The organism is Acinetobacter sp. yr461 (assembly GCF_900110445.1).
Lineage (GTDB): Bacteria > Pseudomonadota > Gammaproteobacteria > Pseudomonadales > Moraxellaceae > Acinetobacter > Acinetobacter calcoaceticus.
Genome location: NZ_FODU01000002.1, coordinates 173,014 through 388,996, shown reverse-complemented (window position 1 = coordinate 388,996; position 215,983 = coordinate 173,014). Strand labels below are relative to the sequence as shown.

General features: G+C 38.2%; 198 protein-coding genes, 2 tRNA genes and 4 pseudogenes (1 of these 204 cut by a window edge). 112 read left to right on the top strand and 92 right to left on the bottom strand.

Translation table 11 applies throughout. The features are described from left to right. Positions 1-23: 23 nt before the first annotated feature. The 4 genes from BMW38_RS06290 to gyrA all read left to right on the top strand — a co-directional run bounded on the left by BMW38_RS06290 (position 24) and on the right by gyrA (position 6,055). Complete coding sequence (locus BMW38_RS06290; RefSeq protein ID WP_092706609.1) at positions 24-956, top strand: electron transfer flavoprotein subunit alpha/FixB family protein; 933 nt, start codon at positions 24-26, stop codon at positions 954-956. Positions 957-1,032: 76 nt separating this feature from the next. Then, positions 1,033-1,872 (top strand): helix-turn-helix domain-containing protein, encoded by an 840-nt coding sequence (locus tag BMW38_RS06285; RefSeq protein WP_170834040.1) that lies wholly within the window; start codon positions 1,033-1,035, stop codon positions 1,870-1,872. A 93-nt stretch (positions 1,873-1,965) separates the two neighbouring features. Continuing rightward, positions 1,966-2,925, top strand: a complete 960-nt coding sequence (locus tag BMW38_RS06280; RefSeq protein WP_092706607.1) for an MBL fold metallo-hydrolase — start codon at positions 1,966-1,968, stop codon at positions 2,923-2,925. A gap of 415 nt (positions 2,926-3,340) precedes the next feature. After that, a complete protein-coding gene (gyrA, locus tag BMW38_RS06275; RefSeq protein ID WP_092706605.1) occupies positions 3,341-6,055 on the top strand; it encodes a DNA gyrase subunit A in 2,715 nt (904 codons plus the stop codon). A 52-nt stretch (positions 6,056-6,107) separates the two neighbouring features. Here gyrA and BMW38_RS06270 read toward each other — a convergent pair whose 3' ends face one another. The 8 genes from BMW38_RS06270 to BMW38_RS06235 form a co-directional block, all read right to left on the bottom strand. Further along, positions 6,108-7,754, bottom strand: coding sequence for an ArnT family glycosyltransferase (locus BMW38_RS06270; RefSeq protein ID WP_092706603.1), 1,647 nt, complete (start codon positions 7,752-7,754; stop codon positions 6,108-6,110). Positions 7,755-7,763: 9 nt separating this feature from the next. After that, a complete protein-coding gene (locus tag BMW38_RS06265; protein ID WP_092706601.1) occupies positions 7,764-8,144 on the bottom strand; it encodes a GtrA family protein in 381 nt (126 codons plus the stop codon). Next, complete coding sequence (locus BMW38_RS06260; RefSeq protein WP_092706599.1) at positions 8,144-9,124, bottom strand: glycosyltransferase family 2 protein; 981 nt, start codon at positions 9,122-9,124, stop codon at positions 8,144-8,146. The genes BMW38_RS06265 and BMW38_RS06260 overlap by 1 nt, the downstream gene beginning before the upstream one ends. After that, complete coding sequence (locus BMW38_RS06255; protein WP_092706597.1) at positions 9,121-9,915, bottom strand: ChbG/HpnK family deacetylase; 795 nt, start codon at positions 9,913-9,915, stop codon at positions 9,121-9,123. Before BMW38_RS06255 ends, BMW38_RS06260 begins: the two co-directional genes overlap by 4 nt. 259 nt (positions 9,916-10,174) lie before the next feature. Next, on the bottom strand, positions 10,175-11,266 hold the full coding sequence (locus tag BMW38_RS06250; RefSeq protein WP_092706595.1) for an A1S_2622 family ABC transporter permease subunit: 1,092 nt from the start codon (positions 11,264-11,266) through the stop codon (positions 10,175-10,177). Further along, positions 11,263-12,393 (bottom strand): ABC transporter permease, encoded by a 1,131-nt coding sequence (locus BMW38_RS06245; protein ID WP_213031110.1) that lies wholly within the window; start codon positions 12,391-12,393, stop codon positions 11,263-11,265. Before BMW38_RS06245 ends, BMW38_RS06250 begins: the two co-directional genes overlap by 4 nt. A 3-nt stretch (positions 12,394-12,396) precedes the next feature. Beyond that, positions 12,397-13,518, bottom strand: a complete 1,122-nt coding sequence (locus tag BMW38_RS06240) for an HlyD family secretion protein (RefSeq protein ID WP_092706591.1) — start codon at positions 13,516-13,518, stop codon at positions 12,397-12,399. Positions 13,519-13,530: 12 nt separating this feature from the next. Continuing rightward, positions 13,531-15,018, bottom strand: coding sequence for a TolC family protein (locus BMW38_RS06235; protein WP_092706589.1), 1,488 nt, complete (start codon positions 15,016-15,018; stop codon positions 13,531-13,533). A gap of 385 nt (positions 15,019-15,403) precedes the next feature. Between BMW38_RS06235 and serC the strand changes: the two genes are divergently transcribed. Beyond that, entirely contained in the window at positions 15,404-16,483 is a 1,080-nt protein-coding gene (gene serC / locus BMW38_RS06230; protein ID WP_017387847.1) for a 3-phosphoserine/phosphohydroxythreonine transaminase, read from the top strand. A 57-nt stretch (positions 16,484-16,540) separates the two neighbouring features. Here the strand turns inward: serC and BMW38_RS19425 are convergent, their stop codons facing one another. After that, positions 16,541-16,687 carry a hypothetical protein gene (locus BMW38_RS19425; RefSeq protein WP_005038822.1) on the bottom strand — a complete coding sequence of 49 codons (147 nt, stop codon included), beginning with the start codon at positions 16,685-16,687 and terminating at the stop codon, positions 16,541-16,543. 33 nt (positions 16,688-16,720) lie between these two features. After that, the gene (locus BMW38_RS06225) at positions 16,721-17,662 is read right to left on the bottom strand and encodes a hypothetical protein (RefSeq protein ID WP_092706642.1); all 942 of its coding nucleotides are present in this window, start codon (positions 17,660-17,662) and stop codon (positions 16,721-16,723) included. A 247-nt stretch (positions 17,663-17,909) separates the two neighbouring features. On the opposite strand from BMW38_RS06225, the gene BMW38_RS06220 reads away from it, so the two are divergent. Both BMW38_RS06220 and BMW38_RS06215 read left to right on the top strand, forming a co-directional pair. Beyond that, positions 17,910-18,398, top strand: a complete 489-nt coding sequence (locus BMW38_RS06220) for a YaiI/YqxD family protein (RefSeq protein ID WP_092706587.1) — start codon at positions 17,910-17,912, stop codon at positions 18,396-18,398. A gap of 7 nt (positions 18,399-18,405) precedes the next feature. Further along, on the top strand, positions 18,406-19,314 hold the full coding sequence (locus tag BMW38_RS06215; protein WP_092706585.1) for a DMT family transporter: 909 nt from the start codon (positions 18,406-18,408) through the stop codon (positions 19,312-19,314). Positions 19,315-19,343: 29 nt separating this feature from the next. On the opposite strand, the pseudogene BMW38_RS19580 reads toward BMW38_RS06215, so the two are convergent. Beyond that, positions 19,344-19,445 (bottom strand): annotated as a pseudogene (locus BMW38_RS19580) (PilZ domain-containing protein); the annotation flags it as partial. A gap of 128 nt (positions 19,446-19,573) precedes the next feature. Between BMW38_RS19580 and BMW38_RS06205 the strand changes: the two are divergent. The 3 genes from BMW38_RS06205 (at position 19,574) to BMW38_RS06195 (ending at position 24,004) form a co-directional block, all read left to right on the top strand. After that, positions 19,574-20,809: a lipoprotein-releasing ABC transporter permease subunit gene (locus tag BMW38_RS06205; RefSeq protein ID WP_056481535.1), complete on the top strand. Its 1,236-nt coding sequence runs from the start codon at positions 19,574-19,576 to the stop codon at positions 20,807-20,809. Further along, complete coding sequence (gene lolD / locus BMW38_RS06200; protein WP_092706583.1) at positions 20,802-21,488, top strand: lipoprotein-releasing ABC transporter ATP-binding protein LolD; 687 nt, start codon at positions 20,802-20,804, stop codon at positions 21,486-21,488. The genes BMW38_RS06205 and lolD overlap by 8 nt, the downstream gene beginning before the upstream one ends. Before the next feature lie 83 nt (positions 21,489-21,571). After that, positions 21,572-24,004 (top strand): DNA internalization-related competence protein ComEC/Rec2, encoded by a 2,433-nt coding sequence (locus BMW38_RS06195; RefSeq protein WP_092706581.1) that lies wholly within the window; start codon positions 21,572-21,574, stop codon positions 24,002-24,004. Here the strand turns inward: BMW38_RS06195 and BMW38_RS06190 are convergent. Beyond that, positions 23,957-24,940: a lysophospholipid acyltransferase family protein gene (locus BMW38_RS06190; RefSeq protein ID WP_092706579.1), complete on the bottom strand. Its 984-nt coding sequence runs from the start codon at positions 24,938-24,940 to the stop codon at positions 23,957-23,959. The genes BMW38_RS06195 and BMW38_RS06190 overlap by 48 nt on opposite strands. 132 nt (positions 24,941-25,072) lie before the next feature. Between BMW38_RS06190 and sppA the strand changes: the two genes are divergently transcribed. Continuing rightward, entirely contained in the window at positions 25,073-26,089 is a 1,017-nt protein-coding gene (gene sppA / locus BMW38_RS06185; protein WP_017387852.1) for a signal peptide peptidase SppA, read from the top strand. Between the two features lie 21 nt (positions 26,090-26,110). Beyond that, on the top strand, positions 26,111-26,920 hold the full coding sequence (locus tag BMW38_RS06180) for an alpha/beta fold hydrolase (RefSeq protein WP_080027613.1): 810 nt from the start codon (positions 26,111-26,113) through the stop codon (positions 26,918-26,920). A 69-nt stretch (positions 26,921-26,989) separates the two neighbouring features. Here BMW38_RS06180 and purN read toward each other — a convergent pair whose 3' ends face one another. Continuing rightward, on the bottom strand, positions 26,990-27,619 hold the full coding sequence (gene purN, locus BMW38_RS06175; protein WP_092706577.1) for a phosphoribosylglycinamide formyltransferase: 630 nt from the start codon (positions 27,617-27,619) through the stop codon (positions 26,990-26,992). Continuing rightward, complete coding sequence (purM, locus tag BMW38_RS06170) at positions 27,616-28,686, bottom strand: phosphoribosylformylglycinamidine cyclo-ligase (protein WP_092706575.1); 1,071 nt, start codon at positions 28,684-28,686, stop codon at positions 27,616-27,618. The genes purN and purM overlap by 4 nt, the downstream gene beginning before the upstream one ends. A 135-nt stretch (positions 28,687-28,821) precedes the next feature. On the opposite strand from purM, the gene cxpE reads away from it, so the two are divergent. From cxpE to BMW38_RS06150, 4 genes are all read left to right on the top strand, one after another. After that, positions 28,822-30,015 (top strand): chloramphenicol efflux transporter CxpE, encoded by a 1,194-nt coding sequence (gene cxpE / locus BMW38_RS06165; RefSeq protein WP_045429480.1) that lies wholly within the window; start codon positions 28,822-28,824, stop codon positions 30,013-30,015. A gap of 20 nt (positions 30,016-30,035) precedes the next feature. Beyond that, positions 30,036-30,734: a DnaA regulatory inactivator Hda gene (gene hda / locus BMW38_RS06160; RefSeq protein WP_003650214.1), complete on the top strand. Its 699-nt coding sequence runs from the start codon at positions 30,036-30,038 to the stop codon at positions 30,732-30,734. 336 nt (positions 30,735-31,070) lie between these two features. Beyond that, positions 31,071-32,921 (top strand): rhombotarget A, encoded by a 1,851-nt coding sequence (gene rbtA, locus BMW38_RS06155; protein WP_092706573.1) that lies wholly within the window; start codon positions 31,071-31,073, stop codon positions 32,919-32,921. A gap of 15 nt (positions 32,922-32,936) precedes the next feature. Then, positions 32,937-35,351: a CSLREA domain-containing protein gene (locus tag BMW38_RS06150; RefSeq protein ID WP_092706571.1), complete on the top strand. Its 2,415-nt coding sequence runs from the start codon at positions 32,937-32,939 to the stop codon at positions 35,349-35,351. A gap of 100 nt (positions 35,352-35,451) precedes the next feature. On the opposite strand, the gene BMW38_RS06145 is transcribed toward BMW38_RS06150, so the two are convergent. The 5 genes from BMW38_RS06145 to BMW38_RS06120 form a co-directional block, all read right to left on the bottom strand. Beyond that, positions 35,452-35,841, bottom strand: a complete 390-nt coding sequence (locus tag BMW38_RS06145; RefSeq protein ID WP_004790640.1) for a DUF3106 domain-containing protein — start codon at positions 35,839-35,841, stop codon at positions 35,452-35,454. Beyond that, positions 35,831-36,151, bottom strand: a complete 321-nt coding sequence (locus BMW38_RS06140) for a hypothetical protein (RefSeq protein ID WP_004643705.1) — start codon at positions 36,149-36,151, stop codon at positions 35,831-35,833. Before BMW38_RS06140 ends, BMW38_RS06145 begins: the two co-directional genes overlap by 11 nt. After that, positions 36,141-36,755, bottom strand: a complete 615-nt coding sequence (locus BMW38_RS06135) for an RNA polymerase sigma factor (RefSeq protein WP_092706569.1) — start codon at positions 36,753-36,755, stop codon at positions 36,141-36,143. Before BMW38_RS06135 ends, BMW38_RS06140 begins: the two co-directional genes overlap by 11 nt. Positions 36,756-36,914: 159 nt before the next feature. Further along, positions 36,915-37,691, bottom strand: a complete 777-nt coding sequence (locus tag BMW38_RS06125; RefSeq protein ID WP_092706567.1) for a TrmH family RNA methyltransferase — start codon at positions 37,689-37,691, stop codon at positions 36,915-36,917. Between the two features lie 59 nt (positions 37,692-37,750). Beyond that, positions 37,751-38,722: a class 1 fructose-bisphosphatase gene (locus BMW38_RS06120; protein WP_092706565.1), complete on the bottom strand. Its 972-nt coding sequence runs from the start codon at positions 38,720-38,722 to the stop codon at positions 37,751-37,753. 184 nt (positions 38,723-38,906) lie between these two features. On the opposite strand from BMW38_RS06120, the gene BMW38_RS06115 reads away from it, so the two are divergent. Further along, positions 38,907-39,092: an NF038105 family protein gene (locus BMW38_RS06115; RefSeq protein ID WP_003650227.1), complete on the top strand. Its 186-nt coding sequence runs from the start codon at positions 38,907-38,909 to the stop codon at positions 39,090-39,092. A 58-nt stretch (positions 39,093-39,150) separates the two neighbouring features. Here the strand turns inward: BMW38_RS06115 and pal are convergent, their stop codons facing one another. The 10 genes from pal to BMW38_RS06065 all read right to left on the bottom strand — a co-directional run bounded on the left by pal (position 39,151) and on the right by BMW38_RS06065 (position 48,957). After that, complete coding sequence (gene pal, locus BMW38_RS06110; protein WP_009393712.1) at positions 39,151-39,711, bottom strand: peptidoglycan-associated lipoprotein Pal; 561 nt, start codon at positions 39,709-39,711, stop codon at positions 39,151-39,153. Between the two features lie 27 nt (positions 39,712-39,738). Further along, complete coding sequence (gene tolB, locus BMW38_RS06105; RefSeq protein ID WP_092706563.1) at positions 39,739-41,019, bottom strand: Tol-Pal system beta propeller repeat protein TolB; 1,281 nt, start codon at positions 41,017-41,019, stop codon at positions 39,739-39,741. Between the two features lie 93 nt (positions 41,020-41,112). Then, the gene (gene tolA / locus BMW38_RS06100) at positions 41,113-42,576 is read right to left on the bottom strand and encodes a cell envelope integrity protein TolA (RefSeq protein WP_092706561.1); all 1,464 of its coding nucleotides are present in this window, start codon (positions 42,574-42,576) and stop codon (positions 41,113-41,115) included. 3 nt (positions 42,577-42,579) lie between these two features. Further along, positions 42,580-43,032, bottom strand: a complete 453-nt coding sequence (gene tolR / locus BMW38_RS06095; protein ID WP_003650231.1) for a protein TolR — start codon at positions 43,030-43,032, stop codon at positions 42,580-42,582. Beyond that, positions 43,032-43,730, bottom strand: a complete 699-nt coding sequence (gene tolQ / locus BMW38_RS06090; protein ID WP_003650232.1) for a protein TolQ — start codon at positions 43,728-43,730, stop codon at positions 43,032-43,034. Before tolQ ends, tolR begins: the two co-directional genes overlap by 1 nt. A gap of 23 nt (positions 43,731-43,753) precedes the next feature. Continuing rightward, a complete protein-coding gene (gene ybgC, locus BMW38_RS06085; protein ID WP_004643695.1) occupies positions 43,754-44,161 on the bottom strand; it encodes a tol-pal system-associated acyl-CoA thioesterase in 408 nt (135 codons plus the stop codon). 210 nt (positions 44,162-44,371) lie between these two features. Further along, positions 44,372-45,706 (bottom strand): M20 family metallopeptidase, encoded by a 1,335-nt coding sequence (locus BMW38_RS06080; protein WP_092706559.1) that lies wholly within the window; start codon positions 45,704-45,706, stop codon positions 44,372-44,374. 205 nt (positions 45,707-45,911) lie between these two features. Next, positions 45,912-46,916, bottom strand: coding sequence for a Holliday junction branch migration DNA helicase RuvB (gene ruvB, locus BMW38_RS06075; protein WP_004643694.1), 1,005 nt, complete (start codon positions 46,914-46,916; stop codon positions 45,912-45,914). 7 nt (positions 46,917-46,923) lie between these two features. Continuing rightward, on the bottom strand, positions 46,924-47,523 hold the full coding sequence (ruvA, locus tag BMW38_RS06070) for a Holliday junction branch migration protein RuvA (protein ID WP_092706557.1): 600 nt from the start codon (positions 47,521-47,523) through the stop codon (positions 46,924-46,926). A 93-nt stretch (positions 47,524-47,616) separates the two neighbouring features. Continuing rightward, entirely contained in the window at positions 47,617-48,957 is a 1,341-nt protein-coding gene (locus BMW38_RS06065) for a deoxyguanosinetriphosphate triphosphohydrolase (protein WP_003650236.1), read from the bottom strand. Positions 48,958-49,266: 309 nt separating this feature from the next. On the opposite strand from BMW38_RS06065, the gene purL reads away from it, so the two are divergent. The 4 genes from purL to BMW38_RS06050 all read left to right on the top strand — a co-directional run bounded on the left by purL (position 49,267) and on the right by BMW38_RS06050 (position 55,102). Next, positions 49,267-53,100, top strand: a complete 3,834-nt coding sequence (purL, locus tag BMW38_RS06060; RefSeq protein WP_092706555.1) for a phosphoribosylformylglycinamidine synthase — start codon at positions 49,267-49,269, stop codon at positions 53,098-53,100. Between the two features lie 76 nt (positions 53,101-53,176). Next, positions 53,177-54,382, top strand: a complete 1,206-nt coding sequence (locus BMW38_RS06055) for a multidrug effflux MFS transporter (RefSeq protein WP_213031109.1) — start codon at positions 53,177-53,179, stop codon at positions 54,380-54,382. 204 nt (positions 54,383-54,586) lie between these two features. Then, a complete protein-coding gene (locus tag BMW38_RS19710; RefSeq protein ID WP_265092361.1) occupies positions 54,587-54,712 on the top strand; it encodes a KGW motif small protein in 126 nt (41 codons plus the stop codon). A gap of 69 nt (positions 54,713-54,781) precedes the next feature. Further along, positions 54,782-55,102, top strand: coding sequence for an NGG1p interacting factor NIF3 (locus BMW38_RS06050; RefSeq protein ID WP_092706553.1), 321 nt, complete (start codon positions 54,782-54,784; stop codon positions 55,100-55,102). On the opposite strand, the gene BMW38_RS06045 is transcribed toward BMW38_RS06050, so the two are convergent. Then, positions 55,095-55,895 (bottom strand): enoyl-CoA hydratase-related protein, encoded by an 801-nt coding sequence (locus tag BMW38_RS06045; protein WP_003650247.1) that lies wholly within the window; start codon positions 55,893-55,895, stop codon positions 55,095-55,097. The two genes, BMW38_RS06050 and BMW38_RS06045, sit on opposite strands and share 8 nt — an antisense overlap. Positions 55,896-56,004: 109 nt before the next feature. Here BMW38_RS06045 and BMW38_RS06040 point away from each other — a divergent pair, with 109 nt between their 5' ends. Beyond that, entirely contained in the window at positions 56,005-56,577 is a 573-nt protein-coding gene (locus tag BMW38_RS06040) for a nicotinate-nicotinamide nucleotide adenylyltransferase (RefSeq protein ID WP_092706638.1), read from the top strand. Here BMW38_RS06040 and BMW38_RS06035 read toward each other — a convergent pair. The 8 genes from BMW38_RS06035 to dapD all read right to left on the bottom strand — a co-directional run bounded on the left by BMW38_RS06035 (position 56,574) and on the right by dapD (position 61,652). Continuing rightward, the gene (locus tag BMW38_RS06035) at positions 56,574-56,936 is read right to left on the bottom strand and encodes a glyoxalase superfamily protein (protein ID WP_004643686.1); all 363 of its coding nucleotides are present in this window, start codon (positions 56,934-56,936) and stop codon (positions 56,574-56,576) included. The two genes, BMW38_RS06040 and BMW38_RS06035, sit on opposite strands and share 4 nt — an antisense overlap. Positions 56,937-56,948: 12 nt before the next feature. After that, on the bottom strand, positions 56,949-57,518 hold the full coding sequence (locus BMW38_RS06030) for a CAP domain-containing protein (RefSeq protein WP_092706550.1): 570 nt from the start codon (positions 57,516-57,518) through the stop codon (positions 56,949-56,951). Positions 57,519-57,636: 118 nt separating this feature from the next. Next, positions 57,637-58,098, bottom strand: a complete 462-nt coding sequence (locus BMW38_RS06025; protein WP_017387864.1) for a peroxiredoxin — start codon at positions 58,096-58,098, stop codon at positions 57,637-57,639. An 18-nt stretch (positions 58,099-58,116) separates the two neighbouring features. Then, positions 58,117-58,803, bottom strand: a complete 687-nt coding sequence (locus tag BMW38_RS06020; RefSeq protein WP_092706548.1) for a Dph6-related ATP pyrophosphatase — start codon at positions 58,801-58,803, stop codon at positions 58,117-58,119. A gap of 96 nt (positions 58,804-58,899) precedes the next feature. After that, positions 58,900-59,316, bottom strand: a complete 417-nt coding sequence (locus tag BMW38_RS06015; protein ID WP_003650267.1) for a hypothetical protein — start codon at positions 59,314-59,316, stop codon at positions 58,900-58,902. Positions 59,317-59,332: 16 nt separating this feature from the next. Beyond that, complete coding sequence (queC, locus tag BMW38_RS06010; protein ID WP_004643680.1) at positions 59,333-60,001, bottom strand: 7-cyano-7-deazaguanine synthase QueC; 669 nt, start codon at positions 59,999-60,001, stop codon at positions 59,333-59,335. Positions 60,002-60,041: 40 nt separating this feature from the next. Then, complete coding sequence (gene queE / locus BMW38_RS06005) at positions 60,042-60,752, bottom strand: 7-carboxy-7-deazaguanine synthase QueE (RefSeq protein ID WP_017387867.1); 711 nt, start codon at positions 60,750-60,752, stop codon at positions 60,042-60,044. A 78-nt stretch (positions 60,753-60,830) separates the two neighbouring features. After that, complete coding sequence (dapD, locus tag BMW38_RS06000; RefSeq protein WP_004643678.1) at positions 60,831-61,652, bottom strand: 2,3,4,5-tetrahydropyridine-2,6-dicarboxylate N-succinyltransferase; 822 nt, start codon at positions 61,650-61,652, stop codon at positions 60,831-60,833. Positions 61,653-61,938: 286 nt separating this feature from the next. Between dapD and carO the strand changes: the two genes are divergently transcribed. Continuing rightward, on the top strand, positions 61,939-62,667 hold the full coding sequence (gene carO / locus BMW38_RS05995; protein WP_092706546.1) for an ornithine uptake porin CarO type 4: 729 nt from the start codon (positions 61,939-61,941) through the stop codon (positions 62,665-62,667). 89 nt (positions 62,668-62,756) lie between these two features. Here the strand turns inward: carO and BMW38_RS05990 are convergent, their stop codons facing one another. The 6 genes from BMW38_RS05990 to BMW38_RS05965 all read right to left on the bottom strand — a co-directional run bounded on the left by BMW38_RS05990 (position 62,757) and on the right by BMW38_RS05965 (position 68,266). Beyond that, positions 62,757-63,680, bottom strand: a complete 924-nt coding sequence (locus BMW38_RS05990; protein ID WP_003650277.1) for a CysB family HTH-type transcriptional regulator — start codon at positions 63,678-63,680, stop codon at positions 62,757-62,759. 71 nt (positions 63,681-63,751) lie between these two features. After that, the gene (locus tag BMW38_RS05985) at positions 63,752-64,813 is read right to left on the bottom strand and encodes a sulfate/molybdate ABC transporter ATP-binding protein (RefSeq protein WP_003650279.1); all 1,062 of its coding nucleotides are present in this window, start codon (positions 64,811-64,813) and stop codon (positions 63,752-63,754) included. A gap of 11 nt (positions 64,814-64,824) precedes the next feature. Further along, positions 64,825-65,709: a sulfate ABC transporter permease subunit CysW gene (gene cysW / locus BMW38_RS05980; protein ID WP_092706544.1), complete on the bottom strand. Its 885-nt coding sequence runs from the start codon at positions 65,707-65,709 to the stop codon at positions 64,825-64,827. Beyond that, a complete protein-coding gene (gene cysT, locus BMW38_RS05975) occupies positions 65,706-66,539 on the bottom strand; it encodes a sulfate ABC transporter permease subunit CysT (RefSeq protein ID WP_003650283.1) in 834 nt (277 codons plus the stop codon). Before cysT ends, cysW begins: the two co-directional genes overlap by 4 nt. Positions 66,540-66,619: 80 nt before the next feature. Next, positions 66,620-67,228, bottom strand: coding sequence for an RBBP9/YdeN family alpha/beta hydrolase (locus tag BMW38_RS05970; protein WP_092706542.1), 609 nt, complete (start codon positions 67,226-67,228; stop codon positions 66,620-66,622). 30 nt (positions 67,229-67,258) lie between these two features. After that, positions 67,259-68,266, bottom strand: coding sequence for a sulfate ABC transporter substrate-binding protein (locus tag BMW38_RS05965; RefSeq protein WP_004643674.1), 1,008 nt, complete (start codon positions 68,264-68,266; stop codon positions 67,259-67,261). Positions 68,267-68,529: 263 nt separating this feature from the next. On the opposite strand from BMW38_RS05965, the gene pabC reads away from it, so the two are divergent. The 4 genes from pabC (at position 68,530) to BMW38_RS05945 (ending at position 71,577) form a co-directional block, all read left to right on the top strand. Beyond that, a complete protein-coding gene (gene pabC / locus BMW38_RS05960) occupies positions 68,530-69,342 on the top strand; it encodes an aminodeoxychorismate lyase (RefSeq protein WP_092706540.1) in 813 nt (270 codons plus the stop codon). A 1-nt stretch (position 69,343) separates the two neighbouring features. Continuing rightward, positions 69,344-70,414, top strand: coding sequence for an endolytic transglycosylase MltG (gene mltG / locus BMW38_RS05955; protein WP_092706538.1), 1,071 nt, complete (start codon positions 69,344-69,346; stop codon positions 70,412-70,414). Between the two features lie 9 nt (positions 70,415-70,423). Continuing rightward, positions 70,424-71,023: a dTMP kinase gene (gene tmk, locus BMW38_RS05950; RefSeq protein ID WP_092706536.1), complete on the top strand. Its 600-nt coding sequence runs from the start codon at positions 70,424-70,426 to the stop codon at positions 71,021-71,023. A gap of 137 nt (positions 71,024-71,160) precedes the next feature. Continuing rightward, positions 71,161-71,577: a PaaI family thioesterase gene (locus BMW38_RS05945; protein ID WP_003650294.1), complete on the top strand. Its 417-nt coding sequence runs from the start codon at positions 71,161-71,163 to the stop codon at positions 71,575-71,577. A gap of 57 nt (positions 71,578-71,634) precedes the next feature. On the opposite strand, the gene nadB is transcribed toward BMW38_RS05945, so the two are convergent. Beyond that, entirely contained in the window at positions 71,635-73,278 is a 1,644-nt protein-coding gene (gene nadB, locus BMW38_RS05940; RefSeq protein ID WP_092706534.1) for an L-aspartate oxidase, read from the bottom strand. Positions 73,279-73,508: 230 nt separating this feature from the next. Between nadB and BMW38_RS05935 the strand changes: the two genes are divergently transcribed. The 13 genes from BMW38_RS05935 (at position 73,509) to BMW38_RS05875 (ending at position 84,424) form a co-directional block, all read left to right on the top strand. Next, positions 73,509-74,885: a Do family serine endopeptidase gene (locus BMW38_RS05935; RefSeq protein WP_213031108.1), complete on the top strand. Its 1,377-nt coding sequence runs from the start codon at positions 73,509-73,511 to the stop codon at positions 74,883-74,885. Positions 74,886-75,008: 123 nt separating this feature from the next. Continuing rightward, on the top strand, positions 75,009-75,461 hold the full coding sequence (locus BMW38_RS05930) for an acyl-CoA thioesterase (protein WP_092706532.1): 453 nt from the start codon (positions 75,009-75,011) through the stop codon (positions 75,459-75,461). 20 nt (positions 75,462-75,481) lie between these two features. Next, positions 75,482-76,030 (top strand): GNAT family N-acetyltransferase, encoded by a 549-nt coding sequence (locus BMW38_RS05925; RefSeq protein WP_092706530.1) that lies wholly within the window; start codon positions 75,482-75,484, stop codon positions 76,028-76,030. 183 nt (positions 76,031-76,213) lie between these two features. Further along, positions 76,214-78,031 carry a translation elongation factor 4 gene (gene lepA / locus BMW38_RS05920; RefSeq protein ID WP_003650302.1) on the top strand — a complete coding sequence of 606 codons (1,818 nt, stop codon included), beginning with the start codon at positions 76,214-76,216 and terminating at the stop codon, positions 78,029-78,031. A 76-nt stretch (positions 78,032-78,107) separates the two neighbouring features. Continuing rightward, the gene (lepB, locus tag BMW38_RS05915; RefSeq protein ID WP_005038901.1) at positions 78,108-78,935 is read left to right on the top strand and encodes a signal peptidase I; all 828 of its coding nucleotides are present in this window, start codon (positions 78,108-78,110) and stop codon (positions 78,933-78,935) included. Between the two features lie 24 nt (positions 78,936-78,959). After that, positions 78,960-79,334, top strand: a complete 375-nt coding sequence (locus BMW38_RS05910; RefSeq protein ID WP_045429626.1) for a DUF4845 domain-containing protein — start codon at positions 78,960-78,962, stop codon at positions 79,332-79,334. After that, on the top strand, positions 79,306-79,998 hold the full coding sequence (rnc, locus tag BMW38_RS05905; RefSeq protein WP_004643662.1) for a ribonuclease III: 693 nt from the start codon (positions 79,306-79,308) through the stop codon (positions 79,996-79,998). The genes BMW38_RS05910 and rnc overlap by 29 nt, the downstream gene beginning before the upstream one ends. 11 nt (positions 79,999-80,009) lie before the next feature. Then, positions 80,010-81,032: a GTPase Era gene (gene era / locus BMW38_RS05900; RefSeq protein ID WP_092706634.1), complete on the top strand. Its 1,023-nt coding sequence runs from the start codon at positions 80,010-80,012 to the stop codon at positions 81,030-81,032. A 17-nt stretch (positions 81,033-81,049) separates the two neighbouring features. After that, a complete protein-coding gene (locus tag BMW38_RS05895; protein ID WP_139193531.1) occupies positions 81,050-81,253 on the top strand; it encodes an NF038104 family lipoprotein in 204 nt (67 codons plus the stop codon). Between the two features lie 9 nt (positions 81,254-81,262). Further along, positions 81,263-81,976, top strand: a complete 714-nt coding sequence (locus BMW38_RS05890; protein ID WP_092706528.1) for a DNA repair protein RecO — start codon at positions 81,263-81,265, stop codon at positions 81,974-81,976. A 13-nt stretch (positions 81,977-81,989) separates the two neighbouring features. Continuing rightward, entirely contained in the window at positions 81,990-82,715 is a 726-nt protein-coding gene (pdxJ, locus tag BMW38_RS05885) for a pyridoxine 5'-phosphate synthase (protein ID WP_092706526.1), read from the top strand. Positions 82,716-82,721: 6 nt separating this feature from the next. Further along, positions 82,722-83,366, top strand: coding sequence for a tRNA-(ms[2]io[6]A)-hydroxylase (locus BMW38_RS05880; RefSeq protein ID WP_092706524.1), 645 nt, complete (start codon positions 82,722-82,724; stop codon positions 83,364-83,366). Between the two features lie 299 nt (positions 83,367-83,665). Further along, entirely contained in the window at positions 83,666-84,424 is a 759-nt protein-coding gene (locus BMW38_RS05875) for an SDR family oxidoreductase (protein ID WP_092706522.1), read from the top strand. A 187-nt stretch (positions 84,425-84,611) separates the two neighbouring features. On the opposite strand, the gene BMW38_RS05870 is transcribed toward BMW38_RS05875, so the two are convergent. Next, positions 84,612-84,687, bottom strand: a tRNA-Asn gene (locus BMW38_RS05870). A 52-nt stretch (positions 84,688-84,739) separates the two neighbouring features. On the opposite strand from BMW38_RS05870, the pseudogene BMW38_RS19300 reads away from it, so the two are divergent. Together BMW38_RS19300 and BMW38_RS05865 are read left to right on the top strand one after the other, a co-directional pair. Next, positions 84,740-84,859: pseudogene (locus BMW38_RS19300) on the top strand (hypothetical protein); the annotation flags it as partial. 62 nt (positions 84,860-84,921) lie between these two features. Further along, positions 84,922-85,353, top strand: coding sequence for a hypothetical protein (locus BMW38_RS05865; RefSeq protein WP_213031107.1), 432 nt, complete (start codon positions 84,922-84,924; stop codon positions 85,351-85,353). A gap of 15 nt (positions 85,354-85,368) precedes the next feature. Here the strand turns inward: BMW38_RS05865 and BMW38_RS05860 are convergent, their stop codons facing one another. After that, entirely contained in the window at positions 85,369-85,806 is a 438-nt protein-coding gene (locus BMW38_RS05860; protein WP_005045861.1) for a PaaI family thioesterase, read from the bottom strand. A 186-nt stretch (positions 85,807-85,992) separates the two neighbouring features. Here BMW38_RS05860 and BMW38_RS05855 point away from each other — a divergent pair, with 186 nt between their 5' ends. After that, a complete protein-coding gene (locus tag BMW38_RS05855; RefSeq protein WP_092706518.1) occupies positions 85,993-86,409 on the top strand; it encodes a GFA family protein in 417 nt (138 codons plus the stop codon). Between the two features lie 89 nt (positions 86,410-86,498). Here the strand turns inward: BMW38_RS05855 and BMW38_RS05850 are convergent, their stop codons facing one another. Continuing rightward, positions 86,499-87,734, bottom strand: a complete 1,236-nt coding sequence (locus BMW38_RS05850; protein ID WP_092706516.1) for a pyridoxal phosphate-dependent aminotransferase — start codon at positions 87,732-87,734, stop codon at positions 86,499-86,501. Between the two features lie 207 nt (positions 87,735-87,941). Between BMW38_RS05850 and BMW38_RS05840 the strand changes: the two genes are divergently transcribed. Beyond that, entirely contained in the window at positions 87,942-88,121 is a 180-nt protein-coding gene (locus BMW38_RS05840; RefSeq protein WP_005038911.1) for a hypothetical protein, read from the top strand. Between the two features lie 32 nt (positions 88,122-88,153). Here the strand turns inward: BMW38_RS05840 and BMW38_RS05835 are convergent. Continuing rightward, positions 88,154-89,590: pseudogene (locus BMW38_RS05835) on the bottom strand (sensor domain-containing diguanylate cyclase); the annotation flags it as partial. 175 nt (positions 89,591-89,765) lie between these two features. Further along, complete coding sequence (locus tag BMW38_RS05830; protein WP_005045867.1) at positions 89,766-90,557, bottom strand: A1S_2505 family phage non-structural protein; 792 nt, start codon at positions 90,555-90,557, stop codon at positions 89,766-89,768. A 180-nt stretch (positions 90,558-90,737) separates the two neighbouring features. Here BMW38_RS05830 and uvrB point away from each other — a divergent pair, with 180 nt between their 5' ends. The 8 genes from uvrB (at position 90,738) to proB (ending at position 100,285) form a co-directional block, all read left to right on the top strand. Beyond that, on the top strand, positions 90,738-92,759 hold the full coding sequence (uvrB, locus tag BMW38_RS05825) for an excinuclease ABC subunit UvrB (RefSeq protein ID WP_092706512.1): 2,022 nt from the start codon (positions 90,738-90,740) through the stop codon (positions 92,757-92,759). Between the two features lie 93 nt (positions 92,760-92,852). Further along, the gene (locus BMW38_RS05820) at positions 92,853-93,440 is read left to right on the top strand and encodes a lipocalin family protein (RefSeq protein ID WP_004643647.1); all 588 of its coding nucleotides are present in this window, start codon (positions 92,853-92,855) and stop codon (positions 93,438-93,440) included. Positions 93,441-93,550: 110 nt separating this feature from the next. Beyond that, on the top strand, positions 93,551-94,498 hold the full coding sequence (gene rarD, locus BMW38_RS05815) for an EamA family transporter RarD (RefSeq protein ID WP_092706510.1): 948 nt from the start codon (positions 93,551-93,553) through the stop codon (positions 94,496-94,498). A gap of 216 nt (positions 94,499-94,714) precedes the next feature. Continuing rightward, the gene (locus BMW38_RS05810; RefSeq protein WP_003650341.1) at positions 94,715-96,172 is read left to right on the top strand and encodes a glyceraldehyde-3-phosphate dehydrogenase; all 1,458 of its coding nucleotides are present in this window, start codon (positions 94,715-94,717) and stop codon (positions 96,170-96,172) included. A 149-nt stretch (positions 96,173-96,321) separates the two neighbouring features. After that, on the top strand, positions 96,322-97,047 hold the full coding sequence (locus BMW38_RS05805; protein WP_213031106.1) for an MFS transporter: 726 nt from the start codon (positions 96,322-96,324) through the stop codon (positions 97,045-97,047). 11 nt (positions 97,048-97,058) lie between these two features. After that, complete coding sequence (locus tag BMW38_RS05800; RefSeq protein ID WP_209734166.1) at positions 97,059-97,733, top strand: hypothetical protein; 675 nt, start codon at positions 97,059-97,061, stop codon at positions 97,731-97,733. 182 nt (positions 97,734-97,915) lie between these two features. After that, a complete protein-coding gene (cgtA, locus tag BMW38_RS05795) occupies positions 97,916-99,136 on the top strand; it encodes an Obg family GTPase CgtA (protein WP_045125832.1) in 1,221 nt (406 codons plus the stop codon). A 15-nt stretch (positions 99,137-99,151) separates the two neighbouring features. Further along, a complete protein-coding gene (proB, locus tag BMW38_RS05790) occupies positions 99,152-100,285 on the top strand; it encodes a glutamate 5-kinase (protein ID WP_003650349.1) in 1,134 nt (377 codons plus the stop codon). 27 nt (positions 100,286-100,312) lie between these two features. Here the strand turns inward: proB and BMW38_RS05785 are convergent, their stop codons facing one another. Next, on the bottom strand, positions 100,313-100,969 hold the full coding sequence (locus tag BMW38_RS05785) for an HAD-IB family hydrolase (RefSeq protein WP_092706508.1): 657 nt from the start codon (positions 100,967-100,969) through the stop codon (positions 100,313-100,315). Beyond that, positions 100,936-102,144, bottom strand: coding sequence for a DUF1615 domain-containing protein (locus BMW38_RS05780; protein ID WP_213031105.1), 1,209 nt, complete (start codon positions 102,142-102,144; stop codon positions 100,936-100,938). The genes BMW38_RS05785 and BMW38_RS05780 overlap by 34 nt, the downstream gene beginning before the upstream one ends. An 83-nt stretch (positions 102,145-102,227) precedes the next feature. On the opposite strand from BMW38_RS05780, the gene dusB reads away from it, so the two are divergent. After that, positions 102,228-103,253, top strand: a complete 1,026-nt coding sequence (gene dusB / locus BMW38_RS05775; protein WP_017387890.1) for a tRNA dihydrouridine synthase DusB — start codon at positions 102,228-102,230, stop codon at positions 103,251-103,253. Positions 103,254-103,289: 36 nt separating this feature from the next. Here the strand turns inward: dusB and BMW38_RS05770 are convergent, their stop codons facing one another. Continuing rightward, positions 103,290-104,336 (bottom strand): NAD(P)H-dependent flavin oxidoreductase, encoded by a 1,047-nt coding sequence (locus BMW38_RS05770; RefSeq protein ID WP_092706506.1) that lies wholly within the window; start codon positions 104,334-104,336, stop codon positions 103,290-103,292. Between the two features lie 117 nt (positions 104,337-104,453). Next, positions 104,454-105,155 carry a VIT1/CCC1 transporter family protein gene (locus BMW38_RS05765; RefSeq protein ID WP_092706504.1) on the bottom strand — a complete coding sequence of 234 codons (702 nt, stop codon included), beginning with the start codon at positions 105,153-105,155 and terminating at the stop codon, positions 104,454-104,456. Between the two features lie 267 nt (positions 105,156-105,422). Between BMW38_RS05765 and BMW38_RS05760 the strand changes: the two genes are divergently transcribed. Further along, positions 105,423-106,640 carry a tetratricopeptide repeat protein gene (locus tag BMW38_RS05760; RefSeq protein WP_213031104.1) on the top strand — a complete coding sequence of 406 codons (1,218 nt, stop codon included), beginning with the start codon at positions 105,423-105,425 and terminating at the stop codon, positions 106,638-106,640. Position 106,641: 1 nt separating this feature from the next. Further along, positions 106,642-107,784 carry a non-hydrolyzing UDP-N-acetylglucosamine 2-epimerase gene (gene wecB / locus BMW38_RS05755; RefSeq protein WP_092706502.1) on the top strand — a complete coding sequence of 381 codons (1,143 nt, stop codon included), beginning with the start codon at positions 106,642-106,644 and terminating at the stop codon, positions 107,782-107,784. Here the strand turns inward: wecB and BMW38_RS05750 are convergent. From BMW38_RS05750 to BMW38_RS05710, 9 genes are all read right to left on the bottom strand, one after another. Continuing rightward, positions 107,769-108,689, bottom strand: a complete 921-nt coding sequence (locus tag BMW38_RS05750; RefSeq protein ID WP_092706500.1) for a hypothetical protein — start codon at positions 108,687-108,689, stop codon at positions 107,769-107,771. The two genes, wecB and BMW38_RS05750, sit on opposite strands and share 16 nt — an antisense overlap. Further along, positions 108,667-110,511 (bottom strand): hypothetical protein, encoded by a 1,845-nt coding sequence (locus BMW38_RS05745; protein ID WP_092706498.1) that lies wholly within the window; start codon positions 110,509-110,511, stop codon positions 108,667-108,669. The genes BMW38_RS05750 and BMW38_RS05745 overlap by 23 nt, the downstream gene beginning before the upstream one ends. Then, positions 110,508-111,761, bottom strand: a complete 1,254-nt coding sequence (locus BMW38_RS05740; RefSeq protein ID WP_092706496.1) for a glycosyltransferase family 2 protein — start codon at positions 111,759-111,761, stop codon at positions 110,508-110,510. Before BMW38_RS05740 ends, BMW38_RS05745 begins: the two co-directional genes overlap by 4 nt. Beyond that, on the bottom strand, positions 111,748-112,644 hold the full coding sequence (locus BMW38_RS05735; RefSeq protein WP_092706494.1) for a hypothetical protein: 897 nt from the start codon (positions 112,642-112,644) through the stop codon (positions 111,748-111,750). Before BMW38_RS05735 ends, BMW38_RS05740 begins: the two co-directional genes overlap by 14 nt. Beyond that, a complete protein-coding gene (locus BMW38_RS05730; protein ID WP_092706492.1) occupies positions 112,644-113,387 on the bottom strand; it encodes a hypothetical protein in 744 nt (247 codons plus the stop codon). Before BMW38_RS05730 ends, BMW38_RS05735 begins: the two co-directional genes overlap by 1 nt. A 193-nt stretch (positions 113,388-113,580) precedes the next feature. Beyond that, entirely contained in the window at positions 113,581-115,023 is a 1,443-nt protein-coding gene (locus BMW38_RS05725; protein ID WP_092706490.1) for a cryptochrome/photolyase family protein, read from the bottom strand. Positions 115,024-115,139: 116 nt separating this feature from the next. Then, positions 115,140-115,622: an FKBP-type peptidyl-prolyl cis-trans isomerase gene (locus BMW38_RS05720; protein WP_003650377.1), complete on the bottom strand. Its 483-nt coding sequence runs from the start codon at positions 115,620-115,622 to the stop codon at positions 115,140-115,142. Between the two features lie 136 nt (positions 115,623-115,758). Next, entirely contained in the window at positions 115,759-117,045 is a 1,287-nt protein-coding gene (locus BMW38_RS05715; protein WP_092706488.1) for an NAD(P)/FAD-dependent oxidoreductase, read from the bottom strand. 98 nt (positions 117,046-117,143) lie between these two features. Further along, positions 117,144-118,463 (bottom strand): D-alanyl-D-alanine carboxypeptidase PBP6B, encoded by a 1,320-nt coding sequence (locus BMW38_RS05710; protein ID WP_092706486.1) that lies wholly within the window; start codon positions 118,461-118,463, stop codon positions 117,144-117,146. Between the two features lie 170 nt (positions 118,464-118,633). On the opposite strand from BMW38_RS05710, the gene BMW38_RS05705 reads away from it, so the two are divergent. After that, on the top strand, positions 118,634-120,337 hold the full coding sequence (locus tag BMW38_RS05705) for a M61 family metallopeptidase (protein WP_092706484.1): 1,704 nt from the start codon (positions 118,634-118,636) through the stop codon (positions 120,335-120,337). Positions 120,338-120,735: 398 nt separating this feature from the next. Beyond that, positions 120,736-122,973: an NADP-dependent isocitrate dehydrogenase gene (locus tag BMW38_RS05700; RefSeq protein ID WP_092706482.1), complete on the top strand. Its 2,238-nt coding sequence runs from the start codon at positions 120,736-120,738 to the stop codon at positions 122,971-122,973. 119 nt (positions 122,974-123,092) lie between these two features. Here BMW38_RS05700 and BMW38_RS05695 read toward each other — a convergent pair whose 3' ends face one another. Next, positions 123,093-123,881 carry an rRNA large subunit pseudouridine synthase E gene (locus tag BMW38_RS05695; protein WP_003650388.1) on the bottom strand — a complete coding sequence of 263 codons (789 nt, stop codon included), beginning with the start codon at positions 123,879-123,881 and terminating at the stop codon, positions 123,093-123,095. Positions 123,882-124,077: 196 nt separating this feature from the next. Here BMW38_RS05695 and icd point away from each other — a divergent pair, with 196 nt between their 5' ends. Continuing rightward, the gene (gene icd / locus BMW38_RS05690) at positions 124,078-125,334 is read left to right on the top strand and encodes an NADP-dependent isocitrate dehydrogenase (protein ID WP_003650391.1); all 1,257 of its coding nucleotides are present in this window, start codon (positions 124,078-124,080) and stop codon (positions 125,332-125,334) included. A gap of 37 nt (positions 125,335-125,371) precedes the next feature. Here the strand turns inward: icd and BMW38_RS05685 are convergent, their stop codons facing one another. Both BMW38_RS05685 and BMW38_RS05680 read right to left on the bottom strand, forming a co-directional pair. Further along, positions 125,372-125,497: a hypothetical protein gene (locus BMW38_RS05685; protein WP_005038964.1), complete on the bottom strand. Its 126-nt coding sequence runs from the start codon at positions 125,495-125,497 to the stop codon at positions 125,372-125,374. Continuing rightward, the gene (locus BMW38_RS05680) at positions 125,494-126,720 is read right to left on the bottom strand and encodes a YbfB/YjiJ family MFS transporter (RefSeq protein WP_213031103.1); all 1,227 of its coding nucleotides are present in this window, start codon (positions 126,718-126,720) and stop codon (positions 125,494-125,496) included. The genes BMW38_RS05685 and BMW38_RS05680 overlap by 4 nt, the downstream gene beginning before the upstream one ends. Positions 126,721-126,768: 48 nt before the next feature. Between BMW38_RS05680 and BMW38_RS05675 the strand changes: the two genes are divergently transcribed. The 4 genes from BMW38_RS05675 to BMW38_RS05660 all read left to right on the top strand — a co-directional run bounded on the left by BMW38_RS05675 (position 126,769) and on the right by BMW38_RS05660 (position 133,098). Continuing rightward, positions 126,769-127,650: a LysR family transcriptional regulator gene (locus tag BMW38_RS05675; RefSeq protein WP_092706478.1), complete on the top strand. Its 882-nt coding sequence runs from the start codon at positions 126,769-126,771 to the stop codon at positions 127,648-127,650. A gap of 208 nt (positions 127,651-127,858) precedes the next feature. Next, entirely contained in the window at positions 127,859-129,250 is a 1,392-nt protein-coding gene (locus tag BMW38_RS05670; RefSeq protein ID WP_004643616.1) for an L-cystine transporter, read from the top strand. 147 nt (positions 129,251-129,397) lie between these two features. Next, positions 129,398-130,213 (top strand): PhzF family phenazine biosynthesis protein, encoded by an 816-nt coding sequence (locus BMW38_RS05665; RefSeq protein ID WP_092706475.1) that lies wholly within the window; start codon positions 129,398-129,400, stop codon positions 130,211-130,213. 122 nt (positions 130,214-130,335) lie between these two features. Further along, a complete protein-coding gene (locus BMW38_RS05660; RefSeq protein ID WP_092706473.1) occupies positions 130,336-133,098 on the top strand; it encodes a M16 family metallopeptidase in 2,763 nt (920 codons plus the stop codon). A gap of 62 nt (positions 133,099-133,160) precedes the next feature. Here the strand turns inward: BMW38_RS05660 and BMW38_RS05655 are convergent, their stop codons facing one another. Beyond that, complete coding sequence (locus tag BMW38_RS05655; RefSeq protein WP_003650402.1) at positions 133,161-133,544, bottom strand: DUF3144 domain-containing protein; 384 nt, start codon at positions 133,542-133,544, stop codon at positions 133,161-133,163. 103 nt (positions 133,545-133,647) lie between these two features. Between BMW38_RS05655 and BMW38_RS05650 the strand changes: the two genes are divergently transcribed. Next, positions 133,648-134,280: a hypothetical protein gene (locus tag BMW38_RS05650; RefSeq protein WP_092706471.1), complete on the top strand. Its 633-nt coding sequence runs from the start codon at positions 133,648-133,650 to the stop codon at positions 134,278-134,280. Between the two features lie 35 nt (positions 134,281-134,315). Here the strand turns inward: BMW38_RS05650 and BMW38_RS05645 are convergent, their stop codons facing one another. Then, a complete protein-coding gene (locus tag BMW38_RS05645) occupies positions 134,316-135,779 on the bottom strand; it encodes a CYTH and CHAD domain-containing protein (RefSeq protein WP_092706469.1) in 1,464 nt (487 codons plus the stop codon). Between the two features lie 165 nt (positions 135,780-135,944). On the opposite strand from BMW38_RS05645, the gene BMW38_RS05640 reads away from it, so the two are divergent. From BMW38_RS05640 to rapA, 6 genes are all read left to right on the top strand, one after another. Continuing rightward, a complete protein-coding gene (locus BMW38_RS05640) occupies positions 135,945-136,328 on the top strand; it encodes a DUF962 domain-containing protein (protein WP_092706467.1) in 384 nt (127 codons plus the stop codon). Positions 136,329-136,444: 116 nt separating this feature from the next. Continuing rightward, positions 136,445-137,056 (top strand): thiamine phosphate synthase, encoded by a 612-nt coding sequence (gene thiE, locus BMW38_RS05635; RefSeq protein WP_092706465.1) that lies wholly within the window; start codon positions 136,445-136,447, stop codon positions 137,054-137,056. A gap of 42 nt (positions 137,057-137,098) precedes the next feature. Further along, the gene (gene hemL, locus BMW38_RS05630) at positions 137,099-138,397 is read left to right on the top strand and encodes a glutamate-1-semialdehyde 2,1-aminomutase (RefSeq protein ID WP_092706463.1); all 1,299 of its coding nucleotides are present in this window, start codon (positions 137,099-137,101) and stop codon (positions 138,395-138,397) included. 62 nt (positions 138,398-138,459) lie between these two features. Further along, entirely contained in the window at positions 138,460-139,164 is a 705-nt protein-coding gene (locus tag BMW38_RS05625) for an isochorismatase (RefSeq protein ID WP_092706461.1), read from the top strand. 132 nt (positions 139,165-139,296) lie between these two features. Next, positions 139,297-139,935 (top strand): RluA family pseudouridine synthase, encoded by a 639-nt coding sequence (locus tag BMW38_RS05620; protein ID WP_003650418.1) that lies wholly within the window; start codon positions 139,297-139,299, stop codon positions 139,933-139,935. A gap of 145 nt (positions 139,936-140,080) precedes the next feature. Further along, positions 140,081-142,918 carry an RNA polymerase-associated protein RapA gene (rapA, locus tag BMW38_RS05615; RefSeq protein ID WP_004643602.1) on the top strand — a complete coding sequence of 946 codons (2,838 nt, stop codon included), beginning with the start codon at positions 140,081-140,083 and terminating at the stop codon, positions 142,916-142,918. A 57-nt stretch (positions 142,919-142,975) separates the two neighbouring features. On the opposite strand, the gene BMW38_RS05610 is transcribed toward rapA, so the two are convergent. Then, positions 142,976-143,992 (bottom strand): AI-2E family transporter, encoded by a 1,017-nt coding sequence (locus BMW38_RS05610; protein WP_045125815.1) that lies wholly within the window; start codon positions 143,990-143,992, stop codon positions 142,976-142,978. Between the two features lie 166 nt (positions 143,993-144,158). Then, positions 144,159-144,854: an HTH-type transcriptional repressor FabR gene (fabR, locus tag BMW38_RS05605; RefSeq protein ID WP_005038992.1), complete on the bottom strand. Its 696-nt coding sequence runs from the start codon at positions 144,852-144,854 to the stop codon at positions 144,159-144,161. A gap of 141 nt (positions 144,855-144,995) precedes the next feature. Between fabR and BMW38_RS05600 the strand changes: the two genes are divergently transcribed. Both BMW38_RS05600 and BMW38_RS05595 read left to right on the top strand, forming a co-directional pair. Further along, positions 144,996-146,063, top strand: a complete 1,068-nt coding sequence (locus tag BMW38_RS05600; RefSeq protein ID WP_092706459.1) for a ferredoxin reductase — start codon at positions 144,996-144,998, stop codon at positions 146,061-146,063. A 12-nt stretch (positions 146,064-146,075) separates the two neighbouring features. Next, positions 146,076-147,170, top strand: a complete 1,095-nt coding sequence (locus BMW38_RS05595; protein WP_004643597.1) for a fatty acid desaturase family protein — start codon at positions 146,076-146,078, stop codon at positions 147,168-147,170. 35 nt (positions 147,171-147,205) lie between these two features. Here BMW38_RS05595 and BMW38_RS05590 read toward each other — a convergent pair whose 3' ends face one another. Then, on the bottom strand, positions 147,206-147,670 hold the full coding sequence (locus BMW38_RS05590) for a hotdog fold domain-containing protein (RefSeq protein WP_092706457.1): 465 nt from the start codon (positions 147,668-147,670) through the stop codon (positions 147,206-147,208). A 118-nt stretch (positions 147,671-147,788) separates the two neighbouring features. Here BMW38_RS05590 and BMW38_RS05585 point away from each other — a divergent pair, with 118 nt between their 5' ends. Further along, positions 147,789-148,412 (top strand): TetR/AcrR family transcriptional regulator, encoded by a 624-nt coding sequence (locus BMW38_RS05585; RefSeq protein ID WP_092706455.1) that lies wholly within the window; start codon positions 147,789-147,791, stop codon positions 148,410-148,412. 62 nt (positions 148,413-148,474) lie between these two features. Here BMW38_RS05585 and BMW38_RS05580 read toward each other — a convergent pair whose 3' ends face one another. Beyond that, positions 148,475-149,176, bottom strand: coding sequence for an SIMPL domain-containing protein (locus BMW38_RS05580; protein ID WP_092706453.1), 702 nt, complete (start codon positions 149,174-149,176; stop codon positions 148,475-148,477). A gap of 466 nt (positions 149,177-149,642) precedes the next feature. On the opposite strand from BMW38_RS05580, the gene BMW38_RS05575 reads away from it, so the two are divergent. The 3 genes from BMW38_RS05575 (at position 149,643) to BMW38_RS05565 (ending at position 154,269) form a co-directional block, all read left to right on the top strand. Next, a complete protein-coding gene (locus BMW38_RS05575) occupies positions 149,643-151,016 on the top strand; it encodes a diaminobutyrate--2-oxoglutarate transaminase (protein WP_017391890.1) in 1,374 nt (457 codons plus the stop codon). A 2-nt stretch (positions 151,017-151,018) separates the two neighbouring features. Then, a complete protein-coding gene (locus BMW38_RS05570; RefSeq protein ID WP_004643591.1) occupies positions 151,019-152,551 on the top strand; it encodes a pyridoxal phosphate-dependent decarboxylase family protein in 1,533 nt (510 codons plus the stop codon). A gap of 287 nt (positions 152,552-152,838) precedes the next feature. Then, positions 152,839-154,269 (top strand): aldehyde dehydrogenase family protein, encoded by a 1,431-nt coding sequence (locus tag BMW38_RS05565; RefSeq protein WP_092706451.1) that lies wholly within the window; start codon positions 152,839-152,841, stop codon positions 154,267-154,269. A 70-nt stretch (positions 154,270-154,339) separates the two neighbouring features. Here the strand turns inward: BMW38_RS05565 and BMW38_RS05560 are convergent, their stop codons facing one another. Beyond that, a complete protein-coding gene (locus BMW38_RS05560) occupies positions 154,340-154,825 on the bottom strand; it encodes an Lrp/AsnC family transcriptional regulator (protein ID WP_017387914.1) in 486 nt (161 codons plus the stop codon). Positions 154,826-154,959: 134 nt separating this feature from the next. Between BMW38_RS05560 and BMW38_RS05555 the strand changes: the two genes are divergently transcribed. From BMW38_RS05555 to blp2, 9 genes are all read left to right on the top strand, one after another. Beyond that, positions 154,960-156,681 carry an alpha-keto acid decarboxylase family protein gene (locus BMW38_RS05555; RefSeq protein ID WP_005045955.1) on the top strand — a complete coding sequence of 574 codons (1,722 nt, stop codon included), beginning with the start codon at positions 154,960-154,962 and terminating at the stop codon, positions 156,679-156,681. A gap of 141 nt (positions 156,682-156,822) precedes the next feature. Beyond that, positions 156,823-158,202, top strand: a complete 1,380-nt coding sequence (locus BMW38_RS05550) for an amino acid permease (RefSeq protein ID WP_004643586.1) — start codon at positions 156,823-156,825, stop codon at positions 158,200-158,202. 475 nt (positions 158,203-158,677) lie between these two features. Beyond that, positions 158,678-159,709: a substrate-binding domain-containing protein gene (locus tag BMW38_RS05545; RefSeq protein ID WP_009393506.1), complete on the top strand. Its 1,032-nt coding sequence runs from the start codon at positions 158,678-158,680 to the stop codon at positions 159,707-159,709. A 100-nt stretch (positions 159,710-159,809) separates the two neighbouring features. Then, positions 159,810-161,189, top strand: coding sequence for a phosphate ABC transporter permease subunit PstC (gene pstC / locus BMW38_RS05540; protein ID WP_003650448.1), 1,380 nt, complete (start codon positions 159,810-159,812; stop codon positions 161,187-161,189). Continuing rightward, positions 161,186-162,583 (top strand): phosphate ABC transporter permease PstA, encoded by a 1,398-nt coding sequence (pstA, locus tag BMW38_RS05535; RefSeq protein ID WP_213031102.1) that lies wholly within the window; start codon positions 161,186-161,188, stop codon positions 162,581-162,583. Before pstC ends, pstA begins: the two co-directional genes overlap by 4 nt. 13 nt (positions 162,584-162,596) lie before the next feature. Then, positions 162,597-163,499 (top strand): phosphate ABC transporter ATP-binding protein PstB, encoded by a 903-nt coding sequence (gene pstB / locus BMW38_RS05530; protein WP_003650451.1) that lies wholly within the window; start codon positions 162,597-162,599, stop codon positions 163,497-163,499. A gap of 147 nt (positions 163,500-163,646) precedes the next feature. Beyond that, positions 163,647-164,609, top strand: a complete 963-nt coding sequence (sohB, locus tag BMW38_RS05525; RefSeq protein WP_092706446.1) for a protease SohB — start codon at positions 163,647-163,649, stop codon at positions 164,607-164,609. A gap of 139 nt (positions 164,610-164,748) precedes the next feature. Then, a complete protein-coding gene (locus BMW38_RS05520; protein ID WP_092706444.1) occupies positions 164,749-165,366 on the top strand; it encodes a cytochrome b/b6 domain-containing protein in 618 nt (205 codons plus the stop codon). Between the two features lie 246 nt (positions 165,367-165,612). Beyond that, positions 165,613-167,811 carry an Ig-like repeat protein Blp2 gene (gene blp2, locus BMW38_RS05515; RefSeq protein ID WP_139193530.1) on the top strand — a complete coding sequence of 733 codons (2,199 nt, stop codon included), beginning with the start codon at positions 165,613-165,615 and terminating at the stop codon, positions 167,809-167,811. 40 nt (positions 167,812-167,851) lie between these two features. Here the strand turns inward: blp2 and BMW38_RS05510 are convergent, their stop codons facing one another. From BMW38_RS05510 to BMW38_RS05470, 9 genes are all read right to left on the bottom strand, one after another. Beyond that, positions 167,852-168,490, bottom strand: coding sequence for a DUF2238 domain-containing protein (locus BMW38_RS05510; RefSeq protein WP_092706442.1), 639 nt, complete (start codon positions 168,488-168,490; stop codon positions 167,852-167,854). 81 nt (positions 168,491-168,571) lie between these two features. After that, on the bottom strand, positions 168,572-169,960 hold the full coding sequence (purB, locus tag BMW38_RS05505; protein WP_003650458.1) for an adenylosuccinate lyase: 1,389 nt from the start codon (positions 169,958-169,960) through the stop codon (positions 168,572-168,574). 56 nt (positions 169,961-170,016) lie between these two features. Beyond that, complete coding sequence (gene hflD, locus BMW38_RS05500; RefSeq protein WP_004643577.1) at positions 170,017-170,748, bottom strand: high frequency lysogenization protein HflD; 732 nt, start codon at positions 170,746-170,748, stop codon at positions 170,017-170,019. A gap of 13 nt (positions 170,749-170,761) precedes the next feature. Further along, on the bottom strand, positions 170,762-171,895 hold the full coding sequence (gene mnmA / locus BMW38_RS05495; protein WP_003650460.1) for a tRNA 2-thiouridine(34) synthase MnmA: 1,134 nt from the start codon (positions 171,893-171,895) through the stop codon (positions 170,762-170,764). Positions 171,896-171,899: 4 nt separating this feature from the next. After that, the gene (locus BMW38_RS05490; protein ID WP_092706440.1) at positions 171,900-172,388 is read right to left on the bottom strand and encodes an NUDIX hydrolase; all 489 of its coding nucleotides are present in this window, start codon (positions 172,386-172,388) and stop codon (positions 171,900-171,902) included. 145 nt (positions 172,389-172,533) lie between these two features. Continuing rightward, a complete protein-coding gene (locus BMW38_RS05485; protein ID WP_092706438.1) occupies positions 172,534-173,085 on the bottom strand; it encodes a gamma carbonic anhydrase family protein in 552 nt (183 codons plus the stop codon). A 90-nt stretch (positions 173,086-173,175) separates the two neighbouring features. Further along, positions 173,176-174,324, bottom strand: a complete 1,149-nt coding sequence (gene dacC / locus BMW38_RS05480) for a D-alanyl-D-alanine carboxypeptidase PBP5/6 (protein WP_003650463.1) — start codon at positions 174,322-174,324, stop codon at positions 173,176-173,178. 126 nt (positions 174,325-174,450) lie between these two features. Then, positions 174,451-174,873 (bottom strand): MCR_0457 family protein, encoded by a 423-nt coding sequence (locus BMW38_RS05475; RefSeq protein ID WP_004643570.1) that lies wholly within the window; start codon positions 174,871-174,873, stop codon positions 174,451-174,453. A 153-nt stretch (positions 174,874-175,026) separates the two neighbouring features. Further along, complete coding sequence (locus BMW38_RS05470) at positions 175,027-175,398, bottom strand: MCR_0457 family protein (protein WP_092706436.1); 372 nt, start codon at positions 175,396-175,398, stop codon at positions 175,027-175,029. A 101-nt stretch (positions 175,399-175,499) separates the two neighbouring features. Here BMW38_RS05470 and surE point away from each other — a divergent pair, with 101 nt between their 5' ends. The 3 genes from surE to BMW38_RS05455 all read left to right on the top strand — a co-directional run bounded on the left by surE (position 175,500) and on the right by BMW38_RS05455 (position 178,240). Continuing rightward, complete coding sequence (gene surE / locus BMW38_RS05465) at positions 175,500-176,270, top strand: 5'/3'-nucleotidase SurE (protein ID WP_004643567.1); 771 nt, start codon at positions 175,500-175,502, stop codon at positions 176,268-176,270. Between the two features lie 111 nt (positions 176,271-176,381). Then, positions 176,382-177,209 carry a peptidoglycan DD-metalloendopeptidase family protein gene (locus tag BMW38_RS05460; protein ID WP_003650467.1) on the top strand — a complete coding sequence of 276 codons (828 nt, stop codon included), beginning with the start codon at positions 176,382-176,384 and terminating at the stop codon, positions 177,207-177,209. A 101-nt stretch (positions 177,210-177,310) separates the two neighbouring features. Beyond that, a complete protein-coding gene (locus BMW38_RS05455) occupies positions 177,311-178,240 on the top strand; it encodes a LysR family transcriptional regulator (RefSeq protein WP_003650468.1) in 930 nt (309 codons plus the stop codon). Positions 178,241-178,291: 51 nt separating this feature from the next. On the opposite strand, the gene BMW38_RS05450 is transcribed toward BMW38_RS05455, so the two are convergent. Continuing rightward, positions 178,292-180,910 (bottom strand): Lon protease family protein, encoded by a 2,619-nt coding sequence (locus BMW38_RS05450; RefSeq protein ID WP_092706434.1) that lies wholly within the window; start codon positions 180,908-180,910, stop codon positions 178,292-178,294. 165 nt (positions 180,911-181,075) lie between these two features. Here BMW38_RS05450 and BMW38_RS05445 point away from each other — a divergent pair, with 165 nt between their 5' ends. The 4 genes from BMW38_RS05445 (at position 181,076) to rpmE (ending at position 185,190) form a co-directional block, all read left to right on the top strand. Then, the gene (locus tag BMW38_RS05445; RefSeq protein ID WP_092706432.1) at positions 181,076-183,262 is read left to right on the top strand and encodes an AmpG family muropeptide MFS transporter; all 2,187 of its coding nucleotides are present in this window, start codon (positions 181,076-181,078) and stop codon (positions 183,260-183,262) included. 2 nt (positions 183,263-183,264) lie between these two features. After that, a complete protein-coding gene (gene gloA, locus BMW38_RS05440; protein ID WP_003650472.1) occupies positions 183,265-183,666 on the top strand; it encodes a lactoylglutathione lyase in 402 nt (133 codons plus the stop codon). A 134-nt stretch (positions 183,667-183,800) separates the two neighbouring features. Continuing rightward, on the top strand, positions 183,801-184,772 hold the full coding sequence (locus BMW38_RS05435) for a bile acid:sodium symporter family protein (RefSeq protein ID WP_170834038.1): 972 nt from the start codon (positions 183,801-183,803) through the stop codon (positions 184,770-184,772). 193 nt (positions 184,773-184,965) lie between these two features. Further along, positions 184,966-185,190: a 50S ribosomal protein L31 gene (gene rpmE, locus BMW38_RS05430; protein WP_003650476.1), complete on the top strand. Its 225-nt coding sequence runs from the start codon at positions 184,966-184,968 to the stop codon at positions 185,188-185,190. Positions 185,191-185,253: 63 nt separating this feature from the next. Here the strand turns inward: rpmE and BMW38_RS05425 are convergent, their stop codons facing one another. From BMW38_RS05425 to epmB, 3 genes are read right to left on the bottom strand one after another with little or no spacing between them, the layout of a single operon-like run. Next, complete coding sequence (locus BMW38_RS05425; RefSeq protein WP_092706619.1) at positions 185,254-187,365, bottom strand: EAL domain-containing protein; 2,112 nt, start codon at positions 187,363-187,365, stop codon at positions 185,254-185,256. Beyond that, positions 187,362-189,107: a GTPase gene (locus tag BMW38_RS05420; RefSeq protein ID WP_092706429.1), complete on the bottom strand. Its 1,746-nt coding sequence runs from the start codon at positions 189,105-189,107 to the stop codon at positions 187,362-187,364. The genes BMW38_RS05425 and BMW38_RS05420 overlap by 4 nt, the downstream gene beginning before the upstream one ends. A 15-nt stretch (positions 189,108-189,122) precedes the next feature. Further along, the gene (gene epmB / locus BMW38_RS05415; protein WP_092706427.1) at positions 189,123-190,139 is read right to left on the bottom strand and encodes an EF-P beta-lysylation protein EpmB; all 1,017 of its coding nucleotides are present in this window, start codon (positions 190,137-190,139) and stop codon (positions 189,123-189,125) included. A gap of 73 nt (positions 190,140-190,212) precedes the next feature. Between epmB and efp the strand changes: the two genes are divergently transcribed. The 13 genes from efp to BMW38_RS05350 all read left to right on the top strand — a co-directional run bounded on the left by efp (position 190,213) and on the right by BMW38_RS05350 (position 200,548). Further along, a complete protein-coding gene (efp, locus tag BMW38_RS05410; RefSeq protein WP_004643557.1) occupies positions 190,213-190,782 on the top strand; it encodes an elongation factor P in 570 nt (189 codons plus the stop codon). A 164-nt stretch (positions 190,783-190,946) separates the two neighbouring features. Then, positions 190,947-193,043, top strand: a complete 2,097-nt coding sequence (locus BMW38_RS05405) for a carbon starvation CstA family protein (protein ID WP_213031101.1) — start codon at positions 190,947-190,949, stop codon at positions 193,041-193,043. Then, positions 193,043-193,348, top strand: a complete 306-nt coding sequence (locus tag BMW38_RS05400) for a YbdD/YjiX family protein (RefSeq protein ID WP_092706425.1) — start codon at positions 193,043-193,045, stop codon at positions 193,346-193,348. The genes BMW38_RS05405 and BMW38_RS05400 overlap by 1 nt, the downstream gene beginning before the upstream one ends. Positions 193,349-193,516: 168 nt before the next feature. Then, positions 193,517-193,593 (top strand) — tRNA-Val (locus BMW38_RS05395). 192 nt (positions 193,594-193,785) lie between these two features. After that, complete coding sequence (locus BMW38_RS05390) at positions 193,786-194,991, top strand: tyrosine-type recombinase/integrase (RefSeq protein ID WP_045125804.1); 1,206 nt, start codon at positions 193,786-193,788, stop codon at positions 194,989-194,991. Positions 194,992-195,136: 145 nt separating this feature from the next. Further along, the gene (locus BMW38_RS05385) at positions 195,137-195,763 is read left to right on the top strand and encodes a hypothetical protein (protein WP_092706615.1); all 627 of its coding nucleotides are present in this window, start codon (positions 195,137-195,139) and stop codon (positions 195,761-195,763) included. Between the two features lie 131 nt (positions 195,764-195,894). After that, positions 195,895-196,110: a hypothetical protein gene (locus tag BMW38_RS05380; protein WP_016140384.1), complete on the top strand. Its 216-nt coding sequence runs from the start codon at positions 195,895-195,897 to the stop codon at positions 196,108-196,110. Positions 196,111-196,113: 3 nt separating this feature from the next. After that, a complete protein-coding gene (locus BMW38_RS05375; protein WP_092706423.1) occupies positions 196,114-196,827 on the top strand; it encodes a phage antirepressor KilAC domain-containing protein in 714 nt (237 codons plus the stop codon). A 1-nt stretch (position 196,828) separates the two neighbouring features. Further along, positions 196,829-197,080 carry a hypothetical protein gene (locus BMW38_RS05370; RefSeq protein ID WP_092706421.1) on the top strand — a complete coding sequence of 84 codons (252 nt, stop codon included), beginning with the start codon at positions 196,829-196,831 and terminating at the stop codon, positions 197,078-197,080. After that, on the top strand, positions 197,067-197,393 hold the full coding sequence (locus BMW38_RS05365) for a hypothetical protein (protein ID WP_092706419.1): 327 nt from the start codon (positions 197,067-197,069) through the stop codon (positions 197,391-197,393). Before BMW38_RS05370 ends, BMW38_RS05365 begins: the two co-directional genes overlap by 14 nt. Before the next feature lie 2 nt (positions 197,394-197,395). Then, on the top strand, positions 197,396-197,713 hold the full coding sequence (locus BMW38_RS05360; protein WP_092706417.1) for a hypothetical protein: 318 nt from the start codon (positions 197,396-197,398) through the stop codon (positions 197,711-197,713). Beyond that, complete coding sequence (locus BMW38_RS05355) at positions 197,710-200,157, top strand: DUF927 domain-containing protein (protein ID WP_092706415.1); 2,448 nt, start codon at positions 197,710-197,712, stop codon at positions 200,155-200,157. Before BMW38_RS05360 ends, BMW38_RS05355 begins: the two co-directional genes overlap by 4 nt. A gap of 151 nt (positions 200,158-200,308) precedes the next feature. Further along, positions 200,309-200,548 carry a hypothetical protein gene (locus BMW38_RS05350; RefSeq protein ID WP_092706413.1) on the top strand — a complete coding sequence of 80 codons (240 nt, stop codon included), beginning with the start codon at positions 200,309-200,311 and terminating at the stop codon, positions 200,546-200,548. A 21-nt stretch (positions 200,549-200,569) separates the two neighbouring features. On the opposite strand, the gene BMW38_RS05345 is transcribed toward BMW38_RS05350, so the two are convergent. From BMW38_RS05345 to BMW38_RS05325, 5 genes are all read right to left on the bottom strand, one after another. Next, positions 200,570-201,583, bottom strand: coding sequence for a restriction endonuclease (locus BMW38_RS05345; RefSeq protein WP_092706411.1), 1,014 nt, complete (start codon positions 201,581-201,583; stop codon positions 200,570-200,572). Then, positions 201,576-202,640, bottom strand: a complete 1,065-nt coding sequence (locus BMW38_RS05340) for a hypothetical protein (RefSeq protein ID WP_092706409.1) — start codon at positions 202,638-202,640, stop codon at positions 201,576-201,578. The genes BMW38_RS05345 and BMW38_RS05340 overlap by 8 nt, the downstream gene beginning before the upstream one ends. 220 nt (positions 202,641-202,860) lie before the next feature. Then, on the bottom strand, positions 202,861-203,559 hold the full coding sequence (locus tag BMW38_RS05335) for a hypothetical protein (protein WP_092706407.1): 699 nt from the start codon (positions 203,557-203,559) through the stop codon (positions 202,861-202,863). Further along, on the bottom strand, positions 203,549-203,998 hold the full coding sequence (locus tag BMW38_RS05330; RefSeq protein ID WP_092706405.1) for a hypothetical protein: 450 nt from the start codon (positions 203,996-203,998) through the stop codon (positions 203,549-203,551). Before BMW38_RS05330 ends, BMW38_RS05335 begins: the two co-directional genes overlap by 11 nt. Before the next feature lie 5 nt (positions 203,999-204,003). Further along, complete coding sequence (locus BMW38_RS05325; protein ID WP_092706403.1) at positions 204,004-205,110, bottom strand: hypothetical protein; 1,107 nt, start codon at positions 205,108-205,110, stop codon at positions 204,004-204,006. Between the two features lie 1,868 nt (positions 205,111-206,978). On the opposite strand from BMW38_RS05325, the gene BMW38_RS05320 reads away from it, so the two are divergent. Then, complete coding sequence (locus tag BMW38_RS05320; protein ID WP_092706401.1) at positions 206,979-207,905, top strand: LysR substrate-binding domain-containing protein; 927 nt, start codon at positions 206,979-206,981, stop codon at positions 207,903-207,905. Between the two features lie 55 nt (positions 207,906-207,960). On the opposite strand, the gene BMW38_RS05315 is transcribed toward BMW38_RS05320, so the two are convergent. Then, complete coding sequence (locus BMW38_RS05315) at positions 207,961-209,643, bottom strand: BCCT family transporter (protein ID WP_092706398.1); 1,683 nt, start codon at positions 209,641-209,643, stop codon at positions 207,961-207,963. 334 nt (positions 209,644-209,977) lie between these two features. Between BMW38_RS05315 and BMW38_RS05310 the strand changes: the two genes are divergently transcribed. The 7 genes and pseudogenes from BMW38_RS05310 to BMW38_RS05285 form a co-directional block, all read left to right on the top strand. After that, a complete protein-coding gene (locus tag BMW38_RS05310) occupies positions 209,978-211,168 on the top strand; it encodes an aromatic ring-hydroxylating oxygenase subunit alpha (protein WP_092706396.1) in 1,191 nt (396 codons plus the stop codon). Position 211,169: 1 nt separating this feature from the next. Next, positions 211,170-212,600, top strand: a complete 1,431-nt coding sequence (locus BMW38_RS05305; RefSeq protein WP_092706394.1) for an aldehyde dehydrogenase family protein — start codon at positions 211,170-211,172, stop codon at positions 212,598-212,600. Between the two features lie 28 nt (positions 212,601-212,628). Further along, positions 212,629-212,790, top strand: a pseudogene (locus tag BMW38_RS19575) (rubredoxin); the annotation flags it as partial. Further along, on the top strand, positions 212,779-213,984 hold the full coding sequence (locus BMW38_RS05300) for an NAD(P)/FAD-dependent oxidoreductase (RefSeq protein ID WP_244524337.1): 1,206 nt from the start codon (positions 212,779-212,781) through the stop codon (positions 213,982-213,984). The pseudogene BMW38_RS19575 and the gene BMW38_RS05300, both read left to right, overlap by 12 nt. A 17-nt stretch (positions 213,985-214,001) precedes the next feature. Further along, positions 214,002-215,318 carry an NAD(P)/FAD-dependent oxidoreductase gene (locus BMW38_RS05295; RefSeq protein ID WP_092706390.1) on the top strand — a complete coding sequence of 439 codons (1,317 nt, stop codon included), beginning with the start codon at positions 214,002-214,004 and terminating at the stop codon, positions 215,316-215,318. A gap of 13 nt (positions 215,319-215,331) precedes the next feature. After that, on the top strand, positions 215,332-215,685 hold the full coding sequence (locus BMW38_RS05290) for an ethanolamine utilization protein EutQ (protein ID WP_092706388.1): 354 nt from the start codon (positions 215,332-215,334) through the stop codon (positions 215,683-215,685). 205 nt (positions 215,686-215,890) lie between these two features. Continuing rightward, positions 215,891-215,983, top strand: partial view of a hypothetical protein gene (locus tag BMW38_RS05285; protein ID WP_092706386.1) — the start only. Its footprint extends 1,080 nt past the window's final position; only the first 93 of its 1,173 coding nucleotides appear in the window; it begins with the start codon at positions 215,891-215,893; the stop codon falls past the right edge of the window.

The window sequence follows — 215,983 nt, the reverse complement described above, 5'->3', positions numbered from 1 at the left end:
ATCTAATACGGAAGGATAAAATCATGAGTATTTTAGTTATCGCTGATCACAACAACCAAGTACTTAACGGTGCTACTTTAAACGTTGTTGCTGCAGCACAAAAAATCGGTGGTGATATTACTGTATTAGTTGCTGGTTCTGGTGCTCAGGCAGTTGCTGATGCTGCTGCTAAAGTTGCTGGTGTAAGCAAGGTTTTACTTGCTGACAATGCTGCTTATGCAAACCAGTTAGCTGAAAACGTAGCTGCTTTAGTTGCTGATTTGGCTAAAGGTTACAAATACGTATTAGCTGCTTCTACAACAACTGGTAAGAACATTCTTCCACGTGTTGCTGCTCTTCTTGATGTAAGCATGATTACAGATATTATTTCTGTTGAATCTGCTAACACATTCAAGCGTCCGATCTATGCAGGTAACGCGATTGCAACTGTTCAGTCTGACGAAGCAATCATTGTTGGTACTGTTCGTGGTACAGCATTTGATCCAGTCGCTGCTGAAGGTGGTTCTGCTGCGATTGAAGCAGTAAGTGAAGCCAAAGATGCGGGTATTTCTAACTTCGTATCTGAAGAAATCGTTAAGCTTGACCGTCCTGAATTGACAGCTGCTCGTATTGTTGTTTCTGGTGGTCGTGGTGTAGGTTCTGGTGAGAACTATCATAAAGTACTTGACCCATTAGCTGACAAGCTTGGTGCAGCACAAGGTGCTTCACGTGCAGCAGTTGATGCAGGCTTTGTACCTAACGACTTCCAAGTTGGTCAAACTGGTAAAATCGTAGCGCCTGATCTTTATGTTGCTGTTGGTATTTCTGGCGCGATTCAGCATTTAGCTGGTATGAAAGATTCTAAAGTTATTGTTGCAATCAACAAAGACGAAGAAGCTCCAATCAACAGTGTTGCTGACTACTGGTTAGTTGGTGATTTGAACACTGTGGTACCAGAGTTGGTAAGCAAGTTGTAATTTACAGCTTGTCACTTATTCAAAAACGCCCTTGTGCTATAAATAGCCAAGGGCGTTTTTTATTTAGATCATCATTATGAATATCATTTTTTCTACTTCCGTAGAGGCTCATCAATTGCATCAATCACTTGTGAGATTGGCAAGGGCAGATATGGCGCGAGATTATTTGTGTATTCGATCGAAAAGTCAGCATGGCCTGTCAAATATTAAAGTGAACCGGTTGCACATGGGCATCATTTTGCATGGTCAACAGCAACTAAATATTCAAACAAAACAAATCAATTTAAGTGCTGGCAACTTGTATATCGTGAAACCAGATACGATTATTGATGCAGTTAATCTACCAGATCCAGTGACGGGTGAATACTTAACCATTCTTGTACCCATGTGTGAAGAGGTGATTCAAGCTGCACAGATGATTTGGGCTAAGCCGATTGTAGACAAAACTGAAGCTATATTAAAATTTTCAATCGATGATTTTTCTACACATCTAGCTGAGTGGCGGACAGCTTTGTTTGATAACGATCTGGTGAAAGCACGTTTATGTATTGCCTCTATACTTGTACAGCTGTGCCAACAGCATTATTCGGATGTATTAATTGTACCTCCACCTAAATTGGCAAAAATAATTCATGACTGGGTAATAGAGAGTCCACAGCACCATTGGCAATCTAGCGAGATTGAAATGCGTTTAGGTTTGAGTAGTGCAACACTTCGCCGCAAACTTAAGCATGAAGAAACATCCTTAAGAGAAACGATTACTCAGGCACGTCTTGCTTATGCACTTGGGCTGTTATATTCAAATAAGTTGCCCATGAAAACTATTGCAGCAAAATCTGGATATCAATCCGTTGCTATTTTTCGTGAACGCTTTATAGAGCGTTATGGTGTAGACCCAACTGTGTTAGCTGCCTAATAATTCAATTTGAGCGATTCACACCGATTTTTGAGCGATTTAGATAGATAAAAATGGATAGAGTTGAGGTATTAAAATACTAAGGATTCTATTGTGAAATTATTAAAATCAATTGCGATATTATGGCTAGCAAGCGCCAGTGTTATCACACATGCTCAACAAAATTCCAGCGTTCATCAGGTTGATGGTTATTTTTTACAACCTGTAGGCAATCTCAAAGTAACAGCATTATTCGATGGAGAACTAGGATTACCTCGTAGTGATTTATTGGGTATTTCAGCTGAAAAAGCGAATCAGTTGTTTACAGAAAATTTTGTTCCTGTAGATGAACATAATCATATTGTCACAGATTTCTCTGCCTATCTTGTACAAACACCTACACAAAACATTTTAATTGATGCAGGTACTGCAAAATGTTTTGGTCCAACCTTGGGCTATGTACGTGAAAATCTGAAGAAGGCAGGTATACAACCTGAACAAATAGATACGATCTTGATTACACATGCTCATCCTGATCATTTATGTGGAATTACGCTAGATGGCAAAATGGCTTATCCGAATGCCAAAGTTTATTTGGCTAAAGAGGATGTGGATTTTTGGACGTCGACTGTTAATGAAGCAAAAGCCACTGATTTTTTTAAGCCAATATTTAAAATGACCAGAGATGCATTAAAGCCTTATCAGGAGGCTGGCCGATTGATTGCTTTTACTAAAGCTTCTTTTAATGTACCGAATGTTCAACTCATAACGACTCATGGGCATACGGAAGGTCATTCATCTTATTTGGTAGATGGACAGAAAGGACAAAAGTTCTTAGGTCTAGGTGATGTTGTGCATTATGCAGCAGTGCAATTTCCTTACCCCGAGGCAAGTTATAAACCTGATACTGACTCTAAGCATGCGGTCACGGTCCGTAAAAAGATCTTTGAGCAAGCCTATAAAAATCAGTGGTGGATAGGTGCTGCACATATAGCTTTTCCTGGCATAGGACATATTGGTAAAAATTCAAAAGGATATCAGTGGGTTCCTGCTCAATATCGACCTGTAAAATAAAAACTCTAAAATGATTTTTAAAGAAATCAGAAGAATAATAGATTTGACTAAAAACAAGAATGTTCAAGCTAAATATCGTTGAACCAAGCTAATTAAAAAAGTTTTATTTTTAAGAATAAATAAAAAGTGCTCTCTAGGGAGCACTTTTGTGTTGGTTGTATTTTAGTCGAATTGTGCAGTTTTTAAAAATACATTTAAAAGCAGAAATGTCTAATTTTAACTTGTTAATTCTAATGGAATTTTTATTGTAAAAAAATGCTATTTTCAGATTGTTAAACTCCCAGTTAATGAGCAGTTTGTGCTATAGTATACAGCTATATTTTTTTCGACTTTAGTTCAGTTTTCGGAACTAAATTTTTTGCAAGATCAAGACATATAAGCAGATGGAAATTTCTATCTGTAAGAAGGAGTATGCATGAGCGTATCGGAAATCCGACCGATTGCCATTGAGGATGAACTCAAGCATTCATATTTAGATTACGCGATGAGTGTAATCGTATCTCGTGCATTGCCGGATGTGAGAGACGGTCTAAAACCTGTTCACCGTCGTGTGCTATTTGCCATGCACGAATTGGGCAATGACTATAACAAAGCCTACAAGAAATCTGCACGTGTTGTTGGGGACGTAATCGGTAAATATCACCCTCATGGTGACTCAGCTGTTTATGAAACCATTGTACGTATGGCTCAGGACTTTAGCTTACGTTATTTATTGGTAGATGGTCAGGGTAACTTCGGTTCGATTGATGGCGATAGCGCAGCTGCAATGCGTTATACCGAAGTCCGTATGACAAAGTTAGCGCATGAACTTCTTGCAGATCTAGAAAAAGACACTGTTGACTGGGAAGATAACTACGACGGATCTGAGCGTATTCCTCAGGTGGTTCCGACACGTGTTCCAAACTTGCTAATTAATGGTGCTGCCGGTATTGCTGTTGGTATGGCAACAAACATGGCACCACACAACATGACAGAAGTTGTGAATGCATGTTTAGCCTATGCCGACAATCCGAATATCTCGATTGAAGGATTGATGGAATATATTACTGGTCCTGATTTCCCTACAGGCGGTATTATTTACGGTAAATCAGGTATTGTTGATGCTTACCGTACAGGTAAAGGCCGACTACACATTCGTGGTAAGTACCATTTCGAAGAAGATGAAAAGACAGGTCGTATAACCATCGTCTTTACTGAAATTCCATATCAAGTTAACAAAGCAAGAGTTATTGAGCGTATTGCCGAGTTAGTTAAAGAGAAAAAACTTGAAGGTATTTCAGAGCTTCGTGATGAGTCTGACAAAGACGGGATGCGTATTGCGATTGACTTGAAACGCGGTGAAAACGCCGAAGTCATTGTAAATAACTTATTCTTAAATACACAGCTTGAAAACTCATTCAGCATCAATATGGTTTGTCTTGACAATGGACAACCAAAATTGATGAATCTGAAAGATATTATTGCGGCATTTATTCGTCACCGCCAAGAAGTAGTGACACGCCGTACCATGTTCGAATTGCGTAAAGCACGTGAACGTGGTCATATCTTGGAAGGCTTAACCGTTGCCTTAGCCAATATTGATGAAATTATCGAAACCATTAAAACTTCTGCTAACCCAGCTGAAGCGCGTGAGCGTTTACTTACAGGTGAGTGGGCTGGCGGTGGTGTTGTTTCTTTACTCGAAAAAGCTGGTGCTATTTCTGTTCGCCCAGATGAAATCGAAGGTGAAAACCCAGATCGTCCATTTGGCTTATCTGAATCGATTTATCGTCTATCTCCAACGCAAGTAGGTGCAATTTTAGAGTTGCGTTTACATCGTTTAACGGGTCTTGAGCAAGACAAATTACATGCTGAATATACTGAAATTTTAGGTCAAATTGCTGAACTTACTGCAATTCTTAATGATTTCAATTTATTGATGGCTGTGATTCGTGAAGAATTAGCACAAGTTTTACAACAGTATGGTGATGGACGTCGTACGGAAATTATTGAATCGCGTATTGATTTTAGTCGTGAAGATTTAATTCCAGAAGAACAAGTTGTATTAACGGTTTCACAAACAGGTTACGCAAAAACTCAACCGCTTTCTGACTATCAGGCTCAGCGCCGTGGTGGACGTGGTAAGTCTGCAACTTCAATGAAGAGTGATGACTTTATTCAACATCTCATTGTAGCTTCAAACCATGCGACTGTGCTGTGTTTTACTAACGTAGGTAAAGTATATCGCCTTCGCGTATTTGAAGTGCCTCAAGCATCACGTGGTGCAAAAGGCCGCCCGATTATAAACTTGTTACCTTTAGATGCGAACGAAACAGTAACTGCGATCTTGCCGTTAACAGAGTTCCTAGAAAACCATTACGTATTTATGGCAACAGCTTCAGGTACAGTTAAACGTGTTGATTTAGAGCAGTTCTCTAACATTCGTTCAAATGGCTTACGTGCAATTGAACTTAATGAAGAGGATACCTTAATTGGTGTTGCGATTACTGATGGTAATCAGCAAATCATGTTGTTCTCGAATGAAGGTAAGGCAATTCGTTTTGCTGAAACCGATGTGCGTTCAATGGGTCGTACTGCTAAAGGCGTCCGTGGTATGCGCGTTAGCATTGCAAGCAACACTTTAAGTGAAGAAGATGCAGAAATTGAAAATGATGAATCTGATGATAATGAAGATTCAGCAGAGTTAAGTGTAGTAAGTCGCATCGTATCACTTGTTGTTGTTCCTGAAACGGGTGAAGTGCTGTGTGCGAGTGCCAATGGTTATGGTAAACGTACTCCTGTAAATGACTTCCCAACCAAAAAACGTGGTGGTAAGGGTGTTATTGCAATTAAGACAAGTGAACGTAATGGTGAGCTTGTGGGTGCGGTATCTATTGATGAAAGCAAAGAACTGTTGCTTATTTCTGATGGCGGTACATTAGTTCGTACTCGTGCAGCAGAAGTTGCAATGACTGGTCGTAATGCACAAGGTGTACGTCTAATTCGTTTAAGCGAAGAAGAAACCTTGGTGGGTGTTGTGTCTATTGAAGCGGTTGAAGATGAAGAAGAGTTTCTCGAAGGAGAGGTTGATACTTCAGAATTAGATACCGAAGATGCAGTGTCTACGAATGACGATGCATCAGAAGAGTAAGTAGAAATTAAATAAAAAAAGGAAGCGTAAGCTTCCTTTTTTTATTGGCGGCTTATTTGGAGTTATGAAAGATAAATAGATCATAATTTCGATAATGTAATGTTTTAACAGAGGGATCTTTAGTCGCAAAATTATTGGGTTGACTCACTAAAATAAGATCTTGCTTTTGCTTTAAAGCATTTTGAAGCTGTTGCTCACTCCATAAGTATTTTTTGCGTTGTGGTTCAAACAACAAACCATCTTTAATTTCTAAAGAGGCACTATCTGAATGCACGGCATCCCATTGGTTTACAATATATACAGGCTGTTTTAGGTGTAAAAGAAATGGAACATCATAGAAATAGTAATTGTAGAAAACTATTTTTGTTGATGGTGTCATATATTCAGCAAAACTCGTTTGTCCCACATTATTTTTGGTATCTAAAATACGAACGGCAAAAGGAACTGAACTACACAGAACAATTAAACTAATAAAAATATAGTTCAAATAGTTTAATTTCTGATTTTTATATAAACAGACTAAAGCCAGTGGAAGCACAATTAATAGAGCACCAATTGTATAAATGAATAGGGCTTGGTTTTGGAAAAAGGGTTGATGTGCACGAATGAAATGCGGTGTAGCAGTAATACCTATTCCGACAAGCATAATAAATATAGGTACACCCCAAACCTGTAATTTAGTTTTGTAGTCGCTTTCAATCACTTGATTAATAACGAGTGCCAAGAAAATAGCGAGCGGGGGCACAGCTGGTAAAATATAGCCTGCTAGTTTAGACGGAGGAATAGAGAAAAAAATGGTGACAGAAATAAACCACCATATAAGCAGGGCAAGTAAAGTGGATTGTTTATAATTTTGAAATACGGTTTTAATAGATTGAAATCTACTCGCAAAAATCCATGGTAAGTAACTGACAAATAAAATAAGCAGATAGAAATACCATGGTTGCTTATTATTAAACTCTTTTGAACTAAATCGGCTAAACTGCTGGTCTATAAAGAAATAATGTAAAAATTGAGGATATTTAAGTTGAACTGCATATAGCCATGGACTAACCAGTAATATAAATAAAAGAATAGCAAAAGGGTTAAGCAATGAAGGAATTTTTTTCCATTGTTTCGTGTAGAGCAACCATGGTAAGAGAATCATACCGGGAATTAATACACCAATCAGGCCTTTACTTAAAAATGCTGCTGCACCCGCAAAATACCCTAAAAACAAAATAGATTTACGTGCTGAAATTGTGAAATCAACAAAACATAAAACACTTACTGTAATCCATGAAGCTAGGAGTAGATCATGGTTAATATATTCGCTACTACCAAAAAACAATAAATTGGTACCTAAAATAATGGCAGTAAGCTGTGCTACACGTTCTGAAATATGCTTTCTAACAAATAAGAATAGGCTGACTAGCATGAGTGTAGCTGCTAATACTGGAACTAATCTCAACACCCAAATATGCATACCGAAAAGCTCCATAAATATAGAACTTAACCAGTGTAATAAAGGGGGCTTATGCATAAATGGCAAACTATTGATGCGGGGAATTAACCAATCGCCCGATTCAAACATAGATCGACTAATGTCTCCGTAGCGTCCTTCATCTGGTACAGAAAGAGGTCTTATCCAAGATAAAACAAATAGCCAAATCGGTAAAAATATTAATAAGAATTTGGAACTACGAAGCCATTGCTGCATACATAATCCTTAATGTTGAAATGCAAAAAAGCGGTTAAGCAAGAAAGTCACAATTGAAGTCAGGACAATAGCCACACAAACCAAAGTTGAAACTGGGGTGCTGAAATACAGATTAGAAAGTAAGAGAAAGCTCTCGTTGAATAAAAAACCTAATCCAGCGACTAAAGTAAATTTGGGTAATGTTTGTCGATGAGCAATATGCTGTGCTTTAAAAGTAAAAATACGATGCCCAAAATAGCTCACCCAATAGGCAAGTAGAAAGGCAATTAAATTTGCATACTGCAATGCAATGTTTCGTTTAAACAAGAGCATGACAATACTATAGTGGGTAAGCGCCGCTGCGGCCCCAGTAGTGGTAAACCGCGCGAGCTGAAAAATATGAGCAAACATTAGAAACTAGAGAACGTATTTTTTGATTGGGTGATAGCGTGTTCTTGCTTAATATGAGAATGTTCGGTTGAAACAATATATTTTGGTCGATTTTTAACTTCGGCATAAATTCGACCAATGTATTCACCTAAAATTCCAATGAATAACAATTGAATGCCACCTAATAAAGTCATGCCTGCTGCAAGTGTTGCCCAACCAGGCACAGAGATTCCTTCAATCAGTGTTTTAATAATAATCCAAACACCGTAACTCATAGCGCCTAAAGCCAATAGGGCACCTAAATAAATACAAATACGTAAAGGTAAATCTGAAAACCCAGTTAAACCAGACATCGCCAGATTAAATAATGCTTTCACATTAAAACTAGAACGGCCATGTTGACGATCTTGCTCGGAGAAATTGATCCCGATACTTTTAAAACCGACCCATGCATAGAGACCTTTCATGTAGCGATTTTTTTCAGGTAATTGTTTAATTGCTTCAACAACTTTTGCATCAAGAAGCCTGAAATCACCAGCATTTTCAGGAATATCAATAGGAGAACTTAAGTTTAATATACGATAGTAACCTTGGGTTAAGGTCCGTTTTAGCCATGATTCAGTGGTACGATTACGAATGCCATAGACCATGTCATAACCATTTTTCCAGAGGTTAATCATGGTTGGAATTGCTTCAAAAGGATGTTGAAAGTCAGCATCAATCAGCAGGGCGACTTCTCCCGTCACATGGTCTAAACCAGCGCTTAAAGCAGCTTCCTTGCCAAAATTTCGTGATAATTCCAGCACAACTAAAGGATAATCTTCAATCATCGTTTGCAGGATCGGAATAGTATCGTCCTTGCTTCCATCATCGACCACTATGATTTCATAGCTAAGATTTTGTTGCTTTAAACTGTTTGCTAAAGCTGGAATAAATGTCTTTAAATTCTCTGCTTCGTTATAAGCGGGAACAACGCAGGATAAAAAAGGTTTTGTGCTCATTGCATTGCCCCTAGTCTGGTAAGTTGAATGCCATTTTTTTGGCAATCAAGAGGGAACTGATCAGAACAAAAATATTGGTATTCTTGGATGCGTGCATGCTGGATCGGATCTTGCTCACTTGGTGTAGAAAGTGAGGGATGGCACATAATCAGTAAGTGATCTTTTGCCTGAGCAAGCCAATATTGGTTAAGTTCGCCATAATCAGTTTGTTTAAAGTCATAGATACCAGCGAAATATTCATTTTGGCTAAACTGGTAGCTTTGGCATGCTTTTGCTAATGCATTTGAGCCAAGTGCAGAAAGCATATGAGTTTTAAAACGATAATGAGGTAGATAAATTGGATGTTGTAAATTACGTATCCAACCAGTGAACTTTTTATCTTTTAAAAGTTGCAGCAAAATATCCCGTATAAATGGAAATTGATGAATATGTTGGTGTCCATCAATGAAATCGGGTTGCTTTCCCATGACTGAAACAAATGCATCCCATTGCTCTTCAATACACTGGGTAATTAATTCACGATTAAGATTTGATGACCATGCACGAAGCATAAGAGCAGGTAATGAAAAAACTGTATTACCTGAATTGAATGCATGGGTAAAATTTAAATGTAAACCAATATCAATTTGATTCGAAAAAGGTTTAAGTTTGGCAGCAGCAGTTTCCCATAGTTCAGATTGGGTCATACATGAGGTCGCTTGAAGTGCTCCTCTTTCAATTAACTGAAAAATTGCATTAGATATCTCTGCATTCATTGCAAAGTCATCTGCGCAATAACATACCTTTGCCATATAAAATTCCGTCATAGAGCAGGGTAGTAGAGTTACCCTTTTAGGCTGCTGAAAAACTAAACAGTTTTACTATGTAGAAATTTCCTTAATTTCAACTTAAAGTTTTTTTAAGGTTTTATGACAATTGTTACTAATTAATAATTTGAATTTATTGGTTTTTTTATATTTTTATGGTCAATAGTTTTTAAGAAATGACTTTTAACTATAAGATTTTGTAGTAAATAAAAATATAATTTATGCTCCAAGTTTAGAAAACTCTTCACTTGGATGCTTTTAAACGTGAATATGCCAAGATTAAAAAAATAAGGCCGATTGTCGAAAGAAAAATCAGTTTTGGTATAACTGTGGCTAAAGGAACACCCATCTGGTTAAGTTGCACAAACATTTGTACCCCATGTGTTGATGGTAAGCACCATGCAAACCATTGTAACCACTCAGGCATTGCTTGATGAGGCCATGCAGTGCCTGTCAGTAAGAATAGGGGAACAGAGCTAAACACAATAATATGTCCAGCACGTTCTGGCATATCTAAAAGTGAGCCGATCAGCATGCCTAATCCAATCACACAACTAATAAAAATAGGAACGGTGACTAGCAAACCAGTAAAGTTCCCACCGTGTGGATAGTCATTGAACCACAAGGTAAAACCGAAAAGATAAAAACATCCTAAACAGCCAATGGTAAATATACTTGCAAAAATTCCAGCGAAGCGAACACCTGTAATTTTTTGGTGTTGTTCACGGTAGCTTGCGATTAGCATTGCTAAACCTAACACAATCGTTTGATGGATAATTAAACCTGCAACAGCTGGAAAAATATAACTTCCATATCCTGAAAGCGGGTTAAATAATGGGACTTGATGAATAGAAAGCGCAGGTTGGAAATGTGTGCGCTCTCCAAATCTTTCAATATATTCTTTTAATGTGGCTTCAATGGATGTAGCTAAGCCTAAACCAATTTCTTTAGTTTTTAAAAAGTTGGTTGTGCTCAGATATAAGCCAATCCCACCTGTTTCTCCTCGACGCAAGCTTTGTGTTAAGTTGCTTGGTAAAAGTAAAATACCATCGGCCTTTTGTTCACGAACCATTTGTTCAGCTTGTAAAAAATTACTTGTAACGGTAACAATATGAACATGCGGGCTATTTGCACTTTGGCCGATTAATTGAGAGGTTAATAGGCTTTGTTCTTCATCAACAATTACAATTGGAATTGATTCAGCACGTTCTGCTTTATAGGCAGTTGGATAAAAAAAGCTATAAAGAATGACCGATAAAATCAGAGTTGTGAAAACCGAACTATTACTAACAATATCTTTAAATGTTTGCCCATAAGCCTTTAAAAACTCTTTCATGGTGTTGCTCCCTGAATTAATTTTTTAAGCAGCAGAGAACTTAAAAAGAAGTAAATAAGGCAGTAACCCAGAAGTATTAAAAAGGGAATCATTGAAATAAAAAGTGGACTACCAATAACCCATTGTTCGGTTTGCAGCTTGGCATAAGGTGTATAGGGGATGATGAGTGACCAAAATTTAGTGAAAATCGGTGCATTATTTAAAGGCAAAGTAACGCCTGCAAAACTTAAAGATGAGCCACCATAGACGGCAATAAAGCCAAAAGTTTTACTTAAATTTTTAGTGGCAAGAATGACCGTACTGCTAATCAGAGCATAGGCAAAATAAAGTAAAAACTGTGCGACCAGCAATAAACTTAAGGAACCCGCTACGAACCAGCCACGGATTTCAACTAGCCAAAACATCCACAACCATGTCCATACACAAAAAATAAGGCTATAGAGCAAATTTTTCGCAAGTAAACCACTAATAAAATTTTCTCGGTTTACCCATTGAGTGAGGGTATTACGTTTTAGTTCTTGTCCAATTGCAAAAGCAACACAGCAGCATAGCAACAGATGCAATACGGCAGGAACCATAAATGGCTCTAAATAAAACTCATAGCTCATGCTCGGGTTGTAAAGCGTTGATACTTTTACATGAGCTGTAGGTACATCTAAATAGGGAATATTATTTGCAAGATAACTTTGGCCTGCGTAGTCTGCTAAAGCATTGAGGGTGCTTACCAGCATTGCTGAAGAAATAGTATTCCCCACACTAAAGAAAGACTGGTTAAAAGCGATACTGATTTGAGCATCTTGCGCTTTCACAAAGCGTTTTTCAGCGCCGTCTGGAATGAAAACATAACCCCAGATTTTAGTTTCGTTAAGTAATTGTTCCGCTTCAGTAGAGCTTGCCGTAATTGTTTTAATATCTACCGTATGATTCAACGAAAGATACTTTTCAATATTGCGGCTGAGTTCACTTTGGTCCTGGTCAATAATCGCAATCGGTAAATGTTCAGCTTTACCTGCGTAAAACATGCTGCTAAACAAAAAAATGATAAAAGCGGGGATAAGTGTCACCATGCACAAATCCCATTTATTGCTTTTTAGATAGTTTAGTTCACGTAATATACTGGCAAACATGCGTTATTTTTCTTCTTTAATTTTAAATAGAACACTCATACCCACTTTTAAATCTTGCACTGGTTTTTCAGGTACAAGATGAAGTTTAAAGCTACGAATATCATAGCCTCCAGTTTGGCGAGTAGTTTTTATAGTGGCAAATTCACCTTCAGCATCAATATTCTTAATTTTAAAAGTCACATTTTGATTCAGTGCAGGAATAAAACCTTCAAGGGTTTTATTTTTATAAACAGAAGCATATTGATTTTCACCCACGTTTAAGCTGACCCATAAATCATCATCTTCTAAAATGCTGACAACAGGCACACCCATAGCGACTAACTCGGAAGGCTTCCCGTAAGTTTTTGAAATTGTACCTGAAATAGGAGAGAATAAACGTGTCTCAGCCTCAAGTGCTTTTGCTTCGCCTACAGCTGCTTTTGCAATTTCAACCTGTGCATCTGCTGTAGATTTTTGCTGACTCGTACTACCTCGTTTTGCACGTGCATATTGTTGATAAGAGGCTTCACTTAATTCTTGTGCAGAAGTTTGAGCCGCTAGCATTTCATCTCGTCTTTGACGTGAAATTACCCCTTGTCTATATAAATTTTCCCCACGTTGGTAAGTGGTTTTTGCAAGGTTTGCTTGTGCTTTTGTGCTTTGCCAGTTGGCATAAAGAGTATCGATATTTTCTTGCTGAGAACCGCGGTCTACCGTAGATTGAAATGCTAAAGCTGATTGTAAAGCTGCTAAGGCTTGTTGCTTTTTAGCTTCTATTTCTGGGCTAACCAAGCGAACAAGTGGCTGGCCTTTGGAAATTTTCTGGCCTTCTTGCACATAAATTTCTTCAATACGACTTGGAACTTTTGTACTTACGTGAATAGTTTCGGCTTCAACGCGGCCTTGTAGTTCAATGGGTTTCGGCTGATAACTTTTCCATAAACCAAAAATAATTAAACCTAATAGTGCAATAATTACTAAGCCAATAATCAGTTTAAGCTTGGAGTTTTTAGGTGGCTGAGAGTCGCCGTTATTTATGTTTGATTCAGGGATGTCACTCGCTTGATCGTTTTTTTGAGATTGGTTAATTTCTACCGTATCCGCAGCAAGAGAATCCTGTTCTGAATGAGATGATTCTTGATTCATTTTATACTCCTATTAACGGATATAGTCGGTATGTGGTTGATTGACATAAGCTTTAAATTGATCAATTGAACCATGACTTTGCAATAGAGTCGCGAGTGACATGACATATTTATAGGCATTTAAAGCCATTTCAGTTTTTAAAGCACTTAAAGCATTTTGTGCATCAATCACTTGTGTTGCTGTACCCATTCCTTCACGGAAAGAAAGCTCTTGAATACGTAAGTTTTCTTGAGCGGCATTTACGTTTCTTTGTAAGAGTTGATGGCTTTGCTGAGCAGAGTTGAGTTCGTTATATGACTTATTCAGAAGTGCCTCAATTTCTTGCTTGGTACGTTCGGTCATAAGTTCAGAAGCATAACGCTTTAATTCGGCGGCATGGATATTCTTATTTTTATCTACACCTGAAAATAGGTTGTATTTTGCCATTACACCGACAATCCAGTTTTCATTTTCATCAAGGGCATATTCACCAAATGCAAAAAGACTTGGTTTTTTTGCGGCTTGTTGAGCTTGAATATTTACGTTAGCCAGTTGAGTATCCATCTGCATTTTTTGTACAAGGCTAGATTTTTGCGAATAACTAGTTAAAAGTGATTCTAGAGACTGGCTTGGAGTGTTATTTACAAATAACGGTGTACTTAAATCTACATTATTTTGTTGATGTAGAAGATTATTAAGGCTAAAGCGACTGGCGTTTAAGTTGGCTTGAGTACTTTGTAAAGTACGTTCCGCATTATTACGAGCCACTTCAAACTGCATGCGTTGCCCTTTACTAATAAATCCTTGTTGTTCGAGCTTTAGGGCATTGCTGTAATGTTTTTGCATGGCATTAAAGTTGAATAAACTACTTGCTACCAGTTGCTGTTGTAATTGAACATTAAAATAACTTTGTACAACTTCAAAGCGCTGTACATCTTGTTGCTGTTGACTTGAAAGTTCCGAACGCTGTGCTTGAATGTTGGCTATTTTTTTTGCACTGCTGGTTAAACCACCTGTATATAGGGGCATAACGACCGAAATAGAAGGGCGTACAACCTGATCTTCTATAGTCAGGTTCGCATAGTCGGGAAAGCGATTTATACCATCATGAATGGTTTGATTTGCACCTTCTTGAACTTGTCCCAGCACATCCGATGGAATGACATTGTTCCACTGTGAAAGTTTATCGTTGAATCCCTGGCTTAAATCATTCTCAAGCTTTTGTTTAAAAGAGGCGAGGGGTACGTCTGTTTCGCTATGAAAGGCATATGCTCTAACATTTAAATCTACTCGCGGTAACCCGAGTCCTTTTACTGCTTCAGCTTCTAGTTGAGATGCTTGCTGCAAAGCTTGATTAGCTTGAGTGCTATAAGAGCTTTTTAAAGCTTGTTGTTCTGCTTCAGCATAGCTTAAGCTTTGAGCATATAAATGATTTGTGAAAAAAAGTCCTAAGGCCAAAGCAAGATGCTTGGGTTTAAAGAAAAAGGGGCAAATAGACTGTCTATATCGATGTACTGGCATTTTAAATAACAATTTCTGGCATCCCTTATAGTTTAAATTTCTTGTTATTAAATTCAATTATCATCTTGTTTCTTATACATTTGTATAGAAATAAGATAGTTTAAGCTCCCTTTAATTTTTAAATATTATAAAGCCCATATTTTGTACTACATATCAAAGTATGTGAAATTATAATCACAAGTCAAGTTGATCTTTACTCAATGAAAATGTTTTAAACTGATAAAATCACAAATAAAAGCAAAGAAATAAATACAACAATAATTGAAAAAATGATCCTAAATACAGTCCAGCATTGAAATATTTACTTGAGAAGCTGCTGCAAGCTTAAGCAATCTGTGGTTAAATGCCATTTTTATTGTGTTTGACTTTATACAAGGGAAAAATCATGCGCGCGTACAATTTCTGTGCTGGTCCTGCTGCATTACCTACTGCCGTTTTAGAAAAAGCTCAACAAGAAATGTTGGATTGGCATGGTAAAGGTCTATCCATCATGGAAATGAGTCATCGTAGTGCTGACTATGTTGCTATGGCTGAAAAAGCTGAGGCAGATTTACGTAAGTTAATGAATATTCCAGAAAACTATAAAGTACTGTTTTTACAAGGCGGTGCGTCATTACAATTTTCTGCGATTCCTTTAAACCTTTTGGGTAAGAACAATAAAGCTGATTATATTGATACTGGTATCTGGTCTGAAAAAGCGTTAAAAGAAGCAAAACGTTATGGCGACATTAATGTTGTAGACGCTGGTATTAAAGTAGATGGTAAGTTCGCAATTTCTGAACAAAGTGAATGGAATTTATCTGACGATGCAGCCTATGTACATTATGCAGATAATGAAACGATTGGTGGCTTACAGTTTGCAGGAATTCCTGATGTAAAAGCGCCACTCGTTTGTGACTATTCATCAAGTATTTTATCTGCTCCATTAGATGTGACCAAGTTTGGTTTGATCTATGCTGGCGCACAAAAAAATATTGGTCCTGCTGGTTTAACAATTGTCATTATTCGTGATGACTTACTTGATCAAGCTAAACCAGAAATTCCAAGCATCTTGAAATATGGTGACCAAGCGAAAAATGGTTCTATGGTTAATACACCATCGACTTATGCATGGTACTTGTCTGGTTTGGTATTTGAGTGGTTACTAGAGCAGGGTGGGGTAGATGCTATCCATAAAGTTAACCTCGCAAAAGCTCAGTCATTATATGGTTATATCGACTCAAGCGATTTCTACAATAACCCGATTGCAATTCCAAACCGTTCAATTATGAATGTACCGTTTACCTTGGCAGATGAAGCTTTAGAAAAGCAATTCTTAAAAGAAGCGGAAGCAAACCATTTATTAAACTTAGCTGGACATCGCTCTGTCGGTGGTATGCGTGCAAGTATTTATAATGCCGTACCATTAGAAGGCGTACAGGCTTTAATCAACTTCATGGATGATTTTGCAAAGCGTAATGGTTAAGTAAATCAAAAATAAAGCCCTCAAATGAGGGCTTTATTTTTGAATAAATTTTATAAACTAAAAAGGAACTAAACCAAACTGGTGCATGAATATGGCAGCTAAAAACATACCCAATACAAAAAAGCAAAACGCACCAGTATCGACCTTTACGCGCAGGCTACTAGATTGAATGAGGCTGGTAGTTTGTTCGGGTATAATCTTCATTCAATAACCTAATTATTAAAATATTAGTGAAATTCAATTAGTTTCACCCTTTTTAGCACAAATAGTCGCCTGAATCCAGATATTACCGCGAATATATTCGCCAATATTAAAGTTTTTATACAAATCATTTTTGGTTGCAATGCGCACTAATATGGCAGGAAGATCATCTTCTAAAACCAAAGTAACATCATAAAGGGTATATTCTGCCCCCATAAATGTCATAGAAGTTTTACCAACGATATTACCTTGGAACCATGCTTCATCTTCTTGACCAAGAGTTTCACCATATAAATAAGCAACCATTTTTGAAAAATCAACGGTTACAGGTTCTTGATCTTCTGGAGTTTTTGGTTGCCATTCATTAATGAGCTCCTGTAAATTTTCAGGAGCAACACCATTATGTTCAGTCAAAATCGCATTTAATGCACGGTGATGTTTAATAGAGGCTGGGTCATCAACAACGATTTTTTCGCCTGCTGGAACAGGTTCTAATTCATAAGCCCATGCATTAAATTGAACTTGATAATCTTTAGTTTTGTCATATTGACAAGCGTTAACGCTAAATAAATTATCAAATGCATAAACCGTTGTATCTTTATTTAGTTTTAAACTTAAAACAGCTTGTGTCGAAGAGTCACAAGTAATGATACGTTCAATTTTCGCATTATATTGATATGGACTTTCAAAACTTGGAAAGGCTGTTTTGAGTGCGCGAGGTTTCTGATTTTCAACCGCAATAATCTGGTTGATTGTAACTTTTTGGTTTTGTGGGCCTTGAATCAACCAAAAAGATTGATCCATATCTTCTTCATGTTCACATAAGCCCATTGGCATTACGGGTGCATCAAGTGCTAGTCCTAACCATTTTGGTACATCTGTTTCGGGATGGGACGTCAATAGATTCCAATGTTCGCCATGACTACCAAAATTTTGGTCATTTACTTTAATAACTTCTGGACTGTTTTGATTTTTCATAAGCATGATGCTGTTGGGTTCACATTACTTGTTATATTAAATCGAGGGTGTTTGCTATTTTTCAAGTCACCATATGTAAATTCTCTTGTAAAAGCACATATTTAGTCATTGAAAGATAGATATTGCTGCTAATTATAAAATAAAAGGTAGATCTGGCTCTTAAAAAAACTTAAACACTAAATTAAAAATAAGTTTAATGTTTATTACTATTCACCTTAGAAAAGCATCTGTTAGACTTATATTTTTAATGGAAATAGAGAATAACTTGCTGCCATTTAAGCTATGGGTAGATGCAGATGCTTTACCAAGAATATTACGTGAAGTGATTTTGCGCGCATCAGATCGTTATCAATTAGAAGTCATCTTTGTTGCTAATCAAAATGTTGGGATTACGCCTTCTGTTCGCATCAAGTCAATACAGGTTTTAAGTGGTGCAGATCAGGCCGATAAAGAAATAGTTGATCGTATGATTGAAAATGACATTGTCATTACGCAAGATATTCCACTAGCGGCTCAAGTAATTGAAAAGGGTGGCGTTGCTATTCATCCCCGAGGTGAGGTTTATACAACTGCGAATGTTAAAGCCCGGTTACATCTACGTGACTTCATGGATACGCTTCGTGGCGCGGGTGTACAAACTGGTGGATCCCCACCTATTTCCGAGCGGGATAAGCGTGAATTTTCGAGTGCATTAGATCAAACAATTTTAAAGCAAAAACGTAAAACAGCTAAGTGAGCATCGCATGCCATCGCAAACCAATTTGGCTTTAACCTATGCCTTGTTAGTGTTTATATGGGCAACAACTCCATTAGCCATTGTTTGGAGTGTGTCCGATTTACATCTTATGTGGGCATTGTTGTTACGCTTTTTTATTGCATTGCCTTTGGCAGTAACCGTATTACTGATTTTAAAAACGCCTTTTCCAACTCATCGACAAGCTATTCATAGTTACGTTGCTGGATCTTTCAGCTTAATTGGTTCTCAAATTTTCACATATGCCGCTACCCAATATTTAAGTTCAGGCATGATTGCGCTTATGTTTGGTTTAGCACCCATTATGGCTGGGCTGATTGGCCGTTTTGCATTCGGTCAGCAACTTTATAAGTTGCAATGGTTAGGTATGGCTATTGCCGTAAGTGGTTTAGCGATTATTTGCTTGAATGGATCGAATCAGCATGTGCATCCGTTTGGCATTGTTCTCATGCTGATCAGTGTTTTTGTCTATTCTTTTTCAATTTTCTGGGTTAAGAAAGTTAATGCACAAATTCAGCCTATGGCTCAGGCAACGGGATCTATTTTAGTTTCTTCGATTTTGGCAAGTTGTCTTATTCCATTTATTTGGCAATATGCACCAACACATTTACCAGAGGCCAAATCTTTATTTGCCTTAATTTATACGGTATTGATGGCCTCATTAGTCGCCATGTTTTGTTATTTCAAGCTTATACAAAACATTCAGGCAACGACTTTATCTTTAACGACAGTTATTACGCCAATGTTAGCCATGATGATTGGAGCTGCTTTAAATCATGAACAACTTTCGATTATGGTTTTTGTAGGTGCTTTAATTATCCTGTTTGGACTATTTTTATATTTCTATAAAGACATTCAGGCAAATCGAAATTTTGCCCGACATATGAAGGCTAAATAGGAGAAGATTTGGGTAATTTGTTGAGCTTATTCATTAAATTGTTCTAATTCGTAGCGAAATGCATGATCAAATTGATCTCCCAACTTAAGTAGTAGAAAATAGCGCAGCAATATAATATTAGGATTGTTAAGGAAAGATCAGAACTTACTGATTTTTAAACCTTAATACAGCATCTAACGATATGGCCAAATAGTAGATGTGGATGCGATTTGACATGAGCATCTGCTATTTCCCATCAATCACCTTGGATTTAGAAGGTATGTTTAAACCAATCTCACTGTATATAGGGTTGAGATATACTCGCGCAAGACGCAGTAATCATTTTATTTCTTTTATTGCATTGGTTTCGATGATCGGTTTGACACTAGGTGTCGCTGTGCTGATTACGGTACTTTCTGTGATGAACGGTTTCGATCGAGAACTAAAAAACCGTGTTTTGGGAATGGTTCCGCAAGCGACAGTTTCATCTACACAAATCCTCACGGATTGGCCTGAACTGGTAAAACGAGTTGAACATCATCCACATGTAACTGGGGTTGCACCTTTTACCCAATTGCAAGGTATGTTAACCGCGCAAGGGCAAGTCGCTGGTATTATGGTGACGGGTATTGACCCAAAATATGAAAAGAATGTGTCTATTATTCAAAATCATATTGTTGCTGGTAGCTTAGATTCACTTAAAAAGGGTGAGTTTGGTATTGTCCTTGGTAAAGATATGGCCGATTCATTAGGCTTACGTCTAAACGACAGCGTGACATTGGTTTTACCTGAAGCAACGCCATCTCCAGCAGGTGTAGTACCTCGTTTCAAACGCTTTAAAGTGGTTGGTATTTTTAGTGTAGGTGCTGAAGTCGACTCTATGGTGGGGTATATCGCCCTATATGATGCGTCAACCCTATTACGCTTACCAGATGGTGCTCAAGGTGTCCGTTTAAAACTAGATGATATTTTTGCCGCGCCAAAAGTTGCGGACGACTTGGTAAAAAGTTTACCAAGTAATTTCTACGCAACGAACTGGACCTATACGCATGGCAATCTGTTTAATGCCATTCAAATGGAAAAAACACTAGTTGGTTTGTTACTTGTACTTATCATTGTGGTTGCAGCATTTAATATCGTTTCGTCTTTAGTGATGGTTGTGACTGATAAAAAATCAGATATTGCCATTTTGCGTACATTAGGCGCGTCACCATCGATGATTACTAAAATATTTATGGTGCAAGGCACCGTGATTGGTGTGATTGGTACAGTCGCAGGTACGGTTTTAGGTGTAATTTTAGCTTTAACTATTAGTGACATCATTTCATGGTTTAACAATGTTTTGGGCCTAAATCTATTTGATGCTTACTTTGTGCATTACCTACCTTCTTATTTAAGATGGCAAGATGTGACGATTATTGTGATTGTGTCTTTACTTCTAAGCTTCTTGGCGACTATCTATCCGGCGCTTCGTGCGGCCAAAGTTCAACCTGCCGAGGCACTGCGCTATGAGTAAAATTGTTTTAGAAGCGAAAGATATCTATAAACATTTTGATGATGGTAAATCTAAGGTTGAAGTCATTAAAGGTCTTTCTTTACAAGTTGAAGCAGGGCAGTTTGTTTCGATTGTTGGTGCGAGTGGTTCAGGTAAAAGTACTTTGCTTCATGCGCTAGGCGGTCTAGAGCAACCAACGCAAGGACAAGTATTTTTAAATGGTCAGCGTTTTGATAATTTAGGTGAAGCCGAGCGTGGTTTTCAACGTAACAAATACCTCGGTTTTGTTTATCAATTTCACCATTTGTTACCTGAGTTTACTGCGCTTGAAAATGTGGCAATGCCTCTTATGCTTCGCCCAGATAGCCAATACAAATCGGTAAAAGCACAAGCTGAATATTTACTAGACCGAGTGGGTTTATCTCATCGTATGGATCATCAGCCAGGTGAGCTTTCAGGCGGTGAGCGCCAACGTGTCGCTTTGGCTCGTGCTTTGGTCACTCAACCTGCGGTTGTTTTGGCTGATGAACCAACAGGAAACCTAGATCGTAAAACGGCTTTAGGCATTTTTGAATTACTGACCGATCTTAAGAAAGAACTCAATATGGCCATGCTCATTGTGACTCATGATGAGCAGTTGGCTCAGGCAGCAGATTCAATCTTGCATATGGAAGATGGTCTTTGGGTAAACGGTTCTTAAAAAATTGTCATTAAATCACATTGTTAAAGCCCACTCAGTTGGGCTTTAATTTTGCCCCTAAAAAGATAACGATATGATTTTAAATGTTAAAGCTTATTTTAGTGGGGTGGGTTGTAGGTATTGCATTTATGGGAATAGATATTCCTCTCATAACGCAATATGGTTGGATTGGTAAAGTTTTGCTCTTTATCTGCTTAATTTTATATATTTTTAAGCGGCATCTTGTTGTAAATCGTCCCATATTAAAAGGAATTTATTATTTAATCTGTGGTCTAAGCCTTTTTGTTATAGGTCATCAATATGCTCAGCATGCTTTAAATGAAAGACTACAACTACGGGAGATGCAACCTGAGTCTTTAAACATTGTTGTGTATGCAGATCGAATAAGTGAAGAAAAAGATAATAAGACACAGCAACTCGCTCAGGTTCTAGGGCGGTCATCCCATGTAGTCAATTGGCTATTATATTTAAAAAATGAAAATGAGAAGGCATTGATAGAGGGTCCAAAATTACAATTAGGCCACTACTATCGGATTTCGGGTAAAACCAGACCTGCCCATAGTTACGCAGTATCAGGTGCTTTTGATCAGGAGCAATGGTTCATTCAACGAAATATAATGTCAGGTTTCAGTGTTCAGCATATTGAACCTTTAAGCTCTGATGAAATTTATCGATTGGGTTATCAAAATCATTTACAACAGCAACAAAAGTTTTTTACTAGGCAACAATTAAATATAGAAAAACTCCGTCTAAAATTTAGATTAATGCTAAAAAAATCTGCATTTCAGAATAAAGGATTGTTATTAGCGCTTTTAACAGGGGATGAAAGTCTTTTAAATGAACAGATTAAAAATCAATTTAAGCAGTTAGGAATCTCTCATTTGTTGGCCATTTCAGGGCCTCATGTCCTTATTTTTGCAGTCATGTTGTCTTGGGGATTACATCAATTAGTACGACGTTATTATCCTCAGCTTTATTTATGGCAACCCAAGCAAATATTGGCAATGATTCCGTTATGTTTCGGTGTTTTGATTTATACAGCTTTTGTAGGCTTTGAAATTCCAGCCTTAAGAACTTTACTTTCAGTATTTTTATTCGCCTTTTTATTGTTGGTAAAACTACCTGTTAAGCCATTTTCACTCTTGGTTTACAGTGCAAGTCTACTTTTACTTTTTGAACCATTTAGTGTCTTATCGGCAGGTTTTTGGCTCTCTTATGGTTCTTGCTTTATTTTATTACGCATTTATCAAACCATAGTACAGACTCCAAATCTTGCTTCAGTGAGTCTGCTATCTAGAATAATTCTTTTAAGTAAAACCCTAATTGAATCTCAGAGCAAAATATTTATCGCCCTATGTCCTTTAATGCTGATTTTCTTTCAACAAATTTCATGGATTGCACCTCTCACAAATATTATTGCAGTTCCTTTGCTAGGAGCAATTATTGTTCCTTTGAATATTTTTGCTGCTTGTATGTGGCTTATTTTTAATTCAATTGGAAGTGCATTCTTTCAGATTAATGATATTTTGCTCAGTATAGTGCTGACATGTTTTAGTTTTTTAGAGAAATTATCCTTACCGCTGCAAGGTTTTAGCCTGACACCACTTGCTTTAGTGTGTCTTAGCTGTGTCATTATTATCTTATTTTTACCACGTGGTGTTTTACCGAAATCTTGGGGTCTTATATGTTGTTTACCCTTAATCATTCCAAATAAGTTATCCCAGCAAATCCAATTAAATATTATAGATGTGGGACAGGGACAAGCCATCTTTTTGCAGCATCCAGAGCAGACATGGTTAATTGATACTGGCGGTTCTTATGATGAGAAGGCTTTTAGTATTGGTCAAAATGTAGTGATCCCATATTTACGTCAGAAAGGAATTAAACAATTAGATCATGTCGTGTTATCCCATCTTGACCAAGATCATAGTGGTGCATTTCCTGCGATAAGTCAGGCTTTTCCTATCAAACAAGTCATATCAAATGAGCTATGGGCAGAGCAGGTTAAAGAACCATTTACTTATTGCCATCAAGGGCAAAAATGGCAATATCCACAATTAGATATTGAGATACTTTGGCCTAAAGAAAATGATTTAAATTTAGTTCCTTCTAATCAAAATCAATATTCTTGTGTCGTTTATATTCATTTAAAACAAGTAAAGGGTTATCAAAACTATTTAATTATGGGGGATGCTGGATGGGAAGCAGAATATCAATTAATAAAAGAATATCCTGATTTAAAAGTAGATGTCTTGGTCTTAGGTCATCATGGTAGTAAGCATAGTTCGGCCTATGACTTCTTAGCGACTTTAAATCCCAAGCTGGTTGTTGCCTCTGCCGGTTTTAATAACAGATACGGTCATCCAAGCAAAGAGGTGATAGCGAGAATACAAGCACTTAATATTCCTTTTAAAAGTACAATTGAGCAAGGAACATTAAGTTTTGTATCTCGCAATCATCAAATGGTTTTATACACTCGACGTTTTGAGCGGACTTGGCTTCACAGAACTTTGTGAAGCTTCGGCTTTAAGTCTATCTACAATTTGAAGTGCTTCATTTGGATCAATATTGTAAATATTATCTAAAGCCGGATTTGCCTTAAAACGTTTATAGCTCCAGTGATAGTGTTCTGGATAACGCTGGATGAGTTGTTCAATAGCCTGATGAATGACATAAGTTCCATCATCCGCACTACCTTCGTAGATTTTCTCATCCATAGGTTCAATGTGCATCGTAAAGCCATCATTTTCGTTACGAATTGCGTAAAGGAATAAAGCTTTTGCTTTAGTTTTTTGGATGAGCTTGGCACTTAAATTACTTGAGGCAAGTGGAACACCAAAATAATTGATCATATCGCCGCCGACGTTGGGGGTATGGTCAGGTAAAATTACGGTGGTTTCACCTTGTTTTAAAGCTTTAAAAATTTGTCTTACACCAGTTTCATCTGTAGGAACCAAATTGGCTTGCTCACGACTACGTGCTTCTCGAACAAAACGGTCTGCATCTACATTTTTTACAGGCTTGTATAAAATTGTCATTGAAGTGAACTGTGAACACCAGGCATTCATGATTTCCCATGTGCCAAAATGTGGGATGATCATAACAAGCCCTTTTTTTGCTGCAAGTGCTTCGTGATAGTAATGTTCACCTTCAACATGATGAATTCTTTCGATATTCTTACTATTTGATGAACCCCAAATACTTAAAAATTCAAAGTATGAGGTGATTTCATTACGAATAGCTTGTTGCGTAATCTCTATTCGCTGTTGTGGCGTTAAATGTGGAAGGGCGATTTGTAGGTTTAGTTCTATACTTTTTGATGTTTTAGTAATTTTTAAAGTATTGATTAACCCTGCCAACATACGAGCAAAAAAACGTCCAAATTTAATTGGCTGGCGGCTAAAAGTTTTGAGTAGGAAATATTTCATGCTTTTTATATCTAATTTGGTCATCTATCGCGGGAAAAGGAAGCAATAATTAAAAAAAGATAAAATTATTATAAATGAAATCATATTATTTAGACAGTTTTTATCAAATCAACGTATATAATGACATCATTTTAGATTAATTTGGATTGGAATTTTATGTCCGATTGGCCGCCAAAACCACAAAATGAACCTATAATCCCTAAACAAAATGGACCAGAATGGCAAATTCTCGAGAAGGCAGTGCTTGCCTCTGTAGAGGAACAGCGCCGTAGCCGTCGTTGGGGTATCTTCTTTAAAACATTAACTTTTATTTATTTGTTATTCATTATTGTACTCATGGGTAAAGGCTGTTCAACTAGTAAAGAAGGGTCTGCTGTAAGTAGTAGTAGTGCTCATCTGGCAGTTGTGGATATTATTGGAACTATTGACGCTTCAAGCAATCAATCTGTGAATAGTGAAGATACCAATAAAGCGCTTAAGCGTGCTTTTGAGGCATCAAATAGTAAAGCTGTTGCACTTAATATTAACTCACCGGGCGGTTCTCCAGTTCAGTCTGATGAAATCTGGCAGGAAATTCGTTATTTGAAAAAACAGCATCCTGATAAGAAGGTTTACGCCGTTATTGGTGATATGGGTGCATCGGGTGCGTATTATATTGCTTCTGCTGCAGATGAGATTATTGTCAATCCATCGAGTTTAGTGGGCTCAATTGGTGTCATCATGCCTAACTATGGGATTACTGGTTTAGCTCAGAAACTTGGTATCGAAGACCGCACTTTAACAGCAGGAACGAATAAAGACATTTTAAGTATGACAAAACCGATTGATCCTGTGCAAAAGCAGCACATTCAATCTGTTCTTGATAATGTTCATACTCACTTTATTACTGCAGTTAAAGAAGGACGTGGAAAGCGTTTGAAATCGAATGATCCAGCTATTTTTTCTGGTTTGTTCTGGACTGGTGACCAAGCAATCCAGTTAGGAGTTGCTGACCGTTCAGGTAACATTACGAGCTTGATGCGTGAACTAAACCTTGATAATAAAGTTGACTACACAATTGAGCGTAACCCATTACAATCAATTTTAGGTCGTATGGGTGCACAGATAGGGCAAGGGGTAAGTGAATCTATTGCTCAAGAAGTGCAGACTCGTCAAAGCGCAAAATTACAATAAAATCTGTTTTAGGATAGCGGTATGTCAATGAAACCAGTTATACACTTTGCTCATGCGAATGGCGTACCCTCAAAAGTGTATCAAAAACTGTTTGACCAGTTGAAAGGGGAATATGACATTATTTATGTTCCCCTGATTGGTCCTGATAAGCGTTATCCTGTGACTAACCATTGGCCTTCTTTGGTTGATCAGGTGATTGATAGTATTGTGCGGCAGGCGAAAGGACGTAAAGTCATTGGACTTGGGCATTCTCTTGGTTCAGTTTTAACTTTGATGGCATCTTTTCAGCGACCTGAACTCTTTTCTCAAGTGATTATGTTAGATCCACCTCTTATTTTGGGGCGATATTCATTTGCTTTTCATATGGCAAAATTATTTCGTCCTAAATTAGTTGATGCGATGACACCAGCAGGCTTATCTGCACGTCGTCGTGAACATTGGGAATCGAGAGAACAGGCGGCCGAATTGCTGCGTCCTAAAGGCTTCTATAAAGATTTTGATGAAGATTGTTTTCAAGCTTACATTGACTATGCTTTAAAAGAAGACTCGGTCCGCGGTGGAGTTACTTTAACTATTTCTCGTGAAGATGAAGTTGCAATTTTCCGTAAAAATCCTTCTTGGTGGTGGCTACCAATGCCAAAACCTAAGATGCCTGTGCATTTAGTTGTGGGTAAAGGAAGTGATTTCTTAAAAAGAGGCTTTCCTCAAATGGCAAAGCGAAAAATGGGAATTCCGTTTACCGTGGTTGAAGGGGGACATATGTTCCCTCTAGAACATCCTATTGATACAGTGAACTCTATAAAGAAATTGATTCATACTCAGCCAAATTAATTTTTAAACTTATAAAAAAAGGACATGCTAGCATGTCCTTTTTTTATTTTTGCTTTTAAGTAAAATGCTTTACCAATTTGCAAAACGAATAGGGTGCTTAAGAACTTGATCACGGAAATAAGCTTGGCCATTTTTCCATGTAAGTTGACCGTTACATATCCACTCTGCTACTTGTGGGTAGATAAAGTGCTCAAGTGTATGTACTCGATCTGCTAATGATGCGGCAGTATCATGTTCTTTAACTGAAATAGCGGATTGGGCAATTGATTGACCAGAATCCAGTTCAGCCGTTACAAAGTGTACGGTACAACCATGTAAACGATCACCTGTGTTTAAAACACGTTGATGAGTGTTCACGCCTTTGTAAGCTGGAAGAAGTGAGGGATGTATGTTCAGCATTTTCCCTTGCCATTTATTGACAAAGGTGGGAGTTAAAATGCGCATGAAGCCGGCTAAAATAACTACATCCACTTGCCAAGCCAACAGTTGTTGATGCATTGCTTCATCAAACACTTCACGAGTTGGAAAGTCTTTATGGGAAATAACTGCCGTAGCAATATTGGCTTTTTGAGCACGCTCTAGGGCATAAGCATCTGCTTTATTAGACAGTACACCTACAATTTGCCCTGATAGATTTGCATCTATCAAGGCTTGTAAGTTACTGCCGTTCCCAGAGACTAGAACAGCAATTTTTATCATGCAAAGATCACACGAATTTTTTCGTCTGCGCCTTCCACTGATTCAGCATTTTCTTGGATATGTCCGATTTTCCAAGATTTTTCACCTTGAGCATTAAGCACTTCAATTGCTTTTTCTGCATCATTTGCATCAACCGCAATGACCATACCTACGCCACAGTTAAACGTACGGTACATTTCAAAGCGTTCTACATTGCCTTCGCGTTGTAGAAGTTGGAATAACTCAGACCATTCCCAAGAAGCTTCATCAATGACAGCTTGTGCACCATTTGGTAATACACGAGGTAAGTTACCTGGTAAACCGCCACCAGTGATGTGTGCCATAGCATGTACATCAACTTGTTTGCATAGCTCAAGAACTGGTTTTACATAGATACGAGTTGGCTCCATTGCTACATCAGCAAGAGGACGGCCATCAATCGTTTGAGTTAAATCAACATTTTTAACGTCTAAAATTTTACGTAATAATGAATAACCATTTGAGTGAGCACCACTTGATGCAACACCAATAAGCACATCACCAGACTTTACTTTAGAGCCATCAATAATTTTACTTTGCTCAACAACACCAACAGCAAAACCAGCAAGATCGTAATCTTCGCCTTCATACATGCCTGGCATTTCTGCGGTTTCCCCACCTACAAGTGCGCAACCTGCAAGCTCACAACCTTTACCAATACCAGTAACAACATTTGCAGCAACGTCAACATTTAAGTGACCAGTTGCATAATAATCAAGGAAGAATAATGGTTCTGCACCACAAACTAAAAGGTCATTTACACACATAGCCACAAGATCTTGGCCGATTGTGTCATGACGATTAAGATTAAGTGCCAAACGTAATTTAGTTCCTACACCATCGGTTCCAGAAACTAAAACAGGCTCTTCATAACCTTTAGGAATTTTGCATAGTGCACCAAAGCCACCAAGTCCGCCCATTACTTCAGGACGACTTGTACGTTTAGCGACTGACTTGATACGATCGACCAGTGCGTCGCCCGCTTCAATGTCGACACCCGCATCTTTATAGCTTAAACCGGTATTTGGGGTAGAAGTTGAGTTGCTCATAAATGAAGTCTCCGCATTGGCGGCAGATTATAACCTGAATATACGAAACTCTTATGTTATTTATGCTCGAAAATGCTATCTTTAATAAAAATATTTTTTCATTTATAACGATTAAATCAAAAAAGGCTAGATTTTATGCAAGATCGTATACTGCGCCGTATTTTTTTACTCGCAGGTATTGTATTGCTGGTATGGGTATTGTACTTACTCAAGCCTGTAGTCATTCCTTTTATCGGCGCTTTTTTCCTGGCTTATTTATTCAGTCCACTTGTTGATGTTCTGGTAAAAATCAAATTGCCTCGCTGGTTAGCAATTAGCGTGGTGTTTATAGGAATAGGTGTAACTCTAACCATCGCTTTGTGGTATTTGGTTCCTCTAATCTGGAAACAATTGGTTTATGCCCGAGATAGTATTCCAGCTGGTATTCACTGGATTAACGCTACCTTTTTGCCTTGGGTATCTTCAACTTTTAATCTCCAGGCAATGGAAATTGACACAGAGCAGATGTCAAAAGCTGTGATGGAATATGTTCAAACCAATTATAGTGCCGATAGTATTCAGTCAGTGTTATTAAAATTGGCCCAGTCTGGTTTGAATTTTATTCAGATTGGTGGAACAGTTGTTTTAATTCCAATTATTGCTTTTTATTTTTTACTAGACTGGGATCGTATGTTACAGAACTTACGTCGTCTCATTCCACGTCAATATGAAGCAACTACCTTGCAAATCGTTGGTGAATGTCATAGCGTTTTAGGGGCATTTGTTAAAGGTCAGTTTCTCGTCATGCTGTTGCTAGGCATAGTATATGCGGTTGGTTTGCAGCTCATTGGTTTGGAAGTTGGTCTTATTATTGGTATGGTGGCTGGCCTTGCCAGTATTATTCCTTATTTAGGGTTTGCAGTAGGTATTATTGCCGCGGTTATCGCAAGCTTGTTCCAGTTCGGATTGGACTGGATGCATTTATTACTCGTTGGTGTAGTTTTTATGATTGGCCAAGCGGTAGAGGGCTATATTCTACAGCCATTCTTACTGGGCGATAAAATTGGTCTATCTCCTGTAGCAGTTGTTTTTGCAGTATTGGCAGGCGCGCAACTTGCAGGATTCTTGGGAATGTTAATTGCATTGCCTGTTGCGGCTGTTATTGTAGTGTTGTTGAAACACTTAAGAGATAACTATGAAAGAAGCTCACTTTACGCTTCACCGTCTGCGTTAGTCATACAACAAGGTGATATTGAGCAAATTCATGTAGAAACCGAAAGCACTAAGCTTGATCTTGAGGTTAAAACACAGCAAGATACAGATAAACTGAAACCATCTGACCAGAAATAATTTCAAGGTTAATTCGATATATGCGTCAACTCCAACTGGATATAGAACCTCAACTTGATGCCCGAATCAGTGATTTCTCGGGACCAAGTTGGGGGAATGTAGTCGATGCTGTGCGTCAACTACATGCTGGTCTAGTCAGTAGGTTTTATATCTATGGTGGGGCAGGGACAGGTAAGAGTCATTTACTTTCCGCAATTTGTGACTCTTATTTAGAAATAGGCAAATCTGCGATTAAAGTTTCTTTGCTTGAACTCCTGGATGCTCCTATCGAAGCAATTACATCTTTAGAGCATTATGACCTTGTTGCTCTGGATGATATTGAATCGATTAGTGGTGTACCCCATTGGCAAAAAGCTGTCTTTCATTTAATGAATAATCACGAAGGGCAGTTGGTATTTTCTTCGCGTGTAGCACCTATCGAATTAAAGTTGGAATTACCAGACTTACAATCACGACTTACCCAAGCTGTCAGTGTTAAGGTACCGAGTGGAAGTTTATATGCGGATCGCTATGCTTTGGTTACATCTGTAATGTCTAGACGTGGTATTCATTTTGATCAGCAAATTGTTGACTATTTATTGTTACATGGCCCTCATCAAGCTTCTCTTTTGCTACAGACAGTTGCCCAATTAGAAAAATTACTCAAAGGCGAAAAAACAAAACTTTCGAATGCAACTTTAAGGCAAATTTATGCTTTGATTGATGAATATCAACAATAGATATTCTTTCATTTTGGTTTATTGCCTTGCCTAAATTTATAAAAACCTATTAAAAATAGAGCTTCTGGCGCAAGATTTCTAATTTCAGAGTACTTGCATTTACATCTTTTTAAATTTCCTTCTAATTTTTAAATGAATCAATTTTTGTATTTAAAAAAGTTTTTTTGAATGTATGAAGCTTTTTGTAATCTGGTTCAAAAATGACTCTACAGACCGACCAAAATGTCTTGAGAAATTCTACTTGCTGTGACAAAGTACGCACAAAGGATGCGATTGCAAAAGTGAAAAATTTGCAATATTGACAAAAAAAATGAAAAAAGATGTAAGGAGATGGGTATGCTCAAACGGAGCATTGCTTTTGCTTTATTGGCTGCTGCTGGACACGCTTATTCTGCCGATATTCAAGTCACAAGCTTAATTGATGAAGATAAAGACGATACGCTATGTACGTTGCGTGAGGCTGTACAATTTCTTAATTATCGTGCATCTTCCAATGCTGCTGATGTTGAAAAATATGCAACTGGTTATCACGGATGCGGAGGTAAAGACGCCTCTTCAAATATTATTTTGAAGCGTGATAAAGAATATGCATTGAATACAAGTATAACAATTACAGGGCCTCTCAATATTCTTACAGAGAGTGACTCTAGTTTTATTGATAATGATGCTCCAGGAACCCATAACGCTAGTATTAAAATGGCAGGTACAGACCGCCTGTTTAAAATTGATGATAATAATGTTGAAAAAGCCTCTTTCTCAGTTTCTTTGAGTGACCTTAATTTACAAGGGGCTGGCTCTAAAACTTCAGCATTAGATGGCGGGTTAATTTATAACCATGAACAATTAACTATTAAAAATTCACGTTTGCTTAATGGTTACGCCACTCATGGTGGTGCAATTTATAATGCTGGTAATTTATCTAATACTACAAGAACAGCTGGTACAGTTACCCTTACCAATAATTTAATACAGAATAATAAAGCGGGTCAGGGAGCAGTTTTATATAGTGAAATGCCTCTTTATTACATTACTCAATCTGTTTTACGTGATAATGAAGTTACAGCCGCAGATAACGCTTTATTGTATGTTCAAACTAAGTTTGCAGATGAAAGTACTGGGGGATATTTAACTTCACGTGCTATTGGATTAAGTAATAGTACAATTTTTCATAATAAAGGTGGTTTTATTGCAAATATCCGAGATGGGATGTTTGTTAATAACATTACTATGATTAAAAATGACAAAGGACTATTTCTTGATGCTCCTCAAGGAAATGCTTCTGTTTCAAACAGTATATTAGTAGGGAATACTCTAAACTGTCAGGTAGGTACAACTGATAAAGCAATTATACAAAGTAATTTGGTTACCGCTGAATGTAACCGGAATGCGACCTCAAAGCTTCCTAATATTCTTTATCCCGCTAATGAAAAATTAATTGCGGGAGATACAGATGAAGGTGTGTGCGATGTAACTGCTCAAAATGGATTGTTATGCCCTTATAACACGCCAAAAAATAGCTTTTTGGGTTTTTTTAGACCACGATTACTTGAGAATTATAAAAATTTAGCTGAATCATTGATCATTAATAAAGGACGTCTTTATAGTGATGGCTCTTCAATTGGTTTAGCGAGTTGTGAAAGATACGATCAACGTGGTAAGAGTCGGAGTGGATATGATGAGCTCTGTGATTTAGGTGCAATCGAATATATTGTAGATAGTGAAGTTTCTTCAGTTGGTCAAGATATTAAATATGGTCAGGTTGCAAAATTCGGTATTTTAGGTTCTTTAAGTGAAGCTGATTTGGTTACGCCTGCTACGTGTAAGCGATTGTTTGGTGAGCGTGCTGATGGCAAAGACTGGCAACCAGGATGTCTTAAAGTTAGACAAAGTACAGATACACCAGTTTCAAAAGGCACTATAGCCTTAGATCAAAATGGTAATGTGATTTATACGCCAAATGGAAATTGGCATGGTGCAGATATTTTTAGTATTCAAGTAGTTACTAGCGTATCTCGTTTTAATGAGGGTGAAGATTTTCAATATATTACTATCCCAACAAGAATTGTTCAGGAACCTTTATCTGGAATTGAAGATAAATCGGTGAGTACTGGCGGTGGGGGAAGTGTAGGCGGTGGTTTAATTTTAGGGTTATTTGGATTAATTGCATTACGCCGTTTCAAGTCATAAACAGGGATGTGGGCTATGAAAAATTATCAAAAAGCACTGGGTGTAATTACTGTTATCGCAGCAATGCCTTTAATGGCTCAAACAACAATAAAAGTTACAACATTTGCTGATGAAGATAATGAGAACATGAATGCATGTTCTTTACGTGAAGCTATTACAGCAGCAGAAATGCGTAAATCTTATGGTGGATGTGAAGTTTCTGCAATTGATGCAAACTATACAATTCAACTGGAAGGTGGTACTTACACCTTAAATAAAGAATTAACCCCTAAAATTGGTTTGAATATTATTGGGAAAGAAGCGACAGATTGGGAGCGAAAAGGAGTTTTAACGAATGACTATCCAGCCCAAAAGGCGCTTGAAACTCGTATAAATGCTGGGGGGAAATCACGTATCTTTAATACGGCTGTTTATCAGCAACCGTTAACATTAACTAATATTATTTTAGAAAATGGTAAAACTACTGAGTCTGGTGGTGCAATTTATGCTGGCGCCGATGTAACTTTAAAAAATAGTCAAATATTGAACTCACAGGCTTCTAAAGGTGGAGCGATTTACCTTGGGGGGAATACTGCTAGTTTAACGATGAGCCATTCTTTAATTCAAAATAATGGCCAAACGTCAACTGATGGTAGTATTCTGGCAATGAGTTGTATGTTTAATACCTCATATAGCGCACGTACTATATCATTGGATTCAAATAGTTTTGTTAATAATGGATCGACTAGTTCGATAAGTGCTTTTAATTTTTGTGGTAGCCCTACAGCCTCCTTTACAAATAATACAATTGCACAAAATATTGCGAGTCCGACTAACGGTAGTATTCTTAAATTTACAGGAGATGCTGATCCAGCAAAAAATCAAACCAGTAATTTAAGTTCGGCTAGTAGCTTAACATTGCAAAATAATACGATTGTTGAGAACTCTGCAAACACAACTTTTTTATATGATAAATTAGGTGATAAAAATTTAGATTTTAATGTATTAGCTTTTAATAACGGGTCTTATGCTTGCCGATATTTACTTGGAGCAGCAGCTGAGGAAAAAGATACTGGACTAGATTTGAGGTTTAATGGGTTAAATTTAACAGGCAATGCACCAAAATGTGATGTACCTAAAGAAGTAGTTCCTGAGGGCAACACTAATCTTGATGTAAAAAATAATACTTTAAATACTTTATTAGAGCCTATAAAAGGGCCTAATGAAAATAATGGTTTTTTACCCATTTACTATCCTAAAAATAATTTTTCAGCAGAAGACTTAATTGATGTAGATTCAGAAAGTAAAGTTACCTGCCAACCTCAAGATCAGCGTGGGTTAGCTAGATTGGTTAGTAATACATACTATTATCAAACTTTAAATAAAAATAGTTGTGATATTGGTTCAGTTGAATTAATGAAACTTACGGCAGGTGATCTAGAAGGTTTAGGTAATATTTCATTTACGACTTTAATAGAGACATATCAAAAAAGCTATGATTTGTATGATAGCCTGCTTAAAGATCCAACTACACCATCAAACTTTATCGTTTACTATAAAGTCCGTTTAGCTGAATTTAAGGATTTACTTGATAAGTTTAAAAATGATACGGCTCATGTAAATACAAAATATCGAGCAATTTACATTGATTTAAAAAATTATGGTTTTCCTCTACCAACTGAAGACATTAACCATGTATTAAAGTTTTTTAATACGGCTGATTATAATGTTAAAGCAGAACCTTTGGGTGTGGCACAAAAAGTAGAAGATTTAGATACTAAAACAGAGACTAAGAAAAACCAGAGATGTGTGTGGAATCCAACCGTACAGCAAATTCTTTTTTATCGTGTCGATGATGATGTTACTTCAAGTACAACTAATGAATTTTGTAAATATACAATTACTACTAAAGCGGGTGTGGAACTTAGTAGCGGATTGATTAAAGCAAAATTTGCAAATATTGCCCCTGTTTCTGAAGATGGCACAATAACATTTAAGTATTTAGCAAATGAAATGATTCCTTTGAATTTACTCAAATATGCAAATGATGATGGAGATGGGCCAGCTAGTACACTTAGTACAAATTCTAATAAGTCTCAATTTGCGGACTTACCAATTTATTTACCAAGCAAAACTTCAAAAGATGGAATTTTTACGGTCGTTAAGGCAGATCGAGAAGGACCGTGTCCTGGTAAAGACAGTAAAAATATATGTTACGGTGGTAATATTTATATTCAAGCTAAAAATGTCTTTAACACTTTTAACGATACACTATCTTATAATGTCTATGATGCTAATGGATTAATTTCAGCGAAACCAGGGACAATTAATCTGATAAGTACCGCAACTACTACTGATGATTCTCGAAGTGGCGGCGGTGGTGGTAGCTTAGGAATTCTATCTATAGCATCTTTACTTGGTTTAGCGGTCTATAGACGCTACCGTAAATAAACTACATATAATAAAAAGCCTTCAATTGGAGGCTTTTTATTGAAAGTATAAAAGTATATAAGTCATGAAACTCACGGGGTGTGAACTTCATATACTTATATTAATGTTCTAAATACTTATTCATATATTCTTCACGAATAGCTGTTCTTTCTTCACCATTCGCTTTAAGCATACGCTGGCGTAAATCATTACGCTCTTGTGTACTCATTTTCTGCCATGCTTCACGCATTTTTTCTTTTTCAGCATCGGGGAGCTGAGTAAACCAGTCCATACGTTGCTGTAGGTTCGTACTTTGATTCGCTGGTAACTCTTTTAAGCTCTGGTAACGTTTAATAACTGCACGTTGTTCCTCTTCAGAAAGGGCATTCCATGTGTCATCAACTTGTGTATTGGCATCTTTAGAAAAAATCCAAAATCGTTCAAAACCTGCAAAACTGGTTTGCAAGAAACTTAATGAACAAAGGATAAGAGCTAATTTTTTAGCTGCCATGTTGTACTTTATCCTCACCCAAGACCATTAGCATTTCTAAATCTTCCACCATTTGTGGGGATAATTTAGGATTTACAATCACTTGATTTTGTGGCTTATCAACAATATCTGCTGAATTAGGTAAAATTACAAAACCTGTGATCGCTGCTGCAAGTGCAAAACCAGACATTTTCCAGACACTATAAAAAGAGGCTGGTTTTTGTTGAATATGGTCAAGCACATGATTCATGACCACTGTTTTATTTTTATGGTGATGTGCCAAACTATCAAGTTTAGACGTCACCTTTTTAGTGAAATCATCATGATTCATCAGAACCTCCCAAGGGATTTAAATGGGCCAAGTACTCTCTAAGTCCCTGAATTGCTCGGTGATAATGGGTTTTTACACTACCTTCGGTACAGTTCATGATCTGAGCTGTTGTGTGTGTGTCAAAACCTTCCCACGCACGTAACATAAAAGCCTGTTGTTGACGAACTGGTAGCTTTGAAATCGCTTCTCGAATTTCTTCGATAGTCACTGCTTGATCGAGAAAATCCGCAGGATTAATGGCTTTTTCATCAACTACATCAATAATTTCGTCGTCGTCATTGTCCAGACTAACTTTTTTGAAGAATGAAAATGGGTTTGCTCTACGAGATTCTTTGCGGCGCCAATCCTGAAGTTTGTTGTTTAAAATCGTATAAAACAGGGGATACCATTCTTCTGTACTTTTATCGGCATAAGATTTGTGTAGAGCAATAAATGCTTCTTGAACCAAATCCATTGCAATACCTTGTTGACCTTGGGTAGCACTCTCCATCATCACCAAAGCACGACCAGTTACATCTTGCATGAAAACTTTCAGGCGTTGCTCAGCCGTGCTTGCATGAGCACTAGATGCTTCCGATCGAGACTTTTTCGGTGCTAAATCCATGGAGATGGAAAATCCTGTCATTGGACATACCCACCTTATCTTCAATATATCTCTTATATAACGTTGAAAAGAGGTGGGAGGTTGACAACAATCGGCTATTTTTTACTAGTGTAATTGATTTTTTTCACAAATATGTGAGATGTAAAATAAATTAACGTTTTATTGGCGTTGACGAACCATCTCAAAAAAACAAATAGATCCTGCAATTGCTACGTTTAATGACTCTTGTCCACCTGGTTGAGGAATAGTCACTGATTGTGCGTGATCTAATGCGTAATCACTAGCACCTTGACCTTCGTTTCCTAAAATCCATACACAGGGTTTTGAAAGATCTTGTGAATAGAGGCTTGTTGAGTGATGTGAGCTTGTAACAAAAACTGGAATAGGAAATTTTGGAAGAATATCTGTGAGTTGGAAGTTTTCAAAACAATGTAAGCTAAAATGAGCTCCCATACCTGCTCTTAAAACTCGTGGAGACCAAAGTGATGCAGAGCCTTGTGTGCAAATAATTTGTTTAATATTTGCTGCTGCTGCTGAACGTAGTAAGGTGCCTACGTTACCAGGATCTTGGATATTTTCTAAAATCAGGGTATCTACGTTGTAATCGATTGTTGATGAAGTTTTAGGCAGATCGATAATAGCCAAACAAGGAAGACTCGTACCTAATGTACTCAAATCTCTATATAAAACTTCACTAATAACAAAGATATGACCTTGATGCAGTTCGATTATTTCTTTTAAATCTGCGTGTTCTAATGCTTGTTCTGTCGTAAATAAAGAGAAAAGCTTCTTCTGTTGCTGTAGCCAAGCTAAACAAAGATGGGTACCTTCAAGGACTGTTTGCTGGTGTTTTTTTCGGGCGTTACTAAGTTCGATTAATCCACGCAAATGTTTAATTTTTGCATTGTCTTTTGATTCTAAAAAAATAACAGCCATAAGGAAATATCCAACAAAAGGGCACCATCATACTATGATGCCCTAAGTAATTAAAATTATTAATGATAACTTGTTACGCGTTCAACTTCATTTTTAGAACCAATAATCACAGGAACTCGTTGATGAAGTTCTGTTGGTTCAATGTCTAAAATGCGAACACGGCCTGTAGTTGATGCACCACCAGCTTGTTCAATGAGCATACTCATTGGATTTGCTTCATACATTAAACGTAAGCGACCCGCTTTTTTCGGATCTTTTAAGTCATATGGATAAAGGAAAATACCACTGCGGCATAAAATACGGTGAATATCACCCACCATACATGCTACCCAGCGCATGTTGAAATCTTTTTCACGAACAGAGGTTTTACCTGCAAGTAATTCATCAATATATTGTTTTACAGGATCTTCCCAATGACGTTGATTAGAAGCGTTAATTGCAAACTCTTGAGTATCTGCTGCAACTTGAACATTGTCAGTAGTGAGCAAGAATGTTTGAGTTTCTGGGTCTAAAGTAAAGAATGCTACGCCATTTCCAACTGTTAAAGCCATCATGGTTGATGGGCCATAAAGTACATAACCAGCAGCAACTTGCTGTGTACCAGCTTGCATGAAATCTTCTGCTTGTGTTACCGCATTTTTTGCCGGCAGAATAGAGAAAATTGTACCTACACACATATTAATATCGATGTTACTTGAACCATCTAATGGGTCAAACAAAACTAGATATTTACCATTTTCTTGGGCTGGTGTGAATTCATCAAGCTCTTCAGAAGCAAGACCACCTACTTGTGGATGAACTTTTAATGCATCGATTAAATAGTCATTAGAAATCACATCAAGTTTTTTCTGTGTTTCACCTTGAACATTTTCATTACCAGCACTTCCTAAAATACCAGCGAGCGCGCCTTTTTGTAAGGCTAGATCGATAGTTTTACAGGTAGTGGCGATAGTATCGATGACTTGAGCCAACTCCGGTGTTAGATTCCCTTTTTGTTGTTCTAAAAATTGGGACAAGGTGAGGTTGGACATAGAAAATAGCTCCTGTGCTTCAAGCATCAAAATGAGTCAGATAAATACGTGGCATATTCTAGATGAGAATGTCACAAAATAAAAATTATCTTACTTTATTTGTGTTGGATTTATGCTTACAACCCCCATTTTAAGTGGTATGTTGATTATATAACAACGGACTGTATATTTTAGGAGAATCGAAATGACAACAAAGAAGTTTGATGCGACCCCAACGGCAGGTGAACCAATCAATCTAGATGAAATTTCGAAAGAGAATGTTCAGGATGCTTGGAAAGATTATGAGGCAAAACCTGAATATAAAGATTTTAATAAGCATGATTTGATTGAATCGATGCAACATTCTGAAGAAGAAAAGAAATCTTCCTAAGTTTTGTTGTTATAAAAAAACGCTCATAAAAATATGAGCGTTTTTTTATGCGTATTCTTTATTTTAATAAAGGAGGCACTGCTTCATAATTAATTTCAACGCGGCGATTTTCTTTCCACGCAGATTCATCATGTCCTGCATTAACAGGAGCTTCTTTACCATAACTTACAGCTTCAAGTTGCTGTGGGTTTACGCCATTGGTAATTAAGTAACTTTGCACCGCTTTAGCACGACGCTCGCCTAACGCCATATTGTACTCACGTGTACCACGTTCATCTGTATGACCAGTTAAAGCAACTTTTGAATTTGCATTTGCCATAAGAAATTGTGCGTGAGCTTGAAGAGTTTGATAGTCTTCAGTAGATAAGTCACTGCTGTCATAATCAAAATGAACAACGCGTTTAGCCAAAGCAGCTTTATTTGCCTCAGTTACACCTTTAGATGAAGCACCTGCCAAATTTTGAGCATTTAATGCTGCATCTTCACTTAAACCAGAAGTGTTTACCGTACTTGGATTTGTACCAGTTGTTGTAGTCGCTGCCGGTTTGCGGCTAGCACAACCTGTCATCACAAGTGCTACGCTAAGAAAGGGTAAAGCTAAATATTTGATTGATTTCATGATCATCTCCATCAATGGAATTAAAAGTTATTTTGGTGCCCATGCCGGTTCACGTACTTCACCTTGTTCACTTGGTAAATTCATACGGAAACGTCCATCAGTAGACATAATAGACAACAAGCCACGGCTGCCTTCACGAGTTGCGTAGACCACCATTTGCCCATTTGGTGAGAAACTTGGTGATTCATCTAAACTGGTTGGGGTAAGAATATTGGTGATGCCAGTATTAATGTCCTGAATTGCAACTTTATAACTGCTACCACTTGGGCGATGAACAAGAGCAATCTTTTTGCCATCTGCACTCAAAGTTCCACGTGCATTAAATGAACCTTTAAACGTTAGACGTTTTACTGAGCCATCAGCAAAGGTATAACGATAGATTTGGGCAGAACCACCACGGTCAGAAGTGAAAATAAACGATTTTCCATCTGGTGTATAACGTGCTTCAGTATCAATTGCCGAGTCGTTCGTCATACGTTTGACTTGGCGAGTTGATAAATCCATTTGATAGATTTCAGGGTTACCATTCATAGATGCTGTAAATAGCATTGATTGGCCATCAGGTGAAAAACTCGGTGCGCCATTTAGACCTTTAAAGCTTGTGAGTACTTCACGTGTCCCTGTAGATAAATCTTGTAAATAAATTGCTGGACGTTTGGTTTCAAACGAAACATAAGCAATTTTCTTAGCATCAGGTGTCCATGCTGGAGAAAGAATTGGATCACGAGATGACAAAACAGTTTTTGGTTGTTCACCATCCGTATCTGCAATTTGTAAAGTATAACGTTCTGCAGGAGTTGCTGGATTTCTGAGTACATACGCAATACGGCCACTAAAATCACCCGGAATGCCTGTAAGTGCTTGATAAATAGCATCACTCACCATATGGCCAGCTTGACGTATGCGTGAAGCAGGTACATTTAAAAGTTCATTTAAAATGTATTGCTGCTTTTGTACATCATAAAGTTGGTAATGAACTTCAAAACCTGTAGCTGTTTGTTTAATTTGTCCAGTAACTACATATGGAATTCCGGCAGCTTGCCAGTCAGAAGCTTGAATCTGATTGATTGCAGCATTAGCAGGTAAATTTTTAGATGAGCTTGTAAAGCGTCCAGAACGATTTAAGTCAGTTTCAACAATAGGAGAGAGCCCATTGTCATTATTAAACGGGACAATAGCAATTTTAGGTGCCTGATCTGGTGCTTTAGCAATTTCCAGATATAACTGGGCAAAAGCAGTTGTAGGAGCTAGAGGGCTTAATGCGGTGATCAATGCTAAAGATAGCAGGTATTTGCGGCTCGTATTCATAAGTTTAAAGTCATAGCTGGTATTTTTGTGACTGTTGATTTTGTAGCATAGTTACATGCCTTAAACTATTTAAAGCATGTAACTCTTTCAAAATTATTGCGCTCTAAATGTAGAGTTAACACTTCTTGCTTCGCGCCTTGCATCTGGGTCTGATGGCATAGGATATGGCGCAGAGGCTTGAATTGCTGCCTTAATACTTGCATCTAAAGCATCATCTCCGCTTGAACGCGTGATTACAATTGAATTGACACTTCCCGAATCTGAGAGGGTAAAACGAACACTAACTGTTTTACCACTACTGCCTGTCGGAACATCCCAAGAGCGTCGAATTTTTTGCTCAAAATCACGTCTAGCTGAAGAAGCAACTTTTTTAGCCTCAGCTTTCTTTTGAGCTGCCTCTTCTTGTGCTTTTTGAGCAGATGCAGCTTTTGCTTCAGCCTCTGCTTCAGCTTTACGTTTAGCATCGTCAGCAGCTTTTTGTTGTTTGGCTTTTGCATCTGCTTCGGCTTTGCGTTTAGCGTCGTCATTGGCTTTTTGCTGTTTAGCTTTTGCATCGGCATCAGCTTTACGTTTAGCATCTTCATTGGCTTTTTGCTGTTTAGCTTTAGCATCTGCTTCGGCTTTGCGCTTAGCGTCGTCATTGGCTTTTTGCTGTTTGGCTTTTGCATCGGCGTCAGCTTTACGTTTAGCATCTTCATTTGCTTTTTGCTGCTTAGCTTTGGCATCGGCGTCAGCTTTACGCTTAGCATCTTCATTTAATTTTTGCTGCTTAGCTTTTGCATCAGTCTCAGCTTTACGTTTAGCATCGTCATTAGCCTTTTGCTGTTTAGCTTTAGCATCATTTTCAGCTTTACGTTTAGCGTCGTCATTAGCTTTTTGCTGCTTGGCTCTTGCCTCAGCGTCAGCTTTACGTTTAGCTTGTTGCTGAGCTAAAAGTTTAGCGTTCTCAGACTTTTGAGCCTCACGTTTCAGCTTTGCATCGGTCTCAGCTTTACGCTTAGCCTCTTCAGCGACTTTTTGTCTAGCCTTAGCATCTGCTTCAGCTTTCGCACTTTGTTCGGCTTTGCGTTTTTGTTCAGCTTCCGCTCTTGCTTTAGCTTCAGTTTGACGTTTAGCTTCAGCCTGCTGCTTTTGTGCTTCCTCTACACGTTGCTGCTCTGTTGCTTGTTTAGCTTTCGCCGCTTCCTCAGCCTTGCGTTTTTGTTCAGCTAATTTTGCTTGTTGTGCCTGTTCAGCTTTTTGCTTTTCAGCAGCGAGCTGCTGTGCAGTCGGAGGAGGGGGCGCTGCTGGAAGATTTTGAGGAAGAGTTTCATCCACAATAGGGCTTAACACCTCTTTTGCTTCATTTGTAGCAGTTGTCTCTTGTTCAATTTCTTTCGCTAAAGGCGGGGGTAAATCTTCTGGCTTAACTAAAATAGTTGTTAGCTTTTTTGGCTGTTCAGGTGGTTTACTCAAGCCTAAAAAAAGCAAGCCAACAATGGCAATTGCATGAACTCCAATTGTAAAGCTCAATGCAATCGCATTTTGTTTAAAGTGTGGCTTTTGATTTTTATTCATAGCTTATTTTAAAGGCTCTGTCAGAAGGCCAACTTGAGTTAAACCTGCTTCTTGTAAACTTGCCATCAGTGATACGACCTCTCCATAAGGACGAGACTTATCACCATTGACTAAAACTGTGAGTTGTTTATTTTCTTGTTCAGCTTGTTTTTGAGCATCGCTTAAAACTTCTTCAAGTTTTTCACGAGATAATGGCTCACTATCTTTGTAATCTTCATACTGAAGATAAATATTGCCATCTTTACCAATCGTTACCATGGCTGGCATATCTTTTGATTCGATTGGATGGTTATTTGCTTGAGGTAAATCGACTTTAATACCACTGGTAATCATGGGAGCAGTCACCATGAAAATAACCAAAAGTACGAGCATAACGTCAATATAGGGTACGACGTTCATATCACTTTTTAGTGGTTTTTTTATGCGCTCAAAGCGCCCTGAACGCTGAATTGCCATTATGCATCTTCCTGTGATGAACCCACAGACTGACGTTGCAATAAAGCAATCATCTCTTCAGCAAATAAAGCACGATCAGAGTAAACACTTTCGCTTTTAGATGTGAAATGGTTAAAAGCCAATACAGCAGGAATTGCAGCGAATAAACCAATTGCAGTTGCAATAAGTGCTTCGGCAATACCCGGTGCAACAGTTGCCAGAGTAACTTGATCAACAGCGGCTAAACCGATAAAGGCATTCATAATGCCCCAAACAGTACCGAATAGACCGATATAAGGAGCTACAGAACCGATACTTGCTAAACTACCTAAGCCATATTCTAGGTGGCTCTGATCACGACTCAAACCTACACGTAAAATACGTTCAGTTCCTTCGATCGTTTGTGAAACAGGGGCCTGACGTTTTTTAAGTTTAAAAAATTCACTCAACCCTTGATAAAAAATATCTTCAAGACCTGAGCGTTTTGAGTTGAGTTGAGCATTGTTGTAAAGCGTATTGAGTTCAGCACCTGACCAGAACATTTTCTGGAAATGTTCATCTTCTTGATGTGCTTTTTTATAACTCATATGTAACTTGGCAATCAGATACCAACTAAAGATTGATGCTAATAATAAAATTAGCATGACCAACTGAACGACTGGACTTGCCTGTAAAATAAGGTCAGAAATATGCAGGGTTGATTCAATGTTTGTTGCCATAGTTACATATGCCGGTTGTTTTTTTAGTCTTGTTCCAATTCTTTACGAATAAGATCACGTATTTCTTCTGGAAGACGACGAGCTATCAGTTCTTTACTTAAACATGCCAACTCAACCTCGCCAGAAGCAAGCAAGATTTCACCACGATAAATATTTTGTTGCAACACAAATGACGCAGCTTTACATGAAACTACACGTGCTGTAACAGTAATTAAATCATCCATTAAAATAGGACGCATGTATTTTACGTCAATTTTGTGTACGACAAAGTTGTAGTCTTTTTGATGCCAGTAATGATCAACGCCAGAAGCACGGAGCCATTCAGTACGGGTGCGTTCCATATAGCGAATGTGGTTGGCATGGTAAACAATACCACCTGCGTCCGTATCTTCAATATAAACACGAATGTTGAATTCAAAATGATTCGCCATGAGAGGATTCCGTTTTAGTTCACTATAGAGCTTTGCATTTAAAATATGACTGCTGAATAAAACATCAATTTTATTCGAAGCCACGTATATGCTTTAAATACGGGGCAGTTTAGCAGATTGCATACTAAGTCCTATGGCACAACCTTTCAATTGCGATTGCTGTATTTCTAGTCTAAAAACGGTACATCTTATGGCTAGCATGCTTTTAAATTATGACGGTTTCCACGTGGTTTGAACTTGTTTTGATATATTCGGATAATCTAATACGAACCTTATATGTAACTCGGTCCCTATTTTTAAGGCCTTGTCATCTACAATAAAATAAGGATTATGATTGGGTGCAGCCTGACTTAAGTCCTGATTTTCTGGAGTAGCGCCTAAGAAAACAAAGAATGAAGGCATCAATTTGCCATAATATGCAAAATCTTCACTTGCACTCGCATTATGATCTAAAATATGTAGTTTTGAATCTCTAGCAACTTTGGCTAAAGTTGGCTGAATAAGTTGAGTAAGGGTTTTATCATTCATGGTCACTGGTGCATAAGGTGCAATTTCAACTTTAGCAGTTACATCATTGGCTTGAGCGTTATGCTCTATCATGACTGGTAAACTTTTTAAGATATTCGCCCGTATCTTTTCGTTATTAGAGCGAATGGTCCCGATCATATTGACTTGTTCAGGAATAATATTTCCTGCTGTACCACCTTGAATATTGCCGATACTGACTACACCCATACCTTCAGTCAGATCTGTTCTTCGGCTAATAAGACTTTGTAAATTATTAATCATCAGTGCAGATGCATAAATTGGATCTTTGCCTAACCATGGGGTAGAGCCATGGACCTGTTTGCCATTGACCTGAATACGTAAGTGATCTGCACTATTTAAAATGGCCCCATCTTTATAGTAAAGATGACCACTTTTCATGCCTGCCATGACATGCATGCCAAAAATAGCTTCTGGCTTATACTCTTTAAATGCGCCGTCTGCGATCATTTTTCTAGAACCGATTTGATCGCCATGAGTAAAGTTATCTATATCGGCACCACCTTCTTCAGCAGGTTGGAAAAGAAAAACAACTGTGCCCGATATTTTATCTTTATTAGTAGCTAGAATTTTTGCTGCGCCTAATAACATCGCAGTGTGTGCATCATGTCCACAAGCATGCATCACATAAGTTTCTTTGCCTTGATAAATTGCTTTTTGTTTACTTGCAAAGGGTAGGCCGCTTTTTTCTTCCATCGGCAGAGCATCCATATCAGCTCTAAGTGCGATGATAGGGCCGGGTTTTTCGCCTTTTAAAATGCCGATTACACCAGTTTTTGCATAACCAGTTTTGACCTGAACGCCATAAGATTTCAATTCTTTTTGAACAAGGGCAGATGTTTTAAACTCCATATTGCCGAGTTCAGGATGTTGGTGAATGTTCTGTCTTAGCTGAATAATCTGATTTTCATTTTGTTGAGCAGCATCGTTGACCCAATCTGCTAGGCTTAGCTGACTCATGAGGGCGAGTGGCAAAAGTAAAGCGGCTTTCTTATACATGTCCTTATCCTAAAAAATATTATTGTTCATAAGATTTAATATCTTGATTTCTTATAATTCAGTTTTTAAAAATATTAAAAAATCAATAAGGTATAAAGAAAGACTTAAAAGGTATCGAGTCTCTAATTGATTGATAAGATAATTATTATTTTAGTTAAATAGAATAGTTAAATTAAAAAAGGAAGAGAAAATTCTCTTCCTTTGGTTAATTTTTAGGCTCAGGTGGCGTTAGCCCAAACTGTAAATAAGATTGATTGGTTGCAATACGGCCTCGAGCAGTACGCATGACATAACCTTGTTGAATCAAATAAGGTTCAAGAACGTCTTCAAGAGTGCCGCTATCTTCAGCCATTGCTGCTGCTAGCGCTTCAACTCCGGCAGGACCACCATCAAAGCGCTCTAGTAGCATGCTCAAATAACGTCGGTCTAGGGTGTCTAAGCCCGCCTTATCAACATTGAGCATATCAAGAGCACGTTGCGCCATGTCATGGGTTACTTCACCTGTACCTTTCACTTGTGCATAGTCACGCACACGTCGTAATAGACGATTGGCAATACGAGGTGTTCCACGTGCACGGCGTGCAACTTCTTCTGCACCCTCAACTGTAATTGGCACATTCATTAAGTTTGCAGAGCGCGACACAATATGAGTTAGGTCTTCTACAGAGTAAAACTCAAGACGTTGCACAATACCGAAACGGTCACGTAGAGGAGAGGTAAGCAAGCCCGCGCGTGTTGTAGCCGCGACAAGTGTAAAAGGTGGTAAATCCAGTTTGATTGAGCGAGCAGCAGGGCCTTCACCAATCATGATATCCAGTTGGTAATCTTCCATCGCTGGATAGAGAATTTCTTCAATAACTGGAGAAAGACGGTGAATTTCGTCAATGAACAAGACATCGCCTTCTTCAAGGTTTGTAAGCATTGCAGCTAAGTCGCCCGCACGCTCCAAAACTGGCCCCGAAGTAGATTTAAGATTACCGCCCATTTCACGCGCAATAATGTTGGCAAGTGTGGTTTTACCCAAACCGGGTGGACCAAAAATCAGCGTGTGATCGAGTGCTTCACCACGACCGCGAGCAGCGCCAATGAAAATTTCCATTTGTTCGCGTACTACAGGTTGCCCAATATAGTCGGCAAGTGAAGTTGGTCGAATCGCCCGATCAAAATGATCTTCTGGTTTTTCTGCTCCACTGATTAAACGGTCTTGCATAATTGTTTTACTTCATCATTGATTTTAGAGCAGCGCGAATAATATCCGCTGATTCGGTGTAATCGGCTTTAACAGCAGCAACAGCTTTTTGTGCCTCAAGGGGCTTGTAACCTAAAGATTGCAAAGCTGCTTCTGCTTCTGCCACAGGTGAGTTTGCAGCAAACTGAATTTGAGGCAGGGTAGCCGAAGAAGAAGTTCCTTGAGCCAATGTTTTGAAACGATCACGAAGTTCAATCATTAAACGTTCAGCAGTTTTTTTGCCAACACCCGGAACTTTGACCAACGTGTTGATATCGTCATGTTCAATCGTGTGCACAAGTAACTCAACACTTAACGTCGATAGAATCCCTAATGCCATTTTCGGGCCGACACCATTTACTTTTAATAAGGTGCGGAAAATTATTTTTTCTTGAGCATCACTGAAACCGTAAAGCTGTTGAGCATCTTCACGGACAACCAAATGCGTCCATAACGTAACTTTTTGGCCTTTTTGTAATTGGCAAAATGTTGAAAGTGGCGTATCAATTTCATAACCCACACCATTTACATTCAGTAAGACAGTAGGGGCTTCCAGGGCAAACACTTCGCCAATTAAACATCCGATCATAGAGTAGTTTCACTTATTCATAACTGTAAATCTGGTCGTTCTAACATTCATTGAAAACGACACAGGTTTTATTTATTTCTATATCAAGCCAGCTTAAAACAAGCCAATTTTATTACCTTGTAACTCTTGAGCCAAGCTATATGCCTGATGATCTGAGAACTTACTGATAATATCGAGTACTTGCATAATATTACTGTAGTGATTATTGCTAAAGTTAGCACCATACAGATTAAGGATAGACATTAAACGTTGTTCTTTAAAGCTCAAAGATTTATGTGGTGTGGTCAAAGGTACAAATGCATCCAAAATAGTCTGTAAACTTTGATGCGCAATAATTTCTAAACCAGACTTTTGTGGATGTTCAAAAATTTTGTCGCGTGCCAGATTCTTGGCTGTTTCGATACCAATTGCAATATCGGGTGAGCAATATTGTAAAAGGTTGCCTTTAAGCTGACCTGTAATAATTTCATAATGATGTTTAGCAAAAGCTGTAGTAACTTCATCCACAAGCCGTTTCATAACACGACCACGTAATGCTGAAATTTTTTGTTGCCACGTACTGTCTGGGTGTGACAATTCTTCAGGCTGACCATAATCGGCAATGAGGTTTAAGAAAATTGGTTCAACTTCTTGGTAACTCAGCATATTTAAGATAATGCCATCTTCTAAGTCAATTAAGGCATAGCAAATGTCATCAGCGGCTTCTAACAAGTAAGTCAGTGGGTGACGACAATAATGATATTCACCTAACTGAATAAGCCCGAGTTGTTCAGCAATCTGTTTTAAAATTTCTTTTTCAGACTGATAACAACCAAACTTTGCTCGCTGATGGGAAGGGCGATCACCTTGTGAAGCAATGGTTTTTGAAAGCCATGGATACTTTAAATAAGCCCCTAAGGTTGCATAGGTTAAGCGCATCCCGCCATCATTTGGATGATAATCAATGCGACTTAATAAACGTAATCCTTGGGCATTACCTTCAAACTGACGAACATCAGCTTCTTCTTCGGGGCTTAGTTTCTTCAAAAAATCATCATGTGATGCATCATCGAACCATTCGCGAATTGCATATTCACCTGCATGCCCAAAAGGTGGGTTACCAATATCATGAGCCAGACAAGCTGCTTGAATAATTGCCCCGACATCGGCAGGAGAAATCCAGACGGGTAATTCATTTTTTATTTTTTCTGCTGCGAGCATGCCCATTGAGCGGCCAATACAGGAAACTTCAAGTGAGTGAGTTAAACGGGTATGAATGCCATCATGTTGTGCGAGTGGATGAACTTGCGTCTTACGGTTTAGCTGACGAAAACTTTGAGAAAATATAATGCGGTCATAATCTTTATGGAATGGGCTACGAGCCAGTTCTGTACTGCTTTTTTTACTACCTAAACGAACTGCAGAAAGCAGCTCTAACCAACGCATTTGTTCCATTTATCATTATTCAAAACTGTAAAACCTGATCATGCCAAAAAAAAGTTAAAAGCACTAGCTTGGTGCGACATAGTTTGTCTTAGTTCAGGTTTTATTATGTTATTGAATAAACATGAAACAATTTATTTTTAGTTAGAATGCCTAAAAAAATGATTTTGAACAAAAAACTAATCACTTCTTGCAGAATTAGGTTACAGAATACTGATTCTACATCTAGCTGATTTTAGCAAGAAGCAGTAGAATATGCGCTCTCTCTAAAGTCACATTGCGGTAAGGTTCACAAGACCTGCCCGTGGAGCCAAAATCAACATGTTTATCGTGGCCGGTGCAGCAGCACATTCTTCTTTTAAGAAAGCTCAACTATTAACACGTTTATCGTCAATTAGTTCTGTTCAATCTTTTGACAGCCAATGGGTCTATTTGTTTGATCAAGCGCTCAACGAGCAGCAACATCAATCTGCTTTGCAATTATTGAATGACGGTGAGTCTTTTGAACTTCGTCAATCTGCAAGTGATGAGATTCAGATTTTAGTTACACCACGTGTGGGTACTATTTCACCTTGGTCTTCTAAAGCAACTGATATTTTCAAAAACTGTAATACGCCAGTACATCGTTTAGAACGTGGTCTTTTATTTACGTTAAAAGGTGTTTCTGAACTTTCTAATGAAGTTAAACAAGTACTTCATGACCGTATGACAGAAACAGTTTTTGCTCAAATTGATGATGCAAAAGCATTATTTTCAGAAACGGCACCAAAACCATTAAATTCAATTGATATCTTAGGTCAAGGCAAAGAAGCTTTGGTTAAGGCAAATAATGAGTTCGGTTTTGCGTTATCTGAACAAGAAATTGATTACCTAACTGAAGCATTCGGTAAGCTGGGTCGTAATCCAAATGACATCGAGTTAATGATGTTTGCACAGGCAAACTCTGAGCACTGTCGTCATAAAATCTTTGGATCTGAATGGACAATTGATGGTGAAAAACAACCATTATCATTGTTCCAGATGATTAAAAACACTTATAAAGAATCTCCAACTGATGTGTTATCTGCTTATAAAGATAACGCTTCAGTGATTGTGGGTTATGACACGATGCGTTTTTATCCGAAAGCGGATGAAAATGGTCACTTCGTTTATAAATATAAGAGCCAAGCTGCTCATATTTTAATGAAGGTTGAAACTCACAACCACCCAACAGCAATTTCTCCATTTGCTGGTGCTGCAACTGGTTCAGGCGGTGAAATTCGTGATGAAGGTGCAACAGGTCGTGGTGGTAAACCAAAAGCGGGTTTAACAGGTTTTACAGTTTCGAACTTAAACATTCCTGGTTTTGAACAACCTTGGGAAGAAAACTACGGTAAACCTTCACGTATGGCATCGCCATTACAAATCATGATTGAAGGTCCATTAGGTGGCGCGGCATTCAACAATGAATTCGGTCGTCCTGCATTAAATGGTTATTTCCGTACTTTCGAACAGAATGTAAATGGTGAAGTGAAAGGCTTCCACAAGCCAATTATGATTGCTGGTGGTTACGGTAATATCCGTCCTGACCATGTAGAAAAAGATGCGATTCAACCAGGTGATTTACTCATTGTATTGGGTGGCCCTGCAATGTTAATCGGTCTTGGTGGCGGTGCAGCATCTTCTGTAGATAGCGGTACAATGGGTGAAAGCCTTGACTTCGCTTCTGTACAACGTGAAAACCCAGAAATGGAACGCCGTTGTCAAGAAGTGATCGATACTTGCTGGCGTTTAGAAGACTTCAACCCAATCGTTTCTGTACACGACGTTGGTGCTGGTGGTCTATCAAATGCTATGCCTGAACTTGTAAATGATCATGAGTTAGGTGCTGTACTTAATCTTCGTAAGATTCCTTCATTAGAGCCGGGCATGAGCCCAATGGAAATCTGGTCAAATGAAGCACAAGAACGTTATGTTCTCGCAATTCGCCCAGAATCTTTGGATCAGTTCGAAGCAATCTGTGCGCGTGAACGTTGTCCATTTGCTGTGTTAGGTGAAGCAACAGAAGCGCGTCATTTAACAGTTGAAGATCCATTGTTCCAAAACGATGCTGTTGATATCCCAATGCAAGTAATGCTTGGTGGTACACCACGTATGCAACGTTCTTATGAAACTATTGAACGTAGTGGCGATGAGTTCGATGCTTCAAAAGTTGATTTGAAAGATGCGATTTTCCGCGTATTGAAAAACCCTACAGTTGCGTCTAAATCATTCTTGATTACCATTGGTGACCGTTCAATTACAGGTATGGTTGCACGTGACCAAATGGTTGGTCGTTGGCAGGTTCCTGTTGCAGATGCAGCAGTAACAACAACAAGTTTGCAAGGTTTCACTGGTGAAGCAATGGCAATGGGCGAACGTCCACCAGTTGCATTGTTAAATCCAGCGGCATCTGCTCGTTTAGCAGTTGCTGAAGCAATTACCAATATTGCATGTGCGAACATTGAACAAATTAGTGATATCAAACTTTCTGCAAACTGGATGGCTGCTGCTGGTCAAAAAGGCGAAGACCAAGCATTGTTTGAAGGCGTGAAAGCAATTGGTATGGAAATGTGTCCTGCTTTGGGAATTGCGATTCCAGTAGGTAAAGACTCACTTTCAATGCGCACAACTTGGAATGACGACGGTGAAGATAAGGCCGTAACTTCTCCAATGACAGGTGTAATCACTGCGTTTGCTCCAGTGACAGATGTTCGTAAGACCTTAACACCTGAACTTAAAAATTTAGAAGATTCAGTACTTGTACGTATTGATTTATCTAAAGGTCAGTTCCGTTTAGGTGGTTCGATTCTTGCGCAAGTATATAAAGCAATCGGTTCAATCACTCCTGACGTTGATAGTTTTGATGATTTCAAAGCGTTCTTTGCTTTAATCCAAGACTGGAACAACCGTGGCTTGATTCAGGCTTATCATGACATCGGTGATGGTGGTTTATTAGCCTCTGTAGCTGAAATGATGTTTGCTGCGCGTTTAGGTGTTGCATTAGAAGACCAAACTCAAGCAAGTTTGTTTGCAGAAGAAATTGGTGCAGTACTTCAAATCAAAGCAACTGATTGGGAAGCTTTACAAGCAGAAATCGCTGCTTCTAGCTTGAAAGATGCAATTGCTGTAGTTGGTCGTGTAAATAACTCAGATCAATTATCTGTAAATGGTTTAACTCTAGATCGTGCTGAATTACAACAAGCTTGGTCTGAGGTATCTCATCAGATCCAACGTCTACGTGATAATGTAGAAACTGCTGATCAGGAATTTTCATTAATTACTGATAATGCACATCAAGGTTTGATTGCTAAACCAACATTCGATTTGAATGAACCTGTTGAAGCACCGTTTATCAACACACGTCGCCCAAATATGGCAATCTTACGTGAACAAGGTGTAAATGGTCATATTGAAATGGCAGCAGCCTTTGATAAGGTTGGTTTCAATACTGTTGATGTGCACATGAGCGATTTACTTGCTGGTCGTGTTAGCCTAAGTGATTTTGAAGGTTTGGTGACTTGTGGTGGTTTCTCTTACGGTGACGTAATGGGCGCTGGCGGTGGCTGGGCAAAATCAGTTCTGTTCAACGCTAAATTACGTGATCAGTTTGAACAATTCTTCCATCGCGACGAAACGTTCAGCTTAGGTATCTGTAATGGTTGCCAAATGTTGTCACAATTAGCGCCACTTATTCCAGGTGCTGAACACTGGCCACGTTTCCACCGCAATATGTCAGAAGTTTTTGAAGCTCGTAGCGTAAACGTTCGTGTTGAAAAATCTGTTTCTGTATTACTTGATGGTATGGAAGGTTCAATCTTACCGATTGCTGTTGCACATGGTGAAGGTCGTGCTGTTGCAAGTGAAAGTGCTCTTGCTGGTTTAAATACTGGTAACCAAGTGGCATTGCGCTATGTTGACAGCCTTGGTAACCCAACTCAGCACTATCCATTGAACCCAAATGGTTCACCTGAAGCGATTACTGGTGTGACTTCTAAAGATGGTCGTGCAACGATTATGATGCCACACCCAGAACGTACTTTCCGTGCGCTTCAACATTCTTGGAAACCAGAAGAGTGGACTGAAGACGGTGCATGGTTGCGTATGTTCCGAAATGCGCGTAAGTTTATTGGTTAATGTAAAGATTGAAATAAGCCACCGTAAGGTGGCTTATTTATGTGTACTAGAATATTAAAAATAGTGGAGAAGAAAAATGAAATCAAAAATCCATTTTCGTGAGTTTGCGTTGCTCATGGCGTTACTCATGTCGATTGTTTCTTTTTCTATTGATGCAGTTTTACCAGCTTTAGGTGAGATTGGACGTATTTTTGAATTACAAAATAATAATCAGACGCAATGGGTCATCATTGGTATCTTTTCAGGAATGACAATCGGGCAGCTCATTGCGGGACCGTTATCTGATGCTATTGGACGCAAACGGATTTTATTCACAGGAATTATTATTTATTTTCTAGGAAGTTTATTGTGCTTTTCCACACAAAGTTTTGAGTGGTTTTTAGTTGGGCGCTTTATTCAAGGTATTGGTGTTTCAGGGCCTTATGTTGCCTCTATTTCCATCGTGCGGGATAAATACAGCGGAGCTCAAATGGCTCGCATCATGTCTTTAATTATGATGGTATTTATGGTTGCTCCAGCAATTGCACCGAGTTTAGGGCAACTCATTATTCATTTCTTTGGTTGGCGTGAAATCTTTGTTTTATATATGGTCTATGCCACAGTTGTGGGAGCATGGGTCGCTTTACGACTAGAAGAGACTTTACTTCCCGAAAATCGTTTACCTATGCGTATAAAAGCATTTAAGGAAGGCTTTAAAGAAGTTGTGAGTAATAAAACTACCATGAGCTATCTATTGTGTGCTGGATTCTGTTTTGGTGGATTTATTGGTTATTTAGGGACTTCCCAGCAAATTTTTATGCAGCAATTTGGTAAAACAGGGCAAGAGTTTAGTGCTTACTTTGCTGTGCTTGCGGGTGTTATGGGAATCGCATCATTTACAAACTCTAAAATTGTCATGAAGTTTGGCATGCGTCCAATCTGTATTTATGGCTTTCTTGGACTGTGCTTAATTTCTTTGATTTTCTTGTTGATTCAACTTGCGGGTGTAACGGTATCATTTTGGATGTTTATGCTTTATGCCTGTATTTTGTTTTTATTGTTTGGAACCCTCTTTGGTAATTTAAATGCGATTGCGATGGAGCCGATGGGGCATGTTGCTGGAATGGCATCGGCTATTATTGGTGCAGCTTCCTCTGTATTGTCACTTATTCTTGCTTCTATCATTGGGCAGTTATATAACGGTACATTAGTTCCAATGACCTGTGGTTTTGTCATTTTGTGTGGTTTAGCTTTTGCTATGACAATATATGAGAATAGATATTTAAAGAAATCGAATGCTTAAAATTATAAAGATGAAGATAGATTACTGAATTTTAAAATTTTCTTCAGACTAAGATTTGCATATGGATGAGTGCAGCTCTTTTGAGCATTTTAGACAACTTATGAGACTATAGACATAGAGCTATTTATCCCCGTATGCTTGGTTCGTTCGAGGTTGGTTCAGTTTTTGCTTTCTCTGTAACAACGATAAAAATCGGAGATCAAAATGATGAAAAACAAATATCACATAAGAACGTTTTATAATAAAGATAAAGGCTGGCGCTTATTTGGCTTGGCGCTTGCTATTCAAATACTCTTTATTGGAGCAAATTATTTAGCAATGATGAGCTGACTTTGCTTCTAAAGCTTTCTTAACGGTATGATCTAAATCTAATTCATAAAGTTTTGAGTCATTCTTGTTATGTTAAAGCTGATTTATTACGTACCTGAGTCACATCTTGAATTAACTAAACAAGCCATTTTTTCTGCTGGTGCAGGTGGTATCGGTAATTATGAACACTGCGCATGGCAAGTGAAAGGAATAGGGCAGTTTAAGCCAGTTAAAGGGGCTGCTCCCTATATTGGGCAGCTAGAAGAACTTGAACAAGTTGATGAGTGGCGTGTTGAAACAATTGTGCTTGAAGAAAAAGCAAATGCGGTAGCGAAAGCATTAAAGGCAAGCCATCCTTATGAAGAGCCTGCCTTTGAGTTTATTCAAATCATAGAAATTGATTTTAATTAAACTGAGAGAAATCTGGTTTACGTTTTTGCATAAATGCTTGAACAGCCTCTAGCATTTCGGGTGAGCGCACACGTTGCATAAAGATTTCAGCTTCATGATCAACACATTCGATAATCTGTTCTAAATTATGCTTCATGAGTGCTTTGGTTTGTTTTAAAGATGCAAGAGGCAAGGCCGTTAATTGTTGGGCAGTTTGTTGAGCTGAAACATAAGCATCTTCAACCACTTCATTGACTAAACCTGCTTGCACCGCAGTTTCTGCATTAAACTTTTTCGCAGTAAATAGCAGCTCAGCTGCTTTATGGTAGCCAGCTTGTTGAACCAGTAATTGACTTGCGCCACCTTCTGGAGAAAGACCTAGGCTTACAAATGGAATTTGGAAAAGAGCGGTGTTGTCAGCAAAAACCAGATCTGCATGCAATAAAATTGTAACGCCAATACCAATTGCAACGCCTTTTACCGCAATGATAAGTGGTTTTGATAATTTGGCAGCGGCTTTAAGTAAAACGAATGGTGGGACTTCTCCTGCTGGGCCGATGTTAGGATTTTGTACAAAACCCATAAAATCTTTCATGTCATTGCCAGCTGTAAAATCTTGTTCTACACCGCGTAGAACGACTACTCTAACTTCTTTATTGAGATCGGCTTCATTCAGTGCTTTGGCAATCCATAAATAAAGTTCGCCGTACAATGCATTCTTTGCATCTGGGCGATTTATGGCTAAGGTGAGTACGCCACCTTCTAAATTTGCGTTTAAATGTTGATGAGGTTGTTGAATACAGCTAAGTGTCATCGTACTATCCTTGCTTTAAACCACGTTGTTAATTTTTAGGTTCTCATTATGGCGCATATTTTTTGTAATGAGCGTTACTGATGAGTTCATAAAAAGTGAAAATCTAATTATGTATAAATTTGACTATCTCGTTTTTATAGGTCGCTTTCAACCATTTCATTTGGCTCATATGCAGACAATTGAAATTGCCTTACAGCAAAGCCACTATGTGGTTTTGGCATTAGGCTCTGCGCAAATGGAACGTAATATTAAAAATCCATTTCTTGCGATTGAACGAGAGCAAATGATTTTATCTAATTTTTCATTAGATGAGCAAAAGCGTATTAAATTTGTGCATGTGGTTGATGTTTATAATGATGAAAAATGGGTGAAACAAGTCAAATCTTTAGTGAATGGTGTGGTTGAACCGAACTCAAAAGTAGGTTTGATTGGACATTTTAAAGATGAGTCTTCTTATTATTTAAAACTTTTCCCTGAATGGATTATGGTTGAGCTTGATAGTTTGAAAGATTCTATTTCAGCTACTCCGATGCGTGAAGCATATTATCGTGGTGAAATCCAAACTGAATTTTTTCCTGTAGGAACCATTCAGTTTTTGGATGAATTTCAAAAAACACGTATCTATCAGCAACTGCAGCAACGCTTTGAAGAGGACGACCTCTCTAATCTAGATGAGTCTTAAGCATCTGCCCAAAAGATAATTCGGTTGGAAAACGGATCGGTGATACTGAGTTCAAGTGTTTCCCAATCTGTTTTTTCAACCTGAGGTTTGGCGAACTTATAATCTTTTTGACTCAATTCGCTATGCAACTCATAAATAGGTTCCCAATAAATGCGGATTGCACTATGTGGGCTTGCATCTCCAAAATGCTCAGATAAATGAATAACGCAATCATCTTTGGAAATTTGTAGATATAACGGAAAGTTATCTTCAAATTGATGTTGCCAATCAAGTTGAAAACCTAAGAATTCAAGATAAAATGATTGGGCCAAATCAACATCAAAAATTCTTAAAATTGGGGTGATTGAACCTGATTGCATCATTTTTTCCTTTTAACGTGTACCAAATTGTTGAGTCCAATAGCTCTTTTGCTTTACAGACTGATCAGAAGCACAAGCGATTGCGTAAGTTGTAAATTTGGGATTCATTAGATTACTACAATGTAGGGGACTCGGCAGCCATTTAGACATAACTTCACTCAAAGTTTTCTGGCCGCTAGCGACATTTTCACCATTGGTTTTACCGAGAGTATTATAGCGTTTTAAACGTGCTTTTAAGTCTAGTCCTGTTGAACTCACATGTCCGAGAAAGTTATGTTTTGCCATATCTTCACTATGAGAAAGTGCACCTTTATATAAATTGTTATTCCAAATCAGTGGTTTAGCAGCAGGGAAAAACTGTTGACCACACTGGCGTGATTGTTGGCGGATCTGGTTAATTGTATTAAGTATGGCTTGTTGATAAGCCGGATTTTGTAAATCTTGGCAGCTTATTTCAATGGCAGTTTTCTGAATTTGAGCAATTGATGGGGTGGTGTCGGTTGGCATGGGTAATGTATTTGCACTACATGCGCAGATAAAAAGAGTTAAAGGCAGTAAAGAGTAATTTTTGAGTAGACTCATGTGAACGCCTTAAAATAATTATTCTAATGTTTTTATCATACGCCAAAGTAAAATTATTGAGCAATTCTTTGCAATAAAAAAGCGAGTATCAAACTCGCTTTTTTATTGCATACCTTTATCAAGCCGATTGAAGGGCTTTTAGGTCTTCAAGTACTTGTTCAGCATGTCCTGCTGCTTTGACTTTACGGTAGCTTTTAACTAAGGTTTTGTTATGGAAAATGAAAGTAGAGCGTTCAATTCCCATAACTTTCTTGCCATACATATTTTTTTCTTTAATGACATCAAAATGATTACAAAGTACTTCTTCTTTGTCGCTAATGAGGTCAATCGTAAGCGCTTGTTTTTCAGTGAAGTTTTGATGTGCCTTTACCGAGTCGCGTGAAACACCGAAAATGCGTGTACCCAAAGCTTCAAATTGGTCTTTTAAACAAGAGAAACCGACTGCTTGTGTTGTACATCCAGGAGTTGAATCTTTTGGGTAGAAATAAATGATTAACCATTCATTTTCGACCTCGGCCAAGTTCACTTCACCGTGGGTAGTAGGGAAAACCTGATTTGGTAATTGAATATTCTCAGTCATTTCTCATCCTTCAAAAAACTAAATTTGATCTAATTCAAGTGGTAAAAAAGCATATTCTTCATGATAAACAATATCGAGCTTTCTTACAGGAATTGGTTTGTTAAAAATTGGACCGTCAATCACAGTGGTATGAAATTCACCGCCTTCACCACATGGATCAATACCGCGATTCTCAAGTTCTTGGATATATTCTAAGGTTAAAGTTTTCCCTAGATCTCCAATTTTCATGCCTAGTTTTAAGTTCACTGTCACAATGACACTACGGAAACCAAGATTGATAAACTCTTCAACAACCTCACGATGTGGACGTAGCCAAAGAGGCATGCCTAATTTGAGTCCTACTTGTTGAGTGATCCGATCATGCCAACACCCATGTTCAGGCATATCAAGGTCACCTGTAACGAGTACCTCGGCACCTTGTTGTTTTGCATGAGTTAGTAATTCAATAAATTTAGCTTCATAGTCATTCCAACTTGATGAGGTCATAAATACGGGTAGGCCGATTGCTTTAGCTTGTGCTTGAATAATATCAAGTGGCATAGCATGTGAACGAGAGCGCTGGCCTTGTTCTTCTAGCATGACGATGAGTCCACTAACCGTACCAGTTTGCATTGCATGGTAGAGTGCAAGGGAGCTGTCTTTGCCCCCACTAAATGAGACAATAGACTGTTTGTTAATTGCGTTGGTTTTCCATTGTTCTTGCATGATTTATTTCAAATGAATTGGTCAAGATCGATTTTATTTTAACAGAGCTACAAAAAAGCCTGCATAAATGCAGGCTTAATTTGGAATAACAAAAGCTTATTTTTTAGGAGCTTGTTGTTGAGCTGCTTTCATAGCATCTTCAGTTAATTTTTCAAGCTTAGTTGTTAACTGAGGACCGAAACATGCTTTAAGATCACGGTTTTGTTGTTGTACAAATCCTAGAGAGCTTGGGCTTTTCTTCGCATTGATTGCACTTTGGATTTCCCATTTTTGTGCTTCAGTTACTTTACCTTGTGCTTCAACTTGGCAGCTACAGAATTTGCTAACTTCAGATGAACTTAGTTTGCCGCCTTTAGCTGTTTGATCTTTACAAACGTTAACTAATGCACCTTTAACGTTAGTACTTTTATATGCTGCTTGTACTGGGTTTTCCGCAGCATGTGCTGCACCAGCCATAAGAGCAACTGTTGAAAACAAAGATGAAAGAATAAGATTTGATTTTAACAACTTCATAAATTTTACCTACTTATTACGGTATATAGCGTGTTGGGTCGGCAACACCGGCCTCGATAAAGCCTTCTTTACGCAAACGGCAACTGTCACATTTGCCACACGCACGTCCTTGAGCATCTGCTTGGTAGCAAGATACCGTTTGACTATAGTCTACGCCATGTTCAATCCCTAAACGTATAATATTCGCTTTGGATAAATGTAACAGTGGTGTTTCAAACTTAAGTGGTTTTCCTTCTACGCCAGCTTTAGTTGCTAAGCGTGCCATATTCGCAAAAGCATCAATAAATTCAGGACGACAATCAGGATATCCTGAATAATCAACAGCATTGATACCAATAACAATCGCTTCGGCATTAAATACTTCAGCTGCGGCTAGAGCATAAGAGAGGAAAATAGTGTTACGCGCTGGTACATAAGTTACAGGAATACCTTCTTGTAACTGTTCTGGTACGGCAATGTTGTGGTCTGTAAGTGCAGATCCACCTAAATTAGCCAAATCAATATTAATTACACGATGTTCAACACCTGCACGTTGAGTTAATGCTTTTGCTGCATCGAGTTCAGTGGTTGAGCGTTGACCATACATAAAACTAATAGCAATACATTCATAGCGTGCTTGTGCCCAAGCTAGGCAAGTGGTTGAGTCTAAGCCGCCTGAAAGTAAAACAATGGCACGAGGGCGCATATTTTTCTCCATATTCGGAATGATTTATTTTATTGAGTGATTAGCGACCTGATTCGTCATTCCACAGCAGTTTATGTAACTGAAGTTGGAAACGAACGGGTAATTTATCATCCAGTATCCACTGTGCCAGATCACGTGCTAGACGTGGCAGGCCAACAGCACCTTTTTCAACTGCAAAGGCAGGGGAGAACCAAACGGTACTGACTTTTTTATGCAGTTGATATTTTTCAACTTGTTGCTTTGACCATTCATAATCTTCGCGGTTACAAATGACGAATTTAATTTGGTCATGCGCAGTCAAATGATCAAGATTGCTGATGAGGTTACGATGTTCCTCACCAGAAGTTGGAGTTTTTAAATCGAGAACTTTAGAAACACGCGAATCTACTTTTGAGACATCGAGCGCGCCACTGGTTTCTAAAGAAACATCAAAGCCAGCTTCACATAGACGTTGTAATAAAATCAAACAGTTTGGCTGTGCAAGTGGCTCACCACCAGTTACACAAATATAAGGTGTTTGAAATTGTGTAGCTGTTTCAATGATATGCTCAAGTGAAAAACGTTCACCACCTTCAAAAGAATAAGTGGTATCACAATAGCTACAACGTAATGGACAGCCCGTTAGACGAATAAATACAGTCGGTAGGCCAGAGGCATTTGCTTCACCCTGCAACGAGTAAAAAATCTCGGTAATGCGTAAACCGGACGCAGGGTCTGAGACAGGAATTGCAGAGGAACGTAAGGAAGCCATTCTAGAAATACCACACTATATAAAAAATAAAATCTCTACGATCAGTGTTGACCGTAGAGATGTTTGATCAAACTGAAATTAGTCAGCGCGTAACAAATCGTTCAAACTTGTTTTTGCACGTGTTTGTGCATCAACTTTTTTCACAATAATTGCAGCATATAAGCTGTATTTACCATCAGCAGACGGCAAGCTACCTGCTACAACAACTGAACCTGCTGGAACGCGACCATAATGGATTTCGCCAGTTGCGCGGTCATAAATTTTAGTCGATTGACCAATGAAAACGCCCATTGAAATTACTGAGCCTTCTTCAACAATAACGCCTTCAACGATTTCTGAACGCGCACCGATAAAGCAGTTGTCTTCAATAATGGTTGGGTTAGCTTGTAATGGTTCTAAAACACCACCGATACCTACACCACCAGACAAGTGAACATTTTTACCGATTTGAGCACATGAACCTACAGTTGCCCATGTATCAACCATTGTGCCTTCATCTACGTAAGCACCAATGTTGACATAAGAAGGCATTAACACTACGTTTTTAGCTTGGAAGCTACCACGACGTGCTACAGCAGGAGGAACAACACGAACACCTGCTGCTTTAAATTGTTCTTCAGTCCAACCAGAGAATTTAGTTTCAACTTTGTCGTAGAAACGAAGATCACATGACTCGATTGGTTTATTGTCATTTAGTTTAAATGATAATAAAACAGCTTTTTTTAACCATTGGTGAACAACCCATTCACCATTGATTTTTTCAGCAACTCGAAGTGTACCGTTATCTAAACCAGCAATTGCTTCTTCAACAGCTTGGCGAATTTCGCTTGGGCAATCTGCTGCAGTAAGGTTTGCGCGGTCTTCAAATGCTTGCTCAATGATCGTAGAAAGCTGAGACATGATCTTCCTTCCATAAAAAATTTTAAAGATTTTACACTAATTTGTGACAAGAATCTTTGAAAAAACGTGTTACGTTTAATTGCTGCTATAAATGGGTTAAATGAAATTAAGCTTATTAGATAATCAAGTGTTTTTTACACAAAAATGATTAGAAAATAAAAATTTAACTCAATTTGTATCAAAAAATAACAGAAATCTAGCATTTTTTGTATAAAAAAGACTCTAAGCTCTTTTATTATGATTTTAGTCACAAAATTAAAAACAGAGCCTTTTTGAGGAGAAAACTATGAAAGCATTACGTGTATTAGTAACAACAACAGCTTTATTTGCTGCTGGTGCTGCAATGGCAGATGAAGCTGTTGTTCATGACAGCTACGCATTTGACAAAAACCAATTAATTCCTGTGGGAGCGCGTGCTGAGGTAGGTACAACTGGTTACGGTGGTGCTTTATTGTGGCAAGCAAACCCATATGTAGGTTTGGCACTTGGTTATAACGGTGGGGATATTTCTTGGCGTGATGACGTATCTGTAAATGGTACGAAATATGACGTTGATATGGATAATAACAACGTTTATTTAAACGCTGAAATTCGTCCTTGGGGTGCAAGTACTAACCGTTGGGCTCAAGGCTTATATGTAGCAGCTGGTGCAGCATACCTTGATAATGATTATGATTTAAGCAAACGTTCACAAGATGGTACTATTAAAGTAAATGGTAATAATTATAACTTTAATGGTTCAGTGGATGGTAAATTAAGTTATAAAAATGATATTGCCCCTTATGTAGGTTTGGGTTTTGCACCTAAGATCAATAAGAACTGGGGTGTATTTGGTGAGGTTGGTGCATATTACACAGGTAACCCAAGCGTAAATCTTAAATCAAATGGTACATTTGTTAATGTTAACGGTGCTGACTTTGATAAAGACTTACGTGCAGAAGAAAATAAAATCGCGAATGACGATAAATACCAATGGTTACCAGTTGGTAAAGTTGGTGTGAACTTCTTCTGGTAATAAATACAAAAAAAACGAGCTTCGGCTCGTTTTTTTTGCTTCTAATAAAATAAAAGAGCTAAAAAGCTCTTTTATTTATTTTTGAATCTTTATTCATCTGGGTAAGCAATTTTCTTAAGTGCTTTAATATCGGCATCAGGTGAGCATAAAGAAATAAACTCATAACCATAACCGCGTAATAGATGACCTTTACGAACAGCAATCCATGTCGTATTGACACCAAAAATATCAGTTTTAGTTTGTTTTAAACGATGGTCACGTTCTGTATCGTAAGCTACGGCATTAACAATTCCGACTCCCATGCCCAATTCGACATAAGTCTTGATAACATCCGCATCAAGAGCTGACATCACGATATCTGCATCAAGGTGAGCCTCTTCGAAAGCTTTGTCAATTTTAGATCGACCTGTAAAACCACCATGATAAGTAATGAGTGGATAGTCCGCTAAAAGTTCAAGCGTAATCTTGTCCGCCTTCACTAAAGGATGATTTTGCGGTGTGATAATACTGTGTTGCCATTGATAGTAAGGAATACTCGCTAGATTTTCTTCAGTCGTTAAAGACTCTGTAGCAATTCCAATATCAGCCTCACCTTGTAAGAGCATTTCTGAAATTTCAACAGGGCTGGCTTGTTGTAAAATCAAATGAACTTTAGGAAATAACTTCTTAAATTGATTGACGATTGGAGGCAGTACATAACGTGCTTGAGTATGGGTCGTCGCGATCGTTAATGTCCCTTCATCAACTTTATTAAAGTCTTCTGCAAGGCGTTTAATATTTTCAGCATCAACTAACATGCGTTCAACGATGCCAAGAAGAGATTGTCCTGGTTCGGTTAAGCCTAAAAGACGTTTACCTTTTCGTATAAAAAGTTGTACACCTAGCTCATCTTCTAAATCTTTAATATGTTTACTTACGCCCGATTGAGACGTGTAGAGCGCAGCCGATGCTTCGGTTAAGTTAAAGTTTTGGCGTACAGTTTCTCGGATAATTCTTAATTGTTGAAAGTTCATTCACACTTTTCCTCAAAAGAGGTGAGGAACGGCTTTAGTTCCGCAAGATATTTCCTCACCAAATATATTTCTTAAGCAACTTGATCTGCAAATAAGTGCAGTTGAGATGCACTTACCCAAACGGTTTGATTCGGTTTAAACGCATGTAATTTTGCAGCTTCATTGCTTAGAGCAATCTCAATTAAACGTCCATTACGGTCTTGTAATTCCGCCACAACTTTTCCAGCAATCCAGATTTCACGTACAAAAGTCGCTTCAATAGTATTAGCTTGCGGTTGCGAGTGAATATGTAACTCATCTGGACGCGCAAAAGCAATCACTTTTCCTTGAGGCGCCTCAACTAACGTTGGTAATTGAATACGGTCATTGCCAATACGGATAATACCGCCTGTGTTTTCACCTTCAAAACGATTTGCCTGACCCAAGAAATCAAATACAAATGGTGTTGACGGTTTTTCATAAACTTCACGAGGCGAACCGATCTGCTCTACATTACCTTTATTCATTACAATAATCTGATCGGCAACTTCAAGTGCTTCTTCTTGATCGTGGGTTACGAAAATTGAAGTAATATGCAATTCATCATGTAAGTTGCGTAACCAGCGGCGTAATTCCTTACGAACTTTGGCATCTAGCGCACCAAATGGTTCATCAAGTAATAATACTCGTGGCTCTACTGCCAAGGCGCGGGCTAAAGCAATACGTTGACGTTGTCCGCCCGAAAGCTGAGCAGGGTAGCGGTCTGCCAAAAATCCAAGTTGAACTAGATCAAGTAAACGAGTAACGCGTTTTTTAATTTCAGCTTCTGAAGGACGTGTTGCACGTGGACGAACACGTAAACCAAAGGCAATATTGTCAAATACAGTCATGTGACGGAATAAAGCATAGTGCTGAAATACAAAACCGACCTGACGCTCACGCACATGTACATTGGTTGCATCTTCGCCTTCAAGTAACACTTGACCGCCATCAGCCGACTCTAGGCCCGCAATAATACGAAGTAGGGTTGTTTTACCACAACCAGATGGGCCGAGTAGGGCAACCAGTTCACCTTCAGGAAAATCTAGGGAAATATTTTTAAGCGCATGGAATGCACCAAAGTGTTTTTCAATATTTTTAACTTGAATACTCATGATTTCATTCCTTACGAATCAGTTGAATGTGGTTCTGGTTTGTCTTGATGTATTTCTAACCACGTTTTCAATACCAGTGTTAATAGGGCTAAGAAAGCAAGTAAAGAGGACACGGCAAACGCTGCGCTAAAGGTGTACTCGTTATATAAAATTTCGACATGAAGTGGCAGGGTATTGGTTTCACCACGGATGTGGCCAGAAACTACAGATACTGCGCCGAACTCACCCATTGCACGGGCATTACATAGAATCACGCCGTAAATTAAACCCCATTTAATGTTTGGTAGAGTGACCTTCCAAAAGGTTTGCCATCCTGATGCACCGAGTACAATCGCTGCTTCTTCTTCTTCAGTTCCTTGAGCTTCCATGAGTGGAATTAATTCACGTGCGACAAAAGGGACTGTAATAAAGATAGTTGCTAAAACAATTGCAGGTACGGCATATAAAACCTTAATGTCATGATCCATTAACCATCCGCCAAACCAGCCTTGTGCACCAAATATCAATACAATCATTAAACCGGCAATAACGGGTGAAACCGAAAAAGGCATATCAATGATGGTTGTTAAAATTGCCTTACCTCTAAACTGGAACTTAGAAACAGCCCATGCCGCGCCAACACCAAATATCACATTAATTGGTACAGCAATTGCTGCGGTTAATAAGGTCAATTTCACTGCTGATAGCGTGTCTGGATCAATCAATGCTTGAACATAGACTTCAAGTCCTTGTTTAAAAGCTTCAACGAAAACCAGAATGAGTGGCAACATCAAGCAGCTTAAGAAAAAAATCAGAGCCACGGTAATGAGTGTGTAACGTACCCAAGTTGGTTCACGTGTCGCATCTCGTGATTGCAATTTAAACGCGAGTGCATTGCTGTCAGTATGTAGGTTCATGTGACATTTCTCCCTGTACGACGGTTTGCCCACGCTTGAAGTAAATTAATGGCAAATAAAATGATGAAAGAGAGAACTAACATGACCGCAGCAATCGTTGTTGCGCCTGCATAATCATATTCTTCAAGACGTGAAATGATCATGAGTGGAGCAATTTCTGTTTTAAACGGCTGGTTACCCGCAATAAAAATAACTGAACCATATTCACCCACACCGCGGGCAAATGCTAAAGCAAAACCTGTGAACAGAGCTGGTAGTAATATCGGTAAAATAATTTTAGTAATTGTCTGCCAGCGATTTGCGCCAAGTGCTGAAGCTGCTTCTTCAAGCTCAGTTTCGATATCACTGAGTACTGGTTGAACTGTTCTTACAATGAATGGAATGCCAATGAAGACCAATGCCAACGTAATACCGATTGGGCTATATGCAACCTGAATGCCTAGGGGCTCTAGATATTGACCAATCCAGCCAGTAGGTGCATAGAGTGAGGTAAGTGCAATACCTGCAACTGCAGTTGGAAGAGCAAAAGGTAGATCGACTAATGCATCAACCAGACGTTTCCCCGGGAAGTTGTAACGTACAAGGCACCAAGCCAGAAGTAAGCCAAATACAACATTAATAAATGCTGCTATTAAAGCTGAACTAAAACTGAGTTGAAGCGATTTTAAAATACGTTCAGACGTTAAAATTTCCCATAATCCGTCCCATCCAATTCCAAATGATTTGATAAAGACTGCGGCTAATGGAATAAGCACAATAAAAGACACATAGGCGAGGGTGAAGCCCAAAGATAGACCAAACCCAGGCAGCACTCGGGATCGCTGCGACATGATATTTCCTCAAAGAGAAAAGCCTGCTGAAACCAGTAAGCGAATAAATAAAGATAAACGGTACGATATAAAGATGGGTGTTAAGCAAATTTCAAAGAGAAATGAGTTTTTACCGGGTCGATAGATGAGTGACTACACATCGAATCTTCTGGAATCAGATAATTCAGCAAATCTGGAAATGGTCCAAAACCTGAAGCAACATTAATATGGCCGACTTCACCAAGATTAACTGGATTTAATTTCCATGACTTAGCAAGTTGTAAAGCATCAAAAAAGCCGAGCCATGGATCATTTTCACTAATGAGCAGAGATGTTGGGACATCAATTTTTAACTGATGAAAATATGTTTTGTAGTCGGTCAAACTATGGCGGGCAAAACCAGCTTCCCCAAAGCGTGCTGGATTTGCTGGAGCAACCAAAATAAGTTTCTTAACTTGGCTCTTTAACTCTGGATATTCAGCTAAAGCGGCAACACTGGTTAAGCAACCAAAACTATGTGCAACAATTTGTACAGGAGCTTGCGCTACTTGAACTGTTTTAACGAATTGTTCAACCCATTCACTTAATACTGGCCTATCCCAGTTTTTTTGCTCAACACGAGAACTAGACACGAGTTGACGCTGCAACCAAGATTGCCAATGCTGATGTTCACTTCCACCTACACCCGGAACAATTACAGTGTGAATCATGTCTGTTCTCCTTATCTTTAGTACAAAGAATTACTTCTCTGTACTATTGATTTTCACGATTTGATCGAAAACACCACCATTGTCGAAGTGTTGTTTTTGTACCTTCGTCCAACCACCAAATTCTTTGTCGATGGTTACAAGCTTTAATGGCTTAAATACATTGCTGTATTTCTTAAGAACGGCTGCATTACGTGGACGGTAGAAGTTACGTGCTGCAATTTCTTGGCCAGCTGGTGAATACAAGTAGTTGAGGTAACCTTTTGCAATCGTGAGATTGCCTTTTTTAGTCGCATTCTTTTCAACAATTGCAACTGGAGGCTCAGCTAGGATCGAAAGAGAAGGGGTAATAATTTCAAATTTGCCCGGCTGTTCGCGAAGCGCTAAATGAGCTTCATTTTCCCAAGCAAGTAACACATCACCAATGCCACGTTCAGCAAAAGTAGTGGTTGCGCCACGAGCACCCGAATCTAAAACTTTAGTATGTTTATAAATTTGACGAACATACTCTTGTGCTTTTGCATCATTACCACCTGGTTGATGTTTTGCCCAAGCCCAAGCTGCAAGATAATTCCAACGAGCACCACCAGAGGTTTTCGGGTTTGGTGTAATAATTTCTACGCCTGGTTTAATTAAATCAGCCCAGTCTTTAATTTGTTTAGGGTTACCCTTACGCACTAAAAACACAATTGTTGAGGTGTATGGGGTTGAGTTTTGTGGCAGTTTTTTCTGCCAGTCCGTTGGGAGTAATTTTGCTTTTTCAGCAATTTCATCGATATCTGCTGCAAGTGCTAATGTCACTACATCTGCATTTAAGCCATCAATCACCGCACGGGCCTGTTTACCAGAACCGCCGTGTGATTGTTTGAACTCAATATCTTGACCAGTACGTTGTTTCCAGTAAGTACCGAACTGTTTATTGAAATCTGTATATAACTCACGAGTAGGATCGTAAGAGACGTTTAAAAATTCTTGCGCTGCAAATGATGAAACAGACAGAAGTGCAGCGATAACCCCGACTTTTAATTGTGAAAAACGCATGAGATAAGTCCTCAAAAAATATGAAATGTTCAAAACATGAACGCAGAATAGCGCTAGTCTTTATTCTAAAAAAATAATAAAAAACGAATTTAATATGAAAAAAATAGAAATAGTAAAAACAGATAAGTTATTCTTAAATCTTGATATACAACAAGTTTTAAAAGTAGATACGAAATCGGTATAATTTTTTAAAATCAGTCATTTATTATTTAAATGAAAGGTGTTGTATTGTTGGGTCGTTTTAAGCAAAGGGTGGATTAAACATGTGGTGTTTTAAAAATGGGCAACCTGTTGAAACCATTCCTTTACTAGATCGAGCATTTCATTATGGAGATGGATGCTTTACCACAATTCGTGTTTTTCAAAACCAGATTGAGCTTAAAGAAAGACATTGGGAACGCCTAAAACTTGCATGTCAAAAACTGTCATTAATTGCAGATTTTGAATTATTAGAACAGAGTTTGCAGCAACTACAAAAGCAGCATCTTGTGCTCAATGGCACTTTAAAAGTTGTGATTAGTCGTGGGATAGGTGACCGTGGTTATAGTTTGCCAAAGCATAACGCTGATATTTATATCTGGTTTTATCCGAAAGCTTTAGAGCCATTTAAGCAAGACTTTATTCAGTGTGGTGTTTTAAATCAGGCTTTAGGTTTAACCATGCCGAGCTTAGTCGGGCTTAAATCTTTAAACCGTCTTGAACAAGTATTGCTAAAAAAAGAAGCAGATCAACTTGGGTGGGCTGAAGCATTAGTTACTGATGTACAAGGTTATATTGTTGAAGGGGTCAGTAGTAATTGTTTTATTCGTTTAAATGATAGATGGATTACTCCCGAACTTCGCTATAATGGCGTCCACGGTGTAATGCGGGCGGAAATTCTTGCACGTATGCAGCACCATGGAATTGCCTGTGAAGTACGTATAATTGAGCTAGATGAAGTATCTGAAATACAAAGTCTATTCTTTTGTAATGCTTTACATCCTATGCGAGTGGTCACTCATTTAGGAGCGAAAACGTTACAAACACAGGCATGCATAGATTTATTTCGTCTCCTTAACTTAAATCAGATTCATTAATATGCCGAAGCCACCTGTGAATGCGAAAGCAAAAAACGCCAAGAAAAATAACAAAAAACAAGCTCCAAAATTTTCTAAGCGATTGGTTTTAATTGGCCTGTTTATTGTTTTAATTTCTACTTTTGCCATTTTATGGTCGAGTCTATTTAAAGCTTATCCGATTGAAGGCAAAAAACAGATGTTATCGATTACATCTGGTGAAACCTATTCTGGTTTTATTGATCGGTTAGCGAAAGAAGGCAAAGTTAGCTTTCCAGTGGTATTGAAGCTTTATCAGAAATTTATGATTCATGACAGCATGAAAGCTGGTGTGTATGAAATTGAACAGGGTATGAGTGTAAGAGAAGTATTAGAGATGTTATCTGATGCGGATAATGCTCAGATGAACCGTGTTTTGGTGATTGAAGGTACAACTTTTAAACAGCTTATCACTGCATTAAAAAATGATAAAAACGTAAAAAATACAATATTAGATTTACCTGATGATCAGCTGATGAAGGCGCTTGGCATTCCTTATGGACACCCTGAAGGTTTGTTTGCACCTAATACGTATTTCTTTGCAAAAGGTGAGACTGACAAGAAAATTCTTACCGATTTATATCATCGTCAAATCAAAGCTCTAGATGCAGCTTGGGCAAATCGTGCACCGAATTTACCTTATAAAGATAAATATGAAGCATTAATTATGGCTTCTATTGTTGAGAAAGAAACAAGTTTAGATAGTGAACTTACACAAGTTTCTGGGGTTTTTGTCCGCCGTTTAAAAATTGGTATGCGTTTACAAACGGATCCAACTGTTATTTACGGTATGGGTAATAACTATAAAGGTAACATTACCCGAGAAGACCTGCGTACCCCAACAGCATATAATACCTATACTATTAATGGCTTACCGCCAACTCCAATTGCTTTGCCAAGCCAAAAAGCAATTGAAGCTGCATTGCATCCAGATGATTCAAACAACATCTATTTTGTAGCAACTGGCAATGGTGGTCATAAATTTACGGCAAGCTTGCAAGCGCATAATCAAGCGGTGCAAGACTATTTATCCGTGTTGAGATCGAAGAAATAAGGAAAAGAGATGTTTATTAGCTTTGAAGGCACGGAAGGTGTAGGTAAAACTACGCTTATTCGAAAAATTCATCAGTATTTTGAAGAGCAAGGCAAACAAGTTGTTTTAACGCGAGAGCCGGGCGGTACACCACTAGCTGAACAGATACGTTCTATGCTTTTGGCAGTGAATCATGATGAAAATATGAGTCATGATACCGAGCTATTACTCATTTATGCGGCACGTGCCCAGCACTTACAGCAGGTCATTTTGCCTGCTTTAGAATTTAACAAAATTGTTCTAAGTGATCGTTTTACCGATGCAAGTTTTGCTTATCAATGTTCTGGTCGTGGTTTAAGCCAAGATAAGTTACAGCTTTTAAATCAGAACTTTGTTTCACGCATGCCAGAAGTGACTTTCTGGTTAGATGCACCGATTGAACTCGGTATGAACCGTGCGCGTGAACGTGGAGCTTTAGACCGTTTTGAACAAGAAAAGTTAAGTTTTTTCACTAAGGTTCGTGAAGGTTATGAAACCTTGTGGAAAGCTGAACCTGAACGTATTAAGCGAATAGATGCAACCCAAAGTCCTGATCAGGTGTTTGAGCAAGCTTTGCAATATTTAGGATAAGCAATTGGATGAGCCACTCTTATAATGTATGGGAGTGGTGAAAAATGACGACAATTCTGGTTTGAATCGTCATAGAAAATATCTGTTATTTTCTTATGCTATCTTACATATGATTTATAGATTGAAGAATAACAAGGATGAAAAGCTCAAAAGAAGAAATCGTGGCATTTCTTGAAAAGGAATTTCCGCCAAGTCTTGAACATTGCACTATTGAATCAGTCACGCCCAAAGCTGCGGTTGTTTATTATCATGTCGATCAAAGACATCAACGCCCTGGTGGTACCATATCAGGTCCAACCATGATGACTTTGGCAGATTTTGCTTTATATATTGCAATATTAGGTGAAATTGGAATTATTGGTTTAGCTGTGACTACCAACTTTAATATTAACTTTTTACGCAAACCTGCGGGTGATCAAGACTTACGCAGTGAGTGTAAGCTCATGAAAGTCGGAAAGAGTCTGGTTGTGGGGGAAGTCTGGATTTATTCAGTCGGTTTGGATGAACCTGTTGCACATGTAACCGCGACTTACTCAATTCCACCTAAATCATAAATATCAAACCAAATAAAAAGCACAGCCTGAACTGTGCTTTTTTTTGTTTTATAAGAATTACAGCTCTGTATTAACCAATGGCTGTTCTACTGCAAAATTTGGAGGAGTTAAAACTGTTTTACGAATCTCACTCGAAGTTTCAGGATAATCGAGTGTGTAATGTAGACCACGTGATTCCTTGCGTTGCATCGCACAACGGACAATCATTTCAGATACGAGTACAAGATTACGCAGTTCAATCAGGTTCTTGCTTACACGATAGTCTTGATAGTATTCAGTAATTTCACGCTTTAACATTTCAATACGGTGTAAAGCACGTTCTAAACGTTTCGTGGTTCTGACAATACCGACGTAATTCCACATGGTAGAACGTAACTCATCCCAGTTTTGTAAAATCACGACATCTTCATCTGGATTGGTGACTTGAGAATCATCCCAACTTGGCACTTCTGGTAGTTTTAAATCTTTATCAAATTTATTTTCGATGTCTTTTGCTGCACTCATGCCATAGACGAAGCATTCAAGTAATGAGTTACTCGCCATACGGTTTGCGCCATGTAAACCGGTATAAGACGTTTCCCCAATAGCATATAAGCCTTCAATATCGGTCTGGCTATTTGAGTCAACCACAACACCACCACAGGTGTAATGAGCTGCCGGCACCACTGGAATCATATCTTTGGTAATGTCGATGCCCAATTCAAGCAATCGCGCATAAAGTGTAGGGAAGTGTTCTTTAATAAACTCTGGTGATTTATGGGTAATGTCTAACCACACATGGCGAATACCAAGGCGTTTGATTTCATGGTCAATGGTACGTGCCACAATATCGCGTGGAGCCAGTTCTGCACGATCGTCAAAACGCAGCATGAAACGTTCACCATCAGGCAAGCGTAAGTAAGCACCTTCACCACGCATCGCTTCAGTAATTAAAAAAGAACGTGCTTGAGGGTGATAGAGACAAGTTGGATGGAACTGATTAAATTCCATGTTGGCTACACGGCAACCTGCGCGGTAGGCCATAGCAATACCATCACCAGTGGCAATATCTGGATTAGATGTATAAAGGTAGGCTTTCATTGCGCCGCCGCAAGCAAGCGCGGTAAATGGAGCAAGGAAGGTATGAACCTGTTCTGTATTTTCATCTAATGCATATAAACCAATAGCACGATTCGCTTGGTCAACATGGCCTAATTTTTGCGAAGTAATCAGATCGATCGCAATATAGTTTTCAAAAATAGTAATATTTTTACGTTCTTTGGCACGTTCAACCAAGGTGGTTGAAATGGCTTTACCTGTTGCATCAGCAGAATGGATAATACGGCGCTGTGAATGACCACCTTCGCGGGTTAAATGAAGTTGTTCATCTTCATCTAGGGTAAACTGCACACCTTGCTTTAAAAGAAAATCTACAGAAGGGCGACCACCTTCTACGGTATGTTGTACCGCATCCATTTCACATAAATGAGCACCTGCAATCATAGTGTCATTAATGTGCTGTTGAATAGAATCAGTCTCATCAAGAACAGCTGCAACACCACCTTGGGCGTAGAAGGTACTTGCTTCAGTTAAAGCAGCTTTGGCTAAAACTGCAATATTAAAATGATTTGGTAACGATAAAGCCAGACTTAAACCAGCGCCGCCGCTGCCCACAATAATCACGTCAAAGTGGTGAATTGTCTGTAAATTAGGCATGTCCATTCGCAACAATTTAAAACGTCCGCTAATGACACCCCTTTTTATCTAAAAAGGCAAGAGCTTAAGCGCTCTAACTCAGAGAAAAATTGCAATTGGCTTAAAAAGTTGCAATGCGTAAAATAATCATTGTGATGATGCCTTACAAATAAACATATTGTTACGCACAACCCCAAGGCGTTGTGATACAACAGTTTTATTCTTATTCTCGTAGACCAATTGTGGGTGAGCACCAAATGAAAACTCGCTATTTACAACAAGGAATGTATGCAGCGGTATTTACAGTTGCTGCTGTTCAAGCAAATGCTACTGTTGATTTTTCAAACCTCGTTGAACAAGTTAGTCCAGCCGTGGTGAGTGTAAACGTCGTAAAGAAAATGACTCAGGATGAACTATTGCAGCAGCAAGTTCCTGAAATTTTAAAACGTTTCTTTGGAAATCAGGTCATCATTCCGCAGCAACAAGGTCCACAAGAAAAAACCGCATACGGTAGTGCATTTTTTATTAGTAAAGATGGTTATTTACTGACAAATCATCATGTTATTGAAAATGCCTCACGCATTAGTATCACTTTAAATGATCGTCGTGAAATTGATGCAACGGTGGTCGGTAGTGATGAGCGTACAGACGTTGCATTATTAAAGGTGACTGGAAATAGCTACCCAGCTTTAAAAGTGGGGAATGTTGATCGCTTACGAGTGGGAGAGCCAGTTTTAGCAATTGGTTCGCCGTTTGGTTTTGACTATTCAGCTTCGGCAGGTATTGTCAGTGCTAAATCACGAAATATGAGTGGTGAAACGTCGGTACCATTTATTCAAACTGATGTTGCGCTAAACCCAGGTAACTCTGGTGGTCCATTATTTAACCAAAATGGTGAAGTAGTCGGGGTAAACTCTCGAATATTTAGTGGTACTGGCGGCTATATGGGCTTGTCTTTCTCTATCCCGATTGACGTAGCGATGGATGTGGCCGAACAGCTTAAAACTAAAGGTAAGGTAACACGCTCTTATCTTGGTGTGATGATGCAAGACATTGACCGAAACCTTGCTGATGCTTACAAGTTGCCAAAACCTGAAGGTGCTTTAATTACTCAAATTTCTCCGAACTCACCTGCACAAAAAGCAGGACTTAGAGCGGGAGATGTCATTTTAAAATTAAATGGCGTATCTGTACTTCGTACAAGTGATTTGCTCTATGCATTAAACAAAGTACAGCCGAATCAAACAGTTCAGTTTGAAGTATTACGCGATGATAAAACTCGTAATATTTCTGCAACTTTGACGACTGCTCCAGATGAAACACCTGCCACAGGTGCACAAAGTGCTGTATCTAAAGGACCAGTTTTAGGAATGAGCATTCGTGATTTAGCTGAACCAGAAAAAAGTGCTTTAAGTGTAAAAGGTGGTATCTATGTACAAGATGTTCGCCGTGGCGGTTTGGCATCATTGTCAAATATCATTCCGGGTGATGTGATTGTTCAAGTCAATAATAACCAGATTTTAAACAGTCAGGATTTTGCAAAAGTTGTTTCTAACTTGCAAAAAAATACCGTAGCACGTGTTGCGATTATTCGTCAGGGACAACGCGCGATGCTTGGTTTACGTATCCAGTAAACTTAAAAAGAAACAATGAGCCACCCTAAACATGGGTGGTTTTTTGTTATTTATCTTGAGCGTATAGTGATATCTACCTACACTTATTTCAGTTTAAAAGTTAATAAATAAGAGTGAACATTCGTGAGTAGTATTTTTGATTTACATATTCAGGTACAGCCACATCATATTGATGCGTTAGGACATGTGAATAATGTGATGTATGTACAGTGGATGCAGGATGTAGCGGCTGCTCATGTTGAAACATTAGGAGTAGGGGTAACTAAATATCTCGAATTAAAACATGCAATGGTCGCGGTTGAACATCATGTGCAATATCGTAAAGCTGCATTTGAAGGCGAACAAATTGTATTACGCACATGGTTAGATGATATCAACGCTCTTTATTCTTTCCGCCAATATGTTTTCTTCCGCCCATCAGATCAGGCTGTATTATTTGTTGGAAATACAAAATGGGCATGTATTGAAATTGCCACAGGACGCCCAAAACGAATGTCTCCAACTTTTACCCATGCATACAAGCCACTTGATTCAAGTATAAATGCTTATGATTTTACTGTTTCATATGTTAGCTAGTAAAAAAGAGAGGCTGAAATTTGGAGTATTCATTTTCCATAGAAACTGATCGGTTGGTTTTAAGTGATCTTACAGATGATGATAAAGATTTTGTCTTTGAATTATTTTCAAATTCAAGCGTACTCGAATTTTATGATTTACAAGCCTTGACTTCATTAGAAGAAGCTCAGGCTCTGATTGAAAAAATGCATAAAAAATGGGACCAACGGCTAGGTTTTAGACATGCTATTCGTCTTAAACAAGATGCAACTATGTTGGGAACATGTGGAGTAAATGCTGTCAAACCGATTGGTGGTGATTTTGCGGTAGTCATTGGTTATGAGCTTCATCCTCATGCATGGGGTTCGGGATATATACATGAAGCTCTTACAGGGCTAATTCACTATTTGAAACAAGAGGGATTATTCCAACGAAAAATAAAATATGTTTGGGCTGAGATATTCGAGCCCAACATTAGATCCCAGCAAGTTGTTCACAAACTTGGATTCAAATTGATTGAAAAGATCGCTAATCATACTGGCAATAATTTATCTGCAAGCCTGCTTAGGTTTGAGCTAAAGCTGTACTGATTTACATACTCTTCAAAGAGAAATAGTTTGTTATGTTGAGAAGTTTAAAAAGCTTTTTTAAAAGAAAGAATTTATGTCTTTTTCATATCTGCAATCTGTTATAATCGCACGCAATTAATTTAACTGCTTTGGCTGTGTATTAAAACAAGCTACATAGCACTCTATATTTTCTCAAGGTAACCCATGGCGCAAGCTAAAAAATCCGTCGATATCAAAAATATACGAAATTTCTCGATTATTGCTCACATTGACCATGGTAAGTCTACATTGGCTGACCGTTTTATTCAGATGTGTGGTGGTCTACAAGATCGTGAAATGCAAGCCCAAGTCTTAGACTCAATGGAGCTTGAGCGTGAACGTGGGATTACCATTAAAGCCGCTTCTGTCACGCTGTATTACACTCATCCGAATGGTCAAGAATATCAACTTAACTTTATTGATACTCCTGGGCACGTAGACTTCTCGTATGAAGTTTCTCGTTCATTAGCCGCATGTGAAGGTGCACTATTGGTTGTAGATGCTGCGCAAGGCGTAGAAGCACAATCGGTTGCAAACTGTTATACCGCAATTGAACAAGGTCTCGAAGTTCTTCCTATTTTAAATAAAATTGATTTACCACAGGCTGAGCCTGAACGTGTAATTCATGAAATTGAAGAAATCATCGGGATTGAAGCGACTGATGCACCGACTTGTTCAGCAAAAACTGGTTTGGGTGTTGAAGGCGTATTAGAACGTTTAGTCGATGTTATTCCAGCGCCTGAAGGCGATCGTGATGCTCCATTGCAAGCATTAATTATCGACTCATGGTTTGATAACTACTTAGGTGTAGTTTCTCTTGTACGTATTAAACAAGGTCGTATCCGTAAGGGCGACAAAATGTTGGTTAAATCGACAGGACAAACTCATCCAGTAACTTCAGTGGGTGTATTTAATCCTAAGCATACTGAAACAGATATTCTTGAAGCTGGTGAAGTAGGTTTTGTTATTGCGGGTATTAAAGATATTTTTGGTGCGCCAGTAGGTGACACTATTACCCTTGCTGCTACACCTGATGTTGCAATTTTACCGGGTTTTAAAAAGGTTAAACCACAGGTTTATGCTGGTCTTTTCCCGATTGATGCGAGTGACTTTGAGCCATTCCGTGAAGCGTTACAAAAATTGCAGATCAATGACTCGGCTTTATTTTTTGAACCAGAAAGTTCAGATGCATTAGGTTTTGGTTTCCGTTGTGGCTTCTTAGGGATGCTACACATGGAGATTGTACAAGAGCGTTTAGAGCGTGAATATGACCTTGATCTCATCAGTTCTGCGCCTACTGTAATTTATGAAGCATTAACCAAGAAGGGCGAAACGATTTATATCGATAGTCCATCAAAAATGCCAGATGGATCTACTGTAGAAGATTTGCGTGAGCCGATCGCAGAATGTCATATCCTTGTTCCTCAAGAGTACTTAGGGAATGTAATGACCCTATGTATTGAACGCCGTGGTGTTCAAAAAGATATGAAATTCTTGGGTAATCAAGTTTCTATTACCTTTGAAATCCCGATGGCTGAAGTCGTTATGGATTTCTTTGATAAATTAAAATCATGTTCTCGTGGTTTTGCATCGCTAGACTATAACTTTGTGCGTTTCGAAAGTTCAGCTTTAGTTAAGGTTGATGTATTAATTAATAGTGACAAGGTTGATGCCTTGGCTATGATTTGTCACCGTAATGACGCGCGTCATCGTGGTATTGCATTGGTTGAGAAAATGAAAGATTTGATTCCTCGCCAAATGTACGACGTTGCTATTCAAGCGGCTATCGGTGCACAAATTATTGCTCGTTCTACTGTAAAAGCAATGCGTAAAAACGTATTAGCGAAATGTTATGGTGGTGACGTTTCACGTAAGAAAAAACTACTTTCTAAACAAAAAGAAGGTAAGAAACGTATGAAACAAGTGGGAAGTGTTGAAATTCCACAAGAAGCGTTCTTGGCTGTATTGAAAGTAGAAAGATAAGAAATGAGGGTGGGAGAAGTAAGATATTACTTTTCCCCCACTTTAAGACAAGCAGCTAGGCTGCGAGTGAGGTCGTGTGGATTTTGATTTTAATTTAATTCTTGTTCCAGTTACGCTGATTCTATTTGCAGTGTGGTTGTTAGATAAATTTGTATTCAAACAGCGTGCAAATAAAGGGCGCGGGAACGAAAATTTTGTTATTACATGGGCCTATGACTTTTGGCCAGTTTTAGCTGTAGTGCTTGTGCTTCGTTCATTTCTTTATGAACCTTTTAATATTCCATCAGACTCTATGGTACCTACCCTAGAAACTGGTGATTTTATTCTGGTGAATAAATTTGATTATGGTGTGCGTTTACCTATCGTCAATAAGAAAATTATTGATGTAGGAGAACCAAAGCGTGGTGATGTGATTGTGTTCCGTTATCCACCTCAACCTACCATTAGTTATATTAAACGTGTAATCGGTTTGCCGGGTGATCATCTTGTTTATGATCATGGACAATTGATTATTAACGGACAAAAAGTACCGAAAGTATTAACACAGTTTAGTCGCGAAAAAGATGTGTTAGATACCCCAACGTCTATTTATCATAAAGAGACGATTGGTGAACACACCTTTACGATGCGTGAGCTTGAAGGCGTAAATGTGGCGCGTCAAGCACCGTTTATCAACTATGTTGAAAATGGTAAATATGCAAACCAAGACGGTTTATATTGGGAAGTGACTGTTCCAAAAGGGCATTACTTTGCAATGGGAGATAATCGTGATCAAAGTGCAGACAGTCGTTTCTGGGGCTTCGTTCCTGAAGAGAATTTAACAGGGCGAGCATTCTATGTGTGGATGCATAAAGAACCGGGTTTACATCTTCCTAACTTTGGCCGAAATGGAAAAATAGATTAAAAACAACCATTAGGAAAAAAAGAAATGCGTAAGGCACAACAAGGTACTTCGTATTTAGCAATTTTATTTGGGGTGGTTATATTTGCAGTTGCAGTAAAAACTGTACTTGCAGTTTGGCCAGCATATTGGGATGATCGATTGATTAATAATCAAATAGAAGAGCTTTTGCAAGAAAGCTCTTCTGAGATCACACCACGGAAGTTTGTGACACAAATGGATCAGCGACTGGAAATGAACAATATTCGTGATCTCCACTTTAAAGAGATTGCGCAAGTGTTTAATGAGTCTGGTCTGACAGTCAAAAAGAAATATGAAGTAAGAAAACCTTTCTTATCAAATATTGATTTAGTTTTAACATTTGAGAAGAGTTTTGATAAAACATCAGTTCAAACTAAGTGATCCTCGCTTATTGAGTCGCATCGGATATCAATTCAAGCAGCTTGAGTTGTTACAGTTAGCTTTGACTCATCGTTCGGTGAGTCATAAATACAATTACGAGCGCTTGGAATTTTTAGGCGATTCATTATTAGGCATGATTGTTGCCAATTATCTATATCATGCCTATCCAAATGAAAACGAAGGTCGTCTAACGCGTATGCGAGCGACTTTAGTCCGTCAGGAAGCTTTAGGTAAGATTGCAACCGATTTGCAACTTAGTCGGTGTTTAATATTAAGTACGGGTGAGTTGAAGTCTGGTGGTCATCATCGTGAGTCAATATTAGCTGACACGGTAGAGGCCATTATTGGTGCAATTTATATTGATAGTGGTGATCTCAACTTACTTACAGATATTGTGCTAAAATGGTATGTACCCTATTTAGACCATATTGAACCTACGGATCAACTTAAAGACCCGAAATCACGTTTACAAGAGTATCTACAAGCACGTAAAAAACCTCTCCCTGTTTACGAGGTTGTAGATATTCAGGGTGATGCACCTCACCAGCACTTTAAAGTTGAATGTTTGATAGATGGTTTATCAAAGATTTATGGTGAGGGTTCAAGTCGTCGTTTTGCCGAGCAGGCAGCAGCGGCGGAAATTTTAAAGTTATTGGAGCAATAACCTGCATGTCGATGCATTCTGATCAAATCAATCCAGATTCAAATGAAAACCAAGATCCTAATAATCTGATTGATCAATTTTTTAGTTCCAAAGGTGTGACAATTCCTTCGGATTTTAAGAGCGGATTTGTGGCGATTGTAGGACGTCCAAATGTGGGTAAATCTACCCTCATGAACCATTTATTAGGTCAAAAGCTCTCGATTACTTCGCGTAAACCTCAAACAACACGTCATAAAATTATTGGTATTGATTCGCGTGAAAAAATGCAGGCGGTGTATGTAGATACCCCAGGTATGCATAAAAAAGAAGTACGCGCTATTAATAAAATGATGAACCGTGCAGCACATTCTGCATTACGTGACGTCAATTTGGTCTTATTTGTTATTGATGCTTATAAGTGGACCCCAAATGACGACTTAGTGCTTGAAAAACTCAAGAATGCTGAGATGCCAGTTATTTTGGTGATTAACAAGGCTGATACTTTTGAAGATAAAAGAGATATTCTTCCTTTAATTCAAGAACGTGCCAAGCTTATGAATTTTGCCGAGATTGTTCCTGTATCTGCATTACGCGGAGCAAATCTGGAGCACTTGAGTGAAACGATTGAGAAGTATCTTCCTTATCAAGCACCTTTGTATTCATTTGATCAGATTACTGACCGTTCTGAGCGCTTTTTGGCTAGCGAAATTATTCGTGAAAAAATTATGCGTCAGTTAGGTGAAGAACTACCTTATGATTTAACAGTACAAATTGAATCTTTCAAAACGGAAGAGGCTGCTGTTAATGAGAAAACTGGTCGTTTAAAACCAGCTTGTACCTATATTGATGCAACGATTTTTGTAGATCGTGCGGGTCAAAAAGCGATTGTGATTGGTGAAAAAGGTGCCAAGCTTAAAACAATCGGTATGGATGCTCGAAAAGACATGGAAAAGATGTTTGAGCAAAAAATTATGCTTACACTTTGGGTAAAAGTGAAGGGTGGCTGGTCTGATGATGAGCGTGCCTTAAAAAGCTTAGGATATAGTGATATCTAAAGGATAAGGATACTGGTATGAAAACAATTACATCATTGGTCGCTATAATTGGATGTACATTGATGTTACAAGGTTGTGTATATAAGCTTGTAACCGTACCAGTAGGTATCGCCTATAAAACTACAAAAGGTGTTGTCAAAGGTACAGCGGCTGTTGTAGGCGCGGTGATTCCTGATGGCGATGATGAGGATGAAAAAAAAGAAAAAGAATCTGAGGAATAGTTTCTTTTTATGATGCGCAATGAAGTCCTCCATGGATATATGATTCATCACCGTAAGTACCGTGAAAAAAGTCATATTGTGCATCTTTTTACTCAGGAGTATGGGCGAGTCGATGGTATTTTAAGACAGACTCCACCCCCTCAGTATCAACCTATCCGATTGCAAGCAACTGGTAAAAGTGAGCTGAAGAACTTTACTAAGTTAGAAATATTAAATCAGCCTGTTTTCTTTTTTGGTGATGCCTTTTTTGCCGGATTTTATTTAAGTGAAATCATTCTTCGGCTATGTCCACTAGAAGAGGCAATGCCTCAATCTTTTGAGCAATATCAGTTAACTCTATTGCAGTTACAGCAGCTCGCTTCTACTGATCAGCCCGATCTTTTTTTAAGACAGATATTACGCCAGTTCGAACATGTGCTTTTGCCTGAACTTGGGTACGCACTTGATTTTTCAATTGATACTCAGCAGCAGCCAATACAGGCTCATCAGTTTTATCAATTTCAAGTGACCGAAGGTTTTGCTCCTGTTGCGCAGGCGAGTCGTTCCTCTTTGTCAGGAAAAGCGATTTTGTCTATGGTAGATTATGAGCAAGGGCAGGATTTTTCTCACGAACAACTGCAATTATTAGGTAAACTATACCGTCAAATGATTACATCGCTTTTAGGAGATCGTCCTCTAAAAAGTCGACAATTGTGGATTCAAAATACTCAAACTCAATCGTAATTAGGATTTTTTTATGGCTGCATTGCTTGGTGTAAACATAGACCATGTTGCTACTTTAAGACAGGCGCGCGGTACTACTTACCCAGACCCTGTAGAAGCTGCTCTTATTTGTGAACAAGCTGGTGCAGAGGGAATTACCTTGCATTTGCGTGAAGATCGTCGCCATATTCAGGATGATGACGTACGCCGCATGCGACCGTTACTAAAAACACGCATGAATCTAGAGTTGGCTGTTACTGATGAAATGGTCGAGTTTGCGAAAGAAATTCAGCCACAGCATGTATGCTTCGTTCCTGAAAGACGCCAAGAAGTAACAACTGAAGGTGGTTTGGATGTAGTAGGTAACTTTGAAAAAGTTAAAGCTGCAACTCAGGCCTTAGCCGCTATTGGTTGTGATGTATCATTATTTATTGATGCTGATCTAGCTCAAATTGATGCAGCAGTTGCATGTGGCGCACCTACGATTGAGTTGCACACGGGTGCATATGCAGATGCCACAACGGAGCAAGATCAACAGGCTGAGTTGGCGCGTATTATTAAAGGTGTTGAATACGCAGCTTCAAAAGGTTTGGTGGTAAATGCGGGTCACGGACTTAACCTTAAAAATATTGCTCCAATTGCTGCTATCTCACAAATTCATGAATTAAACATTGGACACTCAATTATTGCTGAAAGCATTTTTGTAGGTCTTGTTCAAGCTGTCAAAGATATGAAAGCAGCAATTCAAGTGGCAGGATAATTGGTTATGTCGAGTATCAATTACGATGAACTAATGCAACCTGTTTTGGCCTTTTTAGGATGTCAAACGCCCAAAGCATGGCTAGATGAAGCGGTCAATAATTTAGATATCTTGTTGCAAGATCATGCTAATTGCGAAAAAAAAGCAGCTAGTACAGCAATGAACTTAATGTTCCGCTATAGCTTTTTCCCTGATTTGCAAGTGAAGCTTGCACAACTGGTACGGGAAGAAATGCTCCATTATGAACAAGTGCTTGAGCTAATGGCCAAGCGTGGTCAGAAATGGGATGGCTTAAGTGCAGGGCGCTATGCAGGTGGGTTGCGTAAAGAAATTTGTACTTATGAGCCGGAAGCTTTAATTGATGTACTTGTGGTAGGTGCTTTTGTTGAGGCTCGCTCATGCGAACGTTTTCATGCACTTGCCCCACGTGTAGATGAAGAGTTGGGACGCTATTATCGCTATTTGCTTAAGTCTGAGTCTCGTCATTTTGAAGACTATTTAGCACTTGCACTTGATGTTGCAAAAACTGCAAAAATGAAAAATCCTAAAGAGGATATTCAGCAGCGCATTGAGCATATTCGTGAGGTTGAAAAGAACCTGATTTTAACGCCTGATGATACCTTCCGTTTTCACAGCGGCGTGCCTGCATAATCAAAAAAGTTGTAAATAAAAAAGTTTATCTTTCTAGGTAAACTTTTTTTATTTTAACCTTTAAATTTTTTAATTATTTTTATAAGTGGTTAGCATCTGGGGATGCGGTATTTATTACCTGATACTCCTGATAAAATCATATCTATATAATTAATTTCCTTAAATATTGTTATCCATAATTAAATTTTTTAGAAAAATCTTTTATTTTTTAAAGTAATAACGAATATTATGTAAATATAAAGATAGGTTTGTTCATAATCGGTTCAACTAAAGTAGTCGAATATTTTAAGGATATAAGAATGTTAGCATTAGTTACAGGCGCTTCTGCGGGTTTTGGTTATAGTATTTCAAAAAAACTGATTGAGTTAGGTTATAAAGTTATTGGCTGTGGAAGACGGGCAGAAAAGCTAAAAGAATTACAACAAGAGCTCGGTGAAAAATTCTATCCACTCGTATTTGATATGACAGATACAGTAGAAAATATAAATAAAGCATTGGTTGATTTACCAACCGAATTCCAAATCAGTCAAATTGATTTATTAGTTAATAATGCCGGATTAGCATTAGGGCTAGAGCCAGCAGATAAATCAGATTTAGATGATTGGTACACCATGGTAGATACCAATATTAAAGGGTTGATTACTATTACTCGGTTAATTTTACCGAATATGGTGAAGAAAAAGTCTGGTTTAATTATCAATATGGGATCAATTGCAGGTACATACCCATATCCAGGTGGTAATGTGTATGGGGCAACCAAAGCATTTGTGGAGCAATTTAGTTTAAATCTTCGAGCTGATCTGTCAGGTACTGGTATTCGAATAACTAATATTGAGCCAGGTCTTTGTGGTGGTACAGAATTTTCTTTGGTGCGTTTCAAGGGCGATCAGGAAAAGGTAAATAGTCTGTATGATAAAAAGAACCCAATCTTGCCTGAAGATATTGCAAATACGGTAGCGTGGGTTGCATCACAGCCTCCACATATTAATATTAACCGTATTGAAATGATGCCGACTTCTCAGTCTTTTAGCCCTTTAAAAGTTGTTGAAGTAGAGTAATAAGATTCAGAATGAACCGATAGTGAGTTTATAGATGCTATGTCCTTTGAATTTTGATTCGGACATTGAATGAAACTAGTAGATTAATAATTAAATCCTCTATGTCGTCATAGGGGATTTTTTTATAGTTATTGATAAATTTATGGCAAAAAAAAGCCCGCTTTAATGCTGCGGGCTTTTTTGTATTTGGCTCTCCCACCTGGGCTCGAACCAGGGACCTGCGGATTAACAGTCCGTCGCTCTACCGACTGAGCTATGGGAGAATCTGCATGCGATTATAAGGAGATTTTGAGAAGGGTCAAGTGAAAATCGCTATGTTGCCTTCATTTTTGTGTTGTATGCTTTTTATTTGATCAGTTGGAAGGTGTTGGAGTAAATTACTTGCACTTTAAAAATTCAATTGCTAGATTTAAACAAGAACAAGCGTTTGAATAAATTCAAACAGTGTGGATTTAAACCAACTTGCCAGCACTAAAATGGCTAAATCGGAGATAAGTATGAAAACACTTACTGTTGCCTCTATTTTTTCTAATTTTGATTTTTATCAAAGCAATTATCTCAATATTTTAAGTCGAACAGAATCTTATTACACACCTGTAGAGGGTGCGTCGATTGATGCTTATCCTTTTAAAAAGCAGGACTTGTACTTAGGTGATTTATTGCAGCTTTGGTTCAGTTCTAAATGGGATGTGCATAGTTCACTAAAAGTTTTAAAAAGTTCAAAACTATTAAATCCCTCTAAACCCTTATATATTTTTCAATTAGAAGGGGAGTTACTACTGGGTAAAAATAAAGCTCTAGCTTGGTCTTTTGAATATCAAGAGGTGGTAGAGCTTCAACTCAAGAGTATTTGGGTACCTTATGTAGTGGCGCAAACCTGTGATCGTCCAAATAACCAATATTACTCAATAAAAAAGGCAGCGGTTTAAGGCTGCCTCTTATGACTATGGGCGAATAATCATGCAGGTTGCTGTTGCATAAGCATAAAGTTTACCTTCCTCATCAATAATCTTTCCTTCGGAAATTCCTAAGTTTTTACTTATGTTAATGACTTTACCTGTTGCAATTAAAGGATGGTTTTTTGGAATTGGACGACACATTTTTACATTGAGGTCGATGGTTCCATAGCCTACGCCAGCAGGTAGCATAGTGTGTACGGCACAGCCAGTCACAGAGTCTAAAACTGTAGCAGCAAAGCCCCCATGTACGCCGCCTAGCGGGTTTAGATGATTATGATCTGCTTGGGCTTTGAACGTAACAGATCCTTCTGAAATTTCAGTAGGTTGCATAGGTATGGTTTTACTAATACTTGCTGCTGGAATATGGCCATCAATCATCGCTTGTAAAAATTCAAGACCAGTCATTTCCATGGGATTTTTCATTTTTGAGTCCTTTAATTCTATAAGTTCTTAAATGGAACTTGTATTTAAATTATGATGTAAAAGTACTATTGTCAAGTTAGAAAAATGAAGTGATAAGTTCAGTTATAGTTTACAAACTTGTAAATTTTAATTAGACAGAATATTTTATGAAATTAAAAATATAAAACTTATCAATGGGAAATAATAATGAACGGTCAATGTTTATGTGGTAAGACTACATTTGAGGTAGAGCTAAAAAATCATGATGTCCATGTTTGCCATTGTTCGATGTGCCGCCGACAAACCAGTGGTGTTATTATGACGATTGATGTTGTACAAGGTAGTCTAAAGTTTATTCATCAAGAACATCTCAGTGTTTTTAACTCTTCCGAATGGGGAGAAAGAGGCTTTTGCAACGCCTGCGGAACTACAATTTTTTGGAGAACTAAGGATCAAGGCTACTGCAACATTAATGCATTTTCTTTAGATGAACCCGTAAATGACTTAAAGTTAGATCTGGAAATTTTTATTGATTCAAAACCTGGTTTTTATGCCTTTCAAAATAATACAAAAAAAATGACTGAAGCTGAGGTCATGGCTTTATTTAATTCTGCTGAGTCATAAATAGTAGCTAAGAATAAAATTTTTAATTTTCTATTCATAAAAAAAGGAGGCCTCAACTTGAAGTTGAAGCCTCCTTTTAAAATTACAAATTACTTAGCTGTTTTTTCAGCTTCAATAGAAGCGATAGCAGCATCTACACCGTCAATTGAGTCAGCAGCTTTTTTGATACGTGCTAACGCATCAACGAGTACTTCGTCAGCTGTTGCATATGAAATACGCATAAAACCGCCTAGACCAAATGCATCACCAGGCACTACTGCTACACCAGTTTCTTCTAGTAACCATTCAGAGAATTCTGTGCAAGATTTTAAGCCTTTTGCACGAATAAGAGGGCGAATGTTTGCATAGGCATAGAAAGCACCGTCAGCAGGCAAGCAAGAAATCCCTTTGATTTCATTCAAGCCGTTTACGACTAAGTCATGACGGCGTTTGAACGCTTTAATCATTGGTTGAAGGACGTCTTGAGGACCATTCAATGCAGCTTCAGCAGCAACTTGTGAAATAGAAGTTGGGTTTGAAGTTGATTGAGACTGGATTTTTTTCATTGCGCCAATGATTTTTGCTGGGCCGGCTGCATAGCCAATACGCCAACCTGTCATCGCATATGCTTTAGAAACACCATTTAAAACAATCGTACGATCATATAAATCTGGAGCAACAGTTGCGATGTTGTAGAACTCATCTTCCCAACGAATTGGTTCATACATATCGTCAGATGCAACAAACACTTGTGGATGGCGACGTAATACTTCAGCTAAAGCTTCTAATTCAGCTTTGCTATAGATCATTCCTGTCGGGTTAGATGGGCTGTTTAATACAACTAAACGAGTGTTAGGGGTAATAGCCGCTTCTAATTGTTCAGGAGTAATTTTGAAGCGTTGGTCTTCGCCACATTTCACAATGACTGGAGTACCTTCAGCAATAATGACCATATCTGGATAGCTTACCCAGAACGGTGCTGGAATGATAACTTCATCGCCTTTGTTTAATAGAGCAAGAGCCAAGTTAAAGAAGCTTTGCTTACCACCACATGAAACCAAAATCTGATTCGCTTGATAATCAAGATTATTATCGCGTTTAAATTTAGCAATAATTGCTTTTTTTAACCCAGGAGTACCATCTACAGCCGTATATTTGGTGAAACCATTATTAATCGCTTCAATTGCAGCATCTTTGATGTGTTGAGGGGTATCAAAGTCTGGTTCGCCAGCACCTAAACCAATCACATTCTTGCCAGCAGCTTTAAGTTCAGCAGCTTTGTTGGTTACAGCAAGTGTAGGGGACGGTTTGATGGCATTGACACGATCAGAAAGACGTACGTCCACGGCAATATTCCTCTTATGGGATTAAAAAATAAAAAGCATACTATCTTATCGCAAAAATTAAGTAATTTGCGGATGTGAACCTTTTCAGATGTAAAAAAGTTTAGTTTAGTAATCACCTTAAGCAATATTTATTCAATTGAAGCTTTTTTAGAAAGAAATGAGAAAATCATTTATAATAGGTCGCAATCGAAATTTCGAGAATGAATCATGACTGAGCAACAGCCAAAACAGAAAAAGGCTTTGGTGAAATTGCCATTCCCAATGCCGAATGATAGCAATGAAGCCGACGACGCGGTACACAACCAAGTGCGTCCAAAACCAGAGCAATACGCAGATAGAACGTGGATGCCTCCGCGTGGTACTCGTCGTTCTATGGGAAAACGCTAATCTCGAAAACAGGCAATATGCCTGTTTTTTTATTGATTAAATAAAATTTCCTGATAATAGCTTTTTTTCTTTTGGTACATGTGATGGTCAGCTCGCTTTAACATGTCCTCAATTTGTTCATTTGTTTGAGTGGTTGCATGTCCAATTGCAATGCTAATTGGGTGGCTTGAATAATATTGATTGTCGATATTAAAAAGCTCTTGAATGGTTTGAAGCATAATTAGAACATTCGCCTCATCTGCCCCTGGCATTAAAATTACGAATTCATCGCCACCTATTCTAGAAGCCGTATATGCTGTATTTAAAATGGCCTGACTTAAAATATTTCCGACGCGACGCAATAAGCCATCCCCAATATCATGACCAAACTGATCATTTGTTTCTTTTAATCCATTCATATCTAAGAAAATTGAAGAAACAGGTCGGATAATACTTCGGTTTAAACGGTTCAATTCCTCTGTAAAAAAAGCGCGATTATATAGTTTGGTCAGGACATCGTGCTGCCCCAAATATTCAAGATAGTTTTCCGCTTTTTTTCGCGCCGTAATATCGGTCAGTGCAACCTGTACCAGTCCCCAAGTGTCTTCATAACCTGGGAAAACAGTAAATTGAAGTAAGACATTTCTCATTTGCCCATCTAAAGCATAGTTAATGGCTTCACGCTTATGATGAATATTACCTTGCCATAATTCGATGAGTTGTTCCCGAAAAGTTTCAATCATCTCTTCAGCAAAAATCTTATGTGTATTTCTTAAAAGTGTCGACTTATCAGGAGCCTTAAATAAATCAAGAGTTGCCTGATTAACATCTAAAATTAGAATATCTTCTACACACTGACGGACAAATTCAGGATGGACATCTAGAAAAGTTCTAAAATCTTCAATACCTAATAACCTGAGTTGATCAATTCTATTTTTTATACGGCTGAAATCTTCGACCCAAAGAGAAGTGGGTGAATAGATAAACATAGACTCAGCTAATCGACGATTTTTTGCTTCCTCACGAAGTGCATTTTGATAGGGCGTAATGTCTTCGGTGGTAATTAATACACGCTCAAAGGTCGATTCAGAGCCGGGTAAAATAGAACCTCTTAGCTGAACATCAATACGTTTGCCTGATAAGGTGTAATTTACAGTCGTACTTGAAAAGTGAGTTTTACCATTCCATAGTTCTTCCAGTTCATGAATATGTGATTCGAACATTTCTTTTTTAAAAATAAGATTTAAATTCGAATATAGCTCTTCGTGAGTTCTTGCTTCAAAAAGTTCTAATGTTTTTTGATTAACACGAACAATTTTAATTTTATGTGCACATTCACTGATTAAGTTTTTATTTTGACTTAAAAATTCATGGAGGTTTTCAATACCTTGATTTCTCCATAAATCAAATTGTTGTTTAACTTCACTGAAATCCTCAATCCACATTGGAATTGGGCTAAGGTCAAAAATTGAAGAATCTAAAGTTTCCATATGTTTCTTTAAGTATTCAGTTTGCCTTAAAGTATAATGAGAAAAATTAGAATTTGGGAAGCTAAAGAACTTAAATCTATTAGAATAATTAAAAATATAAAGATTAAATGTAAGTGAAAATAAAATAATGAGAAAGCAGATATTATCCGCTTAGCTCATAAATTTATAAGAAAAATTAACGATTAATAGGGTGGTCAATATTCTTTTCACCACGCCAGAGTTTGATAAAGTCTTGCTCATCAAAATCATAAAGTTCCATGAGTGCAACCACAGCACTTACAAAAATCATGGCGCCCTCAGAGTTTCCGTGCAGGTCAAAAATTTTACCATTGAGCTTTCCTAAAATATCACTCAGCTCATGATCACGGCCTCGTCCATAACGATCCCGAGGGTATAGCTCTTCATTTAAAACAATAAGAGCAATGGCTTTTTCGGCACTTGATAAATCTGTTTTATCTAAGGCTTCTTCAAAAGATTCACTTCCATGATTAAAGTAAAAAATAACCTCATCATTAATGAAACTTTTTACCATCTTTTGAGTTAATGTCGGAAATTCAGAAACTGCATTATCTTCAACATAAGGTTTAAAAGATTCTGGAAAGATAACGTTGTGATGAATATCTTTAAATAGTGGCGCAATTTCAGAAACTTTATAACCTGCGATGCCACAACCTAAAGCCGTGACAAAATATTTCATTTTAGGATGATTTTTTGCATATATCTTAAAATCTTCAACATAGTGCTCAATCTGTGAAAGAGGCATTTGTTGAATATGTTCATTTAAGGTGGGAATTGCAAAGCTTTGACCAGCCCAGCCGCGACCTACACCTTCGACTGCACCGAAGTGTTGACTGGCAACGCGTGCTGCACCGCTACCGTGCTGTCCAGCAAGGTTACTTCCAAATACAAAAACTGTATCTTCGGGAAGTTCGGTTACAATACTTTCATCATGATATTGATAGGTCATGGTTATGCTTTTTATTTAATGGATAGCTTCATGTTGCAACTGATTAGGGTATTGGTCAAGTGTTAAGATGCTTAATCTTTTACATTGAATTTCCAACTCAATTTGCACTTTAAATTAAGATAAAAATCCCCATTAATGGGGGAGACGTTAAATTCAATTTTTTCATAAAGAGAGATAACTTTGAACGAAAATCAACCTTTCGATTTGGTCACTCATTATCAGCCAGCAGGTGATCAGCCACAGGCAATTGAAAAGCTGGTCAATGGTATCGAGCATGGTTTTCGTAATCAGTTATTGCTAGGGGTAACGGGCTCAGGTAAAACCTATACCATGGCAAATGTGATCGCCCAAACACAGCGACCTACAATTGTGATGGCTCATAACAAAACTTTGGCTGCACAGCTTTATGGTGAGTTCAAATCTTTCTTCCCCAATAATGCGGTCGAGTATTTTGTAAGTTATTACGATTACTACCAACCAGAAGCTTACGTTCCATCTTCGGATACGTTTATTGAAAAAGATTCAGCCATTAATGATCACATTGATCAGATGCGCTTATCAGCAACACGAGCTTTATTAGAACGTCGTGATGCAATTATTGTGGCATCGGTTTCTGCAATTTATGGTTTGGGTGACCCGAATGCTTATATGCAAATGTTGCTGCATGTGGTTGAGGGCGACCGAGTAAGCCGCGATGAAATCATCCGCCGATTGGTTGAAATGCAATATACGCGTAATGAACTTGAATTTTTACGTGGTACTTATCGTATTCGCGGCGAAATTATTGATATTTTCCCAGCGGAATCTGATCAACATGCGATTCGTATTGAACTATTTGATGATGAAGTCGATTCAATCCGTTGGTTTGACCCGCTAACTGGTAAAATGGTTCGTAAAGTTTCTCGGATAACGATTTATCCGAAAAGCCACTATGTGACACCAAAAGATCATTTGACCCGTGCCATTGATACAATTAAAGATGAATTACAAGATCAGCTTAAATTCTTCCGTGAACATGACAAATTGCTTGAAGCACAGCGTATTGAGCAACGGACACGTTACGATCTGGAAATGATGCAACAGTTGGGTTATACCAATGGTATCGAAAACTATTCGCGTCATTTGTCAGGACGTCCGTCTGGTGAAGCACCGCCGACTTTATTTGACTATATTCCAGAAGATGCTTTGCTCATTATTGATGAATCACACGTTACTGTTCCGCAAATTGGAGCGATGTATAAAGGTGACCGGTCACGTAAAGAAAACTTAGTAAATTATGGGTTCCGTTTGCCAAGTGCGCTTGATAACCGTCCGATGAAATTTGAAGAGTGGGAGCGTATTGTACCGACGACCATTTTTGTAAGTGCAACACCTGCTAAATATGAATTAGAAAAGTCAGATCAAATCGTTGAACAAGTGGTACGTCCAACAGGTCTAATCGACCCTGAAATTGAGATTCGTCCTGTCTTAACCCAAGTAGATGATGTTCTTTCTGAAATTAATATTCGTAAAAACTTGAATGAACGGGTATTAATTACCACTTTAACCAAGCGTATGGCAGAAGACCTGACTTCTTATTTAAAAGAATATGGCGTTAAGGTCGCTTATCTCCACTCAGATATTGATACGGTTGAACGCGTCAAAATTATTCATGAACTACGTACAGGTGTTTTTGATGTTTTAGTCGGCATTAACCTGCTACGTGAAGGTCTGGATATGCCTGAAGTTTCTTTGGTGGCTATTTTAGATGCAGATAAAGAAGGCTTTTTACGTTCAGAACGCTCACTCATTCAGACGATTGGTCGTGCTGCGCGTAATGTGAAAGGTAAAGCAATTTTATATGCTGACCGAATTACCGATTCTATGCAAAAAGCAATAGATGAGACTGATCGCCGTAGAGCCAAACAAATTGAATTTAATGAGTTGCATGGTATTACGCCACGTAGTGCTGTTCGTCAGGTCATCAAAGAAATTGACTCGGGTGAGATACTTTCAGACGATGAGATTGATGAAAAAGTACTTGAGCAAGCACAAGCATTGAGTGCCGATGAAAGACATATTCTTTCAGATCCTAAACTGTTTAGTAAGCATATTACTAAGCTTGAAAAAGATATGTTAAAGGCCTCGAAAGATTTACAGTTCGAGCAGGCAGCGCGGATACGTGATGAAATCATTCGATTAAAAGCGCAAATGTTGCAATAAACGAATACATAACGCTACATAATGTGTTTAAAAAACAAGCTACTGTAGATGTTTGAGTTCTTTTGTATTCACAACTAATCGTTGAGGGCAACAATGGCATTTCGAAATAATGTTCCGCAAGCCAGTTGGCGTTTGGCTAAAATTGCGTTGGGCGGTGTTGTTTTGGCTGGTTTAGCTGTTGGAACGTATGTCTATGCTCAGCCGAAACCTTTGCAAACCGTTTATAAAGTTGAACTGGACCGATATTTAGGTGTCTGGTATGAAGTCGCCCGTAAGCCTGCTTTTTTTCAAAAAAAATGTGCTTACAACGTATCTGCAACTTATACCTTAAACGAAAATGGAAATGTGGTTGTAGATAATCGCTGTTATGACAATAGAAAACAATTACAGCAATCTATTGGTGAAGCCTTTGTCGTAAATCCGCCATACAACACGAAATTGAAGGTGAGTTTCTTACCAGAAGCTGTGAGATGGATTCCAGTCATTCGTGGAGATTACTGGATTTTAAAAATAGATGAAGACTATCAAACTGTTTTAGTAGGAGAACCTTCTCGTAAATATCTTTGGGTGTTATCAAGAACACCTCATCCTGAACAAGAAGTGGTTGATGAATATCTAAATTATGCAAAAACATTAGGTTTTGATATTCGCGATATTATTCGCACAGAACATAAAGAATAACTGTAGATGTCTGATTAATAAAAAACCATGTTTTTACATGGTTTTTTCTTTTTTATAGTGGATAAATCAAGTATTGTGGTGAGCTGTTTTTACTAAAGTATAAGAGGGTGATGATGTTTAAGGGCGTGAGCTTGTCTGTCATGGCATCTATCACTTTTGGTGTACTTTATTTTTATACTCAATTGTTAAGTCAGCTTGATAGTGAACAGACTTTTGGATGGCGGATTATTGCAACACTACCAGTTCTCACTTTGTTTATGTGGTGGAGCGGTGATTTAGGATATATAAAAAATATCTACCAGCGTATTTTGGCAAAGCCGTCTTTATTATTGTTGTTAATCACAACCTCTGTTTTAACTTCAGTACAACTTTGGCTGTTTTTATGGGGGCCTATGCATGGGCGTGGCTTACAAGTATCTTTAGGCTACTTTCTATTGCCGCTTGTTCTTGTCTTGGCTGGAAGTGTGCTGTATGGCGAAAAAATATCAAAATTTCAATGGGTCGCAATTATTCTTGCAGTCATTGGAGTCGGCCATGAGATCTGGCGTTTAGGAAGTATTGCTTGGGAAACTGCACTAGTTGCAGTTGGTTATTCTGCCTACTTTTTATTACGTAAGACCATTAAAACAGACAATTTAGGCGGTTTTTGGTGGGACTTAGTCATTATTCTACCGATTGCGATTTATTTGACCCATACGGGTTTACTCCCTTATAGCAAATTTATAGACCAGCCGAGTCTTGCTTTGGTCATTGTTGGGCTTGGAATTTTAAGTGCTATTGGTTTAGGAAGTTATATTCTGGCAAGTCGCTTTTTACCGTTAGTCGTGTTTGGACTTTTAGGATATTTAGAACCTGTATTACTTGCTCTCGCTTCTTTAGTTTTAGGGGAGGGTATTGGCCAAGAAGAATGGTTCACTTATATTCCGATTTGGTGCGCAGTATTTATACTCGTTTTAGAAGGTGCCGTTCACCTTTATCAGCAACGTCAAAAAGCCAAAAATTTGCAGCTCAACATCGCGAAATATCAAAAAAGATTAAAAAATGATGAGCTTGATTAGAGGAGCAGAATCTAAAAAGTAAGAAAAAGCAAAAATTTAGCTGCTTTAAACAATAAAATAATAAAAAATAATTATAGGTATTTTATGAATTTATGATGAATTTTAGGAAAATCTAATCACTAACGTCAGCTTTTGATTCATTCTTGCCAATAATTCCATTACAATTACGGGGTTTAAAAAATCACGCCTAGATATAATTAATTAGAGGACGTATCTGTGAGCAAAGACACTATCATCGCCCTGCATGCTGAACACCAAGGCCGTTGGAAAAACCGTGAAGAAATCGCGGAACGTATGATTGCATTAATTGGACAATTATACCGTGAAAAAAATATTGTCGTATCTGTTTACGGTCGCTCTTTAATTAACCGTTCTGTTATCCAAATTTTGAAAACTCACCGTCGTACACGTGTTGTAGACGTTGAGCTTTCTGTTGTAAATACATTCCCAATTTTAGAAGCTTTAGCTAAGCTTGAAAATATTGGTTCTGCAGAAGTTGATATCGGTAAACTTGCTGTTGAATATAAAGAAAAAGGCGGTGATGTTGATGCTTTTGTTGCTCAAGCAGTTGAGTCAATCAAAGGTAGCGCAACTTCTGAACAACCTAAAGATGTCGTTCTTTATGGTTTTGGTCGTATTGGCCGTATCTTGGCTCGTTTAATTATTAGCCAATCAGGTCTAGGTCGTGGTTTAAGCCTTAAAGCAATTGTTGTGCGTAAATCTTCTGATGGCGATTTAGCAAAACGTGCTTCTTTACTTCGTCGTGACTCTATTCACGGTACTTTCGCTGGCACAATTGCTGTTGATGAAGAAAACGAAGCAATCATTGCTAATGGTAACTTCATTAAAGTGATTTATGCATCTAGCCCAAGTGAAGTTGACTATACTGAATACGGTATTTCAAATGCACTTTTAATCGACAATACTGGTAAATGGCGTGATGCTGAAGGTCTAAGCCAACACTTGAAATGCCCAGGCGTTGCACGTGTTGTATTGACTGCACCAAGTAAAGGCGAAATGAAAAACGTTGTATTTGGCGTAAACAACACAGACATCTTAGATGAAGACAAAATCATCTCTGCTGCAAGTTGTACAACAAATGCAATTACTCCAATTCTTAAAGTATTGGATGACAAATATAAAGTTCTTAATGGTCATGTTGAAACTGTTCACTCATTTACAAATGACCAGAACTTGATTGATAACTACCATAAAGCAGATCGTCGTGGTCGTGCTGCTACTTTAAACATGGTAATTACAGAAACTGGCGCAGCTAAAGCAGTTGCTAAAGCATTACCTGCATTAAAAGGTAAGTTAACTGGTAACTCTGTACGTGTTCCTACACCAAACGTATCTCTTGCTATCTTGAACTTAACGCTTGATAAAGAAATTGATCGCGAAGAAGTGAACGAATACATTCGTCAAATTTCAATTAACTCTAGCCTTCAAGGTCAAATTGGTTATACCAACTCGACTGAAGTTGTATCGAGTGACTTTATCGGTTCTCGTACTGCTGGTGTATATGACGCTCAAGCAACGATTACTTCTGGTAACCGTTTAACTGCTTATGTTTGGTACGATAACGAAGTAGGTTATAGCTGTCAGGTATTACGTATCGCTGAACAAATGTGCGGCGTAAGCTACAAAAAAATCCCAGCAGAATTGAATGCTTAAGATCATTTAACGATCTATAAAAGATTTTCACAAAAAGACCCAGTTTAGACTGGGTTTTTTTACAACCGTACAAAATATATGCTGACTATTTTTTGTAAATAAATGAGAATATGAATTAAGGAAAAAAAGAAAATAGTAAGGGATTGGAATTGTCGCAGTTTAAACGTTTGTTGGTCGTTTTTATATTTATCATTATTGCCAATTTATGTGGTGTACTCATTGCAATATGGGTGTTTAAGCATTTTAATATTTATATTCCACTGAAGAATCAGGCAGTTGCTATTGACTTGCAAGAACCTCTACAGGTTAAGGTTAAAGTACAAGATGCTTTAAATGTGGATGTAAAAGGGCGGGTAAATGCCAGTATTCCAATTGATGAGCAATTGAATATTCCATTAACACAAACGCTAACTCCGCGTGTTTATTTCGATAATATGGTGCCGATTAGCACAACAATTCCTGTCAAAGAAGTATTAAAAGTTGAGCAAAATTTACCAATTGATACCAAGGTTCAAGTCAGAGTTTTGGGGCGCGATATTACCTTACCGTTAAAGGGATCAATTCCATTAAAACTTGATGTTCCGATTGATATTAATGTTCCGCTTGAGCAAAGGGTTCATTTGAAATTTGATGCGCCAGTGCGGACAGTATTAAAAGAAAATTTACATATTCCTCTAAAAGCAAGATTAGATACAAATATTCCAATTGAGGGTAATTTGAGTGTCCCTGTTAAAACAGCGCTAAATGCTTCGGTTGATGTGAAAAATACATTACCTGTGAAGATTGCAAATGGTGAGTTAAAAATTCCTCTGTCCAGTATGCGATTAAATCGGGTGGTAGGTTCAGAAACGTCGCAGACGACAGCTGATCAATAGGGTGGATGGTAATGTTTCGTTCACTCAAGAGTATGCTCATCAGTTTCATTTTAATGATGATACTTGCCGCTGTTATGTTTTGGGTATACCTCAATATTCAAGCAAATGTAGTGGTTTCGGCTCATAACGCAGATATTAGTTTACCTGACTCTTTAGAAACAAAGATTCAAGTTGGCAACACTTTGCAAGTCCAATCTATTGGTAAACTTGATACAACATTGGATATAGACCGCCAACTGACTCTACCGCTGAAAGGGAAATATTTAGCAGATATCAGTTTTGCTGTAGAGACACCCGTTACAGTAAATGTTGATTATACAACGACTCTAAAAATTGATCAGGTTATGCCTCTTGAAACAACTACAGACTTGATCTATCAAAATAAGTTGTTACCTAAATTTCCACTTAAACTTGATATCCCCATAAAGTTAGATGTGCCTTTTCAGTTAAAGCGTAGTTATACCATTCCGATTAAAATTGTTTTTGATGGTCCTGTTTATTTTGAATTCGATGAGCCAGTAAATTTATCGGTTAAACATCAGTTTAAACCAAGTCTACAAGTGAATGACCCTATGGAAATGGGGAATGTCTCTTCATTTAATGCCATTATGTATAATTCGGTTCCAAAAACAAAAGCAAATCTTGATATGCAAATGACCTTACCTCTACGCAATGTTCATCCTTAAAAATTAAATAGTCATCCTGCATTTTATTTTCAATATAAGCTGTATTTGTGGATCTAAAATGCTTCTGATGACTTAAATATAAAAACAGATCGTTATAAATAGGAATTGTCCCATTTTATATTCGAGAATTTTATGAAAATATGGCAGAATAGGCGGTTTTAGAGTTTTTAGAGGATTGGCAGATGCGCTTTGTTGATGAAGCAGTCATTACCGTAGAGGCTGGCGACGGTGGCAATGGCGTAGCCAGTTTTCGCCGTGAAAAATTTGTACCATTTGGTGGTCCAGATGGTGGTGATGGTGGACGTGGTGGAAGTATCTATATTCAAGCTGATGATGATACGAGTACGCTAGTCGATTACCGTTACACACGTAAGTTCCGTGCTGAGCGCGGAAAGAATGGTGCAGGTGCTAACTGTACCGGACGTGGTGGTGAAGATGTGGTTTTAAAAGTACCTGTTGGTACAACAATTGTTGATACAGATTCAGGCGATATTATTGGCGATTTGGTTGAAGACGGCCAAAGAATTCTGGTTGCAGGTGGTGGTGATGGTGGTTTGGGGAATACCCACTTTAAATCATCAACTAACCGTGCTCCGCGTAAATGTACGACTGGTATAAAAGGTGAGTTTCGTGAAATTCGCCTTGAATTAAAAGTATTGGCAGATGTTGGTTTATTGGGTATGCCAAATGCTGGTAAATCAACCTTTATTCGTGCTGTAAGTGCTGCAAAACCAAAAGTGGCAGACTATCCATTTACAACCATGGTTCCAAATCTAGGTGTTGTAGATGCTGACCGTCATCGTTCATTTGTAATGGCCGATATTCCTGGGTTGATTGAAGGTGCAGCAGAAGGTGCAGGTTTGGGAATTCGTTTCCTTAAACATCTGGCACGTACGCGTATCCTTTTACACATTATTGATGTGCAGCCAATTGATGGTTCAGATCCGGCGCATAATGCAAAAGCAATTATGAACGAGTTAGTTAAGTTTTCACCTACTTTGGCTAAACTACCAGTTGTTTTAGTACTGAATAAACTTGATCAGATTGCTGAAGAAAGTCGTGAAGAGTGGTGTCAGCATATTCTAGATGAACTAGAGTGGACTGGACCTGTCTTTAAGACATCGGGCTTATTAAGTGAAGGAACGAAAGAGGTTGTGTATTACCTCATGGATCAGCTTGAACAACAACGTGAACGCGAAGTTGAAGATCCTGAATATGCAGCAGAAGTAAGAGCTTTCCGTGAACAACTAGAAGTTGAAACACGTGAACAAACCATTGCGGCAAAAGAAGCATATCGCGCTATGCGTCGAGCACAACGTCTTGAAGGCATGTTAGGCGATGATGATGATTTTGACGATGATGAAGACGACAATGATGTAGAAAGCGTCTACGTTCGTGACTAGAAAACCGAGGAAAACATGATAGAAGTGGTCGATGGGCAACGTCAGCTCAGTGAGTGTAAACGAATCGTTGTTAAAATCGGATCATCTTTACTCACAGCCAATGGGCAAGGTTTAGATTTGGATGCTATTTCGCATTGGGCGAAACAGATTGCAGATCTACACAATGCCGGACACGAAATTATTTTAGTGTCTTCAGGAGCTGTGGCAGAAGGTATGGTTCGTATGAAGCTTGCGAGTCGACCCACCGATCTACCCAGTCTACAAGCCTGTGCTGCGATTGGGCAGATGGGTTTAATTCATACTTGGTCTAGTGTGCTTGAAGAACATGGTATTCGTACTGCTCAGGTTTTACTGACACATGATGATCTGGCGGACCGCCGTCGTTATTTAAACTCATGTGATGCTTTGCAAAACTTGATTGATTGGCGTGTGATTCCGGTTATTAATGAAAATGATACGGTATCTACCGATGAAATCCGTTTTGGTGATAACGATACTCTAGCTGCGATGGTTGCAGGTCAGGTTCATGCAGAATTGCTGATCATTTTAACGGATCAGCAGGGTATGTTTGACTCAGACCCACGTCATAATCCTGATGCTAAATTACTCTCTACTGTTCGTGCTATGGACGATGTTTTATTCGAAATGGCTGGCGGTGGCGGTGTGCTTGGCAGAGGTGGTATGGTGACTAAAGTTCGTGCCGCACGTTTAGCTGCTAAGTCGGGTTGTCCAACGCTCATCGCAAGTGGTGAAAGTGATAATGTCTTATCACGTGCGATGGCGGGTGAAATGCTAGGTACGTTGTTTACTACAGATAAAGACCGTATGACTGCTCATCAACAGTGGCTCGCTGCTCATTTACAGACAGCAGGCCGTCTTGTAATTGATGATGGTGCTGTTGAAGCGATTAAATTGAAACATCGCAGTTTACTTCCTGTTGGGGTTAAAACTGTTGAAGGACATTTTGATCGTGGCGATGTAGTTGAATGTGTCGATAAACAAGGTAAACGTATTGCAGTGGGTCGAGTGAATTTTAGCTCACGATCTGCTGAGATTATTAAAGGCTTAGCCTCTGATAAGGTTTATCAAGTGCTTGGTGAAGCTCGTTCACTTGAAATGATTCATCGTGATCATATGGCGATTTACTAGATTGTTGTAAAATTAAAAAAGCTCGCTTTATGCGAGCTTTTTTTCTGGCGTTAAACGAGGTAGAACACGATCTTCACCCACCATGTACGGATGTGTGGCGAGACTCAACATGTCTAGGTCTTCTGAGCTATTACCGTAAGCATAAATTTGATGATAATGCTGTAGCGTATATTGCTGATGTACTCTTAATTTCTTTTGTTCACTACTACAATCTGGGGTGGAGTAGTAACCCGTCACTATGCCGTTTTTAATTTGAGTTTGAGTACAAATTAATTCGATATTTAGTAACTTGCACAGTGGGGCAAGGTAGACATCGATTGAAGCAGAAACCAGTACCACACGATCACCACGTAACTGGTGGTGTTGTAACTGTGCGAAAAGTTCAGGTGAGAGCGCAGAGACTAGCTCTTGTGCGTATTCTTCACCTAATCTTTGCAGTTCAATTGCGGAGGTATCTTTGAACATGCTGCGAAATAACTTGGCGCGCATAGCATGGGCTGGATAAAAGTTAAGATAGTAGGCTTGAATCCATGGCAGAATTTTTAAGCCTTGCTTAACAATGTGGCGCTTAGATAAAGCATAAAAGATGAACCCTGTAAAACTGTCTTTGCTACACAAGGTTCCATCAAAATCGAACAGGGCGAGACTTTTTATAGTCTTATTCGTTTCGCTCGTTGCATACATGATTCATATCGTCCGTTTACGCGGGTTGCATACCAGTTGGTATTATAGTCACGACTTAATTTTGGCCCAGAAATAACGACTTGCGGCATAATTGCATAGATAGGTTCTTTACCTGTCTTCGTTTTATAAAGTTTAGTCAGGGCAATATAGGTTTGTGTACTTTCAAACTTTTTCTCTTTTTCTAATTTAAGATCATCACGAATTTGTCTGGCCGTAACTAATACATTATTTTTTGCAAATACAGTAATCAGTTCTTTTTCTGACTGGCTCTGAGTCGGGCGCGGATCACCATCTTTTGTGTAAAGAAGTAGATCGCCATCAAGACTGATTTCTGTATCTGTTAGGTCCTTTAGCATGCTTTGAAATGCAGCATTACGGCTAGAATACATGCCTGAGTTATAGTCTGCAAATCGATAAATGGCTTTATCATAGTTAGCTGGATAAACCATTAAACGATGTATGCCATAATATAAACCGCCATATTCCGTATATAAGTCATCACGAAGTGCAGCGGTACTCATACTTGAGCGTTTATTGGCTTTCGCATAATTAATATGGACTTGCATAGAACCCAAGGTCGTAATAGGGTTCATTTTCTCGCCAATATCTTGACCAACCAATTTTGCTGCACCCGTTAATGCGCTCACATGGTAATGCTTAGCCATAAAATCGAAAATTTCTCGATAAAGTAAATCGAGGTCTTTCTCGGTTTTAACTTTACGCATTTGGCTCATATAGTTGTTATTAGGAGAAGGCTGAGTTTTTAGCACTTCTTCAAAATAACCAGCAATTGTTCCACCAATCGTTTTGCCAAGCTTATCTTCAAATTTTTCATTTAAACGCGTACTAACTTCTTCAACTGCTTTTTGACCTAATCCTGGCACTTGAGGGTTGGCGACAAAGTTAGATTCTTGATCTACTACTGCCACAATACTACAGACATTTTTCTTGGTTTTAGGAATATCCAAGTCTTTCATAATGTCGTCAATATCTTTAGCCCATGATTCACGGTCATGTACACGCGATGGAATTAGACGTTTAATCTGTTTGTTTTCTAGTTCAGGCTCATCATTGTTTGACCACCAAGCTTTATCACCACAAGCAGCTAAACTCATGCACACGGCAGCCATACCGAATGATTTTAATAAAAAACGGGAAGACAACGGTTTGTTCATGGCGAGGAAAGCACCTGCATAAAAAGATGAGCCGATTAAGCGGATGAAGTATACTATGTTGATCATCAATTGTATGAATATATATGTATATTGGTCCCTATCAACTGTCAAATAATTTAATCGTTGCTCCTATGGCGGGGGTCACTGACCGTCCATTTAGAACGCTCTGTAAGTATTTTGGCGCAGGCCATGCAGTCAGTGAAATGATGACTGCCGATAAGACTTTGCAGATGAGCAAGAAAAGCCTCTACCGTGCAAATTTTGATGGGGAACTTGCTCCAATCTCTGCACAAATTGCGGGTTCTGATCCTGAGCAGTTAGCTGAGGCTGCACGTCATCAAGTGGCAAATGGCGCCCAAATTGTTGATATTAATATGGGATGTCCTGCCAAAAAAGTATGTAATAAACTCGCAGGTTCAGCTTTATTACAAGATGAAGATTTGGTGGCACGAATTCTTGATACGGTGGTTGCTGCTGTTGATGTTCCTGTTACCCTAAAAACCCGATTGGGCTTTTTAAATGGTCAAGAAAATATTTTAAGGGTAGCAAAAAGAGCAGAAGAGGCAGGAATTGCTGCACTCGCCTTACATGGTCGTACACGTGAAGATATGTATTTAAATACAGCGCGGTATGATTTGATAAAACATGTCAAAGAATTAATCAATATTCCACTTATTGCGAATGGGGATATTGATAGCCCTGAAAAAGCTAAATATGTACTCGATTACACTGGTGCTGACGCAATTATGATTGGTCGTGCTGCTCAAGGTCGTCCATGGATTTTTCGTGAAATTGCTCATTATTTGAAAACTGGAGAGCATCTAGCGGCACCTAATATTGAAGAAGTTAAGCAGGTGTTACTTGGACATTTATCAGAACTTTATCAATTTTATGGTGAATATTCAGGCTGCCGTATTGCCCGTAAACACATTGCTTGGTACACAAAAGGATTACGTTCAAGTAACGAATTCCGCCAAAATATGTATAAAGTTGAAAGTACGGCTGAGCAAGCAATAGTGGTTGAAAACTATTTTAATCAGTTATTGGCTCAAGGTGATTTGATGAGCGATGTCCAAGTCGAGCAAATTAATTTATTGCAAACTCATTAAATAAAAAAGCCAGTATCTACACTGGCTTTTAAAGTCTTACTCATCTTCTAATATTTCTACCACTAACTGGTTAATCAGGTCAGCAGCATCTAGCTCTCTTATTTGCGATACATTACTACCGGCCCAAAAAGCACCATATCCATAGTCTTGATGTTTGCTTGCAATCGAATTTAATTGCTTCGCTAAGTCATAGGTATATGGATATTCTGGTTGAGGAGGGCGATTTGGTAAATCAATTTGTGTATGCCAGTGGTTCAATAGACCACGGGCTGGACGACCAGAAAGACTCGCACTAATTTGTGTTACTGGTTCATTAAATAAAGCTTTACGATATTCAGTAGATGCATTGGATGATCGACATTGAACAAAAGCGGTCCCGAGTTGAACAGCCGCAGCTCCTAAGCTCAACATATGTCGCGCTTGTGCTCCATTCATAATCCCACCAGCAGCTACTACAGGCAACTTACAGTGTTGTACAATAAGCTGGACTAAATCGCTGGTTTTGATGGCTGCATCAAAGGTTTTATTAAAGATTCCACGATGACCACCTGCTTCAATACCTTGAGCAATAATAATATCTACGCCAGCTGCTTCAATAGCTTGTGCTTCAACTAAATTGGTAGCAGAAACCATCGTTAAAATTCCTGCATTTTTTAAAGCCTGAATTTGATGTGAATGGGGAATGCCAAAATGGAAACTAACAGCTTTAGGTTTTGTTTCTAATACGACATTTAAAAAGTCATCATTATCAAGAAAACTTGGATAAATGCAGTTCAAATTTTGAGGAGGTTGCTCACCAAACTTTTCAAATTGTGGACGTAAATATTCAATCCATTGTGCTGAAGTTTGAGGATTAAGTTGCTCTGGTTGATGGCAGAAAAAATTAACCTGAAAAGGTTTCTCTGTAAGCGTTTGGTTTTTTAAAATCTGTTCGCGCGCACTTTGAGCCGTGTTTGCTCCGAGTCCTAATGACCCAAGTCCCCCTTGATTAGAAACTTCCGCGGCAAGTTCGGGGGTAGATACACCTGCCATGGGGGCAAGAAAAATTGGATGTTTAATTTCAAGTTGTTGTAACAGGGTCATTTTATTCACCTCATTTCTTTATGTTCACCATAACGTGGAATTTGAATCAAGAGCAAATAATATTGGCTATTTAGTTTTTAAATATTTAATTCTTGAACTTACATAAGTTCTGGTTTTTTAAAGTGGAGTAACATGAAACAAAGAGCCGATCCAGCTTGAAAAAGCCATTGCCAGAATTCCCCATAGAGTAATACGTAGACTACCTTTAAGTTTAGAAGTACCTGCAAAATGACTCGATAGGGCACCTAAAAAAGCTAATGAAATAATGCCAAATAATAAGACCATTTTTTCAACCCAAATGTCTGGACTGATTAAAATAGCGAGCATAGGAAACAATGCACCAAATGAAAATGAACTAGCCGATGCAAGAGCTGCTTGAATTGGATTTGCAGCTGTATTTTCATGGATACCAATTTCATCACGGGCGTGGGCACCTAAAGCATCATGGCTAGTGAGTTGTATGGCAACTTGCCTTGCTAAATCAGGTGCCAAACCTCTTGCTATATAAATTTGGGTTAACTCATCCAGTTCCCGTTGTGGGTGTTTTTTTAGTTCTTGTGCCTCAAATTTTAAGTCTGCTTTTTCAATATCTTCTTGAGACTTTACAGAAATATACTCTCCAGCAGCCATGGAAGTTGCACCAGAAATTAAACCAGCAATACAGGCAATAAAAAGAGTATGAGCAGACGCTCCACTTGCAGCCATTCCCATAATTAAACTAGTAACAGAAATAATCCCGTCATTAGCTCCTAAAACGGCGGCTCTTAACCAACCTGAACGGTGAATAAAATGATGTTCTGGGTGTTGGGAAAAGGACATATCTTTACCTAATTCTAGTTATTTATTTTTATCTTATCCTATAAGATAATTTACAATAATACGATTAAAAAATGTGTCATTATAGGAAAAACAATCAGATAAGCGCTTTTCAAAACATAATATAAAAGGAGATAAAATGAATAACTTATGGAACCCATCCAGTTACCCCAAATAGTGTAATTTATGAGCTTAATTATAATATTTATTGATTAAATTTGAACTTTGTTTCTAAGCATAGATTCTATCCAATTTACTCTAGAGGTCTCAATGAACAATAAAACAATAAAATCTCTAACTCGTTCCTTTATCGTTATCGGTTCGCTTTGTCCAACTTTAGGCTTCTTAACTATTGAAACTACATTTGCCCAAGAAATCGTTAATCAGGAATATAAACCCGGTAACCCGATTTATGATAAATGGGACCAATTTTATAAAATTGAGAAGACTCAACCTGAAAATGCGGAGAAGTTATTATTAGAACTCGGAGAGATGACACCACAAGATATTAAGGTATGGAAAAGCTTAACCTATTTACAGATTAGATTAGGTAAACAAGACGCCGCTTTGCAAAGTCTAAGAAAAGCGGAGGCATTAGATCCAGCAGATGACACTTTAAAACTACAAGAAGCCTATCTACTCAATTCGCAAAAAAATAATAAAGAAGCTTTGGTAGTTTTCAAGGAGCTTACACAATCTAAAGATGCTGATATTGCCAATAAAGCGACACAGGCAGTAAAAAACCTGAGCGGGGGCGAGGTGAAAACTTACTTCCGTGATGTTTATTTTGCGCCTTCATATGAGTCACGTTATGACGATGTGATTTTCCCACTCAAAGCCCGTTACGGTAAAAACTTTGATAATGGTCGAGCACAAGTATATGGCTTTTTAAACTTAAACCGTGACACTCAATCTCAAGGCGGGGTACGTCCTGAAATTATTGATGAAAATGCAGTGACGCTAGGCGTGGGTGCTAATTATCAACCTTGGACTTCAATCCCTGTGCGTGCATATCTAGAAGTTGGCGGAAGTTACGATCTGATTGACCGTAATAGAGATAAATTTCGTGAAAGTGTAGTGGGTGGCGTTACGGGTTACCAAGAGTGGAATTCTCAAAATAATTGTAATAATTCACTTTGCTTTAATGATTATTTCACCGACTTGTATGGTAACGCGGCAACTTATTCTAGAGAAGATTATAACGTTATTGGGGATTTACGATTACGTACGGGTTTAAATGTCTATAAAGGTGAGAATGGAACTGTCCAAGCTTATGTGAAATTGCATGGCTTAGCCGATAGTAAAGATGAATATTACAATAATTTATTTGAATATGGCCCCGGTATTTCGTGGCAGCCTTTTAATTATCAACCTATAAAATTACGTGTTGAACGACTATATGGCAATTACTTTAAAGATGTGCCAATAGATACGAAAGATCATTACAACAATACGCGAGTAGAACTCGTTTTTTATAAGGATTTCTAAAATGAAGAAAATTTTTATATCTATTGTATTTGGCACCCGTCCAGAATTAATCAAACTTGCCCCTGTTATTTTATTGGCAAAACAAGATTCACGTTTTCAAGTTGAGGTTATTTTTACGGGGCAGCATGATGAGTTGGTAAGGGATGCGATAGATTTCTTTGGGGTTGAAATTGATCATCGTCTTAAAATTATGAATGCGGGACAAAGTTTAAATCAGTTATTAATACATGGTTTGAGTCAAATCGAACAGGTATATACAGATGGTCAAAAAAGAGATGCAATTGTTATCCAAGGGGATACAACGACTGTTTTAGCGGCAGGTTTAGTCGCGTTCTCTATGAAAGTACCTGTTGCGCATGTCGAAGCGGGTTTACGTTCTTATGATTTAGATCATCCTTTTCCTGAAGAAGGGAACCGTCAGTTAGTTTCCCGTATTACAAAATGGCATTTTGCCCCAACTGAGCAATCAAAGAGAAATCTACTCAATGAACAAATTTCGCCAGAACTCATTACGGTTACAGGCAATACAGTTGTAGATGCTGTGTATTTAGGGCGCAAATTAATTTCTGAAAAATCTGGTTTGAAGAACCAGCTTGAACCTTATGGAATTCAATTAAAGCAAGATGACAAAGTTGTGCTTATTACGGCTCATCGCCGTGAAAACTTTGGTGAAGGAATTCAAAACATTTGTAATGCAGTTGAGCATTTAGCAAAGGGGCATCCTGACTTACATTTTATTTGGCCAGTTCATTTAAACCCTGCCGTGCATGATGTTGTACATAATAAGTTTAAAAATCATCCCCAAATCCATCTTGTTAAACCATTAGACTATCCAAGTTTATTGGCAGTCATAGACCGATCTACATTTATTTTGACAGATTCGGGTGGCTTACAAGAAGAGAGCCCATCATTTAATAAGCCCGTTTTAATCTTGCGAGATACCACAGAACGGCCTGAAGTTGTTGAAGTTGGAGCAGGTGTTTTGGTCGGGACCAACCAACAAAGAATTATTGAGGAAGCCGAAAAGTTACTCACCGACCAACAGCACTATGAAAAAATGGCGCATGTAGAAAATCCATTTGGTGATGGGCAAGCTGCTCGGCGTATTCTTGACCAAATTGCTAAATCTTATGAATTAGCATAATTATGAGTTAAAGATTTATTCTCACTTATGGAGGTATTCTTACCACCATAAGTGAGGCGATACCACAAGCTCACAATATTGACGCACCAACGGTTCATATAGTGAGGACCATCAAAAATATAGACAGTTTTTCCTTCATATGCTTTCAGTTGAGAAATAATTTCCCAAGGATAGGCAGCTCTAAATTGTCCATTTTTTTTAACTCTAAAAGCTTCTAGCACTATAATGACTTTATCTTTTCCAAGCTTTTGTTCAAGCTGGTCTAAAATATGTTTGGCTTGCTGAGGGGACCTTACACCTACGCCAACCCCATCTTGGAAGAAAACACCGTTATGTTCCGGTAACCAGCTTTTAACCCATAAATCATAATGTTCGGGTTCGCTTTCACCACTATAAATACTCACCCAGACTGGTACTGGAAGTTTAGTTAAAACTTCACCTAAAGCACTTACTCTTAACCAAGTTGGATCTGCTTCCACGGGAAAATAATAACCTTTAGGAACCGTTTTTTGCTCTTTTATAATTTCGGCAGATTTTTCGCCTAACTCAGTTACATTTGCTCGAGCTTTAGGTTCATTATATTCACCTGCTAAACCCAAGATTAGATTTTTAGCCCACGGCTCTTGTTTAATTTTTTCTAAATTAATTGCTTTTTCCCATTGAGGAAAGTTTGACTCTTTCCACCATGATTTAGACTCAACAACAGACCACTGGGGAACAAATGTGTTAACACCCAAATAGTGCCAGTTTCCTTCTGGTGGGGTCGTGTTATTGTCAGGTTGCCAAAAAATTCCTTCAATATGTGGGGCTTGTCCTTGATGTCTGAACAACCCCGCACCAGCCATAACACTACATATAATTAAAATAATAAAAGTAGCTATTTTAATTGGTATCTGTTTTTTCATTATTTCGTCTTAACCAGTACCACAAGAAGATAATTATTATCATAATTGCAGAGATAATCACAACTAATAAGAAGAAAGAAGATTGTTGGACTAAAGGCGCTTTTTGATTTCCGACAATGAGTTTTTGTAAAACATAAATATTTCCATTTTCTGAAACCAACATTTTTGTCACGTTATTTGGAATTTTATGTTGTATTTTCTCCCAAAGATGCATAAAGCTTTGTGCACCACCTTCTGAGTCGGTAATCACATCAAAACGGTTATTGTTATAACTCACAATAAAACCATTAACAGCAGCAGGTGCATAAATAATATCTTGATGCATTAATACCTGTTGTCGATAAATATCTTTATTCACACGGACATTTATGGATTGAGGTGTATTTGGTGAGAAACGTACAAGGTTTAGCGGAATAGGAGCGTCTGTTAACAACATTTTTTTAGCAACTTGGCCCAGAATAATAGCAATATTTAAAGCGCCAGATTGGTCATCAATGGCAATGGTCGGAGTGGTGGCCAGAGTCATAGAAATTGCAGCTACTCCATTTTTGAGTTTATGTGGGAGTTTTACTGTCGATTTGGCCGTATCAATCCAGAGTGAGCCATGAGCATTAGGTAAACACTGAGAATTGGCGATCACTGAGTTTTCAAGTTTTAGGCTGAAATTGGTTGTATTTGAAATCGCTTTTGCAAAAATATTGAATTGTCGATTTACTGGGTCTGAAGCAAGGTCAGCTGTTTTCATACTTCCTGCTAACCCACCATCAAGCCAGGCTGTAATATTTGAACCTTGTAATAAACCACTTTGAATACGAAGAGCGATCTGTCCTTGCAAAATATCAGTGGGTTGCCATACAGCTGGGAAATCAAGAAATAAGTTTTTTTCAGCATGGTTCAATCTGAAATCTTCAATACCTAAGTCTGCAAGTGTATTAATTTTCTTAAATTGGGCCCAAGCTGGGTTTGAAATAGTCGTTGGAAAAATCGCACTTCCTGTATTAAGTTGCTGCACATAAGAGGGATTAATTAATCCATTTATAGCAGCAGTGAGTTCTTGTGGTGTGTGATAAGTAATTGAAAGAGTCGGCACACCTTCTGCTGGTTTTGCAATTTGTACTAAAGCCCCCCCTTTGAGTGGCGTAGCTGAGCGAATCACTTCAATAATAAAATTTGTTTCAGGGTTTAAGTTAGTTTGACCTGAATCAACCCATTCAATTGGCGTTATTGAGGTCCATGAACTTGCTAATCTAGCCAGCATGGAAGCTTCTACAATCTCTTTACGGTTATATTTTAAAATACCAACAAATGGAGTAGGCCGTCTCGCTTGTGGATTAGCTAAAGCATCTGGTAAGTCTTTTAAACTGTATTCATTACGAATAGGCGTAAAATCGAGTTGAGAATTACTTAAATAAGTTAAGTGATCAATATCTTCAGAACAAAAAGAATCCTTAGTTTGATTCAGAGTGGTGGGTTTCGCATATTGCTGAATAATAAAATCTAAACGATGAAAGCCACTCTGACTTGCTGGGATATCAAATTTGAATTGACCGTCCCCACTCAGCGTAGTGTTATAAATGAGTTTATCATCATATTTTACGAGTAAAGTTGTATCACTTTCAGTGGAATAATCACTTGAAAATTGAATGTTTTGCCACTGAGCACCTTTTCCAATATAGAAAAAATGGGGCTCGACCGTATATTTAGTGGAGGTACTAATATCGTCTAGTTCCCATGTGTTTGCATAACTAGAAGCCACAAACATGAAACTGGTGCTGGCAAGGAGTGCTTGAACCATTTTGTAGAAATTAGAAGAGTATTTCATTTTTTTTTCTCCTTGCTACGTTCCGTTTTGTACCATTGAAGGGAGTTGCCCTGTATTTTATTTTTAAGCATGTCATATGCCGCTTTAAATACAATAAATAGAAATATTTGTGAGTAAGTTACATAAGATAAAACAGAGTAAAAATAGAGTTCTGGTTTGGCCCTTTCTAAAGATAGGGTAAACCACATTTGTGCAACGTACAGGCAAAACGAGAGGCCCCACAATAATGTGAACGGACCAGGAACCGAAATACCTGCAATACCGAGTAACCCAAGGGCTAAAGTAATATGACTCCAGAGTAATGCGGGTACGAAAAGTACGTAGCACATAATGTTATTCAGAATTTCAATTCCGATAGGAAAAGGTGTTCTTAACGCTACAGGTAAATATTTACGAGTCACATAAAAATTACCTTGAGTCCAACGTGAGCGCTGTTTAATAAATACACTCAAAGATGGTGGATCTTGCTGCCAACCAATTGCGTAGGGTACCCATTTAATTCGTTTTTGGCCGATAAAAATCCGGAAGCTCATTTCAGTGTCATCGACCAATGATTTCTCATCAAAACCACCTAAGGTTTCTAATGCATCACGCCAAATGACATAGTTGGTACCCATCAATGTGGATAGTTGGAAACGTTGCCAGCGGCCGCCTTGAAATATCCATTGGAAAAAGATGAACTCAATTGCGATAAATCGGGTCAAAATACTATCTTGCCAATTACGGGTTCTTACTTTGCCATTTACAGCAACTAATTTTTTATCAGCAATTAGCGTTTGAGCTAAGAGACGGACACAATCAGGCTCAGGTGTACTATCTGCATCATAAACAACAATGAGTTCACCTTTGGCATGAGGTAAGCCATTATTAAGCGTTCTAGATTTACCTTTGCCTCCCATTCCTTTAGGAACATTGACAATTTTTATGCAAGGATAAATTTGCGCTAGATTTTCGGCAATTTCTAGGGTGTTATCTTTAGAACCGTCATTAATGAGCAAAACTTCATATGCTTCGGCTGGATAATCCTGTTGAGCGATTGCATGTAACGTATCTTCAATCACTACGCCTTCATTATATGCAGGAATCAAAACACTCAAAACAGGCCATCTGTCTGGTATGGGAAGATTCTGTAACTCTTTTTCCGCCGTTTTTGAATATTTCCAAGCCTGATAGCTTAACCATGCCCAAAACGCTTGCGGAATCCAGATTCCCAAAAAACCAAATAGGAAGAGAATATCAATGGGGGCCATTTGATTTAACCCTCCTAATAATAGACGAGATCAGCAATAACAATAAAATCAGCCCAACTACCAAAGAGATCCATGAAATATAACTGCCGAAGGTACCAAGAAGGTCAGGATAGGTACTAGTTAAAATCAAATCGAGTGGTACTACGACTGTGCTTAAAGCAATAAAGATGTATCCAATAAAACTAGTTTTTACATGTTCGGGCGTACTTATATAATTGATATGATTAAATCGCCATGATATTCCGAGTTGAGGGTATCGAATATTTGTGGTTGGTAAATCAGCAGGAGGATTGATAATAATTTCATAACCCGAAACATGACCATCAAAACTTTTAGCCGAATAAAATAAGTGCTGTTTTTGTCTAATCTCTCTAGAGGGCAGAGGAAGTATCGAAGGATTGAACTGAACAATATAGCTGCCCGCAGTTTGTGAAATTAGGTTTTCATCCCAACCTGTAGAAACAAAAGCAGCCATTGGTCGTAATCCAATTGCGGTGGAAAATGTCGCTTTTGCTGCAAAATATTTAGGCTGTTCAGGTTTGAAAAGTACAATGGGAATTGCACCTTGGGTGACAGCTTCTTTTAATAAGAAATAATGAGAAAAGCTAAAAACTTCATCTGGTAATATGATGCCAGGTTTTATACCTGTATGAATAAGCCTTTGAAAACTATCCGAACTGATCTGGTCAATTGTAAAGACAGGCCACCATGTGTCCTGTGATGGGAAAAACATGGAAAGGTCATTAATATTCTGAACTTCGGTTTTTGTTTGTTCAGCTTTAATTTCACAATGATAATATTGACGATAGAACTGCTGCAAAGTGCCATCTGGATATTGGCTAGATGCAATAATAATTCCACAAATATTAAGAAGATTAGACATTACGTAATCTCCTCTTCAGGTGGAATCTGAATAATTTTATATTCTACTTCAAGCCGCAAGGTCATAATTTCTTTTAGCTTTTTAATAAATTCTGGTTCTTCTTCCGTTTTTTTCTTGCGAATAACAATGCTGTATATCGTTTCTAGATCATCATCAGCAAACTGGAAAACAATTTCTTGTGGATGATGCTGGCTCAAAATTTTAATCATTTCATTTTGAGTGGTTTTCCATACATCATCGCCTAACATTTCTTTAATTAAGCTTCGGTTGAGAATTCTAATTTCAAAGACTTCATAGTCTTGTATGTGATGATGATCAAGAAGTTTAAAGAAACTACGTTGGAAATATTTGAGTGCGCTAAGCGGGAAAATATCACGGCGATAATTTCGATCATAACTCTGTATATCACGATATTTTTGAACGTTAATTTCAATATTGTGGCGTACAGCACTAAGAAAAAGTGGAATAAGGGGAATAATAAAAAGTAAAAGGAGCTGACGTTCAATATGTGTTTGCGCCCCTAGGTCGAGTAGAAAATATACTGCAACGCCTACGAAAGCGATTAAACCAACAATTAAAGATGCGCCGACTTCTAAAAAAGCACCAGAAATTAAAAGAATAAGAATAAAAATCCAGCTTCCTCTAAAGCTTACAGGCAACCACTCATATGCCACCATTCCCATAAAGAGGTGAGCTGCGATAATCCATAAGACGAGTGTTCTTCCAGGGTTCTTTTGTTGCATGCGCGCTCTGGCTACCTTTTTTTGTAATGTTAATTTTTATACTTTTCTAATGAACTGTGACGTTTTTTGAATTTATTGTTGTGTTTGTCCTTTTATAAATCCCTTTATAATCATTTTTAGAGTAAAGTCACAATATAGTCAAATTTCTCGTTTTTTTTTAATCAAAAATAAACACAAAAGACAGAAGTGGCGTCTAAAGATTCTTGAATGTTTCAATTGCGTTGATACGCGTTTCTTTTAAATCAACAATTGGCTTTGGATAATTCAATTGAAGATTAGTTTTGGTTGAGTAGGGTTCATGAATCATTTTATTGTCTAGATGAGCTAATTCATCCACCCATTGACGAATATAGTCTCCATTTGGGTCAAATTTCTTAGATTGGGCAATAGGGTTAAAAATTCGAAAGTAAGGTACAGCATCAGTACCAGTCGATGCACACCATTGCCAACCCCCATTATTCGCAGCTAAATCACCATCGATTAAGTGTTCCATAAACCATTGTTCACCAACTCGCCAATCGATGAGTAAGTTTTTACACAAAAACATAGCGGTAATCATGCGGACACGATTATGCATCCACCCAGTTTTTTGTAGCTGACGCATGCCTGCATCAATAATCGGTATGCCTGTTTGACCATTTTGCCATGCGACCAAATGCTCTTGATTATTTTCCCACTTAATATTTTGAGTATTTTTCTTAAAAGGATAGTGTTTAGATACGTGCGGAAAATCAAATAAAATATGTTGATAAAATTCACGCCAAAGAAGCTCATCTAACCATGTTTGCTGACCTTCGTTTGCCAGATGAAAGTTGCCATGTTCAGCTCGGAAAAGGGCTTGTAAACATTGACGGATAGATAAAACTCCAAGATTTAAATACGGAGAAAGTTGGCTAGTTCCTTTTACATTTGGAAAGTCACGTTCTAATTTATAATGAGATAAATGATCTTCAATAAATAAATCGAGCTGATCCAGAGCAAAATCTTCTCCGGTCGGCCATAAGTCTTGTTGCTCTTTCGAAATTGATGAGTCAAAAAAAGCTTCAACATCTTCTAGATCTAAACTTTTTATATTTGAAAAAGACTGCGGATAGGCATTTTGTTTCTCAGGAATTGGATAGCACTGAGGCAAGCCACTTATATCTAGTTTCGAATAACATGCTTTTTTGAATGCACTGAAAACTTGATACGGTTGCTGTGACTGATTACGAATAGAACGTAAAGGGAAAATCGTACGGTCATGAAATAAAAAAAGTTCTTTACTCTGCTGATTTAAAGCTTGTTGTACAGTTTTATCTCTTTTCAACTCATTCACACCTACTTCTATATTTGAGTAAACATTTTCGATATAGAGTTGTTGAGCGAGTTTATAAATATAGTCTGCAATATCTTTCCAGTAGGGAATAACTTGAATGATAAGTGGAATATTAAGCTGCTCTAATTCTTTTTTAAGTTGTTGAAGCTGGCGTAAATAGAAATTAATTTTTATAGGTGCATCGTGATGTATTTTCCATTGTTCAGGCGATAAAATAATTAACCCAATCGAAGGGCCTTGTTGGCAGGCATGCCATAACGCAGCATGATCCCGAACTCTCAAATCCTGACGAAACCAAATAAGCTGATTTACGTTTGACATGAAAGATACCTTTATAAAGTTGAGTGAGTTAGAGGTTTGTTATCAAGATATTATATAAAATAAAGACATAAAAAAAGCAAAGCCGAAGCTTTGCTCTTATCATCTTTACAGATGAATTAGTGGTGATGACCACCCGCACCGTGTACGTGACCGTGATCTAATTCTTCTTCAGAAGCTTCACGGATTTCTACGATTTCAACTTCAAAAGTTAAATCTTGACCAGCAAGTGGGAAGTTAGCATCAACAACAATGTTGTCACCTTCAACCGCTTTAACAGTTACGATCTGAACGCCGTCATCTGTTTGCGCTTGGAATTGCATACCAGGTTGAATGTTCTCAACACCTTGGAACATTTGAGCTGGAACTTCTTGAACTAGGTCTGGGTTATATTCGCCATAACCTTCAGCTGCTGGTACGTTAACAGTAAATTTTTCACCAACAGTTTTACCTGTTAATGCATTTTCTAAACCAGGAATGATATTGCCTGCACCGTGCAAATAGGCAAGTGGTTCACCTTGAGATTGATCAAGTGTTTCACCCTCAGCGTTTGTTAATTTGTAGTGGAATGAAACCACGTGGTTATTTGCAATAGCAGTCATGTTTTTGATCCATTCAATCAATTAAAGCGTACATCATAAAGTGAAAAATAAATTTTGTAGACTACAAAATTTGAATCTTTAACACTTTTATATAATGCGTTTTTATCTAAATAGGGATGAACTTAAAAAATTCAACTCAATATAGTTTAATTTTTGGACGTACACGTCTTGTAAGTAAATCTTTCATTGTGAGTAGTCCAGCCTGGGTGTACCCGTGAATCGTTGCTTGATGTAAACGATATAAAGATACGTACATTGTTTTGGCAATATATCCTTGCACACTTACATCGCCAAGTAATTCTCCAACGGCTTTATTACGGCTTAAAGACACAAGCGAACCTTTGTCGTTAAAGCTAAACATGGGTTGTGATCGGCCATTAAGTCGAGCAGCCATAGCATCGACTAAAAAGCTCGCTTGTTGGCTTGCAACTTGAGCACGCGGTCCAAGTGGAGGATGTCTTGCATCAAGTTGGCAACGGGCACAATCACCAAATGCAAAGACATTTGGATCGGAATAGGTTTGTAATGTTGCGTAGACCATGAGGCGGTTAATATTATCGCGTTCAAAATCAGTAAAGCTTTCTAAAACTTTAGGTGCTTTTACACCAGCAGCCCAGACGGTAATATCACTTTTTAATTGATCACCATTACTAAAATAGATGGAATGCTCATCAATTTTTTCAACGCGATGTTTGGTTAAAACTTCAATGCCCATTTTTTTGAGCTGTTTTGCACTATGCTCAGCTGTTTTTTCACTAAGGGCAGGTAAGATACGCTCGGATGCTTCAATCAATGTAATTTTGACTTGGTTTGGGTGAATCTTTTTTAAACCATATCGATAAAAGTTTTTAGTGGTTTCAATTAACTCGGCAGCAAGTTCTACACCTGTTGCACCAGCACCAACGATTCCAATATTTAAAGTCCGCTGATTTGGTTGGTTTTGAGCTTCAATGTACAGATGTAATAAATCTTGCTGGAAAATATCGGCTTGTTTTCTGCTGTCGAGGAAATGGCAGTTTTCACGTACGCCTGCCGTATTAAAGTCATTTGACACAGAACCAAGCGCTAAAATAAGCGTGTCGTAACTCAATTGCTGAATATTGGTATTTTGTTCTTTAGAAACCTGAGGGGGAATTAAATCAATTAATTTTTTATCTTTATTAACCCCAACTAATGTTCCTAATACAAACTCATAGTGATGCTTTTCTGCATGTGCAAAATAGTTAGTTTGTTCTTCGTGTGGATTTAAAGAACCAGCAGCAATTTCATGAAGCAAAGGTTTCCAGATATGCGTTAGGTTTTGGTCAATTAACGTAATCTTCGCTTTATGAGTTTTCCCAAAAGTTTCACCGAGTTGTGTCGCAAGCTCTAAGCCTCCAGCACCACCACCAACAATTACAATATGATGTAAATTTTGGGTCATTTTTATCACCTAATTATTTTTCTATAAAAAAAGATGGCTGAATTATGCCATCTTTTATTTATAAAATTTATTGTGCATCTGTGCACAATTTGATGTTTTTAGTGCGAATCTACAGGGTAGAGTTTTGCAGCACTATGTTCACTCGATGAAAAAATAGAGAAGAGGCTAGAAAACCACATCATGATTCTTTGGAAAATATTGGCTTCTTCAATATGTACGTTATCTTCAATTTGAAGACTACGGATCAGCTGGTTGTTTTGATAAATAGATACTGTTGCCAAACTCATGACTTTCATTAATGGTGCAGTTAACTGTTTTTCATTTAGTTCAATGTTTACATGTGTTTGAGTCTTTTCGAGTGGAGCAATCACTTTTGGCTGTAAATTACTATCAAGTACTTGAATGCGTTGAGTCACATTGTCAAAAGTATTTAAGTCAATTGGTGCTGGGTCTGCATATAGCGACGTCGTTACAATCGTCGGTTGCTTTGTTGCGACCTTAAACATTTTTAAAGTCGACTTTACAACAGGCAGTTCGGCAATTAATTTCTGCTCAGGAATGATGACTTCATCGCGTGTGTAAGCATAAGCAAGGTTCATTAACTTATCTGCAATCTCAGCTCGTTTTACCGCACTTGGTGTACCTAAAACGATTACTAATAAACGTCTTTGAGCTAAGTCAGATGAGAATGAAGGGCGAGACGCCGTTAATGCCAAATTATAACCAGCGGCTTTAGTGTAACCAGTTTTTAGACCGTCAACAGATGGGTCATATTTCAGTGCAAGGTTTGTTGCATGATGGAAGCGTTGGTTGTAGCTAAAGCTTGGCATTTTTGAATAATGTAAATATTCGGGAGTTTGTTTAATTAAAGCCTGACCTAATAAGCTTAAATCATGAGCCGTAGTGTAATGATCAGGCATGGTAATTCCGGGAGGATTACTAAAATGAGTATCTTTCATACCCAAAGCTTGAGCTTCCTGATTCATACGTTGTACAAAGTGAGGAACATCACCAGAAATTTTTTCAGCTAAAGTCACGGCTGCATCATTCGCAGACATCACAATTAAGCCTGCCAATAGCTGATCAACTGAAATTTGTTCACCAGCTTTAAGATACATTTGTGATTCATCCCACTGCACGACACTTACTACCGGTGTTGCAGTAATGATTTCTTCTTTTTTCAGCTTTCCAGCTTTAATCTCTTTTAAGGCAATATAAGCAACCATCATTTTGGTTAAAGATGCTGGTGCACGTTGCACATGGCTATTATGCTCGGCAATAATTTGACCCGATTGAGTATCTACAATAGTCCATGCGGCGGCTTCAACACTTTCAGGTGCAATATTGAGTAACGCAGCATTGGTTAGGGTAGTGCAGAAAATACTGAAGAGGGTAAAAAGAGATAGAAAAAATTTCACGGATGACCTTAACTTTTACTGGCAAATACGGGACACAGATGCACAGCATGCTATGCCTTTTTTTTATGGAAGGCTAGTGGGAATTGTTGCCAAAAAATACATCTACGCAAGACGATACAAAAAAGTGATAATCTAATGTGAAGCCGTTCTTATTTTAAATTGAAGAATTTATGTTGCATTATCAAATTGAGTTCGATGATTACAAACAACACCTTGTTCACGTGACAATTCGTTTTTTAGCCAATCCGAATCAGGAACTTTGGCTACCAACGTGGATCCCGGGTAGTTATCTAATTCGAGAGTTCTCAAAACATATTGAATCCGTTAAAGCTTATGATGAAGCTGGACGTATGCTGGACATTAAAAAAACGAGCAAGAATCGCTGGCGTTTATTTAATACAGATCACGAATTAATGACGATTGAATATGATGTCTATGCATATGATTTGTCTGTACGTGGTGCATATGTAGACCAGACGCGTCTATATATTAATCCAGCGTGTGTCTGTTTGGCTTTAGATGGGCAAGAACAGTCTGCTTGTGAAGTCGAAGTTTTCTTGCCAGATGAGTTAAAGCATTTTCAGTTAGCAACCGGCTTAGCTTCAAAAAGTCTAGTCAAAGGGCGCTTTACTTTAAAAGCCGATCATTATGATCAACTGATTGATAGCCCGTTTGAACTGGCTGATCAAACACGCTTTAATTTTGAAACGCATGGTATTGAACATGAGTTCGTGATTTCTGGTTCGCACACGACCAATATTGATCGCTTAAAAGCTGATATTGAAAAGATTTGTGCAGCTGAAATAAATATGTTCGGTTCGGCGCCATTTAAAAACTATACCTTTATGACGATGGCAACAGGGAATAGTTATGGTGGATTAGAACATTGTAATAGCACAAGTTTGATTACACCACGTGACGATTTGCCAAAATCGAATGAACCGACTGAACCTTCTAAAGATTATCAACGCTTTTTAGGCTTATGTAGTCATGAATATTTTCATTCATGGTTAGTAAAGTTTATCCGTCCAGAAAACTTTGCAAATTATAATTTGCATCAAGAAGGCTACACCTCTTTACTTTGGATATTTGAAGGCTTTACTTCATATTATGATGACCTGATTTTATTGCGTAGTGGCGTAATTTCTCAGAAGTCTTATCTTGATTTACTCAAAGCACAAATTGATCGCTATTTGCAAAACCCAGGTCGTTTTGTTCAAACAGTTGCCGAATCAAGTTTTGATGCCTGGATCAAATTTTATCGTCAAGATGAAAACTCGAATAATGCGGGTACCAGCTATTACAATAAAGGTTCATTGGTCGCGTTATGTTTAGATTTAGGCTTGCGTCTACGTGGCTCTAGCCTTGATGCTTTAATGCGTCGGTTATATGAAAATACTCAAAATGGTATGCAAGTAAATGAGCGAACCATTTTTGATTTATGTAAAGAACTGACGGGTGATAACTGGATTGAACAGATTAATCATCTGATTAACACGACTGATGAATTACCACTTGATCAGTTGCTTCCTGAATTTGGCTTAAGCTATAGAGTTAAAACTGACAAATCTTTGCCATTAGGCTTGAAACTTGTCGATAAGCCAGAAGGTGTGCTCGTGCAAAGTGCTCGCCGTGAAAGCGCTGGAGCAAAAGCAGGTATTTCTGCCAATGATGTGATTATTGCAATTGATGGTTTAAAAGCATCCACTAAGCTTATCGAGAAGTATGCAAAACAGAGTGGTACTTATACTGTATTTGCTTTCCGTCGTGATGAGTTAATATCTTTTGAAGTCGATTGCGCTACATCTGATTTAACCGAAGTTGAACTTGTCGTTGAAGATCAAGCTAAAACTGAAAAATGGTTAAAAGCTTAGATTAAAGCTAAATAGTTTATAAAAAACCGATGTTTTGCACATCGGTTTTTACTTTTAAGTACGTCTAAATGGTGAAATCCGTTTTACCTTTGAGTTTATTTTGAATGAAAAGTATAATAATTGTCAGAACACTGAAAGATATCTCATGTAAGTTAATCATGTTTAATGCCTAAAAAGTGATCTGAATATGCGTATTACAATGACTTAGATATCAGAAAATTATCTATATATTTGAATTATGTATTATTTCGCTACGAAATGTCGTTATCACTGGATATTTCGTTGACTGGAAGGCAATGAGAGCCGATACTCTCAGGGTTTTATTTAAGCATATCGGTTCGTAGGCACTGGGCCAAAAGCTCGGTCCTCAACACTCAATCAAACTGAAGGGGCTATATATGGCTGGTGAAAAGTCAACTATTATTTACACACTGACTGACGAGGCGCCACTATTGGCGACCTATTCGCTACTGCCGATCATTGAGACCTTTACTAAGCCAGCTGGCATCGAGATTATTAAAAGTGACATCTCTGTAGCTGCACGTGTGCTCGCAGAATTCACTGAATACCTAAGTGAAGAGCAAAAGGTATCCGACAACCTTGCAGAGCTAGGTCGTCTTACACAAGATCCAGATACTAACATTATCAAACTCCCGAATATCAGTGCGTCTGTTGCGCAATTAACTGCATGTATCAAAGAGCTTCAATCAAAAGGTTATGCAATTCCTGATTATCCGGAAAATCCTGCAACCGAAGAAGAAAAATCAATCAAAGCTCGTTATGGCAAGTGTCTTGGTTCAGCAGTAAACCCTGTCCTTCGTGAAGGTAACTCTGACCGTCGTGCTCCAGCAGCAGTTAAAAATTACGCAAAAAAACACCCTCATTCAATGAGCGAATGGAAACAGTGGTCACAAACTCATGTTTCACATATGGAAGAAGGTGACTTCTACCATGGTGAAAAATCAATGACACTTGATCGCGCACGTAACGTGAAAATGGAACTTATCACGAACAGTGGTAAGAGCATTGTTCTTAAGCCAAAAGTTGCGCTACAAGACGGCGAAATCATTGATTCAATGTTCATGAGCAAGAAAGCACTTTGTGATTTCTATGAAAAAGAACTTGATGATTGTAAAGAAGCGGGTATTTTGTTCTCGCTACACGTAAAAGCGACAATGATGAAAGTTTCACACCCGATCGTTTTCGGTCACTGTGTGAAAATTTATTACAAAGAAGCTTTCGAAAAACACGGTAAGTTATTTGACGAATTAGGTATTAACGTCAATAACGGTATGGCTGGGTTATACGAGAAAATCGAAACTCTTCCAACATCATTACGTGAAGAAATCATCGAAGATTTACATGCTTGCCAAGAACACCGTCCTGCACTTGCAATGGTTGACTCGGCAAAAGGCATCACAAACTTCCACTCACCAAACGACATCATCGTTGATGCTTCTATGCCAGCTATGATCCGTGCTGGTGGTAAAATGTGGGGTGCTGATGGTAAGCAATATGATGCTAAAGCTGTTATGCCTGAATCAACATTTGCTCGTATTTACCAAGAAATGATCAACTTCTGTAAGTGGCATGGTAACTTCGATCCGAAGACTATGGGTACTGTACCGAACGTTGGTTTGATGGCTCAAAAAGCTGAAGAATACGGTTCTCACGACAAGACTTTTGAAATTTCAGAAGCTGGTATTGCAAACATTACCGATCTTGACACTGGTGAAGTGTTATTGACTCAAAATGTTGAAGAAGGCGATATCTGGCGTATGTGTCAGGTTAAAGATGCTCCAATTCGTGACTGGGTAAAACTTGCAGTAACTCGTGCACGTAACTCAGGCATGCCTGCGATCTTCTGGCTTGACCCGTACCGTCCACACGAAAATGAATTGATCAAGAAAGTACAAAAGTACTTAAAAGATCATGACACGAATGGCTTGGATATTGAGATCATGTCTCAAGTTCGTGCAATGCGTTACACACTTGAGCGTGTAGTACGTGGTCTAGATACTATTTCTGTGACTGGTAACATCTTACGTGACTACTTAACTGACTTGTTCCCAATTATGGAACTTGGTACTTCTGCAAAAATGTTGTCTATCGTTCCGCTTATGGCGGGCGGTGGTATGTACGAAACTGGTGCGGGTGGTTCAGCGCCAAAACACGTACAGCAACTTGTTGAAGAAAACCACTTGCGTTGGGATTCGCTTGGTGAGTTCCTTGCTTTAGCAGCTTCTTTAGAAGAGATGGGTATTAAAGAAAATAATGCTCGTGCTAAGTTACTTGCGAAGACTCTTGATGAAGCGACTGACAAGTTACTTGACAATGGTAAGTCACCATCACGCCGTACGGGTGAGATTGACAACCGTGGCAGTCATTTCTACTTGTCACTTTACTGGGCTCAAGCGCTTGCTGCACAGGACGAAGATGCTGAGTTGAAAGCTAAATTTGCTCCTCTTGCAAAAACTTTAGCTGAAGAAGAACCGAAGATTATTGCTGAACTTGCTCAAGTGCAAGGTAAACCTGCTGACATCGGTGGTTACTATGCAATTGATAAAGCAAAAGTAGATGCTGTAATGCGTCCAAGCGCTACATTCAATGCAGCTCTTGCAACTGTTCAAGCTTAATTACTAACTCGTTAGTAAATAGCTCAAAAGCCGGTGTTTATACATCGGCTTTTTTTATTGTTATAAAAATAAAAGGCATTAAAAAAGCCCACCTACGTGAGCTTTTAAAAGTTTAAATCTTATCGATCATTGCGGCCACGACCACGGGGTGCTTTAGCATTTGGACGAGTTGTACCATTGGTTTTACGACGAGGTTTTTCACCTTCATCCATTTGCCAAATACGTTTTGTACCAGACTTTTTCGTAGAACCGTCTTTATTCTTACGAACCATTGGTTTACCGCCAGTACCACCTGGTTTTTTCACGTATGAACGTGAACGATAAGGTTCTTCAGCTGGAACATCTTTAAAATCAGGGTAAAGCAAAGGCTCAATTTCTTTAACATCACCAGGTTTTAAACCGAGTTGAACTAAATCAATTGAACCAATTTTCGTACGAATTAAACGTAAAGTTGGAAAACCTACCGCAGAAGTCATACGACGAACTTGACGGTTACGGCCTTCGCAAATTGAAATTTCGATCCAAGATGTTGGAATGTTTGCACGAAAACGTACAGGCGGGTTACGTTCCCATAACCATTCTGGTTCACTTACTTTAATGGCTGTAGCAGGAAGCGTCATACCATCATTAAGTTCTACACCTTTACGAAGCTGCTCAAGCGCTTCTTCAGTTACATCGCCATCAACTTGAACTAAATACGTTTTGTATTTTTTATTTGCAGGGTTAGTAATGAACTGATTCAGACCACCATGATCAGTTAAAAAAACTAAACCCTCAGAGTCCATATCAAGACGGCCTGCCAAACGCAAAGTCGGGTCATCAACAAAGTCAGAGACGGTCATATGCGCTTCGTCTTTACGAAACTGGGAGAGCACGTCATATGGTTTGTTGAGAATGACAATTTTCATAAAAAATGACTTCTTCTTTCAAATAACTAGAGAAAACATTGAGGTTTATTTAAGTGAGAAATCTTATTATTTCTCATATAAATCCCAAAAATGATTAATTTCAATTAAGCTATTATGCGTTAAGAAGAGTTGAAAGTATTGTGTATCGATAATTATTTTTAGTTAATTAAGTATTATAAAAGGGAGAATTCACATAATGGGTTATCAGAAGATTGTGGTTCCTGCAGATGGCGACAAAATTAAAGTAAATGCAGACCTGTCACTGAATGTACCAAATCATCCAATTATTCCTTTCATTGAGGGTGATGGTATTGGTGTGGATATTACACCAACCATGAAAGCAGTCGTAGATGCTGCTATTTTAAAAGCTTACGGCGGCAAGCGCTCAATCGAATGGATGGAAGTGTATTGCGGTGAAAAAGCCAATAAAATTTATGGCAGCTATATGCCGGAAGAAACTTTTGAAGCACTTCGTGAGTTTGTTGTCTCAATTAAAGGTCCGTTAACGACACCAGTAGGTGGCGGAATTCGTTCACTCAACGTTGCCTTACGCCAAGAATTAGATTTATATGTTTGCGTACGTCCAGTGCGTTGGTTTGAAGGCGTACCATCACCAGTTCAACACCCAGAATTAACTGACATGGTCATTTTTCGTGAAAATTCGGAAGATATCTATGCAGGTATTGAATGGAAAGCCGATTCTGAAGAAGCTAAGAAAGTCATTAGATTCCTTCAAGAAGAAATGGGTGTGACAAAAATCCGTTTCCCAGAAGGCTGTGGTATTGGAATTAAACCTGTATCGAAAGAAGGTTCACAGCGTTTAGTACGCAAAGCCATTCAGTTTGCAATCGAAAATGATAAACCTTCGGTGACGCTTGTTCACAAGGGTAATATCATGAAATACACCGAAGGGGCTTTCAAAGAGTGGGGCTATGAGCTGGCTCTAGATCGTTTTGGTGGGGAACTGATTGATGGTGGTCCATGGGTAAAAATTAAAAACCCAAGAACTGGTAAAGACATTATCATTAAAGATGTAATTGCAGATGCGTTTTTACAACAGATCCTAATGCGTCCCGCAGACTACTCTGTTATTGCAACGCTTAATTTAAATGGTGACTATATTTCCGATGCGCTCGCAGCAGAAGTAGGCGGTATTGGCATTGCACCAGGTGCAAATATTGGTGGTGCAATTGCAGTTTATGAAGCAACTCACGGCACTGCACCTAAATATGCTGGTCAGGATAAGGTAAACCCTGGTTCTATCATTTTGTCTGCGGAAATGATGCTACGTGATATGGGCTGGACAGAAGCTGCTGATCTGATTATTAAAGGAATTTCAGGAGCGATTGCCGCTAAAACCGTAACTTACGATTTTGAGCGTTTAATGCCGGGTGCAACCTTGTTACGTTGCTCTGAATTTGGTGATGCGATTATAAAACATATGGGAGAGTAATCTTCTATTAAAAAAAGCCCTCGGTTGAGGGCTTTTTTTATTGCAAAAATTCAGGGTGCTTAGAGGTCTTCGTGATGCCGACTTTCTTTTGATAACTCTGATCTAAAGCCTGAATAATAAGGACAAAGGCAATTAAAAATAGCGGGAAGAACAGAGATTTCATGATTCGGTTTCTCCGAGAGTTGAGATATAAGTAGGACGTACAGGAAGTAAAAGGCAAACTGCAAAGAGTAGAACGATTCCACCCAGAAGAAAGAGATGTGCATAAGACCAATGCAAATGATGCAAAGTACTAATGACGACACCACCTAAAAGCTGAGTGCTAGCAAACCCAATCGTGGCCAGACTCCATAGCTTTTGATAACGTTGCTCATAAATTTGTAAGAGGCTATAAGAGCTAATAAACACCGTTGCGGGAGTAAGTAATCCTGTAAGAAGGGACGATAAAGCGAGTAAAGAAGTGGTCTGAGAAAAGAAAGGTAAAACAACAGCTAGACAGTAAATGGCATATAACCATTTAATGGTGTGTAAATATCCTATTATTCTGCTTAAGCAATAAGCGACAAATGCACCAATGCAGCTTCCTGCTCCATAGAGAACCCAAAATAAATTCCTTTGCTCTAATGAAAAATGCAAAGTTCCAGATAAATAATCCATCCAGAATAGAGAGTGAGGAATATAAGCAAAGGCACTGCACATATAGACAATAATAATGACAAGACCTAAACGTGATTTTTGTGAGGCTTGCAGGTTGGTAGAATGCGGCTTAATCATCTGAGCATTATTACGACTTAATAATTGATAAAGCAGTACGCTCCCTAATATGGAGATGGTCGCAAAAATATCCCAAACATAATGCACAGGTATATTTTTAAGTACAGGAATAAGAATGGTGGCAGATAACACACCCACGCCAATCCCGCTAAATCCTAAAAAATTAACTTTTAATCTTTGCGTGGTGGGAATGTATTTCATGGCAAAGCTTGGGGCTAAAATCATAAGTAAGCCGCCAGCAATACCAGAAACCGTACGCCAGAAAATGAACCATACCAGAGGCATATCCATGAATGAACAGCATAGTAGGCTGAGGCTACCGGCAATAGTTGAGAGTGCGATCATGGATGGGATGTACTTTTCTTTAATACTCAATAACGCCAATAAGGCACCAATGAGATATCCCAATAAATTTGCACTCCCTAAGAAGCTGGCAAAATCATGGGTCCAGTGGTACTGCTCAATCATGATAGGCATGAGCGCAGTATAGGAAAATCTGAACACTCCAATACCTAAACAAGTTGCCAAAAAGACAAGTAAGCTCATTCGATAAAACGTAGACATGAGAAGACTCTCAATTTTTTTATTATTAAAAGCTAGTTTTGTGATCATTAAAAATGATTTAATAAGATTGTAGTTATCTTATTTTGAGATAGTGTAATGTTGTTAAAGTCACTAGAGTTTTTCTTGGCGGTCGCAGAGAGTGGAAGTTTTTCATTGGCTGCACAAAAAATGTATACCGTTCAATCGAATATCACGAGCCATATAAAAAAACTTGAAGAAGAGTTGGGGGTGATTTTATTAAATCGCCATAACCCAGTGACGCTAACCAATGCAGGACAACAGCTACATAGTTATGCCGTTCAAATGCTTGCACTACACCATAAAGCTAAAAAAATCTTTCAAGAAGGTGGAATTGATCCTGCTGAATCAATCCGACTTGGAAGTATGGAGACCACTGCTGCGATACGTTTGCCGCAGTTACTTAATCAATGTATGCAGCAATATCCTACTTTACCTATTGAGCTCCAAACTCATCCGACACGTTATTTGTTAAATGCTGTACATCAGGGTGAATTGGACTGTGCTTTTGTAGCATCTAAACATTCCATTCCTGAGTTATATAGTTTTCCAGTGTGGCATGAAGAGCTGGTTCTGGTTTGCCCTAAGCAACAAGAGAGCTTTCCAGACATGGCAACCCTTGCAAAAACAAGGTTTATAGCATTTCGGCAAGGTTGTTCATATCGACATGCCATAGAGCTTTTCTTGAATGACTTTAGTATTCCACCTTCGCAAATTATGGAAATGGGAAGTCTGGACGGTATTGTGAGTTGTGTAGAATTGGGTGTTGGTTTTGCTTTATTACCTAAGTCTTATCTGGCAAAAGTTGTGGATAAAGTGTCCGTCAATTGTTTTGGCCTAAATACGGAATCTGCTTTTTTCACTACATATTTAGTTGCCCAGTTACCAGAAACATGGGGAACCAATTTAAAGCAATTTATTTATTTTATTGAGCAACAATTTGAATTAAAGGTTGCTTAGGTGGAGGCTGATTTTTATACATAAATATCTTACGTAATTTATAAATTAAAAGTGATATATATGTATTTAAAAGTCATTTTATATTCTCACGCAGGTTTGTAATCATCTTGATGCTATAAAATTGTTGAAAAGGGTAGTTTATATAGGCCGGCTATGGTCAAATATGCCCCCTTGAAAGATGACACAAGCAATAATTTGGAGTTTGGGAATGAATATACCCTTAATCATCAATATTGTGGTTTTTGTCGGGTTAATATTTTTACTCGCCCAAACACGTAAAACGGACTGGAGCTTATCAAAAAAAGTTCTGGCTGGCTTAATTCTAGGTGTGGTGTTTGGCTTAGGACTACATTTGATTTATGGCGGTGGCCATCCGATTCTTGCTGAATCTATTAGCTGGTTTAATATCGTTGGAAATGGCTATGTAAAACTTTTACAAATGGTCGTCATGCCTTTGGTATTTGTGTCTATTTTGGGAGCGGTTGCAAAATTACACCAAGCATCGTCTTTAGGCAAAATCAGTTTTTACACGATTGGTACTTTACTATTTACAACGCTGATTGCTGCACTCGTAGGGGTATTTGTTACTAACCTGTTTGGCTTAACGGCAAAAGGCTTGGTGCAAGGTGCTGCTGAAACTGCGCGCTTAACTGCCATTAATACAGATTATGTAGGCAAAGTTACCGATTTAAGTGTGCCGCAATTTATTCTTTCCTTTATTCCAAGTAATCCATTTGCTGAATTAACTGGTGCAAACCCAACTTCAATTATTAGTGTGGTTATCTTCGCCGTGTTCTTAGGTATAGCAGCACTCAACCTAATGAAAGATGATGAAGAAAAAGGTCAGCGTATTTTAACTGCAATCCAGACTTTACAGTCTTGGGTAATGAAATTGGTTCGTTTGGTGATGACGCTTACACCTTATGGTGTTTTTGCACTCATGACCAAAGTTGTGGCAAGTTCTAACGTAGCAGATATCCTAAACTTAGGCGGTTTCTTAGTGGCGTCTTATTTGGGCTTGGCGATTATGTTTGTCGTACATGCCATTATTTTGACGCTTACCGGTGTTTCTCCACTTAAATTCTTTAAGAAAGTTGCTCCAGTTTTAACGTTTGCATTTACCAGCCGGTCAAGCGCTGCAAGCATTCCACTGAGTATCGAAGCACAAACTCGTCGTTTAGGTATTCCTGAATCTATTGCAAGTTTCTCTGCTTCATTTGGTGCGACAATTGGCCAAAATGGTTGTGCTGGTTTATATCCAGCAATGCTAGCGGTAATGGTTGCGCCAACGATGGGAATTAATACGCTAGACCCAATGTGGATTGCATCGTTAGTCGGTATTGTGACTTTAAGTTCAATTGGTGTAGCTGGAGTAGGGGGAGGTGCAACTTTCGCTGCACTGATCGTACTTCCTGCAATGGGCTTACCTGTAACTTTGGTTGCGCTTCTTATTTCAATTGAACCATTAATTGATATGGGACGTACTGCGTTAAACGTAAATGGTTCAATGACTGCGGGTGTTGTTACCAGTCAATTTATGGGCCAGACAGATAAAGAAATATTAAACAGTGAAGATGAAATTGAATTAACACATCATTAATAAACTGTAAGAGACGACTCAATCTTATTGGATTGGGTCGTTTTTTTATGTGTGAATAATGGCTGTAATGTTAATTTTTAAAAATCTGTGTCTGTTTATATTTAAAAAAATTGAAGACAATGAATTAATTTAAAAGAGTTGAATATCATGAAAATGTATCAAGTCGATGCTTTTACAAAAGAGTTATTTCGTGGAAATCCCGCCGCTGTGGTTGTTGAAAAAGAATGGCTAGATGCAGATTTAATGCAGAAGATAGCACTTGAAAATAACCTGTCTGAAACTGCTTTTGTAAAAATCATAGACTCTGAAAATTATGAAATTCGTTGGTTTACTCCAACAGTTGAAGTCGATTTTTGTGGGCATGCCACCCTTGCCAGTGCTTTTGTAATATTTAAGGATTTTACCGAGAAAAAGACCATTAATTTTCATGTACGAAACTTAGGTCTTTTTGTGATTCATCAAGATGAAGATGGCAAAATCAGAATGGATTTCCCAATTCGTAAAGCTCATCAAGTTGAAGATTATCCGGCTATTTTACGTCAAGCTTTAACTAAACCTTTTAAAGCGGTTTATCAAAATGTTCAAGCCTACATTGTTGAATATGAATCAGTTCAAGATGTATTAGATGAACAGCCTGACATGAACTTGCTCAAAATCTTAGGTAAACGGGCTGCAATTACAACAACGGGTATCGATGTTGCAATAACATCAAAAGCCGACCAACAATATGATTGTGTATCTCGTTATTTTGCACCTGTCGCGGGCATCGATGAAGACCCGGTTACAGGTTCAATTCATACGGCAATAGCGCCGTTATGGGCAGAAAAGCTTGGGAAAAATAATATTACGGCTTATCAGGCTTCTAGTCGTGGAGGTGCTTTATATTGCAATGTTCTGTCTGAAGAACGTATTGAAATTTCAGGATATGGGAAACTTTATATGCAAGCTGAAATTTTTCTTTAAAATATAAGGCCGTTTAAATAAACGGCTTTTTTTTCAAAACTTTACTATTAATGTCAGCTTAAATTTCCTACTATAGTCCCACAACTAATGATTTTTTATTATTCAAATTAATTGGTATTTATATGTTTATGCAGTTTAAACAACTGACTCTCTCCCTATGTATTCTTAGTTTAAGTGCTGCGTCTTGGGCACAAACCACACTAGTAAAAAGCAAGCAAAATATTGAGGAATATAAATTAGATAATGGTTTTCGGATTGTACTTGCACCGAATGACAAAGAAAATAAAATCTTTATTAATACCATTTATTTAACAGGTTCATTAAATGATCCGCAAGGCAAAAGCGGCTTAGCTCATTTACTTGAACACTTGGCTTTTAAGGGGACAAAAAATGTTAAAGGGGAAGAATTCCAGCGTCGTTTAGATCAATATACGTTGATGACGAACGCAAGCACAGATTATTATTCGACCAAGTATACCAATATCGTTCGTCCGGAAAAGACTGCACTCAATGAAGTGTTGTATCTTGAATCTGAACGTATGGATAAATTGGTTCTACAAGAAAAATTTGTTCCTTCTGAAATTGAAATCGTAAAGCGTGAACGTGAAGTCCGTATGGATCAGCCTTTTGCTGTTTTAATGGACCAAATGTGGAAATCAGCTTATGGCAATCAATATTTAGGTCGTTTACCGATTGGTGATTTGCCTGAGCTTAAATCTATTAAAATGCCTGAGCTAGACCGCTTTTATCGTAGCTGGTATGCACCGAATAATGCTGTCATGGTTGTTTCGGGTAAATTCGATAAAACAGATGTATTAAAAACAATTGATCAATATTTTAGTCCAATCGCGGCACGAGAAGTTCCGAAGGCTGTACAGATTCCTGTACTAGACTCTACAAAAATAAAAAATCGTCAGTTCGTGGTGAAAAAGGGGAGCGATCTCGCTAAATTCCATATCTATATGAATGGAAAAAATACCAAAATTCAGCCGACACTCGCTTTAGCTCCTTTGCTATATACCATGCAACCAAGTGGCCATTTATATCAGGATATGGTTGAAACAGGCATTACCACAAATGTTGAAGCTAGTACGTGGTTAGACCAAGATTTTAATGTGGTATTCCTGGGCGCCATTTATGCGCCAAGTAATGACCCTAAAAAAGTTGAAAGCTCTTTACTCTCGGGTATTGAAAAAGGAAAGCCTTTTACTGAAGTTGAATTAAATCGTGTTAAGAGTTTAATGAAAACTCAAGGCGACTTAATCACTAAAGATGCTGTGGCACTTGGTTCGCGTTTGAGTGATTACACGGTCGCTGGTGGGCAATGGGATCAATATTTTAAAGATCTGGATTCGGTAAAAAACGTTAAGCTAGATGAAGTAAATCAAACTTTAAAACAGTTCCTTGTTGCTGAGCATCGTATTGACGGTGATATTTTGCCAACACCTGAAGACCAGAAGAAAGCTCAACAACAAAACTCAAAAGATGCGCCTAAAACCTTAGATCAGGTAGAAGCAAAGGCAGAGCCTTTAAAAGACCCGAAAGCCTATCAACAAGAAGTAACTGAGTTTTTAAAAACCTCAAAACAGTATGTAGAAAGTAATGAGAAAAAGATTATTCGTGGAAAACTGACAAATGGAATGAAGTATGCTTTATTCCCAGTTGAAACTCGTGATGATCGTACTTATGCCACAATTACGATGGATTTCGGAACAGAGAAATCTTTATTTAATAAAGGTACGGTAGTCGATTTAACCTCATATTTATTACTACGTGGTTCCGATAAATATAGCTTGCAGGATATTGCCGATAAATCGATTGATGCGGGCGGGGCTGCTTATGCAAGTGCCGATGGCAATGGCATGACCATTAACATTCAATCTAAATCAGAAAAATTTGATGAGTATTTCAAGTTTGTTCTTGATGTGATGAAAAATCCGAAATTTGAGCAATCTCAATTTGATTTAATTAAATCGCAAAGTTTATCAAGCCTTGATCGTCCTTATACCGAGCCAGATGTAGTTGCTGGCTTAACACTTTCCCGTTTACTGGAAGAATATCAACCGGGAGATTTGCGTTACCACTTTGAACCAGAGTTGGCAAAGCAGCAATTGAAAAATGCCACTCAAGAACAAGTGAAAGAGTTGTACGAGCGTTTCTTTGCAATGAACCATGCTCAAATCGCGATTACGGGCAAGTTTGATGCGAAAAAAATGCAGAAATTACTTAATCAGGAATTTGGTCGTTGGAATGGTAAACAGCCTTATCAAAAAATCTTGATTAATCATGTCGATTTTCCAGCACAGCAAGTTCATGTTTTATCTGAGCAGCGCGAATTTGGTAGTTACCAAAGCGTGCTTTCACTGCCCGTTGGGAAAAACCATCCAGATGCATCTGCTCTCATTTTGCTTAACTATATTTTAGGTGAGTCTCAAATTTCATCACGTTTGGCTCAAGAGCTTCGTGAGAAAAATGCATTAGTGTATGGTTTTGGAAGTGGATTACAGCTTGATCGTGATACGAATGTTGGGGCCTTAAGCATTAGCGCAAATTACACTTCGGGTCGCTCAGTGCAAGTTTCTGCATCAATACATAAGGTGTTGAATGACTTGTTGAAAAATGGTGTGACACAGCAAGAGCTTGAAGCTGCAAAAGCAGATATCATGAAGAAACGAGTTACGGCATTAGAAGATGAACGTAATATTCATGGTATGTTAAATCTCCAGCTTGAGTCTGGTAAAACATTACAAGACCGTGTTCGACATGACCAAGAGTTAACTAAACTGACTGTTGCAGACGTAAATGCAGCAATTAAAAAATATATTAAACCTGAACATTTAGTCGAGGTTATGGCTGACCAATATGGTCAGGCAGCAAAAAAATAAAGTCTTCTTTATAAATAAAAAGCCACTCAATCGTGGCTTTTTATTTGGGTATTTAAATCATATTAATGATCATGTTTATGCGCGTGAAAATCTTCATTTTTACGGAAACGTAAATAATTTTCGAATTGTTCACAATATTCATCGAAATTATCTTCAAGCATCATTTGAAATTGTTGCACAAGATAAGACATGACTTGATCTTTAGCATCACGCATTTCATTGCCATCTTTAAAGTTATTTGCTGCTACCCATGTGTTAAAACGGGCACTAGCAAATAACATTGCCGCACTTACTTGACCACGGAGTTCAGCTGGATCTGGTTTTTCACCTTTTGGCGGGCGACAAAAATCATTGGCTTGTTTGATAAATTCATCCGCACGCTCAAAGAAAACCGCATTTAAAGCTTCTTCTTCAGTAACATCTGTTGCATTGATCTTTTGAGACATGACTTATTCCCGCAAAAATAGAGTTGCTTATTATAGGCAAAGCCTTGCGGAAACAAAACCTTTGCCTTAGTCTGTAAATAGCCTAAGTATCGGGAGGTTTAATATGCAAGATGCAATTGCTATTCAAAGTTTAAAAACGGATATCGCTTTATTACGCCAGCATATTTTCCCGCCTCAATATTTAGAACATGTGGAAGGGCTGCCGATCTATTATGGTTTACAACAAGAAGTCGAAACCTATTATCAACAATGGCAAGGTTTAATTGAAAGGGCACAAGAACTTTTTCAGCCATTTATGGAAGATGAATTACCAGATGCGATTCATTTGCCAAGTCATTTAAATTTACCGTTGTTCTTTTTTCATGTAGACCGAATTCGGATTAATAAAACACGTGCGAAAGAGTCTAAAACTTTCCGTGGTGTTGCAAGCTTAATTGAAAAATGTGGGCAGTTCGAAACAGACCAGATTTTTACGATGCAAGAATGGTTGCAGAGTGACGATACTGCTGCACTGGTGGCTCATCGTGAGTTTATAGATTTAAGAACCTATGTATTCCAACATGGACAAAGTGAATATACCCGTTCACGTTTTTATACCAATGGTATTGTGTTAGGGGTTGAGCCGCATTTTAAATTGGTCGATGCCCGTGATAAGCCAAGAAAGCAACGTAGTGATAGCTATAATGACCCGTTAGCAGATAACGGTGTATGGAAAGTATTTGGTAAGTATAGATAAAAAGTCGCCGCACGTTTACAGCGACTTTTCATAAATTACCAGAAAGTTTCAGCCTGACTAAAAGTTTGTAAAGCTTTGGCGGACCGCTTTTGTAAGTGAGGCTGTTTGGCTTTTACCCAGCCTAATGCAAACCAGAAAGACGAGTCATTTTCGACAGCTTTATTAAAAATACCTTCAGCAATAAACAAATCGTTATATTGACCTAAAGTATTTTGTACAGGTTGTAGCTGTTTTAAATATTGCTGTACTTTTTTGTCAGAATAAAGACTTGAAATAAACTCAACACAATAACGTAACTGCTTAGCCGTCTTGCGTATTTTATGCTGTTCAGCAACTTCAAGCTCAGAGAAATGTTCAGCATTGCTGATCACTTTATGATGTAGCTTATCTAAACTCTTTTTAATATGTTTTTTTAAGCCACCTATTTTGGACTTTGGATCTTCTTCTGAGTAGGCGAATGCCAATAAATCTAGTAATAGCTTAATCGTGTCCGAAGATGTAAAGAGTATTGATAGTTCTTTGGATGGCTGGGCTGAAACTGGCAGTAAAAGTTCAGGTGAACCGTGTTGCTTAATGATTGGTAACACTTCGGTGCGAATCGCATCTTCATCACGAGTGTCTCCAAGCTGGCGGAAAAGCTCAGCAATTTGTTCTTCCCAAAGAGGATTTACCTCGTTTGACCATTCTGAAAAATGTTTAAGCGCACTACGTAAACGGCGCAAACTTACACGGGCTTGATGAATATGTTCAGCTTCGGCAATGCCATCGGCAATTGCTGCCATATTCGGTAAGAATTGTCCTAAACAGTTTTCGACAATCTTTTTGAGGGCCTGTTCAGCAGTAATATCTTTATTTAATGTCAGGGCTTTGGCATGAACAGCGGGTGAGGCAGCTTGTCCTAATGCTAATAAATTACCACGTTCGGCTTTGCTTCTTACATCAAGCCAAAGCGTATAACGATTAATCCATTGCTGTGCAAACTGAATAAGTGTTTTCACTGCGCCTTGCTTGAGTTCAAATTCAACTTCACAAATTATGCTTTGAGCGGTTGCAGTTTTTACTACACCGTCATCAAGGCAAACTTCAATCGCTGTATTATCTGCTTCAAACACATGATAAGTACGCTGTACATCAGTCTCAAATTGCAAACTTAGTTTTTTAGCTTCTTTACCTAGGGCTGTATTAAGTAAATCAGTCACTACTTTATTGTCTTGATATAACTCAAGGTTTAAATCAGGTTCTTGGTCACATTTGCCTAAAAAAACTTCTTCTTCAACGCGGTGTAAATGACTTTGACCAGCAGCTTTAAAGGTTTGGACCCAAAAATCATTTTCTTTACGCAAACGTAGCGCCATGCCATTTTTTGCAAGTAATCGATCGGGGGTATCGTAATATTTTGCCTGTAGATGAATCTGCTGTGCTTTATGCTTTTTTAAGTATTGCTGAACAGTTTTTTTCTTCGATTCAGGTAACTGAAACTTAAGCTCAACTTCAACCATAATGTATCTCCCTGAATCAGTTATTTAAACTATCTTGAATGAGTATAATAGCTTAGTACTAAAAGTAATGGTTTTGATAGAGAAAGTTACAATCAAACATATGACGCTACACTTTTATTTCGGTATACAATCAGGTGACGTTTTGATCAAATAAAAATCAGGAAGATGATCGTGAATGCACCCATAAACTTTAATCATGAAGCTCAGCCAGAGTTTGAATTGCCGATTAAAAACTATCAGGAATTTTATAGTTTTTATTTAACTGAACACCGTAATATCATGAGCAGACGCTTACATGTGGTGGGTAGTAGTATAGGCATATACTTTTTTTCTAAAGCCATTCGTAAAAAACAAGCCAAATATGTACTCTATGGTTTGGTAGCGGGTTACGCAAACGCTTGGGTTGGACATTTTGTGTTTGAAAAAAATAAACCTGCGAGCTTTAAACAACCTTTTTATAGCTTTATTTCTGATTGGCGTATGTTGTCTGATGTTGCACGTGGTCGTTTGAGTTTGATTGATCGTAAACACGATAAGATTCCGAGTTAATTTTTTATTTCTATTCTTAATATACCGATTGGTACTAGGAGACCTATATCAATCGGTACTTATGATGACCTATAAATCCGTTATACTAGCGAAGTTTTTAAAAGCGAGAGCTGAGTATGCGCGGTTTATACCTCATTACCAATGATGACCCAATCGAATTATTATTAGAAAAACTAGATGCCGCGCTTGCAACTAAACAGGTCGCAATTTTACAGTACCGCCGTAAAAAAATAGAAAAAACCAACCAGCCTGCTGAAGTTGAACAAATCAAACTTTTATGTGAAAAATATCAGGTTCCTTTTGTGATTAATGATGATCTAAAACTAGCTGCTCAGTTTGGTTTAGGTGTGCATTTAGGGCAAAGTGATGGCGAAATTACCGATGCAAAGTCACAGTTACCACAAAATGTCATTATCGGTCGCACTTGTTTGAACTCTTTAGAGCTTGCACAAAAAGCAATTGCAGATGGAGCGACTTATATTGCATTTGGTGCAGTCTATGCAACCTGTACAAAACCTGAAGCAGGTAATGTGGGCATAGAAGTGATTAAGCAAGCAGCGGCTCAATATGATTTACCCATTTGTGCGATTGGCGGCTTAACTGTTGAAAACTCAAAACCTGTGATTGAGGCTGGGGCTGACCTGTGTGCCGTCATTAGTGATATATTAGGCCGATCAACTGCTGAAATTCCTGCCCGTGTACAGGCGTGGGCACAATTATTTTCTTAAGCTTTCAAAATTATTTTTTAGATATTTAAGACGAGCATTTCCATGAGTTTATCTCCAAAGCAAGAACAGTTATTTAAACAAGCCAGCAAACACATTCCAGGTGGTGTGAACTCTCCGGTACGTGCCTTTAATGGCGTTGGAGGAACACCTGTTTTCATCGAGAAAGCGAAAGGTGCATATTTGTGGGATGTTGATGGTAAGCGCTATGTTGACTATGTTGGTTCTTGGGGACCAATGATTTTGGGCCATGCTCATCCAGAAATTATTAAGGCAGTTCAAACAGCCGCAGAAGATGGTTTAAGTTTTGGTGCGCCGACCGTACATGAAACAACGTTGGCAGATATTATCTGTGAAATCATGCCATCAATTGAATTGGTACGTATGACGAACTCTGGTACAGAAGCGACCATGACAGCTATTCGTTTAGCGCGTGGTTATACTGGCCGTGACAAAATTGTGAAGTTTGAAGGTTGCTACCATGGGCACTCAGACTCACTTTTAGTAAAAGCAGGTTCGGGTTTACTTACTTTAGGTGAAGGTGAACCAACTTCAAAAGGTGTTCCAGTTGACTTTGCTAAACACACTTTAACGCTGCCATACAACGATATTGCTGCATTAAAAGAGTGCTTTGCCAAGTTCGGTCATGAAATTGCGGGTGTCATTATTGAGCCTGTCGCAGGTAACATGAATATGGTGAAACCAATTGACGGTTTCTTACAAGCCATTCGTGATGTGTGTGATGAATATAAATCTGTCTTTATTATTGATGAAGTCATGACAGGTTTCCGTGTTGCTTTGGGTGGCGCTCAATCAGTTTATAACGTTAAACCAGACTTAACGACCTTAGGTAAAATTATTGGTGCTGGCTTACCAGTAGGTGCATTTGGCGGTAAACGCGAAATCATGGAATGTATCGCACCTTTAGGTGGCGTATACCAAGCAGGTACTTTATCTGGGAATCCACTCGCTATGCGTGCTGGTATTGAGATGTTCAAACATTTACGTCAACCAGACTTTTACAGCAACTTATCAGCTCAACTTGAAAAGTTACTTGCAGGTTTACAAGCAGCAGCTGATGAAGCGGGTATTCCATTTAAAACTCAGCAAGCTGGTGCAATGTTCGGTCTTTACTTTACCGATCAAGAAGACATTACAAGCTTCGACTCTATGTTGGCGTGTGATATTGACGCTTTCAAAAAGTTCTTCCATGGCATGTTAAAGCGTGGTGTAAACTTAGCACCGTCAGCATTTGAAGCAGGCTTTATTTCATCTGCTCATTCTGATGAAGATATCGAATATACGATTCAGGCTGCAAAAGAAACATTCGCTGAAATGAAGTAAGCAAAAAAGCCCGTTTAAAACGGGCTTTTTAATTTGGGCCATTTTTATATTTGTAGATAACGATGTTTTATCCCTTACCTCGAAAAATCCAATTAGCAGCAAATACTTCAAATTGGTCAATTGAGTCTACGCAAAGTATTTTGCTCATCATTGGGCTAAATGAATTTAAAGTTTTACCGGATTGGGCAGGGCAGCCATTAGCCGATCATTTAGAATTGCTAAGTAAAAGAGCACAGGCGCTCGAAATTCCAGTTATTTTTATGGAGACATCTCAGCTTCAGCAAACCATGTTGCAGCTTGGTCAGCGGCTGTCATCAAATAGTAAAGCTCAAGTTGTGATGGCTGGGCATTTGTCACCTCTATTTAAACAAGTCATGCAGCTTGTTTTATCTATTACCGATTATGTAGCTATTGTAAATGATGCGATCTTGGCGGCTAATCTAGAGCAGCATATCCAATGGGTTGAAAAGATAAGTTTTGACCATATAAAACATTTAAATACACAGACCTTAATGCGCTCATGGTCTTTAAGTGCGCCGTCTGAATATATTTTGTCGGATAAAGGAATTTTATTGGCAATTGCTGAACAGGTTGGACGACATCCTATGGAAGTTCACCCTGAAATTGATCTAAGAAACTACGGATTAAATCAATCTGCTGTGAATTATCTAGTCGACCTATGGCGTGCGAACGGTGCAAGCCTCAGCGCTGAAGAGGTGATGCAAGTACCTACCTTGCAACATATTATGCAGTTATTGAAGCATTGACTCACCATAGACCCAACGTGCGCCATAATATTTGCAAATTATGCTGTTAATTTACCCGAACGGCATTGTAATTCGGACGTAAGCTTTTTATTATTGCCCGCTTGTTTTTCATCTTACCTTGGGAATACAACTTTGAGTGATTTTCTAAGTGAACATCTGATCTATCGTGATGATGATTTTATGGTGATTCATAAACCTTCGGACATCTTGAGTGTTCCGGGTAAGGGTGATTTACATGATAGCGTTCTGACAAGGTTGGTTGCGATTGAGCCTAAAACTTTGCTCATTCACCGTCTAGATCGAGACACTTCCGGTATTTTAGTTTTTGGTTTATCCAAGCGTGGTCAAAGTGCGATTGCGCGTCAATTCCAAGACCGTCAAACTTCAAAAATATATGAAGCACTCGTCGCTGGTCATTTAGAGGGTGAGGGGACTGTAGATATTCCCGTTATCTATGATCCAAGCCGACCACCTTTACATATTGTCGATGCTTCTCACAATAAGCCTGCTTTAACCCATTGGCAGGTTCTAGAAAATTTTCAGATTCAGGGACAACCTGTAACGCGTGTGAAATTAACACCAATTACGGGTCGATCCCATCAACTCCGTGTACACATGCAATATCTTGGACATCCAATTGTAGGTGACACGCTGTATGCAACACCGGAGCAGCAACTTGTTCCGCGTTTGTGTTTGCATGCCAAACAGTTAAGTTTTAATCATCCTGTCACAGCAGAAACATTAACTTTTGACTGTCCTGTACCGTTTTAATGTAAAAAATTTTAATGCGTGATTTTTTGTAGCAAAGTCATTTAATTGGTTTTTGCTTCAAAATTTTGCTTTAAAGACTACATAAAAAGATGCAAAAATAAGCTAATTTGCATCGTACAATATGTAGTGCGAACTTGAGAGAAAGGTGGAAAAATTGCAGCAGTATGCTATTGGTCAACGTTGGCTATCAGACACAGAGACTGAGCTCGGTTTAGGTGTACTTATTGATGTAGATGAAAGATCTGTCAGCATTTTATTCCCCAAAAGTGATGAAACACGTGTATATGCACGTAATAACGCTCCACTATCTCGTATCATCTTTAACACAAATGATGAAGTTCAAGATCAAGAAGGCAAGAAGTGGATTGTTGAGTCTGTTGAAGACCGACATGGCGTTTTGCGTTACAACGTTGTTCGTACCTTAGAAAATGGCGAGCAAGATCGTAAAGCGCTGAATGAAACACGTATCGGTGCGCAAATTCAGTTGTCGAAACCTCTAGATCGTTTGCTTGCAAGTCAGGTCGACTATAAAGAGTGGTATGACCTGCGTATTGAAGCGATGCTCATGCAAGCACAAATGCAGAATAGCCCTCTACGCGGTATGATTGGTGCGCGAGTTGGTTTAATTCCGCATCAGCTTTATATTGCACACGAAGTTGGTAAGCGTTTTGCACCTCGTGTTTTACTTGCCGATGAAGTTGGCTTGGGTAAAACAATTGAAGCTGGCTTAATTATCCACCAACAGCTTAAAACCGGTCGCTCAGAACGAATTCTTATTTTAGTCCCTGATTCTCTACAGTATCAGTGGATGATTGAAATGCGCCGTCGTTTTAACTTGCAATTCTCTCTGTTTGATTTAACACGTACCGCATCTATTAAAGAACATGATCCAGAACTTAACCCGTTCTTGACTGAGCAATGCATTATTGCCAGCGTTGATTTAATGGTTGACCATGATGATTTGCGCGAGCAAGCCATTGAAGCTGGGTTTGATTTACTCGTGGTCGATGAAGCACATCATTTGATGTGGAGCGAAGAAGAAGGCGGCAATGACCGCTACGATTTAATTGAAGAGCTCGCTGAAAATACGGCTGGGGTGTTATTGCTTACTGCAACACCTGAACAGCTTGGTGTAGAAAGTCATTTCGCACGTTTACGTTTACTTGATCCGCAGCGTTTTAGCAGTTTAGAGCGCTTCTTAGATGAAGAAACTCAGTATCAGCAGACAGCAAAAATTGCTGAAGTGCTCATGTCTGATCAGCCTTTAGCTCCTGAGCATTTATCTGCTTTAGAGGGCTTGTTAGGGCATAGTATTGAAGACCAGCCTGAACAACGCTTTAGAGCAATTCATGAATTATTAGACCGTCATGGTACAGGTCGTATTTTATTCCGTAATACGCGTGAAGCAATTCAAGGCTTCCCAGGGCGCGATTGTCAGCCAGCACCATTACCAGCACCAGAAGATTGGTCAAAAGATGGAAAACTGCGTGAGCAGATGTGGCCTGAAGAAGCACACCTTGATGGTTCATGGATGCAAAATGACCCACGTGTGTTATGGGTAATGGAAGTTCTGCGCAAAGATCTTAAGCATAAAAAAGTGCTTTTAATTGCGCGTAGTGGGCCAGTTGTTGAAGCTTTAGAAAATGTTTTGCGTTTGCATGCCGGCATCCGTACAGCCATGTTCCATGAAGGCATGAGCTTACTTGAACGTGACCAAGCTGCTGCTTATTTTGCTGAAGAAAGCTATGGTGCACAAATTCTACTGTGTTCGGAAATTGGTTCGGAAGGCCGTAATTTCCAATTCGCCAGTGATCTAATTTTATTTGATCTACCAGCTAACCCAGATGTTTTAGAGCAACGTATCGGGCGTCTAGACCGTATTGGTCAAGAAAACCGAATCCAGATTCATGTGCCATATCTTGTGGGAACAGCTCAAGAGCGTATGTTCCGTTGGTACAATGAAGCACTTAATATTTTCAGCAATATTTCGCCAACAGCACAAACGTTGCAAGAAAACTTTATTGTTGAATTAAAAGACTGTTTGCTTGCAGACCAAGGCCAAACATTTGAGGATTTACTTGAAGAAGTAAATGTTCAACGTCAAGCTTTAGAAGCTGAACTTCAAGCAGGGCGAGATCGTTTACTTGAATATAACTCATGTCGTCCAATCGTGGCGCAAGAGATTGTTCAGGCATTAGAAGATTATGATGACAACACAACACTCCCAATGTTTGTGAAGCGTTTCATGTCATCAACCAATATCGACTTTGATGAGCAAAGTAACGGTACTGTGATTATTCGTCCAACAGATCAAATGCAAGTGCAAGGTTTGGCGTTAGACGAAGAAGGCATGACAGCAACGTTCTATCGCGATCAAGCACAGCTTCGTGAAGATGCTCAATATTTAACTTTAGAGCATCCATTCATTGAAAGTGTAATGGAAATGATCCGTACACAATCATTTGGTAGTACCAATGTTGCTGTACTCAAATCTAATGCGTTAAAGCAGGGTTCAGTATTAATTGAAGTGTGGTTTAAAGTCGATGTGGTGGCGCCTAAGGCGTTGAATCTACCATCGAGCTTACCTAAGCAATTAATTCGTGTGCTATTAAGCGAAAATGGTCAAGATTTGTCTGAGAAAATTGATCCGACTATCTTAAAACCATATTTACACCATTTAGATGGCAATAGCTGTCGTCAGGTGGTTAAAGCTCGCCGTGATATCATTGAGGAACGTTATAAACAAGCGTTAGATATCGCAAAAGTTGATTTGCCGCAGCTTCAGCAGCAAGCAAAAGAACACTATGGTAATAAATGGCAATATGAAATTGACCGTTTAACTTATCTAAAACAGTTCAACCCAAGTATTCGTCAAGATGAAATTGAACGCTTACAAAAGTTGCAAAAAGAAGGCTTGAGCTTGCTTGATGGTTTAACTGTTACACCAGAAGCAATTCAAGTATTAGTTGTGGTTAAGCCATAATTAATTCTAAATAAAAAAAGCGCCTAGAGGGCGCTTTTTTTATAGATCGATTTTGAATTAGATGAGACCAGCATCTTTTAGTTCTAGTTTTAAATATGCATAAAAAATTGGAGCCGCGATTAAACCGCCTAAGCCAAAAATTGACTCAAATACCAGCATTGCCAATAAAATCTCCCATGCATTTGCATTGATTTTATGGCCAATAATTTTAGCATTAATAAAATATTCAAGTTTATGAACGAGAACGAGATAAAGTAATGCTGCTCCTGCTAGTCCGAGTGAAACAGTAAGAGCGGCAATGAACGTTAATGTGTTGGAAATAAGATTACCTAAAATTGGAATCAGTCCAAACATGAAGGTCAAAATAGTAAGAGTTTTGGCAAAAGGAAGGTGGACTCCCCAAAGCGGTAGTAAAATAAACGCAAACAAAATAAAGAGCAGGGTATTAATTGCTGAAATTTTTATTTGTGCAAAAACAACATTTTTAAATGAAATTGATAATTTTTGAATACGTTGAATCAGAAGAGATTTAAAAACAGGCTGCGGCCTACGGTGGTGAAAACCATGTATAGCAACCAAAATACCGATAATGAGGCCCATCACCATAGTCACGAAGTTATGCAAAATATCGGAACTGGTATTTTTTAATATGGTCACGTTATCTTTCATAAACGCAAAGATTTCGTCTTTTAGTTCTGTCACGCTATCGGGAATATAGCCCGGAAGATATTTGCTAATTTCAGCTTGTAAATGTAGTAGGGTTTGATCGACTTTGCTGTTGATATTATGGATGCCTACACCTTTTAAATCATGAACTACAAAGCTAATTAGACTTGTAATGAAAAAACCAATAAGTGAAATAGTGACAATACTTAATAAAATACTAATAAAAATACGGGCTCTTTGACCATCAATATAACGTTCTACAACCGAGCTTAAGCTAATAATAATTTCATAAATAAGAAAGCCTGCAAAAAAACTTGCTAATAGATGTAATGGGATAACCGAAAGCAAAAAGATGCCCATAAGAATGTAGCTTGCAATCAGACTTTGACGATTATTCAAATTTTGCATGTTGATCCCTGAGATCGTTGGGAATATAGGAGAAAGAGCAAATGGAATAATTATTTATACTCTCGCAAGCTATTCGCTTCAATCGATGAATTATATTTTTATTGGAAAATAGAGGAGTTAGATGTAAAAATGGCCTGTTCATCAACAAGCCATTCTTTATATAATTTTAACGAATTTTTGCTTCATCCAAATGACGTGCACCCTCTAAAATCATTCGAATCATGATCATGGTCTGTTCGGCAAGTTCTGACCTTTGCTCAATAGGAAGGTCAATCGCTTTTGCGCCCATGTGAAACACAAGTTGAGTAATTGCTTTTGCAACAAGTTCAGGGTGGTAGAGGTGATTGTTATTTAAGCGCTCCAGCCGAATTAAATCTTCTTGTAACTCTTGTTGAAAGAAATTTAATTGACGTTCAACTGCGGCTTTATAAGAGGCAGAACCTGTAAACCCTTCACGTAGTAATAAACTTAAGTTACCCTCATCAGCATCGAGCTGCTGAAGAAAAATATCGACAGAACTACGAATAATACTTTCTTGTAAGGATGCGCGTAGGCGAGCGTGGCGAATAATTTTACGTAAGACAATACCAGCACGATCAATTAAAGAAATCGCTAACTCATCAATATCTTTAAAATGTCGATAGAAACTGTTTGGCGCAATTCCGGCCTCTCGTGCTACTTCACGTAAACTTAATGAAGCAATACTTTTTTGTGGACCAATAAGATTCAGAGCAGCCTGAAAAAGTTCTTCTTTAGTAATCGTCGCTTTTCTTCCTACAGAACGCGTAGCTGTTTTAATTTCAATGACATCTTGTTGTCGAGATGTGTCATTCAGGCTCTGAGAAAGTGAAGATTGGGTCATGCTGTTCAATATATTTATAAACTGTCAGGATTATAGCCTTAAGAAGGTGAACTTGTGAAATTGTAATTAAAAGTACAGGTGTATATACAAATATATATACATGTGTATAATAATTAAAAAAGAGCGATAGAGCCTCCAGCTATGCACGTAATCGAAAAGAGAAATTCTCTATTCAATTCATTGACACAAGCCATCTTTGATAGAGATACGGCTAACTTCTGGCTACAAAAAGTTAATCCTTTATGGTCCGTAAAACATGGACTTGTTCAAATTGTAAAAAAAGAATTTGTAGCTCATGACATGGTGAGTCTTACATTAAAATGTAACCGTTTAGTGAAAATTGGTGTTGCTGGTCAGCATCATCCTGTCATTGTTGAAATTGCTGGTCGTCGTTATGAACGTACTTATAGCTTGACGCAAATTGACGAACAACATTTACGTTTAACGATTAAAAAAGTGGCTGATGGTATCGTTAGTAATTGGTTTATGACTGAAAGCCAAATTGGTGATGTTTTTGAGCTTGGTCAGCCTTATGGCGACATGCAACAAAATATCAAAACACCAAAATTAATTATGCTGGCTGCGGGTAGTGGTATTACACCAATGTTGAGCTTAATCACTGCAATTAAACAGAGTCAGCAGTTAGATAAAGTTCAAGTACAACTTTTATATTGGGTAAAGCAACGCTCAGATGCAGCTTTTATTGAATATTTTGAACAAGTTGCACAGCAATTCCCAAATTTTAGTTATCAGATTTTTTATACACAAGAAACACCAAATGATGAGCGTTTAAATGCAGAGCATTTGGCATTAGTAGACGATTTAGAAAATAGCACCGTATATGCTTGTGGGCCTTCAGGTTTTGTTTCAACTGTGGAACAACTTTTTGAAAAAGCACCGACTGTCTTAACAGAAGCTTTTAGCTTAACTCAAGATAGTACGGCTGAAGTTGGTTATGTAAATGTCACATTAACCCAGTCTAATAAGGTCATTGCAATTCCAAAAGGCCAATCAATTTTGGTGAGTCTGGAACATGAAGGCATTAAGCCAACACATGGCTGCCGTATGGGAATTTGTAATAAGTGTGTTTGTAGCAAAGCTCAAGGTTTTACTCGTAACTTACTCAATGGTAGTGAAAATACAGAGCCAAGCCAATTACTCAAAATTTGTGTGAACTCAGCACAATCCGATCTAGTTATTGATCTTTAAGAGAGAACTCTTATGAATATGCCAGTGAAAGTCGAATATTTTAAAAATCCTAAAAATCGAGATTTGACGCCTGCAGAACTTGACGCATTTGCAAAAGAGCTCGATCAGATCAAACAAGAAGTATTGGATGATTTAGGTGAGAAAGATGCAAAATATATCCGCCGCGTCTATGCAGCGGTTCGCTATAGCAGCTTTTTAGGGCGCGCATGCTTGTTTGCAGGTTGGTTCCCGCCAGCATGGATTTTAGGAACAGGCCTTTTAGGCTTCTCTAAAATTATGGAGAACATGGAATTGGGTCATAATGTCATGCATGGTCAATACGACTGGATGAACGATCCTAAATTTAATGGTCAAACTTACGAATGGGATACCGTTGGTACTTCTGATAACTGGCGTCAAACTCATAACTATAAACATCACACTTATACCAATATTAAAGGTATAGATGATGACATTGGTTATGGTTTGCTTCGCTTATTCCCAGAGCAACGTTGGAAACCAGGTTTCTTGCTTCAACCGGTTTATAGCATTCCATTTTGCTTATTGTTCCAATGGGGTGTAGCCATTCAGAACCTTGAAATTGGTCGTGTTCTCTACAAACGTAAGACCAAAGCAAAGTTTTTAGAAGAGTTAAAACCAGTGAATAAAAAGATTGGTACTCAGCTCTTCAAAGATTACGTTTTTTTCCCATTAATTGCAGGCCCAGCAGCTTTACCTGTATTTACTGGCAATCTGGTTGCGAATGGCCTTCGTAATATTTGGACGTTTACGATTATTTTCTGTGGTCACTTTACTAAAGATGCAGAAGTATTTCCAAAGTCTGTTTTACAGGACGAAAGCCGTGGTCATTGGTATATGCGCCAGATTCGTGGTTCTTCAAACTTAAAAGGTTCAGAAGCATTACATATCTTAAGCGGACATTTGAGTCATCAGATTGAGCATCATTTATATCCTGATGTTCCAGCGCGCCGTTATCGCCAAATGGCTCCAAAAGTTGAAGCTGTATGTAAAAAATATGGTCTGAACTATAACAACGCAAGTTTGACCAAACAGTTTGGTCAGGTTGTAGGTCGTATTTTGAAATATGCCTTACCATTTAAAAAATAAATAAAAAAGCCCTGATCAGTTCAGGGCTTTTTTTATTACTTCTTTTTAGAAATCCACATGGTAATCGTAGCTTGGAAGACTTTCTCTTTCTGAGAATCATAGACTTCTACATTCACTAAATATTCTCCAGCTTTATCCCAGTCATAATTTTTTTCTACAGGCGTTGCAACTGCAATTAAGTCTGTTTCTGCCTTTTTTAAATATTCGACAGTCATACCTTTGGGAATCCAGCGATGTGTGGAAGGCACAGTAACTTCTGTCATTGTGCCACCTGCGAGTTCAGCCATATTACACATCGCAATCGCATGAACTGTTCCAATATGATTGAGAACAGAACGCTTTTTCTTAATCGCTATTTCACAATAATTAGGTTTTAACTCGATAAATAGCGGTGAAATACTGCCGAAATAAGGTGCTTTTAAACATAGCATGCGTGAGAAAGTCCATTTTCCTTTTGGAAAAGCAGACACTTTGTTCCAAAGTTCTAAAGTAGTTGCCATGGTTTAAAGCTCCATATTAATAAAAAAAGAATTTTGTTCTGTTAAAGAATATAATTCTGTTTACAAAAGCGAGTCAAGTCATTCAGAATATCTCCGATAACTGGTTAGAGAGTGAAATATGCAATCTGCACAAGAGCTATTAGAACGTTTATATCCAGGCAGAAGGGCTGCTTTAAAAAGACAGATTTTATTAGATGCTTTGTCTTGTTTCTTAGAAAATGGAATTGAAACTACAAGCATTGAGATGATTCGTTCGAAATCTGACAGCAGTGTAGGGGCTATTTATCATCACTTTAAAAATAAAGAAGGGATTGTTGCGACTTTATTTTTTGCAGCTTTAGATGACCAAGCGGCACGAAGAGATGACTATCTGGAGGGCACAGAATCCCTTCAAGACGTTTTATATGCTTTTATTCATAGTTACATTGATTGGGTAAGTGAACAGCCAGAGTTTGCTAAATTTTTAATATCTGCTCGTTTTAGTGTGATGCAAGGTGAAGACCAAGAACGTCTTGTTCAGAAAAATAAATTAAGAAATCAAAAGATATTTGCCGAGATTTCAAATTATGCTGAGGCTGAGTTTTTAAAATCTATACCTCATGAGCTATTACTTTCATTAGTGATTGGATCTACAGAAAATTACTGTCGTGCATGGTTGTCCCAACGAGTTCCTTCCAACCCTAAAATTTATAAAGATATTTTGGCAAAAGCTGCTTGGGATTCTTTGCAAAACTTGAGTTGAATATTTTGATCAGTAATAAAAAAAGCCGCATCTTTCATGCGGCTTTTTTTGATGAAAAGAAATTATTTAAATTGAATTGAACCGTTTGCATTTACAGTAATTTTAGACTCACCAGCCGCCATGTCTTGAGCAGGAGCCGCTTCGGCAGCAGCAAACTTAGCCATGCTTGCACGCATTACAGGCTGTGGGAAATAGTTGTTAGTGTTTAAGTTTAAGTTAACGAGCGAGTATTGGTTTTTATTCCATGCTTGCGTCAACATTTGAGCACGTTGTTGAAAGTTTTTAGAAGCTTCTACCATCAACTCGTTTTCAACTTTTTTACGTTGTTCATCTGAAACTGTAAAATTAATTGATTGAGTTTGGAAGCCTTGCTGTAATTCATTTACTAGCTGGCTTGCTGCTTTAAAGTCTTTACTTTCAAGACGAATTTCAGCGCGGCCACGCCATTCTTTTAGCTTATTACTATCGTTATCGTAAATTGGATAAGTACTTTGTGCGCCTGTTTCCACTTTTACTTGCGGATATTTACGGGAAACCGCAAGTGCCTGATTCATGAGTTGATTAATTTGATTTGAAAGTTCAGCTGGTTGTTTGTTACTTTTTTCAATATATAAAGTTGCATGCATTTCATCATTAGAAACTTGACGAGAAGCTTCAGCTTGTACATTCACAATATTATAGTTCAGAGCATTATCATCCTGAGCAAAAACTAAAGGGCTAAGGAGTGAACCTAAAAGAAGGGTTGAGACAGCTAAAGTACGCATAAATTTTTCCTTTAAAAATTAATATGAATTTAATTTTTTTCATTAAGAAATGTTAAACATAACTTGTGCATAACTTTTGCAGATTTTGTGGCGTATTTGTAATATTCAGATCAGTTTTTTTAAATTTTGGTAAATATAAATTCTTTAAAAAATAAAAACTTAAAATTAAAGTGTGTCAATGTAACTTAAAAAATCAAAGTAATATAAAAAAAGAATATTTTCTTTAGGTTGTCACATAGTATGATGATAATTCATCTTAACTATTGGGATGATACATTTTTTCAATAAGATTAGATGAGTAAAGTACATAAAAGACGTTTTTTTTCTTGTAAAATTAGGTATCATCGCGCTCCTAGTTACAAGATATAAAATAAGTGTCTTTACTAGTTCTATAAAGCACCGAGTCAAAGGACCCATCGTCACCAGACTTATTTCTTTCTACCCCTATCAGAGATGGTAATCCGATATGAGCGTTACTTCCGTTAACCCTGCCACTAATGCTACTAACGAATATTATTTGACTCGCCAAAGTCAAATGGAATCAAATGTTCGTAGCTATCCACGTAAATTACCGTTAGCGATAGCGAAAGCACAAGGATGCTGGGTTACTGATGTTGAAGGTACACAGTACCTTGATTGTTTAGCTGGGGCAGGTACATTGGCTTTAGGTCATAATCATCCTGCGGTGATTCAAAGTATTCAAGATACATTGGCAAGTGGTTTGCCATTGCATACTTTAGACTTAACCACACCTTTAAAAGATGCATTCACTGAAGCATTGTTAGCATATTTACCTGGTGGTAAAGAAGAATATTGCTTGCAGTTCTGTGGTCCTGCTGGTGCAGACGCAACTGAAGCAGCAATTAAACTTGCTAAGACTTACACTGGCCGTAGTTCAGTGATCAGTTTCTCTGGCGGTTATCATGGTATGACCCATGGTGCACTCGCTATGACTGGTAATTTAAGTGCAAAAAATGCAGTTAACGGTTTAATGCCAGGCGTACAATTCATGCCATATCCGCATGAATACCGCTGCCCACTTGGTTTAGGTGGTGAAGCTGGTGTTGACGCTTTAACTTACTACTTTGAAAACTTTATCGAAGATGTTGAAAGCGGTGTAACAAAACCGGCTGCTGTTATTCTTGAAGCGATTCAAGGTGAAGGCGGCGTAGTTACAGCTCCAGTAAAATGGTTGCAAAAAATCCGTGAAGTGACTGAAAAGCACAACATCGTTTTAATTTTAGACGAAGTTCAAGCTGGCTTTGCACGTTCAGGCAAAATGTTTGCATTTGAACATGCAGGTATTGAACCTGATGTTGTTGTAATGTCTAAAGCAGTGGGTGGTGGTTTACCACTTGCAGTATTAGGTATTAAACGTAAATTTGATGCTTGGCAACCTGCAGGTCACACGGGTACTTTCCGTGGTAACCAACTTGCTATGGGTACAGGCCTTGTTGTACTAAAAACGATTACTGAACAAAATCTTGCTCAAAATGCGCAAGAACGTGGTGACTATCTACAAGCTGAATTTAAAAAATTAGCTCAAGAATTCCCATGTATTGGTAACGTACGTGGTCGCGGTTTAATGATCGGTGTTGAGATTGTTGACGAGCGTAAACAAGCTGACCGTATTGGTTCGCTTCCTGCGGACTCTCAATTAGCTGCTGCAATTCAAACTGCTTGTTTCAACAATAAACTATTGCTTGAAAAAGGTGGCCGTAACGGTACAGTAATTCGTTTACTTTGTCCGCTTATTATCACTCAAGAAGAGTGTGTTGAGGTAATTGCTCGCTTTAAGAAAGCAATTGCAGAAGCATTGGTTGCAGTACGAGGCGCATAAGCATGGTGGATTTTGCAGAACATCGTAAAGCGTTACTCTGCAATGATGCACAATCCATTGCTGACTATGAGTCAGCAATGGGCGAAGCGGTAAAAGCCGTTTCAGCATGGTTGCAAAATGAAAAGATGTACACAGGCGGTAGCATTAAAGAATTGCGTTCAGCGATTTCTTTCCAGCCTTCAAAAGAAGGTATGGGTGTACAAGAATCACTTCAACGTATGATTGAGCTTTTCTTAAATAAAAGCTTAAAAGTACATCATCCGCACTCATTGGCACATTTGCATTGTCCAACGATGGTAATGAGCCAGATTGCGGAAGTACTGATCAATGCAACTAACCAGTCTATGGACTCATGGGATCAAAGCCCAGCCGGTTCATTAATGGAAGTTCAGCTTATTGATTGGTTACGCCAAAAAGTAGGTTATGGTTCTGGTCAGGCAGGTGTTTTCACTTCTGGCGGTACTCAATCTAACTTAATGGGTGTATTGCTTGCTCGTGACTGGTGCATTTCGAAAAACTGGAAAGACGAAAACGGTAATCCGTGGTCTGTACAGCGTGATGGTATTCCAGCTGATGCAATGAAAAACGTCAAAGTCATTTGTTCTGAAAATGCGCATTTCTCTGTGCAAAAGAACATGGCAATGATGGGCATGGGCTTCCAGTCAGTTGTCACTGTTCCTGTGAATGAAAATGCACAGATGGATGTAGATGCTCTCGAAAAAACGATGGCGCATTTGCAATCAGAAGGCAAAGTAGTTGCTTGTGTCGTTGCGACAGCAGGTACAACTGATGCTGGTGCAATTGATCCATTGAAGAAAATCCGTGAAATTACCAATAAATATGGTTCATGGATGCATATCGATGCGGCATGGGGTGGTGCATTAATTCTGTCAACAGACTATCGTGCAATGCTCGATGGTATTGAGTTGTCTGACTCGATTACCCTTGATTTCCATAAGCATTATTTCCAAAGCATTAGCTGTGGTGCGTTCTTGTTAAAAGACGAAGCGAACTATCGCTTTATGCACTACGAAGCTGAATATTTGAACTCTGCTTATGACGAAGAACATGGTGTACCAAACCTTGTTTCTAAGTCATTACAAACGACTCGTCGTTTTGATGCATTGAAATTGTGGATGACAATCGAATCACTTGGTGAAGACCTATATGGTTCAATGATTGATCATGGTGTAAAACTTACTCGTGAAGTTGCAGATTACATCAAGGCAACGACAGGCTTAGAGCTTTTAGTTGAACCACAGTTTGCTTCGGTATTGTTCCGTGTTGTACCACAAGGCTATCCAGCTGAATTGATCGATAGCTTAAACCAAAACGTAGCGGACGAATTGTTTGCTCGTGGTGAAGCAAATATCGGTGTAACAAAAGTTGGTAATGTACAGTCATTGAAAATGACAACATTAAGCCCTGTTGTAACATTCGAAAACGTTAAAAACCTTTTAGGTCAAGTATTGGCTGAAGCTGACCGCATTAAAGATGCGATTGCTTCTGGTAACTATGTGCCACCAATCGACTAATTGAGTTGATAATAAAAAAGCCCGGTAATAAACCGGGCTTTTTTATTACATATTATTTTTATCAAAAGTGTGTATCAGAAGAGTTATATGTGCACAAACCATGCATATTTTCAAAAAACAAAAATAATTATGCATGATTTATGGGGAGCAAATTTCTTATTGTATTGGTATGTTCCCGATATTTTTGGTCGCATTGATATATCAATATCGTACTTACTTTAAATAATCCTGCTTTAACTGAAAATAAAGTAAGTGGCTGTAATTACAATTAAGACAAGGAAGAAGAAATGCAACAAGCGAATATGCTCAATGAATTTAAACTTATTATTGGCGGTCAACTTTGTTCAGGTGAGCAAGGTGAACTAGAAATTATTAACCCTGCTACAGGTTTAACTGCCGCGTGCTGTGCAAAAGCATCGGTTGAGCAAGTGAATCAGGCTGTTACTGCCGCTAAAAAGGCATCTAAAGCATGGCAAATGGTGTCGCACGATGAACGTAAATCAATTTTAAACAAGATAGCTGACGGTATTGAGAAGCATGCCGAAATGCTCGCAGAGCTGGTCGTGCTTGAACAGGGTAAGCCATTGGCACTCGCGCAAATGGAAGTGCAGGGCGCAATTGGCTGGACTCGTTATGCGGCTGCTATGGATTTACCTGTTGAAATTATCGAAGACAGTGAAGCCAAGCGTATTGAACGTCATCGTCAACCATTAGGTGTAGTGGCTTCAATTACCCCTTGGAACTGGCCACTCATGATTGCGGTTTGGCATATCATGCCTGCATTGCGCGCGGGTAACGTTGTCATTAGCAAGCCTTCTGAATATACGCCACTATCGACTTTGCGTTTGTGTGAAATCATCCAGCAAGAAGTTCCGGCTGGTGTTATTTCAATTGTGGTGGGTGCTGGCGAGATTGGCGAAGCATTATCCTCTCATCCAGATGTACAAAAAGTTGTGTTTACGGGTTCAACAAGAACTGGGCAGCACATCATGACGGGTGCAGCTCAACAACTAAAACATTTAACTTTAGAGCTGGGTGGTAATGATGCGGGTATTGTATTACCTGATGCAAATATAGATGAAATTGCAGCTAAGATTTTTAATACTGCATTTTTAAATGCGGGTCAAACGTGTGCTGCGTTAAAACGTTTATATGTACATGAAAGTCAATACGATGCTTTATCGCAAAAATTAGCTGACATTGCCAATGCTCAGATTGTTGGCGATGGAATGGAGTCTTCTACAACATTTGGTCCAGTACAAAACCAAATGCAATATAACAAGGTGAAAACTCTTATTGCAGAAGCAATTGAACAAGGTGCAAAAGCACTTTCTGGTCAACAACAATTACCAGAGCAGGGCTACTTTATTGCGCCTACTATTTTGACTGAAGTTTCTGAATCTTGCCGTGTGGTCCAAGAAGAGCAATTTGGTCCAGTGTTACCTATCTTAAAATATACAGATATCAACGATGCAATTGCTCGCGCCAATGATAGTGAATTTGGTTTAGGCGGATCAATTTGGTCTTCTGACATTAAAGCCGCTCAGGTTTACGCTACTCAGCTTCAATGCGGTACGGTTTGGGTCAATACACATGCAGAGGTTCTTCCTCATGCACCTTTTGGTGGCTGGAAAATGTCAGGCTTAGGTGCTGAGTTTGGGTTAGAAGGTTTGCTTGAAAACACGATTGGTCAAACCCTACATATTAGTAAAGTTTAAATATTAATTTTAAGGCGGATGATAGATCCGCCTTTTTATTCTAAATTATTTTATCAAAAGCCGAACTTGCTTAAGTTGTGTGATGGTAGCCGTGACTTTTAGGTTTGATCAAAAAATGATTCTGTTCTTTGATTTTTTTGAGAACAATGTAAGACTTTATGTGGCCAATAAAATTATAAGAAAGCAATCTTTCAGTCACAAATTGAGAAAGCTGTTCTAAATTCTCTGCAACTACTTTTAAAATAAAATCCGCATCGCCACTAATTGAAAATGCATCTTGAATGTTGTCTTCAGCTTCAATTAACTCTTGAAAAGCCTGCTGCGATTTTGCTTCGTGTGTTCTTAAATTAATGTGAATCATCGCTGTGACTTCCAGTCCTAGCGCTTGTTGCTGGATGCGGGCGGTGTAACCTAAAATTATGCCTTTTTGCTCAAGCAGCTGTCTTCTTCTAGAACATTGGGAAGCAGATAAACCGATTAAATCTCCAACTTCCTGATTGGTGAGCCGTCCATTCTTTTGTAATGCCTGAATGATTTGCCAGTCGAACTTATCCATTGCATAAAATCCTTTTATGATACACAAATCATGTATTTTTATTAAAATGCGTTTTCATTATGCACGAAATCTAAAAGGTAGATGAAATATTATTTTTCTATGGAATAAAAATTGGTCTCAAAGGATATAGAGCAATGTTCATAGAAATCGGTGACTTTTTAAATCTTCGTCTAAAACAAATGGGTATCCAACATCTCTTTGGGGTGCCTGGTGATTTTAACCTCTCATATCTAGAACAAGTTGAAGCAGATCCAGAACTCGAATTTATTGGAAATTGTAATGAATTAAATGCTGCTTATGCAGCAGATGGTTATGCACGAATTAACGGTTTTTCTGCCTTGGCAACCACATATGGTGTAGGTGACTTAAGCGCCATTAATGGCATTGCAGGTGCCTATGCAGAAAATGTACCTCTTATCCATATTTCTGGTATTCCGCCTTTACATGCAGTTCAAAAAGGTACTTTGATTCACCATACGTTGGTTGATGGCAATTACGACAATATTATGAACTGTATGAAAGAGTTCACAGTTGCTCAAACACGTTTAACTCCAGCAAATGCAGCCTTTGAAATTGATCGTGTATTACGTCAATGTTTCCTTGATCGCCGCCCTGTACACATTCAATTACCTGGAGATATTACTCACGTTAAAATTGAAGTGTCTGAGCGTCCGCTCGACTTAAGCTACCCAGCTGTTGAACCTGAATTATTGCAAACTGTGGTGAGCAAACTTTGTGACATTATTGCGAATGCTCAAAGCCCAGCGCTTCTTATTGATAATGAAGCTTCAGTTTTTGGTGTAACTTCACTTTTAAATGATTTATCTCAAAAGTGTTCAATTCCATTTGCCGGTATGAATACTGCAAAAAATATTATGGATGAAGGCTCACCTCGTTACATCGGAACTTATGTGGGTGGGGCAAGCCAGCCACATGTTAAAAATATCATTGAACAATCTGACTGCTTAATTGGTATTGGCGCACGTTTTACCGACGTAGGTTCAGCTGTATTTACTCATCAAATTGCGACCAAGAATTACATCGAAATTAAATCTTATGGCCTGAATATTTTTGGTCAGGATTTTCCAGGCATTGAGATTGGACAATTACTTGTTGAGTTAAATAAAAAAGTTGCACCGCGTAAAGCAACTAAACCTGTTCTTGAAAAACAACCTCAAAAAGCCTTTGAAGCCCCAGCACAACAAAAGCTAAGCCAAGATGTACTTTGGAACTATATTGCAGGTTTCTTAAAAGAAGATGATGTGATTATTGGGGAGGTGGGAACTTCAAACTCAGCTTTGTCTGGTTTAAAACTTCCTGCTACAGCTAAATATATTGCTCAGCCACTTTGGGGTTCAATCGGTTATACCTTACCGGCTTTACTTGGTAGTTTGCTGGCTGCTCCCGAACGACGTCAAATTCTATTTATTGGTGATGGCTCATTCCAGCTTACGGTACAAGAGCTCTCTACAATTATTCGCCATGGTTTAAAACCCATTATTTTCTTGCTAAACAATGGCGGTTACACCATTGAGCGATTAATCATGGGCGAAAATGCTGCCTATAACGATGTACAAAATTGGAAATATACTGAAATTCCAGCTGTATTTAACGGTAAAAAAGGTCATACCACCTATGTGGTTGAAACTGCCGGACAGCTTAAGAGTGTTTTAGACAATGTTCATCAGAATGATCAATTAACGTTTATTGAATTAAAACTACCAGCAATGGATGCGCCAGTGAGTTTGAAAAAATTTGCTTCTGTGATTGCTCGTTTTGACTACGGTGATCGCGGTTACGAAATTTTAAAGGAGCGTTCCCAGCCCATTAAATGTAAGGATGCAAGCTCGTTTTAAATAGAAGACAGGACAAGTCTTCTCAAAAATTAAATGGACTCATATTAAAGCCAACTTATGTCCGAAGGTCGGTTTCTGGCCTTCGGATATGGTGCTGAATAAAGGTGTACAGGAAGTGACACCAACATTGGAGATAATGTTATGGATGCAAACAATAAGCACGAGTTAAAACAAGGCTTATCCAATCGGCATATTCAACTCATCGCGCTCGGAGGTGCGATCGGAACAGGGTTATTCTTAGGTCTTTCTCAAACGATCAAACTGGCAGGTCCTTCAATTTTATTAGGATATGCAATTGCTGGAATTATCGCTTTCTTAATTATGCGTCATTTAGGTGAAATGGTTGTTGAAGAACCAGTAAGCGGTTCATTCAGTTATTTTGCAAACAAGTACTGGGGCAAAATGGCTGGTTTTATGTCTGGCTGGAACTACTGGGTGTTGTACGTACTGGTAAGCATGGCTGAACTCAGTGCAATTGGAACCTTCATTCAGTTTTGGTGGCCTGAAATTCCCACTTGGCTGACTGCTTTATTTTTCTTTATTTTAATTAACGGCATTAACTTGGTAAATGTCCGCTTTTTTGGGGAATCCGAATTTTTATTTTCCTGCATTAAGATTGTTGCAATTTTAAGCATGATTGGTTTTGGTACCTACCTCTTATTTACAGGTTCTGCTGGTCCGCAAGCAGGTATTGCAAATTTATGGCAACACGGTGGTTTCTTCCCGCACGGAATTCACGGTTTTGTCATGGCTTTGGCCGTCATTATGTTTGCATTTGGTGGCTTAGAATTAATTGGTATTGCTGCGGCCGAAACTAAAAAACCTGAAACGACTATTCCAAAAGCAGTGAACCAGATTGTTTACCGTATTTTAATTTTCTATATCGGTGCGATTGGAATTTTACTATGCCTTTACCCTTGGAATATGGTTGCAGAAGGCGGTAGCCCATTTGTAATGATTTTCCAGTCATTAAATAGTAATGGCGTTGCAAATGTCTTGAACTTTGTTGTTTTGATTGCGGCAATCTCGGTTTATAACAGCTGTATTTATTGTAATAGCCGTATGTTGCATGGTTTAGCAGAGCAGGGTAATGCCCCAGCTATCTTGAAAAAAGTAAACAGTCGTGGCATTCCAGTTCCAGCAGCAGTGGTATCTGCATCAATCACAGCAATATGTGTAGTCGTAAATTACCTAATTCCAGGTCAAGCTTTTCAGCTCTTTATGATGCTGGTTGTGGCTGCACTTGTTATTAACTGGCTCATGATTTCAGTGACTCATTTGAAATTCACTAAAGCAATGAAATTACAAAAACGTCAAACCAAATTTCAAAGCATTCTTAGCCCATGGAGTAATTATTTAACCATTAGCTTTGTATGCTTTATTCTTATTATTATGGCAATGACGCCAGATATGAGACTTGCCGTTATTTTAGGTCCAATTTGGTTGGCTGTTTTAGCGCTTACATATTTCTTAAAATATCGTAAAAAAATGGTTGCGATGCCAGAAGTACAATCGAGTTGATCGTTTAAATTGACAATGATATTGCGGTTACCTGATTTTGAGGAGGTAACCGTTTATCTTTTGTCATATTATTTTCATGTTACAAAGAAATTATTATTTTTAGAAATATTTTAATAAAAACTTCCTTAATCAAAAATATTTTAATCATTAAACTAGAGATAACTAAATTATCGTTTTTTAATAAATTTATAACATCTTTGTTTTTTATATTTTATAAATACAAAAATCTTATATTTTTAACGAGTGTAATAATACAGACTAATATACAAGGTAAAATACCTACTAGGATTGAATTAAATATTTGATAATAGATAAAAAATAATAATGTGACAATTAACAATATCGAAATCATTAAAGCGTCATCATACTGTAACTTAATTGTCATATTTTCTATTCACAATGCAGCTATCGAAGAGCGTACAAGCACTCAACAAAAAGTGACGTACAACCTATTGCATTAATGAGAGAGAACAGAATGCGCTTAAATCCACGTCAAATCGCAATTGCGTTAGCAGTAACTGGGGCAGCTGTAACAACGACTGCAAATGCAGCTCGTGATACGATTCAAATTGCTGGTTCTTCAACTGTATTACCATTTGCCAGCGTTGTAGCTGAAGAGTTTGGTAATACTTTCCCTCAATTTAAAACTCCTGTAGTTGGTTCTGGCGGTTCTTCTGCTGGTTTGAAACAATTCTGTCAAGGTGTTGGCGATAACACAATCGACGTTGCTAACGCTTCTCGTAAAATTAAAAGCACTGAAATCGAAGCTTGTAACAAAGCTGGTGTAAAACAAATTCAAGAAATCAAAATTGGTTACGACGGTATCGTATTTGCGTCTAACTCACACAAAGCAGCTTATAAATTAAAACCTTACCATGTGTTTGCTGCTTTAGCTGCACAGTTACCTTCAAAAGGTAAATTGGTTCCAAACCCATATACAAACTGGAACCAGATTGATAAATCTCTTCCAAATGAGCCAATTACACTTGTAATTCCTGCATCTAACCACGGTACTCGTGAAGTTTTCCAAGAGAAAATGGTTGATGCTGGTTGCGAATCGTATGAATACTTCAAGAGCCTAGATAAAGATGCTCAGAAGAAAGCATGTTCTACTTTCCGTAAAGATGGTCGTGTAATTGAAATTGCTGGTGACTACACAGAAACATTGGCTCGCTTAAAGACTTCTCCAAGTGCAGTAGGCGTGTTTGGTTTAAGTTTCTATGACATGAACCGTGACAAGTTACGTGTAGCGACAGTAAACAATGTTCTTCCATCTGAGAAAACAGTTTTGAATGGTACATACCCTGTATCTCGTCCATTGTTCTTCTATGTGAAAGGCGAACATTTAAAATCAGTTAAAGGCTTACCGCAATATGTAGAATATTTCGTAAGCAAAAAAGCAACAGGTAAAGGTTCTAAAGCTGAGCGTGATGGCTTAATCGCAATGTCTGATGCTGAACGTGCAAAAGTTTTGGCTGACTTTAAAGCAGGTAAAACTGTTAAATAAGTTAGTTTGAATGAGGGCTGGTGATCTTGAGAGTTCATCAGCCTTTTTGTCTAACTTGTTTTTTCCAAATTATGACAATTGAGAAAACAGTGGAGAGTACATGAATCTGCTACTTATCGGTGTGTTGTTAGCCCTTGTGGCAATCGCATATCAACTTGGGCTAAGAAAGAGCCGTAGCCTAGCAGGTAAGGGAAGCAACTCGGCGACGTTACATTCTCGTCCTGGTTATTATGGTGCACTGGTTGGACTTTGGTGCGGTATCCCTGCTTTTTTAATTCTGATCATTTGGAGCTTGGTTGAACCAAGTATTTTAAACCATATTATTTTTAATAATATTCCTGCGTCTATAAGTGCTTCACTTGATGAGGCCGGCAGAAGTGTATTAGTTGATCGTGTTCAAGCCATTGCTTCAGGTTTTGGGGTAAGTGATAAACCGGCAGCATATGAATTAGCGGCTGCTCAACAGTTCGCAAAATTTCAAACCATTGGCTCGTTTGCCAAATTCGCTGTTGTCGTTTGTGCAGCTTTATTGGGGTTAGTTTGGGCAAAGAAAAAAATTAATCAACAATATCGTGCACGTAACCAAGTTGAACGCGCCATTAATGTTGCTTTGATTTTATGTTCTGGCGTTGCGATTTTAACAACCATCGGTATTGTGATGTCGATGTTTGGCGAAGCAATGCACTTCTTCCGTTTTGTAAGCCCACTTGATTTCTTCTTTGGGACAGAGTGGAACCCAGGCTTTAGTACTTCAGGTAATGTTGAAGGTAGTTATGGTTTACTGCCATTACTTTGGGGCACACTCATGGTCAGCGGCATCGCCTTATTGGTTGCGGTGCCTGTAGGACTCATGATTGCTATTTATTTAGCTGAATATGCTTCGCCATGGTTACGTTCATGGGCAAAACCAACAATTGAAGTTTTAGCCGGTATTCCAACAATTGTTTATGGTGTTTTTGCCATGATGGTTATTGGACCATTTTTCAAGACAGCTGGTGCTTATGTGGGGCTTGAAATTAACGCGACCAGTGCTTTAACTGCTGGTTTCGTGATGGGGATTATGATTATCCCGTTTGTTTCTTCTTTATCAGACGACATTATTACCCAAGTACCTCGTGCATTACGTGACGGTTCTTTAGGACTTGGAGCAACTAAGTCTGAAACAATTCGTCAAGTCGTTTTACCCGCTGCGTTACCAGGTATTACGGGCGCCTTTTTATTAGCTGTCTCTCGTGCCGTAGGGGAAACCATGATCGTGGTTTTGGCAGCAGGGAACAGTCCACTTTTACATGCAAATCCATTTGAAGCTGTTTCGACAGTGACCGTTACGATCGTAAAACAGTTAACAGGTGATACTGACTTTGCCAGCCCACAAGCTTTGGTTGCATTCGCGTTAGGTCTAACACTCTTTGTGATTACCTTATGTTTAAACATTGTTGCACTGTACATTGTGCGTAAATACCGTGAGCAATACGAATGAGTACATCAAATACATCGTCTCCTATGGATCAGAACGTATTTGATCCAAAAGTTGCTGCTGAATTAAGTGAACGACGTAAACAAGTCATCGAAAAATCTTTGGCTAAACGTCATCGTAAAGAAAAAGCTTTTCGTTATGCTGGATTCTCGGCAGTCGTAATTGGACTTGCATTCGTTGCACTCTTGTTTAGCAGTATTTTGGCAAAAGGTTTACCTGCTTTTTGGCAAACGAGTATGAATGTTCCAATTTACTTTGATCCGAAAGTGATTGATGCAGGTCCGGTACCTGTTCGTGGGCAGGGGGAAACACCTGCACATTATCAAGAGCGTTATATCGACTGGCAAACCAAAATGGGTATGGTGGATTGGGATGGCATTATTGTAAATGGAATGATTGCTAAAGACCCTGCACTTGCTGGGCAACGTGATTACTTAAGCAGTCTTTATGCAAGTTCAGAAGCTTATCGTTTACGTGACATGGTGTTTGCGGACCCATCACTCATTGGTAAAAAAGAAACTCTTAATTTCTTGGGCGATGCCAATGTCGATGTCTGGTTAAAAGGTAATATTGACCGTTCATTACCAGATGATCAGCAGCAGCTTGATCCCGAAGTGCGTAAACTTGCAGATGAGCTAAAAGCAAAAGGTGTTCTTGAAAATACGTTCAATTTGAACTTGTTTAAGAATCCAGACTCGCGTAGTTCACCAGCAATTAGTGGTCTTGCAGGTGCATTCATGGGTTCATTATTCATGATGCTGATTGTGATCATTATTGCAATTCCAATTGGCGTTGCCAGCGCAATCTATCTTGAAGAATTTGCTCCAAAGAATTTTATTACAGACATTATTGAAGTCAACATCAATAACCTTGCTGCGGTTCCTTCAATTGTGTTTGGTTTACTCGGTGCAGCAATTTTTATTGGGTGGATGCATTTGCCTTTATCTGCTCCGTTAGTGGGTGGTTTAGTTCTAAGTTTAATGACATTACCAACAGTCATTATTACGACTCGTGCTTCATTAAAAGCAGTACCACCTTCTATTCGACAAGCTGCACTTGGTTTGGGAGCTTCTAAATTTCAGACCATTTTCCACCATGTTCTACCATTAGCGTTACCAGGCATTATGACTGGCGCAATTATTGGCGTTGCTCACGCACTTGGTGAAACAGCACCTTTACTTTTAATCGGAATGAGTGCATTCGTTGCAAGTATTCCAACAACCCCATTTGATCAAGCAACAGCGTTACCTGTCCAAGTTTATTTATGGCAAGGTAATGAGTTGCGTAACTTCTTCGAAGGCCGTACTGCCGCTGCGATTATCGTACTCCTTGCATTAATGATTGGTTTAAACAGTCTTGCAATTTGGTTACGTAAAAAGTTCGAAGTGCGTTGGTAATAGAGGATAAATCATGAATACTATTGATATTACGAATTCCTTAGAAAAGGATAAGTTAGTGAACACTGAACAATCTCAATTTACAGATAAATCGCAAAATCATGGCACTTCGTATGTTTCGCATTTTGAACCACACACTTCAAAAAAGCAGAACTCAACCGAAATCAAAATTAGTGCACAAGATGCCCATGTTTATTATGGTGATTTTGAAGCGATTAAGGGTATTGATCTTGATATTTACCAAAACGAAGTTATTGCCTTTATTGGACCGTCAGGTTGTGGTAAATCTACCTTTCTTCGTACGATAAACCGCATGAATGACACTATTGATGGTTGTCGTGTAACCGGTAAGATTACGCTTGATAACCACAATATTTATGACCCAAACCTTGATGTCGTATTATTACGTGCTCAGGTTGGTATGGTATTCCAGAAGCCAAATCCATTCCCTAAAACTATTTTTGATAACGTGGCTTATGGTCCTAAACTTCATGGTCTAGCACGTGATAAATATGATCTTGAAGAAATTGTTGAAAATAGCTTGCGTAAAGCGGGTTTATGGGATGAAGTGAAAGATCGTTTGAATCAACCGGGTACTGGTTTGTCAGGTGGTCAGCAGCAACGTTTATGTATTGCACGTACGATTGCAGTAAGTCCAGAAGTCATTTTAATGGATGAGCCATGTTCTGCGCTTGACCCAATTGCCACAGCAAAAATTGAAGAATTGATTTCTGAATTGTCGAATCAATATACAATTGTAATTGTGACTCACTCTATGCAACAAGCAGCACGTGTTTCAGATCGTACTGCCTATTTCCATTTAGGTGATTTGATTGAAGTCAACTCAACTGAAAAAGTCTTTACTCAACCTGACCATCAGTTGACGGAAGCCTATATTACTGGACGCTTCGGTTAATTAGTCATTCATACAAAAAAAGAGCCATGTGCTCTTTTTTTTATTTTATAAATGAAAATGACTCTATTTTGCAAAATCGCTATTGAATTTTAATCAAAAGGACCACATCTTAAGGCTATAAAAGATAACTTATGAGCTTAGAATTTTATGTTATTCCATTTGCCTAAACTCCCTGCAGAAATACGTGTTAGTCATTTAAATGCACGTGTAAATGAACAGAGAAAAAAAATTGCACAAACTACTGCAAGCCGTTTAGAACTTTTACAATTGGCTCAACAACTTGCTAAAGAAGCTAAAATTCGCCGTAAAAATAATCAGAAAATCTTTGTGTTGGATTTTAAAGGTGATATTCAAGCTTCAGCAGTTGAAAACATACGAGAAGAAATTACTCTCATTTTAGCAACCGCTAAAGCAGGGCGTGACCGTGTCGTAGTTCGCCTTGAGAGCCCTGGAGGCATGGTACATGGTTATGGTCTAGCAGCAGCTCAATTGGTGCGCTTACGCGATGCAGGTTTCCATCTGACCATCTGTGTAGACAAAGTAGCAGCGAGTGGCGGCTATATGATGGCATGTATCGCAAATGAAATTATTACTGCCCCATTTGCTATAGTGGGTTCAATAGGTGTAGTTGCTCAAGTTCCAAATTTTAATCGTCTTTTAAAACAACATAATGTTGATTTTGAGCTTTACACGGCAGGGCAGTATAAGCGTACTGTGACTATGTTTGGCGAAAACACCCCAGAAGGTAAAGCGAAGTTTGAAGAAGAGCTTCAACAAACTCATGTGTTATTTAAGCACTTTGTTGAAAAGTATCGACCACAGCTTAATGTTGATAAAGTCGCTACAGGTGAACATTGGTATGGTGAAGATGCGCTTAATCTTAACCTTGTTGATAAATTACAAACATCTGATGAGTATCTATTAGCTTTATTAGCACAGCATGATGTCTATGTGATTAACACTCGTAGAAAAGCGACCTTAGGTGAAAAGTTGGGTTTACAAGCGGCACAAATGGCAGATAGCTTGATTCCAGCTGTAATGAATAAAGTGGTAGATAGCTTGGCGAAAGCTAATTCAACTTTAGTCCAACTACGCGATACTAGATTTTAATTAAGCTAAATTTTTTGAAATAGAGAGTACCTGCATGGGTACTCTTTTTTTATGTGAGTGATGAAAGAAATTTGATTAATATTTGTTTAAGTTTCAATTGTAAAAGTTATAGTTAACTTTTCACTTTTGAGCTTTTGTGATGTCAAAAACATGGTCACACATTGATATTCTCATACGCATTTTACATATAATTATTATGCTTGGCTTTATTGGTGCTTATTTTACAGGAGATAATGAAGATCTACACCAAGTCCACATGATGTTTGGTTACATACTTCTGATTAGTATTACCGCGCGAGTGATCTGGCATTTTGTAAGCCCACGTATTTCAAGTACCACACCGTTTGGTATTAAAAAGCGGAGTAATGTGGCAACGAATGCAATCAAAAAATCTTTGAGTCATGCAAATTTAAAGAGTATTTTTTCTAAAAATTCAATTCATTCAATCAGTGTTGCACTTTTTCAAGTTTCAATTGTACTTATTTTTCTCGTGATTCCAATTGTGGTGGGACTAGGGTATGCGACTGAGCATTTTTACTATTCTTTAAAAGGCTTACACGAATTTTTTGCAAACTTCTTTTTAGCTTTGGTCTTGTTGCATGTTTCAACTCTTATTCTAAATAGCATTTTTGCAAAACGTTTTCAGGGCTGGAGTATGCTAAAAATGACCTTGTCAGATGCGAAAATAACTAAATTTGCCGCTTTGTGTATTTTGATTCTGATAGGCATTTTTAGCTTTTTTTACTTAAGAATGTAAGATAACGGCCTTAATATATATGAAATTTAGTAAATATGAGAACAGGTAGTATTTAAGGTTTATATGAATTTTATGAGAAATAGATATTTTAATTAAAAGTCAAAAATAATTATTGATAAATATACTTTTTGAATTGTGATAAACACATGGTTTTGATATTTTAAACAGCAATAAAATAGCTTTTAGATGAATCATTTAAAAAGTTAAACATTTAAAAAATATAACTGAAACTCAGGGTAGGAAATAATGACAAGAATAATTGTGGCATCCAAAGAGGGTTTGGACGTTCTGCAAGATGGTCAGTTCAATAAGGTAGTTTTAAGCAAACCTACTATTATTCAAATTGGTGTAAGTCAAAAAGATATAGCATCGATGGAAAAGCAGGGGGGAAGTCTCGTCATCCATTTAAAAAATGGAGAGACCATTGTCTTAGAAAATTTCTTTAATGAAGCAACGAATACAACAGACCATTCACTTGTTTTTCCAACTGAACATGGAAAATTTGTTGAAGCACAATTTGATGCCCAAGGTAAGGTTATAGATTATACAGGTCTAAACCATGTCACAGATTTAGCCTATACCAGTACTAGCCAGCCAGCCTCAACAATGGCGGTTGATGATTCTCCAACTTTTTCGATGGGCAATGTGCTAAAAGCAGGATTAGCAGTTTTAGCCGCTGAAGGTTTATACCTTTGGGCTTTTGATAAAGATGACAAAGATGATTCATCATCGGCGCCAGACTTAATTGCCCCTAATCAGCCCACAGCTACTCTGGCTGATGATACTGTTACGGTCACTGGTAAGGCCGAGCCCAATGCAAAGATTTATATTCAGGATTCGAAGGGACAGGTTCTTGCTTCGGGTACTGTCGATAGCAATGGTAATTTTACCATTAAACTTGATAAGCCATTGGTAAATGGTGAGAAAGTAGCTGTTATTGCTCAAGATGCTGCTGGTAATAACTCTAAAGCAACTGTTGTTACTGGTACTAAAGACACAATTGCTCCAGATGCTCCCCAAGCTCAGTTAAATGAAGATGGTTCAATTTTAGATGGTAAAACTGAAGCGAATGCTACTGTAAATGTCTATGATGCTAGCGGAAAATTATTAGGAACTGTAAAAGCAAATTCAGATGGAATCTTTTCTTTAAAGCTAACTCCACCTTTAACTAGTGAAGCTGGTGGTAAAGTCATTGCTCAGGATGCTGCTGGGAATAAATCTGAAGCAACTCCTATCTTTGCTGGGAAAGATACTATTCCTCCAGAGGCTCCTTTGGTTGAGGTAAATAAAGAAGGGACAGTGGTTGAAGGAAAAACAGAGGCTAATGCAAAAGTTCAAATAAAAGATGCTGATGGTAAGGTGATTGGAACTGGTACAGCAAATGCGCAAGGTGAATTTCAAATTACACTTTCTTCTGCCTTAAAAGAGTCACAAAAGGCGACAATAATTGTTGAAGATGCAGCGGGTAATAAATCTAAGCCTTTAGAGGTTACCTCTGGTTATGACACCGTAGCCCCAGATAAACCTACAGCTCAAGTGAATGCAGAAGGAACTTCTGTTACGGGTACAGCTGAAGCTAATGCAAAAATAGAAATCAAAAACTCAGCAGATAAGGTTATTGGTACTGGAACAGCAGATGCGAATGGAAAATTTACAATTACTATTTCTCCTGCTTTAACCGATAGCTTGAAAGGTTCTGTAGTAGCAACAGACAGTTCAGGAAATAAATCTGCTGCGCTGGAAATTGTTGGTAGTGATAAAGATACGATTCCACCAGCTAAGCCTGTTTTAAAAAGTTTAGATGATGATGTAGGGGCTTTAAAGGGAGCAATTACAGCTGGTTCTGAAACCGATGATGCTAAACCAAAATTTACTGTCCAAGTTGAACCCAACGCAACCTTAACTATTTATGATAATGGTGTAGCAATTGCGATTATGAAAGTTGGTCAAGTAGATGCAAATAAATATTGGTCATTTATGCTTGATAAAGATTTAGCCCTTGGGAAACATACAATTACTTTAATTCAAACAGATGTTGCAGGTCTTACGAGTGAAGTCAGTTCACCATTTACCTTTTATGTCGTCGCGCCAAAAACGGCGAGTGTAAGTGATACAGCAGTTGATACTACTCATATAGAAACTGCATCTGTTGCTGATAGTGTTGGGTTAAATACATTAAAGTTAGTACAAAGCACAACGAATGAAACAGATAGTCAGCAGCAAAAATCTGTGCAATTAGATGATTTGTTAAAAAGTTCTTCATCTAATGATTCAGACCCAATCGCAAAACTTTTATCTGCAACAGACTCTAAACCAGTAGTGAATGAGCAGAGTGATGTAAATAACACAGCTAGTGATATTACAACCAGTCTTGATCAACTTTTACCAAATACAGCTTCTTCAGTTTTACAAAATCTTTTAGATCAAAATTATTCAGTAGTCTAAATATCCTTTAAAAAAAGCGCTCATTGAGCGCTTTTTTTATTTATGAATTATTGATTTTAGGTGCTTTTATAAGAGAAGCAACTCCATAAATTATTGCTCCAATAGTCGCTAATAGCATATCTTTATGGGCATCCCATATGTCGCCTTGTTGACCATTATAATTCTCAGCTTCTTCTGGAGATAATCCAATTGCAATTGCCCATTCGATGAGTTCATAAAAAACGCTAGATGCCATCACGAACTGGATCACAAGTAAAAACAGAGTAAAAGGTCGTGCTGTAGGTAACCAAACCTGAAAAACTCGATAAATGAGAGGGTAGAGTAAAACACCATATGCAAGATGAACTAAACGATCATACATATTACGGGACCACCCCATGTATTGATCTAGATTAAAATGGAACACCTGTTGAATCCAGTCATTGTACGGAACATATGAATATAGGTAATGTGCACCGATAATGTGAATCAGTAAAAATAGTAAGTAGAGAGTAAAACTTAAAAAATCGAGACCAATCTTTTTAAAAATAATAAACAGTAGAACTAACATAAAAACAGTCCCCACCTGATGAAGTAAATAAGCTTGAAATTCAAGGGGGTGAATGCTTGATAGTAAGATGGCAATAAATATGAGGGCTACAGCAACATAGTGTTTAAGTTTGAATTGTTTTTCGATCATTTTATAAATAGGACTTTATTGTGCTTTATATCAGTGTAATAAAAAAGCGAAGCCGAAGCTTCGCTTTTTTTAACTTTTCAATTAGATTTTGCTAATTAAGTCATTGATCTGTTTTGCTTGTTCAGCAGCATTACCTGTGTAAGTTGCAGGAGTAAGCTCTGCTAAACGTGCACGCTCTTCGCTTGGCACTTGAAGAAGTTCCTCACCATTTACGAAATTAACCATCATGTCGCGAGTCATTGCTTGACCACGAGTTAATGCTTTTAACTTTTCATATGGCTTTTCAACGTTATAACGGCGCATAACAGTTTGGATTGGCTCTGCTAAAACTTCTTGAGCTTGGTCAAGATCTTCAAGTAAACGAGCTGCATTGAGCTCAAGTTTACCAACACCTTTTAAACACGCATCAAAAGCAATTAAACTTTGCGCAAAACCAACACCCATATTACGAAGTACAGTAGAGTCAGTTAAGTCACGCTGCCAGCGAGAAATTGGTAATTTTTCGCCTAAGTGAGCTAATACAGCATTCGCAATACCTAAGTTACCTTCAGAGTTTTCAAAGTCAATTGGGTTAACTTTGTGTGGCATAGTTGAAGAACCAACTTCACCATCTTTTAATCTTTGTTTGAAGTAACCTAAAGAGATGTAACCCCATACGTCACGGTTAAAGTCGATTAAAATCGTGTTGAAGCGACGTAAGGCATCAAACAACTCTGCCATGTAGTCATGTGGCTCGATTTGTGTAGTGTACGGGTTGAATGCTAAACCTAAAGATTCCACAAAAGCTTGAGCATGTGCAGCCCAGTCAACATCTGGGTAAGCAGAAAGGTGAGCATTGTAGTTACCTACAGCGCCGTTGATTTTGCCTAATAGCTCAACATTTTCAAATTGTTTGATTTGGCGAGCTAAACGGTATGCAACGTTCGCCATTTCTTTACCCAAAGTTGTTGGGCTAGCAGTTTGACCGTGCGTACGTGACAACATTGGTTGTTCAGCATGAGTCGTTGCTAAAGCAGAGATCGCATTTAAAATTTGCTTCATGCTTGATACTAAAACTTCGCGGCCGTTTTTAAGCATCAGTGCATGAGACAAGTTGTTAATGTCTTCTGATGTACAAGCAAAGTGAATGAACTCACCCGCATTTTGTAATTCAGTAATACCTGCAATTTTCTCTTTTAAGAAATATTCAACAGCTTTTACATCATGGTTCGTTGTGCGTTCAATTTCTTTAATGCGGTTAGCATCTTCTTCAGAAAAGTTGCTAACAATGGCATCTAAAGCTGCATTTGTTTCATTTGAAAACGGAGCAACTTCAACAATTTCTGGACGGTTAGAAAGCGCTTGTAACCAACGCACTTCTACAGTGACACGAGCATGAATTAAACCAAACTCAGAAAGAAAAGGGCGTAGCGCATCACATTTGCTGGCATAACGTCCATCTAATGGTGATAGTGCGGTTAAAGCGTTCATAACGATTCCTTAATGTTGGAATAAACATAAAACCAAAAAATAATCTCTTTACAGTCTTAGATGACTTGGTACTGTAAACGAGCAAGTGCTTGAATATCTTGTAGCAATTTACGCTTGCTAAAAATCATGTTCCACGAACTACCACCGAGTTGTCGCCATAAATGGGCCATTTGCAAGCCAGTAAACAGACAAGCACGAATGCGGTTAGTATGGTTGGTATCTTTAAATGCTTCTGCATTACCACGAACTAAAATCCGAGGGTTAATCTGCCCGGCAGTATCAACATAAGTTTGAGCCAAATTGGCTAAAATGCTTGGGTGTAAATAGTTATTATCAAAAAAAGAAAGCTGTTTTAAAATCTTTTGCTGAGCTTTTTCAATGATTGCGACGTATTCTGGGTTGCTATAGACCTTTTTTTCTAATTGTAAAAGGGACATAGCGTATGACATGGGAAGCTTGGCAGTGCCCATTTTTGGAAGGCGAGATTTAGGCATATTTGTAAAGGGTTGGGTAATACAATTTTCGAGTGTTTTAAGCCCTAAAGAAATATCTGCCAACTGATTAAAAAAATCTAATGTTTGGACACCATTGTTGACTGTAGGGCGAATATTTAAACTCGCTTTGATTAACAGCTCAAAATAGAAGTTACCACTTTCACCAATACTCTGCTGTCCCGTTAGGGCTGTCATATGCGTGAGCTGGGTGGCCTGAAATACCCCAGCCAAGGCAAGGGCACGGTTTTGGCGAACATTCAAGGCTTGTGATTGTTGAAATGGTAACTCCACCATGCCATTCATTCCCTTAAATAAAATTTGGTGTAGGGGCATTTGTATGGTGAATAACACCCCCGCCTAAGCAAACTTCATCTGAATAAAATACAACGCTTTGACCCGGTGTAACAGCGCGCTGAGGTTCATCAAACTCAACTCGTACACCGTGTTCACTATTTTCATCATTAAAAACTGTACATGCCTGATCAGGTTGGCGATAGCGTGTTTTAGCTGTACAGCGTAAACCTTCAGCTGGAATATTCTGTTCGCCCGCCACCCAGTCGATTGACTCACTCCAAAGCTGTGTGCTTTGCATGAGTGGGTGTTCATGTCCCTGACCAATAACTAGGCGGTTATTGGCAATATCTTTGTGTAGTACAAACCATGCACCTTCAGCTGCACCTTTCAAACCACCTAGACCAATTCCGCCACGTTGACCGAGCGTATAGTACATCAGACCGTGATGTTCACCAACTTCTTTACCTGTATCAAGTACAATTTTTCCAGGTTGAGCGGGCAAATATTGTTTAAGGAAGTCATTAAATCGACGTTCGCCAATAAAACAGATCCCAGTAGAGTCCTTTTTCTTGGCTGTCGCGAGATCAAGTTCTTCAGCAATTCTGCGGACTTCTGGCTTTTCGATCTCGCCGACCGGAAATAGGGTTTTGTTAATTTCTTTACCATGAACAGCATGTAAGAAATAAGTTTGGTCTTTGTTATTGTCTACGCCACGTAATAACGGTGCGTATGCTTCGCCTTTAGAGTTATATGCAGTTTCGCCGCGACGTGCATAATGACCAGTCGCGATAAAGTCTGCACCTAAAGTTATGGCATGATCTAAAAATGCACGGAACTTAATTTCTTTATTACATAAAATATCTGGGTTTGGCGTGCGTCCAGCTGCATATTCAGCTAAGAAAAGTTCAAATACACGATCCCAATATTCCATAGCAAAGTTTGCTGTGTGTAGCTTAATGCCTATTTTATCGGCTACTGCTTGAGCATCGGCTAAATCTTCCATTGCCGTACAGTATTCCGTGCCGTCGTCTTCCTCCCAGTTCTTCATGAAAAGGCCTTCAACTTGATAACCCTGTTGAAGTAAAAGTGCTGCAGAAACAGAAGAGTCTACACCACCAGACATACCGACGATGACACGTTGTTGCATAGGACTAGGCATCCAAATGAGAAGTTAATGAGGGAGAGAAAGGGTGCTCATAAATAAGCGATAAAGGATAACGGTGGCCTTTCATAGCATCTTCAACTGCTTTTAGCACGAGCGGACTACGAGCACGAGCAGATTCTTTGAGCTCATCTGGTGTCATCCACACAGCAGCTACAATATCTGTATCGAGTTGAGGATTGCTTTCAACCTGAGTCACATGTGCTAGAAAACAGAAGCGGTAATAGGTACGATCCGGAAACATGGGCGGGGTATAAGTATAAATACCGAGCAAGGCATCAATTTCAACATGATGACCCGTTTCTTCAAGTGTTTCACGAATGGCTGCTTCTGTTAATGACTCACCACATTCCACATGACCAGCAGGTTGGTTAAATACGGTGTGTACAAAACCTTCGCTATGCTCTTCAACAAATAGATAGCGTCCGTCTTTTTCTACGACTGTAGCAACAGTGACATGAGGAGTCCATGCGGCCATAAAAAAGCACCATTATTTAAAAGACGTATAATACGAAATTTAGGGGTTTTTGGCTACGGTGATCTGCTAAACGATATGAGCAATATCTACAAAACCATATCGTTTAAAAAATCAGAATTTTATTACTAGCTGTTAATAAAGCTAATTAATCTCGATCTGCTTGGGCTGCTTTATGATTATTTTGTACTTTCACATAATGTCTTGCCGAATAAGGAAGAAATGCTAATTCTTTTTCGGTAAGAGGTCGTACTTGCTGTACAGGGCTTCCTACATATAGATAACCACTTTTTAAGACTTTACGCGGTGGAACCAGACTTCCCGCGCCAATCATCACATCATCCTCAATAATCACGTCATCTAGAACAACGGTATTGATCCCGATTAAAACACGGTTACCGATGGTGCAACCATGCAAAGTGACATGATGTCCAACCGTCACATCTTCACCAATAACAAGAGGTGAGCCATTAGGTTTTGCATCATTTTTGTGGCTAACGTGCAACATACAATGGTCTTGTACGTTACTGTTTTTACCAATTTGAATACTATTTACGTCGCCACGAATCACTGCAAAAGGCCAGACAGAAACATTTTCAGCTAAGCTCACTTCACCGACTACAACAGCCATGTCATCGATATAGCACGTTGTATCAACTTGAGGGTGGTGTTCAAGATAAGGACGGATGTTCTTTGCCATGAGAGGTATCAACATAAAATTTAGTCGAATTATAAAATAAAAAAGCACTCAGACTAAATAGCATGAGTGCTTAATTCAACTATTCAAAAATTAGAATAAGTTGCTGAAGAATTGTTTAACATGGTCGATTAAGCGTGCAAAGAATCCTGCTTCTTCAACTGGCTTTAATGCAACTAATGGCTTTTCAGCAATTACTTTGCCATCTAAGCTTGCAACGAGTTTACCTACGACTTGACCCTTTTGAAGTGGCGCATTTAAGTTAGGTTGAACCACTAACTGAGTTTTAATGCCGTCAGCTTTACCTTTAGGCATAGTCACACTAAAGTTTTCAGCTAAACCCACTTGAACTTCATCTTCTTTACCAAACCAGACTTTCGCTTTTGCAAGAACCTGATTGGCTGGCTGAACATTTGCTGTTTCAAAGTTTGCAAAGCCCCAAGCCAATAAAGCACGTGTTTGGTCTGCACGTTCAGCCATGCTTGGAGTACCAAAAATCACCGAAACTAAACGCATTGGACCGCGTTTACTTGAAGTAGTTAAGCAGTAACCAGCTTCATCTGTGTGGCCTGTTTTTAAACCATCTACACTTGGGTCTGTGTAAAGCAAGGCATTACGGTTACCTTGTTTAATACCATTAAAAGTAAATTCTTTTTCAGAGTAGATTGGGTAATATTTTGAGCTGTCTTTAATAATATGTTGTGCTAAAACTGCCATATCTTTTGCAGTTGAATAGTGGCCTTCAGCTGGCATACCAGTTGAGTTAACAAACTGGGTATTTACCATGCCGATACGTTTTGCTTCCTGATTCATCATGTGAGCAAAAGTGCCTTCATTTCCGGCAATATGTTCAGCCATTGCTTTTGATGCATCATTACCTGACTGAATAATAATACCGCGAAGCATTTCTAGAACAGTTGCTGTACCATTTAAAGGGACATACATACATGATTCAGAGCTACTTCCTTTACACCATGCAGACTCGTTCATACGAACCTGCTCATTTTCAGTCAGATCACCTTTTAATAATTTTTGTTCAATGATGTAACTAGTCATCATTTTAGTCATAGACGCAGGTGCAAGCTTTTCGTTTTCATTTTTAGAAGCAAGAATTTGTCCTGTCTCATAATCCATTAATACATAAGACTTATTATTTAATTCTGGCGGAGCTGATAAGACAGTTGCTGCATAAGAAAAGCTTGGCAAGAGGAGTAGTGCAGCAATAGCGCTTTTTCGAGTCATTCTATGTAATTCCAATATCTTGTATGAAGCAGAAGAGCCTAGCATTTTAGGATAAAGCAAAGCCGACTTCTATGGGGGAAATCGGCTTTTTCAAACAGTATTGTAACTCAAGAGTTTTTTGCTAATTTAGTTTTGCGATTGATACGCTTTCACGTCTTGGCAAACTAATGTGTTTTGCTCATCGCCTGCGGCTTTCGCATCTTTACGCGCTTCTTTTAAGTATTTTTTGAAGCCTTTGTCTTTGCTACGTTTTTCTAACGCAGAGACAGCATCAGTTTCATTTGGTAGATAGTCTTTAACTAAACGTTCGTAACCTTGAGCAAAATCAGCATCTTTTTTGCCAATAAGGTCTGGGCAAATTTCAGAAAGTACTTGAATCGCAGCTAATTCTTCAGGGGTTATACCTTGTTGTGGAGTCACTTCAACAACATTTTCATTTTCGGTTTTCTTTTCAGTTGTTTTCTTCTTATCAGCAGCAAAACCAACTGTTGCCATGCTCATAAGTAAAACCAAAGAGAGCGATTGAACTAAGCTTTTCTTCATAAACATCGATAACCCGAAATAAAAAATTTAAATATCTCGTTAGCTTAACCAATTTGTAGGTTAAGAAAATGGAAAAAATGTATTGTTATGTTGGTTTTCTGCTTAATGCTAAACAGAAAACCAAAAATTAATAAATCTCTATTCTAAAAAGATTAAGACCTATTCCTTATAATTAACCATCTCTTCACAGAGCTCATGTTGTTCATGATGGTCCATTTGTTTTGCCCCAAGACGTGCTTCACTTAATAAAGTTTTAAATTCTGTGTCATTTTGCAGATTTGCTAAGGACATTGATTTATTTGAATAACCTTTTAGATACATTGCGATAATTTTTTGAGTATTTGACTCAAGTTTTTTATTTGCTCCCACGAAAGTTGGGCAGATTTCCTGCAAAACTTGCGTTGCGGCAATGTCATCTTTAATTAAGCTATCAGCCTCTTGTGTTGAGATATCCTCATCTGCAAAAACCGCTTGCGTACACAATGTGATACTGATCCCCAATACTTGAAAAAAAGGAGCAAAAGTTTTCATTTTTTCACAATTTTATAATGCTATGGAGGCATAAATATATATAATTCAACAAATAATTCAATTGTGAAAACCTTTAGGTTTATTTGTCGAGAAAGATTTTAGTGAATATTTTAATTGCGAATGATGACGGTGTTTTTGCGCCAGGTATACAGGCTTTAGCTGAAGCATTAAGACCACTTGGACGTGTGGTTGTGGTTGCACCAGAAAGCGAAAGAAGTGGTTTTTCAAGTGCATTGACATTGGATAGACCATTACGCCCAATTCAAATTGCCGAAGATGTTTGGGCAGTGAATGGTACGCCAGCAGATTGTGTTTATTTATCAATGAATGGTTTGTTCGATTTTGAATTTGACTTGGTCGTGAGTGGAATCAATAGTGGAGCAAACTTAGGTGATGATGTTTTATATTCTGGAACAGTAGGCGCAGCATTTGAAGGTCGTTTAATGAAGCAACCAGCAATTGCTGTGTCTTTAGCTGGTTCTGATGTACGCGCTTATAATAATAAAGAAGATTATGCTCAGGCTGCTCAGTGGGTTCATGATTTTATTGCAAGTGGACTGCCATCTTTGCCTCCAAGACATATCTTGAATATTAATATTCCAGACGTGCCACAGTTAAAAGGAGCACAAATTACTTATCAGGGACGCCGCGCCCAATCTAAGCCAATTACCAGTCATGTCGACCCACGAGGGCGTCAAGTTTACTGGATTGGATTAGCAGGTGAGGCTGTTACAGATCCACAGCGTGATCTAAGCCAGATTCAGTCTGACTTTTTTGCAGTGGCCAATGGATATGTAAGTGTTACCCCAATTCAGATGGACGCAACAAATTATGCTGTTTTAGAAGACCTACAGCTAAGTTTGAGTCAATAATTTGCCTCGAATGTTATAACTTTGTGAATAAAGAAAAAGAGGAACGTGTTTCCTCTTACTTTTTTGGTACTCTTAGCCGAAATGATTTGTAGCATTTAGTGAGGGAGATCAATGCATTTAATTGGGCAACAAAGCAGAGTGAATATCCAAAAAGACAAAATAATGAAAATTATGCTGTTGTCTGTAGCTGTAGGTTTTACTGTGGCTATGGCTGGATGTGCTTCTAAACCGCAAATTAATAATAGTTCTCGCTATGCAATGGCTCCTAACTATTACACAGTTCGTTCAGGTGATACTTTAAGTGGTATCGCAATGCGTTATGGTCTGGACTATGTCAGTATTGCCGAAATGAATGATATTCCCGCACCATATCGCATTTATGTTAATCAGTCTTTGCGTTTGAAGAAAGGTTCTTCACCAAGAACGGTATCTACGCAAGTCATGGCGCAACCTGAGCAAATCAAACGTCAAACCATTGCTTTACCAACAACACAGCCTGTTACACCAGTAACTCAGCCAGCAACTAGCGTACCATCAACAAATACGACAGTAGCTTCAGTTGCACCAAATTCGAGCTTACGTTGGATAAAACCGACTAATGGCCCAGTAATTCAAGGGTTTAATTTGGCAAATAATGTCAAGGGAATCCGTTATGGTGGAAATCAGGGTGACCCTATTTATGCCGCAGCCGATGGTCAAGTTGTGTATGCAGCAGATGGCTTAAAAGAATACGGAAATCTGGTTTTAGTTAAGCATATTGACGGTTACATCAGTGCGTATGCCCACAATAGCAAGATGTTGGTGAAAAGCGGTGATAATATAACTGCTGGACAAAAAATTGCCGAAATGGGATCTACTGGAGCATCTCAGGTCATGCTCGAGTTCCAGATTCGTTTGGATGGAAAACCGATTAATCCTATAAATCTTTTACCAAAATAGCTAATGCAAAAAACTTAGGTTTCCTCGTATAATGTAATTGGTTGCTTTCATTACAACAATAAGCATTTTTTATAAATTTAAAATTAGATTTGAGGAAACCTATGTTAGATCAGCTTCGTGCGATGGGTGTTTTTGCTTGTGTGGTCGAAAAAAGTTCATTCAGTGGTGCGGCACGTGAATTGGGAATTACAACAAGTGCGGTGAGCCAACAGATTCGCTCCCTTGAGAATGAAATGGATGTAATTTTATTACATCGCTCCACTCGTAAACTTAGTTTAACAGAAGCCGGACAGGCTTTTTTTTCAAGCTGTCAAGAGATGTTGGCGGCTGCTGAAAGGGGAAAAATCAGAATTAATGAATTGAGGGATGATTTAATCGGGGATTTGCGTATTGCAACAACTCCTGATTTAGCAGTTCAACACCTCATTCCAGCATTATCTCACTGGATGTCAGCTCATCGCGGTTTATCTGTGCATTTCGAAGTTGGGCATCGCTATATCGATTTAATTGAAGAGCGAATTGATATCGCAGTACGCATGAGTTCCACTCCGGTAGAAGAGAGTAGCTCTATCATTCCGATGGCTTTTGTAGATCAAATTTTGGTGGCTTCTCCCAGTTATCTAAACCAATCTAGTCCAATTGTGCATCCTAATGATTTAAGAGATCATGAATTGTTGTCGATTAATGTCATGAATGACTCGCGCCATTTCAATTTTCAACATGTAAAAACAGGTGAAACGCTTAATATTGAAATGCAAAGCCGTTTGCAGAGCAATAATTTACAAGTTGCAAAAGCGTTATGTCAGCAAGGGCATGGTATTGCACGAATTTTATATTTGGACGCTCAAAAAGAATTAAAAAATGGTTCTTTGATTGAACTCATGCCAGATTGGAAATTACCAGCTTTTACATTGTATGCAGAGGTTGCCAAGCATGATCAACAACCAATGAAAATTCAACGTTGTGTTGAAGCACTTAAACAATATTTTAGCCAGTTAGCAGGAGGGCGAGCGATTCAGATCGTCCGTTAATTTTGCAAGTCTAAAAGTAAAAAGGGCCTGTATTTTACAGGCCCTTTTTTATTACTTTTGTTTTAATGTGGCAACTTCTTCTGCATTTTCTTGTGGCAGATCGTTAGCAGTAAGTTCTTCATGCTTCTTAATTTTTTTCTTATTTTTCTTTTTCTTTTTTGGCTCTTCTTCAATTTCAGCACCATCCTCAATGGCTTGCCAATATTCAAGTTGTTCCATCACTGCTGCATAAATTGAATTTTTGCTGTATTTACCCTTTTTATCGAGTGCACCAACCGGACGAGCCATTAAGATTTCAAGTGCCTGATCAATCGTATCAATCGCATGGATATGGAATTGACCGCTGCGAACAGCATCAATAACATCCTGACGTAACATTAAATGCTGCATGTTTTGACGAGGAATAATGACACCTTGCTTACCTGTGAAACCTTGTAATTTACATGCATCATAAAAGCCTTCAATTTTTGCATTTACGCCACCAATTGGCTGAACTTGTCCTAATTGGTTCATAGAGCCAGTAATCGCCCATGATTGATCAATTGGTATTTGGCTAATAGCAGAAATCAATGCTGAAAGCTCAGCAACAGTGGCACTATCGCCATCGACTTGACCATAGCTCTGTTCAAATGCAAGCGCAGCGGAGAAATGTAAAATTTGTTCACGGCCAAAGTGAGCTTTCAAGAAGCTAGACATGAGCAACACGCCTTTGGCATGCAGTGAACCACCAAGTTCTACACTACGTTCAATATCAAGAATATCACCACCACCTTGATAAACAGATGCTGTCAAACGTGAAGGCAAACCAAACTCAACATCTGCATAATGAATAACGGAAAGGGCATTGATCTGACCTAAACGGTATCCCGATGTTTCGATTAATTGTGTACCACGTGACAGATCTTGCCAGTAAAGCTCTCTTAAATAGCCCAAACGGTATTGTCGATGTTGTAGGGCTAGGTTGATATGCTGTTCAGTGACAATCTTGTCCTCGGCTTTAAACGCATGGTGGTGCGCTTCCCGAATGAGGTCACCTAAAGTAGACGCATGTAATGATAACGAGCTTTGATCTTCTGCTTGGCGGCTCGAATCAGTTAATAAAGCTGCTAAAGCACTACGATCAAATGGTAATAATTTATCAGCTTGGACATAGTCAGCAATCAACTGCATATAAGCCTGTTCATTCGTTTCATTACGTTGCAGAGTATCGGTAAAATCTGCACGAATTTTAAAGACGCTGCCAAGTTCTGGTTCAATCTCTAAAATTTCATAATAAATTTCAGGCTCAGCCATTAAGATCACTTTAATATCGAGCGGAATTGCAGCAGGTTCAATCGAAATGCTGCCAGTTAAAGTCAGCATGTGTTCAAGTGAAGATAATTTAAGTTGCCCAGATTTAAGCGCGCGTTTTAGACCTTGCCAAGCATATGGTTGTTCTAATAACTGCTCAGCTTCAAGCATTAAAAAGCCGCCATTGGCTTGATGCAAAGAACCAGGACGAATCAAGGTGAAATCTGTGATAATTGTGCCGTTATGGGTGAGCTGTTCAACGTGACCAAGTAAATTATAGTGTGTTGGAAAGTCTTCAAAAATAACAGGAGCGCCGCTATTTGGTTTGTTGGCCACAATTACATTGGCCTGATAACGTGCAGGAACACGATTGAACATTGATGGAGCATAATCATCTTCATCTTGTTCTAAAATCAGTTCTACATTATCAATAATATCTTGCGCATAGTGTTTTAAGTAATCTTCTAACCCTTTAACCTGACCATATTTATTTAAAATAAGATCCATTCTTGGCATAACGACTTGTGTTGCAATATCTCGATTTAACACAGACACTTTGTCACGTGCATCGTCTTCTAAATCACCTAAATGTAGACCAAGGCGATCCAGCTTTTTATCCATATAGCGAATATTGGCCGCAATTTCAGCACGCTGTTTACTATTTAAAGCATCAATATCGTTTTGGGTAAGTTCTTGAATTTCATCATCTTTAACTTGTACAGGTACAAAACCATGTTTCTCATTACGAGAAATGAGTTTTAAGTCGAGTTCTTCGCCTTCTTTGGTCAGTTCAACAAGTGCTTGCTGTTGTACATCACCTGTTTCCTGACGGATACGTTCAATACGGTTATGATAAGTCTCTGCACTAAAACGGCGTTCAAGTTGTTTTAAAATTATTTGCCAAGTTTGTTCATGTGCTTGTTGAAACTTAGTCCCTTGACCTGCTGGGAAACGTAGGGCAATAGGTTGACGTGCTTGTTTGAAATTATAGACATACACCCAGTCATCAGGTGTTGGCATTGTTTTGGCGTGCTGCTGTAACAAACGTTTGATCATGGTACGTTTGCCTAAACCAGCAGTTCCTACGGCAAAAATATTATAGCCTGAGTAGGGTAAAGAAATTCCCGCCTCTACAGATGCTTTGGCACGATCTTGACCTAAAAAGTTATTAAGCGGTTTGATGCGTTTAGTTGAAGCTGGAATTTTTTCAAAATCTGGGATATGTGTAAGTTGTTCAGGTTTTAAAACGGTCTTGTCTAAGGTCATTTTTATATCAGGTTGCTCAAAAGCTGAAGGAAATGCATTTACTGTGACGTTTGTGGTGGTTGTTTTGGCGAGTGATAAAGTTGAAATAGTCACTTGATCAAGTTTTTGTGTCACTGTTGATATCCAGCAAAAGAAAACGAAGTTTGAAGCCTAAAGGTATACAGGTTTAGCATAAAATATCAAGCAAACTTGCGGTTTTTATCGCCAAACCCAAAATGTTTGCATAAAGAATCTTGAAAGCAATTGTAAGAAGGGTTTGAATAGGCACATTTATAATTTATGGAAAATAAAAAACGAATGACCACACAAGCTTCGGGTTGGGTCTCGGCTTTTAAAGCATTTTTAGATCGCCGTGCATTAATTATGCTGTTTCTTGGTTTTTCTGCCGGAATTCCAATTTTATTAATTTTCTCTAGTCTCTCTTTATGGCTTGGAGAGGCAGGTATTGATAAAAGTGCAGTCACTTTTTTTAGTTGGGCGGCTCTAGGTTACTCTTTTAAGTTTGTTTGGGCTCCTCTCATTGATGAGTTACCTGTACCTGTTTTAACTAAAATGTTAGGCCGAAGACGTGCTTGGTTGTTAATCGCACAGTGTTTGATTGTCCTTGCTATTTGTATTATGGCTTTTTCTGATCCAGCTTTAGGTCAGAGTTATCTGGTTCAAATGGCTGTAGGTGCGGTGTTGCTTGGTTTTTCAGCAGCAACACAAGATATTGTGATTGATGCCTACCGTATTGAATTAGCAGAAACAGAAATGCAAACAGTGTTGGCATCTACCTATAATGCTGGTTATCGAATCGGAATGATTGTGGCTGGAGCGGGTGCATTATTTCTAGCTGCACATTTGGGAACTGCTAAAGGTAATTACATTTACGAAGCTTGGAAAATGACTTACCTAACCATGGCAGCGGTTATGTTGGTCGGCATTGTAACGACTTTGCTCGTTCGTGAACCTCAGGTAAATCGTGTTTATAAAAACTATAAGAGTAGTGATTATTACCGCTTGGTGTTCGTGTTTTTTGTTGCCGTTATTTCATTTGTAGTCACCTATATTTATTCTGGACAGATAACAGATTCAATCTCACAAGCGGGAAGTATAAAAGACAACGCGGCATTATTTGGTTTAGAAGCTTTAAGATTTTTAACGGCGACAGCTTGTGCCATTTTTGTGGGCTATTTACTGGTTAAATTTGGTGTAGTTAACCAACAAATGGCTAAAGAGACATGGATTGCACCAATCTTAGATTTCTTTAAACGTTATGGTGTCAAACTTGCATTAGTCTTATTACTCCTCATTGGTTTCTTCCGTATTTCAGACATTATTGCGGGTGTTATTTCCAATGTTTTTTATCAAGACCTTAACTTTAGCAAAGAACAAATTGCTGAAGCAGTCAAAATTTATGGGGTGATATTTAGTTTAATAGGTGGCTTCTTAGGTGGTCTTTTAGCACAGCGTATAAACATTATGAAGCTTATGTTTGTCGGTGCAGTTTTGGCAAGTTCTACCAATTTAATTTTTATTGGACTGGTAAAATCTGGACAGCCATTAGATGTAGTTGATGTAAAAGTTGGTGAGCAAAGCTATAAAGTTCAGCCCGATGAAGTAGGTTTGTGGAAGCTTGCGGTACCAAGTTCTAGCTTTAATGGGGTGAAACAAATTGAGGTGAAAGCTGCTTATGCCACACAAAATGGTGTAGCACCTGTGACTCGTACTCAACCATTACTCACTACTGAATTAGCCAAATCACCTCTACAAATTTTACCGATCATGGGTAATGATCAAATCTATTTGAAAGAGGGAGAAAGGAGTATTGTGATTCGAGGGCAATACTTCGGGCAAGCTTTAACTCCTACACAAAAAATCATAATTAGTCTTGATGGACAAAATTTTGATGCAAAAATGTCAGATGAAAAAGGTATTTTTAGTGCAGCAATTGATGCGAAAAAATTAGCTTCATCGACAAGTAAAGAACTCAATGTAGCTGTAGTAGACGGTGAACGGAAAATACTTTCTGCATCTCATCCATATGCTGTTAGCTCAAATCTAAAAGCAGCAAGTGAATTAGATGTAAATATTGAACCCTTAGCTTACGTTGACCCGCTTTCAGGTCAATCAGTTGAAATCAGCGGTAAGGTGATTAAACCCTATAGTTCTTTATGGCTTTATTTTGCCATTATTGTCGACAACTTGGCTTCTGGCTTGGCGGGCGCCGCATTTATTGCATTCCTTTCAAGTTTAACGAGTGTGTCATTCACAGCTGTTCAATATGCGATCTTTAGTTCACTCATGACGCTTACACCAAAACTTTTGGGTGGATATTCAGGTACCATAGTCAGTAATATTGGATATCCAAAATTCTTTTTGATGACCACTCTTATTGGTATTCCAATCTTGATTTTAGTGGTTTGGGTTGGAAAACTGCTAAAAGATCATCAAACACATGAATCAGAAAAGGCAGGTGAATAAACATGCGAATGCTTCATACAATGTTGCGAGTAGGCAATTTAGAACAATCTTTAAAGTTCTATACCGAAGTATTAGGAATGAAGTTACTTCGTAAGCGTGATTATGAAGAAGGGCGCTTTACACTGGCATTTGTTGGTTATGGTGATGAAGAAACCAATACTGTGCTTGAACTCACTCATAACTGGGATACTTCAAGTTATGATTTAGGCAATGCATATGGCCATATTGCCATTGGCGTTGATGATGCTTATAAAGCATGTGAAGAAATTAAAGCACGTGGTGGTAAAGTCGTGCGTGAAGCAGGCCCAATGAAAGGCGGCGTAACGGTTATTGCATTTGTTGAAGATCCAGATGGTTATAAAATCGAGTTGATTCAACAAGATGCTGATGCCAGAAACAACTAAGTAAATGACTTAGGTGATTTAAGATTTAGATCTTAAAAGTCTAGCTTTATTTTTAGAGCCCAGTATGATGAATATCCGACCGAATGGTCAATTTATCAACTGGGTTTTTTATTTATCTAAAATAATCATAGGATGTGGCTATGTTGAAGTTATTGGCACTTGATCGATTTACAATTTTGTTGGTTGGAATGGTACTACTAGCAACATTTTTTCCAGTCAGTGGTCAAGCAGCGCAATATTTCAATACACTCACCACGGTCGCGATTGCAATATTATTTTTTTTGCATGGTGCGAAGCTGTCTCGTGAGGCTGTAATTGAAGGCATTTTGCATTGGAAAATGCATTTACTTGTATTCGCATTTACTTTTTTTGTTTTTCCAGTGATTGGTTTATTGGCTAAGCCGATTCTGTTACCTCTACTAGGTCAGCAGCTGTACTGGGGTTTTTTGTTTATGTGCTTTTTACCCTCTACGGTTCAATCTTCTATTGCATTTACATCAGTTGCAAAAGGGAATGTGGCGGGAGCGGTCTGTAGTGCATCTTTTTCAAATTTGATTGGTATGTTTATCACTCCAGTGTTGGTTAGCTTTTTTATTTTAGGCCAAAGCCAACATGGGTTCGATCCGACTGCTTCAATTATACAAATTACCTTGTTGCTGTTAGTGCCATTTATTTTAGGGCAAATATTACGTCCTTATATTTTTCCTTATATGGCAAAAGTTCCAAGTATTGTTAAAGCTTTCGATCAAGGCTCAATTTTGATGGTGGTGTATGGTGCATTTAGTGGGGCAGTGGTCGCAGGGCTTTGGCATCAGGTAAGCTGGAAAACCTTACTCATTCTAACGGTTGCTTGTTCAGTTCTTTTAACCATCATTATGCTATTAGCACTTTATCTACCTCGTGCTTTTGGATTTAATCGAGCAGATCAAGTCACGGTTTTCTTTTGTAGCTCAAAAAAGACGCTTGCAAGTGGTGTACCGATGGCGCAAATCTTATTTATTGGCCAGCCCTTAGGCATGATTGTGTTACCTATTATGATCTTTCATCAAATCCAATTAATGGTTTGTGGGGTAATTGCAAATTACTGGGCTAAATCTAAAGATTAATTCGCAAATAAAAATTATTTGACGTATAATCTTGTCCACTTGTTGTGCTTAGCTCTAACCTTAGAGGTTTCGGTGGGCCAAAAGAATGGTCTGTTGTGGTGTTGATCTGCTCATTTGAGCCTGTCCTCAACTTAGTTGAGAGTGATCAATTGCGATGGCAGCTTAAGCCTTTCTAAATTAGGAGTAATCGACGATGCGCGCCGATATTCACCCAAAATATGCAACATTAGTAGCAACTTGTTCTTGCGGTAACGTAATCGAAACTCGTTCTGCTTTAGGTAAAGACACTATCTACCTTGACGTATGTTCAGCTTGCCACCCTTTCTACACTGGTAAGCAAAAGAATGTAGACACTGGTGGTCGTATCGACAAATTCAAACAACGTTTTTCTGGTATGTCTCGCTCTATCAAGCGTTAATACTGCAAAGCGAAACAAAAAACGGGCTTTATGCCCGTTTTTTGTTTATGAACGAAAAGACCATTATTGGTCTTGTACGTCTGTTAATCGATCAAGTTTTTTCTGGAAATAACGACCCTGTAAAAAACGTGCTTCTACATTCCAAGCGTTTGCAAATAAATTCATATCATTAAGATCGGCAAGCAAAATCCCTACTGGTTTTACAGTCAAATAGTTCAAAACCTTTTCTTGTAATTGCGCTAAACCAGCGTCTGAGTTTAATAGCTCTGTCTTCTTCGCTTGCAATTTTAAATATTGAACATCAAGTTGTTGCAATATCGATTCACTATAAATAGAAGATGTGAAATCCCGAATTGAAATTTCTGCGCCGTGTTGACGTAGGCGAGCTATGTGTTGCTGCACAATTGCAAGATGTGGCTGAATCGCTTGTTCTGAAAATTGTAAAACCAATGGGCTTTCTTGCTTACTACCAATAATGGTGAGTAATTTCGAAATCAGCTCAGGGAATGATTTATCTTTGAGTAAGATATCAATATTTAAGTTAATAATCAGTTTAGCTTTCGGATACTGCGTAATAAAATTATGTAGCTGCTTGCTAGCCTCAACCAAGATCCAACGGTCTAATTGAATAGAAAGTTCGCTATCATCTCTTAATGTGGCTAAATCGTTTAAGTCATGCCACTGTTCATCTGCAATAAAACCGCTAGTCACTTCATAGTTATGGGTTTCTTGATCATGCTTATCATAAATCTGCTGATATTTTAAATGAATTTCACCCCGTGCTAACTGTTGCTTTAATTGTTGCAATAAAGAAGATTGCACAGGAGCATCAACATTCTGAAGGCTTAGATCAAGTGAGATAGAAGAACTCGTAGGCTCAGGAGAGATAATATCGATAGTTGGCACTAACTCAATTTCTGACTTCGCCTTAGGTAGCTCTTGCTGACTTGTTTGATCGAGCAGCTTTGCAAAACTAGCTTCATCTAAAGGTTCAGTAATTTGCGCATAACTCAGCTTAAACTGGATAGAGTAGTTAAGCTCATTAATCGGTAATAAATGCTCTTTTTGCAAACTTTGCAGACTAGCCAATTGGGAGTTAAGGACTGTACTGTTCTCGGCTTGCAAAACGCCAAGATATGCCCCAAGTTCAAGATTGAAAATCGGCATTTGTGCTTGTTCTTTCAGAAAACTTTGCAGCTGATTAAAATATTGTCCAGGAGTTTGCCAATCGAGTTGAAATATACGCTCTGGGCACTGACTTAATCTAAATAAAACCAACGCATTCGCTTGAGCAGGGTGGGTTGATAGCTGTCGATTAATCTGTTGCCAAGGTGTAATTAACCCATAACTCTTTTCAGAAAAGACTGTATTTGCGGGTGTTTGTAAATCCAGTTGATAGTCAATGGTTAACTGTACGGCGTCTTCTTCCTGACTAGGAATAAATTCAAGTTTTAAAGCATTATTGCCTGAAATTGCTGCATGTTGACTCTGGATTTCAAAACGCGCCTGATCAAATTGACCTAATGAAATCTTCTTAAATCTTTGTTTAAAAATATTTAAATCATTGGGTTGTAAAACATCTAATATCGGCAGGCCAATAATCTCTTCTTCTTGCTTAAAGCCAAAAAGGTTGAGGTATTCTGTATTTGCCTTAACGTGCATACCTTCTTGAAAAAGGGCAACTGCTTTATGGCTGTTATTGACCAATGTTTGTGTATGAGAGTGAATAGTCTCTAGTTCACTGGTCAGGCGTTGCTCGGTTTGCAATAAATGGCTATACGACAAGGTTCGAATAAGCGTGATATAAAAATAATCTAATGGTTCTAATGGAACTACATCATAAATACCTTTATGAATATAAGCTTGATATTGCTGAGGCTGATAATCTTCAGGTTGCAATAACAAAACAGGTAAATTTGGCTGTTCAGATGCTTGAATAAGGGAGAGGGTCTGTTCAATTTTTAGGTCATATGCACGACCAAAAATAATAGCATCCCAAGGCGTATTTAACTGTTTTTCGAAACTTTTTAAATCATCAAGCAATAATGCCTGAACTTGATAATCATTCCCCAATAATAAATTTAAAATCTGGTTATAACGTAGCTGGTTGTCATCAATAATGAGTAAACGTGTTTCAGTACGTTTTAACTTTTTAGATAATAAAGAGTTTCTCACTTTAGTGCTTCCCATAAATCTTGACTGCTAGAGTTATTACCCTTTTTCATCATGAACTGATCAAGCAGACCTTGTTGCTGCTCATTCAAAAGTTCGAAATGAAATTGAATAAAACTTTGAGTAATGAGTTGTGCTTTGAGTAGATACACTTTGATTTCTTCTGTCCCCAATCGTAAATGAATTGTTTGTTGCTCTCTAAAAATTTGTGACCCCGGTAAAATCAGCGTATTTTGTATTTCTTCTAGGTTTTGTGTTTGTAGTAGTAGTGCAGGATGATAATTACGCGTATGACGCTCAGCTTGAATATGCACTGCGCAAGGGAACATAGCCTGTGACAAAATCTCTAAACCTAACTCTAGACTTTTTTCTGTCGACTGTTTAATCCAGCGGATTACTCCACCACGCCATTGTCCATGCAAAGTTTCTTTAACTAAAATATATTCACCGGTTCTTAGATTTTTCGGTGCTTCCCCAGACCATTTAATACGATATCCATTGACACTAATATCGAGAACAGTGGTTTGATAAATGGTTTTGCTTTCACGACTTAAGCGTTGATAGGATGACGTTTGTTGTTCTTTTTTCTCTAAATTTGATAAAACTTTAGACTCGCTTTGTAAGTTGTAGTTATTGTTAAGTTGTAGCGTTTCTTCAAAGTTTTTTGCTTTCGATAGATAAAAATGAGCCGTACTTAAACCAAAACAAATTTGTAGCTCTGCATTGTACTCATAACGTTCATGACGACGTTGAGCAGTTGTACCTAAAATAGTTTGAACATGAAACTTTAAAGCTGGGCTTAAATAAAACTTTTCATTCTTGGAAATATATTGCGCATTTTTATGCATGGTTGCAGTGACATGCTCAAGTAAAGCTTGTGTGCCTATAAAAATGTTTGGGCTAAAGTTAGAGCTGCGTTTGGTGTTATAAACCGGCGGATGATCTTTATTTGGGTCAACCACATATTTCGTTAAGGCTGTGTCTTTCGGCAAAATATGAATCATTCTTGCCCAGTCAAAACTACATTGAAATAATGCTTGAATTTCTGACTGACGAATCTGATTCGTATTTAAAATATCGAGCAAAATCAGCTGAGCATAAGCTTGAGTAATATTTCCTAGAGGATGATGTACACCCTGAATATGGTTAATATTTACCAGATGATATTTATGCTGAACAGCAGTTTCATAGAGTTGATGCGCAATTAACCATTGCCCTTTGACCGGCTCACTATAGAGCATATGCTGCTGATATAAGAGACTGGTTAATTGTTGCAGTGCATGGAAAGTCGATAAAGTCCGTGCCGTTTGCAAATTCTTTTTTTGTTTATAGGCAAACAGTGAAAATTTTTGATGTTGTAATTGCTCATGGCTATTTTTAGCAATATTTAAATAAATACTGGCAAAATAGCAACGGAGCAACATTGCTAATTCAATAATGTGTTCATTACGGTCTGTGCTAATCACGCCTTGGTTAAAAAAGTTTTTTTCTAGGCTTGCAAGAACGTTATTAATGGTGGGATGAAGGGTTTGTATGAGATCAAAACGCAAGGTCTCACTACATTTTAATTCATTGAGCTCTAAAATAGCGGTGAATAATGCTTTTGACGTATCGCCGAGTTGCATAATAGAAAGGGTAGTGACCCATTCATTAAGATCTTTAATATTGGCTTCACAAAAGCTTAACCGTTCACGAGTGAGTGCGGTTTGATTGTGAAAAATGTCCGACAGTGCATTATTCATCATCACTTATTATATAACTCAAAATGTTGTAGCCCCAAAAAGCGGTGTTTTATTCTTTTCGCCCGCAATTTCCCTGACGAGTTTAGGAACCAAATACCCCGGTAGGTTCGCTAACACATCACGATATATATCATCTATCTCAGATGGTATTAAATCAAAATGTTGCGCGCCTTTTACTTTATCTAACACATGTAAGTAATAAGGCATAACGCGAGCTTCAAATAAACGATAACTTAAATCAATTAATGTTTGTGCCGAATCATTAACACCTTTAAGCAAAACTGCCTGATTAAGTACAGTAATGTGCTGGGCAGATAACTCTAACAATTTTGAACAGGTAAAGTCATCGAGTTCAGAAGCGTGGTTTGAGTGTACCACCAGAATAATACGCAGCCTACTGTTTTTTAATAAAGAAATCAGCTCTTCGTCGATACGGTTTGGAATAACAATTGGAACACGTGAATGAATTCTCAGAATCTTAATTTGTTTGAGAGATGATAAGCGTTCTAGCCAAAGTGCTATTTTACGATTAGAAAGTGTAAGGGGGTCTCCACCACTCAAAATGATTTCATTAATATTGGGATTCGCTTCAATATAATTTTTAATATTTGGCCAATCGTCATTTTTGGGCAAATTTTCTTGATAGGGAAAATGACGACGGAAACAATAACGGCAATGTACAGCACACGCACCCGTCAAAGTCAGTAAAAAACGTGATTGATATTTATGTAATACGCCGGGTAATTGATTTGCTGCTTCCTCACCTAAAGGATCAGTTACAAATTCAGGATGTTCCTCAAGTTCTAAATGATGAGGTAAAACCTGTAGTAAAAGCGGGTCAAAAGGGTTTTTAACGTTCATTTTTCCGACGAACGCGCGAGGAACCCGTAATTTAAACTGTTCAGAAGCCAGAATCGCACCTGATAATAGCTGATCGGTGGATAACTCGAGTAGGTTTAGCAACTCCAAAGGATCTGTAATAAGGTCACTCAGTTGCGATTGCCAGTTTTGCTCTTGGTATAAATAGTTTATCATTTGACACGATTAAGATAATGCAACAACGCATTATATCGCATAGTTGACTTGTTAAGTTTGGAGTGTGCCAGTCATGGCCAATTATTCTACAAATGATTTCAAGCCGGGCCTTAAGGTCATGCTTGACAGTAACCCATGTTCAATCATGGAAAATGAATACGTAAAACCAGGTAAAGGTCAAGCGTTCAACCGCGTAAAATTACGTAACCTTAGAACTGGTAAAGTTTTAGAAAAAACTTTTAAGTCTGGCGATACTGTAGAAGCGGCTGACATCGTAGAAGTAGAAATGGACTACTTATACAATGATGGCGAGCTTTGGAACTTCATGGATCCTGTAACTTTTGAGCAAATCGCTGCAGACAAAACTGCAATGGGCGATGCAGCTAAATGGTTAAAAGACGATTCAAATGAAAAATGTACTATTATGTTGTTCAACGGTGTGCCTTTAACTGTAAGTGCGCCGAACTTCGTAGTATTAAAAATTGTTGAAACTGATCCAGGTGTACGCGGTGATACATCTGGCGGTGGCGGTAAACCAGCTAAGCTTGAAACAGGTGCGGTTGTTCGTGTTCCGTTATTTGTTCAGCAAGAAGATAGCGTTCGTGTAGATACTCGTACTGGCGATTATTTAGAGCGTGCATAATAGTTAAAAAATAAACTATTATCGAAGGGATGATGTAAATCATCCCTTTTTTTATGCGAAAGTATAAGAGGAAAAAAATTAAAGGAGGAGTACAGTCACAAGGATTTGATAGAACAGTACATAACAATATAAAAATGCTGTAGTTATTTATTGAGAGGTTAAGAATGGACACAATGCAAGCGAAATCTACGCTTCCCTCCAAGCTGGTCTGGAGCCTAGTGGCAATTATAGGTGCAATTTCTTTTGGGATGCTGGCACTCAGTCGTGGTGAACATGTCAATGCGGTTTGGCTTGTACTTGCTGCAGCATGTGTATATAGCATCGCATATCGATTTTATAGTCTATTTATTGCAACTAAAGTATTTGAATTAAACCCAAGACGGTTAACCCCAGCACATCGTTTAGCCGATGGTCTGGATTATGTTCCCACCAATAAATATGTACTTTTTGGTCATCACTTTGCGGCAATTGCTGGAGCGGGACCATTAGTCGGGCCAATTTTGGCTGCACAAATGGGTTTTTTACCAGGGACAATCTGGCTACTGGTCGGTGTGGTTGTCGCGGGTGCAGTACAAGACTTCTTAGTTTTATTTATTTCAACGCGTCGAGACGGTCGTTCGCTTGGTGAAATGGCAAAACAGGAACTGGGTTCTTTTGCTGGTATCGTTGTAATGCTTGGCGCGCTTGGGGTAATGATTATTATCCTTGCGGTATTGGCCTTAGTTGTGGTTAAAGCACTTGCCCATAGTCCATGGGGTGTTTTTACTATTGCAGCGACTATTCCAATTGCATTATTTATGGGCGTTTACATGCGATTTATTCGCCCGGGACGTATTGCTGAAGTTTCTATTATTGGCTTCGTCTTAATGATGCTTGCCATTGTTTATGGTGGACATGTTGCAGCAGATCCATACTGGGGTGAGTTTTTCACCTTAACTGGAACACAGCTTACATGGTGCTTAATCATTTATGGATTTATTGCTTCAGTATTACCTGTCTGGTTATTGCTAGCGCCACGTGATTATTTATCAACTTTCCTTAAAATCGGTGTCATTCTCGGTTTAGCAGTCGGTATTATCATTGCATTACCTGAATTGAAAATGCCAGCAGTGACTCATTTTATTGATGGTACTGGTCCTGTTTTCTCGGGTAGTTTATTTCCATTCCTATTTATTACCATTGCCTGTGGTGCTATTTCTGGTTTCCATGCGCTTGTATCAAGTGGTACTACACCAAAACTCATTGATAACGAAGCAGATATTCGCGTGATTGGTTATGGCGGCATGCTCATGGAGTCTTTCGTCGGTATTATGGCGATGATCTGTGCAACTGTCTTAGACCCAGGCGTGTACTTTGCTATTAACGCACCTGCGGCTGTACTTGGTACAACTGTAGAATCAGCGGCAGAAGCGGTTCGTAATTTAGGATTTGTTGTTACCCCTGAAATGTTAACGCTGTTGGCACAGGAAGTCGGAGAAACTTCGATTTTATCGCGTACAGGTGGTGCGCCTACCTTTGCGATTGGTATGGCACATATCATTTCGGAAATTTTCAATAGCCGTTCAATGATGGCATTCTGGTACCACTTTGCTATTTTGTTTGAAGCATTATTCATTTTAACTGCTGTAGATGCGGGTACTCGTGCTTGTCGTTTCATGGTGCAAGACACAGTGGGTATTGTTATTCCTGCGGTTAAAGCATCAGGTTCATTCTTCGGTAATTTAGTAGGAACAGCGGTCGCTGTAGGTGGATGGGGCTTCTTCGTCTATCAAGGTGTGATTGATCCATTAGGCGGTGTTAACTCCTTATGGCCTCTGTTTGGTGTTGGTAACCAAATGCTGGCTTCAATGGCACTCATTTTGGGTACAGTCATTTTGTTTAAAATGAAAAAAGAAAAATATGTATGGGTGACCATCATTCCAACAATTTTCTTATTCGTAACGTGTATGACTGCGGGTTGGCAAAAGATTTTCCACGAAAATCCAAAAATTGGTTTCTTAGCGCAAGCAAATAGATTTTCAGATGCAATTGCTCGTGGTGAAATTCTTAAACCAGCCAAAACTATTGCTGAGATGCAAAACATTGTGATGTCTAATCAGATTAATGCTGCGCTTTGTGGCTTCTTTATGATTGTATCGATTGTCATGATTATTGCTTCAATTGGTATTGTACGCCGTGCTTTAGCAAGCCCAACACCGACTGTAAATGAATCCCCAGCTGTATATGCTGATCCTGAAGTGGTCACCACGCGAGGAGAGTAATGATGAATTTTAAATTTGCAAAAAATGGAACTGTCATTATTGCGAAAATCATCAAAATGACGGTGCTCTCACAAAAAGAGCTGTTGCTTTCTCCAAAGAACTGGTCACGCATTGCAACACTGTGGCAGCGTTTGCAGCAAAGTTTTCGCTTGATGGTCGGTGTTCCAGACTATCAAACTTATGTGGAGCACATGAAAGCTCATCATCCTGATTTAACACCAATGGATGCTAAAACTTTCTATCGTTATTGTGTCGATGCGCGTTATCCATCGGCTGGCGGTACTTTAAAGAAATGCCCTTGTTAAGTTGAGAGTTAAATTCAGCTAAACAAAACGGTATGTGGTTAAACCATGTACCGTTTTTCTTTTTTGGAAAATGAAAAAGAGTTTGCTTAAAGTCTGCTCATTTGTATTTTTTTCAATTGAAAATCACTTGTTTTGCTTTTGAAAAATGAATATTATGCTTTCCATCTCAGGTGTATAGCTCAGTTGGTTAGAGCGCTACGTTGACATCGTAGAGGTCTCCAGTTCGAGTCTGGATATACCTACCAAGATATTAAAATCATATAAACTTGCATAGCTTTATATGACCTAAAAAAGCCCTAAATTATAATGATTTAGGGCTTTTTTATTGCTTTATATAAACTAACATAAACTCATATAGCAGATCGATCCTTGTATCATCGTGTGTATCATGATTCAATTACTGAACTCATGATACAAGCTTGTTTGCCATAATTTGTATGAAAAGAACCGCAATTAAGAAAAGACCCTTATCTGATACGACTTTGGCCAGTCTTGAGCCAGAAGATAAAGACTATAGGGAACTGGATAGTAATGGTCTGTATTTCCTTGTACAAAAGAAAGGAAATAAATCTTGGCAATTAAGATATAAAAAGCCTGATGGCAAATGGTCATGGATGGGGTTAGGAGCTTATCCAGCTATTAGTGGAGCATTAGCTAGAAAGAAGGCAAATGAAATATTAAATAAACTCTCTAATGGCGAGATGATAGAAACTAAGGCAGATATAAGAAAACAGGCCACTGAACAAAAAGCGCTGCTATTTAAAAATCTAATGTATGACTGGTTAAATACTAAAGAGCCAAATTGGGGATTCGATACTTTTGATAAAGCAAAGAAATCTATTGAAAGGCACATTATTCCTAAATTTGGAAATAGAGACTTTACTGGTATTTCACCTAAAGAGTGGTTTGATTTCTTCCAAAGTCTACAGCGTGATTTAGGTATTTATACTCAAACTGAAAAGCTAACGTCTTATTGTCGTAATGCATATGATTGGGCAAAGTTCCAAGAGAAAATAAAATTTAATCCGTTAGAAGGCATAACAAAACATCTTGATAAAAATCAGGGCGGGAATATGAAGTTTGTCGATATTGATGAATTTCCTGCTTTGATTAGAGCTATCAGAAGTTATCCTAAACGGGATAAAGCAATTGGTTTGGAATTGTTTGCTTTATTGTTTCCACGTCCTGTCGAATTAAGATATGCCACTTGGGATCAATTTGATCTTGATAAAGCTGTGTGGATTAAGCCGGCTGTAATCATGAAAAAAGATATTCCTCATGCTGTACCTTTACCACGTCAGGCCATAGTCCTTTTAAAAGAATTATTAACTTATAAAACTGAGTCTAATTTTCTGTTCCCTGGCAGAGGAAGCTTAAGCGAGCCGGTATCTGATAATACGTTTAATACTGCATTAAATCGATTGGGATATAAAGATAGACAAAACCCTCATGGCTTTAGACACATTGCCAGTACTCAGCTAAACAATAGATTTAGTGATAAAGAGCAGGTAGTAGAAGCCACACTGGCGCATTTAAAGAAAGGTGTTAAAGGTGTGTATGACAAAGGAGCCCATTTTGAGGAACGAATAGGGATGATGCAGTGGTGGGCAGATGAAATTGACAGACTTATTTGTGCGCCTTAATTTGTCGCTTAACTTCAACTCATATGTATTTATATAGTTGAATATACTCTATATTCAGTTTGCTAAGTCTAGGTTGATCCCCGAAAGTCGAATACCTAATTCGATTGGCTTAGCTATTTTTATTGGGATGCTGCGGGAGGCATACGTGACTATAAAATATGATGATCCTAATCATGAAATCATTTGCTACTTAAAAGAAACATACAATTCCGATAGTGGCTTAATGGATGATCTTTTTAATCTTTTTGATTCAATAGGTATTCAAGATATACAACTATTACATGAATGTATGACTAATATCTATGAAAATAAAATGACTCCTCAAGTGGTAAGTGTTTTTGAAAAAAATGAGAATGAAATTATAAAAAAAATTAGAGATGCATCTAAGATAAAAATGGAAGATTCTGCTTATACTTCTTTATCCGATGCTTACACGACTTATCAAGCATGTTTTTATATCTTTGATAAAGAAATATTACCAACGGATGAAGAAATAGGCTTTGCAATAGATTCGTTTGATAGAATTTACAGCGTGATAGGAAGAATTTACTCCCATATAGCAAATGGCTCTAATGTTTTTGGAAAAATACAATCATTAGGCGGAAAAAGTAGGGCACAAAAATATGATTCTTATAAAAGTGAAATTTTTAGAGAATGGGAGCAAGGTACCTTCCACAGCTATTCTAAATGTGCGAGAGATTTTTCTAACAAATTTAATCTAAATCCAAAAACAATAGAACTATGGCTATCAAAAAAATATAGCAAATCTTAAAAGTCACCCAAAATGGAAGCACAATACCCATTGTTCTAGCATAATGGGTATTATGCTAGAACAAATATTTTTCAATATAAAAATCATAAACATACTAGCTCCACAATATAGACCTATGTGGAGCTAAATAAATGCAACCAATTCGAGTTACGTATAACCAAGCATGTGAGTTATTGAGTATTAAACGTAATGCTTTGCGCGAACTCACCTTAAATGATCCAACTTTCCCTAAAGCTTATAAAGCCGGCACGACTCGTCAGGCGCCAGTCTATTTTGATTATGCACAACTAATTGAATGGCATAACAACCAAATCAAAAGCCAAACCAATGCAGAATTGGAGGCTTAACTCATGAATCAATTAGTTAATCCATCAACTCTTATGATGACTAGCTTGGAAATTTCTGAGTTGGTTCAATCTGAGCATAGAAATGTAAAAGTCTCAATTGAGAGACTTATGCAAAAAGGAGTTATTCGAAATACTCCAATGACGAATTTCGAAAGAATCAATAACTTAGGACTTACTTCAAAAGTTGGTGTATATGTTTTTGAAGGTGAACAAGGTAAACGAGACAGCATCATTGTCGTGGCTCAACTTTGCCCTGAGTTCACGGCGCATTTAGTCGATCGTTGGCAAGAACTTGAATATAAGGTTAAGGATGAAGTGGTGGTAGATATTTCTAACCCTCATGCTTTACGCCGTGCTCTTTTGGACTATACAGAACAAGTCATTCATCTTGAAACTCAGAACCAGTCTTTAGAAAGAACGATTGACACTATTACTCAAACACCTGCAGGTGTGAAGTTTCAGCAAGCATGCAAAATCTTAAATATTAAAAGGGAAGTATTGGCCAACTGGTTACGTAAACATGGTTGGGATCGCAAGCTTAACGGAGTACGTGCTTCAACTTACTATAGCCAGGAGCGTGGTTATTGCGAAACCAAGTATGAAGAAGTGGCTCGGATTCGACCTAATGGTGATCCATATACCTTTACCAAAATAGAGTTCTTCATCCTACCTAAGGGTATGAACGTTCTGGCTAAAAATTTTGGTAAGGGGGCTTAAGATGAAGAGTTTTGTTTTAGCTTCATATGCTCCCCTTATTGAAGAAGATGATAGGGCTGATTTGGTTGTGAATAATCAAGCCATGAAGTTTATTGAAATGCTCGCCATAAATGGCGAGCTTCAAGAAGTTAAAGATACTCGAGAATTATTATTGCAAAAGCCTTGTGTGCAGGATGTCTTAGTACTGCATGCTGGCAGCCTTCAGGTATTACTCACCAGCATTATGGGAGAGCCACCTTATGGAAAAGCATAAGAATCTGTTACCCATATTTTTAACAATACTTCTTGCAAGCTGTCATGTGCCTAGTTATGCTAAGGACGTTCATCAAAAAGCAGATGAGCTAACCTTGGCCGGTTACAAGCTTTCACTAGGCGCACAGTCCGCTCATAGGACTTTTTTTGTGCGTGAAATCTCTATGCACCTGCATGTTACGGCGGGGCTGGAGAGGGACACCTTTGGGTGTGCAGGTGACCTAGTGAGCCTGTCGGCCAACCCTTTTCAGCTTCGCCACCCTCATTTGGCCGTGAATGGTGAAGCTTCTAATGAATCGCTAGGAGCGCATTAATCATGCCTAATAACAACTCGTCTTCAAAAAAATCTCATATAGAGCTTGCTATAAAAACTTATGATGCCAGTGATGTTTCTGAAGGCTATGCATTGGCCTATGAACAGGTTGCTGACCTCGCGGTAATGCTTGATTCAATTCGTAGTAAATATGAAAAAACAGCAGAGTACCTGCAACAAGTCTATAGCGTGCCAGAAAGTGTATTTAAGGATTTAAAACGTCTTTTAAGTATTACAGATAGCATGATTGATGAAAATCTGGAGTTTTCAAAAGCACAAGAAGATCAGTTTCAAAAAGAATATGAGGAGTCACAAGCATGACTAAACGTGACACCTCAAACATGACCCCAACTGAAGTTTTGGCTCATTGTCAGATATATACACCTAACCAAACTGAATATCTTCAGCATAAAATTATCCAGCGTTTTGGTGGACCTAATCAGGCCATTTACATTGATCGAAATAGAGTTGAGATAGATAACGTTGAATACTCTAATCCCTTAATTCTGCCGATCTATAACGGCGAATTAAGTATCATCCAATGCGCCGTTCTGGAAAGTGGAAAAACTATTTCTGTCTTTCCTGATGGATTAGCAAGAGGGTTTGCTTGTTATGGTGAACTACAGCATGACAAGCCTGTAATTATTACTTATGGCCTTGAGTCTTTCTTTAAAATTGCTTCTAGTGGGTTATCTGTAGCTCTGGTCGTACTAAATAACTTATGCGCTTCACGCTTAGCAAAGACACTTAAGGCTTTCGATTTTGAGCAGATCCAGTTTGTCATTAATCAATTGGCACAAGCTGGTTTTAAAAAACTTTACCTCCCTGTACGACCTGAATATTTCAAAAATGATGCCTTCCAGAAGCTCGAGCAGAATACTTGTGTTCGCCTAATTAACCAGTACCAGAAAATTGACGAGACTGAATTTTTAATCGAACTGACTAAAGATGAAGAACCGGAGGAAGTTTCTGCATTTTTAAAAGAAGCCATTGCCAGACTTCCTCATACTGAACCTTTACCAAAAGGCCATTTGGCTAAACCATTTAAATGGGGTGATGGACGATTTCATCTTTTAGAAACAGGATTGTACTTTTTAGAAACGAATAACAAGGGAGATGATTATAAGCGTTATATCTCTAGCCCGATTAAAGTTGTTGCATTAACTCGAGATAATTCTAGTACCTCATGGGGACGGTTGCTCGAATGGTACGATCCAGATGGGATTAAACACCTACAAGCCGTGTCTATGGAGTTTTTCCAGTCTGATGGCGTAGAACTACGTAAAGCACTTTCTTATCAAGGTATGACAATCGCACCAGATGCTAAGGCAAGAAGCTTATTACAAAGCTATTTAATGAGTTATCCAGTTGAGCAAAGGGCCTTATGTGTCGATCGTGTGGGCTGGCATGATGAAGTGTATGTGTTACCTCATTGTGAAGTTGGCCAAAGTAAAGATAACGATTTAATTGTCTATCAGGCTATTCACGGTTTAGATAATCGCTATCAACGCAACGGCACATTAATTCAATGGAGAGAAGAGGTATCTAAGCTCGCGCAGAACCATAGCAAATTAGTTTGTGCCATAAGCACGGCGTTTGCTGGTCAGCTTTTAGGTCCACTAGAACAACAGAATGGAGCAGGTGTGCACTTTGTTGGGAAGTCATCTAAAGGTAAATCAACGGCATTATTTTTAGGTTGTAGTGTATGGGGTAAACCCAGCCGTTTTTATCGTACATGGAGAGCAACTGGCAATGCTCTGGAGCATACAGCTTATATGCACAATGATAGCTTTTTGGCTTTAGATGAGATTGGAGAAATTGCCAATCCTAAAGAGCTAGGCAACATTGTGTATATGCTGGCCAATGGGTTGGGTAAGGCTCGTTTAAACAAACAAATCACAGCTAAGCCTGCTTTTAACTGGAAACTCATATTTCTTTCTAGTGGCGAGGAGGGCTTAAAAGACATTATGGCCAAGCATGGTCAAAAGGCCAAACTAGGACAAGAGATCCGCTTAATTGATATTGATGTAGACCAATCAGAATATGGTGTGTTTGACAGTATTGATTTTGCTTCAGATGGAGCAATGCAATCTAGAATGTTAGTAGAGCATTCAAACATGTATTACGGCGAAGCAGGTATAGCGTGGCTTGAATATCTTTGTAGCGATAAACATGAAATTATTAAATACGCTCGACAATTATGGGAACAATACCGAGAACCATTGATTGATGGCCATTCAGAAGGACATATTATTCGTGTAGCCAATACATTCGCTTTGATTGCTACAGCTGGGGAACTGGCGACACAAGCTGGAATAACAGGATGGAAAAATGGTACCGCGTTTAGTGCCATACAAGCTGTTTTTAAACAATGGTTAGGTAGTTTTGACCGAGTTGGTAATTATGAAGATCTGGAAATCCTAGCTCAAATTAAAGCATTCTTTGAAGCACATGGTAATAGCCGTTTTGAATGTATGACACCAGATGCAGAACATCTAGATAAAGTCATTAATCGAGTAGGTTACTGGAAGATTGAGAACGGCGAAAAGAAATACTTGGTTTATCCGGAACAGTTCAAAAAAGAGCTTTGCAAAGGGCTGAATCCTAAACGTGTCGGCAAGTTACTTATACTACGTGGATGGCTAGATCATCTAAATAATGGCAAGTCTACAAAGCTCACTCGAGGCATTGATGGTATGCCTAAAGCTATTCCTATGTATGTATTTAATGAAAAGGTACTCACAGATGATCTGGATGAAGTCTAGGAATGGCGAAAAAAATCAGGTTACAAAGGTTACTGAGGTTACAGCCTTATGGGGCAAGGCTTTCAGAGCGTAACCTTTTAAAAAATTGAAAAGGTTACAGATTTCTGAGGTTACACAGATTTATCTAATTCATTAATACGTGGGCAATAAAATGGCAATGAGTAAGAAAGAGTTTTTGAGGATGCTTGAGCAGCAAGAAGGGTACGCCGTGAATGAGTGGAAGTCTCTTAAGAAAGAGACTCCACCATATGGCCAATCAATAATTACATTAGGCAAAGATGAAGAAGGGTACTTCCATCACACCAATAAGGAGTTCCTGAAAGGTGATGAAGAAATCCTTGTTGAAATGGGAGTGACTGATTGGCAGAAGATTAAGAAACAGGATATCTAATCTTTTAATAAAGATCGAGTATTATCTATTTAGGCCTATTAAAAAATCATCAATTTTATTAAATAGATTAACATTTGGATCATCCCCTTTATCTTTTCCTTCTAACAATATAATTAGGTCTTGTTCAGATAAAGAGATAATAAGTTTTCCATGTTCTCTCATTGCACCATCAATAATATTCTGTGCAGAAGGGGAGACGCCTTTTCGTGAAATTATAAAAGCACAATTCCGTAAAGCCATCGGATATAAATAGCGTTCAGTAGTAATGATTTCTCTCTGTGTAATTTTATTCGAATAGTTTTTAAATTCAAATACTATATATCTACTTCTTAGAGTATGCGATATAAATTGCCAAACTTCTGTTTCAGAATCCTTTACCCGACATACTAAGTCTCTACGATGCAAACCATCTACGGTTGAGCTTTGTTCTTGCCACCCAGTTAAATATTCAAAGAATAAATATTTTAAAGCTTCAATACACCAGTCTTCAAATTTTGAAGCATCTTTCCAACCTTCTTCAATTAATTTAATTTTATCAATAATTTGCTTGCCTTGAATAAAATCATTTTTTGTTTTGACGACTATTTTATGAGAAGGATCAAGTTCAAAAAGATCAATTATCTTATTGTGTATATCTGGAAAATTTTTAGCAATACTAAGTATCTTTTCTAAATCCCATATTTTTATATTGGGATAAATTTCATTATAGATTTCATAATCTAAATTGGTGGAAATGATTAAAATACCATTTTGAAATTTATTAGAAGATTCTAAAAGAGATTGTAGGCGTTTAAGCGCTTCCTCTATGACACGTATAGAAGGTTTGGATAAAGGCCGATATGCTTTTACTTCAACAACAGTTAAATCATCAAATTTACCAAATATAATATCTCCTGAATATTTATTCGATATTTCATCAGATTCCTTCACATTTTTATAGTTACTCTTGATTAATAAATCTCTAATTAAATCTTCAAATGCAAAACCACGTTCAACTTGTTTTCTATAACTCTTAGTATCATTATTACTATTCATATTTAAGCTCCCCAAATAAGCTTATCATTAAATCATCTTCAAGTATTTCAAAAGGTAATTCTAAATATTCAGATGGTACTCTAGGTTTAGCAGGTCCATCGTGAGGTGCATTTTTTGTATGGCCTTGGACGTAATCTCCATTGTCTTTAATGTAAGGTAATATAACTAAACGTCCATGGTTTTTTGATAAGATAGTACCTTCTTTCCAAATAGTATTTCCTAAAGTATTATCTAATTCATTTTGTTTAACTTGTTTAATTTGCCATCCAATATTTCCATTATCTTCATACCAAAATACATATCCATTGGAAATAAGTACTTTTTGTCCTTTTGCTTGAGCCTCTTTTAAAAGTTTTTTTACACTTTCTAGTTGTAAGAGTTTACTAGCAATTGGCAGTAACTCTTGCCGAATCTTTGCCTTAGTATTTCCCCAGTGATTATCACCGTTTAAATTAAAAGCATTAGCTATTTTTGACCTTTCCGTATAACTTAGCGTTTTCTTTGTAGGATTATAGCTTCTAGACCATTCATTTTTTAAATTTTTATAAATTACTCCCTGTTTGTTTCCATCTTGAACAAAAGCCATTCTTAGATATGGCATCTCTTGTAATTGATTAAATAAATCATTCTTAAAGTTATTTTCTCTTTCAGGTAAAATTATTTCTTCTAAGATTGGTCTCTGAGTATTTTTAAATTTATTTATTGCTACTGTAAGCATTAATTCCTCTTCATACATGAGTCTCTTCTTTGCTTCTATTGCTTTCTCAACTTTTAGTTTAATTGAGCTTTTCTCTATCTCAGATAGATTCAATGCAGATACTCTTGAAGAAATATGGGAGTTTTCATAATCTACATATACTAAGGCATCCTTTTTTTTATCGAAACAAGAGCTTCTTATAATGCCAGGCTTTAATTCATAATATTGATTAAACCATTTTAGATTCCCATCAGGTGAGAGCTTATATTCTTTAATTTGCCATTTATTAAATTCATACCAATATTGCAACCAATAAGCTAATACAGGATAACCATATCCTGGCATTTTCTCTATTTCCATTTCTAAGTCCAGAATTTTTATAAAGATCTATAAAAATTTATCAAAATAGAAAAGGTTTAGCTATACAAATTTAAGAAGAATATAGTGATTTTGAAAAAGGATGTCACTATAAAATAATGAGTGACTATAAAATTACTATATAATAATTTTAAATACTATCTATTAAAAATAGAAGTTTAATTGAAAGTATTATCGTAATAAATTATGGGATAGAAAATTTTCATTTTCTATTTTTTTTAACTTTATCCTCAGGTTTTCTAACAGATTTAAGGTTCAAAATACAATGTCTTACTTGATAGCCTTTTAATCCGGAAAGAGGATGTATTTGTGTACTATAAAATATATTAACTTCTTCATCAGGCCAATTTAACTCTAACCCTTCTAAGTTCTTATTGTTACTAGAATCCTTTCCTGCTGTTTCTAAGACTTGATACCATGTTTTTAGCATTGTATTTGTAGAATGCGTTGTATTCACAGCATAGATTAAAATTCCACCTCGATTTTCATTTTTTTCTCCAGTAGAGTAATCTTCTAATAATTGTTTGAATCCTCCTTCAATTTTGGTTGCCCCGCTCCAAATTTTAGACTCACCAAACCATTTATAAGGAAATCCAGATAGCTCCACATGAATGTCTACATGCCCATTCTCAAATTTATCATGGGCAGCATCATAACTTAAAAATTTTAAATCTCTAACAATTTGAGTATTGATGTCATCTTCAAATACTTTAAAAACGGAAGAATCAGAATCCACATGTGGATATTTTTCTGTAATCAATTTTCGACTAGCTTGTATTTCTCTTAAAATTTCATCTAAATCAGAATATAGAAAATTGATGAAATCTTGATAAGAATTAGGATTTAATCTAGTGATTAATTTTGTAATACGAGGATCTAGAATACTTGGATTAGTGAGCATGAAGATTACTCACAAATATTTGGGAAGGGGAAAAAAAAGTTAAAACCTGTCGACTAAACTCTTCAGGAGTTAAGATATCTCCACTCAATGGGTGAACATAATCACCGCTAGCTATAGAATTTAATATTTCTCTAATATCTTCGTCATCCAGAATAGCTTCATATCTATCTATTACAGAATTATATGCTTCAAATTTTTGAGTTAAAACATTAATATTTTTCTTAGTTAAGTGAAATACAGCATTATAGAATATATCTTCAGAAGTCGATTGGTCTACATGCTTATAAAGGTCAACGAAAGTTAGATGTGTTTTCTTTGATGGCGCAACGGCTACATAATCGATCAAATTCAGACACGCGCTCAGCATCTCAGTAGAAACCTCTTCTAACTGTGATTCAAGCTTACTTTTAAGCTCTAATAAGTATTGAGAGCGTGCCATTCATCTTACCTTAGTGTTAAAAGTTTATTGAGAACAAACTCAATATCTTCATAAGAACGTGAACCTATTATAAATGCATTGTATAGATGGCTACCATTAATATTGCTTAATGCGTTGTAACTACTATTTAATGAGATTTCTATATCTCTGTCATAGTACTTTTTACTAATTCTATATGGTGTTATTGTTTCATCAAGTTTAACGCCATCAATTTCTGTGTTTTTTAAACCATTTACACCTGATTCATGGTAGGTGACTTGACGAATATCAACACTATCTCCACGTAACTTTTCATGGTGAGCTGTACCTTCGGTTGTTGTGAAGTAGATCTCTGTTACTCCACTAACTTTATCGACTGCTTCATCATAAAACTTCTGAATACAAGGGAATAGGTCCAAGGGAGAAGAAAGGAAATCGTATTTTTCCATGATTTCCAAACCTAACTCCCTTTTTATAAAATGTGAAAAATTACTATGGATAACGTTAAGTTCATTTCTTGGCATTACTCTTGCCAAATCAATTAAAACAATCAATATTTGTCTTTCAATATCAATAATTACAGAGTCAAAACATGTTAATTCAGTGGTCTTGAAACCAAAAACTTGACTATATAAATCGCTAATATTGTCTTTCAAATCAGAGGAATCAAGTTCTTGCCTAACAGTCAATTCACGTACTTGAGAAAATTGATAAGAAATTATTAGATCTTCTCTAATATCTGTTCTTTGTAAAGGATAAAAAGTTCTCTTATTAACTTGTGACTCAATTTCAGGATTCGGTTGGTAATTCCCAAAAATCGTATCTAATTTTTCTTTAATTTCATTAATATTTTTAACATTTTGATAAACGGTAAGGAATTTATCATCAAATAAAATATGTCTGTTAACAGTATCTGAAATTTTTTGTTGTAATTTTTCTAACTTATCTAAGTCATAGATTGCTGCTAGTTTCTGTTGTAAATCAGAAAATTTTCTTCCACTTAAATTTCTGCCAAAGCCTTTAAATATTCTTTGAAATTCCTTTAATGACATTGTTCGCTCTTCAGCTATATCTAAAGAAGAAGCAATTATCTCTCTTACATCATCTGCATCGTAATTTTGGTCATCTGACATTTAAAAAACTCTAACTATTTTAAAGTGGTATGTAATTTGTTCAGTAATTAAATCATATGATTATTAATTTTAAAATATATACTTTTAGATAGTATTTTACTTATTGATTTTTCAAAAATTTTATAATTATGCTATTTTTAGTAAGGAAAATTAATATATCTGTTTAGTATAGTTTAAAAATAGAGTTCAAGTATTACATCAATTGTTCTTAAGAGCGTTTTGTCTAGCTACGTCTAGCAAAAATTAGTCTTACGCCGCTTTATCTTTGAACAAAGATGAAATAGGTTCTAACTATATAGCACCAGCTTTACGTCATTTTTGGCAAATACCATTTCGGAAGACTACGCAAGAGTAAATGTCTTTAAATTTCTCACTAAAGACTGACTAAATCTTTCTCTTCACGTTTTTAGATTTTGTATGACTACGTATAACAAAAGTGAAAACTTTAACTCGAAATCACTTCTCATTTCCTTGATGGCCAACTTATTGAAAGATCATTAAATTGCTCTCAAAGGTTCATGAATAATACATCTCATCTATTTTTGATAATTGAAATTTCATCAAGGGATATCAAGGAAACTCTCATTTTTTACTCATACAAAGTGCTTGCAATTTACCTTGACAGGTTACTCTCCAAAAGCTAACTAGTTTTCATTTAAATCTATTATATATCAATGGATAAAGACTATTTTTACAACTTTTAATAAATTGAATTTCGTCAAGGTACGTCAAGGAAGCTTGTAATTTTTGCGTATATTCGGTGATTGTAATTTAGGTTGACAGCCTATCCCCTAAAAACATACTAATTTTTCTTTAAATTATCTATATAACAAATATTTATGTGATTTTTAATAACTTTTATAAGTTGAGTTTCGTCAACCTAAATTTAAATAACATGTCAAAGTTTAATATTTAATTATTTATCCAGTAATAGAGCTTTTACCTGTACAGCAATATTTTGAGGAAAAACTTTTATGCTAGGCAGTGCAATGGTTTCGGCTCTTTTATAATTTTCATTTCGTACAGCTACGTACAACAAAAAACATGATTTATATTCGATTCTGTCTAAGTACGTCTAAGTAAATTTTGCTTTACGACGATTTATATAAAATACGCTGTATCGCATATGCCATAAGGGCTCTAGCTTTTTTCAAATATTCATCTCGTAAAGCTACGTAAAGCAAAAACATGATTTTTATTCAATTCTATCTAAGTACATCTAAGTAATTACTTGGACAGCTCAGCTCTGGATTATGATTTAAAATCTTCTATAAGCTATGTGTATCAATGGATACAGCAGATTTCTAGAAAATATACTTATCTAATTCTGTCCAAGTACGTCCAAGTAAATTTTGCTTTACAGCATTTTATGAAAAATACACCGTATGCTATGGGTCAGTAGGGTTTTAGTTTTTCTAAACCTCCATCTCGTAAAGCCACGTAAAGCAAAAAACTTAGCTTTTTGTTTGATGGCGGTTATCTTTAATTTCTTTGAAAAACTAGATATAAAAAGGCCTTGACTGAATTTTGAAGCATTGAATTTGTCAAACTACGTCAAACAAAAAATTATTTTCTTTATTGATTAAAATTTTAATTCTTCAGGAGTCACTTCTTTAAATAAAATTCAAATGAGAAAAACTCATAGATCGAATACTTTTACTCACTTTTTATTAAATTATATTTATGAGATTTTAGGGCTTTCCTGAGAAATGGATCATAATTGAAGAAATTCAAACCATTTATGCTGAGAATATCTGGTTTATTCGCTATTAGTATGTTCAAAAGACAATTTTCATAGTAAATAGCGGAATAAAAGAACTCGAATTGGAAAAGAGTTTTTAAGGAAATAGGACAAATTAGGAGTGTCCATGAAAATTAAGCCATTGCCGCCAATGAACAGCTTAATTGTATTCGAGGCAGCCGCACGCCACCTCAGTTTTACAAAAGCTGCAAACGAATTGAATGTTACTCAAGGCGCTATCAGTCGACAAATTCGACAGCTCGAAGAATATTTAGGTAAGGAATTATTCCTAAGAGCTAATCGAAATATTTCCCTAACTCCTACTGGATTGCAATATTATCAAACGATTTATAGTGCTTTATTAAATGTTGCTCAAGCAACTGCTGAAATTAAGAAATGGCAAGGTGAACATCAAATAACAGTTGCTACTACAAATGCTATGGCTGCTCTGTGGTTATTGCCTAAGGTTGCAGCATTTCAGCAAAATAACGAAGGTGTAGATTTAAGAATATTAACGACAGAAAATATCTTGGATTTACAGAAAATGGACTTTGATTTGGCACTTTTTTATTGCCGAACTCCTCCGTTAGGAATGAAAGTCACCACATTATTCCCAGAAGAAGTATTTCCTGTTTGTAGTCCAAATTATCTTGCTCAATTTAAGGAAGGTACTCCTCCAGAGGAAATATTTGGTAAAGCATTGCTTTATCTAGATGACTCTCAAAAGGATTGGATTACATGGGCCGAATGGTTTGAAGCGGTCGATTATCCTATGGTGAAACCTAAAAATAGAGTCAATATTAATAACTATCCAATGCTGCTCCAAGCTGCAATTAATGGTCAGGGAGTGGCATTAGCATGGGGATCTTTAATTGATGATTACTTGGAAAATGGTTCTCTTGTTCGCCCAGTCGAAACTGTATTACGTACCGAAGCAAATTTTAGTATGTTGGAACCTTCAGATCGGGGAGTTATTCCATCAAGTGTAAAGCATTTCCGTAGTTGGTTATTAGAGCAATTACCAGGGCAAGTAGGGCAAAAGGGATTAAATTAGCACTGTTTAAATAATAAAAAAGGGCTCAATTTAGAGCCCTTTTTTTGAATTAAATTTAGTTATCTGTAATGAGTTGAGCCTTTGTCTCATCAACGGGCTTTTCAGATTTAGTTTTACAGAAATCTGGGCGTATATGTTCAGGCATCATTACCCATGCTTGTGGATCTTGACGAAGACTTTTCATTAAAGAAATACACATAATCGCAAGCAATATGGAGATTGGAAAACCCGCAATTACACAGGCTGTCTTAATAGCAGATAGGCCACCAGCTAAAAGTAAGCCTCCACTAATAAGCGGAATGATTACTGCCCAAACCAGACGAATTCCTACTGATGGATTCGTAGAACCATTAGTATCTAGAAAACATAAAACTAGAGCACCTGAGTTCGCAATGGTGATGATATGGATAGACAGCAATAAACATAAAAGCGCGCTTAAGAAAATCGTAATAGTATGATTTTCTGAAATATGATCAAAGAAAACAAATACAGCACGGGCAGGGTCTTCTTTAGTCGCTTCAGCGATAGTCACTTCATGAGGTTTGACCTTATCTACTTGAACAATCGAAGCATTACTCGCAACAACTTGATGAGTTGGTGGTTGATGGTTCGCTTTTTCAATTTTAAGAGCAGCGCCACCAAAAGCTGCAATCCAAATAAAGGTGAGTAAAGTAGGTGCGGCAAGTGAGCCTAGAATAACTTCACGAATCGTGCGGCCGCGTGAAATGCGAGCAATAAATAACCCTACAAAAGGTGCCCAAGTCATCCACCATGGCCAGTAGTAAGCAGTCCACCAACTTTGCCAACCTGAATCTTTTTGAGCATCACTCCATAAACTCATACCTACAATGTTTTGTAGATAATCACCTAAACCTTCAAAAAAAGTATTAAAAATATAACGAGTTGAACCAATAACGATGACTGCAATGACAAGAACATAAGATAAAACCATGTTCCCTTCAGCAATAATTTTAAATCCTTTACTAATCGCAGATAATAAAGATAGGGTTGCTAAAACGCCTAGAACAAGAACGAGAACCAATTGAATTTTAACGTCAATATTGACACCAAATGTATGATTTAGACCAACATTAAGTTCAAGAATTCCCATGCTAATGGCTTGGGAAACACCAAATGCTGTTAAAACGATAGTAACAATATCAACGAAATTCCCTATAGAACCATAAATTTTGTCACCAATTAAAGGATGTAATACTGATCGGCATGCCAAAGGTAAACCTTTGCGATAAGAAAAATATCCTAGAGCAACAGCTGATAAGCAAAATAGGCCCCATGGGTGAAGTCCCCAATGAAAAAAGGTGAGTTGCATTGCCATTCGTGCTGATTCATCTGAAAGACCTTGCGTAAATGGATTACTTGCATAGTGAGTGATTGGTTCTGCAACTGACCAGAACATCAGTCCAATTCCCATACCACAAGAGAAAAGCATACAAATCCATGCAATATTACTATATTCGGGCTTTTCATCGTCTTGTCCGAGTCTAATATGCCCATATCGACTCATGCATAAATAAATCAAAAAACCTAATAAAAAAGTAGCTAAAAATAGGAGATACCATTTTGCATTTTGCAATAAAACATCTGAGATAATTTGAAAGTATTCACCAGCCTGTTTTTCTTTAAAAATACAAAACGCAATAAAAATAAAAAGTAATAACTTCGAGACAATCATCACTGTTGGGTTGAGTCCTGAAAGGCCTCCTGATGTATTGCGCATAAATCCTCCTTGGATGCGTAGCAGTTAACTACCTGTTAACCGTTGTATGCGAATAGCAAAAGAGTAGTGATGAGCATAAAGATTGCTCAACCGATTTATTCTCATCTATAGGTGAGTTTTAGTCATAGGTCATTCCTTGTACCTAATACATTTAAAAATTATTGAAGGGAAAGCAAGTTTTAGGATGCATGATAAAAACTCATCAATACCCCTCTAAAAAGTCGTTTGTCTGTCGCCATTAGGTTTTACACAATCTGTAAAGAAATCGCAGAGAGTGCAAATCATCTCAACGCAGGGAGTTCTGCGTTAGTTTTAAATATATGGAGATCCTCAGATGAATAGTCGAGTTAGCCAGCAATTAATTACGGTTCAGCAAGTCGATAATGTTTTAAACCCTATTACTGAATCAAATGGTATGCCAAATTTAGCATACACCAGTAGCGAATATTTTAATTTTGAACGCGACAATATTTTAAGCAAAACTTGGGTGTGTGTGGGTTTTGCTTCTGATTTACCTAAAAAGAGCTATGTAAAGCCTGTTAATTTTATGGGCATGCCTTTGGTCATGATGCGCAACCGTGAAGGGGAGCTTCAGGTTTTCCATAACGTTTGTAGTCATCGCGGTATGATTTTGGTGCAACAAGAAGGCACTATTGAAGGTGTGATTCGTTGCCAATACCACTCTTGGAGTTATGACCTAAACGGTAACTTAAAAGGTACTCCACACGTTGGCGGAATTAACCAACATAAAGATGAGCGCTTTAAATGTGAAAAACATGGTTTAAAAGCTCTCCGTTCAGCAATCTGGATGGATATGGTTTTCGTCAATATCTCTGGTGATGCACCAACTTTTGAAGAGCATATTGCACCACTAGTTGAACGTTGGAAGCCTTTCTTGGGTGAAAACGGTTTAGAACTTATTCGCAGCAGTAAAGTAGGTTCAACTTTTGAGTTACCTGTAAAAAGTAACTGGAAACTTACAGTTGAAAACTATTGCGAAGCTTATCACTTACCATGGGTACACCCAGCGCTAAATACGTATTCGAAACTTGAAGATCATTACAACATTATGTTCGAAGATCGCTTTGCCGGTCAGGGCAGTTATAAATATAACTTGTCAGCTACGGCGGGTACGCATTTACCAAAATTCCCAAGCTGGCCAGAAGATCAACTTCGTCATGCTGAATATGTAGCAGTGTTCCCTAACGTATTGTTAGGTATTCAAGCGGATCATGCATTTGCAATGATGATTGATCCAATCGCTCCAGAACAAACAATTGAAAAATTGCGTTTGTATTACGTTGGTGATGAATCACTAGATGCTAAATATGATGCATGTCGTGAAGCGACTTTAGAATCATGGAAAGTTGTATTTGCTGAAGATGTATTTGCCGTTGAAACCATGCAAAAGGGGCGTCACTCACCTGGTTTTGGTGGAGGGGTTTTCTCACCAGAGATGGATTTACCAACTCACTTCTTCCAAAAATGGTTAGCAACCCAAGCTAAAACGGCATTGGAGGCATAATATGCAACATTACCTCAACTATGTTGATGGCCAATGGCGAGATGCTTCTCGCCAATTAGAAGTTATCAACCCAGCAACAGATAAAGCTTTTGCAACAGTTGCTCGTGCAAGTGTAGAAGATGCAGATGCCGCTATGGCAGCCGCTCGACGTTGTGTGAATAGTGGTGCTTTAACTGATGTGCGTCCTGCAAAACGTACAGCATGGATGTTGAAAGCAGCTGAGGCGATTCGTGAAATTGCTGAAGAAGGTGCATTAATCCTGTGTCGTGAAAATGGCAAAAATGTTGATACAGCACGTGAAGAGTTTGATGAAGCAGCACGCTATTTTGAATACTACGCGGGTATGGCAGATAAAGTTGAAGGAATTTCAGTACCTTTAGGTAAAGATTACGTTGATTTTACTTCATATATTCCGATGGGTGTATCGGTTCAAATCGTACCTTGGAACTTTCCCGTCTCAATCTGTGCACGCTCATTAGCACCTGCTTTAGCAGCAGGTAATGCAGTTGTAATTAAGTCACCTGAAGTTTCACCTTTAGGAATGGTTTTACTCATCAAAGCTATTGAGAAAGCTGGTTTTCCGCAAGGTGCAGTGAACTTGCTTTGTGGTAAAGGTTCAGAAGTTGGTACTCATCTTGTTAAGCACCAAGATACCAATCAAATCGTATTTACCGGTTCAGTGCCAACAGGTCAACGCATTTTGAAAGATGCGGCTGAACGTGCGACGCCTTCAGTAATGGAGTTGGGTGGTAAGTCAGCGGCAATTGCTTTTGCTGATGTTGATCTTGAACAGTTACTACGTAGCGTTAAAGTTGGAATTTTCTATAACTCTGGTCAAGTTTGCTCGGCGATGTCTCGCTTATTAGTGCACCGCAGTCGCTATGAAGAAGTTAAAGCAGCCGTAGTGAATCTTGCAGAGAGTTTAACTGTAGGTATTGGCGAAAGTAATGCCGAACTTACTCCAGTTGTATCTAAAGATCAGCAACAACAGATTCTTGCCATGATTGATAAGGCACGTGAAGAAGGTGCCAATGTTTTAACAGGTGGGAAAGCTGCAGATCTAGAGGGTTACTTCGTCTTACCAACTATTATTGAAGCAAAAGATGACATGTCGATTGCTCAAGAAGAAGTATTTGGTCCTGTAATGGTGATCATGCCTTTTGATGATGAAGACCAAGCAGTAGCAATCGCAAATGGTACGGACTTTGGACTTGTTGCTGGTGTATTTGGTGAAAATCTGAATCAAACACTTCGAGTAGCAAACCGACTTATTGCTGGTCAAGTCTTTATTAATGAATGGTTTGCTGGCGGTATCGAAACACCATTTGGTGGTGTGGGCTTATCTGGTTTTGGTCGCGAAAAAGGGCAGGAAGCCATCTACAGTTATGTTCAAACTCGCAATATCGGTATCCGTTTGAAACATGGTGTGTAATTTGTAAGAAATAAGGGAAATAGACAAGATGAGAAAGTGGTTATGTATTGTCTGTGGCTGGATCTATGATGAAGCTAAAGGCTGGCCTGATGACGGGATAGCTCCAGGAACAAAATGGGAAGATATTCCAGATGACTGGATGTGTCCAGAGTGTCAAGTTGGTAAAGCTGATTTTGAAATGCTCGATATTACTGATATTGAGGATGAGGAAATTCCTGTAGTAGCTGCAGCTCCAGTGATTGAACCTGTAGTTATTATTGGTAGTGGCCATGCCGGCTATCAAGTGGCTTCAACTTTACGTGCACAATCTCCAGACTTGTCTATTACCGTATTTACTGCTGATGATGGCGCTTTATACAGTAAACCAGCTTTATCTAATGCTTTAGCATTAGGTAAAGACGGAGACAGTTTAGTTCGCGAGACTGCTCTTAGTTGGGAACAACGTTTAAATATCCGCGTTTATCCACATACAAAAGTAACTCATATTGACCGTGCCAATAAAAAGCTGCAAACCACTATTGGTGATTATCCTTACGGCAGACTCGTACTCGCGACTGGGGCAACACCAGTTGTTATTCCAATCGATGGTGATTCGACGCCAACACTAAGCGTAAATGATCTAGCAGATTACCGCCGTTTCCGTCAGCAGTTATCAAATAAACAGCATGTCACAATTCTTGGTGATGGCCTCATCGGTTGTGAGTTTGCAAATGATTTAGCTGCACATGGCATCAAAGTCACGGTTGTTGGTCTTGGCAAATGGGCAATGGAACGTCTTATTCCAGAACCTTTAGGTCATGCACTACAAAATGCTCTAAGTCAGTTAGGCGTAGAGTGGAAATTACAAAATAGTATTCGATCTATTCAATCTGCAAATGGTCGTTACCAGTTAACACTCCAAGATGGTCAATCATTTGAAACCGATTTGGTATTAAGTGCAGTTGGCCTGAGACCAAATATTGCACTTGCTCAAGCAGCGGGTCTAGAGACAGCACGCGGTATTTGTACTGGACTTGATCACCGTAGTAGTGATCCAGCAATTTTTGCTTTAGGTGATTGTGCAGAAGTGAACGGCCAGTGGGCACCTTATATCAATCCCATCACGCAAGCATTACCAGCTTTAGTTAATAACCTTTTAGGTCAGTCAACTGCTGCTGATTTGAAATCAACACCAGTTCTAGTAAAAACACCAATTTTGCCACTTTCCGTCTTGCCAGCAATGGGAACAGGTGAGTGGGTAGTGGAACAACATGACGGCGAGTTAGCTGCGAGTTTCTACAATGAACAAGGCAAATTAACAGGCTTTGCCTTACTTGGTCGCCAATTACAGCACCATCGTAGCGAGTGGCTTGAGAAACTAAATTCGTGTCCATCCACAGTTTAAGTTAAGGGAATAACAAAATGATTGCTTTACCAAATGATGATAGTACCTGTGGTTGGTATGCGGCATTGCCCCCAGCAGGTCCTGCTAAAAAGTTAATAGGTCCACAAAAAGCTGATTATGCCATTATCGGAGCAGGCTTTGCAGGGTTAGCAGCAGCTCGAAGATTAGCTGAACTCAAACCGAATGCGCGTATTATTTTAGTTGATGCACAACGTGTAGCAGAAGGCGCTTCAGGACGTAACTCTGGGTTTGTGATTGATTTACCACATAAATTTGCTTTATCACATCCTGATCCTTCGCATAAGCAAAAATTATTGAGTCTGAACCGATCGGCAATTGCTCAATTACAAGGTTTAGTCGAGCGCCATAACATTGATTGCCAATGGTCTGCTGCTGGTAAATATCAAGGAGCTGTGGGCGAACGTGGTGAGGCACATCTCAATCACTTTGAACACTTGATGAAAGATTTGGGTGAGCCATACCGTTGGGTCGAAAAAGCTGAGCTGAAAAAAGTATTAGGTACAGATTTCTATAGCCGTGCAATTTTTACTCCTGGTTCATATTTGATGCAACCAGCAGCTTTAGTACGTGGTATGGGTGACCATTTACCAAACAGCGTTGAGTTATTAGAGCAATCTCCAATTCGTAGTTTGCAAAAAAGTAATAACCAATGGCTTTTACAAGGCGATGAAGGGTCAATCACAACTCCTAAAGTACTACTTGCAACGAGTATTTTTACGCGTGAATTTGGGTACTTGAAGAACCGCCTATTACCAGTCATGACCTTTGCGAGCTGGACACGTCCATTAACTGATCAAGAAATGAATGTTTATCGTGGTGAATTAGATTGGGGACTTACTCCAGCCGACCATGCGGGAACAACTTTAAGAATGACCGCTGACCGCCGTATCCTAATCCGTAATACTTATAAACACGTGCCTAAATACGGTGCAAACATAAACGATGATAATCGTCGCTGGATACAAGAAGATCATCGCAAAGCATTTTTAGATCGTTATCCAGATTTGGCGAATGTTCCTTTTACCCATACATGGGGTGGTGTTTACGCCATTTCTCGTAACTTCACTAACTTCTTTGGTGAGTTAGAAGACGGCGTTTATGCGAGTGCTTGTGACAATGGTGTAGGAGCAGCATGGGGCACAATTTCTGGAACGCTATTGGCTGACCTTGTTGTTGGTTCAGATTCTCAAGCTTTAAAAGATATTCAGTATGTCACTGGTATGCCTAGCTTAAATCCACCAGAACCGTTCTTAGGTTTAGGTGTTAGAACACGTATTAGATTTGAAAAATGGCGCAGTCGTAGTGAATTGTAAGCGGGAGAAATAAATGAAAGAAGTAAAGTTAGTTGATAGTGCTCAACTTGATTTTAATTTACGTGGCGAAACACCAGACGGTACAGCTTATGTGGCAAGAGCATTAGGAGCTGACATTTCCCCAAACATGGGTATTGGTTTTGCACGTTGGGAAGGCGCGGAAGTTAGCTGGAAATTACTTTATGACGAAGTCATTTTTGTAATTGAAGGCTGTTTTGAACTTACTGCTAATGGTCATAAATATGAAGTTCGTCCGGGACAAATGTTATGGATTCCTGAAGGAACCGAACTCATTTATGGCGGGCATGCGGTATTTGGTTATGTAGTACATCCGGGTAACTGGAAAGAATTGCACGGAATTGCATAACAAAAGCGATCCATATTGTTCAGGAAAAGAATGATGTGGGTCGCTTTATTCTTATGAGTACCTAGCCCTGAATGAGGGCTAAGGCGAATTAACGAAAATTTTAAATTTCAGGAGCTTCTCCTGAACAGGGAAGTGTTGTCTGAAAAAAATAAGCAGAGGATAGGAAAGGTTTTCTGCAAATATTCATTTAAACAAGGATTTGTAAATGAGCAAGGTCTATTTAACACTTGGATTTGGGTTAATTTCAGTTGGAATGGCATTACCTGCTTTTGCTGGAGTAACTTTTGGAGATCCTAAA

Bases quoted from the DNA above. Each gene is read 5' to 3' on its own strand.
- BMW38_RS05855 (WP_092706518.1), top strand. From the start codon at position 85,993: ATGAACGGTCAATGTTTATGTGGTAAGACTACATTTGAGGTAGAGCTA.
- BMW38_RS06270 (WP_092706603.1), bottom strand. From the start codon at position 7,754: ATGCAGCAATGGCTTCGTAGTTCCAAATTCTTATTAATATTTTTACCG.
- pal (WP_009393712.1), bottom strand. From the start codon at position 39,711: ATGAAATCAATCAAATATTTAGCTTTACCCTTTCTTAGCGTAGCACTT.
- BMW38_RS05565 (WP_092706451.1), top strand. From the start codon at position 152,839: ATGCAACAAGCGAATATGCTCAATGAATTTAAACTTATTATTGGCGGT.
- BMW38_RS05555 (WP_005045955.1), top strand. From the start codon at position 154,960: ATGTTCATAGAAATCGGTGACTTTTTAAATCTTCGTCTAAAACAAATG.
- BMW38_RS05665 (WP_092706475.1), top strand. From the start codon at position 129,398: ATGAAAATGTATCAAGTCGATGCTTTTACAAAAGAGTTATTTCGTGGA.
- BMW38_RS06195 (WP_092706581.1), top strand. From the start codon at position 21,572: ATGTTAAAGCTTATTTTAGTGGGGTGGGTTGTAGGTATTGCATTTATG.
- BMW38_RS06235 (WP_092706589.1), bottom strand. From the start codon at position 15,018: ATGCCAGTACATCGATATAGACAGTCTATTTGCCCCTTTTTCTTTAAA.
- pstC (WP_003650448.1), top strand. From the start codon at position 159,810: ATGAATCTGCTACTTATCGGTGTGTTGTTAGCCCTTGTGGCAATCGCA.
- BMW38_RS05300 (WP_244524337.1), top strand. From the start codon at position 212,779: ATGCTCGATATTACTGATATTGAGGATGAGGAAATTCCTGTAGTAGCT.
- BMW38_RS06150 (WP_092706571.1), top strand. From the start codon at position 32,937: ATGAAAAATTATCAAAAAGCACTGGGTGTAATTACTGTTATCGCAGCA.
- BMW38_RS05625 (WP_092706461.1), top strand. From the start codon at position 138,460: ATGTTTTATCCCTTACCTCGAAAAATCCAATTAGCAGCAAATACTTCA.
- purM (WP_092706575.1), bottom strand. From the start codon at position 28,686: ATGAGCAACTCAACTTCTACCCCAAATACCGGTTTAAGCTATAAAGAT.
- sppA (WP_017387852.1), top strand. From the start codon at position 25,073: ATGTCCGATTGGCCGCCAAAACCACAAAATGAACCTATAATCCCTAAA.
- tolR (WP_003650231.1), bottom strand. From the start codon at position 43,032: ATGGCAATTCAGCGTTCAGGGCGCTTTGAGCGCATAAAAAAACCACTA.
- BMW38_RS06035 (WP_004643686.1), bottom strand. From the start codon at position 56,936: ATGCAATCAGGTTCAATCACCCCAATTTTAAGAATTTTTGATGTTGAT.
- BMW38_RS05455 (WP_003650468.1), top strand. From the start codon at position 177,311: ATGTTAGATCAGCTTCGTGCGATGGGTGTTTTTGCTTGTGTGGTCGAA.
- nadB (WP_092706534.1), bottom strand. From the start codon at position 73,278: ATGGACATGCCTAATTTACAGACAATTCACCACTTTGACGTGATTATT.
- BMW38_RS05780 (WP_213031105.1), bottom strand. From the start codon at position 102,144: ATGAACAAACCGTTGTCTTCCCGTTTTTTATTAAAATCATTCGGTATG.
- BMW38_RS05820 (WP_004643647.1), top strand. From the start codon at position 92,853: ATGGCATTTCGAAATAATGTTCCGCAAGCCAGTTGGCGTTTGGCTAAA.
- cgtA (WP_045125832.1), top strand. From the start codon at position 97,916: ATGCGCTTTGTTGATGAAGCAGTCATTACCGTAGAGGCTGGCGACGGT.
- BMW38_RS05315 (WP_092706398.1), bottom strand. From the start codon at position 209,643: ATGCGCAATACATCAGGAGGCCTTTCAGGACTCAACCCAACAGTGATG.
- BMW38_RS05800 (WP_209734166.1), top strand. From the start codon at position 97,059: ATGTTTCGTTCACTCAAGAGTATGCTCATCAGTTTCATTTTAATGATG.
- BMW38_RS06180 (WP_080027613.1), top strand. From the start codon at position 26,111: ATGTCAATGAAACCAGTTATACACTTTGCTCATGCGAATGGCGTACCC.
- pdxJ (WP_092706526.1), top strand. From the start codon at position 81,990: ATGGCTGCATTGCTTGGTGTAAACATAGACCATGTTGCTACTTTAAGA.
- BMW38_RS05990 (WP_003650277.1), bottom strand. From the start codon at position 63,680: ATGAACTTTCAACAATTAAGAATTATCCGAGAAACTGTACGCCAAAAC.
- BMW38_RS05695 (WP_003650388.1), bottom strand. From the start codon at position 123,881: ATGAAAATTGTCATTCTCAACAAACCATATGACGTGCTCTCCCAGTTT.
- proB (WP_003650349.1), top strand. From the start codon at position 99,152: ATGATAGAAGTGGTCGATGGGCAACGTCAGCTCAGTGAGTGTAAACGA.
- BMW38_RS05685 (WP_005038964.1), bottom strand. From the start codon at position 125,497: ATGAAATCTCTGTTCTTCCCGCTATTTTTAATTGCCTTTGTCCTTATT.
- BMW38_RS06205 (WP_056481535.1), top strand. From the start codon at position 19,574: ATGTTTAAACCAATCTCACTGTATATAGGGTTGAGATATACTCGCGCA.
- hflD (WP_004643577.1), bottom strand. From the start codon at position 170,748: ATGGTGGAGTTACCATTTCAACAATCACAAGCCTTGAATGTTCGCCAA.
- BMW38_RS06045 (WP_003650247.1), bottom strand. From the start codon at position 55,895: ATGACACTTAGCTGTATTCAACAACCTCATCAACATTTAAACGCAAAT.
- BMW38_RS05890 (WP_092706528.1), top strand. From the start codon at position 81,263: ATGATGCGCAATGAAGTCCTCCATGGATATATGATTCATCACCGTAAG.
- BMW38_RS06225 (WP_092706642.1), bottom strand. From the start codon at position 17,662: ATGAAAAATCAAAACAGTCCAGAAGTTATTAAAGTAAATGACCAAAAT.
- BMW38_RS05875 (WP_092706522.1), top strand. From the start codon at position 83,666: ATGTTAGCATTAGTTACAGGCGCTTCTGCGGGTTTTGGTTATAGTATT.
- BMW38_RS05720 (WP_003650377.1), bottom strand. From the start codon at position 115,622: ATGACTGCTATTGCAAATAACCACGTGGTTTCATTCCACTACAAATTA.
- BMW38_RS05545 (WP_009393506.1), top strand. From the start codon at position 158,678: ATGCGCTTAAATCCACGTCAAATCGCAATTGCGTTAGCAGTAACTGGG.
- BMW38_RS05420 (WP_092706429.1), bottom strand. From the start codon at position 189,107: ATGATGAATAATGCACTGTCGGACATTTTTCACAATCAAACCGCACTC.
- BMW38_RS05370 (WP_092706421.1), top strand. From the start codon at position 196,829: ATGAAGAGTTTTGTTTTAGCTTCATATGCTCCCCTTATTGAAGAAGAT.
- BMW38_RS05735 (WP_092706494.1), bottom strand. From the start codon at position 112,644: ATGTCTAATCTTCTTAATATTTGTGGAATTATTATTGCATCTAGCCAA.
- BMW38_RS05910 (WP_045429626.1), top strand. From the start codon at position 78,960: ATGCGTAAGGCACAACAAGGTACTTCGTATTTAGCAATTTTATTTGGG.
- BMW38_RS06065 (WP_003650236.1), bottom strand. From the start codon at position 48,957: ATGGAACAAATGCGTTGGTTAGAGCTGCTTTCTGCAGTTCGTTTAGGT.
- BMW38_RS05770 (WP_092706506.1), bottom strand. From the start codon at position 104,336: ATGACCCTGTTACAACAACTTGAAATTAAACATCCAATTTTTCTTGCC.
- BMW38_RS06015 (WP_003650267.1), bottom strand. From the start codon at position 59,316: ATGAAGTTGTTAAAATCAAATCTTATTCTTTCATCTTTGTTTTCAACA.
- BMW38_RS05345 (WP_092706411.1), bottom strand. From the start codon at position 201,583: ATGAATAGTAATAATGATACTAAGAGTTATAGAAAACAAGTTGAACGT.
- BMW38_RS05860 (WP_005045861.1), bottom strand. From the start codon at position 85,806: ATGAAAAATCCCATGGAAATGACTGGTCTTGAATTTTTACAAGCGATG.
- purB (WP_003650458.1), bottom strand. From the start codon at position 169,960: ATGAACGCTTTAACCGCACTATCACCATTAGATGGACGTTATGCCAGC.
- pstB (WP_003650451.1), top strand. From the start codon at position 162,597: ATGAATACTATTGATATTACGAATTCCTTAGAAAAGGATAAGTTAGTG.
- BMW38_RS05550 (WP_004643586.1), top strand. From the start codon at position 156,823: ATGGATGCAAACAATAAGCACGAGTTAAAACAAGGCTTATCCAATCGG.
- BMW38_RS05985 (WP_003650279.1), bottom strand. From the start codon at position 64,813: ATGAGTATTCAAGTTAAAAATATTGAAAAACACTTTGGTGCATTCCAT.
- BMW38_RS05320 (WP_092706401.1), top strand. From the start codon at position 206,979: ATGAAAATTAAGCCATTGCCGCCAATGAACAGCTTAATTGTATTCGAG.
- BMW38_RS06260 (WP_092706599.1), bottom strand. From the start codon at position 9,124: ATGAGCACAAAACCTTTTTTATCCTGCGTTGTTCCCGCTTATAACGAA.
- BMW38_RS05485 (WP_092706438.1), bottom strand. From the start codon at position 173,085: ATGGCAAAGAACATCCGTCCTTATCTTGAACACCACCCTCAAGTTGAT.
- purL (WP_092706555.1), top strand. From the start codon at position 49,267: ATGTTTATCGTGGCCGGTGCAGCAGCACATTCTTCTTTTAAGAAAGCT.
- BMW38_RS05700 (WP_092706482.1), top strand. From the start codon at position 120,736: ATGGCTGGTGAAAAGTCAACTATTATTTACACACTGACTGACGAGGCG.
- BMW38_RS05390 (WP_045125804.1), top strand. From the start codon at position 193,786: ATGAAAAGAACCGCAATTAAGAAAAGACCCTTATCTGATACGACTTTG.
- hda (WP_003650214.1), top strand. From the start codon at position 30,036: ATGCGTCAACTCCAACTGGATATAGAACCTCAACTTGATGCCCGAATC.
- BMW38_RS05965 (WP_004643674.1), bottom strand. From the start codon at position 68,266: ATGCGTTTTTCACAATTAAAAGTCGGGGTTATCGCTGCACTTCTGTCT.
- cysW (WP_092706544.1), bottom strand. From the start codon at position 65,709: ATGAACCTACATACTGACAGCAATGCACTCGCGTTTAAATTGCAATCA.
- BMW38_RS06020 (WP_092706548.1), bottom strand. From the start codon at position 58,803: ATGCAAGAACAATGGAAAACCAACGCAATTAACAAACAGTCTATTGTC.
- BMW38_RS06025 (WP_017387864.1), bottom strand. From the start codon at position 58,098: ATGACTGAGAATATTCAATTACCAAATCAGGTTTTCCCTACTACCCAC.
- BMW38_RS05970 (WP_092706542.1), bottom strand. From the start codon at position 67,228: ATGATTCACACTGTAATTGTTCCGGGTGTAGGTGGAAGTGAACATCAG.
- BMW38_RS05760 (WP_213031104.1), top strand. From the start codon at position 105,423: ATGAACAATAAAACAATAAAATCTCTAACTCGTTCCTTTATCGTTATC.
- BMW38_RS06290 (WP_092706609.1), top strand. From the start codon at position 24: ATGAGTATTTTAGTTATCGCTGATCACAACAACCAAGTACTTAACGGT.
- tolA (WP_092706561.1), bottom strand. From the start codon at position 42,576: ATGAATAAAAATCAAAAGCCACACTTTAAACAAAATGCGATTGCATTG.
- BMW38_RS06030 (WP_092706550.1), bottom strand. From the start codon at position 57,518: ATGAGTCTACTCAAAAATTACTCTTTACTGCCTTTAACTCTTTTTATC.
- BMW38_RS05460 (WP_003650467.1), top strand. From the start codon at position 176,382: ATGCATTTAATTGGGCAACAAAGCAGAGTGAATATCCAAAAAGACAAA.
- BMW38_RS05560 (WP_017387914.1), bottom strand. From the start codon at position 154,825: ATGGATAAGTTCGACTGGCAAATCATTCAGGCATTACAAAAGAATGGA.
- BMW38_RS05640 (WP_092706467.1), top strand. From the start codon at position 135,945: ATGATCGTGAATGCACCCATAAACTTTAATCATGAAGCTCAGCCAGAG.
- BMW38_RS05595 (WP_004643597.1), top strand. From the start codon at position 146,076: ATGAATATGCCAGTGAAAGTCGAATATTTTAAAAATCCTAAAAATCGA.
- cysT (WP_003650283.1), bottom strand. From the start codon at position 66,539: ATGTCGCAGCGATCCCGAGTGCTGCCTGGGTTTGGTCTATCTTTGGGC.
- BMW38_RS05375 (WP_092706423.1), top strand. From the start codon at position 196,114: ATGAATCAATTAGTTAATCCATCAACTCTTATGATGACTAGCTTGGAA.
- BMW38_RS19710 (WP_265092361.1), top strand. From the start codon at position 54,587: ATGATGAAAAACAAATATCACATAAGAACGTTTTATAATAAAGATAAA.
- BMW38_RS05290 (WP_092706388.1), top strand. From the start codon at position 215,332: ATGAAAGAAGTAAAGTTAGTTGATAGTGCTCAACTTGATTTTAATTTA.
- BMW38_RS05585 (WP_092706455.1), top strand. From the start codon at position 147,789: ATGCAATCTGCACAAGAGCTATTAGAACGTTTATATCCAGGCAGAAGG.
- lolD (WP_092706583.1), top strand. From the start codon at position 20,802: ATGAGTAAAATTGTTTTAGAAGCGAAAGATATCTATAAACATTTTGAT.
- epmB (WP_092706427.1), bottom strand. From the start codon at position 190,139: ATGATAAACTATTTATACCAAGAGCAAAACTGGCAATCGCAACTGAGT.
- tolB (WP_092706563.1), bottom strand. From the start codon at position 41,019: ATGAATACGAGCCGCAAATACCTGCTATCTTTAGCATTGATCACCGCA.
- BMW38_RS05330 (WP_092706405.1), bottom strand. From the start codon at position 203,998: ATGGCACGCTCTCAATACTTATTAGAGCTTAAAAGTAAGCTTGAATCA.
- BMW38_RS05470 (WP_092706436.1), bottom strand. From the start codon at position 175,398: ATGAAAACTTTTGCTCCTTTTTTTCAAGTATTGGGGATCAGTATCACA.
- BMW38_RS05880 (WP_092706524.1), top strand. From the start codon at position 82,722: ATGTCGAGTATCAATTACGATGAACTAATGCAACCTGTTTTGGCCTTT.
- BMW38_RS06080 (WP_092706559.1), bottom strand. From the start codon at position 45,706: ATGTATAAGAAAGCCGCTTTACTTTTGCCACTCGCCCTCATGAGTCAG.
- BMW38_RS06215 (WP_092706585.1), top strand. From the start codon at position 18,406: ATGCCATCGCAAACCAATTTGGCTTTAACCTATGCCTTGTTAGTGTTT.
- BMW38_RS05675 (WP_092706478.1), top strand. From the start codon at position 126,769: ATGTTGTTAAAGTCACTAGAGTTTTTCTTGGCGGTCGCAGAGAGTGGA.
- BMW38_RS05305 (WP_092706394.1), top strand. From the start codon at position 211,170: ATGCAACATTACCTCAACTATGTTGATGGCCAATGGCGAGATGCTTCT.
- carO (WP_092706546.1), top strand. From the start codon at position 61,939: ATGAAAGCATTACGTGTATTAGTAACAACAACAGCTTTATTTGCTGCT.
- mnmA (WP_003650460.1), bottom strand. From the start codon at position 171,895: ATGCAACAACGTGTCATCGTCGGTATGTCTGGTGGTGTAGACTCTTCT.
- BMW38_RS05360 (WP_092706417.1), top strand. From the start codon at position 197,396: ATGCCTAATAACAACTCGTCTTCAAAAAAATCTCATATAGAGCTTGCT.
- BMW38_RS05745 (WP_092706498.1), bottom strand. From the start codon at position 110,511: ATGAAATACTCTTCTAATTTCTACAAAATGGTTCAAGCACTCCTTGCC.
- gyrA (WP_092706605.1), top strand. From the start codon at position 3,341: ATGAGCGTATCGGAAATCCGACCGATTGCCATTGAGGATGAACTCAAG.
- BMW38_RS06220 (WP_092706587.1), top strand. From the start codon at position 17,910: ATGGAAATAGAGAATAACTTGCTGCCATTTAAGCTATGGGTAGATGCA.
- BMW38_RS06245 (WP_213031110.1), bottom strand. From the start codon at position 12,393: ATGTTTGCCAGTATATTACGTGAACTAAACTATCTAAAAAGCAATAAA.
- BMW38_RS06140 (WP_004643705.1), bottom strand. From the start codon at position 36,151: ATGAATCATGATGATTTCACTAAAAAGGTGACGTCTAAACTTGATAGT.
- BMW38_RS05445 (WP_092706432.1), top strand. From the start codon at position 181,076: ATGGAAAATAAAAAACGAATGACCACACAAGCTTCGGGTTGGGTCTCG.
- BMW38_RS05645 (WP_092706469.1), bottom strand. From the start codon at position 135,779: ATGGTTGAAGTTGAGCTTAAGTTTCAGTTACCTGAATCGAAGAAAAAA.
- icd (WP_003650391.1), top strand. From the start codon at position 124,078: ATGGGTTATCAGAAGATTGTGGTTCCTGCAGATGGCGACAAAATTAAA.
- BMW38_RS05895 (WP_139193531.1), top strand. From the start codon at position 81,050: ATGAAAACAATTACATCATTGGTCGCTATAATTGGATGTACATTGATG.
- hemL (WP_092706463.1), top strand. From the start codon at position 137,099: ATGAGTTTATCTCCAAAGCAAGAACAGTTATTTAAACAAGCCAGCAAA.
- gloA (WP_003650472.1), top strand. From the start codon at position 183,265: ATGCGAATGCTTCATACAATGTTGCGAGTAGGCAATTTAGAACAATCT.
- BMW38_RS05705 (WP_092706484.1), top strand. From the start codon at position 118,634: ATGTTGCATTATCAAATTGAGTTCGATGATTACAAACAACACCTTGTT.
- BMW38_RS05355 (WP_092706415.1), top strand. From the start codon at position 197,710: ATGACTAAACGTGACACCTCAAACATGACCCCAACTGAAGTTTTGGCT.
- BMW38_RS05380 (WP_016140384.1), top strand. From the start codon at position 195,895: ATGCAACCAATTCGAGTTACGTATAACCAAGCATGTGAGTTATTGAGT.
- BMW38_RS05590 (WP_092706457.1), bottom strand. From the start codon at position 147,670: ATGGCAACTACTTTAGAACTTTGGAACAAAGTGTCTGCTTTTCCAAAA.
- dusB (WP_017387890.1), top strand. From the start codon at position 102,228: ATGTATATTGGTCCCTATCAACTGTCAAATAATTTAATCGTTGCTCCT.
- rarD (WP_092706510.1), top strand. From the start codon at position 93,551: ATGATGTTTAAGGGCGTGAGCTTGTCTGTCATGGCATCTATCACTTTT.
- BMW38_RS05765 (WP_092706504.1), bottom strand. From the start codon at position 105,155: ATGTCCTTTTCCCAACACCCAGAACATCATTTTATTCACCGTTCAGGT.
- efp (WP_004643557.1), top strand. From the start codon at position 190,213: ATGGCCAATTATTCTACAAATGATTTCAAGCCGGGCCTTAAGGTCATG.
- BMW38_RS05840 (WP_005038911.1), top strand. From the start codon at position 87,942: ATGACTGAGCAACAGCCAAAACAGAAAAAGGCTTTGGTGAAATTGCCA.
- BMW38_RS06250 (WP_092706595.1), bottom strand. From the start codon at position 11,266: ATGAAAGAGTTTTTAAAGGCTTATGGGCAAACATTTAAAGATATTGTT.
- ybgC (WP_004643695.1), bottom strand. From the start codon at position 44,161: ATGGCGAATCATTTTGAATTCAACATTCGTGTTTATATTGAAGATACG.
- BMW38_RS05750 (WP_092706500.1), bottom strand. From the start codon at position 108,689: ATGAAAAAACAGATACCAATTAAAATAGCTACTTTTATTATTTTAATT.
- lepA (WP_003650302.1), top strand. From the start codon at position 76,214: ATGGCGCAAGCTAAAAAATCCGTCGATATCAAAAATATACGAAATTTC.
- era (WP_092706634.1), top strand. From the start codon at position 80,010: ATGCATTCTGATCAAATCAATCCAGATTCAAATGAAAACCAAGATCCT.
- BMW38_RS05945 (WP_003650294.1), top strand. From the start codon at position 71,161: ATGAAAAGCTCAAAAGAAGAAATCGTGGCATTTCTTGAAAAGGAATTT.
- BMW38_RS05335 (WP_092706407.1), bottom strand. From the start codon at position 203,559: ATGCTCACTAATCCAAGTATTCTAGATCCTCGTATTACAAAATTAATC.
- BMW38_RS05610 (WP_045125815.1), bottom strand. From the start codon at position 143,992: ATGCAAAATTTGAATAATCGTCAAAGTCTGATTGCAAGCTACATTCTT.
- tolQ (WP_003650232.1), bottom strand. From the start codon at position 43,730: ATGGCAACAAACATTGAATCAACCCTGCATATTTCTGACCTTATTTTA.
- BMW38_RS06255 (WP_092706597.1), bottom strand. From the start codon at position 9,915: ATGGCAAAGGTATGTTATTGCGCAGATGACTTTGCAATGAATGCAGAG.
- BMW38_RS05580 (WP_092706453.1), bottom strand. From the start codon at position 149,176: ATGCGTACTTTAGCTGTCTCAACCCTTCTTTTAGGTTCACTCCTTAGC.
- BMW38_RS06145 (WP_004790640.1), bottom strand. From the start codon at position 35,841: ATGGCAGCTAAAAAATTAGCTCTTATCCTTTGTTCATTAAGTTTCTTG.
- cxpE (WP_045429480.1), top strand. From the start codon at position 28,822: ATGCAAGATCGTATACTGCGCCGTATTTTTTTACTCGCAGGTATTGTA.
- BMW38_RS05310 (WP_092706396.1), top strand. From the start codon at position 209,978: ATGAATAGTCGAGTTAGCCAGCAATTAATTACGGTTCAGCAAGTCGAT.
- BMW38_RS06240 (WP_092706591.1), bottom strand. From the start codon at position 13,518: ATGAATCAAGAATCATCTCATTCAGAACAGGATTCTCTTGCTGCGGAT.
- BMW38_RS05510 (WP_092706442.1), bottom strand. From the start codon at position 168,490: ATGATCGAAAAACAATTCAAACTTAAACACTATGTTGCTGTAGCCCTC.
- BMW38_RS05680 (WP_213031103.1), bottom strand. From the start codon at position 126,720: ATGATCACAAAACTAGCTTTTAATAATAAAAAAATTGAGAGTCTTCTC.
- BMW38_RS05725 (WP_092706490.1), bottom strand. From the start codon at position 115,023: ATGTCAAACGTAAATCAGCTTATTTGGTTTCGTCAGGATTTGAGAGTT.
- BMW38_RS05650 (WP_092706471.1), top strand. From the start codon at position 133,648: ATGCAAGATGCAATTGCTATTCAAAGTTTAAAAACGGATATCGCTTTA.
- rbtA (WP_092706573.1), top strand. From the start codon at position 31,071: ATGCTCAAACGGAGCATTGCTTTTGCTTTATTGGCTGCTGCTGGACAC.
- queC (WP_004643680.1), bottom strand. From the start codon at position 60,001: ATGCGCCCTCGTGCCATTGTTTTACTTTCAGGCGGCTTAGACTCAACC.
- BMW38_RS05350 (WP_092706413.1), top strand. From the start codon at position 200,309: ATGGCAATGAGTAAGAAAGAGTTTTTGAGGATGCTTGAGCAGCAAGAA.
- BMW38_RS06055 (WP_213031109.1), top strand. From the start codon at position 53,177: ATGAAATCAAAAATCCATTTTCGTGAGTTTGCGTTGCTCATGGCGTTA.
- dacC (WP_003650463.1), bottom strand. From the start codon at position 174,324: ATGACTCGAAAAAGCGCTATTGCTGCACTACTCCTCTTGCCAAGCTTT.
- BMW38_RS05655 (WP_003650402.1), bottom strand. From the start codon at position 133,544: ATGTCTCAAAAGATCAATGCAACAGATGTTACTGAAGAAGAAGCTTTA.
- ruvB (WP_004643694.1), bottom strand. From the start codon at position 46,916: ATGCAAGACCGTTTAATCAGTGGAGCAGAAAAACCAGAAGATCATTTT.
- purN (WP_092706577.1), bottom strand. From the start codon at position 27,619: ATGATAAAAATTGCTGTTCTAGTCTCTGGGAACGGCAGTAACTTACAA.
- BMW38_RS19425 (WP_005038822.1), bottom strand. From the start codon at position 16,687: ATGAAGATTATACCCGAACAAACTACCAGCCTCATTCAATCTAGTAGC.
- BMW38_RS06050 (WP_092706553.1), top strand. From the start codon at position 54,782: ATGTTAAAGCTGATTTATTACGTACCTGAGTCACATCTTGAATTAACT.
- rpmE (WP_003650476.1), top strand. From the start codon at position 184,966: ATGCGCGCCGATATTCACCCAAAATATGCAACATTAGTAGCAACTTGT.
- BMW38_RS05490 (WP_092706440.1), bottom strand. From the start codon at position 172,388: ATGGCCGCATGGACTCCTCATGTCACTGTTGCTACAGTCGTAGAAAAA.
- ruvA (WP_092706557.1), bottom strand. From the start codon at position 47,523: ATGATCGGATGTTTAATTGGCGAAGTGTTTGCCCTGGAAGCCCCTACT.
- BMW38_RS05785 (WP_092706508.1), bottom strand. From the start codon at position 100,969: ATGTATGCAACGAGCGAAACGAATAAGACTATAAAAAGTCTCGCCCTG.
- pstA (WP_213031102.1), top strand. From the start codon at position 161,186: ATGAGTACATCAAATACATCGTCTCCTATGGATCAGAACGTATTTGAT.
- BMW38_RS05935 (WP_213031108.1), top strand. From the start codon at position 73,509: ATGAAAACTCGCTATTTACAACAAGGAATGTATGCAGCGGTATTTACA.
- BMW38_RS05660 (WP_092706473.1), top strand. From the start codon at position 130,336: ATGTTTATGCAGTTTAAACAACTGACTCTCTCCCTATGTATTCTTAGT.
- BMW38_RS05670 (WP_004643616.1), top strand. From the start codon at position 127,859: ATGAATATACCCTTAATCATCAATATTGTGGTTTTTGTCGGGTTAATA.
- BMW38_RS06265 (WP_092706601.1), bottom strand. From the start codon at position 8,144: ATGTTTGCTCATATTTTTCAGCTCGCGCGGTTTACCACTACTGGGGCC.
- BMW38_RS05400 (WP_092706425.1), top strand. From the start codon at position 193,043: ATGATGAATTTTAAATTTGCAAAAAATGGAACTGTCATTATTGCGAAA.
- BMW38_RS05520 (WP_092706444.1), top strand. From the start codon at position 164,749: ATGTCAAAAACATGGTCACACATTGATATTCTCATACGCATTTTACAT.
- BMW38_RS05325 (WP_092706403.1), bottom strand. From the start codon at position 205,110: ATGTCAGATGACCAAAATTACGATGCAGATGATGTAAGAGAGATAATT.
- BMW38_RS06125 (WP_092706567.1), bottom strand. From the start codon at position 37,691: ATGGCTGTTATTTTTTTAGAATCAAAAGACAATGCAAAAATTAAACAT.
- BMW38_RS05730 (WP_092706492.1), bottom strand. From the start codon at position 113,387: ATGCAACAAAAGAACCCTGGAAGAACACTCGTCTTATGGATTATCGCA.
- BMW38_RS05365 (WP_092706419.1), top strand. From the start codon at position 197,067: ATGGAAAAGCATAAGAATCTGTTACCCATATTTTTAACAATACTTCTT.
- fabR (WP_005038992.1), bottom strand. From the start codon at position 144,854: ATGACCCAATCTTCACTTTCTCAGAGCCTGAATGACACATCTCGACAA.
- mltG (WP_092706538.1), top strand. From the start codon at position 69,344: ATGCCGAAGCCACCTGTGAATGCGAAAGCAAAAAACGCCAAGAAAAAT.
- BMW38_RS05715 (WP_092706488.1), bottom strand. From the start codon at position 117,045: ATGACCCAAAATTTACATCATATTGTAATTGTTGGTGGTGGTGCTGGA.
- serC (WP_017387847.1), top strand. From the start codon at position 15,404: ATGCGCGCGTACAATTTCTGTGCTGGTCCTGCTGCATTACCTACTGCC.
- thiE (WP_092706465.1), top strand. From the start codon at position 136,445: ATGCGCGGTTTATACCTCATTACCAATGATGACCCAATCGAATTATTA.
- BMW38_RS06135 (WP_092706569.1), bottom strand. From the start codon at position 36,755: ATGGATTTAGCACCGAAAAAGTCTCGATCGGAAGCATCTAGTGCTCAT.
- pabC (WP_092706540.1), top strand. From the start codon at position 68,530: ATGTGGTGTTTTAAAAATGGGCAACCTGTTGAAACCATTCCTTTACTA.
- BMW38_RS05740 (WP_092706496.1), bottom strand. From the start codon at position 111,761: ATGGCCCCCATTGATATTCTCTTCCTATTTGGTTTTTTGGGAATCTGG.
- sohB (WP_092706446.1), top strand. From the start codon at position 163,647: ATGTTATTCCATTTGCCTAAACTCCCTGCAGAAATACGTGTTAGTCAT.
- BMW38_RS05600 (WP_092706459.1), top strand. From the start codon at position 144,996: ATGCACGTAATCGAAAAGAGAAATTCTCTATTCAATTCATTGACACAA.
- BMW38_RS05830 (WP_005045867.1), bottom strand. From the start codon at position 90,557: ATGACCTATCAATATCATGATGAAAGTATTGTAACCGAACTTCCCGAA.
- BMW38_RS06190 (WP_092706579.1), bottom strand. From the start codon at position 24,940: ATGACCAAATTAGATATAAAAAGCATGAAATATTTCCTACTCAAAACT.
- BMW38_RS06040 (WP_092706638.1), top strand. From the start codon at position 56,005: ATGTATAAATTTGACTATCTCGTTTTTATAGGTCGCTTTCAACCATTT.
- dapD (WP_004643678.1), bottom strand. From the start codon at position 61,652: ATGTCTCAGCTTTCTACGATCATTGAGCAAGCATTTGAAGACCGCGCA.
- BMW38_RS05575 (WP_017391890.1), top strand. From the start codon at position 149,643: ATGAGCGTTACTTCCGTTAACCCTGCCACTAATGCTACTAACGAATAT.
- BMW38_RS06115 (WP_003650227.1), top strand. From the start codon at position 38,907: ATGACAACAAAGAAGTTTGATGCGACCCCAACGGCAGGTGAACCAATC.
- BMW38_RS05865 (WP_213031107.1), top strand. From the start codon at position 84,922: ATGAAAACACTTACTGTTGCCTCTATTTTTTCTAATTTTGATTTTTAT.
- BMW38_RS05475 (WP_004643570.1), bottom strand. From the start codon at position 174,873: ATGTTTATGAAGAAAAGCTTAGTTCAATCGCTCTCTTTGGTTTTACTT.
- BMW38_RS06285 (WP_170834040.1), top strand. From the start codon at position 1,033: ATGAATATCATTTTTTCTACTTCCGTAGAGGCTCATCAATTGCATCAA.
- BMW38_RS06120 (WP_092706565.1), bottom strand. From the start codon at position 38,722: ATGTCCAACCTCACCTTGTCCCAATTTTTAGAACAACAAAAAGGGAAT.
- tmk (WP_092706536.1), top strand. From the start codon at position 70,424: ATGTTTATTAGCTTTGAAGGCACGGAAGGTGTAGGTAAAACTACGCTT.
- wecB (WP_092706502.1), top strand. From the start codon at position 106,642: ATGAAGAAAATTTTTATATCTATTGTATTTGGCACCCGTCCAGAATTA.
- queE (WP_017387867.1), bottom strand. From the start codon at position 60,752: ATGGCTTCCTTACGTTCCTCTGCAATTCCTGTCTCAGACCCTGCGTCC.
- BMW38_RS05295 (WP_092706390.1), top strand. From the start codon at position 214,002: ATGATTGCTTTACCAAATGATGATAGTACCTGTGGTTGGTATGCGGCA.
- BMW38_RS05340 (WP_092706409.1), bottom strand. From the start codon at position 202,640: ATGGAAATAGAGAAAATGCCAGGATATGGTTATCCTGTATTAGCTTAT.
- BMW38_RS05405 (WP_213031101.1), top strand. From the start codon at position 190,947: ATGGACACAATGCAAGCGAAATCTACGCTTCCCTCCAAGCTGGTCTGG.
- BMW38_RS05570 (WP_004643591.1), top strand. From the start codon at position 151,019: ATGGTGGATTTTGCAGAACATCGTAAAGCGTTACTCTGCAATGATGCA.
- blp2 (WP_139193530.1), top strand. From the start codon at position 165,613: ATGACAAGAATAATTGTGGCATCCAAAGAGGGTTTGGACGTTCTGCAA.